The 162,592-nt window shown below is 57.8% G+C and carries 150 protein-coding genes, 2 tRNA genes and 3 pseudogenes; 82 read left to right on the top strand and 73 right to left on the bottom strand.

Translation table 11 applies throughout. The features are described 5' to 3' along the window. Nucleotides 1-79 precede the first annotated feature (79 nt). Entirely contained in the window at nucleotides 80-898 is an 819-nt protein-coding gene (locus tag ACEN2J_RS07055; protein WP_442104441.1) for a sulfotransferase family protein, read from the bottom strand. Between the two features lie 148 nt (nucleotides 899-1,046). Between ACEN2J_RS07055 and ACEN2J_RS07060 the strand changes: the two genes are divergently transcribed. Both ACEN2J_RS07060 and ACEN2J_RS07065 read left to right on the top strand, forming a co-directional pair. Next, nucleotides 1,047-2,624, top strand: a complete 1,578-nt coding sequence (locus ACEN2J_RS07060) for a DUF5928 domain-containing protein (protein WP_442104443.1) — start codon at nucleotides 1,047-1,049, stop codon at nucleotides 2,622-2,624. A gap of 3 nt (nucleotides 2,625-2,627) precedes the next feature. Further along, the gene (locus ACEN2J_RS07065; RefSeq protein ID WP_442104445.1) at nucleotides 2,628-3,005 is read left to right on the top strand and encodes a histidine triad nucleotide-binding protein; all 378 of its coding nucleotides are present in this window, start codon (nucleotides 2,628-2,630) and stop codon (nucleotides 3,003-3,005) included. A 118-nt stretch (nucleotides 3,006-3,123) separates the two neighbouring features. Here ACEN2J_RS07065 and polA read toward each other — a convergent pair whose 3' ends face one another. From polA to ACEN2J_RS07090, 5 genes are all read right to left on the bottom strand, one after another. Then, nucleotides 3,124-5,910 (bottom strand): DNA polymerase I, encoded by a 2,787-nt coding sequence (gene polA / locus ACEN2J_RS07070; protein WP_442104448.1) that lies wholly within the window; start codon nucleotides 5,908-5,910, stop codon nucleotides 3,124-3,126. A gap of 71 nt (nucleotides 5,911-5,981) precedes the next feature. Continuing rightward, entirely contained in the window at nucleotides 5,982-6,662 is a 681-nt protein-coding gene (locus ACEN2J_RS07075; RefSeq protein ID WP_442104450.1) for a TIGR02117 family protein, read from the bottom strand. A gap of 4 nt (nucleotides 6,663-6,666) precedes the next feature. After that, nucleotides 6,667-6,849: a zinc-finger domain-containing protein gene (locus ACEN2J_RS07080; RefSeq protein ID WP_442104452.1), complete on the bottom strand. Its 183-nt coding sequence runs from the start codon at nucleotides 6,847-6,849 to the stop codon at nucleotides 6,667-6,669. A 184-nt stretch (nucleotides 6,850-7,033) separates the two neighbouring features. After that, nucleotides 7,034-7,258 (bottom strand): DUF2798 domain-containing protein, encoded by a 225-nt coding sequence (locus ACEN2J_RS07085; protein ID WP_442104454.1) that lies wholly within the window; start codon nucleotides 7,256-7,258, stop codon nucleotides 7,034-7,036. Nucleotides 7,259-7,413: 155 nt separating this feature from the next. Then, nucleotides 7,414-7,992, bottom strand: a complete 579-nt coding sequence (locus ACEN2J_RS07090; protein ID WP_442104701.1) for a DUF1285 domain-containing protein — start codon at nucleotides 7,990-7,992, stop codon at nucleotides 7,414-7,416. 85 nt (nucleotides 7,993-8,077) lie between these two features. On the opposite strand from ACEN2J_RS07090, the gene ACEN2J_RS07095 reads away from it, so the two are divergent. From ACEN2J_RS07095 to ACEN2J_RS07110, 4 genes are read left to right on the top strand one after another with little or no spacing between them, the layout of a single operon-like run. After that, nucleotides 8,078-9,088, top strand: a complete 1,011-nt coding sequence (locus ACEN2J_RS07095; protein ID WP_442104456.1) for an AAA family ATPase — start codon at nucleotides 8,078-8,080, stop codon at nucleotides 9,086-9,088. Next, on the top strand, nucleotides 9,085-9,966 hold the full coding sequence (locus ACEN2J_RS07100; RefSeq protein WP_442104458.1) for a DUF58 domain-containing protein: 882 nt from the start codon (nucleotides 9,085-9,087) through the stop codon (nucleotides 9,964-9,966). Before ACEN2J_RS07095 ends, ACEN2J_RS07100 begins: the two co-directional genes overlap by 4 nt. After that, on the top strand, nucleotides 9,966-12,749 hold the full coding sequence (locus ACEN2J_RS07105) for a DUF4159 domain-containing protein (protein WP_442104460.1): 2,784 nt from the start codon (nucleotides 9,966-9,968) through the stop codon (nucleotides 12,747-12,749). The genes ACEN2J_RS07100 and ACEN2J_RS07105 overlap by 1 nt, the downstream gene beginning before the upstream one ends. Next, nucleotides 12,746-14,821, top strand: coding sequence for a hypothetical protein (locus ACEN2J_RS07110; protein WP_442104462.1), 2,076 nt, complete (start codon nucleotides 12,746-12,748; stop codon nucleotides 14,819-14,821). Before ACEN2J_RS07105 ends, ACEN2J_RS07110 begins: the two co-directional genes overlap by 4 nt. 26 nt (nucleotides 14,822-14,847) lie before the next feature. On the opposite strand, the gene ACEN2J_RS07115 is transcribed toward ACEN2J_RS07110, so the two are convergent. Further along, a complete protein-coding gene (locus ACEN2J_RS07115; RefSeq protein WP_442104464.1) occupies nucleotides 14,848-15,201 on the bottom strand; it encodes a hypothetical protein in 354 nt (117 codons plus the stop codon). Between the two features lie 36 nt (nucleotides 15,202-15,237). Next, entirely contained in the window at nucleotides 15,238-15,930 is a 693-nt protein-coding gene (locus ACEN2J_RS07120; RefSeq protein ID WP_442104466.1) for a DUF599 domain-containing protein, read from the bottom strand. Between the two features lie 164 nt (nucleotides 15,931-16,094). Here ACEN2J_RS07120 and ACEN2J_RS07125 point away from each other — a divergent pair, with 164 nt between their 5' ends. From ACEN2J_RS07125 to ACEN2J_RS07155, 7 genes are all read left to right on the top strand, one after another. Continuing rightward, nucleotides 16,095-17,528, top strand: a complete 1,434-nt coding sequence (locus tag ACEN2J_RS07125; protein WP_442104468.1) for an FAD-linked oxidase C-terminal domain-containing protein — start codon at nucleotides 16,095-16,097, stop codon at nucleotides 17,526-17,528. A gap of 106 nt (nucleotides 17,529-17,634) precedes the next feature. Then, nucleotides 17,635-18,744: a glycolate oxidase subunit GlcE gene (gene glcE / locus ACEN2J_RS07130; RefSeq protein ID WP_442104470.1), complete on the top strand. Its 1,110-nt coding sequence runs from the start codon at nucleotides 17,635-17,637 to the stop codon at nucleotides 18,742-18,744. Nucleotides 18,745-18,747: 3 nt separating this feature from the next. Next, nucleotides 18,748-19,053, top strand: a complete 306-nt coding sequence (locus tag ACEN2J_RS07135) for a hypothetical protein (RefSeq protein ID WP_442104472.1) — start codon at nucleotides 18,748-18,750, stop codon at nucleotides 19,051-19,053. A gap of 1 nt (nucleotide 19,054) precedes the next feature. Beyond that, entirely contained in the window at nucleotides 19,055-20,341 is a 1,287-nt protein-coding gene (gene glcF, locus ACEN2J_RS07140; protein ID WP_442104474.1) for a glycolate oxidase subunit GlcF, read from the top strand. Nucleotides 20,342-20,455: 114 nt separating this feature from the next. Continuing rightward, nucleotides 20,456-21,238, top strand: a complete 783-nt coding sequence (locus ACEN2J_RS07145) for a trypsin-like serine peptidase (RefSeq protein WP_442104703.1) — start codon at nucleotides 20,456-20,458, stop codon at nucleotides 21,236-21,238. Beyond that, nucleotides 21,235-22,077, top strand: a complete 843-nt coding sequence (locus ACEN2J_RS07150; RefSeq protein ID WP_442104475.1) for a trypsin-like serine peptidase — start codon at nucleotides 21,235-21,237, stop codon at nucleotides 22,075-22,077. The genes ACEN2J_RS07145 and ACEN2J_RS07150 overlap by 4 nt, the downstream gene beginning before the upstream one ends. Nucleotides 22,078-22,205: 128 nt before the next feature. Continuing rightward, nucleotides 22,206-22,691 (top strand): Hsp20 family protein, encoded by a 486-nt coding sequence (locus ACEN2J_RS07155; RefSeq protein WP_442104477.1) that lies wholly within the window; start codon nucleotides 22,206-22,208, stop codon nucleotides 22,689-22,691. A gap of 46 nt (nucleotides 22,692-22,737) precedes the next feature. On the opposite strand, the gene ACEN2J_RS07160 is transcribed toward ACEN2J_RS07155, so the two are convergent. Genes ACEN2J_RS07160 through ACEN2J_RS07170 form a run of 3 tightly spaced genes read right to left on the bottom strand, consistent with a single transcriptional unit; the run spans nucleotide 22,738 to nucleotide 26,130 of the window. Beyond that, entirely contained in the window at nucleotides 22,738-24,297 is a 1,560-nt protein-coding gene (locus ACEN2J_RS07160; protein ID WP_442104479.1) for a 5-guanidino-2-oxopentanoate decarboxylase, read from the bottom strand. Next, entirely contained in the window at nucleotides 24,294-25,472 is a 1,179-nt protein-coding gene (locus ACEN2J_RS07165; RefSeq protein WP_442104480.1) for a pyridoxal phosphate-dependent aminotransferase, read from the bottom strand. The genes ACEN2J_RS07160 and ACEN2J_RS07165 overlap by 4 nt, the downstream gene beginning before the upstream one ends. Nucleotide 25,473: 1 nt before the next feature. After that, complete coding sequence (locus tag ACEN2J_RS07170) at nucleotides 25,474-26,130, bottom strand: TetR/AcrR family transcriptional regulator (protein ID WP_442104482.1); 657 nt, start codon at nucleotides 26,128-26,130, stop codon at nucleotides 25,474-25,476. Between the two features lie 90 nt (nucleotides 26,131-26,220). On the opposite strand from ACEN2J_RS07170, the gene ACEN2J_RS07175 reads away from it, so the two are divergent. The 4 genes from ACEN2J_RS07175 to ACEN2J_RS07190 are packed head-to-tail and all read left to right on the top strand — an operon-like array spanning nucleotide 26,221 to nucleotide 29,358. Beyond that, nucleotides 26,221-27,009, top strand: coding sequence for an ABC transporter ATP-binding protein (locus ACEN2J_RS07175; RefSeq protein ID WP_442104484.1), 789 nt, complete (start codon nucleotides 26,221-26,223; stop codon nucleotides 27,007-27,009). A gap of 58 nt (nucleotides 27,010-27,067) precedes the next feature. After that, nucleotides 27,068-27,829, top strand: a complete 762-nt coding sequence (locus tag ACEN2J_RS07180; RefSeq protein WP_442104486.1) for a transporter substrate-binding domain-containing protein — start codon at nucleotides 27,068-27,070, stop codon at nucleotides 27,827-27,829. Between the two features lie 6 nt (nucleotides 27,830-27,835). Next, nucleotides 27,836-28,576, top strand: a complete 741-nt coding sequence (locus ACEN2J_RS07185; RefSeq protein ID WP_442104705.1) for an ABC transporter permease — start codon at nucleotides 27,836-27,838, stop codon at nucleotides 28,574-28,576. Then, complete coding sequence (locus ACEN2J_RS07190; RefSeq protein ID WP_442104487.1) at nucleotides 28,573-29,358, top strand: ABC transporter permease; 786 nt, start codon at nucleotides 28,573-28,575, stop codon at nucleotides 29,356-29,358. The genes ACEN2J_RS07185 and ACEN2J_RS07190 overlap by 4 nt, the downstream gene beginning before the upstream one ends. 129 nt (nucleotides 29,359-29,487) lie before the next feature. Here ACEN2J_RS07190 and ACEN2J_RS07195 read toward each other — a convergent pair whose 3' ends face one another. From ACEN2J_RS07195 to ACEN2J_RS07205, 3 genes are all read right to left on the bottom strand, one after another. Then, nucleotides 29,488-29,748, bottom strand: a complete 261-nt coding sequence (locus tag ACEN2J_RS07195) for a DUF6455 family protein (protein ID WP_442104488.1) — start codon at nucleotides 29,746-29,748, stop codon at nucleotides 29,488-29,490. Between the two features lie 84 nt (nucleotides 29,749-29,832). Further along, the gene (locus tag ACEN2J_RS07200) at nucleotides 29,833-30,708 is read right to left on the bottom strand and encodes a cation diffusion facilitator family transporter (protein WP_442104490.1); all 876 of its coding nucleotides are present in this window, start codon (nucleotides 30,706-30,708) and stop codon (nucleotides 29,833-29,835) included. A 55-nt stretch (nucleotides 30,709-30,763) separates the two neighbouring features. Then, nucleotides 30,764-31,300, bottom strand: a complete 537-nt coding sequence (locus ACEN2J_RS07205; protein WP_442104491.1) for an SH3 domain-containing protein — start codon at nucleotides 31,298-31,300, stop codon at nucleotides 30,764-30,766. A 154-nt stretch (nucleotides 31,301-31,454) separates the two neighbouring features. Between ACEN2J_RS07205 and ACEN2J_RS07210 the strand changes: the two genes are divergently transcribed. Then, nucleotides 31,455-32,441, top strand: a complete 987-nt coding sequence (locus tag ACEN2J_RS07210) for a 2-hydroxyacid dehydrogenase (RefSeq protein ID WP_442104493.1) — start codon at nucleotides 31,455-31,457, stop codon at nucleotides 32,439-32,441. A 195-nt stretch (nucleotides 32,442-32,636) separates the two neighbouring features. Here the strand turns inward: ACEN2J_RS07210 and ACEN2J_RS07215 are convergent, their stop codons facing one another. Continuing rightward, nucleotides 32,637-33,245, bottom strand: a complete 609-nt coding sequence (locus ACEN2J_RS07215; RefSeq protein WP_442104495.1) for a hypothetical protein — start codon at nucleotides 33,243-33,245, stop codon at nucleotides 32,637-32,639. Nucleotides 33,246-33,890: 645 nt separating this feature from the next. Between ACEN2J_RS07215 and ACEN2J_RS07220 the strand changes: the two genes are divergently transcribed. Together ACEN2J_RS07220 and ACEN2J_RS07225 are read left to right on the top strand one after the other, a co-directional pair. Next, nucleotides 33,891-37,244: a glycosyltransferase gene (locus ACEN2J_RS07220; protein WP_442104497.1), complete on the top strand. Its 3,354-nt coding sequence runs from the start codon at nucleotides 33,891-33,893 to the stop codon at nucleotides 37,242-37,244. A gap of 13 nt (nucleotides 37,245-37,257) precedes the next feature. After that, nucleotides 37,258-39,780 carry a DUF3131 domain-containing protein gene (locus tag ACEN2J_RS07225; RefSeq protein ID WP_442104499.1) on the top strand — a complete coding sequence of 841 codons (2,523 nt, stop codon included), beginning with the start codon at nucleotides 37,258-37,260 and terminating at the stop codon, nucleotides 39,778-39,780. Between the two features lie 59 nt (nucleotides 39,781-39,839). Here the strand turns inward: ACEN2J_RS07225 and ACEN2J_RS07230 are convergent, their stop codons facing one another. After that, the gene (locus ACEN2J_RS07230) at nucleotides 39,840-41,063 is read right to left on the bottom strand and encodes a GNAT family N-acetyltransferase (protein WP_442104501.1); all 1,224 of its coding nucleotides are present in this window, start codon (nucleotides 41,061-41,063) and stop codon (nucleotides 39,840-39,842) included. Nucleotides 41,064-41,068: 5 nt separating this feature from the next. Then, on the bottom strand, nucleotides 41,069-42,094 hold the full coding sequence (locus tag ACEN2J_RS07235) for a hypothetical protein (RefSeq protein ID WP_442104503.1): 1,026 nt from the start codon (nucleotides 42,092-42,094) through the stop codon (nucleotides 41,069-41,071). Between the two features lie 468 nt (nucleotides 42,095-42,562). On the opposite strand from ACEN2J_RS07235, the gene ACEN2J_RS07240 reads away from it, so the two are divergent. The 4 genes from ACEN2J_RS07240 to ACEN2J_RS07255 all read left to right on the top strand — a co-directional run bounded on the left by ACEN2J_RS07240 (nucleotide 42,563) and on the right by ACEN2J_RS07255 (nucleotide 46,864). Next, nucleotides 42,563-43,825 carry a hypothetical protein gene (locus tag ACEN2J_RS07240; protein ID WP_442104505.1) on the top strand — a complete coding sequence of 421 codons (1,263 nt, stop codon included), beginning with the start codon at nucleotides 42,563-42,565 and terminating at the stop codon, nucleotides 43,823-43,825. A 162-nt stretch (nucleotides 43,826-43,987) separates the two neighbouring features. Further along, on the top strand, nucleotides 43,988-45,025 hold the full coding sequence (locus ACEN2J_RS07245; RefSeq protein WP_442104507.1) for a hypothetical protein: 1,038 nt from the start codon (nucleotides 43,988-43,990) through the stop codon (nucleotides 45,023-45,025). Further along, nucleotides 45,022-45,273, top strand: a complete 252-nt coding sequence (locus ACEN2J_RS07250) for a hypothetical protein (RefSeq protein ID WP_442104509.1) — start codon at nucleotides 45,022-45,024, stop codon at nucleotides 45,271-45,273. The genes ACEN2J_RS07245 and ACEN2J_RS07250 overlap by 4 nt, the downstream gene beginning before the upstream one ends. Before the next feature lie 367 nt (nucleotides 45,274-45,640). Continuing rightward, on the top strand, nucleotides 45,641-46,864 hold the full coding sequence (locus tag ACEN2J_RS07255) for an MFS transporter (protein ID WP_442104511.1): 1,224 nt from the start codon (nucleotides 45,641-45,643) through the stop codon (nucleotides 46,862-46,864). Between the two features lie 276 nt (nucleotides 46,865-47,140). On the opposite strand, the gene ACEN2J_RS07260 is transcribed toward ACEN2J_RS07255, so the two are convergent. Both ACEN2J_RS07260 and ACEN2J_RS07265 read right to left on the bottom strand, forming a co-directional pair. Beyond that, nucleotides 47,141-47,332: a hypothetical protein gene (locus ACEN2J_RS07260; protein WP_442104513.1), complete on the bottom strand. Its 192-nt coding sequence runs from the start codon at nucleotides 47,330-47,332 to the stop codon at nucleotides 47,141-47,143. 182 nt (nucleotides 47,333-47,514) lie between these two features. Further along, entirely contained in the window at nucleotides 47,515-47,805 is a 291-nt protein-coding gene (locus tag ACEN2J_RS07265) for a putative quinol monooxygenase (protein ID WP_442104515.1), read from the bottom strand. A gap of 97 nt (nucleotides 47,806-47,902) precedes the next feature. Between ACEN2J_RS07265 and ACEN2J_RS07270 the strand changes: the two genes are divergently transcribed. Continuing rightward, entirely contained in the window at nucleotides 47,903-48,799 is an 897-nt protein-coding gene (locus tag ACEN2J_RS07270) for a LysR family transcriptional regulator (protein ID WP_442104517.1), read from the top strand. A gap of 260 nt (nucleotides 48,800-49,059) precedes the next feature. Here ACEN2J_RS07270 and ACEN2J_RS07275 read toward each other — a convergent pair. Further along, nucleotides 49,060-49,134 (bottom strand) — tRNA-Gly (locus ACEN2J_RS07275). Nucleotides 49,135-49,365: 231 nt separating this feature from the next. On the opposite strand from ACEN2J_RS07275, the gene ACEN2J_RS07280 reads away from it, so the two are divergent. Both ACEN2J_RS07280 and ACEN2J_RS07285 read left to right on the top strand, forming a co-directional pair. Then, complete coding sequence (locus ACEN2J_RS07280) at nucleotides 49,366-49,887, top strand: PhnA domain-containing protein (protein WP_442104519.1); 522 nt, start codon at nucleotides 49,366-49,368, stop codon at nucleotides 49,885-49,887. 132 nt (nucleotides 49,888-50,019) lie between these two features. Beyond that, nucleotides 50,020-50,256, top strand: coding sequence for a hypothetical protein (locus ACEN2J_RS07285; RefSeq protein WP_442104520.1), 237 nt, complete (start codon nucleotides 50,020-50,022; stop codon nucleotides 50,254-50,256). A gap of 43 nt (nucleotides 50,257-50,299) precedes the next feature. Here ACEN2J_RS07285 and ACEN2J_RS07290 read toward each other — a convergent pair whose 3' ends face one another. From ACEN2J_RS07290 to ACEN2J_RS07300, 3 genes are all read right to left on the bottom strand, one after another. Next, nucleotides 50,300-50,776: a DUF1203 domain-containing protein gene (locus ACEN2J_RS07290; protein WP_442104522.1), complete on the bottom strand. Its 477-nt coding sequence runs from the start codon at nucleotides 50,774-50,776 to the stop codon at nucleotides 50,300-50,302. Nucleotides 50,777-50,937: 161 nt separating this feature from the next. Beyond that, nucleotides 50,938-54,399 (bottom strand): pyruvate carboxylase, encoded by a 3,462-nt coding sequence (gene pyc / locus ACEN2J_RS07295; RefSeq protein WP_442104524.1) that lies wholly within the window; start codon nucleotides 54,397-54,399, stop codon nucleotides 50,938-50,940. Between the two features lie 156 nt (nucleotides 54,400-54,555). Next, nucleotides 54,556-56,058 carry an MDR family MFS transporter gene (locus ACEN2J_RS07300; RefSeq protein WP_442104526.1) on the bottom strand — a complete coding sequence of 501 codons (1,503 nt, stop codon included), beginning with the start codon at nucleotides 56,056-56,058 and terminating at the stop codon, nucleotides 54,556-54,558. Nucleotides 56,059-56,169: 111 nt separating this feature from the next. Between ACEN2J_RS07300 and ACEN2J_RS07305 the strand changes: the two genes are divergently transcribed. Both ACEN2J_RS07305 and ACEN2J_RS07310 read left to right on the top strand, forming a co-directional pair. Continuing rightward, a complete protein-coding gene (locus ACEN2J_RS07305; protein WP_442104528.1) occupies nucleotides 56,170-56,769 on the top strand; it encodes a MarR family winged helix-turn-helix transcriptional regulator in 600 nt (199 codons plus the stop codon). Nucleotides 56,770-56,825: 56 nt separating this feature from the next. Beyond that, entirely contained in the window at nucleotides 56,826-59,189 is a 2,364-nt protein-coding gene (locus tag ACEN2J_RS07310) for an ATP-dependent helicase (RefSeq protein WP_442104529.1), read from the top strand. A 47-nt stretch (nucleotides 59,190-59,236) separates the two neighbouring features. Here the strand turns inward: ACEN2J_RS07310 and ACEN2J_RS07315 are convergent, their stop codons facing one another. Beyond that, the gene (locus ACEN2J_RS07315; protein ID WP_442104530.1) at nucleotides 59,237-60,388 is read right to left on the bottom strand and encodes a benzoate/H(+) symporter BenE family transporter; all 1,152 of its coding nucleotides are present in this window, start codon (nucleotides 60,386-60,388) and stop codon (nucleotides 59,237-59,239) included. Between the two features lie 610 nt (nucleotides 60,389-60,998). Continuing rightward, nucleotides 60,999-61,220 carry a DUF1127 domain-containing protein gene (locus ACEN2J_RS07320; protein ID WP_442104532.1) on the bottom strand — a complete coding sequence of 74 codons (222 nt, stop codon included), beginning with the start codon at nucleotides 61,218-61,220 and terminating at the stop codon, nucleotides 60,999-61,001. A gap of 249 nt (nucleotides 61,221-61,469) precedes the next feature. Here ACEN2J_RS07320 and ACEN2J_RS07325 point away from each other — a divergent pair, with 249 nt between their 5' ends. From ACEN2J_RS07325 to recN, 21 genes are all read left to right on the top strand, one after another. Next, entirely contained in the window at nucleotides 61,470-62,537 is a 1,068-nt protein-coding gene (locus tag ACEN2J_RS07325) for an Mrp/NBP35 family ATP-binding protein (RefSeq protein WP_442104533.1), read from the top strand. A gap of 809 nt (nucleotides 62,538-63,346) precedes the next feature. Then, a complete protein-coding gene (locus ACEN2J_RS07330; protein WP_442104535.1) occupies nucleotides 63,347-63,859 on the top strand; it encodes a division/cell wall cluster transcriptional repressor MraZ in 513 nt (170 codons plus the stop codon). A gap of 3 nt (nucleotides 63,860-63,862) precedes the next feature. Further along, complete coding sequence (gene rsmH, locus ACEN2J_RS07335; RefSeq protein WP_442104536.1) at nucleotides 63,863-64,891, top strand: 16S rRNA (cytosine(1402)-N(4))-methyltransferase RsmH; 1,029 nt, start codon at nucleotides 63,863-63,865, stop codon at nucleotides 64,889-64,891. Next, nucleotides 64,891-65,322, top strand: coding sequence for a cell division protein FtsL (ftsL, locus tag ACEN2J_RS07340; protein WP_442104537.1), 432 nt, complete (start codon nucleotides 64,891-64,893; stop codon nucleotides 65,320-65,322). The genes rsmH and ftsL overlap by 1 nt, the downstream gene beginning before the upstream one ends. Further along, nucleotides 65,319-67,103, top strand: coding sequence for a peptidoglycan D,D-transpeptidase FtsI family protein (locus ACEN2J_RS07345; protein ID WP_442104539.1), 1,785 nt, complete (start codon nucleotides 65,319-65,321; stop codon nucleotides 67,101-67,103). Before ftsL ends, ACEN2J_RS07345 begins: the two co-directional genes overlap by 4 nt. A gap of 22 nt (nucleotides 67,104-67,125) precedes the next feature. Next, nucleotides 67,126-68,598 (top strand): UDP-N-acetylmuramoyl-L-alanyl-D-glutamate--2,6-diaminopimelate ligase, encoded by a 1,473-nt coding sequence (locus tag ACEN2J_RS07350; RefSeq protein WP_442104540.1) that lies wholly within the window; start codon nucleotides 67,126-67,128, stop codon nucleotides 68,596-68,598. A gap of 130 nt (nucleotides 68,599-68,728) precedes the next feature. Next, a complete protein-coding gene (locus tag ACEN2J_RS07355; protein WP_442104542.1) occupies nucleotides 68,729-70,189 on the top strand; it encodes a UDP-N-acetylmuramoyl-tripeptide--D-alanyl-D-alanine ligase in 1,461 nt (486 codons plus the stop codon). Beyond that, nucleotides 70,190-71,272 carry a phospho-N-acetylmuramoyl-pentapeptide-transferase gene (mraY, locus tag ACEN2J_RS07360; RefSeq protein WP_442104543.1) on the top strand — a complete coding sequence of 361 codons (1,083 nt, stop codon included), beginning with the start codon at nucleotides 70,190-70,192 and terminating at the stop codon, nucleotides 71,270-71,272. A gap of 313 nt (nucleotides 71,273-71,585) precedes the next feature. Next, nucleotides 71,586-72,989 (top strand): UDP-N-acetylmuramoyl-L-alanine--D-glutamate ligase, encoded by a 1,404-nt coding sequence (gene murD, locus ACEN2J_RS07365; protein WP_442104545.1) that lies wholly within the window; start codon nucleotides 71,586-71,588, stop codon nucleotides 72,987-72,989. A gap of 222 nt (nucleotides 72,990-73,211) precedes the next feature. Next, nucleotides 73,212-74,378 carry a peptidoglycan glycosyltransferase FtsW gene (locus ACEN2J_RS07370; protein WP_442104546.1) on the top strand — a complete coding sequence of 389 codons (1,167 nt, stop codon included), beginning with the start codon at nucleotides 73,212-73,214 and terminating at the stop codon, nucleotides 74,376-74,378. After that, nucleotides 74,378-75,472 carry a UDP-N-acetylglucosamine--N-acetylmuramyl-(pentapeptide) pyrophosphoryl-undecaprenol N-acetylglucosamine transferase gene (locus tag ACEN2J_RS07375; RefSeq protein WP_442104547.1) on the top strand — a complete coding sequence of 365 codons (1,095 nt, stop codon included), beginning with the start codon at nucleotides 74,378-74,380 and terminating at the stop codon, nucleotides 75,470-75,472. The genes ACEN2J_RS07370 and ACEN2J_RS07375 overlap by 1 nt, the downstream gene beginning before the upstream one ends. Continuing rightward, nucleotides 75,469-76,911, top strand: a complete 1,443-nt coding sequence (gene murC, locus ACEN2J_RS07380) for a UDP-N-acetylmuramate--L-alanine ligase (protein WP_442104549.1) — start codon at nucleotides 75,469-75,471, stop codon at nucleotides 76,909-76,911. Before ACEN2J_RS07375 ends, murC begins: the two co-directional genes overlap by 4 nt. Continuing rightward, entirely contained in the window at nucleotides 76,908-77,165 is a 258-nt protein-coding gene (locus tag ACEN2J_RS07385) for a DUF2484 family protein (RefSeq protein ID WP_442104551.1), read from the top strand. Before murC ends, ACEN2J_RS07385 begins: the two co-directional genes overlap by 4 nt. Before the next feature lie 101 nt (nucleotides 77,166-77,266). Beyond that, a complete protein-coding gene (murB, locus tag ACEN2J_RS07390; protein ID WP_442104553.1) occupies nucleotides 77,267-78,208 on the top strand; it encodes a UDP-N-acetylmuramate dehydrogenase in 942 nt (313 codons plus the stop codon). 80 nt (nucleotides 78,209-78,288) lie between these two features. Next, a complete protein-coding gene (locus ACEN2J_RS07395) occupies nucleotides 78,289-79,167 on the top strand; it encodes a D-alanine--D-alanine ligase (protein ID WP_442104555.1) in 879 nt (292 codons plus the stop codon). Beyond that, nucleotides 79,155-80,087 carry a cell division protein FtsQ/DivIB gene (locus ACEN2J_RS07400; RefSeq protein WP_442104556.1) on the top strand — a complete coding sequence of 311 codons (933 nt, stop codon included), beginning with the start codon at nucleotides 79,155-79,157 and terminating at the stop codon, nucleotides 80,085-80,087. The genes ACEN2J_RS07395 and ACEN2J_RS07400 overlap by 13 nt, the downstream gene beginning before the upstream one ends. Continuing rightward, nucleotides 80,084-81,418 carry a cell division protein FtsA gene (ftsA, locus tag ACEN2J_RS07405; protein ID WP_442104558.1) on the top strand — a complete coding sequence of 445 codons (1,335 nt, stop codon included), beginning with the start codon at nucleotides 80,084-80,086 and terminating at the stop codon, nucleotides 81,416-81,418. The genes ACEN2J_RS07400 and ftsA overlap by 4 nt, the downstream gene beginning before the upstream one ends. A 181-nt stretch (nucleotides 81,419-81,599) precedes the next feature. Beyond that, the gene (ftsZ, locus tag ACEN2J_RS07410; RefSeq protein ID WP_442104560.1) at nucleotides 81,600-83,240 is read left to right on the top strand and encodes a cell division protein FtsZ; all 1,641 of its coding nucleotides are present in this window, start codon (nucleotides 81,600-81,602) and stop codon (nucleotides 83,238-83,240) included. Nucleotides 83,241-83,496: 256 nt separating this feature from the next. Continuing rightward, nucleotides 83,497-84,417 (top strand): UDP-3-O-acyl-N-acetylglucosamine deacetylase, encoded by a 921-nt coding sequence (gene lpxC / locus ACEN2J_RS07415; protein WP_442104562.1) that lies wholly within the window; start codon nucleotides 83,497-83,499, stop codon nucleotides 84,415-84,417. Nucleotides 84,418-84,530: 113 nt separating this feature from the next. Beyond that, the gene (locus ACEN2J_RS07420) at nucleotides 84,531-85,370 is read left to right on the top strand and encodes an outer membrane protein assembly factor BamD (RefSeq protein ID WP_442104564.1); all 840 of its coding nucleotides are present in this window, start codon (nucleotides 84,531-84,533) and stop codon (nucleotides 85,368-85,370) included. A gap of 30 nt (nucleotides 85,371-85,400) precedes the next feature. After that, complete coding sequence (gene recN / locus ACEN2J_RS07425) at nucleotides 85,401-87,041, top strand: DNA repair protein RecN (RefSeq protein ID WP_442104565.1); 1,641 nt, start codon at nucleotides 85,401-85,403, stop codon at nucleotides 87,039-87,041. 8 nt (nucleotides 87,042-87,049) lie between these two features. On the opposite strand, the gene ACEN2J_RS07430 is transcribed toward recN, so the two are convergent. From ACEN2J_RS07430 to ACEN2J_RS07445, 4 genes are read right to left on the bottom strand one after another with little or no spacing between them, the layout of a single operon-like run. Further along, on the bottom strand, nucleotides 87,050-87,442 hold the full coding sequence (locus tag ACEN2J_RS07430) for a YybH family protein (RefSeq protein ID WP_442104567.1): 393 nt from the start codon (nucleotides 87,440-87,442) through the stop codon (nucleotides 87,050-87,052). Continuing rightward, entirely contained in the window at nucleotides 87,439-88,812 is a 1,374-nt protein-coding gene (locus ACEN2J_RS07435; protein WP_442104568.1) for an FAD-binding oxidoreductase, read from the bottom strand. The genes ACEN2J_RS07430 and ACEN2J_RS07435 overlap by 4 nt, the downstream gene beginning before the upstream one ends. A 54-nt stretch (nucleotides 88,813-88,866) precedes the next feature. Continuing rightward, entirely contained in the window at nucleotides 88,867-89,511 is a 645-nt protein-coding gene (locus ACEN2J_RS07440) for a DUF1638 domain-containing protein (RefSeq protein ID WP_442104570.1), read from the bottom strand. Further along, complete coding sequence (locus ACEN2J_RS07445; RefSeq protein ID WP_442104572.1) at nucleotides 89,508-89,666, bottom strand: hypothetical protein; 159 nt, start codon at nucleotides 89,664-89,666, stop codon at nucleotides 89,508-89,510. The genes ACEN2J_RS07440 and ACEN2J_RS07445 overlap by 4 nt, the downstream gene beginning before the upstream one ends. 158 nt (nucleotides 89,667-89,824) lie before the next feature. Between ACEN2J_RS07445 and yghU the strand changes: the two genes are divergently transcribed. Beyond that, complete coding sequence (gene yghU / locus ACEN2J_RS07450; protein ID WP_442104574.1) at nucleotides 89,825-90,682, top strand: glutathione-dependent disulfide-bond oxidoreductase; 858 nt, start codon at nucleotides 89,825-89,827, stop codon at nucleotides 90,680-90,682. A 199-nt stretch (nucleotides 90,683-90,881) separates the two neighbouring features. Continuing rightward, nucleotides 90,882-91,325 (top strand): rhodanese-like domain-containing protein, encoded by a 444-nt coding sequence (locus tag ACEN2J_RS07455; protein ID WP_442104575.1) that lies wholly within the window; start codon nucleotides 90,882-90,884, stop codon nucleotides 91,323-91,325. 81 nt (nucleotides 91,326-91,406) lie between these two features. Here the strand turns inward: ACEN2J_RS07455 and ACEN2J_RS07460 are convergent, their stop codons facing one another. Continuing rightward, nucleotides 91,407-92,102, bottom strand: a complete 696-nt coding sequence (locus tag ACEN2J_RS07460) for a corrinoid protein (protein WP_442104577.1) — start codon at nucleotides 92,100-92,102, stop codon at nucleotides 91,407-91,409. 153 nt (nucleotides 92,103-92,255) lie between these two features. Between ACEN2J_RS07460 and ACEN2J_RS07465 the strand changes: the two genes are divergently transcribed. After that, nucleotides 92,256-93,350 (top strand): PA0069 family radical SAM protein, encoded by a 1,095-nt coding sequence (locus ACEN2J_RS07465; protein ID WP_442104579.1) that lies wholly within the window; start codon nucleotides 92,256-92,258, stop codon nucleotides 93,348-93,350. A gap of 154 nt (nucleotides 93,351-93,504) precedes the next feature. Here the strand turns inward: ACEN2J_RS07465 and bmt are convergent, their stop codons facing one another. The 3 genes from bmt to ACEN2J_RS07480 all read right to left on the bottom strand — a co-directional run bounded on the left by bmt (nucleotide 93,505) and on the right by ACEN2J_RS07480 (nucleotide 96,937). After that, nucleotides 93,505-94,521 carry a betaine--homocysteine S-methyltransferase gene (gene bmt, locus ACEN2J_RS07470; RefSeq protein WP_442104581.1) on the bottom strand — a complete coding sequence of 339 codons (1,017 nt, stop codon included), beginning with the start codon at nucleotides 94,519-94,521 and terminating at the stop codon, nucleotides 93,505-93,507. Next, nucleotides 94,514-96,466: a phosphatidylglycerol lysyltransferase domain-containing protein gene (locus ACEN2J_RS07475; RefSeq protein WP_442104583.1), complete on the bottom strand. Its 1,953-nt coding sequence runs from the start codon at nucleotides 96,464-96,466 to the stop codon at nucleotides 94,514-94,516. Before ACEN2J_RS07475 ends, bmt begins: the two co-directional genes overlap by 8 nt. Before the next feature lie 156 nt (nucleotides 96,467-96,622). Next, nucleotides 96,623-96,937: a DUF1476 domain-containing protein gene (locus ACEN2J_RS07480; protein ID WP_442104585.1), complete on the bottom strand. Its 315-nt coding sequence runs from the start codon at nucleotides 96,935-96,937 to the stop codon at nucleotides 96,623-96,625. A 216-nt stretch (nucleotides 96,938-97,153) separates the two neighbouring features. On the opposite strand from ACEN2J_RS07480, the gene ACEN2J_RS07485 reads away from it, so the two are divergent. Then, nucleotides 97,154-97,915 carry a phosphoribosylaminoimidazolesuccinocarboxamide synthase gene (locus tag ACEN2J_RS07485; protein ID WP_442104587.1) on the top strand — a complete coding sequence of 254 codons (762 nt, stop codon included), beginning with the start codon at nucleotides 97,154-97,156 and terminating at the stop codon, nucleotides 97,913-97,915. A gap of 12 nt (nucleotides 97,916-97,927) precedes the next feature. Beyond that, nucleotides 97,928-98,167 carry a phosphoribosylformylglycinamidine synthase subunit PurS gene (gene purS / locus ACEN2J_RS07490; RefSeq protein WP_050522261.1) on the top strand — a complete coding sequence of 80 codons (240 nt, stop codon included), beginning with the start codon at nucleotides 97,928-97,930 and terminating at the stop codon, nucleotides 98,165-98,167. A gap of 30 nt (nucleotides 98,168-98,197) precedes the next feature. On the opposite strand, the gene ACEN2J_RS07495 is transcribed toward purS, so the two are convergent. Then, the gene (locus ACEN2J_RS07495) at nucleotides 98,198-99,049 is read right to left on the bottom strand and encodes a LysR family transcriptional regulator (protein WP_442104589.1); all 852 of its coding nucleotides are present in this window, start codon (nucleotides 99,047-99,049) and stop codon (nucleotides 98,198-98,200) included. Between the two features lie 155 nt (nucleotides 99,050-99,204). Here ACEN2J_RS07495 and ACEN2J_RS07500 point away from each other — a divergent pair, with 155 nt between their 5' ends. Next, nucleotides 99,205-101,643 (top strand): GcvT family protein, encoded by a 2,439-nt coding sequence (locus ACEN2J_RS07500; RefSeq protein WP_442104591.1) that lies wholly within the window; start codon nucleotides 99,205-99,207, stop codon nucleotides 101,641-101,643. A 7-nt stretch (nucleotides 101,644-101,650) separates the two neighbouring features. On the opposite strand, the gene ACEN2J_RS07505 is transcribed toward ACEN2J_RS07500, so the two are convergent. Continuing rightward, the gene (locus ACEN2J_RS07505; protein ID WP_442104593.1) at nucleotides 101,651-102,205 is read right to left on the bottom strand and encodes a helix-turn-helix domain-containing protein; all 555 of its coding nucleotides are present in this window, start codon (nucleotides 102,203-102,205) and stop codon (nucleotides 101,651-101,653) included. Between the two features lie 189 nt (nucleotides 102,206-102,394). On the opposite strand from ACEN2J_RS07505, the gene ACEN2J_RS07510 reads away from it, so the two are divergent. The 4 genes from ACEN2J_RS07510 to ACEN2J_RS07525 all read left to right on the top strand — a co-directional run bounded on the left by ACEN2J_RS07510 (nucleotide 102,395) and on the right by ACEN2J_RS07525 (nucleotide 108,833). Beyond that, nucleotides 102,395-104,833, top strand: a complete 2,439-nt coding sequence (locus ACEN2J_RS07510; RefSeq protein ID WP_442104595.1) for a GcvT family protein — start codon at nucleotides 102,395-102,397, stop codon at nucleotides 104,831-104,833. Nucleotides 104,834-104,936: 103 nt separating this feature from the next. Next, a complete protein-coding gene (locus ACEN2J_RS07515) occupies nucleotides 104,937-106,496 on the top strand; it encodes a trimethylamine methyltransferase family protein (protein ID WP_442104597.1) in 1,560 nt (519 codons plus the stop codon). Nucleotides 106,497-106,503: 7 nt separating this feature from the next. Next, on the top strand, nucleotides 106,504-107,934 hold the full coding sequence (locus ACEN2J_RS07520; protein WP_442104599.1) for an aldehyde dehydrogenase family protein: 1,431 nt from the start codon (nucleotides 106,504-106,506) through the stop codon (nucleotides 107,932-107,934). After that, nucleotides 107,931-108,833 carry an NAD(P)-dependent oxidoreductase gene (locus ACEN2J_RS07525; protein ID WP_442104600.1) on the top strand — a complete coding sequence of 301 codons (903 nt, stop codon included), beginning with the start codon at nucleotides 107,931-107,933 and terminating at the stop codon, nucleotides 108,831-108,833. Before ACEN2J_RS07520 ends, ACEN2J_RS07525 begins: the two co-directional genes overlap by 4 nt. A gap of 3 nt (nucleotides 108,834-108,836) precedes the next feature. On the opposite strand, the gene ACEN2J_RS07530 is transcribed toward ACEN2J_RS07525, so the two are convergent. The 15 genes and pseudogenes from ACEN2J_RS07530 to ACEN2J_RS07600 all read right to left on the bottom strand — a co-directional run. Continuing rightward, complete coding sequence (locus ACEN2J_RS07530) at nucleotides 108,837-109,490, bottom strand: SDR family NAD(P)-dependent oxidoreductase (RefSeq protein WP_442104601.1); 654 nt, start codon at nucleotides 109,488-109,490, stop codon at nucleotides 108,837-108,839. A 91-nt stretch (nucleotides 109,491-109,581) separates the two neighbouring features. Next, complete coding sequence (gene purF / locus ACEN2J_RS07535; protein ID WP_442104603.1) at nucleotides 109,582-111,045, bottom strand: amidophosphoribosyltransferase; 1,464 nt, start codon at nucleotides 111,043-111,045, stop codon at nucleotides 109,582-109,584. Nucleotides 111,046-111,134: 89 nt separating this feature from the next. After that, the gene (locus tag ACEN2J_RS07540; RefSeq protein WP_442104605.1) at nucleotides 111,135-111,734 is read right to left on the bottom strand and encodes a CvpA family protein; all 600 of its coding nucleotides are present in this window, start codon (nucleotides 111,732-111,734) and stop codon (nucleotides 111,135-111,137) included. A gap of 21 nt (nucleotides 111,735-111,755) precedes the next feature. Continuing rightward, on the bottom strand, nucleotides 111,756-113,114 hold the full coding sequence (gene radA / locus ACEN2J_RS07545; protein WP_442104606.1) for a DNA repair protein RadA: 1,359 nt from the start codon (nucleotides 113,112-113,114) through the stop codon (nucleotides 111,756-111,758). A gap of 87 nt (nucleotides 113,115-113,201) precedes the next feature. Then, the gene (locus ACEN2J_RS07550) at nucleotides 113,202-113,636 is read right to left on the bottom strand and encodes a paraquat-inducible protein A (protein WP_442104608.1); all 435 of its coding nucleotides are present in this window, start codon (nucleotides 113,634-113,636) and stop codon (nucleotides 113,202-113,204) included. Between the two features lie 71 nt (nucleotides 113,637-113,707). Continuing rightward, nucleotides 113,708-114,451, bottom strand: a complete 744-nt coding sequence (locus ACEN2J_RS07555; protein ID WP_442104610.1) for a DNA repair protein — start codon at nucleotides 114,449-114,451, stop codon at nucleotides 113,708-113,710. A gap of 212 nt (nucleotides 114,452-114,663) precedes the next feature. Beyond that, nucleotides 114,664-115,035: a hypothetical protein gene (locus ACEN2J_RS07560; RefSeq protein WP_442104611.1), complete on the bottom strand. Its 372-nt coding sequence runs from the start codon at nucleotides 115,033-115,035 to the stop codon at nucleotides 114,664-114,666. 84 nt (nucleotides 115,036-115,119) lie between these two features. Further along, complete coding sequence (alr, locus tag ACEN2J_RS07565) at nucleotides 115,120-116,175, bottom strand: alanine racemase (RefSeq protein WP_442104613.1); 1,056 nt, start codon at nucleotides 116,173-116,175, stop codon at nucleotides 115,120-115,122. Nucleotides 116,176-116,393: 218 nt separating this feature from the next. Next, a complete protein-coding gene (locus tag ACEN2J_RS07570) occupies nucleotides 116,394-117,884 on the bottom strand; it encodes a replicative DNA helicase (RefSeq protein ID WP_442104614.1) in 1,491 nt (496 codons plus the stop codon). Nucleotides 117,885-118,123: 239 nt separating this feature from the next. Continuing rightward, the gene (locus ACEN2J_RS07575) at nucleotides 118,124-118,801 is read right to left on the bottom strand and encodes an orotate phosphoribosyltransferase (protein WP_442104616.1); all 678 of its coding nucleotides are present in this window, start codon (nucleotides 118,799-118,801) and stop codon (nucleotides 118,124-118,126) included. Between the two features lie 433 nt (nucleotides 118,802-119,234). Then, entirely contained in the window at nucleotides 119,235-119,843 is a 609-nt protein-coding gene (locus ACEN2J_RS07580) for a class I SAM-dependent methyltransferase (protein ID WP_442104618.1), read from the bottom strand. 61 nt (nucleotides 119,844-119,904) lie between these two features. Next, nucleotides 119,905-120,372 (bottom strand): hypothetical protein, encoded by a 468-nt coding sequence (locus tag ACEN2J_RS07585; RefSeq protein WP_442104620.1) that lies wholly within the window; start codon nucleotides 120,370-120,372, stop codon nucleotides 119,905-119,907. Beyond that, nucleotides 120,369-120,791 (bottom strand): glycosyltransferase, encoded by a 423-nt coding sequence (locus tag ACEN2J_RS07590; RefSeq protein ID WP_442104622.1) that lies wholly within the window; start codon nucleotides 120,789-120,791, stop codon nucleotides 120,369-120,371. The genes ACEN2J_RS07585 and ACEN2J_RS07590 overlap by 4 nt, the downstream gene beginning before the upstream one ends. 804 nt (nucleotides 120,792-121,595) lie before the next feature. Further along, the gene (locus ACEN2J_RS07595; protein WP_442104713.1) at nucleotides 121,596-122,135 is read right to left on the bottom strand and encodes a hypothetical protein; all 540 of its coding nucleotides are present in this window, start codon (nucleotides 122,133-122,135) and stop codon (nucleotides 121,596-121,598) included. After that, nucleotides 122,078-122,319 (bottom strand): annotated as a pseudogene (locus ACEN2J_RS07600) (IS3 family transposase); the annotation flags it as partial. The pseudogene ACEN2J_RS07600 and the gene ACEN2J_RS07595, both read right to left, overlap by 58 nt. 121 nt (nucleotides 122,320-122,440) lie before the next feature. Here ACEN2J_RS07600 and ACEN2J_RS07605 point away from each other — a divergent pair. The 3 genes and pseudogenes from ACEN2J_RS07605 to ACEN2J_RS07615 form a co-directional block, all read left to right on the top strand. Continuing rightward, a complete protein-coding gene (locus tag ACEN2J_RS07605; protein WP_442104624.1) occupies nucleotides 122,441-122,788 on the top strand; it encodes an IS110 family transposase in 348 nt (115 codons plus the stop codon). Between the two features lie 34 nt (nucleotides 122,789-122,822). Beyond that, entirely contained in the window at nucleotides 122,823-123,095 is a 273-nt protein-coding gene (locus ACEN2J_RS07610) for a hypothetical protein (RefSeq protein ID WP_442104626.1), read from the top strand. A 44-nt stretch (nucleotides 123,096-123,139) separates the two neighbouring features. Then, nucleotides 123,140-124,458 (top strand): annotated as a pseudogene (locus tag ACEN2J_RS07615) (IS3 family transposase); the annotation flags it as partial. Nucleotides 124,459-125,164: 706 nt separating this feature from the next. Here the strand turns inward: ACEN2J_RS07615 and ACEN2J_RS07620 are convergent. The 5 genes from ACEN2J_RS07620 to ACEN2J_RS07640 all read right to left on the bottom strand — a co-directional run bounded on the left by ACEN2J_RS07620 (nucleotide 125,165) and on the right by ACEN2J_RS07640 (nucleotide 129,852). After that, nucleotides 125,165-125,536 carry a glutaredoxin gene (locus tag ACEN2J_RS07620; RefSeq protein ID WP_442104628.1) on the bottom strand — a complete coding sequence of 124 codons (372 nt, stop codon included), beginning with the start codon at nucleotides 125,534-125,536 and terminating at the stop codon, nucleotides 125,165-125,167. Nucleotides 125,537-125,976: 440 nt separating this feature from the next. Continuing rightward, nucleotides 125,977-127,194 carry a DUF1566 domain-containing protein gene (locus ACEN2J_RS07625; RefSeq protein WP_442104630.1) on the bottom strand — a complete coding sequence of 406 codons (1,218 nt, stop codon included), beginning with the start codon at nucleotides 127,192-127,194 and terminating at the stop codon, nucleotides 125,977-125,979. Between the two features lie 35 nt (nucleotides 127,195-127,229). Next, on the bottom strand, nucleotides 127,230-128,978 hold the full coding sequence (locus ACEN2J_RS07630; protein ID WP_442104632.1) for an FAD-binding protein: 1,749 nt from the start codon (nucleotides 128,976-128,978) through the stop codon (nucleotides 127,230-127,232). Further along, nucleotides 128,975-129,640, bottom strand: a complete 666-nt coding sequence (locus ACEN2J_RS07635) for a ferric reductase-like transmembrane domain-containing protein (RefSeq protein ID WP_442104634.1) — start codon at nucleotides 129,638-129,640, stop codon at nucleotides 128,975-128,977. The genes ACEN2J_RS07630 and ACEN2J_RS07635 overlap by 4 nt, the downstream gene beginning before the upstream one ends. A gap of 2 nt (nucleotides 129,641-129,642) precedes the next feature. Beyond that, entirely contained in the window at nucleotides 129,643-129,852 is a 210-nt protein-coding gene (locus ACEN2J_RS07640; RefSeq protein ID WP_442104636.1) for a 4Fe-4S dicluster-binding protein, read from the bottom strand. Between the two features lie 445 nt (nucleotides 129,853-130,297). Between ACEN2J_RS07640 and ACEN2J_RS07645 the strand changes: the two genes are divergently transcribed. The 5 genes and pseudogenes from ACEN2J_RS07645 to ACEN2J_RS07665 all read left to right on the top strand — a co-directional run. Beyond that, entirely contained in the window at nucleotides 130,298-130,750 is a 453-nt protein-coding gene (locus tag ACEN2J_RS07645; protein ID WP_442104638.1) for a MarR family winged helix-turn-helix transcriptional regulator, read from the top strand. Nucleotides 130,751-131,045: 295 nt separating this feature from the next. Then, nucleotides 131,046-131,405 (top strand): hypothetical protein, encoded by a 360-nt coding sequence (locus ACEN2J_RS07650; protein WP_442104640.1) that lies wholly within the window; start codon nucleotides 131,046-131,048, stop codon nucleotides 131,403-131,405. A 65-nt stretch (nucleotides 131,406-131,470) separates the two neighbouring features. Beyond that, nucleotides 131,471-131,941, top strand: a complete 471-nt coding sequence (gene tnpA / locus ACEN2J_RS07655; protein WP_442104642.1) for an IS66-like element accessory protein TnpA — start codon at nucleotides 131,471-131,473, stop codon at nucleotides 131,939-131,941. A gap of 54 nt (nucleotides 131,942-131,995) precedes the next feature. Beyond that, nucleotides 131,996-132,328, top strand: a complete 333-nt coding sequence (tnpB, locus tag ACEN2J_RS07660) for an IS66 family insertion sequence element accessory protein TnpB (RefSeq protein WP_442104644.1) — start codon at nucleotides 131,996-131,998, stop codon at nucleotides 132,326-132,328. A 64-nt stretch (nucleotides 132,329-132,392) separates the two neighbouring features. Continuing rightward, nucleotides 132,393-133,007: pseudogene (locus ACEN2J_RS07665) on the top strand (IS66 family transposase zinc-finger binding domain-containing protein); the annotation flags it as partial. A gap of 377 nt (nucleotides 133,008-133,384) precedes the next feature. Here ACEN2J_RS07665 and pyrC read toward each other — a convergent pair. The 4 genes from pyrC to ACEN2J_RS07685 form a co-directional block, all read right to left on the bottom strand. Continuing rightward, complete coding sequence (gene pyrC / locus ACEN2J_RS07670; RefSeq protein ID WP_442104707.1) at nucleotides 133,385-134,425, bottom strand: dihydroorotase; 1,041 nt, start codon at nucleotides 134,423-134,425, stop codon at nucleotides 133,385-133,387. Between the two features lie 115 nt (nucleotides 134,426-134,540). Then, nucleotides 134,541-135,482: a phosphoadenosine phosphosulfate reductase gene (locus ACEN2J_RS07675; protein WP_442104646.1), complete on the bottom strand. Its 942-nt coding sequence runs from the start codon at nucleotides 135,480-135,482 to the stop codon at nucleotides 134,541-134,543. A gap of 142 nt (nucleotides 135,483-135,624) precedes the next feature. Further along, on the bottom strand, nucleotides 135,625-136,665 hold the full coding sequence (locus ACEN2J_RS07680) for a glycosyltransferase family 2 protein (protein WP_442104648.1): 1,041 nt from the start codon (nucleotides 136,663-136,665) through the stop codon (nucleotides 135,625-135,627). A 175-nt stretch (nucleotides 136,666-136,840) separates the two neighbouring features. After that, nucleotides 136,841-139,168, bottom strand: a complete 2,328-nt coding sequence (locus ACEN2J_RS07685; RefSeq protein ID WP_442104650.1) for a glycosyltransferase family 2 protein — start codon at nucleotides 139,166-139,168, stop codon at nucleotides 136,841-136,843. 179 nt (nucleotides 139,169-139,347) lie between these two features. Between ACEN2J_RS07685 and ACEN2J_RS07690 the strand changes: the two genes are divergently transcribed. Both ACEN2J_RS07690 and ACEN2J_RS07695 read left to right on the top strand, forming a co-directional pair. After that, on the top strand, nucleotides 139,348-140,217 hold the full coding sequence (locus tag ACEN2J_RS07690; protein ID WP_442104652.1) for a hypothetical protein: 870 nt from the start codon (nucleotides 139,348-139,350) through the stop codon (nucleotides 140,215-140,217). Continuing rightward, entirely contained in the window at nucleotides 140,210-141,691 is a 1,482-nt protein-coding gene (locus tag ACEN2J_RS07695) for a hypothetical protein (protein WP_442104654.1), read from the top strand. The genes ACEN2J_RS07690 and ACEN2J_RS07695 overlap by 8 nt, the downstream gene beginning before the upstream one ends. A 124-nt stretch (nucleotides 141,692-141,815) precedes the next feature. Here the strand turns inward: ACEN2J_RS07695 and ACEN2J_RS07700 are convergent, their stop codons facing one another. Then, entirely contained in the window at nucleotides 141,816-143,033 is a 1,218-nt protein-coding gene (locus ACEN2J_RS07700; RefSeq protein WP_442104656.1) for an acyl-CoA dehydrogenase, read from the bottom strand. Between the two features lie 42 nt (nucleotides 143,034-143,075). On the opposite strand from ACEN2J_RS07700, the gene ACEN2J_RS07705 reads away from it, so the two are divergent. Next, nucleotides 143,076-144,053, top strand: a complete 978-nt coding sequence (locus tag ACEN2J_RS07705) for a LysR substrate-binding domain-containing protein (RefSeq protein WP_442104658.1) — start codon at nucleotides 143,076-143,078, stop codon at nucleotides 144,051-144,053. Next, nucleotides 144,046-145,023 carry an XdhC family protein gene (locus tag ACEN2J_RS07710; protein ID WP_442104660.1) on the top strand — a complete coding sequence of 326 codons (978 nt, stop codon included), beginning with the start codon at nucleotides 144,046-144,048 and terminating at the stop codon, nucleotides 145,021-145,023. The genes ACEN2J_RS07705 and ACEN2J_RS07710 overlap by 8 nt, the downstream gene beginning before the upstream one ends. Nucleotides 145,024-145,081: 58 nt before the next feature. On the opposite strand, the gene infC is transcribed toward ACEN2J_RS07710, so the two are convergent. Beyond that, complete coding sequence (gene infC / locus ACEN2J_RS07715; RefSeq protein ID WP_231580094.1) at nucleotides 145,082-145,576, bottom strand: translation initiation factor IF-3; 495 nt, start codon at nucleotides 145,574-145,576, stop codon at nucleotides 145,082-145,084. 257 nt (nucleotides 145,577-145,833) lie between these two features. Here infC and ACEN2J_RS07720 point away from each other — a divergent pair, with 257 nt between their 5' ends. Continuing rightward, nucleotides 145,834-146,448 carry a hypothetical protein gene (locus ACEN2J_RS07720; RefSeq protein ID WP_442104663.1) on the top strand — a complete coding sequence of 205 codons (615 nt, stop codon included), beginning with the start codon at nucleotides 145,834-145,836 and terminating at the stop codon, nucleotides 146,446-146,448. 145 nt (nucleotides 146,449-146,593) lie between these two features. Here ACEN2J_RS07720 and ACEN2J_RS07725 read toward each other — a convergent pair whose 3' ends face one another. The 5 genes from ACEN2J_RS07725 to ACEN2J_RS07745 form a co-directional block, all read right to left on the bottom strand. Continuing rightward, nucleotides 146,594-147,424, bottom strand: a complete 831-nt coding sequence (locus tag ACEN2J_RS07725) for a ferredoxin--NADP reductase (RefSeq protein WP_442104665.1) — start codon at nucleotides 147,422-147,424, stop codon at nucleotides 146,594-146,596. A gap of 66 nt (nucleotides 147,425-147,490) precedes the next feature. After that, entirely contained in the window at nucleotides 147,491-147,901 is a 411-nt protein-coding gene (locus tag ACEN2J_RS07730) for a DUF934 domain-containing protein (RefSeq protein ID WP_442104667.1), read from the bottom strand. After that, entirely contained in the window at nucleotides 147,898-148,647 is a 750-nt protein-coding gene (locus tag ACEN2J_RS07735; protein WP_442104669.1) for a phosphoadenylyl-sulfate reductase, read from the bottom strand. Before ACEN2J_RS07735 ends, ACEN2J_RS07730 begins: the two co-directional genes overlap by 4 nt. Beyond that, nucleotides 148,637-150,307, bottom strand: coding sequence for a nitrite/sulfite reductase (locus ACEN2J_RS07740; RefSeq protein WP_442104671.1), 1,671 nt, complete (start codon nucleotides 150,305-150,307; stop codon nucleotides 148,637-148,639). Before ACEN2J_RS07740 ends, ACEN2J_RS07735 begins: the two co-directional genes overlap by 11 nt. After that, a complete protein-coding gene (locus ACEN2J_RS07745) occupies nucleotides 150,300-150,605 on the bottom strand; it encodes a DUF2849 domain-containing protein (RefSeq protein WP_442104673.1) in 306 nt (101 codons plus the stop codon). Before ACEN2J_RS07745 ends, ACEN2J_RS07740 begins: the two co-directional genes overlap by 8 nt. Nucleotides 150,606-150,832: 227 nt before the next feature. On the opposite strand from ACEN2J_RS07745, the gene ACEN2J_RS07750 reads away from it, so the two are divergent. After that, entirely contained in the window at nucleotides 150,833-151,294 is a 462-nt protein-coding gene (locus tag ACEN2J_RS07750; RefSeq protein ID WP_442104675.1) for an Lrp/AsnC family transcriptional regulator, read from the top strand. 87 nt (nucleotides 151,295-151,381) lie between these two features. Here the strand turns inward: ACEN2J_RS07750 and ACEN2J_RS07755 are convergent, their stop codons facing one another. The 5 genes from ACEN2J_RS07755 to ssb form a co-directional block, all read right to left on the bottom strand. Beyond that, nucleotides 151,382-152,557, bottom strand: coding sequence for a cytochrome P450 (locus ACEN2J_RS07755; RefSeq protein ID WP_442104709.1), 1,176 nt, complete (start codon nucleotides 152,555-152,557; stop codon nucleotides 151,382-151,384). Further along, nucleotides 152,557-153,306 carry a triose-phosphate isomerase gene (tpiA, locus tag ACEN2J_RS07760; protein WP_442104677.1) on the bottom strand — a complete coding sequence of 250 codons (750 nt, stop codon included), beginning with the start codon at nucleotides 153,304-153,306 and terminating at the stop codon, nucleotides 152,557-152,559. Before tpiA ends, ACEN2J_RS07755 begins: the two co-directional genes overlap by 1 nt. A 144-nt stretch (nucleotides 153,307-153,450) precedes the next feature. Next, the gene (locus tag ACEN2J_RS07765) at nucleotides 153,451-153,801 is read right to left on the bottom strand and encodes a HesB/IscA family protein (protein ID WP_442104679.1); all 351 of its coding nucleotides are present in this window, start codon (nucleotides 153,799-153,801) and stop codon (nucleotides 153,451-153,453) included. Between the two features lie 62 nt (nucleotides 153,802-153,863). Next, the gene (locus tag ACEN2J_RS07770) at nucleotides 153,864-154,226 is read right to left on the bottom strand and encodes an SUF system Fe-S cluster assembly protein (protein WP_442104711.1); all 363 of its coding nucleotides are present in this window, start codon (nucleotides 154,224-154,226) and stop codon (nucleotides 153,864-153,866) included. Between the two features lie 127 nt (nucleotides 154,227-154,353). Then, complete coding sequence (ssb, locus tag ACEN2J_RS07775) at nucleotides 154,354-154,887, bottom strand: single-stranded DNA-binding protein (protein WP_442104681.1); 534 nt, start codon at nucleotides 154,885-154,887, stop codon at nucleotides 154,354-154,356. A gap of 259 nt (nucleotides 154,888-155,146) precedes the next feature. Between ssb and ACEN2J_RS07780 the strand changes: the two genes are divergently transcribed. Continuing rightward, entirely contained in the window at nucleotides 155,147-155,743 is a 597-nt protein-coding gene (locus ACEN2J_RS07780) for a lytic transglycosylase domain-containing protein (protein ID WP_442104683.1), read from the top strand. Between the two features lie 21 nt (nucleotides 155,744-155,764). On the opposite strand, the gene ACEN2J_RS07785 is transcribed toward ACEN2J_RS07780, so the two are convergent. After that, nucleotides 155,765-156,505, bottom strand: coding sequence for a FadR/GntR family transcriptional regulator (locus ACEN2J_RS07785; protein WP_442104685.1), 741 nt, complete (start codon nucleotides 156,503-156,505; stop codon nucleotides 155,765-155,767). Nucleotides 156,506-156,655: 150 nt separating this feature from the next. Between ACEN2J_RS07785 and ACEN2J_RS07790 the strand changes: the two genes are divergently transcribed. From ACEN2J_RS07790 to acuI, 4 genes are read left to right on the top strand one after another with little or no spacing between them, the layout of a single operon-like run. Further along, on the top strand, nucleotides 156,656-157,450 hold the full coding sequence (locus tag ACEN2J_RS07790) for a DUF2182 domain-containing protein (protein ID WP_442104687.1): 795 nt from the start codon (nucleotides 156,656-156,658) through the stop codon (nucleotides 157,448-157,450). A gap of 11 nt (nucleotides 157,451-157,461) precedes the next feature. Continuing rightward, entirely contained in the window at nucleotides 157,462-158,085 is a 624-nt protein-coding gene (locus ACEN2J_RS07795; protein WP_442104689.1) for a DUF1326 domain-containing protein, read from the top strand. A gap of 1 nt (nucleotide 158,086) precedes the next feature. Next, nucleotides 158,087-159,187: a dimethylsulfoniopropionate demethylase gene (locus ACEN2J_RS07800; RefSeq protein ID WP_442104691.1), complete on the top strand. Its 1,101-nt coding sequence runs from the start codon at nucleotides 158,087-158,089 to the stop codon at nucleotides 159,185-159,187. A gap of 12 nt (nucleotides 159,188-159,199) precedes the next feature. Further along, entirely contained in the window at nucleotides 159,200-160,189 is a 990-nt protein-coding gene (gene acuI, locus ACEN2J_RS07805; protein WP_442104693.1) for an acryloyl-CoA reductase, read from the top strand. A gap of 101 nt (nucleotides 160,190-160,290) precedes the next feature. On the opposite strand, the gene ACEN2J_RS07810 is transcribed toward acuI, so the two are convergent. Then, nucleotides 160,291-161,262, bottom strand: coding sequence for a FliM/FliN family flagellar motor switch protein (locus ACEN2J_RS07810; RefSeq protein WP_442104695.1), 972 nt, complete (start codon nucleotides 161,260-161,262; stop codon nucleotides 160,291-160,293). Between the two features lie 139 nt (nucleotides 161,263-161,401). Between ACEN2J_RS07810 and ACEN2J_RS07815 the strand changes: the two genes are divergently transcribed. The 3 genes from ACEN2J_RS07815 to ACEN2J_RS07825 all read left to right on the top strand — a co-directional run. Further along, a tRNA-Ile gene (locus ACEN2J_RS07815) sits at nucleotides 161,402-161,478 on the top strand. A 164-nt stretch (nucleotides 161,479-161,642) separates the two neighbouring features. Next, nucleotides 161,643-161,867, top strand: coding sequence for a hypothetical protein (locus ACEN2J_RS07820; protein ID WP_442104697.1), 225 nt, complete (start codon nucleotides 161,643-161,645; stop codon nucleotides 161,865-161,867). A gap of 40 nt (nucleotides 161,868-161,907) precedes the next feature. After that, nucleotides 161,908-162,592, top strand: a 685-nt coding sequence (locus ACEN2J_RS07825) for a transposase (RefSeq protein WP_442104699.1), incomplete at its 3' end; no start/stop codon positions are given.

Genomic DNA, 162,592 nt, shown 5'->3' on the forward strand with positions numbered 1-162,592 from the left:
CTGTCTCGCAACAACAAATCAACCAGATACGCCGCCAACCTTCAAACCGCCCAAACACCAGATTCAGTCATAGCTCGCTTTAATCCCCCAGTTTTGCGTGAACCTCATCCAGATCGATTTCACCGATGGGCATTTTATTGCCGGGGTTGTCATAGTCATATTTGAACAATTGGAAATCACGTTTGTAGATTTCCCAGATCAGATGCATCGACAAATCGTCAAAATAATCTTCGACCGGATGGGCGCGCTTGGGGCCGTGGCCTTCGCTTTCGTTGAACTTTGGAATCGCCTTTAGGTCCACCTTATGTGGCGTTTGGATGTGGTTTAGGACGTCATCCATGCCTTCGTTAAACTTTTCCGTAAAGCAAATTTTGTCATAGTGGCCGCCATTGGCAACAAAGGTCGCGACATGGCCAGACATGGCAGACCAATGGATATCGGGTTCCATCGGCTTGCGCCAACGGATGGTGTCACGGGTGAACAACAAAAAGCGGCGAAAGCTTTTGATTTGGTCAAACTCTTGCTTGCCATCATCGCCACCAACCTCGATGCCATATTTCTGAATCAGCAGCGGGACAAGGTTACCGCGATAGCGTTTGCCATTGCGTTGGATGCCGCAGATTTTATCAAAAAACGATGACAAAACACGGGTGTAGGGATTGCGGACACAGGTAAAGGCATAGGTTTGTTGGGCCTTCACAGTGCGTTCTATCAGTGCCTGACTATTGTCTTGTGCCCATTTGTGCAGGCCTTTGGACGAATCATGTATATCGCCGTCAAAAAACTGCCCGTGGTCAGAATAGTACATAATCTGACCAATGGTCGAACATGCGCATTTCGGAACCACACGGTAGATGACGCTCTCGCTCTCCGTCATCCATGTACCGGGAAAACCCATAAATCTCTACCTCCATAGCCCTGCACACCGCCTATCCGGTGATTGGGGAGATTTCATTGCAAAAAAGCAAAGAAACTCTGTCATTTCAATGGCTGATAAAGCTAATTAAGAAAACAATAGGTGAATAAAAGGGTTCAGAGTTTCTAAAATGGCAAAAATCGCCTACATTCTTCTTTCTCATAGGGACCCAGAGGGCATTATTGCGCAGGCCGAGCGACTGACGGCGGGGGGCGACTATGTTTCTATTCACTTTGACGCACGGGCAAAGGCGCGGGATTTTGACGCTATTCGCGGGGCGCTGTCGTCTAACCCTTCGGTGACATTCGCGCGCAAACGGCTGAAATGCGGTTGGGGCGCGTGGAGCCTTGTCGCAGGCACATTGCTGGCCGTACGCGCTGCGGTAGAGGCGTTCCCGCGTGCCACTCATTTTTATATGCTGTCAGGCGACTGCATGCCGATTAAGACCGCCGAATTTGCCCATGATCTGTTGGATAAAAGCGACGTTGACTACATTGAAAGTTTCGATTTCTTTAAGTCAGACTGGATCAAGACGGGCATCAAGGAAGAGCGGCTGATTTATCGCCATTGGTTCAATGAGCGCACACATAAAGCGCTCTTTTATGCCTCGATGCAGTTGCAAGAGCGGGTTGGCTTGGCGCGCAAAGTGCCTGCCGATTTGCAAATTCAAATTGGTAGCCAATGGTGGTGCCTGCGCCGCCGCACTGTCGAGGCGGTGTTAGAGTTTTGCGACAAGCGCCACGATGTGATCCGGTTTTTTAGCACAACTTGGATTCCGGATGAGACGTTCTTTCAAACCTTGGTGCGCCATCTTGTGCCGGAGCATGAAATTCAGTCGCGGTCGCTGACGTTTTTGATGTTCACCGATTATGGCATGCCGGTCACCTTTTATAATGATCACTATGATTTGCTGTTAAGCCAAGATTATCTGTTTGCCCGCAAAATCTCGCCCGATGCGACGGGGTTAAAAAAGCGGTTAGGCCAGCTTTACGCCGAAACCGGCAGGCATTTCCCGATTTCAAACGAAGGCCGCAGCTTGTTCCAGTTTTTGACAGGGCGTGGCCGGATTGGGCGCCGCTTTGCCCCACGGTTTTGGGAAACCGAAAGCAGCCTTGGCCGCGAACGCACCTTGCTGTTGGTCATTTGCAAGAAGTGGCATGTTGCCAAACGGTTGGTTGAACGGATCAGGTCCGTGACGGGTATTGCGACCGTTGATTATGTGTTCAACGAGGCCTCAACCCCGCTGCCCGACCTTGGCGGTATTCAATCCACATTGGAAAAGCGCACACGGCACCGGCGGGCCTTGGTGCGGATGCTGTTCGATTATTGGGGTACAAACACATTGATCCTGTGTATTGATCCGGTCAATGTCGATTTGATGCAGGATTTTGTGGCTGATAGATCGACGGTGCGCTTGCTAGAGGTCGAATGCGATTTTAGCGACGCCTATTTGGTGGGCCACGCACGCCGTGTGGGGCTTGCCGGGGAACACACCCCGCAAGAGGTGATCAACCGGTTGTTGCCGACCATTCGGTATGACGTGAAATTTGAAAGTGACAATATACGAGACGCCGATTTCAGTGGGTTGTCGCGGGTGCGTGAATCGGCCGAGCCTGCGGAAAACGCCGTGGCTTTGGCGGCATTTCTTGGTATCACTATCGAAAAAGCGCGCGAGATTGCGGAAACCAAACATCTCTTTGTGGATTGAAACATGCCCTACACTTATGATGACATGAATATTTTTGCCCGTATTCTGCGTGGTGAAATTCCTAACAAGACCGTTTTGGAAACCGAGCATACGCTGGCTTTCCATGACATCAACCCCGCAGCACCTGTTCATGTGTTGGTGATCCCGAAGGGGCCGTATGTCAGCTTTGACCATTTCGCCGCAGAGGCGTCAGAGGCCGAGCTGGTTGATTTTCACCGAGCGGCGGCCAAGGTTTGCCAGCAGACGGGGGTGTCACTGGACACAGGCGCAGGCTTTCGCGCGATAACCAACGCGGGCGAACACGGGTTGCAAGAGGTGCCACATTATCACCTGCACATCTTGGGCGGGCGGCCTATGGGCGTGATGGTTTCCAAGGCCTGAAATCGGCGCTTAGCCGTTGTTAAAATGAGGCGCGGGCGCGCCGCTGATGTGTTATGCGCTCGCCGCGCGGGCGTGCGCCGCACGGGGATATTTTTGAACAGATGAGGGCGGGGCGCGGTTAATGCGCCTCGGCCCAGTTTGCGCCCTTGCCCGCATCGACGGTGATCGGGACGGATAGGTGGATGGCGGGGGCGGCGGCACCTTCCATTATATCGCGGGCGGCTTTGATCAGCGGGTCTACGGCATCGGTTGCCACCTCGAACAGTAACTCATCATGCACTTGCAGCAGCATTTTGGCGTCAATGTCGCGGATGGCATCGGGCATACGGATCATGGCGCGGCGGATGATATCGGCAGCGGTGCCTTGGATCGGCGCGTTGATCGCGGCGCGTTTGGCAAAACCCGCAGCGGGGCCTTTGGCGTTGATCTCGGGCGTGTGGATTTTGCGGCCAAACAGGGTTTGGACATAGCCATTATCTTTGGCGAATTGCACGGTGGCATCCATATATTCGCGGATGCCGGGGAAGCGTTCAAAATAGCGGTCGATAAAGCCCTGCGCCTCGGCGCGTGGGATGCGCAGGTTGCGGGCAAGGCCAAAGCCGGAAATGCCGTAGATGACGCCAAAGTTGATCGCCTTGGCTTGGCGGCGGATCATCGGGTCCATGCCTTCTACCGGCACGCCGAACATTTCAGACGCGGTCATGGCGTGAATGTCGATGCCATCCTTAAATGCTTGTTTCAACGCCGGAATATCGGCGACATGGGCAAGGATGCGCAGCTCAATCTGGCTATAGTCGAGGCTGACGATCACGCGGTCTTTGGGGGCGACAAAGGCCTCTCGGATGCGGCGGCCTTCGTCCGAGCGGACAGGGATGTTTTGCAGGTTCGGGTCGGTTGACGACAGCCGCCCCGTGACGGCGCCAACCAGCGAATATGAGGTGTGAACGCGACCGGTTTCAGGGTTGATATGGGTCTGCAGAGCATCCGTGTAGGTCGATTTCAGCTTGGCCAATTGCCGCCAATCAAGGACGAGGCCGGGCAGCTTATGCTCAGTCGCCAAGTCTTCGAGGATATCGGCGCCGGTTGCATAAGCACCGGTTTTGCCTTTGGTGCCACCGGGCAGGGCCAGCTCATCGAACAGGATTTCGCCCAGTTGTTTGGGCGAGCCTACATTGAACGGGCGGCCTGCCATGGTTTGAATTTCATCCTCCAGCCCCGCCATTTTTTGCGCAAAGGCGTTGGACATGCGCGACAGGGTGTCGCGGTCAACCTGCACGCCCGCCATTTCCATTTGCGCCAGTACCGGCACCAAGGGGCGCTCTAGCGTTTCATAAACTGTGGTGACTTGCTTGGTATGCAAGCGCGGTTTGAACAACTGCCACAGGCGCAGGGTGATGTCGGCATCCTCGGCGGCGTATTTCACGGCCTCATCCACGGGAACCAGATCAAAGGTGACTTGCGATTTGCCCGTGCCAATCAGTGATTTGATCGGGATCGGCGTGTGGCCCAGATAGGCATCGGCCAACGTGTCCATGCCGTGATTGTGCAGGCCCGCATTTAGCGCCGAAGACATCAGCATCGTGTCATCAATCGTGGCGACGTTCACACCCTGACGCGCAAAGATTTTGGCGTCATATTTCATGTTCTGGCCGATTTTCAGAATGCTGGCATCCTGCAGCATCGGGCGCAGCATATCGAGTGCTGTGGTAAGTGGCAGTTGCCCATCGGTCAGATCCGAGGAGCCGAACAGATCGCCGCCGCCTTGTTTATGGCCCAGCGGGATGTAGCAGGCTTGGCCCGCCTCAACGCATAGCGAAATCCCCACCAGTTCGGCGCGCATTTCATCAAGACTGGTGGTTTCGGTATCGACGGCGACATGGCCGCGCGCATAGATGCGGTCGATCCAGATTTGCAACGCGGCCTCATCGCTGACGTTTTCATATTTTGCATAGTCAAAGGGCAGGGCGACGGCGTCTTCGGTCGCAGCCACGTCGGGGGCTGCGGGGGGCGCGACTTTCAGGCTGTCGGCCACGCGCTTGGTTAGCGTGCGAAACTCCATTTGGTTCAGGAACGCAAGTAAATCATCGGCAAGTGGTTCGCGCACGACAAGGCTTTCCAGCGTGAAATCCAGCGGGGTTTCGCAGTCAAGCTGCACGAGGCGCTTGGAAATGCGGATTTGATCTGCGTTGTTTTGCAGGGTTTCGCGGCGCTTGGGTTGCTTAATCTCACCCGCGCGGTCCAGCAGGGTTTCAAGGTCGCCATATTCCTGGATCAGCAAGGCGGCGGTTTTAATCCCGATTCCCGGCGCGCCCGGCACGTTATCGACAGCGTCCCCCGCCAGTGATTGCACATCAACCACGCGGTTGGGGGCAACGCCAAATTTTTCAAACACCTCATCCGGGCCGATCAGCTTGTTTTTCATCGGGTCCAGCATGCCCACGCCATCACCGACCAGCTGCATCAGGTCTTTGTCGGACGAGATGATCGTCACCCGACCACCGGCATCACGGGCATGGCACGACAGGGTGGCGATAATGTCATCGGCCTCAAACCCTTCGGTCTCAATGCAGGCGATGTTAAAGGCGCGGGTGGCATCGCGGGTTAGCGGGAATTGCGGACGCAAATCTTCGGGTAATTCGGGGCGGTTGGCTTTGTAGTCTGGGTAGATGTCATTGCGAAAGGTTTTTGACGAATGGTCAAAGATAACAGCGACGTGCGTCGGTGCATCGCCGGTTTTATTGCCCTCAAGATAGCGGAACAAAATGTTGCAAAATCCGGCAACAGCACCCACCGGCAAGCCATCTGATTTGCGCGTCAGCGGCGGCAGCGCGTGATAGGCGCGAAAGATATAGGCCGACCCGTCGATCAGGTGCAGATGGTGGCCTTTGCCGAATGTCTCGCTCATATCAAAGTCTCCCCGCGTTTTGCCTTTCATCGCATGGACGGGCGCGGGGGTCTACCTGTGGAATGCAACGGTTAGCGAGCATGGACCAAGTTTGCGGCGTCAAGCGACAGGCGGATCGATTGCGGAAAGGGTGTCCAACGGCCAAAGGGCAGCCCAGCGGCGCGCAGTATCTGGCCAACCCAAACGTTGCAGGTGTTGAACAGGTTAAATCGCCCTTTGGCCGGAAAGAATGCATCGGTCGCGGTAAAGCCTGCAAGCGGCAAAGGCGTCGTCTGGGTAAAGCTATCCAGAATGGCCGAGGTGAGGTGGTATAATTCCGTGCGGCTTACGGTTACGAATGTGATGCCCGTTGCAGGTTCAATATGGCCCAAAACATCCAATCGCATCACCGAGCTGTCGCCCGTTGCTGCCTGCCAAACGGTTGCAGCCTGCATATCCGAAAGGGTTGCTGTCGAAGTGTAGAAGTCTTTGGCCCCCCAGCCAACCAAAAGCCACTCGGCCGCCGGATGTGACAAAGGCAGCCCCGCTGTCGTCGCAAAGCCAAAACGCTGGCCAATATCGCCTTGCAAGGGAATCATCAGATCATAATGAATAGGCCCGGCGATTAAGCCGGTTTGGAAACCAAGCGGGTCACGCGGGGCCAGCACGCGCGACGGCCCTGTCAGCCATAGCCCGCCTGCAAGGCCCGTGGCCAAATACGCAAGCGGCAGCATCAAGGCGACAGTCGCCGCCCACAGCCACCAACGGCGCATCGGCTTACTTTACCGTTGCTGCCATGCTTTCGTGGATGTAGCGGCGGTCACAATACCCGCATTCTACAAATCCGGTCTCATGCGGAATCGTCAGCCATACGCGGGGGTGCCCCAGTGCGGGACCATCGCCATCACAGGCGATTTTCCATTGTGAGATGATGCGGGTTTCTGGTGCAGGTGCAGTCATGCTTCTTATCTTTCTGAGAAATAGTCTTTGCGGCCATGATAGCGATACAGTTGGGTGCTGCAAGGGTGTGGCCGATTAAACCTTCACGGGCAGCAAGGGGCTTCTCCCGCCATTCGTTGCCTTTTGCCAAAGGCAAAAGGCGCCTCAAGGTTGGGCCGTGCCGCGCTTTTTCAAAGCGCGGCGATTATGCGCGGGTTAGCCGTGCAACAATGCGCCGTGTGACAGGGGCCACGATCAATACTGCGGGAAAGGCAACGGACCACCCCAGCAACCAAGCGCCAAGCCAATGGGTGCCAAACTCGTTGTGCATCCCAACCGCGCGCCAAGTGGCAATGCCTGATACCATAGCGGACATTACCCCAGACAGAATTAGGCCAAAGAGGATTGGTGCAAATCGTACGGGAATCATTCAGTCCTCCTTCATTGTCGCTGCTGACTTAGCGCTTTCTTGGCGTCCATATGCAATATTTCTGCTGGTCTCGTATCATCTTTTCAAAAATATCCTTGGGGGGAATGGCCGCAAGGCCAGGGTAGGCCAGGGGGGCAGACAGCCCCCGCACCCGTTCACACCAAATCGGCCGATGGAATGAAAGGGAAAAACTGCCCGCCAGACCAAAGGCCAAACCATTGAGTGCCGTCATGCGGCCGATGCACGCCAAGCTCTACCAGTCGGTAAAAAGACTTGCGATCGATCAGCGCCTCAAGCCCCGCGCGGACCATGACATAAGGCGCAGGTTCGCCGCTCTCCGTATCGCGCGTCACACGGATTGGGTGTTTCGCGCCTGCAATAGCTTTGTCGCCCACTTGGGTTTCAAAGGTCAAAACTTGCGCATCCGCCGCGCCTTCCACCGTAAAATCCACCGCCACAAAGGGCGCGTCATCCACAACGATTCCTACCTTTTCGGCAGGGGTCACCAGGAAATACTTGCCATCCTCCAGCTTCAAAATATTGGAAAACAGCTTAACCAGCGCAGGCCGGCCAATTGGCGTGCCAAGGTAAAACCACGTTCCATCCCGCGCGATCCTTATATCCAGATCACCACAAAACGGTGGGTTCCACAGGTGCACAGGCGCTGGCCCCGCACCTTTGCCTGCCGCTTGGGCCGCCTTCATCACACCTTCTGCCGTTGGTTTCACAATCAATTGTCCTTTCGCCGCTTTTGCCATTTGTGCCCGGCGCCATAAATCGTTCTAATAGCCCCAATATAACCTGTGCCCGAGGAATGTCATGCCCAACACAACAGATGCCGCGCAATTGGTCACCGAAATTGAGTCGCTTGGCGAAAAGCTGAAAGCCGCCAAGCACTCGATCAACCAGCGGTTCATTGGTCAGGATAGGGTGGTCGACCTTGTGCTGGCGTCGATGCTTTGCGGTGGTCATGCTCTGCTGGTGGGGCTGCCCGGCCTTGGCAAGACCCGGCTGATCGACACGTTGTCTACCGTAATGGGCCTGCATGGCAACCGTATTCAGTTCACCCCCGACTTGATGCCTGCCGATATTCTGGGCTCCGAGGTGCTGGACAGTGGCGACAGCACCCGCGCCTTCCGCTTTATCGAGGGTCCGATTTTCTGCCAACTGCTTATGGCGGATGAAATTAACCGCGCCAGCCCGCGGACCCAATCGGCCCTGCTGCAAGCTATGCAGGAACGTGAAGTGACCATTGCAGGCAAACACCGCCCCCTTGGGTCGCCTTTCCACGTCCTCGCCACCCAAAACCCGATTGAGCAAGAGGGTACCTATCCGCTGCCCGAGGCCCAGCTCGACCGCTTCCTCGTGCAGATCGACGTGCATTACCCCGACCGCGCGACCGAGCGTGATATTTTGCTGGCCACCACGGGCGCAGACGAGGCGCAGGTCCATGGCGTCTTTACCGCCCAAGAACTGCTCGCCGCGCAATCGGTGCTGCGCCGGATGCCGGTGGGCGAGCAGGTGGTTGAGGCTATCCTAGACCTCGTGCGCGCGTGCCGGCCGGATGAACCCGAAGGCGCGGCCCTGCGGGGGCAGTTGTCTTGGGGGCCGGGGCCACGCGCGGCACAGGCGTTGATGCTGACCGTGCGGGCGCAGGCCTTGCTTGACGGACGCCTTGCACCTTCTGTTGCCGATGTCGCCGCTTTGGCGCGGCCCGTCCTTATCCACCGCATGGCGCTGTCCTTTGCCGCCCGCGCACGGGGTGAAAGCCTTGCCGGATTGATCGACGCCACCGTCAGCCGCACTTTGGGGCTCGAGGCCGCAGCGTGACCCAAACGTCACCTATAGATCTGCGCTCGCGTGCCGAAGGCTTGGGCGAATCGTTGCCCGCACTTTTGGCGCAGGCCGAGCATTTGGCCGCGACCGTGATTTTGGGTGACCATGGCCGCCGCCGTGCGGGTATGGGTGATGAGTTTTGGCAATACCGCCCCGCCCATTCCGGCGATAGCGCGGCGCAGATCGATTGGCGTAGATCGGCGCAGTCTGACCAGCATTTCGTGCGCGAACGCGAATGGCAGGCGGCACAAACTGTGTCGCTTTGGGTCGATCCTGCGCGTTCATTGCAATTTTCCGGCGATGCCACCCGTGCCACAAAATCCGACCGTGCCCAGCTTCTGGCGCTGGCGCTTTCGGTCTTGCTGCTGCGCGGGGGGGAGCGTGTTGGCCTAACGGGTGATGCCGCGCGCCCACGTTCGGGCCGCGCGCAACTGCTGCATTTGGCCCAAGGCATGGCGGCGGCGGCCGATCGTCCCGAATACGGCACGCCCGAGGTGGCCAACCTGACCAGCCACAGCCGCGCGGTGTTTTTCTCGGATTTTCTGGGTGATCCTGAACAGGTTGAAACCGCGCTGGGCATGGCCTCGGATCGCGGTGTTCAAGGGGCTTTGGTGCAAATCCTTGATCCGGCCGAGGAAGACTTTCCCTTTGATGGCCGCACGATATTTGAATCGATGGGCGGCACATTTCGCCATGAAACTCTGCGTGCTGGCGATTTGCGCGCCCGTTACCTTGACCGTTTGGCCGAGCGCAAGGCGCGGCTGGAAACCCTTGCCCGGGCATCGGGCTGGCACTACCTCTGCCACCATACAGGCCAATCGGCGCAATCGGCGCTGTTGTGGTTGTTTGCTGCCATGGAACGGGGGCGCTGATGTTTATGCTTGGGCCCATTGGTTTTACCGCGCCGCTGCTGCTGCTGGGGCTGGTCGCATTGCCGGTGCTGTGGCTGCTGCTGCGTGCTGTGCCGCCCGCGCCAATCTGCCGCCGCTTTCCGGGGGTGGCGCTGCTGCTGGGCCTAAAGGATGCCGAGGCCGAGGCCGATAAAACCCCGTGGTGGCTGTTACTGCTTCGTATGACGGCCCTTGCCGCCGCGATTATCGGCTTTGCTGGACCGGTGCTGAACCCTGCAGAACGTGATGCAACACAAACAGGGCCGCTGTTGGTGCTGATGGATAGCTCTTGGGCCGATGCCCGCGACTGGGCGCGGCGTGTTGATCGCGCCACCGCGCTGATCGAGGAAGCTGGCCGCGCAGGCCGCCCCGTGGCCCTTATTCGACTGACTGAAGCGCCAACCGAGCCGGTTTTTCAAGCCGCCAACGCGCTTGGCCCATTTATGGGCGGTGTTACGCCCAACGCATGGACGCCTGATTTCGCAGGTTGGTCTAACAGCCTGCCTTCGGGCGACTTTTCCAGCTTTTGGTTGTCGGACGGCGTTGATAGCCCGGCCCGCGCAGGCCTGCTGACCGCCTTGCAATCGCATGGCGCGGTCACGGTGTTTGAAAGCCCGCGCCCCGTGATCGCCCTGCGCCCCGCGCAATTTGCCGATGGCGTGATACAGCTTGCCGCGACCCGCTTGCCTGCCAGCGATCAAACGGACATCGAAATATCGGCCCGCGGCCTCGACCCCGCAGGGATTGAGCGTGAACTCGCCCGCGTGGCCGTGACCTTTGCGGCGGGGCAGGCCGAGGCCGAGACCGCGCTGTCTTTGCCGCCCGAATTGCGAAACCGCATCAACCGCTTTGAAATTGCAGGCATCCGTTCGGCGGGCGCTGTGACCCTGACCGATGACAGCCTGAAACGCCGCAAAGTGGCGCTTATTTCCGGCAGCCGCAGTGCCGAAGGCTTGCAACTTTTGGCCCCCACCCACTACCTGCGCCAAGCGCTGGACCCCGTGGCCGAGCTGATTGACGGCAGCCTGAACGATGTTGTGCTGGCAAATCCTGATGTGATTGTACTGGCCGATGTCGCCACGCTCTCGCCCGCTGAGAACGATGCGATCTTGGATTGGCTCGATAAGGGCGGATTGCTGCTGCGCTTTGCCGGACCGCGCCTTGCCGCGTCCGAGGTCAGCCGCGATAGTGAGGACCCGCTTATGCCTGTCCGCCTGCGCATCGGTGGCCGCAATGTCGGCGGCGCGATGAGTTGGGGCGAGCCAAAAGCGCTGGCTTCTTTTGCCGAGGGCTCGCCATTTTACGGCTTGCCGATCGCGGATGATGTGACCGTAACCGCCCAAGTTCTGGCGCAACCCGACCCCGACCTTGCCAACCGCACGATTGCAGCGCTGGCCGATGGCACGCCTTTGGTCACGCGCAAAGCCGTGGGGCAGGGGCAGGTGGTGCTGTTCCACGTCACCGCCAATGCGGAATGGTCTACCCTGCCGCTGTCGGGTCTGTTCGTGCAAATGTTGGAACGCTTGGCCGTGTCGACCCGCCCCGCCAGCCCCGATGCAGCCGATCTGGAAGGCCAGATTTGGGTGCCGCAAGTGGCGCTGAACGCCTTTGGTACGATGGGCAATGCGGGTGATGTTGCGGGCGTAGACGGTGCTGATTTAGCGGCGGGTTTGGCCAGTGGTCCCTCGGCAAAACTGCCGCCGGGGCTGTATGCGGGTGATGATCGCCGCATTGCGTTGAATGTGATCACCGCCGATACGACCCTTGCCGCGCCGGTTTGGCCTGCGTCAGTCACGCGCGAAGGGTTGGATGTGCAAGCCGAACAGGCCTTGAAGGGCACGGCGCTGACCACCGCTTTGTCGCTTTTGCTGCTCGATGTTTTGGCCGCCCTTGCGTTGTCGGGGCGTCTGCTTGGTGGGCTGCGCAATACGGCTGTTTTGTTGCTAGGTCTTGCGCTGCTGTCACCTGACGTGCTGCGCGCCCAGGAGACGCCTGCCCAAAGTGCGGCCCAAGATGCGCGTGCGATTGAGGCGACCTCGGCGGTGCGTCTCGGGTATATCCTGACCGGTGATGCCAAGGTTGATACTGTGTCCGAGGCCGGCCTGCGCGGGCTTGGGCAACGGCTGTTTGAACGCACCACGATTGAACCCGAAGCGCCGCTTTCGGTGAACCTCGAATCCGACGAGCTACTGTTTTTCCCCTTCCTCTATTGGCCCATCACGATGGATCAGCCCAGCCCCTCGGCCGCGGCCTACAGCAAACTGAACCGCTATCTGCGCACGGGCGGAATGATTTTGTTCGATACCCGCGATGGTGATATCGCGGGCACAGGCCAAACCCCGCAAGCGCGCAAACTGCAACTGCTGGCCGCGCCGCTTGATATCCCGCCGCTGGAAATTTTGCCCGAAGACCATGTGCTGACCCGCAGTTTTTACCTGCTCCAAGACTTTCCGGGCCGCTATACCCAGCGCGATCTGTGGGTTGAGGCGGCCCCGCCAGATGCCGAACTGGCCGAGGGAATGCCGTTTCGCAACCTCAATGACGGCGTGACGCCGGTGGTGATTGGCGCAAATGATTGGGCGGCGGCGTGGGCGCTGGATAGTAACGGCAACGCGATGTTCCCCATCGGGCGCGGCTATACGGGTGAGCGTCAGCGCGAAATTGCCACGCGGTTTGGCATTAACCTGATCATGCATGTGCTGACGGGCAACTATAAATCCGATCAGGTCCATGTGCCTGCCTTGTTGGAAAGGTTGGGGCAATGACCGGCACCTTGATCCTTGATCCGCTGATCCCGATGCTAGCGCTTTACCCGCTGGCGCTGGCGGCGTTCGTGATTGTGGGCTTTGGCCTCTGGCGCGGGTTGTCGGGCTGGTCTTTGCGCGGGCTGGGGGTGCTTGCCTTGCTGGCGGCCATCGCCAACCCATCAATCCAGCGCGAAGACCGCGAGCCGTTGTCGGATATCGTGATCGCTGTGGTGGATGACAGCGCCAGCCAGCGCATCGGCAACCGCCCTGCGCAATCATTGGCGGCACTGGCGCGTGTGCAGGCCGAAATCGCAGACCTGCCGAATACCGAATTGCGCATTGTGCGGGTGGGCGACGGTGACGGCGACAGTGGCACCCAGCTGATGACCGCGCTGTCCGAGGCACTGGCCGAAGAACCCCGCGCCCGCATTGCAGGCGCGATTTTGATCACCGACGGCCAAGCGCATGATATGCCGCTGGCCCCGAACCTGCCCGCGCCTTTGCATGTGTTGCTTGCGGGGGAGGCCACGGATTGGGATCGCCGCCTGATTATAAAAAACGCCCCAGCCTTTGCGATTTTGGGCGAAGCAGTCACCTTGACACTGAGGATTGATGACCAAGGCGCTGTGCCTGCGGGCGTCGCAGGTTCGGCGGTGGTGTCAATCGCAATTGATGGCGGTGAACCGCAATCTTACCGCGTGCCGGTGGGCGAGGATCTGGACCTGCCCGTTACCTTGCCACACGGCGGCATGAACGTGCTGCAATTTCAGGTCGCAGTAAATGAGGGCGAGTTGACCGACCGCAACAATGCCGCTGTGGTGCAGATTAACGGTGTGCGCGACCGGCTGCGCGTGTTGCTGGTGTCGGGTGAGCCGCACGCGGGCGAACGCGTTTGGCGCAACCTGTTGAAATCGGACCCGTCGGTTGACCTTGTGCATTTCACCATTTTGCGCCCGCCGGAAAAGCAAGACGGTATCCCCGTGTCGGAACTGTCGCTGATCGCCTTTCCAACGCGGGAACTCTTTGTTGAAAAGATTGATGAATTCGACCTGATTATCTTTGACCGTTACCGCCTGCGCGGCATTTTGCCCACGTCTTATCTGAACAGCGTGCGTGATTATGTGAAACGTGGTGGCACGGTTTTGGTCGCAGCTGGGCCCGAATTTGGCTCGGCCGAAAGCCTGTGGCGGTCGCCCTTGGGGGAAATCATGCCGGTTGAGGCGACAAGCCGTGTGTATGAGCAGGGTTTCCGGCCTGAATTGACCGAGCTGGGCAAACGCCACCCTGTAACCGAAGGGCTGGAAAAGCTGGCACCGCAAGGCGGTTGGGGCCGCTGGTTTCGCCAAATCGGGCTGGTGCAGACATCGGGGCAGGCGGTGATGTCGGGCATCGACGGCCAGCCGTTGCTGGTGCTGGACCGCGTGGAACAAGGCCGGATTGCGGTGCTTGGCTCTGATCAAATGTGGCTGTGGGGCAGGGGGTTTGAGGGCGGCGGGCCGCAGTTGGAACTGTTGCGCCGCCTTGCGCATTGGATGATGAAAGAGCCTGACCTTGAGGAAGAGGCGCTTGTCGCCTCGGCTGCAGGGCAAAAGCTGACCGTGACGCGCCGCACCATTGGTGACGCGCCGGGGCCGGTCACGATTACCGCGCCCGATGGCACGCAAACCGAACTGGCCCTTCCCGAAATAGCACCGGGCCGCTATTCGGCAGGCTGGGACGCGCCCGAAATGGGGCTGTACAAACTGACGCAAGGCACGCTTTCCACCGTGATGGCGCTTGGCCCCTCTGCGCCCAAAGAGTTTGAGGAAACCATTGCCAGTGGCGACAAACTGGAACCTGTTGTCACGCCGATGCGCGGCGGCATCTTAAAGTTGGAAGACGGTGCGCCCGATATTCGTACCGTGGCCGAGGGGCGCGTGGCCGCAGGGCGCGGCTGGATCGGGATCACCCCGCGCGGCGCGTATCTGACCCAAGATATTCGCGTGGCGGCATTGCTACCTGCGTGGGTCTGGTTGCTACTGGCGGCTGGGTTTGCACTGGCGGCGTGGTTGGTCGAAGGGCGCAAGGGCCGCAAGCCGATGCAGCCCTGAACGCGGGCCATTCGGTGTGGCGGTTTTTACTCGGTCAAAGTCACGCGCACCTGATCGCCAGCCCAGCCATCGACCAAACAGCGGGCGCGGATCATCACGTATTCTGTGCCCGCAGGTATCTCGACCCCAGCCAAAGACCTTGTGAACGGCTGCTCATCCTCATGCGGGTGGGTCAAAAGCCGCAGGCCTAAGCGCTCACCCTCGGGCGACAAAACTTCCCACGCGTCGGCATAATGCTCCCACCCCGTATCGGGGTGGCGTAATGTCACCTCAAACTGCCATGCTTTGCCAGACCGCGTGGCGACGGCGTTTTCAATTGCGGGTGGGTCGGCGAAGGCGGGGCCGGCCATGAGGGCCAAAAGGGCAAGGATATATTTCATTCCTACACCCTGCCACACCCGCGCATGTGGGGGAAATCACGGGTGCGTGCGGTGGAGGATAACCGCCCGTGAGGTGCTGAAAAACTCGCGCCGCATCAGAACCGAAATGGTGATGATGACTGTAGCGAGTAGCCCCCAAGCCCCCAAAAGCCAGCCCAACGCCCCCAACGCGAAATAGATCGACCGCAGACCTTTGTTGAAACTGCGCGCGGCGGTGATGTTGATTTCGGCGGCATCGGCGGCGCGGGTATAGGCGTCGGGATGCTCGGTCTCATTCGGGACGGCCGCCATCATGATGGTGCAATAGCCAAACAACCGGTGCGCCCAGACGAATTTCAGCAAAGCATCGGCGACAAACAGCAGCACAAGGCCGACTTTCAGCTCCAAGACCACGCCTTGCGCGTCCAGCGTCAGATCGGCCGCCAGCATATCCAGGCGCTCTCGGTTGCCGATCACCGCGATGCCGCCGCCCAGCGTAATCATGCAGGCCGAGGCGAAAAACGCCGTGCCTTGGCGCAAACTATCGACCACCGTTGCATCAAAAATACGCGGTTGGCGGGTGACAAACTGTGCCATCCAATCGCGCCGGTATTGCATCATTAGCACAGTCACCGAGGGGCGCGCGGCGGGCGGATGCTCAACAATCCAGTCAATGAAAACAGCGCTGACAAGCAACAGCGCAACCGCCGCCAGATCCCAAGGGCTAAAAGCAGAAAGCATTTGGGGCATGATCATTTTTCTAGGCCTGTCTGTTGAAATGCGCGTAAGATCGGGCATAGCCTGAAACGGCCACTGCGTGAAAGGCATTCATTCGGGCCGGCAAAGGAATGCTTGATCGGTGGTCGTATTGGTTATATAAGTTTACCAGTTGCTTGGGCGGGAGGGGCTAGCCTATGGAAATGCCAAAGATTGATGCGGGTATCGTTGCGCGTAAACCGGCCATCGTGGCCGCGCTGCTAGAGGTGTTGCCAAAAGATGCCGTGATCTTTGATGAGGCCGAGGTGCGTGCTTATGAATGCGATGCGCTGACGGCCTATCGCTGCCCGCCACTGGTTGCAGTGCTGCCGCGTACAACGGCCGAGGTATCGGATGTGCTGCGGATTTGCCACCGGATGGGCGTGCCGGTTGTGCCGCGCGGATCGGGCACCTCGCTTGCCGGTGGTGCTTTGCCCACGGGCGATTGTGTAATTCTCGGCGTAGCGCGCATGAACGGCGTGATTGAGACCGATTACCCCAACCGCTTTATCCGCGTGCAATCAGGGCGGACCAACCTAAGCGTTACGGGGGCGGTTGAAAGTGACGGGTTTTTCTATGCGCCCGACCCGTCAAGCCAGCTCGCCTGCGCCATTGCGGGTAATATCGCCATGAACTCGGGCGGGGCGCATTGTTTGAAATATGGGGTGACGACGAACAATCTGCTGGGCGTGACCTTAGTACAGATGGATGGCACCGTGCTGGAAATCGGCGGCGCACATCTGGACCCTGCGGGGTTGGATTTACTAGGTGTGATTTGCGGGTCGGAGGGGCAGCTTGGCGTGGTGACCGAGGCCACCCTGCGGATTTTGGCGAAACCCGAAGGTGCGCGGCCTGTGCTGATGGGCTTTGATAGCAATGAGGTCGCAGGCGAATGCGTGTCGGACATCATCAAAGCCGGTATTCTGCCGGTCGCGATCGAGTTTATGGACCGCCCGTGTATTGAGGCAACCGAGGTCTTTGCCAAGGCGGGCTATCCGATGTGCGAGGCGCTGCTGATTGTCGAGGTTGAGGGATCAAAGGCCGAGATTGACGAGCAACTGGCGCTGATCATCGAGATCGCAAAGCGGCACAACCCTGTCGAGCTGCGTGAGGCGGCGGATGAAGACCAAGCCAAGCGCATTTGGTTGGGCCGCAAATCGGCCTTTGGCGCGATGGGGAATATCAACGATTACATGTGTTTGGATGGTACTATTCCAGTGTCATCCCTGCCTTATGTGCTGCGCCGGATTGGTGAGATGAGCAAGGAGTACGGGCTGGATGTGGCCAATGTGTTCCACGCAGGTGATGGCAACATGCACCCTCTGATCTTGTTTGATGCCAACAAGCCCGGCGATCTGGAGCTGTGCGAGGCGTTCGGTGCGGAGGTGCTGAAGCTGTGCGTCGAGGTGGGCGGCTGCCTGACCGGTGAGCACGGCGTGGGCATTGAAAAGCGTGATTTGATGAAGGTGCAATTTGCGGCGCAGGATATGGAGGCGCAATTGTGGGTGAAAGATGTGTTTGACCCGAAATGGTTGTTGAACCCTGCTAAGGTGTTTCCGTTGGATATTACCGCCAGCCGCCGCGCGGTTTGATGAGTGTCGCGTGTTTTCCACCCCCAGACCCAAGACAAAAGCTGGGGGGCTTTCTGCCCCCCAGACCCCCCGAGGATATTTTTGCCGAAAAGAAAGGGCAGAGGGTATGAAACCTGCCAATGAGTTGGAACTGGCCGAAGCGATCCGTGATGCGGCCCGTGATGTGGGGGGGGCGTTGCGGATTGTGGGCGGTGGGACTCGGGCGATTGGGCCTGCGCCTGCGGGCGTTGTTTTGGAAACGGCGGGCTTGTCGGGCATTTCATTGTATGAGCCGGGGGCTTTGACCATTGTGGCAGGGGCGGGGACGCCGCTTGCCGAGGTGGAGGCCGAGTTGGCGAAGGGCGGGCAGCGGTTGCCGTTTGAGGTGCCGGATTTGCGCAGGCTTTTGGGGCGTGAAGGTGTATCTACGATTGGTGGTGTGGTCGCTGCGAATGCCTCGGGGCCAAGGCGCATTCAGGCGGGGGCGTGTCGCGATAGCTTGATCGGGGTGCGGTTCGTCGATGGTGCTGGAACTGTTATAAAGAACGGCGGTCGGGTGATGAAAAACGTGACCGGCTATGATTTGGTTAAGCTGATGGCGGGCAGTCATGGCTGCTTGGGCGTGCTGAGCGAGGTGGCGTTTAAGGTGCTGCCGCGGCCCGAGGTGGAGGCGACGCTGATCTGTGACGTGCTGGACCCAGTGGCGGCGGTACGGGCCATGTCGCAAGCGCTGGGGTCGCCCTTTGAGGTGACGGGGGCGGCGTATGTTGGTGGCCAGGTTCGGCTGCGGATTGAAGGGATGGCAGGGTCGGTTGCCTACCGCATCGGTGCCTTGGCGAAGCTGCTGGGGGCAGGCTGGGACGTGGTTGAGGCAGGGCCGAGTGCCGCATTGTGGGTTGCAATTCGCGATGTACAGGCCTTTGCGGGCCAGCTGGGGGCCGTGTGGCGGATCTCGGTCAAACCATCGGATATGCCGCAGGTTTTGACGGGCTTGGGTACGGCACAAACGGTGTGCGATTGGGGCGGTGGCCTGATTTGGGCGCGGGTTGAGGAGCCCTTGGATGTGCGCGGCTTAATCGGGCAGATCGGCGGGCATGCCACATTGATGCGGGCAGATGCCGGATGTGCCACGGTTCCGGCCTTTCAGCCTGAGGCGCCAGCGATTGCCGCGTTGACTGCAGGCCTGCGGGCCAAATTTGACCCGAGGGGCATTTTGAACCCCGGTTTGATGGGATAGGCCATGACCAGTTTGTTAGTTCTTGGCCTGCCTTTGGTGATTTACCTGTCGCTGGCCGTTTTGCCCAAAGGGATGCCTGCCGCGATTGGCTTGGGCGTGGCGGGGGCGTTGATTGCAGCGGCTCATTTTGCGGCCCCAAATTTGGGCAACCTGTTGATGGTTGCGCTGGCGGGGGCAGGGCTGGCGGCCGTGGCGCAAGCCCTGCGGTGGTTGGCAGGACCGCGCCTTGCACCCGCCCACTATCTCGCCTTGCTTGGGGCGCTGCCCTTGGCAGCCCTCGCCGCGATCATGTTCAGCTTCGGAGCCTAAGATGCAAACCACATTCACCCCCGAGCAGCTGAAAGACCCAGCCACCGCGCGTGCCAACGAGATTTTGCGCACCTGCGTCCATTGCGGGTTTTGCACCGCGACCTGCCCGACCTACCAAGTGCTGGGGGATGAGCTGGACAGCCCGCGCGGCCGGATTTACCTGATCAAGGATATGCTGGAAAAGGGGCGGCCCGCCGATGCCAAGACGGTCAAGCATATCGACCGCTGCCTGTCGTGCCTTGCCTGTATGACGACCTGCCCAAGTGGTGTGCATTACATGCATCTGGTTGATAACGCACGTGAGTATATTGAGAAAACCTACAAGCGCCCGCTGATGGACCGATTGCTGCGCTGGACCCTGGCGCAGATTATCCCGCACCCGACACAGTTTCGGCTTGCGCTGCTGGGGGCGAAACTCGGACGGCCTTTTGCGTTCCTTATGCCCGATGCGCGGTTGCGGGCGATGCTGGAAATGGCACCGAAAACCATTCCCCCCGTTAGCCGCAATGACGACCCGCAAAGTTTCGCGCCACAAGGGGAACGCAAGTTTCGTGTGGCCCTGATGACCGGCTGCGCGCAAAAGGCGCTGAACACCGATATCAATGACGCGACTATCCGTATTTTGCGCCGTTTGGGGTGTGAGGTGGTTGTGGCACGCGGGATGGGCTGTTGCGGCGCGCTGACCCATCACATGGGCAAGGCCGATCAATCGCATGCCTCGGCGGCCGCCAATATCAATGCTTGGATGGCCGAGAAACGCGCGGGCGGCTTGGATGCAGTGGTCATCAATACCTCGGGCTGTGGCACGACGGTCAAGGATTACGGCCATATGTTTCGCAATGACCCCCTGGCGGCTGATGCGGTCGAAATATCAGGCATCACGATGGATATTTCTGAACTTCTGGTCAAAATTGGCCTGCCCGAAGGCGCGGATAAGGGCATCAAAGTCGCCTATCACGCCGCGTGCAGCCTGCAACATGGCCAGCAAATAAAGACCTATCCCAAAGACTTGCTGAAACGTGCAGGCTTTACTGTGCTTGAACCCGCCGACAGCCATCTGTGCTGCGGGTCGGCAGGCACCTATAACCTGCTGCAACCTGAAATCAGCCAACAGCTTAAGGCGCGCAAGGTCCAAACATTGGAGGCGAAAACCCCCGATATCATCGCCGCAGGCAATATCGGTTGCATGATGCAAATCGGGTCGGGTACGCAAATTCCCATTGTGCATACGGTGGAATTGCTGGATTGGGCGACAGGCGGGCCAAAGCCTGCTGCCTTGAATGGTTAACTGGCCGCCGTAGCAGACATAAATCTGCCGCAAAGCGCCCCTATCGCCATGGGTAAGATATTCGGAGGGGTTATGGCTGTTCATACTATCCTATCCCGCGCGGTTCTTTGCGTGATGATGGTTTTTGCGCAGCTTAGCGTGGTCAGTGCCCAGGAATCTGCGCTGCAACGTCTTGATACAGGTGATGAAATCCGTGGCTGGGATGCGGTGGGCCGCTTGAATATGGGCAAACGCAGCTTTTGTACCGGGGCGTTGATTGCGCCAAATCTGGTGCTGACGGCGGCGCATTGCCTGTTTGATTCCAAAACCGGCGTGCGCATAAACCCCAAAGATATTGAGTTTTTGGCCGGTTGGCGCAACGGTCGCGCGGCCGCTTATCGCGGCGTGAAACATGCTGTGGCACATCCGGAATATGTCTATGGCGGCGGCGACAAGCTGACCCGCGTGTCCTATGATCTAGCGCTGTTAGAATTGGATCAACCCATTCGCATGGTCTCGATCACCCCGTTTGAGACCGACCTGACCCCGCATAAAGGTGATGCTGTCGGCGTGGTATCCTATGCCAAAGACCGCTCGGAGGCGCCGAGCCTGCAAGAGGTGTGCCATGTTTTGAACCAAGAAGAGCGCCTGCTGGTTCTGTCTTGCAACGTTGATTTCGGCTCATCCGGCGCACCGATCTTTTCGATCCGCGATGGCGTGGCGCGGGTGGTTTCTGTCGTCTCGTCCAAGGCCGATTATGGTGGCGAGGCCGTGGCCCTTGGCACCAACCTGCAAGGCCCGCTACAAACACTAAAAGCCTCGCTTGAGGCCGAAAGCAGCCCGTTCCAAAAATCCGACCCGTCATTGCGTGCGATGGAGGCAGGCGCAGGCAGCACCGCAAAGTTTATAAAACCATGATCAAACGTCTTGCTCTGTTGCTCGGCCTTGCCGTGGCGCAGCCAGTGTTGAGCCAAACCGCAACCACCCTCGAGGCGCTGGGCCGCCGCGATCAGGTTTTGGGGTGGGAGGCCGTGGGCCGCATTGATATGGCAGGTGCTGCCTTTTGCACCGGTACGCTGATTGCCCCCGATCTGGTGCTGACGGCGGCGCATTGCCTTTTTGACAGCCGCACAAAACAGCCTTATGAGCCATCGCAGATCCAATTCCGCGCGGGTTTGCATGATGAGAAAATTATCGCCAGCGCTTGGGTGCGCCGCGCGGTCGCCCACCCAGATTACACCCCCTTTACCGCTATAAATACCGACAGTATTGCCCATGATGTCGCCTTGCTGGAACTGGCCGAGCCCATTCCCGCAGGCCGCGCTGCACCCTTTGCTGTGGCCACCCCCGGTGCCAATTCTGATATCAGCGTTGTGTCCTATGCCCGCGACCGTGCCGATACGCTGTCATGGCAACGCGCGTGCAGCATCAAGGGCCGGTCTGGCGCACTTTTGGCCTTTGATTGCGATGTTGATCACGGCTCCTCGGGGGCACCGGTGTTTGATCTGTCGAACGGCCGCGCCAAGATTGTGTCCATCATTTCCTCGGGCTACCGCGATGCGGAAGGGGCGGTGTCATATTGTATGCAATTGCCTGATCTGGTTTCCGATCTGAAAAACGCGCTGCGCACCGGCAAAGGCGTGGTTCTGGCCAAAGGCGATGCGCCGCGCGCCCAGATCCGCCGGATTGGCCTGAATGGTGGCGATAAAAACACGACCGGCGCGCGGTTTGTCAAGGCGCGGCAAACCTCGCCCTAGGCTCTTGAAACCTGTGCATTCCTTCCCCAAATCTAATCTACCGGGTGCCAAAATTGGGCCCGGTCAATCCCAATCGGCCCGTCCAGCGTACAGGAGGGCCGCCAACGCATCGCTTTACGGAGGATGATATGCGTAACTATGATTTTACCCCGCTTTACCGTGCCACGGTCGGTTTTGACCGCATTGCTGATATGATGGACAGGGCTTTGACCGCTGATGTCGCCCAGCCCAGCTATCCCCCCTATAATATTGAAAAAACCGATGAAAATACCTACCGTATTTCCATCGCCGTTGCAGGTTTTACCCCTGATGAGCTGTCGGTCGAGGTGAAAGAGGCTACGTTGGTTGTTTCCGCCCGCAAGGCGGATGACGCCAAGCCCGGCCAATACCTGCACCGTGGCATCGCCACCCGCGCGTTTGAACGCCGCTTTGCGCTGGCCGATCATATGCGCGTTACCGGCGCTGTACATGAGCATGGTATGCTGCACATCGCCTTGGTGCGCGAAATGCCCGAGGCGCTAAAGCCCCGCCGGATAGAGATTGCCCGCGCGCAGACTAAACCGACGCAGCCGCAAATCGGTACATCGAAGCCCGTAGAAACGGTTGAGGCCTAAAGCTATGTGCCTGCGCAGTTTTTTGGGCTGCGCAGGCACCTTACGCTTAATAATCGCGAATTTCCACAAGGCGCGGGCCTGACACAATAACCGCCGCAGCCAGTGCCACAGGGTGGGGCGCGATGCAAGAATAGGGCATACCACAGGCCGCCGCAAAGGCCTCTAGGCCCAAAGGCGAAGGTGTGCAGCCAATCACCTCGGTATTGGCCGCCCTCATCGCGCTTGCAATCTCGCCGTAGCCTGCGTTGTTCCAGACCAGATAGGTGATGTCCAAGCCCTCATCGACCGCCACCCGCAACTCGGCGGGTGAAAACTGTAGACCACCATCTCCGATCAGGCAAAACACCCGCGCCTCTGCCGCAAGGGCCGCCCCCACAGCCGCCCCCGGCGCAAAGCCTAGCGCGCCAAAACCGGTGGCGGCGTTAAAGTAGCCCCCCGCGCGGTCATGGTCATAGAGCAGATTGCCCGCATAGACAGGTTGCGTGCTGTCACCCACCACAATCGCCTCTGGCACGGCATCGCGCAACGCCTCTAGCATGGCGATTTGGTTGGGCATATCCGGCCCCAGATCTGCCACCTCGGCCCGCGCTGCGGCCATTGTGGCTGCTGCCCGTTCTGCACCATCCGAAACCCGCGCCGTCACTTGCGCCAACAGCACCGCACAGGCGGCACCTGCATCGGCCCGCAGTGTCACCGCGGCCGGGTGCCGCGCAAGTTGCAGCGGGCAAAGATCCACGCGGATCATTCCGGCCATATCAGGCAACCCGCCCCGCACATACATATCATAATCGGTCGGGCCAAATTCGGTGCCAATCGCCAAGACCTGATCGGCCGCCGCAATCAGCGCCCGCACCGCATCAAGGCTGGGGGAGGCCGCAACCGAGAGCGGCCCCGAGACCAAACCCCGCCCGTTGGTCGTTTGCACCACTGGCGCATCCAATGCCTTGGCCAACGCCGTTACAGCGGCCCCGGCATGGCGCGCCCCGCCGCCTGCCAAAATGACCACCCGTTTGGCGCGATTCAGCAATGCCGCCGCCGCTGCAACGCTGGCGGCCTCTGGCTGGGCGATGCAAACAGCCATCGGTGCGGCTGCCGCAACGGCCTCCATCCCCATCACATCCGTGGGCACCTCTATATGCACCGGGCCGGGGCGAGCGCCCAACATCGCGGCAAAGGCCATGTTCAAGCAGCGGTCAAGCACCTCGGGCGAGGTGACCTGAAAGCTGGGGCAAAGCGTACGCACCAGACCCGCCTGATCGGGCAATTCATGCAGCAAACCAAGCCCTTGGCCCAAACTGGCCCGCCGGTTCACGCCCGAAATCACCAGCATTGGCACTGAATCAGCCTTGGCCTGCGCCATTGCCGTCAGCGTATTCGTCAGCCCCGGCCCGGTGATGACAAAGGCCACACCCGGTTTGCCCGATACCCGTGCATAGCCATCGGCCATAAAACCCGCACCTTGTTCGTGGCGCGGGGTCACATGGCGAATGCCCGACCCCGATAGCCCCCGATACAGCTCAATCGTATGCACGCCGGGGATGCCGAACACCACATCAACGCCGCGCGCCCGCAACCCTTCGGTCAGGGCTTGTCCAACTGTTTTCATGGCTTGTACTCTGCTGCAAATGCCGCAATGCGGCGGCAGGCTTCTTCAATCACATCGTCGGGCTGAGTCAGGCTTAGCCGCAACCAACTGCGCAAGGCGGTGCCAAACGAGGCGCCCGGCATCACGGCCACGCCCGCGGTTTCCAGCAGGTCCAAGGCAAAGGCCTGCCCATCGGCCGCAACTGCGCCGACATCCACCAGCGCGAACATCCCCGCATCAGGGCGATGCACCCGCAGGCCCGCAACCCCGTCTAACCGGTCGCGCACCAGATCGGCGCGGCGGGCAAATCGCTGTGTCATACCGGCGGCAACGGGTGACCCATCGGCAATCGCCTGTGCAGTCATATCGGCGATAAAGGGTTGGTTGCCGAACAGCATGGTTTCCGATAGTGGCAGCAGGCGTTCCATAAATCCCACAGGCCCCACGCACCAACCCGACCGAAAGCCGGGGGCGGCATGGCTTTTGGAAATGGAGGACGCCACGATCACCCGTTCCGCCAGATCGGGCAGGTCTAAAGGCGAGGCAAAGGCCACGCCGTCAAACACCAAATCCTCATACACCTCATCACACAGGATCCAAAGGTCATGCGCTTTGGCCAGCGCGCCAATTTCGGCAAAATCCTGACGGGTCATAACAGCACCTGTCGGATTGTGCGGCGAATTCAAAAAGATAATACGGCTGGCAGGCGTTATGCGGTCGGCAATATCGGCGGCCCGCATCCGAAACCCTGCATTGGCCAGCAGCGGCACCGGCACCATTTTCGCCCCCGTGGCAGCGATTAGGCCTTCATAGGTGGCATACATCGGGTCGCCCAACAGCACCTCATCCCCAGGCCCAAGCAGGCCCATCAGTACGGCATAGAGCGTGGTCTGCGTACCGGGAAAGCACATGATCTGGCTTGGTAAAATCTCACGCCCGCGCCGCGCGGTGTAGCGTGCTGCCAAGGCGCGCAGCAGTCCCGGCTCTCCCCGACCATTGGAATAGCCGGTGCGCCCCGCAAGCATCGATTTCGACGCAATCGCCATCAGCTCGGGCGGGGTGGCGACATCTGGCTCGCCGATCGTCAACTCGATCACCTCACGCCCTGCGGCTTTCATCGTGCGCGCCTTTGCATGCACGGCCCATTTCGCGCCGCCAAGGCCTGCCAAGCGTTCGGTCACTGCTGCATATCTCATGCTATTTACCCTTTTCCGGCGTCTGAGTCGCCACGTCTAAAGTCGTCAAATCCAAACCCAAAATCGCGCCTACGGCATGCAGGCCAATCTGCTCCAACTCACCTTGCATAAAGGCATGGGGCAGGGCCGAGCCTTCCAGCCACAGCCCGTCAATCACCGCATTGCAGGCAATCGCATCGGCGCGCAATCGCGCCCCGTCCACGGCGCGCGGCAGGTCGGCAATCAGGCCCTGCAACAAGTCGCGATACTGCAAATAACCCGCCTCATGCGCCGCTTGCATTTCGGCATCTTGCCGCATCTGATGCAAAAAACCGGCCCAAAGCCCCATCGCGCGGCTGTCCACCACAGGCGGCCGTAAACTGGCCGCAACAAACAGCGCCAAGCGCGCCTCGGGGTGGTTGGGGGCAGATGCCAACACAGCAAGGCTTACCTCGGTCATGCCATCCATCACTTGGGCATAGGCGGCCCGCAACAACGCCTCTTTGGTTGCAAAATAGTGCCGGATTAGCCCCGGCGTAACACCCGCCCGCTCGGCAATTGCGCGCACCGTAGCCTTGGCAGGCCCCCCATCGGCGACCAAATCTATCGCCGCGGCAATCAGGGCAGCACGGCGCGCAGCCTCATCCTGGCGATTAAATTTGCGGCGATCTGGGGTCACTGGGTGGCTCACTTTGCTGTGATAGTAATTATACGCTTGCATAATTGCCTGTTGGCGGGCTTACTGCAATGAAGAAATGAAGATGGCGCGATGATTACCCAAACAGAGCAAACGCAATCCGATACACGGCCCGACGCAATCCATATCGAGGGGCTGCATAAATCCTTTGGCAAGCTTAAGGTGCTGAAGGGCGTTAACCTGACCGCGCGCCAAGGCGATGTGGTGGCAATTATCGGCGGCTCCGGCTCGGGTAAATCGACCATGCTGCGCTGTATCAACTTCCTTGAAACACCTACCTCCGGCCGCATTGTGATTGGCGGTGAAGAGGTTGTGCTGCGCCCCGATGGTCAGCCCGCCAACCGCAAACAAATCGAACATCTGCGCCAAAGTCTTGGCATGGTTTTTCAACAGTTCAATCTGTGGAGCCATAAAACCGTTCTGGAAAACCTGATTGAGGTGCCTGTCCATGTTTTAGGCACGCCCAAGGCTGAAGCGATCGAGCGCGCCAAAGCCTTGCTGGCCCGTGTTGGCCTTGCAGAAAAAGCCGATGTTTATCCGGCCTTTATGTCGGGCGGTCAGCAGCAACGTGCGGCCATTGCGCGGGCCTTGGCGATAGAACCCCGCGCCATGCTGTTTGACGAACCGACCTCGGCGCTTGACCCTGAATTGGTGGGCGAAGTGCTGGGCGTGATCCGCGATTTGGCCGCCGAAGGGCGTACGATGATTTTGGTCACGCATGAAATGAAATTCGCGCGCGAGGTCGCCAGCCACGTGATCTACCTGCACAACGGCGTAATTGAGGAAGAGGGGCCGCCCGAAACACTGTTCGGCAACCCGCAATCCGAACGCCTGCAACAGTTTCTACAAACCGTCGGTTAAGTACCGGCCTAAAATACCGGGAAAACCCGGAAAAAACGACCAACAAAAGGGAAGAAATATGAAAAATCTTATGCTTACCACGCTTGCCGTGATGACACTTGGCACTGCTGCTATGGCCGAAACCGTCAAGGTTGGCATCGCCTCGGAACCCTATCCACCGTTCTCATCGCCGGATGCTGCGGGCAACTGGACAGGCTGGGAAATCGATATGATCGGTGCTGTGTGCGCGGCGGCTGAACTGGACTGCGTGATCACGCCGGTGGCGTGGGATGGTATTATCCCGTCGCTGACCTCGGGACAGATCGATGCGATCATGGCCTCGATGTCGATCACCGCTGACCGTATGCAAACGATTGATTTTTCGAATAAATACTACAATACACCAACAGTGGTTATGACGGCCAAAGGCTCGGGTATCCTGCCCACCGACGAAGGGCTGAAAGGCAAAATTCTTGGCGTTCAGGTGTCGACGGTGCATCAGGATTATGCGCAAACCCATTTCAAAGATGCTGAAATCAAACTGTATCAAACGCAGGATGAGGCCAACCAAGACCTTGTTGCCGGCCGGATTGACGCGACCCAAGCCGATAGCATCGCGCTGGATGCTTTTCTGAAATCTGAGTCTGGCGGGTGCTGTGAAATCGTGGGCGCTGTGGCCGATGACAAAGACATCCTTGGTCTTGGTGTGGGCGTAGGTTTGCGCAAAGGCGATGAGGCTTTGAAAGAAAAGTTCAACGCAGGTATCGCGAAAATCATCGCGGATGGCACCTATGAAAAAGTGTCGGCGCCTTACTTTGCCTCGTCGATTTACGGCGGTTAAACCATGATGGAAACGCTCATCGACGCGTTTCCAACCCTGGGCCTGTTGGCGTGGGAGCCACCGGGCTGGGGTGCCAACCTTATGCGCGGTCTTGGAAATTCACTCCAGATCGCGCTTGGGGCCTATGCGCTTGGGCTGACAATCGGCACGGCAGGGGCCTTTGGCAAGCTGCACGGTGGGCCTGTGACCCGCGATTTGCTGGCGATTTATACGACCGTTGTGCGCGCTGTGCCGGAATTGGTGCTGATTTTGATTCTGTATTTCGCCGTGACCGACCTTGTGAACCAAGGCATGGTGGCGATGGGCTATGCGCGGGTGCAGGTGTCGGGCGTTGCGGCGGGGATTGCTGTTTTGGGCATTGTTCAGGGCGCCTATTCGGTAGAGGTGATCCGCGGTGCGATTTTGGCCGTACCCGCTGGGCAGCTAGAGGCCGCACGCGCGATGGGGATGCCGCCTTTGAAAACGGCGTGGCGCATCACGTTGCCTTTGATGCTGTCAAACGCCATTCCAGGGCTGGCCAATCTGTGGCTGATTGCAACCAAAGATACCGCGTTGCTGGCTATTGTGGGTTTTGCCGAGCTGACATTGCAAACGCGGCAAGCTGCGTCTTCGACCAAAGCATTCTTGACATTTTTCCTGGCGGCGGGGGCTCTGTATCTGCTGGTCACCCTGATTTCGGGCATTGTCTTTGGCCGGATTGAAAAATGGGCGCGGCGCGGCCAACGCAACCACGGGACAGGGCAATGACCGAGATGGAACAGCCCAAGTTTTGGCAAACGCACCGGATTGTTTTGGCGATGATCGGGGCCGCGCTTGCGCTGCTGTGCGTGGTGTTTTTGCGCTGGGATTGGTTGCCAAAATACCTGCCACTGATCGGCGAGGGCATTTGGCGCACGCTGTGGTTACTGGCTGTAACCACCTTTTTTGGGTTCTTGCTGGCGATTCCTCTCGGCCTCGCCCAAGCGGTTGGCCCGTGGTACCTCGCCACGCCCGCCCGCGTCTTTTGTACCGTTATTCGCGGAACACCGCTGCTGTTGCAACTTTGGCTTTTGTACTATGGTCTTGGGTCCTTGTTTCCGCAGTTTCCGGCGATCCGCCAATCCGAGCTGTGGCCCTATCTGCGCCAAGCTTGGCCTTATGCGGTATTTGCGCTGACCATCAGCTTTGCCGGATATGAGGGCGAGGTGATGCGCGGCGCGTTCAAAGGGGTGGCCAGTGGCCAGTTAGAGGCGGCCCGTGCTATGGGCATGCCGCGCCTGACCATCCTGCGGCGCATTTGGCTGCCGCTGGCAATTCAGCGTGCGCTGCCAACCTTGGGCGGGGAAACCGTGTTGCAGCTAAAGGCGACACCGCTGGTGGCGACGATTACGGTGGTTGATATCTATGCGGTGGCCAGCCGGGTGCGGCAAGATACGTTTATCGTTTATGAGCCACTGTTGCTGCTGGCCGTGGTTTATATGGTCATTACGGGGCTTATTGTTTTGGCCTTTCGCTGGTTTGAAAACCGTGTGCCATCGCGGGTGGCCTAATCCGGCGGAGCGCGCAGGCGCGCAAGCCATTTGTTGGCCCTTCGGGCGTTGGGGGCGCTGCCCCCAATAGAGTTTGGCCATGCGCCAAACTCTGCCCCCCGGGATATTTTTGCCAAAGAGAATGAAAGCCTAGCTTTGGTTTGGGAGCGACTTGCTGAGGAAGGTCAGCAAGCGGCAATTGACACAAAAATTGGGCGGAGTTTCGATTTTGTCGGGTTTCGCGATCAGGAAGGTTTCGCAGCGTGTGGGGGCGGCACAGTTTTTGCAGTTTTTGGCCATTTTCTCGGCAACATCTTCGGGCAATTGGCCTTTGGCGACGATTTCATCCAGCGGTAGACCCAGCTTATGGGCGAGTTTATGCAAAACTCGGTCCGTTGTTTCAGTGCCCATTTCAAACCCCTTTGCTGCGGTATGGGGATTGTCGCAATTCCGGGTTAAGGGATGGTTAGGGCGCGAGGCCTTGTGGCAAATAAGTCAAAGCCGCGCGACATCTTTGTGAATTATCACATCGGTTTGTGGATAGGCCAGCAAAATGGTGCGGCGTAGGCCTGCGCCGATATCATGCGCCTCTCGCAGCGTTAGGGTGCCGTCCAACTCGATGTGCAAATGGACGAAAACCTTGCTGCCTGCCATGCGGGTTTTCAGATCGTGGAAGCCGTGAACGCCCGGCCATTCGCGTGCCAGCGTGGCGATGCCTTCAATTACCTCTGGGTCGGCGGCGCGGTCCATCAACGCATCCCATGCGCCTTTGCCGATTTTCAGCGCCCCGATCGCCAGCATCCCCGCCGCAGCCAGCGCCATGATACTGTCAATCTGGATCAAGCCAAAGCGGCTGGAGGCCCAGAGCGAGGCAATCGCGCCGAGGTTGGGCAAAAGGTCGCCCAGATAATGCAGCCGGTCGGCCTTGACCACCTTGTTGCCGGTCAATCGCGCCACGCGGCTTTGCCAGCCAATCAGCGCCAGCGTCAGCAGGATTGACAGCACCATTGCCACAATGCCCGATCCTTCGGCCATCAGCCGTTCAGGCCGGGCCGTGATGAGGCGGGCAACGGCTGCCCAAGTGATCACGCCTGACGAGATGAGGATGAACAGCGATTGCCCAAGTGCAGCAAGGTCTTCGGCAGAGTTATGGCCGAAAACATGGTCTTCATCCGGTGGGCGGGCAGCGTAAAATATCGCCGCCATCGCGCCAAGGCTAACCATCAAATCCATCGCACTATCGGCCAAAGATGCCGCGACCGACAGCGCGCCTGTTTCCCCCAGCGCCCATAGTTTGACCACCACCAGCAGCCCCGCAACCAGAACCGAGGCCAGCCCCGCCGAAAGGTTTAGACGCGTCGTTTCTTGCATTCTGTACCTTTCCCGGACTGTCGCCCAGACCTGTTGCAAAGCGTGAGCTGGGGGGTTATTCGAAAGTCTCCTCGGGGTCTACCCCCCAGAATCCGCTTTTTGGTGCCCAACCTTTTTCGCCGCCGATGCTGAGCCAACACCAATCGATGGAGCATTCCTGCACCCGCCCGATGACGCCCGCCTCGGCCCGCAGCACCACGATGCCATCGGGCAGGGGGGTGGCGCGCAGATCCAGCATAGGGGCGGTGACCAGAATGCTCCGCGTGCCCGACAACAAGGAATAGTGGACCCAACCGCCTGCGCCTTCGGAATCCTCTATCCGCCGCCAGTTTTCATATTCGGCGGTCACCCGCAGCGGCATGCCGGCGCGGCTGAACACCCAATCAATACGGTGTGTCAGCCCCGGCCCGCGCCGCGCATTCCCCTCATTGGTTTTTAGCGATACATAGCGCGGTAGCGGCAGATTGGTCACCGATCCCCGCGGCTCATCGCCCGTATCATCGGCGGGTTTGTCTTGTGCACCCGCTGCCCCTGCCAATATCGCGACCAGCCCCAAGGCCATCGCCGCCGTTCTTACCATGGAAACCCGCATAAACCTGTCCGCCCGTCTTGTCCGGCGCGCGGCAAACTGCCGCGCTCAGCCGTCATTGTTGCCTATCCATCACGTTCGGGGGCTTGTACCTCGCCCCGCTTACCGTCACTTTGCCATTAATGGAGAAGATTTGAAAGTGAATCGGGGAGTTTTCATGCCTGCACCACGCCTTAGTGTTGTTGTGACACGCCGCCTGCCGGAAACGGTTGAAACGCGGATGAAGGAGCTGTTCGATGTGCAGCTGCGCGATCCTGATACCCGCATGAGCCGCGAAGAGCTGGCTGCGGCCATGCGCGGGGCCGACGTTCTGGTGCCCTGCGTGACCGACCAGATCGACGCAAACCTGCTGGCCCAAGCGGGCGATAAGCTTAAGTTGATCGCGAATTACGGTGCAGGGGTTGACCATATCGACGTGGCCACCGCCCGCCAACGCGGTATACTTGTGTCGAACACGCCGGGTGTGGTGACCGATGATACCGCCGATATGACGCTGGCGTTGATCCTGTCCGTCACACGCAAAATCCCTGAAGGGCTTGCTGAAATGCAGGCCGGTCAATGGCAAGGCTGGTCGCCGATGGCGCATCTGGGCGGGCGGATCGGCGGGCGGCGGTTGGGCATTTTGGGCATGGGCCGGATTGGTCAGGCCGTGGCGCGGCGTGCAGCGGCTTTTGGTATGCAGATCCACTATCACAACCGCAAACGCCTGCGTCCCGAAATCGAACAGGCGCTTGACGCAACCTATTGGGAAAGCCTTGACCAGATGGTTAGCCGGATGGATGTGATCTCGATCAACTGCCCGCACACGCCTTCGACCTTTCATTTGATGAATGCGCGGCGACTGAAACTGCTGAAGCCGACCTCGGTGATCGTCAACACCTCGCGCGGTGAGGTGATCGACGAAAACGCGCTGACGCGGGGCTTGCGGGCTGGCGAAATCGCAGGGGCTGGCCTTGACGTGTTTGAGCATGGGCATGAGGTGAACCCCCGTCTGCGCGAGCTGCCAAATGTGGTGCTGTTGCCGCATATGGGCTCGGCCACGGTTGAAGGCCGCGCCGAGATGGGTGAGAAAGTTATCATCAATATCAAGACCTTTGCCGATGGTCACCGCCCACCAGATCAGGTTGTTCCGGGGATGCTGTAAACCCCGCCGCGTTATCGCCCGCACTGCCGCGCTATTTGGCGCTGTGGTGCGGGCGCTCTGAAACGCCGTGATTGGAATGCCCCCACTGACGTGGTGGACCAAGCGATGGCTGGAAAACGAAAGACGCCCCCCTTTTGGCAGATTGGGCAATCCACAATCGCATTTTGATGTAAATCAAAAAACATAGCCCTTTGATCAGCTTAGCTTGCCGCCACAGCCGCTTTCTGACAAGGCACCCGGTTCTACCGCATATCCCTTACGCGGGTTCATGATGATCTTTTTCATCCCCGTAATACGCCGCATGCATGCATTCGAGGCGCCGCGCCCAGCACTTTGGCCACCAACGTAGATATCCAGCCAAGGCGCTCCATTCTTGCCGCGATGGCATCCTGTCAGGTGCGGTTGATTGCCATCGCCGCAGATATCCTCAACAATTGCATACCGCTTAAGTGCCGGAATGTAGAAGCGCGTGCCCGCCCGGAAGTCGAGTTGGGCCGAACCGTTCACAAGGCGATAGCCCACCGCGATGGTGATAGGATCCCCGTAGGTGCCGGTACCGCCGGCGCGACGATGAATGACGGGCCGTGCGATTGCGGCGGAACCGGGGGGCGTGTTGTCCCAAAAACTGTAGCCGGTAAGATAGGCTTGGAAGGATTGCTCCTGCTGGGCGACTGTGATGGCCTCTGGCGTTGAGGGTGCGGGGGGGAGGTGCGGTTTTTCTGTGGAGGCAAACCCAGAAGGCCCTCCAAAACCGACAGTTGCCATGCAGATAAACAGGCAGGCCGCGCCAAAGAGTTTGGTCATTCTGGTTCCTTCCCAATAGTGGCGCCGTGCAATCGGCGCCTACTTGGAAGGATTTGGCGAATATGGTTAATTACTCATTAAACGGTGACCCTCATAATTCGGAATGTTCGTGTTGAAATTTAGAAAATTTTTATAGTTTTGGCGTGGCGGGGTGCAAATTTTTGGTACGAACCCGAATTATATTTAGGGTTTTGGGGGGTGTGGCTGTGGCTATGTTGAATTCGCGGATTTTATGTTTCTGAATCATCGCCGTTCATTGCGGCTTGCGAGTTTTTGGCGTTTTAGCACCATGATTAGCCTCGATTATTTCGAATCCGGCAACACTTTCAACTCATGCGTGTGCTGTAACGCAAAACCTGTATTCGTGTCACAAGATTTCTTGAAAACGCCCCAGTTTTATGCATTCTGTTGATGCGGGGTGATTAAGCGCCGGTTTCAAGATGCTCTAGGGCGCCCGAGAGCTGTTACGATTTTTTTTATCTATACGTCATTTAGTTTACATAGCGCCGGTGCCCAACGGCGTTAGGCCGCATGAGGGTTTAATTCATGGGACATGAGAGGTTCAGCCTCAAAGCCGGACCAAAGGCTCAGCGACCCGTTTTTTTGGATCGCAGCGGGCTTCGTTACCGATATGTGCGTCGCCTGATGGCTGTGACGGGGGTGGCATTTGCGATCTGGCTGGCCGTTTTTGCGGTCACGATTGTAGAGTTTCCACCCGATCTGCCAGCAAATGATTTTGCACCGATTTCCACCGTGTCAAACCGCGCACAACCTGCTGTTCCGATTGTAGAAGTTCTATCGTCTGGCCCGTCGCATCTCGCAACAGATCCGGACCAAAAGCCGCATCATGACCACAACGATCATTACCAACCTGTGCCAGTGGCAAATCCTTGCAAGCCAGTCTTTAAAGCGCCCGGCTCTGCTTTGGCAGATGACAAGGACCCCCGGCCGTTATCGGTTTTTGCGCTGCTGCCCAACACGCCTGTCAGCGCTTTTCAGTCTTTTGTGAACAACTGCGCACAGGTCGATGTACTGGTGCCCGACTGGTTTGAAATCGGCGGCGAGGGATTTGACCTTCGCCCAATAGCGCTTGATCCCGACTTTGTCGCGGCGCTTGGGTCTGTTTTTGATAGCGGGGTTGCGGCACCGCTTTTGATGCCGATGATGTCTTTGTCGTATGAAATGGACCGGAACGCTTTTCTTGGTCAGACCAAGGATATCCTGTACCGCAAAAGGCTGGTCGAGCAGATCGGAGAAGCACTTCTTGCGTCCAAAGCCGCAGGGGTTTGCATGTCGCTGGATTTTCCAGCCACCGCCGATCTTTCGGGGGTCGAGGCCTTGCTGTCCGATATACACGACGCGTTCCGTTTGTCGGGCAGTCAGCTGTGTACGATTTTATCTGCGGAGTCCGAGATTTGGAAGCGACCCGGCATCATCGCGGCATCGGATTATGTGATCGTAAAGATGTTCCGCTCGCCGTGGATCGGGTCTGCGCCGGGCCCGCTTGCGCCGGATGATCAATTTCTTGCCTCGGCCGCACAGATTGCCGAGGCGGTTGGGCGGAAAAAGCTGGTGGCATCCGTTGGGGTGATGGCCGTTGATTGGGTGTCAGGCCACCCAACGCCCGAGACCCTTTCCTTTGCCGAAGCGATGATCCGGATTGCTGCAGCAAAGGGCAATGTCGCCTATGCGGCATCTGCGCGAAATTCCTACAGTCAGTTTGTTGATAAAGCTGGGCTGCGCCATCAGATTTGGTTTCTGGATGCGGCCTCGTTGCATAACAGCTTGATGGATTTGCATGAATTGGGGGTCGCGCAGATTGGGCTGTCTGACCTTGGGCAAGAAGACCCCGAAGTTTGGAGCACGCTTGCCGGTTTTGACCCCCAAGCGCGGAATGTGACACCGGACCTTCAGCCTGTTTCTTTGGATGGCAAAGTCTATTTCAAAGGGGTTGGGTCGTTTTACCAATGGGCCGATGCACCACAAACAGGGCTGCGCACGCAGGTCCAAGACCCAAAGACCGGCAAGATCATCGACCAAAACTGGGCTGTTTTGCCCCAAGCCGCTGTGATGCAGCGCTTTGGGCAGGGCGATGGCGTGCAGGTGGCGTTGACCTTCGATGATGGGCCAAGCGCGGATGCTACGCTTGAGATATTGGATGCGCTAAAGGCAGCGGATGCGCCAGCAACCTTTTTTGTAGTTGGCAGTGCGGTGCTGAAAAATCCCGATGTGCTGCGCAGGATTGTGGCTGATGGGCATTTGGTCGGCACCCACACGTTCACGCATCCCAAGTTGGGTGAGGTTGACCCTTGGCGGTTGGAGCTGGAGCTGAGCGCCACGCAGCGGCTGGTTACTGGCATAACCGGCCATACTATGCGCGTGTTCCGGCCGCCTTATGTCCGCGGCGACGGCCCGATTGAGGGCGCCGAGGCCAAGGCTTTCAGCGCCGTGGCAAAGCGGGGTTACATTGTTGCAGGCAGTGATATCGCCCCACCGGATTGGTCGGGGATGTCCGCAGATACCATTGTGGACAGCGTGGTAAGTGGCCTTGATCTTGGCAAGGGTAACGTCATCGTTCTGCATGATGCAAAAGGCGACGGCATGCATACCGCAGAGGCCGTCGGAAAGCTGGTAAAGGTTCTGCGCGAGCGGGGCTATCAGATTGTGCCCTTGGCCAATATCCTTGGCACCACTACGGCGGCACTGATGCCTATGACAGCGGCTCAGATGTCCGGTTTTAACACTCTATCCTTTGGCGCAATCATCGGAGCCACCCAGCTTATACATGGGGTGTTCTGGCTGGTGCTGGCTCTTGGTCTTGCCCGATCTTTGCTTTATCTTGTGATGGCCTGCCTGCGTGCGCCGACGCGTGTCAGCAGCCTGCGGGCGCTGCCATCTGTCACCATTGTCATTCCGGCGTTTAATGAAAGCGATGTGATCCTTAACAGCGTTCAGACGGCGCTGAATTCGGACTATCCGGATATTCGGGTTATCGTTGTTGATGACGGCTCAACTGACGACACTTTGGCAAAGGTTCAGGCGGCCTTTGGCAACCAGTCCGCCGTGACAATCTTGACGCAGAAAAATCAGGGGAAATGGATGGCCCTGAACACCGCTTATGCTGCCATGACAAGTGAGATCGCGGTTTGCATGGATGCCGACACGGTCATTGCACCTGATGCGGTGTTTCATCTGGTGCAGCCCTTTGTCGACACGCGGGTGGGGGCGGTGGCAGGGACTATTCTGGTCGGCAACACACGCAATGTGCTGACAAAGCTGCAAGCGCTTGAATATTTCACGACGCAAAACATTGGTCGGCGCGCGCATGAATATATCAACGGCATCATCGTGGTTCCGGGGGCGCTGGGCGCGTGGCGGGTAGAGGCCGTGCGCGACATTGGGATGCTGTCGAACGAAACCTTGACCGAAGATACCGATCTTACCATCTGGATGCTGCGCGGAGGCTATCGCATCGCCTATGCGGATCGGGCAACGGGTTACACAGAGGCACCCAGCGACATACGGTCGCTGCTAAAGCAACGGCTGCGGTGGAACACTGGAATCCTGCAGGCGCTATGGAAACACAAAACGGCGTTTCTGGAGTCGCGGTCGTTGCGGCTGTTCTCTCTCGCTGATCTGGCTGTTTTTGGCTACGTGCTGCCCATTTTGGCACCTGTGGTGGATGTGATCTTCTTTTCGATGCTTTTCGGGGCGTTGGCCGATATTGTCGGCGGCCAGTGGCCTGATCTGACAGGCGCGTCGCGCGCGATGATGCTGGGGTATATTCTGCTGCCAATGGTTGATCTGGTCATGATCCTTGTGGCATTCGCCTTTGATCGTCGTGCAAGCCTGTGGCTGCTTTTGGTATGGCCTTTGCAGGGCTTTTTCTATCGTCAAATCCTTTATTTTTCCGCTTTGCGCGCTCTTGGCTCCGCGATCAGCGGGCAGCTTACAGGGTGGGACAAGCTGAAGCGGCACGGAATGGGGCGGCAGGCATGAAGGTGCCGCCGAGATGAAACGTAGGGCCTTTCTTGCGCAGGCATCCGCAACGGCTGGCGCATTGCTGCCAGCTGCTGCGTTTGGCATTGGTGAGGATCGACGGGGCACGGACACGGTTGTGGTCATCGCTGACATCGGGGCCGACACATCGCTGGCGGGGCTCGAAGCGGTTCTGAGCGCGTTGATTGCCGAGAATGTGCCTTGCCTGTGTGTCATTGACCCCGCGATCTTCTCGGACGCGCCTTTGATGCCGGATGACCCGCGCGCCATTCTGCTGCGTCGCCTTTGGACGGATTACGCTGGCCTGATAGAACTTGCCCCCTTCGTGACGGATCTGGAACGCCAGCGGCCCTATTTTCAAGCGCGGCTTGCCAGCCTTGCCCTTATCCAGTTGTCGGAAACTTTGGATATTGCGACGTTGATCCGTGATGGCCGCAAGGTCAGCACCATTGCCTGCTTTGGGCAGGAAGAGCGTATCAGCTTTGACGGGCTGCGCTCGGCTGGGGTGCGCACTGTGATGTCATTCCCCAAGGTAGGGGCGTTGCCGCTGCGCAATCGCGTTTCGCCCTCAAATGTGTTGACCGTCTCGGGCGGGCGGCGGGTGAGTATCCTTGATCCTCCAGACAGTCTTTTGACGCAACAGGAGGCCGAGAGCCATAATATCCTGATATTTTCGGCGGCAGATTTCGGGCAGGGTGATGTTGTGTCGCTTGCGGCGCCGGCGGCACAGTTTGCGCGGGCTGCGGCGAAGATGGAACTTCTGGGCAAGGGGGGCGTGACGCAGTCCCGCGATATCCTTGTCCGCGACGGCACCGCATTTCGTAGGCAGGTTGCCGTACATTTGTGCGGCGTGCCTTCGGATAACGCCACCCCCAATGCGGCTGTTGCGGATTTCGCAGCCATGCTCACAAAGACGGGTATCGCGCACAGTGCCAGTGTCGGGCCTGATCAAGGCATGGATGCGGCCAGCCTTGGCTTGTGGGTCCCCGATACAGGGCAGCCGGTCGTCATTGATTTGCCCTATGTCCAAACGCCTGAGACGCAAGGCGCGGGTGTTACACTGATCCTTGGTCGAACCAACGCGACATGGCGCGGATTGGATGATGCGGGCAATTTGCATCTTCCAGTGTCTTTTGAAGTCGCGGTGCCGCTACGAGAAGGTAAGATGGCCCGCGCGCTTGGTCCGGTCGATGACGGGGTCGTTCTTATTCATCCGTCCGGTGTCGCGACACCAGCGCTTCAACTTTCCGTTCTTCGCGCTTTGGTGGGCCTTGGCAATGATGGCGTTACCGATCTTTGCACGCTTTCGGACCTCGTTTCCACGGTTCTGCCACCCGACCCGTTGCTGCCCGTGATGCAGCGCACCGAGGCTGCCGCGCCAGCCTTTTTACGCCGCAGTGGGGGGGGTGAACAGCGTAACCGTGATCTGTTGATGGAAGATGCTCGCGTCGCGTGGCGTTATTTTGACAACTTTACACATAAGACAACCGGGCTTTGTCAGGCGGCAGTCAGCGGGTCTGGCAGCGCTGAGAGCCAATATGGGCGTTTAACGATGTGGGATATTGGAAGCCATATCAATGCCTTGATCGCGGCGGTTGATTTGGGTTTGATTGATGAGGCCAGTTTTAGGGCGCGGATCAAGAAGGTGCTGCGCCATCTTGTCGGTCGCAAGGTGTCGGGGGCTGTGTTGCCGCCGGAAGAGGTCATTGTTGCAACGGGTCGGACCACCCGAAATTTCAACGCGTCCGACACCGGGCGTTTACTTTCTGTTCTATCACGGCTTGCCAAGCATCGTTTTGCGGATTTCCCTGCCATTCAGGCTTTGGTTGCGTCTTGGGATTTGAAGGATGTGGTGATCGACGGTAAATTTCAGTCCATCTCGGGCGGGCTGCTGATCTCTGCCGCCAGTTCGCAATATGCGGATTATTCGGCGCAGGGTTTGGCGGCATGGGGGATCGCGGCACAATCGCCCTATGCCGGATTTGCCGAGCGCGGCTCTGCCGACCAAAAGATGACACTTCTGGAAACACTTGCGCAGCTTGGGCCTTTTGGGGCCGAACCGGTACTTCTTAAGATACTGGACCGCGGGCCTGACGCGGCTTCGGACTATGTGGCAGATACCTTGTTCGCGGCCATGCTGGCAGATTACGAAGGGGCAGGGCGGTTGGTCTGCCCCTCAGAAACGCCAATCGATCAATCGCCATGGTTCATTTACCAAGGCTTGCAACTGGGCAGCGCGGATCGTCCTTGGCGCGTTGTCTTCGATCGGGATGGAGAGGCTATCGATGAAAGCGCTGACACAGGCCGGATGGCGCTGAGCTGCAAAGCCGCCTATCTCTGGGCTGCGGTGATTGCGCATCCGCACAGCAACCGTTTGCTGGGCTATGTCCGTGAAAAGGCACGCGATAAGGTTGGGTTTGCCTCGTGTATCTATGTTGATACTGGCAAAGCGACGTCGAACAGTACCGATATCAACACCAATGGCATTATTCTGCAAAGCATAGCGGCCATCCTTCTTGGGCCCAATTCGCAATAGTGTCTATCATATCAAGGTTTTGGCCTAACCGTGCGGTATGCAGGTGCCACGGGGAAATCTTAGGAAAATAGCTTTGCAAATTGTGCGCAGGCGCGTGCGGCCTGATCTGTTTTGCCCTCGCGTAGAAACTCTTCGACCTTTTTCAAGGCGCTGCCAATGCAAATGGAGTCAAGAATCAGATCGTCTTGCAGGGTCTGGCGACGGGCTTCAAAATACAAAACCTCTCGGTCCTTGGCACCGTATTTGTATTTATAGGGCTCATTCCCATGACAAAAGTCATAGCACGTAAACCCTTGGTCAATTGCCCAAGCGATGCTGAAAAAATGCAAAGCCGAGCCGATAAAGCTTTCTTTTGCCTCGATATTCCGCCCTGCGACGATGAAATGCACTGATCCGTTGGCGTCATCCAAAACATGCCCCAGCGCCCCCAGCACTGTGTTTCCTTTGCGCAAAACTGGCAAGAAAAGCGCGTCACTGCGATGCGCGGCTTTCAGGATGTCGCGGTAATTCTGCGTGACCCGATCAGCCTGTTTTTCGCCTTTTTTACCAACCCACTTGGATTTCCAATGCGTCAAAAGCATATCGAGATCGTCATCTAATGTTGCGGTGGTTGTGCAGGTTATTTCATAATCCCAGTCATCGGTAAGACGGCTTTTTATACGATTGTATTCTTGGCGTTTGCTGCTGCCGATTTGCGTTTCCAGATACGTATCAAAATCATTCGGCAAGGATACCTGGGGGCAAAGCAAGTTATTGGTTTCATTGTTGTTTATCACATAGTCTTTATAGCTGGCCGACACGCCATGTGCGGCCAAGACATCTGTGAACAGATGGCAGCGGCGGGGCTGGGCAACGTAGCGCATAGACAGCTTTGTCCATGGCATACCGCACAGATGCTTGGCGGCTGCGGCAAGCGCGCGTGCCTCTTGGCGCGGATCGCAAATAAACCCCGTATATTCACTAAATAGCAACCGCCCTGCGGCTTCCAGCTCGGTCTGAAACTCATTGCGGCTGGCGCTCCACCGCACCCGGTATTTCAGGGGAAGGATGCAAACAACCTTGCCCGCCAGACCGATTTCACGGACGACAAGAATGCTCCACCGATACAACTTGTTGTGCAAAACTTGCGCCATCCAATCCCAAGTCAGAAAGATTGTGCCCTCTGGGTCCAGACTCTCCAACTCTTGCCAAGCGTTTTGCAGCTTTAAGAAATCTTCATAAGTATCAATGACATCGACATATAGCTCGGGCTCTGAAACCGCCCCTATTTTCGCATGCTTCATCTGGATCAGACCTTTTCCAAGACGGGACGCGCCGTAAGGCGCGTTAGAAAGAACGCCTCTGCATCATCAAAATCACGGGCAAGTGTTTGTGTTTCGCGATTGCGCTGGGCAAAATACCGGCCAACACGGCAAATTTGCGCTGCAAACTCGGGATGCGCACCTGCCTTGTCATAGGCACGGACACGGGATTTCGAGCTCCATCCCCGCCGTGTCACCTCGCTGATGATTAGCTTAAGCCGCTGGGCGCTGTGGAACGTGATGTAGAGGGCCATATAGTCGAGATAGTCGGTCACGTTTTGGCTGATATCTGGGTCAAAACAATCCGCGACGATCGCCTCCATGTCTTGGGGCGAGATGGGCCAAGACTCATCACCGATCAACCATGCAAAATCTTCGGCACCGTGGCGTGCGCCTGAATATTCGCAGTCAAACCAGCGCAGCTTTCCATCTTGGCCAATGGCGGCATTTCCCGATCGACAATCCCATTTCACGAATTGGGTTCCGCGAACCGCAAGTTTTTCGCAAAGGCTTTGGATGTCGAGGTTAGTTGACTGCCTGTTTTGAAATTCCTGTAAGATACTTATTCCATTCACAAAATTATTGATCCACGCTTGATTTTGCCCGAGATGCGGCACGCTTTCGTGCAGCTTTGCCTTTCGGCCCGCAGCATGAATCCGAAAGATCGACGACACCGCCTCATGCGCGAGCGTATCGCGATGTGATCTGCTGGCCTTGGAAATTTCAATATTCAGCCGCGCGCCCCCGACATCTGATTGAAACAGAATCTCGCCATCAACGCCCAAACACTGGGGAAGGTCGCTGCAAAAGGGTGACAATTTTTTAAGCGTGAAGGCCTCAACATGGGTCCGGCGAAAATTGGGGCGCAATGTGGCAATAACGGTCCTGTCGCCAAAGCTGAGGCGATAACTTGCACGCCCTTCGCCGCCCGGCGAGTCGACCTGTAAAACGGGTTGCGCGAAAAATCTTTCGGCACTCTCTACAACCTGTTGTTTGCGCTGGCTTATGCTCACTCTTTCCTCCTGCGCTTAACCCTAGGCCCGTGGACCGTTGGCACGGCGTGGACCTCAAGGCAGACGCGCCTTGTTCGTGGCGTATCAGGTGAAGTCGATGAAATTGAGACCAGAGCAAGGAAAAGCTGTGCCGATGCGTTTCGGCGCAGGCGGACATGGGCGGTTGCGGCTGTGGATAGGGCATCACGTGCCAAGACGCATATGACTGTGTCGAAGTAATAAAAGTGATTCGGTTCGGCGTCACCTGCGACATAAACAGAGTGCCCAAGGGCAGCCGATTGTTTCCCGCATTCGGACAACGTGTCAGAAGTAAGGCAACTGGTTCCCCAAAGATGGCGAAATAAAGGCTATTTTATTTTGTTTTTGACATGATTGCCATTTCACGCTCTGGGTTACGGCGGGGGCGTGAAATGGCAAGGCCAAGGATATTTAACTGGTCTGGCTGACATTTGGTGGGGGTTTAGCATTATGGCTAAAAGATCCGAACAAGCGCATGACGACAAGCACGGCGACAAACATAATGACAAGGGTTCTAGGGGCACAAAAGGCTCTAAGGGCACGCATGGGTCAAAAGGGACACATGGTTCCAAGGGTACGCATGGCACTGGCGGGACCAAAGGCTCCGCCGCGCAGCACGGATCAGATGGAACGTATTCCGGAGATACTGGCGCGGGCACCGTAGCGGCCAGCGCATATCCAAACGCGCCCGTCATTCCGACGGATACAAACGGCATTACATTTCATATTGATGAAACCGGCGACGGAGTTACCGACGAATACGTTTATATTCAGGCTGAGCCAGGCCAAGATTTATCGAAACTCACATTTAAAGATTTTGCAGACCCGTTGAAGGAGTACTTGGCCGAGAATAATCCAGGCTTGGATCTGAATACCTCTGTCATCAAGGCGACGATTTATTCTTCAACCGGCGAAGAGTCCTATTATCACTTCACTGGCAACGAATTCGACGAAACCGATGATCCAACTGATGGCACTGGCGGGACCAAAGGCTCCGGTGGCACCAAGGGCACTGGCGGGACCAAAGGCTCCGGCGGCACCAAAGGCACTGGCGGGACCAAGGGGACTGGTGGAACCAAAGGCTCCGGTGGCATCAAGGGTACTGGCGGCACTAAAGGCTCCGGTGGCACCAAGGGCACTGGCGGGACCAAAGGCTCCGGTGGCACCAAGGGTACTGGCGGCACTAAAGGCTCCGGTGGCACCAAGGGCACTGGTGGTACTAAAGACTCCGGTGGCACCAAGGGCACTGGTGGTACTAAAGGCTCCGGTGGCACCAAGGGTACTGGTGGCACCAAGGGGACTGGTGGAACCAAAGGCTCCGGCGGCACCAAGGGTACTGGTGGAACTAAAGGCTCCGGTGGCACCAAGGGTAGTGGCGGCACCAAAGGCTCCGGCGGCACCAAGGGCACTGGCGGCACCAACGGCACTGGCGGCACCAAGGGCAGTGGCGGCACCGAGGGTGCTGGCGGGACCAAAGGCTCCGGTGGCACCAAGGGTACTGGCGGGACCAAAGGCTCCGGCGGGACTAAGGGCAGTGGCGGGACGAAAGGCTCCGGCGGAACCAAAGGCTCTGGCGGGACATCGGGTTCGGGTGGCGATAGTGAGACCTGCCTGACCAAGCTGATCCCGACCTATGATGCGTCAGAAGAGGGCGATGACGCCCATCGCGACGATGACGAGACAGAGGACGCGGATTGCGAGCATTTTTGGTAACGGGCTTCTATAGCTTATTATCCATTTAACAAAGAACGGGCTGCTTTTGTGGCCCGTTCAACCTTTTTCCGCAGTCGGGCCTTCATTCAGCCTTGTTTGCAACGCAGATATGGACCCTGAATTGGAAACAACGATACGTTGGCAACACGCGGGACGTAAGGCATGGATGACGACAACAGGCGGTTTGAACGGGTAAAATCCAGTGCCCAAAGCGTCTTTGGCGCCAAGTTTCGGGACATAAGTTGCCCAGGCGGGATCTACCGCGAAAGCTATCGTATCCATTTGGACGACAGCACCGTCGTTGCAACCAGCCGCGAGGATAAGCCGCGCACGGCGCTTGAGGCCTTTGTTCTCTTTCGTCTGCAAAAGACATGTGACGACATCCCAAGGTATCTGGGGTTCTCTGACAATGTGCTGTTTCAATCGGATGTTGGCCAAAACAGACTTACGCTTGACCTTACCCATGCCAAACCGGCGCGGCGTAACGATTTAATGGCTGCAGCCGTGGCTGGTCTGTTCAGAATTCAGCGGGCTGGGCGTGAGAATGGGATTGAGAAACACCTACCGCATCTGGGGGTGAACCGGTCTTGGATTGAGCATCTGGTCAACCTGACCCGTAAGCTGGACAAACAGGTGCCGCTTGGCAAAGGGTTTGACCGTTTTGCCCTGTATGACGCGCTGTCAGTGCCCGCGACGCAATTCGTCAAATGGGACTGTCGGGCAGGCAACGCTGCAAGCGACGCCGCCGGAACCTTGCGCTGGTTTGATTTCGAATATGCTGGCGTTCGCCACGGGGCCGAAGATTTTGCTTGGTTCATCGCCGATGAAACTGTTCCGGTGGCGCCAGAGGTCAGCTTTCAAATCGTGGCAGACGCCTATGACCCCAGCATCGGGCACGCCAAAGAAGATTGGCTGCGCTACCTGTCACTCTATACGGTTTTTCAGGCCCTCGAACGATTGCGGCTTATCCAATATGAGGTGAAAGAGCGCGGTTGGAAAACCAAAGAGAAAGTCTTGGGGCGCGACGATGTCGGCATGCATCCGGAATTCGCGGCACAGATTTGCCGTGTCGGGGCATGGTTTGCAGATCGCGATCCGCTAACGCGGCCCATCGTCCGTTCCTTTGAAGGGCTCGGGCAAGTGTTTTCCAATCTACAGCTTGATGCAGCGAACACGCGTACAAAGGCAGAGGCGCTATGAAAATCACAGTTGAACGAGCCGATAAAACGCAGCCCCGATTACGCGATGTCGAAGCGGCGAATGCGGCCGCAAGCGATACCGCGACCTATTACAATGGTGGCGTTGAGGGGCCTGCCTTTGCACATTGGTATCAGACCGTGCTTGCCCCCAAGATGGGCATTTTACCGCCAACACCCCACCAGCCCGGGACCGCACCCAAAGCCAAGGCCAAGGCCTCTGTTGTTCGGGTTGAACGACGCCAGACCTAATGATCTCTACAGGCGGAACGCGACTGTGACTCGGGTGTCGCCAGCCTGTGCTAGACTTGGCAGCGCTATGGCAAGCAGGGGCAACAGCAATATGGCGGGATTAAAACTTAACAAATCCACTCTGCGCCAAGTGGGGTATGGTCTGCACGCTGGCAGCGGAGTATTGTCCGGTGTGTTGGTCACATTGCGCAACCGCTGCATAGGCAAGAATGACAGTGTTCAAGCCTTCCGTTGCGCAAACGGTCGTTCTTAGAGTCGACAGAGGCCTATGAGTTCTAATCTAAATGCGCCTATCCAAAACCTTTGACGGGCACTAAGAGTTAGGCCGAACGCTGGCCGAAATTCATGTCTTGAGCGAGATTTTCTGATGACTTCTAAATCGCCATCTTTGGCACGGCGGCGGGATATTCCGAAAGGCATATGGGCGCTGGGATTTGTATCCTTGTTCATGGATATTTCGTCGGAACTGATACACGCTTTGCTGCCGGTCTATTTGGTCACCGTCATGGGGGTGTCCATGGTCACAGTGGGCATCATCGAAGGCATCGCGGAAGCCACGGCCTCAATCGTCAAGATTTTCTCTGGGGCCATTTCTGACTGGATCGGCAAGCGCAAGCGGCTGGCAATCATTGGATATGGGCTTGCGGCGTTTACAAAGCCGATCTTCCCCTTGGCAGGGTCCGTGGGCTTGCTTGTCGCGGCGCGTTTTATCGACCGGGTGGGCAAAGGTATCCGCGGCGCGCCGCGTGATGCGCTTGTGGCCGATATTGCGCCTGCTCATTTACGCGGAGCCAGTTTTGGGCTGCGGCAATCCCTTGATACCATTGGCGCTTTTCTTGGCCCGCTTCTGGCCATTGCTTTGATGTGGCTGACGGCCAACAACTTTCAGGCAGTGTTCTGGTTTGCTGTCATTCCGGCCTTTATGGCGCTGGGCCTGTTGGTGTTTGCCGTCCGAGAGCCTGCGCGCCCAATGGGTCTGCGCAAAGTGCGATTTCCGCTAAGCTTGCCGGAACTCAAGCGCCTCGGCTCTGGCTATTGGCTGGTTGTCGCGATTGCGACGATATTCTCACTTGCGCGTTTCAGTGAGGCCTTTTTGATTTTACGCGCCCAAGGCACGGGTCTGCCCCTCGTTCTCATCCCGATGGTTCTGGTTCTGATGAACTTTGTCTACGCGTTCGCGGCCTATCCGGCAGGGGTGCTGTCCGACCGCTATAATCGCCTGACCATGTTGATCATCGGGTTTGGCTTGCTCATAGCTGCCGACCTCACGCTTGCCTTCGCACCCGGCCTGATCGGCGTTGCCTTCGGTGTGGCCTTGTGGGGGCTGCATATGGGGCTAACGCAAGGACTGCTCGCAACCCTTGTGGCAGACACCGCACCGCCGGAACTGCGAGGAACGGCGTATGGGATGTTCAACCTTGCGGGGGGGCTGGCATTGCTGGCGGCAAGTATTCTGGCTGGCGCGCTTTGGGAAGGGTTCGGGCCACAGGCGACATTCCTAGCCGGAGCAAGCCTGACAGCGATTGCCTTGACAGGTTTAGGTCTCGTGCGTTTGTACCTGCCCAAACTTGGGGCATCGCACAAAGCTTGATGTGTGAACGCGGGCAAACACTGACGTTCGTGGCCAAAGCCAATACGTTCTCGGGGCAATAAAACGATTGTTTTTGATCGCTGCCTGAAAGAGCCATTGGCGCAAATGCTTCGAATGTACAGTGCAACCCGCAAACTGGTTTATAAATGCGCCCAAATACTACAGGGGCCATCGAGGTCCACTGTGGGAAAGCTAGGTTCGGGACCAGATTCTGGGTCAGTCACTGGTTTTAAGGTCGCTATGAATGTGGTTCCCATCCAGGTCCCAAAGGTTAAGTTACACAATACCAGTTGAGGCAAGGTCTATGCGGCGGTAAGGTACATCCAGCTTGTGCAAGCTGGCCACAAATTCAGGCAAATTTCTGGCTATAAAGGCAAAATGCTCCACCTTCAGGCTGGATTCAGACCCGATGGCCGAAGGGCCGTCGATGCCCACAAGATACGCAACGGCAAAATCGCCGACATCCATCCATGCCCCAGAAAAGGGGCACCCGAAAGCGCCTCGATTGCTGTTTAGGGTTTCAGCGTCAGGATGACGTCGCGGTGATCGCTGTCAACTTCGCTTTGGTGACAGTGGTATTGCAGAGGCGGGTGTCGTTGATCTCGGCATATTTCAAATCCGAGCGGATAGGGGCCTTCCTGAGTGTTGGATTAGTGAATAACGGGCATTTCATTCAGCGTAAATTCGGCAACAGCACCATCGGTTGCAGCCATATAGGCAGCAAGATGCGGTGCAGACATATGCGTCTGCCACAGCTCGCGCGTTTCCCAGTTTTCATAAAACATGAAATGGGCTGGGTTGCTGTTGTCCTGATGCAGATCATAGTTCACGCAGCCAGCCTCATCACGGGTGATTGCGATCAGTTTGATCAGTTCCGCTTTAACCAGCTCGACTTTGTCGGGGTTGGCTTTGATGGTGGCGACGATTGTAAGTTTCGACATTTTCTATTTCCTCAATGTTCTATGATGACTATATGGCCTTTTATATTTATCGGATAAACGGCCATCATTCGAAAAGATAATCCGGAAATTCCGTGCAATGCTGATTGATAATATCCGCCTCTTTCAAACCATCACCGAAAAGGGCAGCCTTGTCGCCGCAGGTCGCGAGGTCGGGCTGTCTGCCACCACCGTTTCGGAACGGCTGGCCGCACTTGAGGCACATTACGGCGTTGTCCTTTTCAATCGGACAACGCGCTCTCTCAGCCTTACCGATGAGGGCCGCACATTGCTAAGCGGTGCCAAGCTGGTTCTGGGCGAAATTGACGACCTTGAGATGCGCATCAGACACGGGGCTGAAACGCTGTCCGGTTCGATCAGGGTCAGTGCGCCAATCGATATTGGCCGCAGTATTGTGTCGGGGGTGATATCTTCGTTCACCGCAGAGCATCCGGCGATTTCAATCGAGCTGCTTTTGTCGGACGGGTATGTCGATATTGTCGGGCAGGGGTTCGATTTGGCGCTGCGGTTTGGTACCGTGACGGACAGTAGCTTGCGCACACGCAACCTCGGCCATTTTCGCCGCATCGTCTGTGCGGCACCGTCTTACATAGCTGCGCATGGCACCCCGCAAACGCCCGCCGATCTGACGCAGCACAATTGTTTGATCATGCGTTTTGGCGCGACCTTGGATAATGTTTGGCGTTTTGGAACGGACAAGAAGCCGCAAACAGTTACGGTGCGCGGCAATAAGATCGTCAATGACGGCTCTTTGGTGCGCCAATGGGCGCTTGAGGGACATGGCATCGTTCTGAAATCAGAACTCGATGTCGCACCCGATTTGGACGCAGGGCGGCTTATCGCTCTTTTGGAAGCATTTTCCTTTCCGGCAAACCCGCTACAGATGATGTTCCCACCTGGGCGGGCGCAGCCACGACGGGTGCAAGCGCTGGCCGATGCCCTTAGTCGCGTGATGAAAATTAAGGAAATGCGATAGAAGGGGCATTTCAGCTTTTTTTATACGCAAGGCTTTTACGACCCATCAAGGCACGACCTATAAAGGGATGCGTGGCCTTCACCCAACGCTCGGGTGACCGCGGTGAACGGCCTGCATATGTTATTGGGAGGGGTGCAAAACGCAGTGCTGGACAGCGAAGTCTTGGTGCGGGATGCGAAATGAATTTGGCAACAAATGGCAACAACAAAAAAGCCGCCCGAAGGCGGCTATTTGTAAGTCTTTGTTAAGACTGCCAAAACTGGAGCGGGCGAGGCGATTCGAACGCCCGACCCTAACCTTGGCAAGGTTATGCTCTACCCCTGAGCTACGCCCGCACTCCGTTATGGTGAGGCAGGATGTATAAAGGAGTGCTGTCGGCTGCAAGAGGGAAAATGCGCGATTTGCAAATTTTCCGAACTTTTTTTTGCGCCGAACCTGCACCTCCGCCACAACGTGGTTTGCAATCAACGTGAAACAGACCAACCGCAAAAGCGATATCCCCTTGCGCCATTGCCAAAACCGCCGCTGCCGCCTATGCCAAGCCAAAGTGAAAAGGAACCGGCGCAATGACTTTGGATGATCTCTTGGCCCGTAGTGGCGGCGTGTGCGAATTTTGCGGCGCGGACGAACGTCTTGCCGGCGTTGAGGTGGCCCCGCTTGGCCCGATCATCCTTTGCGCCGTGTGTCGTGGCGACCGTCCCGATAGTGCGGGCCATTGGCGCTGCCTTGAGGGGGCCGCATGGTCACAAGAGCCCGCCGTGCAATACGCCGTTTGGCGGCGCCTGCGGTCCTTGGATGAAGCATGGGCCACAGAGGCGCGCGATGCGATGATGCTGCTGCCCGAAGTGCAAGCTGTGGTTGACGCCCCAGCAGCGGTGGAACATCGCGATAGCAACGGCGTGTTACTGGCCGCCGGTGATACCGTCGTGCTGATCAAGGATTTGCCAGTCAAGGGCGGGGGCTTTACTGCCAAGCGTGGCACGGCAGTTCGGGGCATTACTTTGGTCGCCGATAACGCCGCCCATATTGAGGGACGCGTCGATAGCCAACGCATCGTGATTTTGACCGAGTTTGTGAAAAAGAAATGATTTGGGCAGCAAAGGGCGCAATCTGGCGGCGGTGACGTCAATGTGCTCTGGAATTACCCTCATCCTGCAGTATATATAAGGGCTGTAGCGCGGCGTATTGGCCCAGGGCGCAACGGTTTAGGAAAATGCGACATGAAGACTCTCGTTTTGGCCGCAACCGTCCTTTCGGTTTTCACAATGGCGCAGGCGAACGCGCAGGCTATGGTCATCGATAGCGACGATAGCGGCGGTTATTCGATGGCCGAGCTGCTAACCGCTTTCCCGACCATCACCAACGAAAACTTTCGCGCAGCCGACACCAATAAAAACGGTGAGATCAGCATGGAAGAGCTGGCTGTCGCTGTCGAATCCGGCAAGATTCCGTCCTAGGGAGGGGTGTTCCCAGCTTGGGTTTGGCCATGCTGCGCCGGCATTAAGGTTCGCCTAGGCGCGTAACGCGTGCGGCAAAGCAGCCGGGTTTGGCGTTGTGCAGATGTGCATAGCAAACCGCCTCATTTCCAAAAGCCGCCGTGATGGCCTGCGCTACTGCGGTTCCCTGTAAGACATCGGCATCCATCATCATGTGGTTTTTATCAAACAGCCGGAGTGAGATAAGCCGTGTCTGAATGACCAAAGGCACCTCATTCGGGGCTGGTTTGGCCTCGGCTACGCCCTCACGCACAAAAATGGCATGACTGGCCTGATAGGGGCTTTGCGCTGGCTGGTGCTGATAGTTCAGCAGCAATACCGTTTCCCCCACGCGGGCATCGGCAAGGCTAACGCGGCAGGGCGTTCCCGGGCTTTTTGTCACAACCACGCGGCAGGCATTGCGTTGCGCCAGTGCCGCATCCGACATAGCAAACAACGGAGCAAAGTCTTGGGCGGGCAGGGCGTGAATCTGAAAGCTCATCGGTTTTTCCTTATGGGGGTATGTGCTTTTATTAGCTTGCCCGCCGTCAAGCTGGCGACCCGTTTCTTGCGGATACCTTGGCCGGAATGGCCGCCTTGCGCATAAAAAAATCACGCGCGGATTGCCCCGCGCGTGATTGATTTGGTTCGGGCTAAAGGGCCTTATTCTAGCTCGATCAGCAAATCCTTGGCGTCAATCTGCATGCCCGGCGTTACAAGAACCGCCTTGACCACCGCCGCGCGGTCGGAGTGCAGGCCGGTTTCCATCTTCATTGCCTCAATCGTCAGCAACAAATCGCCCGCATTCACCTTTTGGCCGACCGTTACGCCTACGCTGGCAATCGACCCCGGCATTGGCGCACCGATATGGTTTGCGTTGCCCTCTTCGGCCTTTGGCTTGGCTGCGGTTTTGGCTTTGATTGCACGGTTCGGCACGCGGATCACGCGCGGCTGGCCGTTCAGTTCAAAGAACACTTTTACCTCACCATCATCGCCAACTTCGCTGACGGCTTGCAGGCGGATTTCCAGTGTTTTGCCGTGGTCAATCTCGGCGCTGATTTCTTCACCCGCGTCCATCCCGTAAAAGAAGGTGCGCGTTGGCAAAATCCGGACAGGGCCATAGGCACGGTGGCGCGTGCGGTAGTCCATGAATACCTTTGGGTACATCAGATATCCGTTAAGGTCTTCATTATCCACGGTTTCTTCATCAGGCTCTTCTGCGCCTTTGGCCAAATCGATGGCCAGCTTTGTGCGCACTGCGTCAAAGTCAACCGGGGCCAAATGTGCGCCGGGGCGCTCGGTATTGGCCGCTTCGCCCTTTAGCACCTTTTTCAGAATACCCTCCGGCCAACCGCCATGCGGCTGCCCAAGGTTGCCCTTTAGCATGTCGATCACAGAGTCAGGGAACGACACGTCAACCTTCGGGTCTTCGACCTGCGCGCGGTTCAGCCCTTGTGCCACCATCATCAAGGCCATGTCGCCGACCACTTTGGATGATGGCGTTACCTTTACAATGTCGCCAAACATCTGGTTCACATCAGCATAGGTCTGCGCGACCTCATGCCAGCGTTCCTCAAGGCCCAAGCTGCGCGCTTGCGCCTTGAGGTTGGTGAACTGACCGCCGGGCATTTCGTGCAGATAGACCTCGGAAGCGGGGGCCTGAAGGCCGGATTCGAACGCGGCGTAATGCGCGCGCACACCTTCCCAGTAGTTGGAAATTTCACGGATTGCACCGATGTCAAGGCCGGTATCGCGGTCGGTATGGCGCAAGGCCTCTACAATCGTGCCAAGCGTCGCCTGCGAGGTGTTGCCCGACAGCGCATCCATTGCGCAATCGACCGCGTCCACGCCCGCCTCGGCTGCGGCCAGAATAGTCGCAGAGGCAATGCCAGCCGTGTCATGCGTGTGGAAGTGGATCGGCAAACCAACCTCTTCCTTTAGCGCCTTAACCAGCACGCGCGCGGCGGCGGGTTTCAGCAAACCGGCCATATCTTTCAGGCCCAGAACATGGGCGCCACCGGCCTTCAGTTCTTTGCCCATCGCGACATAGTATTTCAGGTTATACTTGGCGCGATCAGGGTTCAGCATATCGCCGGTATAGCAAATCGTGCCTTCGCAAACCTTGTTCGCCTCAACCACCGCGTCCATCGCGACGCGCATGTTTTCGACCCAGTTCAGGCTGTCAAACACGCGGAACACATCAACACCGGTTTCGGCGGCCTGTTTCACAAAGGATTGCACAACGTTGTCAGGATAGTTGGTATAGCCCACGCCGTTTGACGCGCGCAGCAGCATTTGCGTCATCACGTTCGGCATGGCCGCGCGAATATCGCGCAGGCGCTGCCAAGGGCATTCCTGCAAGAACCGGTATGCCACATCAAACGTAGCCCCGCCCCAGCATTCAACCGAGAACAGCCCACCAAGGTTTGCCGCATAGGTTGGCGCCACGCGGATCATATCGATCGAGCGCATACGGGTGGCCAGCAAGGATTGGTGGCCGTCGCGCATCGTCGTATCGGTGATCAGCAATTTCGATTGCGCACGCATCCAATCGGCCACGGCCTGCGGGCCTTTTTGTTCCAGCAGGTTGCGCGTCCCCATCTGCGGGTCGTTGCGCAGGGCAGGCGGCTTTGGCACCCGAATATCGGCAGCAGGCAGCGGGCGGCCAGCGGTTTCTGGGTGCCCGTTCACCGTAATATCGGCGATGTAGGTCAGGATTTTCGTCGCACGGTCGCGGCGTTTCTTAAAGTCCATCAACTCGGGCGTGTTGTCGATAAACTTGGTGGTATAAGTGTCATCAAGGAATGTTGGATGCTTGAGCAGGTTTTCGACAAAGGCGATGTTGGTCGATACGCCGCGAATACGGAATTCGCGCAGCGCCCGGTCCATCCGCGCAATCGCCTTTTCAGGTGTCTGCGCCCAAGCGGTGACCTTCACCAACAAACTGTCGTAATATCGCGTGATCACGCCGCCCGCATAGGCGGTGCCGCCATCTAGACGAATGCCCATGCCCGTGGCCGAACGATACGCCGTCAAGCGGCCATAGTCGGGGATAAAGTTGTTCTGCGGGTCTTCGGTCGTCACGCGGCATTGCAACGCATGGCCCGACAGTTTTACATCAGCCTGCGACGCAGCACCCGTAGCCTCGGCCAAAGTTTTGCCTTCAGCGATGCGAATTTGCGCCTGCACAATGTCGATACCGGTGACTTCTTCGGTCACGGTATGTTCAACCTGCACGCGTGGGTTCACCTCGATGAAATAGAACTTGTCGTCATTCATATCCATCAGGAATTCGACGGTGCCTGCGCATTCATAGCCAACATGGGCACAGATTTTGCGGCCCAGCTCACACACCTCGGCGCGTTGTTCTTCGGTCAAATAGGGCGCTGGGGCGCGTTCAACCACTTTTTGGTTACGGCGCTGAACGGAACAATCACGCTCATACAGGTGGTAAATCTCACCATGCTTGTCGCCCAGAATCTGCACCTCAACGTGGCGGGCGCGGGTGATCATTTTCTCAAGGAAACCCTCGCCATTGCCAAAGGCGGCTTCGGCCTCACGGCGGCCTTCGCGCACCTTATCGGCCAGCTCGGCCTCGGACGCGATGGGGCGCATACCGCGGCCACCACCACCCCATGACGCCTTAAGCATCAAGGGATAGCCAACCTCGGCCGCTTGTTTCTTGATCAATTCCATATCGTCGCCCAGCACATCCGTCGCTGGAATAACCGGCACGCCGGCCTCTACCGCCACGCGGCGGGCCGAGGCTTTGTCGCCAAGCGCGCGCATGGTCTCGGCTTTGGGGCCGATAAAGGTAATGCCTGCCGAATCGCAAGCATCGACAAAATCAGGGTTTTCCGACAGCAAGCCATAGCCGGGGTGAATCGCATCCGCGCCCGCCATTTTCGCCACACGGATAATCTCGGGGATGCTCAGATACGCACCCACGGGGGACAGGCCTTCGCCAATCCGGTAGGCCTCATCCGCCTTAAACCTGTGGAGGCTGAGCTTATCCTCCTCGGCATAAACGGCCACGGTCTTTTTGCCCATCTCGTTGGCGGCGCGCATCACGCGGATGGCAATCTCGCCTCGGTTCGCAATCAGAATTTTGCGGAATTCGGCCATGTCGGTCACTCCCTTAGAATACGTTTGCCCGCACTCTAGGCGTGCCGCACCGCAGCGCAATACATTCCCAGCATTTTTTTGTCAGATTTGTAAAAGAAACAGGGCTAAACGGGCGATTTTCCCGTTTAGCCCTGTTAGCGCAACCAATCGTCCGAATTATTCGCCCTTTGGAACCATCCGGTTTGTCAGCGGTACCTCGGCCAAAAGCAGCGAAAAGCAAAATGCCATCAGCGCCATCGCCGCCGTTACCCAGAATATCGGGTGAATCGCAGTCACAATAGCATTCGCCACAATCTCTTGCTGGGCAGGGGGCAGCGTGGCCATGATCTGTGGCCCGATTTCACCGCCAAGCGCAGTGGCCTGATCGCCCAAAACAGTGGCCATCCGCGCCGTAAACACCGCGCCAAACACCGCCACCGCAAGGGACCCGCCGATTTGCCGGAACATCACGCTGGCGGCTGTGGCTGTGCCCAGTTGCGCGCGCGGCACGGCGTTTTGTACCGCCGTCATCACGACGGGGAAAATACAGCCAAGCCCAAGTCCCAAAACCGCGATAGACAGGCCAAAAGCCACGGTGCCGGTGTCGCGCTGAATCCGCGTCAGCAGCAGGCTGCCCACAAGGGCCAAAACCGTGCCGATCATTGGCAAAATCCGGTAGCGCCCTGTGCGCCCCATAAACTGGCCCGAAGCGGTTGATGCAATAACAATCCCCGCCGTCATCGGCACCAACATCAAACCGGATGCGGTTGGGCTAATCCCTTTGGTTATCTGCAAATATAGCGGCAAGAATGTCACCGCGCCGAATAGAACTGCACCCACCACAAACCCGATGATGCTGGTGAAGACAAAAACATTCAGCGTAAACAAAGACAGCGGCAAAATCGGCTCGGGCGCGCGGCGCTCAATGGCGATGAAAGATACTGTGGCCGCGATGCATAGCGCGATTAACCCCAGCGCAGGGGCCGAATCCCATGCAAATGTACGGCCGCCAAGGCTGGTCATCAGCGTCAAACTGGCCAAAGATAGCGTCAAGGCCGCAGCCCCCGCCCAATCAATCCGGTGCTTGGCGCGTTTGCCCGTGGGCGAAAACCCCATCGCAAACCCGGCCACGGCCAAGGCCCCCAACGGCAGGTTGATAAAGAAGATCCAATGCCAGCTTAGCGCATCGACAAACCAGCCGCCCAGCAATGGCCCCATCACCGACGACAGCGAAAAAACGGCCGCAAACACGCCCTGCACCTTGCCGCGATCCCGCGCCGGAATAACATCGCCAATCACCGACAGCGCCAGCACAAACAACCCGCCGCCGCCAAGCCCCTGTAACGCCCGCGCGGCAATCAAAAACTCCATCGTCTGGGCCATGCCACACAGTGTTGAGCCCAGCAAAAACAGCCCGACTGACACGAAAACCATGTTTCGACGCCCGTATAAATCGCCCAGCTTGCCATACAAAGGTGCGGCAATGGTCGAGGCCAGAATATAGGCCGTCACCACCCAAGACAAATGCTCTAGCCCGCCCAAATCGGCGACAATCGTTGGCAGCGCAGTTGAGACGATCGTTTGGTCTAATGAGGCCAGCAGCAGCAGAACGGCCACCGATGCTATCACCATCTTGATCGATTGCGTCTCGGCTGGAGGGGAGGAAAGGGGGTCGGCCATGGGGCGCTCCGTTTAGTCATAATGTCGCAGGTTATAAATCGCTATGCCTTACACAGATATATGTCAACGGCACATAAATGTGACAGGCAGGATATTGACAGGCGCAACCAGATGCCGCAATCGATGGGGATGGACACATCTAAACCCAACTTGCCCCAATCCTACCAAGACCGCGTGCAGCCGCATCTGCATGCTGCCGGTCTTTCCAACGCTGTCTCGGATGCGCTTTTGGTGTTCGAGGCCGAGCATTTTCATTATATGCGCCGCATTATGAAGGGCGACGTGCCGCAAAGCCTGCTGGAAGAGTTGGACTCTGGCCTAGAGGCCACGCAATTCCATGCGCTCTCGGCTATCATGCGCATTCGCAGCGGTTTTGGCCGTGCCACGCCCACAGAACCCACCGTCGGCCTGTTGGCCGAAGACCTTTGTCTTGATCCGTCCCGCGCCAGCCGCATTGCCGCCGATCTGGTTGACCGTGGCCTGATTGTGCGTGCCGCCAGTCAATCCGATGGCCGCCGCTCGATTCTGGTGCCGACGGAGCAGGCACATTCCCTGATCAACGCCTTCCTATCCGCCAAATGGACCCGTACCCTGCGCCTGTTTGCCGATTGGCCCGAAGAAGACATCCTGACCTTTTCCCGCCTTTTTGGCCGTTATTCCGAAGGGATGCGCGAACAATACCCCTTGCGTCACGATCCTTCATCAAAATAATGAACAATACAAGAACAGCGCTTCCCCTTTGCGCAATCCGGCGCTAAATTGGCGGCATGAACGGATTTGATGAAAATGACGCCTTTGAGGCCGCCGCCGCACGCCCCGTGCCGCTTTCGCAACGTGCCATGGCCACGCGGCCACAGCCCTATCTGGATGATCTGAATCCCGCCCAACGCGCGGCGGTCGAGGCATTGGATGGCCCTGTGCTGATGCTTGCAGGGGCAGGGACGGGGAAAACCAAAGCGCTGACCACCCGCATTGTGCATCTCCTAAACACCGCACGCGCCCGCCCGAATGAGATTTTGGCCGTCACGTTCACCAACAAGGCCGCGCGCGAAATGAAGCTGCGTGTGGCCAAGCTGATGGGCGGTTCCGACGCAGGCCTTGCGTGGATGGGGACGTTCCACTCGATTTCCGTGAAAATCCTGCGCCGCCATGCCGAGTTGGCGGGGCTGAAAAGCAATTTTACGATTCTGGATACCGATGATCAACTGCGCCTGCTAAAGCAGCTTGTTGCCGCGAATGGGATTGATGAAAAACGCTGGCCGCCCAAGATGCTGGCGGGCATCATTGATGCTTGGAAAAACCGTGCTTGGACACCGGAAAAGGTGCCCGCGTCCGAGGCCGCCGCCTATAATAACCGTGGGATCGAGCTGTACCAGCAATACCAAGAGCGTCTGCGCACCCTGAACGCCACCGATTTTGGCGATTTGCTGCTACATTGCGTCACGATCTTTCAGGCCCACCCTGATATTTTGCAGCAATATCAACGCTGGTTCAAATATATCCTTGTGGACGAGTACCAAGATACCAACGTGGCCCAGTACCTTTGGCTGCGGCTGCTGGCTCAGTCGCATAAGAATATCTGCTGTGTCGGTGATGATGACCAGTCGATCTATGGCTGGCGCGGGGCCGAGGTCGGCAACATCCTGCGGTTTGAAAAGGATTTTCCCGGCGCCGAAGTGGTCCGGCTGGAACAAAACTATCGCTCGACGCCTCACATCCTTGCAGCGGCATCATCCGTGATCGCAGGTAACACGGGCCGCTTGGGCAAAACGCTGTGGACCGAGGCAGAAGACGGCGAGAAAGTTCGCCTAATCGGCCATTGGGATGGTGAAGAAGAGGCGCGCTGGATTGGCGATGAGATCGAATCCTTGCAACGCGGCACGCGCCACATGGATCCGCATAGCCTTGATGATATGGCGATTTTGGTGCGTGCATCCCACCAGATGCGCGCGTTTGAAGACCGCTTTTTAACCATAGGTTTGCCTTACCGTGTGATCGGCGGTCCGCGATTTTATGAACGGTTAGAGATTCGCGACGCGATGGCCTATTTCCGGCTGGCTGTGTCGCCTGATGATGACTTGGCTTTTGAGCGGGTGGTCAACACCCCTAAGCGGGGGTTGGGCGATAAGGCCCAGCAAAACATCCAACGCGTGGCCCGTGCGGGTGAAGTGCGCCTGCTGGAGGGCGCGCGCGCGTTGCTGGCCGAGGGCGGTATTGGTGGCAAAGGGGCCGGTCAGCTACGCGCGTTTTGTGACGGCATGGCCCGCTGGCATGAGGCAACGTTAAAGCCCGATTACGACCATGTAGCCCTTGCCGAGGCTATTTTGGAAGAAAGCGGCTACACCGCGATGTGGCAGAACGATAAGTCGCCCGAGGCTGGGGGGCGGCTGGAAAACCTAAAAGAACTGGTCAAGGCGCTGGATAATTTTGAGAACCTTCAGGGGTTTTTGGAGCATGTCAGCCTGATTATGGAAAATGAGACCGAAGAGCAGGGGGCCAAGGTGAGCATTATGACCCTGCACGCCGCCAAAGGCCTTGAATTTCCTGCCGTATTTCTGCCGGGCTGGGAAGACGGCCTGTTCCCCAGCCAGCGCAGCATGGACGAATCCGGCAACAAGGGCCTAGAGGAAGAGCGGCGCCTCGCCTACGTTGGCATCACGCGGGCCGAGGAGATTTGCACCATATCCTTTGCCGCCAATCGGCGTGTTTACGGCCAATGGCAAAGCCAGCTGCCCAGCCGGTTTATTGATGAGTTGCCGGCCGACCATGTTGATATTTTAACGCCTCCCGGCCTGTATGGCGGTGGTTTTGGCGCAGCGGCCCCTGCGCCGAAAATTGAGGAACGCGCGGCGAATGCCGATGTCTATAACTCACCCGGTTGGCGGCGCATGCAGGACCGCAGCGCGCAACGTATGTCGCAACCGCGTGAGGCGAAGTCTACGACCATCGACTTGACCGCCGTTTCGTCCTTTACGTTGGGCGACCGCGTGTTTCACCAGAAGTTTGGCTATGGCACGATTGACGCGATCGAAGGGGACAAACTGGATGTTGCCTTTGATAAGGCTGGATCGAAAAAGGTGGTTGCCAGCTTTGTGACCGCTGCCGATCAGGCACATGACTTGCCGTTTTGACGGGGTGCAGGTGGCATAAGGTATTTGGACCAAGATGAAATCGGGGGTCATCCCCTTTTTACAAATTGTTCCATGGCATAAATGGTTAGCCCTGCAAGCAGGCCCCAAAAAGCGGCGCCGACGCCAAAGAAAGATACGGATGACGCGGTAGTGACCAGTGTGACCAGCCCGGAAAAGCGTTGATCAGGATGTGAAAAGGCCCCTGTGGTAGCCCCCATTAACGGCCCAAGCAGCGCCAAGCCAACCAAAGCTGCGATGAGCGGGGGCGGCAGGACGCCAAGCACCGGAATGATCAGCGGGCTGAATAGCCCCAGCAATAACCACACGCCGCCATAGACCAAGCCCACTTGCCAGCGTTGTGTGCGGTCGGGGTGGGTATCTTCACCCATGCAGATTGCTGCCGTGATAGCTGCCATACTGATGGTTGACGCGCCGAACAGGGCCGAGACCAGTGATGCGATTCCTGTGCCAAGCAGGCCGGAGCGCACAGGGGGCGTGTAGCCCGCCGCCCGCATGACCGCAAAGCCGGGCAGGTTTTGGGAAGCCATTGTCACCAGATACAGCGGCACGCCGAGGCCAACCAGAACCGAAGGCCGAAGTGTTGGCAGAATGAGGGTCGGTTGCGGCAAGCCAAGCGTTAGCAGCGGTAGTTCTGCCAAGCCTAGGATGAACGCCAGACCTACCCCCGTCACCAAGGCCGCCAGCACAGCAAAAGCCGGGTTTTTCAGCCGCACCAGCGCAAAGATGGCAACCATTGGCAGCACGAGCAGCGGAATGCCCTCAATCGCGTGGGTGAGTGGCAAGCAAAACGGCAGCAAAACGCCCGCGAGCATCCCTGCGGCAATCCCGTCTGGAATACGCTGTACCAAGCGGCCCAATGGCCCCCATGCGCCGGTTAGCACAACCAACCCTGCGGCCAGAAGAAATGCGCCCACGGCCTCGGGCATGGTGATGCCTTGGCTTGCCGCAATAAGGGCCAAGCCGGGGGTGGACCATGCCAGTACCACCGGCACCCGCGTATAAAAGCTAAGAAATCCGCTGGTTATGCCTTTGGCGATGCAGATCGCAAACACCCAAGATGCGCTTTGTGCAGGGGTTGCCCCCAGCGCCGCCGCTGCTGCCAGTAGCAAGGCGATTGTGCTGCCGTATCCGACCAACGCTGCGACAAGCGCCGATGAAACCATAGAGAGACGCATCATTCTGCCTTTCGCCAAGCGCAATTATGCAGGTTATCCCCGCCATAATACCAAGCTGCAAGCTGAAAAAGGAAAGCGGCGGCACTCAGGGAGGAGGAGAGAGTGCCGCCGTTCCATGTCGCCCTGACTCAGAGGGAGGAAGGAGCCGGGCGTCTGATGTGGGGTGATCACAAAGACCAGCACCCGAAACTTTGTGCAGCGGCCCCCGGGAGGAGGATAGGGACCGCTGCGACTGCCACCCGGCGCAGGGAGGAGGAGAGCGCCGTGTGTCGCATGTGGGGTGATCACAAAGACCAGCACCCGAAACTTTGTGCAGCGGCTCCCGGGAGGAGGATAGGGACCGCTGCGACTGCCACCCGGCGCAGGGAGGAGGAGAGCGCCGTGTGTCGCATGTGGGGTGATCACGCAGACCAGCACCCGAAACTTTGTGCAGCGGCCCCCGGGAGGAGGATAGGGACCGCTGCCTGTCTCAAACGGCTCAGGGAGGAGGAGAGAGCCGGATGAAAGTCTGGAAAACCAAAGCTTTCCGTATAAAGGACGGCGACACGAGGGAGGGAGGAGTGTGTCGCCGTTTACGCATCAGGCCCAGGGAGGAGGATAGGGCCGTTGCAGATTAGATATTCTTGCCGTAAGCCGCTTCAAGAGCGATCCGGGTGATCATCGAGCGCGAAATGCCCAGATCATTCAATTCACGGGTCGACAGGGCGCGCAGCTCGGAAACCGTTTGGTTGTAAACCCGACGCTTTTGCAGCGCTTCTTTTGCCGATTTGATGGCGCCAGAAACGCGGTCCATCAGGCCAAAGTTGGCAGCGGATGTTGTGTTCATATAAGCCATTGTATGCCTCGTCTTTCAGTTTGCTTAGCGCCAGTTGTTGCGCTGTTGAACCTAAGATGGGGCAATTGCTGCACTTGCACAACCATCCAATGCTGCAATGCAGCTATGCGGAAATGGAATGGCAAAAATGCTTAATTTACCTAAGGGAAACAGGCACTTCGCCTTATTTTTTAGCATTTGGTCAACGCGCCCTTGCCCTTTCCCCGCAAATTAGCGCCTTATGCGTGTATTCTGGACGGAGAATGAAGAATGGCGTTAACCAAAGATGAAGTGATGGCAGTGCTGGCGGGGGTTGTCTTGCCTGATGGTGGCACCCTTGTGTCGCGCGATTTGATTCGGGCATTGGCGATAGACGGTGATTCCATTCGCTTTGTCATTGAGGCTGAAACCCCTGATCATGCCCGCGCCCTTGCCCCCGTGCAGGCGCAGGCCGAGGCTGCCTTGCGCGCCCTGCCTGGTGTCTCAGCTGTGCAAGTTGTGATGACGGCCCACGGCCCTGCTGCCAAGCCGCCCAGCCTGAAAATCGGCCAGCATCCCACACCGCAACAAGGCGGCCCTGCGCCGATCAGCGGTATTGACCGTATTATAGCTGTAGGGTCTGGCAAGGGCGGAGTGGGCAAGTCGACGGTCTCGTCCAATCTTGCGGTGGCTTTGGCGAAACAGGGCAGGCGGGTTGGTCTGCTGGATGCCGATATATATGGCCCCAGCCAGCCGCGTATGATGGGCGTCAGCAAACGCCCTGCCTCGCCCGATGGCAAAACCATCATCCCGCTACAGGCGCATGGCGTTACTGTTATGTCTATGGGGCTGATGCTGAATGACGGGGATGCGGTGGTTTGGCGTGGCCCGATGATCATGGGCGCGCTGCAACAACTGCTGACGCAGGTAGAGTGGGGCAAGCTTGATGTCCTTATCATAGACCTGCCGCCGGGCACGGGTGATATTCAGCTTACTCTGTGCCAGCGTACGCAGCTGACTGGCGCTATAGTGGTATCGACCCCGCAAGATGTGGCGATGCTGGATGCCCGCCGCGCACTGGATATGTTTGCCAAGCTGAAAACGCCGGTGTTGGGCCTTATCGAAAACATGTCGACTTATCACTGCCCCAATTGCGGGCATGAGGCGCATTTGTTCGGTCACGGTGGTGTGGCGCTGGAGGCTGCCAAGATCGGCGTGCCCTTCCTTGGTGAGTTGCCGCTAGAGCTGGAGACCCGTGTTGCGGGGGATGCGGGTGCGCCGATTGCTTTGGGTGATGGGCCTGCCGCACAGGCCTATGCCCAGCTTGCTGCGCGATTGGTGGCTGGTGGCATGGCCTAACGCCCTTTATGCCACGTCATGCAGGGCCGCCCTTGATAGAAAAGGGGCGGCCTTTTGCGTTGGTGGGGGTAGGGATGGGATTTCATGGCCCTGCGTGTGGGATTTCTTGGGAATGGCATGGGCTGGTGCGGCTTTTCGCGAATCACTTAGGCGTGAATCGCGATCATTTCATGGAATTTTCCTAGAATATCAGCCCGCAAAGCCCCATATCTGGTCGGCAGAGGTTACAAAGTTATCTCAGCCCGGAAAAAAATGGGCTTTTTTGGGATTATCTGGGCAGGCCTTTATGTCTCTATATATGGTGTCTGATTTGCAGGCTTACAATACAATTAGATGGAAATCGTCCATTTTGACCACTAGATGCTGTTTGCGGCGGATGCGAAAAACAATATCTGCCCCCATTTGCCCAAAAAAAACCATTGTGTCCCACGTAATCCCATGGCAAACATGATTCACGGAAGCGGAAGACGGGCAAGACAAAAAAGGGACGATAAAAGATCCCGAAAAGGCGAAATTAGCAGGCTCATACAGGCAACCGCTCTTTTTGCTTCCGACGAAATATAAGAATCCGGCGCGCGAGCGAGCAGACATCCCCCCAGGTGGCGCGCGCAGTCGGTAGACCCCGGAGACGGGACAGGGCGGCGGATTGGGCAGTGGCAGCAGCTCAATCCGCCGTTGTCCGTTTTGCGGGCGCAGTTACGGATCGCCCGTTTTGCGGGCACCAAAAGTTACCATCCGTTTTGCGGATAAGGTTTTAAGCGGCCCCTCGGGCGGCGAAACACAAAAGGGCGCAAAGGGACGAATATACCGTGTCGGACGACTTCAGAGGCGAATACTACCAAAAGGTAGATAGCAAGGCGCGGGTCTCCATCCCTGCGGCTTTTCGCCGTGTCCTTGATGCCGGTGATCCGTCCAGCTCTGATACATCCCGCACCCGCATTGTCATGGTTTACGGTGGCCGCAGCCGCCAGTTCGTCGAATGCTATACCATAGAGGCCGCTGATGCGATTTCCGCACAGGTGCGCGCGCTGCCCATCGGCTCCAAATCCCGCAGAATCGCCGAGCGCGACTTGATTACCCGTTCATTGACCATTGAGATTGATGAAAACGGCCGCATCGTGTTGCCGCAAAAGGTGCGCGACAAAATCGAATTTACCGAAGGCGATGAAACCGCCTTTGCAGGTACGCTTGACCGCTTTCAGATCTGGAAGGGGGCTACCTATGACGCCGTCAATGGCAGCCTCGACGACGACGAGGAAGATGAATTGCCCGAGGGCATGGATGTTTTGTCGCTGCTCAGCGGCGTTGCTCCGGGGGTATAGGCCTTGGAGCACAGCGATCCCACATCAGGTCGCCCGCATATCCCGGTATTGATCGGCCCGATTCTGGATGCAGTTGGTCCTGTGTCTGGCCATTGGCTGGATGGGACGTTCGGGGCAGGCGGCTATACGCGGGCCTTGCTAGAGGCCGGGGCCGAAAGCGTGACCGGCGTTGACCGCGACCCCCTTGCGCTGGAAATGGCTGCGGCTTGGGCGCCTGAATACGGCAACCGCCTGCGCCTTGTTGCGGGCAACTTCTCGGATCTGGACACGCATGCAGATCAGCCGCTTGACGGCATCGTCCTTGATCTTGGGGTGTCGTCGATGCAGCTTGATCAGGCCGCGCGGGGCTTTTCCTTTGCCAAGGACGGGCCTTTGGATATGCGGATGGCGCAAAGCGGTGAAAGCGCGGCCGATCTGGTTAATGCGGCGTCTGAACAAACCCTTGCCGACATTTTATATCATTACGGCGAAGAGCGCGCCTCGCGCCGGATTGCCCGCGCCATTGTGGCTGCGCGTGACGTGGCCCCCATCACCACAACGCTGCAACTGGCATCCATCGTTGCAGGCTGTTTGCCGCGCCCGAAACCGGGCCAATCGCACCCCGCCACCCGCAGCTTTCAGGCCATTCGTATCGCCGTGAACACCGAATTTAACGAGCTGATCGAGGGCCTTGTGGCCGCCGAGCGCGCATTGAAGCCCGGTGGGTTGCTGGCCGTGGTTACCTTTCATTCGCTTGAAGACCGCATCGTCAAAAGGTTCTTTCAAAACCGTTCGGGCAAGGATGCACAAGCCAATCGCTATGCCCCTGAACGTGCCGAGGATACTGCGCGTTTCACCCTTGTCACCAAGGGTGCCGTTGCCCCCGATGCCGATGAAATTGCGCAAAACCCGCGTTCGCGGTCGTCCAAACTGCGCGTAGGGCGCCGTACCACTGCCCCCGCAGGCCCCGTAGATGCGGCGGCCTTGGGCGTGCCGATGCTGCCCACCAGCCCGTCTTACAAGTCCAGATCTGCCAAAAAAGGACATCGTTAATGCGGCCCTTCCTGTTTATCATTTCTGCTTTGGTTCTGATGTCGCTTTCGTTTTGGGCGTATCGAGAAAACTATGCAACGCAGCGTGCGCTAAAGGATGTGTCAAACCTGAACCGCGAAATCGCAGCTCTGCGTGAGGCTTTGTCGCAGCAAAACGCAGAATGGGCCTACCTTAACCGGCCGTCACGCCTGCGCGACCTTGCGGCGCTGAACTTTGATAGCCTCGGCCTGTTGCCGATGGAGCCGGGCCAGTTCAGCAGCGTCGATCACGTCGTCTTTCCGCTGCCCCCAGTGGCGGCGCCTGAGCTGGGTGGCCTGATTGATACCGTCGGCGTGTTGGATGGGGCGGGCGACGCTTCGCAAAATGGCAGCACCAATGACGGCGAAGGCCATATCGAGCCGCCTACCGCGACATCGGAGGAACCGCTATGACCCGCACCCCCCTGCGCCCCTTGGCCCGCATCCTTTCGGCACGTCAAAACGGTGAAAACCCCGATCATATTGAACGTGAGAACATCCGTCTGCGCAGCGAAGACACCCGCGCGCGATCGCAAACACGCGCCGAAGGCAGGCTTTTGCTGCTGGGCGTTGCATTTTTTGCCGCCTTTCTGGTCGTTGGCACCCGCATGGGCCAGCTTGCCGCCTCGGTCCCCGAAGAGCCGCGTTCGGCCGGTACAGGCACCGAAATCAGTGGCCGCCGCGCCGATATTACCGACCGCAATGGCCGGATTCTGGCCACCAATTTTTCCACCTTTTCGCTTTACGCCCATCCCAAACAGATGGTCGATCCCAAACATGTTGCGGTCGAGTTGGAAAAACTTTTCCCCGAAATGAAGGCCGCGGATATGGAGCGGCGCTTTACCGATGGCCGCTCGTTCATGTGGCTGCGCAAAAAGCTGTCGCCCGAACAAATGCAGGCTGTGCATGATATCGGCGATCCTGGCCTGTTGTTTGGCCCGCGCGATATGCGGCTTTATCCCAATGGCGCTCTGGCCGCCCATGTTCTTGGCGGCGCGTCCTTTGGCGCCGAGGGGGTTCACTCGGCCGAGGTGATCGGCACCGCAGGGATTGAGCGCGCGATGGATGCGCGCCTGCGTGATCCGGCATTGGCTGATACGCCAATGGCCCTGTCGATTGATCTGACCATCCAATCCACCATGGCCGAGGTGCTGGATGCTGGCATGACCATGATGAACGCCAAAGGAGCTGCCGGCGTGCTGATGGATGTTCACACCGGCGAGATCATTTCTATGGTGTCCTTGCCTGATTTTGATCCCAACGACCGGCCCGCGCCGTTGCTGAAAGGCGATCCCGGCGACAGCCCGCTTTTCAACCGCTCGCTGCAAGGGGTGTACGAGCTTGGCTCTACCGCGAAAATCTTTGCGGTTTCACAAGCGCTAGAGCTGGGCCTTGTGACCCCCGACACCATGGTCGATGCCAACGCGCCCATGCGCTGGGGCCGCTTTAAAATCGGCGAGTTTGAAGGGCATAACTATGGCCCACTGCTCTCGGTCACCGAAGTCATTGAAAAATCGTCTAACGTTGGCACCGCCCATATCGCGCTTATGGTTGGTGGCGACCGTCAGCAGGCGTTCTTGAAGTCACTCGGGCTGTTTGATCCGGTTCCGATTGAGCTGATCGAGGCCCCTGGCTCTGGCCCGCTGATTCCCAAGCGTTGGTCCGATATCGTTACCATCACAACATCTTACGGCCACGGCATGTCAGTTAGCCCGATGCATCTTGCAGTGGCGTATTCCGCCATCGCCAACGGCGGTGTGCTGCTGCCGCCAACCTTGCTGAAGCGCGACAAAATTCCCGAAGGCACCCGCATTATATCGGCCAAAACCGCCAAAATCGCCGCTTCAATGCTGCGCCGTGTTGTGACCAATGGCACCGCGTCGCTGGGCGAGGTCGAAGGCTATGAGGTCGGCGGTAAAACCGGCACTGCCGATAAGGTGAAACCGGGCGGCGGCTATGACAAAGACAAAAACATCAACACGTTTGCGGCGATGTTTCCTGTGTCCGACCCCCAATATGTGCTGGTCGTAACCCTTGACGAGGCCTCGGAAAACACCGGGCCAAAGCCACGCCGCACCGCCGGTTGGACAACCGTTCCTGTGGCCGCCGAGGTGATCCGCCGTGTTGCACCTTTGCTTGGGCTCAGACCACAGATTGAATATACCCCCCTAAACGCGGTATCAGCACAGCAGTAATAACCGACATCCGAGGGCAGAAATGACGCAGGCCAGAAAACTTTCCGATCTTGGCCTGACGGCACGCAATGGCGAAAACCCTATGGTTTCGGGGCTTTGCGTTGATAGTCGCGCGGTGAAGCAGGGCAATCTCTTTGCCGCCTTGCCGGGCGCGGTGATTCACGGGGCCGAATATATCCGCGCCGCTGTTGCGCGGGGGGCCAGTGCCATCCTGACCGATGCCGAAGGTGCGGCCCTTGCCAAGGCCGATATTGCCCCCGCAGCGCTGATCGTGGCGCAAGACCCGCGCCAAGCGCTGGCCTATACCGCTGCCCTTTGGTTCGGCGCCCAGCCCGAAACCATGGTCGCGGTCACGGGCACCAATGGCAAAACATCCGTAGCCACCTTTACCCGCCAAATCTGGATGGCGCTGGATCATGCCGCCATCAACATCGGCACCACAGGGGTTGAGGGCGCATGGCACGCCCCATCGCCCCACACCACGCCCGAACCGATCACCCTGCACCGGATGCTGTCGCAGGCCGCCGCCGCAGGCATCACCCACGCCGCGATGGAGGCCTCTTCGCACGGCCTCGATCAGCGCCGCCTTGATGGTGTGCGCCTTGCCGCAGCGGGTTTCACCAACTTCACCCAAGATCACCTTGATTATCACCACACGTTTGAGGCGTATTTTGACGCCAAAGCCGGCCTGTTCACCCGTCTTTTGCCCGAAGATGGCGTGGCCGTGATAAATATCGATGACCCAAAGGGCCAGACCATGGCCCGTTTGGCCGAAGATCGGGGCCAAGATGTGCTGCGTGTGGGCCACTCGGCGCGGGCCGATCTGCGTATTCTTGGTCAACGCTTTGATGCCACAGGTCAAGATCTGCGGCTGGAATGGCTGGGCGAGGCGCATCAAATCCGCCTCTCGCTGATTGGTGGCTTTCAGGCCGAAAACGTGATGCTGGCCGCAGGGCTCGCCATTGGCGCTGGCGACGATCCGGCGCAAATCTTTAATACCCTGCCGCAACTGGTTGGTGTGCGTGGCCGGATGCAACTTGCCGCGACCCGCCAAAACGGTGCAAGCGTTTTTGTCGATTTCGCCCATACGCCTGATGCCCTGCAAACGGCCCTGACGGCCCTGCGCCCGCATGTTATGGGCCGCATTGTGGTGGTCTTTGGGGCAGGGGGCGACCGCGACACCACCAAACGCCCGCTGATGGGGCAGGCCGCCGCCGAGCATGCCGATATCCTGTTTGTAACCGATGACAATCCACGCTCCGAAGATCCTGCCGCCATCCGCGCCGCCATTTTGGCAACCTGCCCGAATGCGACTGAGGTCGGTGACCGCGCCGAGGCAATCTTGCGCGGCGTTGATGCCTTGGGGCCGGGTGATGCGCTTTTGATCGCTGGCAAAGGCCACGAATCCGGCCAAACCATCAAAGGCCAGACCTATCCGTTTGACGATGCCGAGCAGGCCTCAATCGCCGTCGCTGCCCTTGACGGCCTGATCTGATGTTCGCAACGTCACGACTTTCCCCCTTTCCAAATCATCTGTTCAAAAATATCCCACAGGGGGTCCGGGGGATGTGAAATCCCCCGGCCTTTGCCGCATAGCAAATCGCCATCCACCAAAGGACTACCTGATGACCCCGCTCTGGCCAAAGATCCCGCTCTGGACTGCCCAAGACGCCATCACCGCCACAGGCGGCACATGCCCGACTGACTGGCAAGCCACCGGCGTCTCGATCGACACCCGCACCCTGCAAAAAGGCGACCTCTTCATCGCCCTTACAGATGTGCGCGATGGCCATGATTTTGTGGCTGCCGCCTTGGAAAAAGGCGCGGCCGCTGCTCTCGTCTCGCGCATCCCCGCAGGCCTGCCTGCAGATGCGCCGCTTCTCCTTGTCCCTGATGTCCTCAAAGGGCTTGAGGCATTGGGCATTGCGGCCCGCGCCCGCACAAATGCCCGCGTGATCGGCGTCACAGGCTCGGTCGGTAAAACCTCGACCAAGGAAATGCTGCGCGCAGCCTTTGCAGGCCAAACGCAGGTTCACGCCGCCGAGGCCAGCTATAACAATCACTGGGGCGTGCCGCTTACGCTCGCCCGTATGCCCGAAAGTACGGGCCTTGCGATTTTGGAAATCGGGATGAACCACCCTGGCGAAATCGCACCGCTTGCCCGCATGGCATGCCCGCATATCGTTATCATCACCACCGTTGCCCCCGCGCATCTTGAGGCGTTTTCTGACCTCGCAGGCATCGCCGCTGAAAAAGCCGCGATCATTGACGGGTTAGAGGAAGGCGGCACTGCCATCCTTCCCGCCGACCTTGACGTCACCCCGATCCTTACCGCCAAAGCCTCGCTTGCTGGCGTGACCACGGTCCTTTTTGGCAGCTACGCACAGGCCGACTATCGCCTAACAGACGTGCAAATCACTGAATTTGCCACGATTGCTCGGGCGCGTCAGGCGGGTGAGGATATGCTGTTCAAACTTTCCACCCCCGGCAAGCATTTCGCCGCCAATGCGTTGGCGGTGCTGGCTGCCTCGGATGCCCTCGGCTTTGACCGTGCGATCACCACAACCGACCTTGGCCGCTGGGCCCCGCCCGCTGGCCGTGGCACCCGCGAAACCATTGTGCTTGATGATATCGAAGGTCACAGCTTTGGCCTGATTGATGACGCCTTCAACGCAAACCCTGCCTCTACCGCCGCCGCCCTTGACCTGTTGGCCGCTTGCATGCCTACCGATAGCGTCGGCCGTATCAGCATTGGCCGCCGCATCGCCATTCTGGGCGATATGCTGGAGTTGGGGCCAACCGAAGACACCCTGCATGCCGATATTGCCACCCACCCTGCACTGGCCCATATCACGCTGGTGCATTGTGTCGGTCCGCGTATGCGTGCGCTGCACAGTGCCTTGCCCAAATCCAAACGGGGGCACTGGGTTGAAACGGCTGCCGAGCTGCTGCCAAAGGCTTCGCACCTCGTGGATGCCGGCGATATCGTGCTGGTCAAGGGATCTAAGGGCATCAAAGTCAGCCTAGTGGTTGACGCCCTGCGCAAATTGGGGCAACCGACCCCCTCACATCAAGGGACCGAGTGAATGCTTTACTGGCTTACGGAATTTTCAGACGGCGGCGACATATTTAACTTGTTTCGCTACATCACCTTCCGCGCAGGTATGGCGTTTTTCACAGCGCTGATCTTTGGTTTCATCTTTGGCCGCCCGCTTATCAACCTGCTGCGCCGCCGCCAAGGCAAGGGCCAGCCAATCCGCGATGACGGCCCGCAAACCCATTTTGCCAAGGCCGGTACCCCCACGATGGGCGGTCTGCTGATCCTTTCGGCGCTGCTGTTTTCCACACTGCTTTGGGCGCGGCTTGATAACGTCTATGTCTGGATCGTGCTCGGCGTGACTTTTGCCTTTGGCCTGATAGGTTTCGCCGATGACTATGCCAAAGTGTCCAAGCAAAACACCAAAGGCGTATCGTCTAAAATCCGCTTTATCCTTGGGCTTATCATTGCAGCCGCGGCCTGTACCGCCGCTGCTTGGGCCCATCCGGACGCGCTTGCCTACAAACTTGCTTTGCCAGTGTTTAAGGATACTCTGCTAAACCTCGGCTGGTTTTTCGTGCCGTTCGGGATGATCGTGATCGTCGGCAGCGCCAATGCGGTGAACCTGACAGACGGCCTCGACGGCCTTGCCATCATGCCGGTGATGATCGCTGCAGGTACCCTCGGCGTCATCTCTTATATCGTTGGTAACTATAATTACACTGAATACCTCGGCGTACATTTTGTTCCCGGCACCGGTGAACTCCTCATCTTTACCGCAGCTTTGTTCGGTGGCGGCCTCGGCTTCTTGTGGTACAACGCGCCCCCTGCTGCGGTGTTTATGGGCGATACCGGCAGCCTCGCCTTGGGCGGCGCTTTGGGCGCGATCGCCGTCTGCACCAAACATGAAATCGTTCTTGCCATCGTCGGCGGGCTGTTCGTGGTTGAGGCAATGTCGGTCATCATTCAAGTCCTCTATTTCAAACGCACCGGTCGTCGCGTGTTCCTGATGGCCCCAATTCACCACCATTTTGAGAAAAAAGGCTGGGCTGAACCTCAAATCGTGATCCGCTTCTGGATCATCTCGCTGATCCTCGCGCTGATCGGCTTGGCGACTTTGAAGCTTCGGTAACGGCGCGCTCAAGGACGTCGGGCAAGCAGCTTAAACACCTTTCTTGCCAAGTCCCAAGGGAACTTGGCAGCGCCCGAACCGCCCCCTTGGGACGGTTCGGGTGTTATTCTACAGCCAGGTGCGGTTTACCTCCCCAACTCTCCGGCTATCGGTGCTGAAATTGTTGGGCGACTATTCTGGCGGAATTTGTTTCTAGCCATTGGCCCAAAATCAATGATCTCGTCCAAATCGCTTGCTGGCCGCATCTCGCACACCCTTGCAGCCCGGCCCGCATCCCCCCATTCTGCGCACAGAAGTTTTGAAAGGCCGCGCCATGATTCCCGTCTCTTGTTTCCAAGGCCAAAAAGTTGCTGTTGTCGGCCTCGGCCGCTCTGGCCTTGCAACTGCCCGCGCTCTGACGGCGGGTGGGGCCACGCCGATCCTCTGGGATGATAGCCCCGAATCCCGCGCAAAGGCTGAGGCCGAAGGCTTTACCTGCACCGATCTGTCCCGCAACGGTGCCTTTGACGACATCACCACGCTGATCGTGTCGCCCGGCATTCCCCATCTTTATCCTACCCCCAACCGCGTGATCGCCGCCGCCTTGCAGGCTGGTGTTCCGGTTGATAATGATATCGGTCTGTTTTTCCGCAGCTTTGCGACCCAAGATTGGGACGGATTCGATACGTTACCGCGCGTGATTGCGGTGACCGGATCGAACGGTAAATCGACCACGACCGCCTTGATCCATCACATCCTGAAGGTCGCAGGCCGCCCCACCCAAATGGCGGGCAATATCGGCCGTGGCGTGCTGGATATTGATCCGGGGATCGACGGCGAAGTTGTCGTGCTAGAGCTGTCCAGCTATCAAACCGATCTTGCCCGCGCGCTGACCCCTGATATTGCGGTTTTCACGAATCTTTCGCCGGACCATCTTGACCGTCACGGCGGCATGGGCGGTTATTTTGCCGCTAAGCGCCGCCTGTTTGCCGAGGGTGGCCCCGACCGTGCCGTGATTGGCGTGGATGAGGTGGAGGGGGCTTATCTGGCCAACCAAATGGCCGAGGGCGCGCAGGATGATCGGGTGATCCGTATTTCCTCGGGGCAAAAACTGGAAGGCTTTGGCTGGTCGGTTTTCGCGCGCAAAGGGTTTCTGAGCGAGTGGCGCAAAGGGCGTCAGGTGGCCTCGCTTGACCTGCGCAACGTTCCGGGCTTGCCGGGCGCACATAACCACCAAAACGCCTGCGCCGCCTATGCCGCAACGCGCAGCCTTGGGATCGGACCAAAAGTGATTGAGCAAGCGCTGCACAGTTTTGCAGGCCTGCCGCATCGCAGCCAGTTGGTGGGTGAAAAGGATGGGGTGCGCTTTATCAATGACAGCAAGGCGACCAATGTCGACAGTGCCGCCAAAGCGCTGCAAGCCTTTCCGCGCATCCGCTGGATCGCGGGCGGACTGGGTAAGGATGGCGGGATAAGCGGTTTGGTTCCGTATTTGGGCGCGGTTTCCAAAGCCTATCTGATCGGCCATTCCGCCCGTGATTTCGCGCTGGAACTGGGCGACACGCCGCATGAGATTTGCGAAACGATGGAGCAGGCGGTGGCCCGCGCTGCGGCCGAGGCCGAGGCAGGCGAGGTGGTTTTGCTTGCGCCTGCGGCGGCGAGTTTTGACCAATATCCGAATTTTGAAAAACGCGGTGAGGATTTTACGGCAAGAGTACAGGCTTTGCTGGGGGCTTAAAGGGCGGGGGCGCTCGCGCCCCCCTTCGCCTAAAGGCGAATTCCCCCCTGAGGATATTTTTACCGAAAAGAAAGCGCGGCACGGCTAAAAAAGCCGGGGGTTTGGCGATTGATTTTGCCCTTTTCCCTAGCCACGGCGCGCGATCGTTGCTACAGTTTATCTTCGATCCGGGGGAACATCCGGGCGTTTAGGCAGTATACAGGCAAATCAGGCGGTAATCCCATGACTGAGATGGTCTATGGTTCCATGCCCGAAAGGGTAGTGGAGCCGGTTTTTCCTCGTTGGTGGCGCAGTATTGATCGGTGGTCTTTGGCCGCCGTCTTTGCGCTGTTTGGTGTAGGCATATTGCTGGGGCTTGCGGCCTCGGTGCCGCTTGCGCAGCGCAACGGGCTGGATGCGTTTTACTATGTAAAGCGTCAGGCGTTTTTTGGCACAATCGGCTTGGCGGTGATGCTGGGGATTTCCATGATGCCGCCGGCAATGGTGCGGCGTCTTGGCGTGATCGGGTTTTTGGCGGCCTTTGCGGCGATTGCAATGTTGCCCGCGATTGGCACCGATTTTGGCAAAGGGGCCGTGCGTTGGATCAGCTTTGGCTTTGCCAGTGTACAGCCTTCCGAGTTTCTAAAGCCCGGCTTTATCGTGTTGACCGCGTGGTTGATGGCCGCAGCGCAGGAAATAAACGGGCCGCGTGGCAAGTCGATGTCGTTTCTTATCACGTTTATTGTGGTTTTACTGCTGGCTTTGCAGCCCGATTTCGGCCAAGCCGCGTTGATCATTTTTGGCTGGTCGGTAGTGTATTTTATCGCTGGTGCGCCGATGGTTTTGATTGCGTCGGTTTTGGGGCTGGTGGGGGCGGGCGCGATGTTTGCCTATAGCGCGTCCGAGCACTTTGCCCGCCGAATCAACGGCTTTTTGTCGCCTGATATCGACCCGCGTACCCAGATCGGCTATGCCACCAATGCCATCCAAGAGGGCGGATTTTTTGGCGTCGGCGTGGGGGAGGGGCAGGTGAAATGGTCATTGCCTGATGCGCATACCGATTTCATCATCGCCGTTGCGGCCGAAGAATATGGCCTGCTTTTGGTGCTGTGTGTCATCGCGCTCTATACCACGATCGTTGTGCGGTCGTTGTTTCGGTTGATGCGCGAACGTGATCCGTTTATCCGGATGGCGGGGGCAGGGCTGGCGTGTATTTTCGCTGTGCAAGCCATGGTGAATATGGGTGTGGCGGTGCGGCTTTTGCCATCAAAGGGCATGACCTTGCCGTTTGTCAGCTATGGCGGGTCTTCGGTGATTGCGGCGGGGATCACGCTGGGAATGTTGCTGGCGTTGACGCGCACGCGCCCGCAGGGGCAAATCGGTGAAATCATGTTTCGGCGGGGCCGCTGATGGCGCCGCTGTTGCTGATCGCGGCGGGCGGTACAGGTGGGCATATGTTTCCTGCGCAAGCCTTGGCCGAGGCGATGGTTGCACGGGGCTGGCGGGTTAAGCTGTCAACGGATGGGCGTGGTGCGCGCTATGCGGGTGGTTTTCCGCGTGAGGTGGTGATTGAAGAGGTTGCCTCGGCCACGTTTGCGCGTGGCGGCCTGTTGGCCAAAGCGATGGTGCCGCTTCGCATTGCCGGCGGTATTCTGGCGGCCACATGGGGCATGTTGCGTGACAAGCCCGCCGTTGTAGTGGGGTTTGGCGGCTATCCGTCTATTCCGGCACTGGCGGCGGCGACGGTGTTGCGGCGGCCGCGCATGATACACGAACAAAACGGCGTTTTGGGCCGTGTGAACCAGATTTTTGCGGCCCGCGTGATGGCGGTGGCTTGTGGGACGTGGCCGACCACATTGCCCGAAGGCGTGACAGGGACCTATACCGGCAACCCTGTGCGTGCGGCCGTTTTAGAGCGGGCCGGTGCGGGCTATATTCCGCCCGGCGATTACCCGATGTCTTTGGTGGTGATCGGTGGCAGCCAAGGCGCGCGGATTTTGTCGGATGTGGTGCCTGCGGCAGTGGCCGCCTTGCCTGAGGCATTGCGCAAGAATTTGCGGGTTGCGCATCAGGCCCGTGCCGAGGACCTTGACCGTGTGATCGAGGCCTATGACGTCGCCGGAATGAGCGCTGACGTGCAGTCCTTTTTTACCGACATTCCGCGCCGCCTGTCCGAGGCGCAGCTGGTCATTTCGCGGTCCGGTGCGTCTTCGGTTGCCGATATTTCGGTGATCGGGCGGCCGTCGATTTTAATCCCCTATGCGGCTGCCACGGGGGACCATCAAACCGCGAACGCGCGCGGGTTGGTGGAAGGTGAGGCTGCGGTGTTGATCCCTGAAAACGCATTGGATGCGGCAACCCTGACCACGCATTTGGCCGCCATTCTCGAAAACCCGCAGGCCGCCATGACCATGTCACGCAATGCCGTGGCTCATGGGCGTGCCGATGCAACCGACCGTCTTGTTGAACTTGTCGAAAGCCTGACAGAAAGGGCCCCGCTATGAATTCCGTCACCAAACTGCCTGTTGAACTTGGGCCGATCCACTTTGTCGGGATTGGTGGCATTGGTATGTCGGGCATTGCCGAGGTGCTGATGACGCTGGGTTACCGCGTTCAGGGGTCGGATGCTAAAACGTCGAAAATCACCGATCGTTTGGCCGAGTTGGGGGCCAAAATTTTTGAAGGCCAAAGCGCCGAGAATATTGGCGAGGCAGCGGTGGTCGTGGTGTCTACCGCGATCAAAAAGGGTAACCCCGAGCTGGAAGAGGCCCGCCGCAAGGGACTGCCCGTGGTGCGCCGCGCCGAGATGTTGGCCGAGCTGATGCGCATGCGGTCAAACATCGCGATTGGCGGCACGCATGGCAAGACCACCACCACGACGATGGTTGCTACGTTGATGGATAAAGGCGGGTTTGACCCGACTGTGATTAACGGCGGTGTTATTCACGCTTACGGCTCTAACGCCCGCGCGGGTGCGGGCGAATGGATGGTGGTTGAGGCGGACGAGTCCGATGGCTCGTTCAACCGTTTGCCCGCGACGATTGCGATTGTCACCAACATCGACCCCGAGCATATGGAGCATTGGCACAATTTCGACGCGCTGCGCAAAGGCTTCCTTGATTTTGTGTCGAACATCCCGTTTTACGGACTTGCTGTGTGCTGCACTGACCACCCCGAAGTGCAAACCTTGGTCGGTAAAATCACTGATCGCCGCGTTGTGACCTTTGGGTTCAATGCGCAGGCCGATGTGCGGGCGATCAACCTGACGTATGAGGATGGCGTGGCGCATTTTGACGTAGCGCTACAAGGCGAAAGCCCTGACGAAAACGGTAACCCCGTGGTGATTGAGGGCTGCACCTTGCCGATGCCCGGCGATCATAACGTGTCGAACGCGTTGTCGGCGATTGCGGTTTGCCGTTTCCTTGGTATGAAAAAATCTGAAATCCGCGAGGCGCTGGCCGGTTTTGGCGGCGTGAACCGCCGCTTTACCCGCGTGGGTGTGGTGAATGGCGTGACGATCATTGACGATTACGGCCACCACCCTGTTGAAATTGCAGCCGTTTTGCGCGCCGCGCGCCAAGCCACCAAAGGCCGCGTCATTGCCGTGCATCAACCGCACCGCTATTCGCGCCTGTCCACCTTGATGGATGACTTCTGCACCTGCTTTAATGAGGCTGATGTCGTCGCGATTTCCGAAGTTTACGGTGCGGGCGAAGATCCTATCCCCGGTGCTTCGCGCGATGATCTGGTTGCAGGGCTTATTGCCCACGGCCACCGCCACGCCCGCGCGATTATGGATGAGGGCGATCTTGTACGCCTTGTGCGCGAACAGGCGCGGCCGGGGGATATGGTTGTGTGCCTTGGTGCGGGTACCATTTCCACCTGGGCCAACAATCTGCCTGCGCTCCTTGAAAGGCCAGATGTCAGCGGGGGCGTGGCGTGAGCTCGGCCCTGACGGCAGCATTGGTCTGGCTGGTTGTCGCCAATCTGACCGGATTTTTCCCGAGCCGCGATTACCATTGGCGCGCCGCTTATGCGCTGATCGCGGTGGGCATACCGATTTTGGGCTGGGTTACTTGGGCCAATGGGCCAGTTGTCGGGCTGATTATTTTTGCGATGGGCGCGTCCGTGCTGCGCTGGCCGCTGGTGTATTTCTGGCGTTGGCTAAAGACAAAGACGGTCAACCCTGCCGAATAGGTGGGTTTGACTGGCGTTTTTTGCCGGTCTTATGTTGCGCGCGGTTTGAAACACTTGCCCAAATCAAGCGCTGGCGTTACCAAGCGGGCATGACCCAAAATATGCCCCATTCCCACCCCGAAATGCCCGCCGTGCGTGGCACGTTAACCCAAAACCGTGTTTTGGCGGATCTGACGTGGCTGCGTGTTGGCGGCCCCGCTGATTGGCTGTTTCAGCCCGCCGATGCCTACGATTTGGCCGATTTTCTAGCCGCACTCGACCCGTCCGTGGCCGTGTTCCCGATGGGTGTCGGCTCTAACCTGATCGTGCGCGATGGCGGGCTGCGTGCCGTTGTAGTGCGGCTTGGGCGCGGGTTTAACGGCATTGAAATTGATAACGGTCGGGTAACGGCAGGGGCGGCGGCGCTGGACAGCCATGTCGCCCGCAAAGCTGCCGATGCGGGGTTGGACCTGACGTTTTTGCGCACCATTCCGGGGGCTGTTGGCGGGGCTGTGCGGATGAACGCGGGCTGCTATGGCCAGTATGTGGCCGATGTTTTAGAGGAAATTCAGGTCGTTACCCGCGAGGGGCGCATGGAAACGCTACCTGCCGCAGTGCTTGACTTGCAATACCGCCAATCCAACCTACCCGAAGATACGATCATCCTTTCGGCCACCTTCCGCGCGCCGTATGGTAACCCGCAGGCTTTGCATGATAAAATGACCGACCAAATTGCCAAACGTGATGCCAGTCAGCCGACGCGCGACCGCAGTGCAGGCTCTACCTTTCGCAATCCGGCGGGCTTTTCGTCCACAGGGCGGGCCGATGACAGCCAGGAATTGAAGGCTTGGAAGGTGATCGATGAGGCCGGAATGCGCGGTGCAACCCGTGGAGGTGCACAGATGAGCCCGATGCATTCCAACTTTCTGATTAACAATGGTGGCGCAACAGCCGCAGATTTAGAAGAATTGGGCGAAGAGGTACGAAATAGGGTTTTCGAACACAGCAAGATCACGTTAGAGTGGGAAATCAAGCGGGTCGGCGAAAGACTTGCTGAAAAATAATAATATTGGCCGCAAAAGGCCTTGAGGCAGTAAATATGGTTGGCATGTCGAGCAAGGCAGCCTCCAAGGTAGTCGTATTGATGGGTGGACCCTCCGCTGAGCGGGAGGTGTCTTTATCCTCTGGGCGCGAATGCGCGGCGGCTCTGACGGAGGCGGGGTTTCAGGTGGTTTCGGTTGATGCCGGACCAGACCTTTGCGCACGTTTAGGCGAAATCAAACCCGATGTTGTGTTTAACGCCCTGCATGGTCGCCGGGGCGAGGATGGCTGTGTTCAGGGCCTGCTGGAATGGATGCGCATTCCCTACACCCATTCGGGCGTTCTGGCCTCGGCTTTGGCGATGGACAAAGAAAAATCCAAAGCGGCGTTTCGCGCGGCGGGGTTGCCGGTTGTTGCCAGCGTTTTGGCTGCAAAATCCGATGTTTGCGCGGGCCATATTCTGCCGCCGCCCTATGTTGTGAAACCGAATAACGAGGGGTCTTCGGTCGGCGTTTATATCGTGCATGACGCGGCAAATGCGCCGCCCCAGCTGTCGGCTGATATGCCTGATGTGGTGATGGTTGAAACCTATGCGCCAGGGCGTGAGTTGACGACAACCGTTTTGGGCGACCGCGCGCTGACCGTGACCGATATTATCGTGGACGGCTGGTATGATTACCACGCCAAATACTCGGTCGGTGGGTCGCGCCATGTGGTGCCTGCTGATATTCCGGCGGATATTTTCAAGGCTTGCCAAGAGCTTGCGTTGCAAGCGCATAAGGCGTTGGGTTGCCGTGGCCTGTCGCGCACCGATTTTCGTTGGGATGCAGCGCGCGGCCTTGATGGTCTGATTATTCTTGAAACCAACACTCAGCCGGGTATGACGCCAACCTCGCTTGCGCCCGAACAGGCGGCGGCAATGGGGATGTCATTTCCGGATCTGTGTCGCTGGATTGTAGAGGATGCCTCATGCGACCGCTAACCGCCACGCGCCATGACCCAAAATATGCCCCCCGCCACGCGGCTCCGCGTCAAAACGCGCCCCGCCGTGACCCCGCGCCAAGCCGCATTGCGTATCGGCTGCAACGCCTTTGGTTAACGCCTTTCGTGCGCACCGCGCTGCGTGTGGGCTTGCCTGCCTTTGTCCTGACCTTTGGTTTTGGTCTGTATTTGGCCGACGAAGGGCGGCGCGAAAGCATTGCATCGGTTTACACCAATCTGCGCGAGACGGTGAAAAACCGCCCTGAGTTTATGGTCAACCTCTTGGCAATTGATGGTGCATCACCAGATTTGGCCGAGGCGATACGCACAACGCTTGCACTGCCCTTGCCGCAAAGTTCGCTTGATCTGGATCTTGAAGCGGCGCGCGCCAAAATCGCGCTGTTGACGGCGGTGGCCGATGTAAATGTGCAGGTTCAAACCGGCGGCGTTTTGCAGGTTACCATTCAGGAACGCGAGCCCGCATATGTTTGGCGCAATGCGGCAGGCACTTGGTTGGTCGATAACACGGGCATGCGGGTTGCTGAACTTACAGATCGCAACGATCGCAGCGATTTGCCACTGATCGCGGGCGAGGGTGCCGATAAAGCGATTGACGAGGCCCATCAAATTATTACCTCGATCGGGCCACTTTTGCCGCGTTTGCGCGGGGTGGTGCGGATGGGCGAGCGGCGCTGGGATGTGATCCTAGACCGCAACCAACGGATTTTACTGCCCGTCGATCAGCCGGTTGTCGCACTGGAACGCCTTATCGCCTTGGATCAGGCACAAGACCTGTTGGCCCGCGATGTTGTGGCCATTGACCTTCGTTTGCAACGCCGCCCCTCGCTGCGCCTTGCCCCTTATTCATTAGCCGAAATGCGCCGCGCGCGCGGCATTATCCCTGCGGAGAGCGACCTATGAAGGATCTCTATCAAACCCAGCGTGCTATGCGCAACATTCGCAAGGCTGCCATGCAGCGCGGGGTTATCGCGATTTTGGATATTGGGTCTAGCAAGGTCGGATGTCTGATTTTGCGGCTGGAAGACGCGTCAGGCGGGCGGGAGGTTGAAGGCGTCGGCTCGATGGCGGGCCAGTCGTCTTTCCGCGTCATCGGGGCTGCGACAACGCGGTCGCGCGGTGTGCGGCTGGGCGAGATTTCGGTGATGAATGAAACCGAGCGTGCCATTCGTACCGCCGTGCAATCGGCGCAGAAAATGGCAGGCGTGCGGGTTGACCATGTGATCGCGTGTTTTTCGGGCGCCGAGCCGCGCAGCTATGGCCTTGCGGGCGACTGGGAGCTGCAAGACAGTGTGGTCAGCGAGCAAGACGTGGCGCAGGTTCTGGCCTCTTGCGAAGTGCCGGATGTGGGCGAGGGGCGCGAGGTGCTGCACGCCCAGCCCGTGAACTTTGCGCTGGATCATCGGTCGGGCTTGGGCGATCCGCGCGGTCAAATCGGCAACCGTTTGTCATGTGATCTGCACATGATGACGGTCGATGCCGCTGTGGTCCAAAACCTGATCTATTGCTTGAAACGCTGTGACCTTGAACTGGCTGGTATGGCGTCCTCGGCCTATGTGTCGGGCATCTCATCGCTGGTTGAGGACGAGCAAGAGCTGGGAGCTGCCTGCATCGATCTGGGGGGCGGGTCGACCGGTATTTCGGTGTTTATGAAAAAGCACATGATCTATGCCGATAGCGTGCGTATGGGCGGCGATCATGTGACATCCGATATTTCCAAAGGTCTGCAAGTGCCTTTGACCACCGCCGAGCGGATTAAAACCAAGTTTGGCGGTGTGCATGCGACCGGCATGGATGACCGCGAGATGATCGAGATTGGTGGCGACAGTGGCGATTGGGAAAAAGACCGCAGGCAGGTGAGCCGGACCGAGGTTATCGGCATCATGCGCCCACGTGTCGAAGAGATTTTGGAAGAGGCCCGCGCCCGTCTTGATGCGGCAGGCTTTGACCATTTGCCAAGCCAACAAATCGTTCTGACCGGTGGCGCAAGCCAAATTCCGGGGCTGGACGGTTTGGCCGCGCGCATCCTTGGTCAACGGGTCCGGCTTGGCCGTCCGTTGCGGGTTCAGGGCTTGCCACAAGCCGCGACCGGCCCTGCGTTTTCATCCGCCGTTGGTCTGTGCCTGTTTGCGGCGAACCCGCAAGACGAATGGTGGGATTTCGATATTCCAACAGAACGTTATCCCGCACGGTCACTTAAACGTGCGATGAAATGGTTCAAAGACAACTGGTAACCACAATATCCACATATGTTAACGAAATAGCGTGAAAAACGGCACGATTTCGCCCATATTTTGTGGTGCGAGCATGTTTTTTTCGTGACCTTTGGGTTGGTTGTGGATAAGATTTATGAAATAGCGGTACTGAAAGCGCCATCTTAAGGCGCAGGGACACTTTTAGGCAGGCGGATTGGCAATGACACTTAATCTGATGATGACTTCGCAACGTGAAGAACTGAAGCCACGGATCACCGTGTTCGGCGTCGGTGGCGCTGGCGGTAACGCGGTTAACAACATGATCGACCAGCAGCTTGAAGGTGTTGAGTTTGTTGTTGCGAACACGGATGCGCAGGCGTTGCAGCAAAGCCGTGCCAATGCCACCATTCAGATGGGCCTTAAGGTCACCGAAGGTTTGGGGGCCGGTGCGCGCCCGTCCGTTGGGGCCGCCGCTGCCGAAGAAACCATTGAAGAAATCGTCGACCACCTCGCTGGCGCACACATGTGCTTTATCACTGCGGGTATGGGCGGCGGCACCGGTACGGGTGCGGCGCCAATCATTGCGCAAGCCGCGCGTGAATTGGGTGTTTTGACAGTTGGTGTTGTCACCAAGCCTTTCCAGTTTGAGGGCAACAAACGGATGCGCCAAGCCGAAGAGGGCATTGAAGCGCTGCAAAAAGTTGTCGATACGCTGATCATCATTCCAAATCAGAACCTGTTCCGCTTGGCGAATGAGCGCACGACCTTTACCGAAGCCTTCGCTATGGCCGATGATGTGCTGTACCAAGGTGTTAAAGGTGTGACCGACCTTATGGTTCGTCCCGGCCTTATCAACCTTGACTTTGCCGATGTTCGCGCCGTGATGGACGAAATGGGCAAGGCGATGATGGGCACAGGCGAAGCCGAGGGCGAAAACCGCGCCGTTGAAGCCGCAGAAAAAGCTATCGCCAACCCGCTGTTGGATGAAATCAGCCTGCACGGCGCTAAGGGCGTGTTGATCAACATCACCGGCGGCTATGATCTGACGCTGTTTGAACTTGATGAGGCCGCGAATATTATCCGCGAAAAAGTTGATCCGGATGCGAATATCATCGTCGGCTCGACGCTGGATACCTCGATGGAAGGCCGCTTGCGGGTTTCGGTTGTGGCGACTGGTATTGATGCCGCAGTGTCCGCGCATGAAAGCCCTGTTGTGCGCCGTTCTATGGCAAAGCCTTTGCCAAACACAAATTTTGTTGCGCCTGAACCTGTTGTTGAGGCGCCGCGCCCTGTTGCAAAACCTGCCGCGATGACCCAAGCCGCACCGCAGCAGCGTCCGGCACCAGTTCACGCTGAACCTGCGCCGAGTTTGTTTGATCGCCCGATGGCAGCGGAATACGAAGAAGAGGTTATTGCGGCAGATGACTTGCCGCCGCCAGCCTATCGCCCTCAGCCAGCCCCGCAGCCCCGCGCTATGACTGCCCCGCTGGATTCGGATGCTTCCGAATTTGTGGCTCCACGCCCACGCGCAACGGGCACACCTTCGCCCGAAGCCTTGGCCCGTTTGCAGGCTGCTGTATCCAAGTCGCCATCGCAGCAGCAGCGCCCGGCTGCCAAACATGCACCACATCCGGCATCACGTCAGCCCGTCTCGGCCGAGGCACCGCGCCCTCGTTTCGGCATCGGCTCGTTGATTAACCGCATGGCTGGCCACGGCGAAGGCCATCCCGAGCGTCCGGCTGGGCAGCCACAAGTTGCGCGTCAACAGCCGCACCTGAATGCCTATGACGACGAGCATGAAATGAATGCTGATCAAGAACGCATTGAGATCCCGGCATTTTTGCGCCGTCAAGCCAACTGATCTGTTCAAATGTATCGACGGAAAGGCCCGCCTTGGCGGGTCTTTTTGTATTAATAAACAACGTGTTGCGCGGGTGTATGCGGTCTTTTGTAGACAAGGTTTCTATTTGTAACACAAGGTCACAAAGCGTGAGTTGTCGCTGGCACGGGATACGACTATTTAAAATATACCGAAAACGCGCATTGATTTTAACGGCCATCGGCCTGTTGTGCGCGTGACGGTCAATGACACAAATGAAACGACCTGAGGTAAAACCATGCAACACACACTTAAGTCTGATGCGATTTTCGTGGGCACCGGGCTGCATAGCGGCAAGCCTGTGCGGATGGTGGTGAAACCTGCGTCGGCGGATTACGGCATTTGGTTTCGGCGTATTGATGTAGACGCTGGCGATCCGATGATTGCCGCGCGTTGGGATGCGGTCGTGCCGTCGCGCCTGTGCACTTTGGTCAAAAATGACGCGGGCCACAGCGTTTCGACTATCGAGCATATTATGGCGGCGCTAGCAGGCTGCGGTGTGCATAACGCCCTTATTGAAATTGATGGCCCAGAGGTTCCTATCCTTGACGGTTCGGCGCAGCCTTTCGTAGCGGGATTGCTGGCCAAAGGCATCCGCACGCAAAATGTTGCCGTTCAGGCGATCCGGATTCTAAAAGCCGTTGAAGTGCGTGAGGGTGAAGCCGTTGCACGGTTAGAGCCGTCCGAGATGTTGGAAATCGACTTTTGTATCGACTTTGAAGATGCAGCCATCGGCCATCAAGAAAAGTCGCTTAATATGTCAAACGGCGCTTTTGTGCGTGAGCTGTGTGATAGCCGCACCTTTTGCCGCCAAGCAGATGTTGATGCAATGCGCGCCAATGGCCTTGCCTTGGGCGGAAATTTGGAAAACGCGGTGGTGTTTCACGGCGATCTCGTGCTGTCACCGGGCGGTTTGCGTTATGCCGATGAACCCGTGCGCCACAAGATGCTGGACGCTTTGGGCGATCTTGCCTTGGCTGGTGGGCCGATTCTTGGCCGCTATACAGGGCAACGCGCAGGCCATGCGATGACAAACCGTCTGTTGCGTGCGCTGTTTGCGCGCCCTGATGCGTGGGAATTCGTGGAATGTGGCGTGCCAACCGGCCAAAAACTTCCGGGTATGGGCGTTTTACGCTCAGATATCCCCGTTCATTGCTAAGCATCCCCAAAAAAGGGTGAAAGGCGTTTTGCGCACCAGATTATTCTGTGCTAGGACATATAAAACCCGTCCCGAAGTGGTCGGAATTTGCAGGAATATGGGGTAGGCGGAAGATGGCAGGCGTTAAGTCACGCGCGTTCATATTGGCAGCGCTGGTCATTGCGGGCCTTTCTGGTTGCGGCGGTAGCAAACCGGATCAGGTTCCTTTGGAAAGCCTGACCGCAGAACAGATTTATAAAAAAGGTGAGTTGGCGCTGGAATCAAATCCAAAGCCAGCCGAGGCGATTCGCTACTTCTCGGAAGTAGAGCGCCTTTACCCTTATTCGGAATGGGCCAAGCGGTCGTTGATTATGCAGGCTTTCAGTCAGCATAAGGCCAAAGCCTATGAAGAGGCGCGCGCTTCGGCACAGCGCTATCTTGATCTGTACCCAGCCGAGGAAGATGCCGCCTATGCGCAGTATCTGCTCGCTTTGTCCTATTATGATCAGATCGATGAGGTGGGCCGCGACCAAGGCCTAACGTTCCAAGCGCTGCAATCTATGCGCGAAGTGATCGAGAAATACCCAGACAGCGAATACGCTCGTTCGGCCATTTTGAAATTTGATCTGGCGTTTGACCATCTGGCCGCCAAGGAAATGGAAATCGGGCGCTATTACCTGAAAAAGGGGCAGTACACCGCCGCAATCAATCGGTTCCGCGTTGTGGTGCAAGATTTCCAAACCACCTCGCATACGCCAGAGGCATTGCACAGGTTGGTTGAGGCCTATCTTGCGCTTGGCCTAACGGATGAAGCCCAGACCGCTGGTGCCATTCTGGGCCATAACTTCCAGTCGAGTCCATTCTATGATGACAGCCACCGCCTGCTAACGGGGCGCGGCCTGTCGATGGAGGCCAAGGGCCAAAGCTGGCTTAGCAACGTGTATGCCCAAGTTATTCAGGGCAAGTGGTTGTAAGGTGCGCCTGTTGCTTGGCGGGGGCTGCTGATGCTGCGCTCATTAGAGATTCGCGATCTGTTAATCATTGACCGGCTGGACCTAGCCTTCCAGCCGGGTCTCAATGTGTTAACTGGCGAAACGGGTGCTGGTAAATCCATTCTGCTGGATGCTTTGGGCTTTGTTTTGGGCTGGCGGGGCCGTGCGGAATTGGTGCGGGCAGGGGCAGAGCAAGGCGAAGTGACTGCCGTGTTTGACCTTCCGCCAAACCATGCCGCACGCGCTGTTCTGGCCGAGGCAGGCATCGTTGCAGAAGATGAGCTTATCTTGCGCCGCATCAATACCGCCGATGGCCGCAAAACTGCTTGGGTCAACGACCGTCGCGCCAGCGGCGAGGTGCTCCGCGGGCTTTCGGATACTTTGGTGGAATTACACGGGCAGCATGATGATCGCGGGCTGCTAAACCCTCGTGGTCACCGCCAAATCCTTGATGCCTTTGCCGAGGTGGATCTGATCTCTGTTCGGGCGGCTTGGACGAGCCTGTCCACTGCGCGGCGCGCCAAATTGCGGGCCGAAGAAACGCTTGCCGCCGCCCGCGTCGAGGAAGAGTATTTGCGCCATGCCGTGGCCGAGCTGGATAAGTTGAACCCCGAGCCGGGCGAGGAGGCCACGCTGGATGCCCGCCGCCGCGCGATGCAAGGGGCCGAGAAAATCCGCACCGATATTGCCCGCGCGCACACCGCCCTATCGGACCAAGGGGCCGAGGCTGCGCTGACAGATGCGCTGCGCTGGCTGGAAGGCGCTGCCGACCGCGCCGACGGACGGCTGGAACGCGCGATTGCCGCCTTGGGCCGCGTTATGGTTGAATTGGGTGAGGCGCAATCAGGTGTAGAAGATTGCCTGTCTGCCTTAGATTTCAATCCGTTAGAACTGGAACGGATAGAGGAACGCCTGTTCGCCATTCGCGCTTTGGCACGCAAACACAATGTTCTTGCCGATGATCTGGGCGGCTTTGCCGAAGATCTGCGCAAGCGCTTGGCAGTGATTGACGGCGGGGCAGGGAACCTTGCGGCCCTTAACCAAGCCTTGGCCGAGGCTGAAATCACCTACCGCCGCCATGCAACGATCCTTACCGCAGCCCGCAAAGCGGCAGCGAAACGGTTGGATAAGGCAATGGCCGCCGAGCTTGCCCCCCTTAAGATGGAGCGCGCGGTTTTTTCAACGGCCATCAGCCCTGCTGATGACGGGCCCGATGGTGCGGATGAGGTGGCCTTTACTGTCGCCACCAACCCCGGTGCGCCTGCGGGGCCGTTGAATAAAATTGCCTCGGGGGGGGAATTGTCGCGCTTTTTGCTTGCCCTTAAGGTGTGTCTCACCGGAAACACCCCCGGCTTGACGATGATTTTCGATGAAATTGACCGTGGTGTCGGTGGTGCAACAGCCGATGCCGTAGGGCGCAGGCTGGCGGCCCTTGCGACCACGGCGCAGGTGCTGGTTGTTACCCATTCGCCACAGGTTGCGGCACTTGGGGCACATCATTGGCGGGTCGAAAAGAAGGTCGCCAAGGGCATGACGACATCCACCGTTACCCCGCTTGGCCCCGAACACCGGATCGAAGAAATTGCCCGCATGTTGGCTGGCGATACAATCACCCCCGCCGCCCGCGATGCGGCGCGCGCTTTGCTGGGGTAATTTGGGGGCTAGCCCTCGACGGGTGAAAACTGCAGCGTAATCGCTTGCCAGCCGCCGGCACGTGCCACCAAAACGGCGATCAAAATGGCGCCGGTACGGCCCAAATCATTGCCCGCCGCATCGACCAAGCCTGACAAAACAAAGCGTTGCTGCAATACCGCCGCACCCGGCCCTAACGGGCGCAACCGCGTTTTTCCGGTTACAAGGCGTGATTGGCTGAAGACGCCAGAAAACTCATTGCGCAGCAAGCTTTCGATTTCGCGCCGCCCCTCGGCCCAACCGCCCGTCAGGCTTAGCATATCCGCATCTTCGGCCAATAAAGCGGCAAGCCCTGCGTGGTCGCGGGCACCCCAAGCTTTGGCAAAGGCGCGGGGAAACTCTTCGGCGGTTGCGGGGATCATGTTTGTCGCACCATCTTTCCGGGGTTCATAAGGCAGGCAGGGTCAAGCGCGCGTTTCAACTGCCCCATCACATCCCACGCAGCGCCATGTTCTGCGGCCATATAATCCAGCTTGCCGCAGCCGATACCATGTTCGCCCGTGATGGTGCCGCCCAACCGCAAAGCGCGTTCAACCATTCGCGCCGAGAGGTGTTTGGCGGCGGCCATCTCGACGGGGTTCTTCTTATCAACCAATAGGATAGCATGAAAGTTGCCATCGCCAACATGCCCCAGAATTGGCCCCATGATCGGGCTTTGTGCAATCTCGGCGCGGGTTTCTTCAACCGCTTGGGCCAGCTTTGAGATGGGCACGCAAACATCGGTTACCAAAGCTGTAGCGCCCGGTCGCAGGGCCAAAACCGCCGGATACGCATTGTAGCGCATTTGCCACAGCTTGGTACGCTCTTCTGCGGCCTGCGCCCATGTGAACCCTGTGCTGCCCATCTCGGCGGCGATTTTGGCAAAACGCTCGGTCTGTTCTTGAACACCAACGGGTGAGCCGTGAAATTCTACCAGCAGTTGCGGCTGGGCGGCCAGTGTATTGCCCGCATAGGCGTTGCAAGCCTCGACAGCGGTGGTGTCCAGAAACTCGATCCGCGCCATCGGGATGCCGTTTTGGATCGTGGCAATCACGCAATCGACAGCATGGGTGATGGTGTCAAACCCGCAAACGGCAGCAGATATCGCCTCGGGTTGCCCATGAAGACGCAAGGTTAGTTCGGTCATCAATCCCAAAGTGCCCTCGGACCCGACAAAAAGGGCCGTCAGATCATAGCCTGCCGCAGATTTCGGTGCGGCGCTGCCGGTGCGGATCGTGCGGCCATCGGCAAGCACCACCTCAAGCGCCAGAACATGGTCGCGCATCGTGCCATAGCGCACGGTCGTCGTGCCGCTGGCGCGTGTGGCCGCCATGCCACCAACTGTTGCATTTGCGCCGGGATCGACCGGAAAGAACAGGCCGGTGGCGCGCAATTCCGCATTTAGCGCCTCACGGGTGATGCCCGGCTGCACCACACACAGCATATCCTCGGGGTAAACCGCCAGCAGTTGATTCATTTTGGTGAAATCAATCGCCACGCCGCCATTCAACGCCAAGGCATGCCCCTCAAGCGAGGTTCCCGCCCCACGTCCCACCATCGGCACGCCGTGCTTGGCGCAAAGCTGCGCGATCATCGCGACCTCTTCGCTGGTTCTGGGGAAAACGACCGCATCAGGCAGGCCGCCCGAAATATGGGTTTCCGATTGCCCGTACTGCGCCAAAGTGGCCGTTGCGCGGGTAAAGCGCGGGCCAAGTTTACGTTCCAATTCGGCAAGGGCGGTTTCAAGGGTCATGCGGCCTCCGGCGGGTTTCCCCTTTTGGTAAAGCATGACGAAGGGCAGGGAAAGCTAAGGTTTCAGGGCGGCCAAAGCGGGCGCCAAATCGCCATAGCCGGTAAAGCGCCGCTCATACGCAAGGCCAAGCCTGTCGGCGCAGGCCTCGGCTTTGGCATCCAGCGTCGGGTCATTGGTTTGGGCCTGATACACCAGCTTGGTATAGTTGCCGAAATACATGTCGCGTAGCTGGGGATGGCGGTCGAGCCCCATCGGTTTCCAGACGAAGGCATCGAATTGGCGCACAAGAAAATCAGTCAGGTAAAAGGCGGTGAACTCAGTTTCAGCCTTGGCTGCGAAGGCCTTATTTCCTTCAAAAAACGAATAACAATGTGGGCCAGAGACCATCTCTACCCCCAGTTCCTTGCACTTATCGAACAAAATCCCGCCCGTGCCGCAATCGGCATAGACGACGAAAATGTCGGCGTAATCCTTGCGATGCTCAATGACAGACTTTTCGACAGCGGCCGGGATCCGGTCGGGCCAAAGGTGCAGGTTTGCGGGCAAACATTGCAGATCAAGGTGGTCCCAGCCGTTTGCGGCCTTCAAGGCAAGGATTTCATGGGCCAGTGCGCCGCAAGCGATTAGCAGAATGCGACCCTCGCCTTGGGGCCGAAAGCCGGTTTCGGTGAGCGTTATGTCATCGGGTTTTGTGGTCATTTTCGGCCCATCCAAATCTGCACCCCAAGCGAAGCGCCAGCAAAGACCAAACCCAACAATGCGAGCGGCAAGCCGAGGGTTTGGGCCGCCAGAACCGTCAAACCTGCGGCGGCGATGGTGATCAGGATAAGCCAGACAATGAGGCGGGCGGGCATGGCAATTCTTTCTATACGGTAGCTTGAACCTAAGTGCGGGCCGACCGAATGCCAAGCGGTGAACACGGCGGATTGATCGGGGAAACCGGCATCTGCTCTGGCTGTCGAATTTAAACTGGTGTCTAAGTTCGGGGCAAATAAATTCAGGAGACGATGCAATGGCTGATTATACCCCCCCGAAAGTCTGGACATGGGACGCGGAAAACGGCGGCAAGTTTGCCAGTACGAACCGCCCGATCGCGGGCGCAACGCATAATAAAGAGCTGCCAGTAGGCAAGCACCCGTTTCAACTGTACTCACTTGCCACGCCCAATGGGGTGAAGGTGACAGTGATGCTGGAAGAGCTGCTGGCGGCAGGCCATAAAGGTGCGGAATATGACGCTTGGCTGATCAAAATCGGTGACGGTGATCAGTTTGGCTCTGGCTTTGTCGAGGTGAACCCGAATTCCAAAATTCCGGCTTTGATAGATCATTCGGGGCCTGCGCCGGTGCGTGTGTTCGAATCCGGTGCGATTTTGCTGCATCTGGCCGAGACATTCGGGGCGCTTATTCCCGACGGGGCGGGCCGTGTGGAATGCCTGAATTGGCTGTTCTGGCAGATGGGGTCTGCCCCGTATTTGGGCGGAGGCTTCGGGCATTTCTATGTCTATGCGCCCGAAAAATTCCAGTATCCGATTGATCGTTTCACGATGGAAACGAAACGCCAGTTTGATGTTCTGGATCGTCAGCTGGCCAATAACGCGTATATCGCGGGCGATAGCTATTCGATCGCGGATATTGCGATTTGGTCTTGGTATGGGCAGGTCGCTTTGGGCTGGGTTTACGATGCGGCAGAGTTTTTGGATACGGCGTCCTATAAAAACGTGATGAAATGGGCCGAGAAGATCGCGGCACGCCCAGCGGTTCAGCGCGGCCGGATGGTGAACCGGCCCTTTGGGGCGGCGGAAATGCAACTGCATGAGCGCCATGATGCTAGCGATTTTGAAACCAAAACACAGGATAAAATCGCAAAGTAAGGGTGCAGTGGTTTGGGCAACTATTTGTTGTATAATGGTTTCGAAAAATAGTTGCCCAAGCATACCCTATTGGGCGCGGCATAAGCGCGGGCTATACCTAAGCGCGCTTATGCCTGCTTTCGTATAGAGAAGGGTGCTTTACATATATTAAAAATTGAATATTGGTGAGGCGAGAGATTTTAGGCAAAAGGAAAGCCGGATGTCGGTTTGGATGTACGTTTTGGGCGCGGCTGCAGTTGCGGGCGCAGTGTTTGTGGGCGCGGCCAGGTTTGGTGGGGTGAGTGCCGAGAATGTGACGCTAGAATCGCCTTCGGGGGCCAGCCTTGCAGCGGATGAGACCATGCTTTTGGTTGATATTCGTACGCCCGCCGAGTGGAAAGAAAGCGGCGTTGTCGATGGCGCGCTGTTGGTGACCTATTCGACGCCCGATGCGTTTATGGCGGCGGTAAAGCCGCATTTGAAACCGGGCCAAAAACTGGGGTTGATTTGCCAAGCTGGCAACCGTTCCAGCCGTGCGGCGCAGCAAGTGGCGCCGTTGGTGGAGGGGGTTGTGGTGGATATTGCAGGCGGGATGGGGCGCGTTTTGGGCGAGGGCTATAAACCGGTACGCCCGAGCCGCAAGCAGGGCTGTGACAGCTGTTAAAGCTGGCCGCGGAAAAAGACGACCCAGAATGTAGAAAAGCCCCGGCGATGACCGGGGCTTTTTATTGGGTAAGGCCGGTTTTTAGGCGCGGGCTTGGTTGTGTTTGCGGGCCACCAGCGCTTTGGCGGTTTCAACGGCAACAGCGGCGTCACGGCAATAAGCATCGGCGCCGATAGCCTTGGCGAATTCCTCATTCAGGGGGGCACCGCCAACCATAACGATGTAATCTTCGCGCATACCTTTTTCTTTCAGCGTGTCGATCACGACCTTCATATAAGGCATGGTGGTCGTCAGCAGGGCAGACATGCCGAGGATATCGGGCTGTTCGGCCTCAATCGCCTCAAGGTATTTTTCGACCGAGTTGTTGATGCCAAGATCCCGGACCTCAAAGCCCGCACCTTCCATCATCATACCGACAAGGTTTTTGCCGATGTCATGGATGTCGCCTTTGACGGTGCCGATAACCATTTTGCCCATGCGCGGTGCGCCGGTGGCGATCAGCAGCGGTTTCAGAATGGCCATCCCACCCTTCATCGCATTGGCGGCCAGCAGCACTTCGGGCACAAACAAAATGCCATCGCGGAAGTCGGCGCCGACGATGGTCATGCCCGCCACAAGCGCCTTGGTCAGCGCGTCATAAGGGGCCCAGCCGCGCGCTATCAGCAGGTTGACGCCTTCTTCGATTTCCTCACGTAGGCCATCGTAAAGGTCGTCATGCATTTGCAGGACCAGTTCGTCATCAGAAAGTTCGGATAGGATGATTTCGTCGTCAGACATTGGATGCTCCTGCGCGGGTATTTATTGAGGCATGATAGGAAAGGGGCGCGACCACTTTTCGGTTTGCGACATTCGTAAAGTGAAAGCCGACAAGATGCAATTCTGAGTTACGATTTGCTGGCGTTTGTTCTTGTTGTGTTCTAATGTGGCGGTATGACGCAGTTTGAAGATGAAATCGGGACGGTTGCGCGCGGGGTGCGTGTGCGGGCGCGGGGGGTATCCTCGAACGCTGTAGGGCGGTTTGAGGCGGCGGTGCGTGTGGCTGTGGATGATGGCTGGGGCCCCGAGGATGAGCGGCTGTTGCAAGCCGAGGTGCGGGTCGAGCGGGCGCGAACGGCGATTAGTTATAACGCGTCACCTGATTTACCATTTGATCGTAGCGTGAACCCGTATCGCGGGTGTGAGCATGGCTGTGCCTATTGCTATGCGCGGCCGTCGCATGCCTATTTGAACCTGTCGCCGGGCTTGGATTTTGAGACCAAGCTGATTGCGCGGCCGGGGATCGGAGCGGTGTTGGCGGCCGAGTTGCGGGCCAAGGCCTATCGGCCCGAGGTGATTGCGATAGGAACAAATACCGATCCGTATCAACCGATTGAGCGAGAGTACCGCGTGATGCGTGAGGTGTTGGAGGTGCTGGCCGCGTTTCAGCACCCTGTGGCGATTACCACCAAAGGGGCGTTGATTGAACGCGACTTGGATATTTTGGGGCCGATGGGGCAGGCGGGGTTGGCGCGGGTCGGCGTGTCGATGACGACGTTGGATGCAGGGCTGTCGCGGGCATTAGAGCCGCGTGCGCCGTCGCCCGCGCGGCGGTTACAGATGATCCGGCGGCTGACAGATGCGGGCGTGCCGGTGCGGGTGATGGTGGCGCCGGTCATTCCGGGGCTGACGGATAGCGAATTGGAGGCGATTTTGGCAGCGGCGCGCGATGCGGGGGCGCTTGCGGCTAGCTGGATTTTGCTGCGCTTGCCCGGCGAAGTGGCGGGACTGTTTCGCGATTGGCTGGATACACATGCACCGGGCCGTACTGCCAAGGTTTTGGCGCGACTTGCTGAATTGCATGATGGCGCGATTTATGACGCGGGGTTTGGCACGCGGATGCGGGGAAAAGGCATTTGGGCCGCATTGCTGGCGAAACGCTTTGGGCTGTCGTTGGAACGATTGGGGATGGAGTTACGGTTGGCACCGTTGCGCAGTGATCTGTTCGCGCCGCCGCCACGGGTGGGTGATCAGATGCGGCTGTTCTAGGGCCCGAGAGGAGAGTCTTCGGCGAGGATATTTGAGAACAGATGATGGGGGTGGACAGCAGTTTTTTGCTGGTTTTTACTGTTTCTGTTTACCCCTGTTCAGGGAATACAAAAGCGTGTGGAGCAAAAAAGCTGCTGTCTCAGGTTTATGGGTATTAGCCGCGGCGACCGCCACGGCGTTCGCGTTTTGGCGCGTCTGAAGTGTCACCTGTGCCGTCTGACGCCGAGGAGAAGCCGCCCAAAGCCGCTGAGATTTGTTCCAGTGTTGGGCGCGGGCCTTTGGGGCGCTGCTCGAGGGCGGCGCGCATGGCTTTCAGGTGCTGTGGCATTGTGCCACAGCAGCCGCCGATGATTTTGACGCCGGCATCGCGCGCAAGCACGGCATATTCGGCCATCAATTCGGGCGTGCCATCATAGTGGATGTGGCCATCATGGTATTTCGGGATGCCCGCGTTACCCTTGGCGATCAAAGGGCGCTCAGAGCCTTGGGCGACAAAGCCCAGCATCGTGCGCATCAGATCCGAGGCGCCGACACCGCAATTGGCACCGAAAGCGAGCGGCGGATAGTCGAGCTTATCGACCATCTCGACCATCGCAGCCGAGGTGGTGCCCATCATCGTGCGACCAGCGGTGTCAAAGCTCATGGTGCCACACCACGGCATACCTGCAAGCTTGGCGGCTTCGGCTGCGGCGCGATATTCTTCGGGGGCGGAAATGGTTTCGACCCAGAGCACATCAGCGCCGCCGGCCTTAAGCCCTTCGGCCTGTTCGTGGAACATTTCCACCGCGCGGGAATGGGTAAGCGTGCCCATCGGTTCAAATATCTCGCCGGTCGGGCCGACCGAGCCTGCAACCACAATCGGGCGGCCTGCGGCATCTGCCACTTCGCGTGCAAGTTCGGCTGCGATGCGGTTCAGCTCCATCACGCGACCATGGGCCTGGTGCAGTTTCAGACGGCTGGCGTTGCCGCCAAAGCTGTTGGTCAAAAAGATATCCGACCCTGCATCAACCGCACCTTTGTAGAGTTTGCGGATATTTTCGGGTTTATCGACATTCCAAAACTCTGGCGGCTCACCCGATTCGAGGCCCATGTTGAACAGGTTGGTGCCGGTGGCGCCATCGGCCAAAAGCCAGTCGCGGCTGTTCAAAAGCTTTGTCAGTGCATCAGTCATGTTTTATCCTGCCTTGGGCCATGTGGGGCTGTCTGTCGGGCCGCCGTGTGGGAACGCGCGCGCGCTCGTTTCCCCTCATGTGCCACGGCTGGCCGTTAGAGGCAATTTTATTCTCGCCGCCGAGGAATGGTTGGTCATTTAGGGGTGGCGGATGGTGAATTGCGCGGTAGATTTCGGCGCTGGCAAGGGCGAGGGCTGGCAGGTATGGGGCCGCGATATAGAGCGGTTGCCAGACAGGCCCAAAGGCAGATTTGAACTGGCAAAGCCCACCGTTGGTGCGCGTTAAACGCACAAGCCATTTTGGCAGCCGCGGCGCGGCGGCGAGCGAGAAACGGGCGATACCTTGGTCACGGGCAACCTGCAAGGCGTGGACGACCAGCGCATAATTCGCACCATCTGGCATCGTTCTGCGGTGGCGCATCAAATCAAGCGCCCATTCGCGCCTGTTGTGATGAAAGCTGACAAAGCCCATGAGTATGCCGTTTGAATAGGCACCGAAAACGCGTTGCGATGAGAGGAGGCCATGACCAAATCGACCCATAGAAAAACCTCGCTCGCCGCCGTTGTCGAATGCCCAGTCTTGGGCAATCTCCGTCAGGCTGGGCCAATCGGCTGCAGTCATTTCGTGGATGTGAAGGCCTGATTTCTCGGCTTTGCGCAACTTGCGGCGAAGGGCCGATTTTTCAGCGCCGTTGAGCGTAAAAGTGAGTGGGTTTAGCCACGCCTCGGCAGCAACGGGGGCCACGCACCAGCCTGCACGGCGCGCGATCGCGGCCAGTCTTTTGCCGCATTTGTACAGGCATGGCAGGCGGCTGCGCGCGCGGGCGTGCTTACTGAGAGCTACTAGTGTTCGCGTGGGATTTTGGGTGCCAAAAGGGTCGAGGAGCGTTACGGTGGCATGTGGCGTTTCTGACATAAGTATTTGTGATTTATTGGTAATATTAAGGAGTGTGAATAGATTCTGTGCGATCAGGCCCGCCTCGGCAGGGGCGTCTTTCGCCAAGACTTGCGCCATTGCGGCCTTGGGCATTTGTGGCGGCATCATTAAAACTGCAAAGGCGGCAAGCATGGCAGGCAAGGCGTAATAGGCCAAGCGAAAGGCGAGGACGCCTGCGATTAGGGCCGGTTCGGGCAGTGTTGGTAATGCCGCCAGCAAGGTCATTTCAAATGCGCCGACACCACCCGGCGTGCCCGAGACCAGCCCCGCGCCCAAGGCGAGCAGGTAGGCGGGCAGCAAGGTGGCAAAGGGCATCCCCAGATCGGGCGGACATAGCAGCCACAGAGCGAGGGCTGCGGCAACGGTATCAATGAGGGCGAAGATAAGGATCTGACCAAGCGTAAATATGTTAGGCAACGCGATGTGGCGGCCAAACAGCCTAAGCCGAGGCTGAAACAGGCAGAGCAATGCGACAACGCTGCCCAAGCCGCAGACCATCAGTGCCGGCAGTTTAAGCGGTGCCGCGGGCAGGGCGAGGAGCGTGAGCGCCGTAATGATTGACCAGCCGAACAGGAAGGACAGCGCGACTGCGGCCGAAAGCTTTGTCGCTTGGATCAGCGACAAGGATGGCAGCATGCGCCAGCGTATCAAGGCACCGGTCAGCACGCCAAGCCCAAGGGTTTGGCCAAGGGCAATGGCGGCTATGCCTGCGCGATGCGCTTGGTGCGGGGCCTCACCCGTGCCGATGTGGCGGTGCAGGCAGGCATCATACTGACCGACAGCCCAAAAGCTGACACTTGTGGCGATCAGGGCTGTCGCCCAATTTGCCACGGGGACGTTGGCGAAAGCATGAAAGACCTCAGTCGCATCCAGCAGGGCCAGACGCAGGCTGAGAAGCCAAAGAAAACCGATGGTTAGAGAGAGCGCCGCGATAATGCGGACTGTATGGCGCGGGACTGGCCACGCCGTTTCCATGCGCAATGCGCGCCCAATTGCTGACCGTTTCATACTTACCCTTTGACCACAAACCCGAGGGTTGAGGGTAAAGGCGTTGGGGTTCAAAAACCCTTAACAGGTCAAATTGAGCAGAGTTTTCGCAGCGCCATTATGGCCGCGCGAAGGGCAGGTGCCAGCAGGGCACCTGCGAGGCTTGTGTGAATAAGCTTATAGCTCGGACATCAGTTGCGACTTGGCAACTGGCAGAATCGCGGCGAGTTTGGCGCGGATCTCATCGGCGCCGACTTTACCTTCCAGATCGGCGGCAAGTTTACGCACAACGTCTTCGTTGCCTGCTTCTTCGAAATCGGCGGCAACCACAGTCATCGCGTAATCGGTAGCGTCTTGGCCGGTTTTGCCCAAAATCTCGGCAGCCCAAAGGCCAACGAGTTTGTTGCAACGTGCCTCGGCGCGGAATTGCATTTCGGAATCATGTGCAAATTTAGCCTCAAAAGCTTGTTCGCGATTGTCAAATGTGGACATGTTTGGACCTTCCCTTTGGTTTGCTTACCTCTGATATGCCCTTCAAACCCTCGTGCTGCAAGGGGGAGACGCTGTAAGTGGGGTCTGTAAAGTGATCGCTGGCTTGCGAGTGCGGTTGGCATACACTATAGCGCGAAGGAAGAGAAATGTCATAATCCGAGGGCAACCCAACGGATTGGCATCTAGAACGCTTTGGGCTGGAGTATCGGGGACTGCATGGCGCGCCGCAAGAAAGTATATGAAGGCAAGGCCAAGATCCTTTATGAAGGGCCGGAACCGGGCACTTTAATTCAGTATTTCAAGGATGACGGGCTAGAGACCGCCGCCCCGCCGCAAGCGGCGGTTGAGGGCAAGGGCGTGTTGAACAATCGCCTGTCCGAGTTCTTTATGGCCGGATTGAATAGCATCGGTGTGCCGACGCATTTCATCAAACGGTTGAACATGCGCGAACAGATGGTGCGTATGGCCGAGATTTTGCCGCTGGAAATTGTGGTGCGCAATTATGCCGCAGGCGGCATGACGGAACGGCTAGGGATTCCGCTTGGCACACCGCTGCCGCGCCCGATTGTCGAATATTATTTCAAGGATGATAAGCTGGGGAACCCGCTGGTCTCGGAAGAGCATATCGTGGCATTCGGCTGGGCGAACCAGCAGGATTTGGACGATATTATCGCGTTGGCGCTGCGGGTGAATGACTTTTTAAGCGGCGTTATGCTGGGCGCAGGCATCCGGCTTGCCGATTTCCGGCTGGAGGTGGGGCGCGTCTGGGAAGGCGAATTCATGCGGCTGATCGTCGCCGATGAGATTAGCCCCGACAGCTGCCGTTTGTGGGATATGCGCGGCTTTGATACAGCCGAGCGTGAAGGCCAAGTGCGGGAGCCTATTCCCGTGGCCGATGTTTACACCGAACTTGCGCGGCGCTTGGGGGTTTTGCCCACCAATGTCACGCATACAACCAAGCCGACCCTGATCAACTGAAAGGCCCAAAAGATGAAAGCTCGCGTTCATATCATGCTGAAAGATGGTGTTTTGGACCCACAAGGCGAGGCCGTGCGCCATGCGTTGGGGACCTTGGGCTTTGACGGGGTGCAAGGCGTGCGCCAAGGCAAAGTGATCGAGCTGGACCTTGCGGGCGATGATAAGGCCGCAGCAGACGCGCAGATCAAAGCGATGTGCGAAAAGCTGTTGGCCAATACCGTGATCGAAAAATACTCGGTCGAGATTCTTTAAACCGGTTTTGAAGATGCGACCTTTGCGACCTTAACGGGCAGCAAAGGTTTGCTGCACCACCCGCAAAAGCTGGCGGTGCAGTTTTGACGTGCGGTTGCGCAGATGCGTGGCGGCATGTACCGGCTGGTGGATGACAGGTGCATCTGTGACGGCGTTGAATTTTCCTGTCGCGATCAGCTCTTCGGCAATAACATCAAGCAGATAGGCCGAGCCGCCGAGTTTGGTCAGCAGCCCCGCGATGGTGGCGCTTTGGCCCGCCGCGATCGGGGTTTCTTGCAATTCAGGCAGGGCGGCGCGGTGGTGTGCATCAAAGGCGGGTGCGAAATTGGCGCGAATATAGCTTTCGGGCCGCAGCCCTGCGCGGCGGTCGGTCTCGGATGAGATCAGCCGGTAGCGGGTTTCGCCAAGCGAGGTAAAGTTTAGGTCGGGTGAGGCGTGCGGCGTGTAGAGCACCGCGAAATCAGAGGCCCCCGAGGTCAGATCGCGACACATTTGCGCCGAGAAATCCGGCTCTATATAAAACGCACAATCTGGCAGGTGGTGGCGAAAGCCTTGCATCCAATCGCCCAAGTGGTTTGGCGCGAGGTCGGACTGAATGCCAAGCCGGATGTTGATCACCGATTCGCCTGTGGGCGTGACCGAGTGCTTTGCTGCGGCCCAAGCGTGGCGCAAGGCGCGTGCGTGTGGCGCGAATTTCAAGCCTTCGGTCGTCAGCTCGGTCCCTGCGCGCGAACGCGTAAACAGCCGCGCGCCCAGTGAATTTTCTAATGCAAAAATGCGGCCCGAAACGGTTGATTGGGTCAGGCCTTGCCGTTCCGCTGTGCGGTTAAAACTGCGGGTTTCCACAAGGTCGAGGAAGCTATCGATTTGGTCGGGTTGCATTGGGGGTTCCTAATCGGGATATCCGATTAATAGGGCCGGAAATGTCGAATTGAAAGGTCCGTGAAATAGGAGGATAGTTTTTGCAACATGGTCTCTGCTTGGCAGGCGTTAGGGCTTCTGGCGGGGATATTTAGAAACAGATGATGGGGTTGGGTATGGCTGGTTTTCCGACAAGCGCGCGGGTGGTGATTATTGGTGGCGGCGCGGTCGGGGCATCGTGTTTGTACCATTTGGCCAAGGCGGGCTGGACCGACTGTGTTTTGCTGGAAAAGAACGAGCTGACGGCGGGCTCTACATGGCACGCGGCGGGAAATGTACCCACGTTTTCAAGCTCTTGGTCGATTATGAACATGCAGCGCTATTCGGCCGAACTGTACCGTGGCCTTGGGGCCGAAGTTGACTATCCGATGAACTATCATGTCACGGGGTCGGTGCGGTTGGGCCATACGGCCGAGCGGCTGGACGAGTTTCGGCGCGTTGCGGGGATGGGGCGCTATCAGGGGATGGACCTTGAGATTATGGCACCTGATGAAATTTCGGCGCGCTATCCTTTTCTTGAGACTCATGATCTGAGCGGGGCGCTGTATGACCCGAATGATGGCGATATCGACCCGGCGCAGTTGACCCAAGCACTGGCCAAGGGCGCACGCAATATGGGCGCGCGCATTGAACGGTTTTGCCCTGTAACGTCGGTGCGGCGTGAGGGCGACGCTTGGGTCATTGTGACCGAAAAGGGTGAGATTACCTGCGAATATGTGGTGAACGCTGCGGGCTATTACGCGCGGGAAGTGGGCAAGATGTTTGGCCGCGACGTGCCGATGATGGTGATGAGCCACCAATACATGCTGTTCGATACGGTGCCAGAAATCGCAGCCCTTTCGGCTGAGACGGGCAAAAAACTGCCGCTGCTTCGCGATGTCGACAGCAGCTATTACCTGCGGCAGGAAAAGAACGGCTTTAACCTTGGGCCATATGAGCAAAATTGCCGTGCGCATTGGGTGAACAAAGACGACCCTTTCCCTGCCGATTTTAGCTTTCAGCTATTCCCTGACGATCTAGAGCGGCTGGAGTGGCATATTGAGGATGCGATGGCGCGGGTGCCGTTGCTGGGCGCTGCACCTTTGACCAAGGTGATCAACGGGCCAATCCCTTATACACCAGATGGCAACCCATTGATTGGGCCGATGCCGGGGGTGCCAAAGGCGTTTGAGGCCTGCGTGTTCACCTTTGGGATTTGTCAGGCTGGCGGGGCCGGCAAGGTGCTGGCCGAATGGGTGACAGAGGGTGCAACCGAGTGGGATATGTGGTCCTGCGATCCGCGCCGTTTTACCGGGTTTGAGACCGAAGACTACTGTATCGCCAAGGGGATGGAAGTGTATGGCCATGAATATGGCATGCATTTCCCGCATTACGCTTGGCCTGCGGGGCGGGGGCAAAAGCTGTCACCGGTGCATGATCGTGTGGCCGCACTGGGCGCACAATTTGGTGCTGCGAATGGCTGGGAACGGGCGAATTGGTATGCGCGGGCTGGCGACGATACGTCCGATGCAGGAGCGCAGACGTGGAGGCGCGAAGGCGCGTGGTTCGGCGCGGTTAAGGCCGAGTGTGAGGCGGTGCGCGATGCCGCAGGCATTTTGGATTTGCCGGGCTTTTCACGCTTTATGATCAAAGGCGCGGGCGTGGCCGACTGGTTGGCCCTCCAGATCACCGGCAAGGTGCCAAAGGTTGGGCGGATGGGCCTTGCCTATTTCGCCGATGACAAGGGGCGGATTGTGACCGAGATGTCGGTTGCACGTATGGCCGAGGATACGGTTATCTTGATCACAGCGGCGAGCGCGCAGGCGCATGACCGTGAGTGGTTGCTGACGCATCTGGATTATGGGCTGACCCTGTCGGATGAAACCGAAAACTGGTCTTGCCAGATTTTGACCGGGCCGAAATCGCGTGAGATTTTGGCGGGGATTACCGGGGCTGATTTGACGAAGGGCTGGTTGACGCATCAGTTTGCAGAAATTGCAGGGCGTCAAGTGTGGTTGGCACGGGTTTCCTTTGCGGGCGAATTGGGCTGGGAAATTCACAGCAAAGTTGGTGATACGGCTGTGGTTTGGGATGCCGTTATGGCGGCAGGTACGCCTTTGGGATTGCGGCCTTTCGGGATGTTTGCACTGAATTCCTTGCGGATCGAAAAGGGCTATCGCGCGTGGAAGGGCGATCTTTCAACCGATTACACCGTGTTGCAGGGTGGTTTGGGGCGTTTCATTGATTGGGAGCATGACTTCCGCGGCAAGGCAGCACTTGCGGCGGAACAGCAGCGCGGCGTGACCAAGCAGTTTGTGACGTTGAAGATTGAAGCGGGTAACTATGACCCGCCGTATATGTCGACAATCTGGCACGGCGATACGGTGGTGGGTGAGGTGACCAGTGGCTATTTTGGCCACCGTGTTGGGGCCTGCATTGGGCTGGGGATGTTGCGCAGTGATTTGACCGAGGTCGGGACGGTGCTTGAAGTGGAAATTTTTGGCGAGCGGCACCGCGCTGTAGTGCAAGAAGACGCGCCGATGTGGGACCCGGAAAATGCGCGGATCAGGGCCTAACAGGATGTTAATAAATCGGCGGCGAGACAACCCAGATCACTACGGCAGGCGTGTCGCCGGGGTTGCTCCACGCATAGGGCTTTCCAGCGAATTGAAAACTGTCGCCGGGTTCAAGGGCGAAGTCCTCACCTTCGATCGTTATGACCAGTTGGCCCGACAGCAGCAGGCCGCCATCCTCGCGCTCGGGGCGGGGCTGGATGGTTTTGCTGTACGCCTTTGGGGCAAAGCTGGATTTCAGCATTTCGAAACTACCGCCAAGACCGGGCGAGAGCAATTCTTCGACCAAACCGTGGGTGGCGTCGCCAATAGGGGTTCTGTCGGCGGCACGTTGGATCAACCCGCGCTCGGTGGGGTTGCGGCTGGCCGAGCGAAAGAAAAAGCTGATCGTGACGCCAAGGGTTTCGGCAAGTCGCGCAAGGTCTGGAATCGCGGGCATGGCTTGGCCGCGCTCGACCTGGCTCAACCAACCGACCGAGCGTCCTACTATTTCGGCCAGCGCCGTCAGGGTAAGCCCGCGCGCCTTGCGCAATGCGCGTATATCTTGGCCGACTTGTTCGCTCATTCCCGATCTCCTTTGCGTCAAAGTGCAGTAAAAACGGGGGCGGGGGCAAGGTTAAAGCTGAATAATTGTGATGCTTCATACGGCATCATGAATTTATTCCGGGATAAATCCACAAAAATGAAAAAACAGTTTGAAATTTCATTTAACGCGACGCATTGATGAGCAATCTCATCTCACATGGAGTCTCTAATGTCTTTGGTCCCTAAAACAGCGCGTGCAGTCATTATCGGGGGCGGCGTTTCGGGCTGCTCGGTTGCTTATCATTTGGCCAAGGCGGGATGGACGGATATTGTGCTGTTAGAGCGCAAGCGGTTGACGTCTGGCACGACATGGCATGCGGCGGGGCTGATCGGGCAGTTGCGTAGCTCGGTTAATATGACACGTTTGGCGAAGTATTCGGCCGATCTGTATGTGAATCTGGAGGCGGAAACCGGTGTTTCGACGGGGATGCGGCAGGTCGGGTCGATCTCGGTTGCATTGACCCAAGCACGGAATGAAGAGCTGTTGCGCCAAGCGACTACCGCGCGGATTTTCGGCGTGGATGTCGCCGAAATCTCGCCCGCCGAAGTAAAGGCGATGTACCCGCATTTGAACGTATCGGACGTCGTGGGGGCGGTGCATTTGCCGCTGGACGGGCAGTGTGACCCTGCCAATATCGCCATGGCGCTGGCCAAGGGCGCGCGGATGCGCGGAGCAAAGGTGCTTGAGGGTGTCAAAGTGACGGGCGTCACCAAAGCCGCTGGCCGCGTGACGGGCGTTGACTATATGGTCGAGGGCGAGCCGGGGTATATCGCGGCGGATGTGGTGATCAACTGCGGCGGCATGTGGGGCCGTGATTTGGCCGAGGACAGCGGCGTGACACTGCCGCTGCATGCCTGCGAACACTTTTATCTGATCACCGAACCGATTGCCGGCCTTGGGCATTTGCCGGTGCTGCGCGTGCCGGACGAGTGTGCCTATTATAAGTCAGACGCGGGCAAAATGATGATTGGCGCGTTTGAACCCAAGGCAAAGCCGTGGGGCATGGGCGGTATTCGTGAGGACTTTGAGTTTGACACGTTGCCCGAAGATTGGGACCACTTCCAACCTATTCTGGAGTCGGCGATGGAACGGATGCCTTTGTTCCAATCCGCTGGGATTCATACGTTCTTCAACGGGCCGGAAAGCTTTACGCCCGATGATCGCTATTATCTGGGCGAAGCACCCGAGCTGGGCGGCTATTGGGTTGCCGCTGGTTATAACTCGGTCGGGATCGCAGGATCTGGCGGCGCGGGGATGGCCTTGGCGCATTGGATCACCGAAGGCGAGGCGCCGTTTGACCTTTGGGAGGTGGATATTCGCCGCGCGCAGCCGTTCCAACGCAACCGCAAGTATCTGAAAGAGCGCGTGTCCGAGACCTTGGGCTTGCTTTATGCCGACCATTTCCCCTATCGGCAGATGGCGACCAGCCGTGGCGTGCGGCGGTCGCCCTTGCATGAACACCTGAAGGCAAGGGGTGCGGTGTTTGGCGAGGTTGCTGGTTGGGAGCGGGCGAACTGGTTTGCCAATGAAGGCCAGGCGCGGGAATACGAGTATTCTTGGGGCCGGCAGAACTGGTTTGGCAATGCCGCGGCCGAGCATAAGGCCGTGCGGACGGGCGTTGGCCTGTTTGACATGACCTCATTCGGGAAAATCCGGGTGGAGGGGCGCGATGCCTGTGCGTTCTTGCAATCGGTTTGTGCCAATGATGTTGATGTGCCTGCGGGGCGGATTGTTTACACACAGATGTTGAATGCGCGCGGCGGGATTGAGAGCGATCTAACCGTGACGCGCCTGTCCGAGACCGCCTATTTGATGGTGGTGCCGGGGGCGACATTGCAGCGCGATCTGGCCTGGCTGCGCCGCCATCTGGGCGATGCCTTTGCCGTAATTACCGATGTGACGGCGGCTGAGTCTGTGCTCTGTGTGATGGGGCCGAAATCGCGCGAGCTGTTGCAGGCGGTTAGCCCCGCGGACTTTAGCAACGAGGCGCATCCCTTTGGCACTGCTCGGGAAATTGAGATTGGCATGGGGCTCGCCCGCGCGCACCGTGTGACCTATGTGGGTGAGTTGGGCTGGGAACTCTATGTTTCCGCAGACCAAACTGCGCATGTGTTTGAGGCGTTGGAGGCGGCTGACAAGGGCCTGAAGCTCTGCGGTTTGCATGTGCTGGACAGCTGCCGGATCGAGAAAGGCTATCGCCATTTCGGCCATGATATTACCGATGAAGACCATGTGCTGGAGGCAGGGCTTGGCTTTGCTGTGAAAACGGCCAAGGGCGATTTTATCGGGCGTGAGGCGGTGCTGCGCAAGCGCGAAGAGGGGCTGGCGCGGCGGATGGTGCAGTTCAAGCTGCGCGACCCGATGCCTATGCTGTACCACAATGAGGCGATTGTGCGGGACGGACGGATTGTCGGGCCGATCACCAGTGGCAATTACGGGCACCATTTGGGCGGAGCGGTGGGCTTGGGCTATGTGCCTTGTGCCGGCGAGAGCGTTGAGCAGGTTTTGGCATCCACCTATGAGATTGAGGTGGCCGGCCAGCGGTTTGCGGCGGATGCGTCACTGGCGCCGATGTATGATCCAAAATCGGAACGTGTACGGATGTGAGGACGATTTGGGGGGCACACCCCCCAGACCCAAGACGAAAGCTGGGGGTTTCACACCCCCAGACCCCCGTGGGATATTTTTGAACAGATGAGAGGGTGGCAGGATGGATGAGATTGGTGACGTTTGTGAGCCTGCGCGTGCGCGCGCTGGACGGGCTGGTGGGCGGGCAAGCCGAGTGGCTTTGCGGGCGGCACCATTGTCCGAGGATAAGCGGCCGGTGCGGGGCGGCATGTCGGGCGGGCAGTATAAGCCGCTGACTGAGGCGGGGGTGGCGCAGATCCATGAGAGTGCGTTGCAGGCCTTGGAGCAGATCGGCCTGTCTCAGGCGCCGCCTTCGGGGGTGAAATTGCTAACGGATGCGGGGGCCATTCAAGGCGATGACGGGCGCATCCGCTTTCCGCGCGCCTTGGTTGAGGATATGCTGGCGATTGCGGCGCGTAACATTACGTTGCATGCCCGCGACCCAAAGCATGATTTGCATTTGTCAGGCAGTAAGGTGCATTTTGGCACGGCGGGGGCCGCTGTACACATCGTAGACCCGATTACCTTGGACTACCGCGAGAGTACGGCGCAGGATTTGTATGATGCTGCGCGATTGGTGGATAACCTTGATAATATTCACTTTTATCAGCGTACGATGGTGTGCCGCGACATCCCAGACAACTTGGAAATGGATCTTAACACGCTGTATGGCTGCCTGTCAGGGACACGCAAGCATGTGGGGACCTCGTTTAGCGACCCAAGCCATGTCGCACCTTGTTTTGACCTGCTCTATACCGTGGCGGGCGGCGAGGAGAAGTGGTTGGAGCGGCCGTTTGTGTCCAACTCGAACTGTTTTGTTGTGCCACCGATGAAGTTTGCCGAGGAAAGCTGCATCGTGATGGAGGATTGCATTCGGCGCGGGATGCCGATGCTATTGCTCTCGGCAGGGCAAGCGGGGGCGACGAGCCCCGCGCCGATTGCGCTGACGATTGTGCAGGCGGTGGCCGAGTGTTTGGCCGGTGTGGTCTATGCCAATGCGATTAAACCAGGCGCGCCGTGTATTTTTGGCACATGGCCATTCGTGTCGGATTTGCGGACGGGGGCGATGTCGGGCGGATCGGCCGAGCAAGCGTTGCTGACGGCGGGCTGCGCGCAGATGCACCGGTTCTATGACCTGCCAGGCGGTGCGGCGTCGGGGATTTCTGACAGCAAGCTGCCTGATATGCAGGCGGGCTGGGAGCAGGGGATTACCAACGCGCTTGCCGGTCTTGCCGGGCTGAACATGTGCTATGAGGCGGTGGGGATGCATGCATCACTGCTGGGGTTCTGCTTGGAAAGCCTTGTGCTGGGCGATGACCTGTTGGGCCAAGCGATGCGGCTTGTGCGGGGTATCGATGTGACGCCAGACACCACCAGCCTTGACGCGATGAAAGAGGTTTGTCTGGGCGGCGCGGGGCATTATTTGGGGTCGGACCAGACTTTGAAGCTGATGCAAACCGAGTATATTTACCCGAATGTTGCCAACCGTATGTCGCCTAAAGAGTGGAATGAAGCGGGCAAGCCGTTGTTGCTGGACAAGGCGATTGCGCGCAAGAACGCGATTTTGGCCAAGGCGGGACGGTTGATCGAGCCTGAATTAGATGCCATGATCAGGGCTAAGTATAAAATCTACTTTAAGTGAGGATTCAATGGCTTCTGCGAATAACCTAAAGTTCTACATTAATGGTGGCTGGGTCGCGCCATTGGGCACCGAGCGGATGGGTGTGGAAAATCCGGCGACAGAAGAGTTGGTCGCCGAGATTGCGCTGGGGTCAGTTGCGGATGCGGATCGGGCCATCGCTGCGGCGCGGGCGGCCTTTGATGGTTTTAGCCGTGTTCCGCCGGCGGAACGGATCGCATTGTTGGAACGCTTGCTGGTAGAATATGACGCGCGGGCCGAAGATTTTGCCCAAGCGATGCGGTTGGAAATGGGCGCTCCCATCACTTGGGCGCGCGAAGCGCAGGTCTGGGCGGGGCAGGTGCATTTGCAAAGCACGATTGCCGCGGCCAAAGCTTTTCCTTGGGAAGAAAGCCGAGGTGCGACACAGATTATCCGCGAAGGGATTGGTGTCTGCGCGCTGATCACGCCGTGGAACTGGCCGATGAACCAGATCGTTTGCAAGGTTGCCCCTGCAATCGCTGCGGGCTGTACGATGGTACTGAAGCCTTCGGAAATAGCGCCTTTATCGGGGATTATTTGGGCCGAGGTTTGCGATGCGGCGGGCGTGCCTGCGGGCGTGTTTAACCTCGTCAACGGCACTGGCCCCGAGGTGGGGGCGCGGCTTTCCAGCCATCCGGATGTGGATATGGTTAGCTTTACCGGATCGACCCGCGCTGGTGTGCAGGTGGCATTGAATGCGGCGCCAACAGTCAAACGCGTGGCGCAGGAATTGGGCGGGAAATCGGCCAATATCATCCTGCCCTCGGCTGATATTGCGGCGGCTGTTGCCCAAGGGGTAGAGGCCTGCATGGCCAACACTGGCCAAAGCTGTGATGCGCCGACACGGATGTTCATTCCGCGCGGATCGGAAGCGGTGGCATTTAAGGCCGCGCAGGATGCGGCCACTGCTGCCGTAATCGGCGACACGGCGGATGAGGCCGTGACCATGGGGCCTTTGGTCAACCGTGCGCAATATGACAAGGTGCAAGAGCTGATTGCGGCGGGGATTGAAGAGGGCGCTACGGTTTTGACCGGCGGCCTTGGGCGGCCTGATGGGATGAACCGTGGGCATTATGCGCAGCCTACCGTCTTTGGCAATGTGATGCCGGGGATGGTGGTGGAGCGTGAGGAAATTTTTGGGCCGGTTCTGGTGATGTTGTCTTATGACACGGTCGATCAGGCGGTTGCGATGGCCAATGACACCGTCTACGGGCTTGCCGCCTATGTGCAGGGCGAGTTGACTGAGGCGCGCGCTGTGGCACGGCGCCTGATGGCGGGGCAAGTGAATGTGAACGGGCCGGAATGGGACACGTTCGCCCCCTTTGGCGGCTATAAACAATCGGGCAATGGCCGTGAATATGCCGATTGGGGCATTCATGATTTTTGCGAAACCAAGGCAATTGTGGGGTACGGGGAATGACGCATTACGGCTATATCGGGCTTGGGAATTTGGGCGCAAACTGTGCGGCGTGTTTGTTGAAAGCAGGCATGCAAGTGACGGTGTTTGACCTGAATGCAAAGCTGGCCGAACGCTTGGTCGCACAGGGGGCCACGCTTGCGACAAGTGCCGAGGCGCTGGCGGCATCGGTCGATCACGTGATCACGTGTTTGCCGTCGCCTGCGGTATCTGAGCGGGTGTTGCGGGGCATTTTGCCAGTGATGAAGCCGGGCACAAGCTGGGTTGAGATGTCGACCTTAAGCCGTGAAGATGTGTTGCGGCTGGGCGCTGTGGCGGCTGAGGCCGGCGTGAAGATGATGGAGCTGCCGGTGACCGGCGGCGTGCATTTGGCGGCCCAAGGCAAGATTACCATGCTGGCGGGCGGCGACAAGGATTTGTATGAGCTGCACTTGCCCGCGATGCAGGCGATGGGCGACAAAATTTTCCATATGGGGCCCTTGGGAGCCGCGTCGATCATCAAGGTGATCACGAATATGTTGGCGTTTATTCACCTGAAGGCGACGTCAGAGGCATTGATGCTGGCAAAACGCGGGGGGCTTGATTTGGCACAGTCGCATGCGGCGATTGCGGCATCTTCGGGCAACAGCTTTGTGCATGAAACGGAGGGCGCGTTGATTTTGAACGGGTCTTATGATGTGGCGTTCAATGTGGACCTTGCGCTAAAGGATCTGGGCTTTGCGCTGGGATTTGGCAAAGAATTTGGCGTGCCGCTGGATTTGGCCAGCATGACCAACCAGACCTATATCGCAGCGAAAGCGGCCTATGGCGGAGAGGCGCAATCACCGATGATTGCCAAGCTGCTAGAAGATTTGCTGGGTACCGACCTGCGCGCCGAAGGATTTCCTGCGCGGTTAGAGTAATCGTTACAGTGCGGCCAAGATGCGCTTTGCCTCGGCCAATGGGGCTGCAAGGCTGGCGCGATCTTCGCCGGGGAAAAAGCGCGCGCGGGTGGCGGTTGCCATTGGCGCGGGCGTAGCGACATAAACTTTAGGGCCGGTTTTAACCGTCTCGGCCGCCCAAGAGCGGGCGAGGGCGGTTTGCCCCGCTTTGGTGGCGCCATAGGCGCCAAAGAAGGACAGGCCCGCGCGGGGATCATCCAAAAACAGCGCGGTCCCACCTTGGCGGGTGCGCAGCAAAGGCTCGACCATCGGGATCAATGTGCCAGTGGCGCGCAGGTTGATGGCGACTGATTTATCCCAATCTTTGATGTCGATATGGCCTGCAGGGGCCATTGGGGCTGCATGGATAGCTGCGTGAATCCAAAGATCAATGCCGCCCCAGCGATCAAAGATTGACCGGCACAGATGGCGCATCGCGTCATCATTCGTGATGTCCATCGGGGCCAGCGTCAGGCCATCCGTGGCGCCCGCAGCTTTGGCGCGGTCATCGACCTCTTCCAACCCGCCAGTGGTACGGGCAACGGCAACGACATGCCAGCCTTGTACGGCCAGTTCTTCGGCCATTGCAGCACCAAGGCCACGCGATGCACCGGTGACGAGGGCGATTTTTTGGGTCATGGTCGTTTCCTTGCAGCGCGGTGACTGTGGCCGCCGGCAGAGCCTCCGGCGGGGATATTTTTAAACAGATGATAGTGCCGATGGAAGGGGCTTATTCCGCCGCCTTCATCTCAAATCCTTTTTCGATCATATCGGACGGGGCGATTGGGTATTCGCCCGAGAAGCACGCGTCGCAATATTGCGGCTCTTTGGCATTGCGGCCCTTTACCTCGCCCGCGGCGCGGTAAAGCCCGTCAAGCGAGACGAATTTCAGGCTATCGACGCCGATCCAATCGCGCATTTCTTCCTCTGACATAGTGGCGGCGAGGAGCTTGGAGCGTTCGGGCGTGTCAACGCCGTAAAAGCAGGGCCATGCAGTGGGCGGAGAAGCGATGCGGAAGTGAACCTCGGCGGCACCTGCGTCCAAGATCATATCTTTGATCTTGCGCGAGGTGGTACCACGGACTACGGAATCGTCCACCAGAATGACCCGTTTACCTTTGATCAGCGCGCGGTTCACGTTGAGTTTCAGACGCACACCCATGTTGCGGATTTGCTCGGACGGCTCAATAAACGTGCGGCCCATATATTGGTTGCGGATGATGCCCATCGCATAGGGGATGCCGGATTCTTGGGAATAGCCGATCGCCGCAGGGGTGCCGCTATCGGGCACAGGGCAAACGAGATCGGCCTCAACCGGAGCCTCACGCGCCAGTTCCACGCCGATTTGACGGCGGGTTTCATAGATAGATCGGCCGCCGAGAATGGAATCGGGGCGCGAGAAATACACTTGTTCAAAGATACAGCCACGCGGTTTCATGCGGCGGAACGGGAAGTGGCTTTGAACTCCCTCTTTTTCCGAAATGACGACCATTTCGCCCGGCTCAATTTCACGCACAAACTCGGCGCCGATGATATCAAGTGCGCAGGTTTCCGAGGACAGCGCCCAGCCATCGCCCAGCTTGCCCAAGACCAGCGGGCGGACGCCCAGCGGGTCACGCACGCCCATCAGTTTGGTGCGGGTCATCGCGACAACCGAGAACGCGCCTTCGACTTTGCGCAGCGCCTCTTCCATGCGGTCGGGGATGTTGCGGCCCATAGAACGCGCCATCAGGTGGATGATGCATTCGCTGTCAGAGGACGATTGAAAAATCGAGCCACGCTCGATCAGTTCTTTGCGCAGAGCCAATGCGTTGGTGATGTTGCCGTTATGGGCAATCGCCGAACCGCCCATGGAAAATTCGCCAAAGAACGGCTGCACATCGCGGATCGCGGTGGCGCCTTTTGACCCTGCGGTCGAATAGCGCACATGGCCGATGCCGATGGTGCCCGGCAGGGTTTGCATGACGTCAGCTTTGGTAAAGTTATCACGGACATAGCCAAAGCGGCGTGCTGAACAAAAGCCTGCTTGGGGATCATGGGTGACGATGCCGCCCGCCTCTTGGCCGCGATGTTGCAGGGCGTGAAGGCCGAGGGCCACAAAGCTTGACGCATCGGCCATACCGATGACACCAAAGACACCGCATTCTTCATGCAGCTTGTCGCTGTCAAACGGGTGGGCGAGGAATGGGCGCATGGCAGGCTCCGAATCCGAGGGGGGCAATTGATGCCCCCCGTGTAGTCTCTCTGTTAGCGAGTGTCACGCCTTGATCTGGCAAAAAGGCGTCAGTTGCCTGCTGCAGGGGCCGTTGTTGGGGTGACGGCGGTTGCCGGTGCGCCGCAATCGCCTGTCAGGGCCTCATAGCGCTGAACGATCCAGCCGGGCGCATCCGATGGAATGGTTTCATCGATATTGGTTTGGAATGAGGCAAACACCTTGGCCGAGCGTGAATTATCCACCATTGGCATGGTGTTAGAGCCTACGGCCTTGTCATAGACGATAAAGGCCACGGCGACCAAAAGTACACCGCGCACCACGCCAAACAAAAAGCCAAGCCCTTGGTCCAGGCCGCCAAGGATGGAGCGCTGCACCAATGAGGATAGGAGCGGCGAGAACAGAGCGGCTATCACGAGGCCGATCGCGAACACGGCCGCGAAGGATGCGATGATCGACAACTCGCAGCTATCGGCCAGAAATTTACCAACCACAGGCAGTTCTTTGACCAAGGGTTGCGCCTGCGAGGCAAAGGCATAGGCCAGCACCGCAGCCCCCGCCCATCCGGCAATCGCCAGCGCTTCGCGGACCAAGCCGCGCGAATATGCCAGCACCGCCGAGAGTACGATGACGAGTGCAACCACACCGTCGATCATGGTAAAGCCTTCCATTGCCGTCTCCTTTTGGGGCGTTTAGCCAGCCCCGAAAATTTCGCCTACGAACGCCGTCAGGTCGGGCATTTGGCGTACTGCCATGCCTTCAACCCCGGCCATTTTGGACCGAGACGGCGCGATTGCCTGTGTGAAACCAAGTTTCATCGCCTCTTTCAACCGGTTTTCGGTCTGAGAGACGGGACGCAGTGCCCCAGACAGGCTGATTTCGCCGAAAAGAACCATATCTGGCGGAATTGCAACATCTTCGCGCGCCGAAAGCAGGGCAGCGGCGACGGCCAAATCGGCGGCAGGTTCGGAAACGCGCATCCCGCCGGCCACATTCAGGTACACATCAAGCCCCGCAAAGGGGATGCCGCAGCGTGCCTCTAGCACCGCAAGAATGGTCGATAGGCGGCCCGAGTCGAGGCCAACAACCGTGCGGCGCGGGGTGCCGAGGGGGGAGGGCGAGACGAGGGCCTGAATTTCGGTCAGCACAGGGCGCGTGCCTTCAATCCCTGCGAACACAGCCGAGCCGGGGGCGGGCTTGTCGCGGTCTGATAGAAACAGTGCCGAAGGGTTGGTGACTTGGGCCAGCCCGTCGCCCGTCATCTCAAACACGCCGATTTCGGCGGCAGGGCCAAAGCGGTTTTTGACCGCGCGCAAGATGCGAAAATGGTGGCCGCGCTCGCCCTCAAAATAGAGAACCGTATCGACCATATGTTCGACCACGCGCGGGCCTGCGATTTGGCCGTCTTTGGTGACGTGGCCGACCAGAATAATCGCCACGCCGCGCTTTTTGGCGAATGTCACCAGCTCATGCGCGGCTGAACGGACTTGGCTAACCGATCCGGGGGCGGAATCGACCGTATCAAGCCACATGGTTTGAATGGAATCGATGATGCAGAGGCCCGGGCGTTCGGCATCAAGCGTTGTCAGAATATCGCGCAGGTTGGTTTCGGCCCCTAAAATAACCGGCGAGTCGGCAAGGCCCAGACGCTGCGCGCGCATCTGAACTTGGGCCGTGGCCTCTTCGCCCGAGATATACATGGATTTCACGCCGTTGCGGGCAAAGGCAGCAGTGGCTTGCAGCAATAGCGTTGATTTGCCGATGCCGGGATCGCCGCCAACCAAAATCGCCGATGCCTCGACCAATCCGCCGCCCAAAACGCGGTCGAATTCGTCCATGCCAGAGGTGGCGCGGCGGGGTGGGGCGGATTGGGTTGCGAGATCGGTGAGGGCGATTGTGCGTCCCTTACCGCCAAGCGATTTGGGGCCAGCGGACAGCGGGGCCTCTTCAATAACCGAATTCCAAGCACCACAGGATTCGCAACGCCCAGCCCATTTTTTATGGGCGGCGCCGCAGGATGTGCAGGTGAAGGCCGAGGATGATTTTGCCATATGCCTTGATGCAACGATGGGACCAAAGGCGCAAGCTGTTTGCGATACTCGGGCTTGCGAATTTTCGAATAAAAGTCGGGTATTGCCCTAGCGTTTTGCGCCGAAGATGGAAACCGTTAGCGAGGCCAGAACGCAGCCAGTGAACAAATACAGCCCCCACGCCGTTTCAACCCGCGCCAGCCCGATGCCTTTGATCAAAATAATATAGAGCGCGATCAGGAATATATCGGCCATCGCCAGCTTGCCCAAGATATGCAGGGCGGGTGCCATGCGGGGGGACAGCAGGTGAAACTGCATCAGCGCCAGCCCGATTGTTTTCAGATAGGGCGCAAAGATTGCAAAGACCGTAACCACCAGCGCCAAACCAACATCCTTTTGCCAAAGCGCCTGTAGGCCCGAGACAACCGATATTTCGGACAGATCAAAGAATGGCAGCAGGCCTGCACGAAGCAGCGGGGCAAACCAAGACAGCGGAAACAGAACCAGCAGCGCCAAGTTTACCGCAATTAGGACATACCGCACTTCTTTTACCACCTTGGCCTTTGATCTTGCGCGGCAACTTGGCGGCTGTGGTGCGGCGCGTCAAGCTGCCGCTATTGTTTTTGCGGTCCGATAGAGGGGTGGGTGGGGTGTTTGGGCATGGCCACGATATTGGCCTCGCGCATGCCTTCGACATCATAGCCCAGCGTTGGCAATATATCGCGCAGGTCATTTTCCAGCGCACGCATGCCTTTGCTGTTTTCGCGCTCGCCCGACTCTATATCAGCAATCCATTGACGGATTTCATCGCAGGTGGTGCGGGCCAGTTTCAGGCGCTCTTGGGTTTGGGCGACCTCTTCTTGGCGCTGCTTGATGAATGTTTTGGCACGCTCAACCCGTTCAATAGAATAGATCCGTGCAAGGTCGCGGGATTGATGGCTCATCTGTGCCGCGATTTCCAACAGCTCGGGTTCCAGATGCGACAGGTCGGGATGTTTGCGCAAATACTCCATCCGTTTGCGCATGTCTTCAAACTCCGACGACAGGGAAAAAACCGAGCGGCGGTCGGCGTTGTGAACCACCTCATAGGCGCGGCGCACGTCATCCATCGAAACCTGGAACGCGCGGTGCGACCGTTCCAGCCGGGCCATGCGGGTATTTGCGGGCAGGAAAAAGCACACCATAATAAGGAATGCGGTCATGCCAAGCTGTCCATACATGCCTGCCGAGGGGATATACTGCCCCCCCCAGCGCAGCGAAAGCTCGGGCCAAGGCAGGGCGCCAAAAACTGCTGCCACACTGACCGATACCATCGCGATGGTGGCGCCGATCAGAATGACATGGCTGATCACTTGCATCGCATGCTGCATATGACGCAACAGCGATTGCTGTTGGATGAAAATAATACCCCCCCGAGTATAGCCAATATTCCGCCAAACAGGCGTAAACTGTACTGTAAATCAACGGTAAAATGGAAAAACGTCCGGATTTTGCTGCAATCCATGCCGCATGCACTGCATTGTTTCGATTTCAGCAACAAGGTTCGCCAAAGGGTTGTATTTTTAAGGCATTAGAAAAAGGAAAACGGCGTCAGCGTTGCCAATAGCGCGAGCCAGAGGTTTAGGCATGCAGCGATTCCCAGATCAGCGCTGCGCCGGACGAGCGGGTCGTGGCGCAGTTTCCACAGTACAATTATTGCCGCAAAAAGGCAGAGGCTTGCGCCAATGAACAGGTCTTGTGCGTAGGAGAAAACGAATTTTTGTTGGAATTGCATCAAGCTGCTGGGCATAAATGCCAAAGCACCGGTTAACAGCAAAAGCGTCATAGCCAAGGCGCGGTGCCGCCCTTCGCCCAAGCCAACAATCGCGGCCCAAGCCAAAAACAGCATGCAGGCAATGCCAGAGCCGATAAACCAAATCATAACGGCTTGTCCCTCGGCCATTACCACGTCCCGTAGGGTTTGGGGCGCGCTTGTGCCGGTGGCCGTTGCATTTGGGGAAAACCTTTCGTCGGAAATAGGCTTTGGTTAGCTGCGCCCTGTGCCTTCGATATAACGGCGGGCATAGCGTGCGCCCAAACCGGTCAGAATTTCATAGCCGATTGTATCGCCAGCCTCGGCCAAATCATCGATGGTTTGATGTGGCCCGAGGATATCAAGCTTGCGCGGTATCTGTTCCAAATGAGAAATATCAACGGTAATCGCATCCATCGACACCCGGCCGACCACGGGGCAGGGCACATCGCCCGCCCAAAGCACGGCACGGTTGCCAAGGGTGCGCAGCAGGCCATCGGCATAGCCGCCTGCGACGGTGGCAATCAGGCTTGGGGCCTCGGCCACCCACGCGCAACTGTATCCCACGGTTTCGCCAATCGCCAATTCGCGGGTTTGGATGACCGGCAAAGACAGCGCGACGGTGGGCGCACAGGTCTCAAACGGCAGCCCGCCGTAAAGGCCGATGCCGGGGCGGGTCAAGTCAAAGTGATATTCGGGTCCAAGCAAAATGCCCCCCGTGGCGGCAAGCGAGCGCGGCACATCAAGGCCATCGGTCATCGCGTGAAACTCGGCCAGTTGGGCGGCGTTCATTTCATGCGCAGGGTCATCCGCGCAGGCAAGGTGACTCATAATCAATTCGGGGCCAGCATTCAGGACCAATGCAGCAACGGCCTCCCATTCGCCCTGTTCCATGCCGAGGCGGTTCATGCCGGTATCAAGCTGGATGCCAAAAGAATGGCCGGGCAGAGATTCAAGATGGCGGGTGATTTGATCGATCGAGTTGAGCATGGGCGTAAGATCCAGATCATGGATCATATCGGTGTCGCCCGCCATATGGCCGGAAAAGATAGAGATTTGCGGGCCTTCGCCAAGCGCTTGGCGGACCGAAGCACCTTCCTCGGAGCAGGCGACAAAGAAACGCCGCGCGCCGGCATGGGCCAATGCGCGGGCCACGCGCCCAGAGCCGAGGCCGTAGCCATCGGCTTTGACCACAGCACCGGTTTGGGTGCTGGCCCCTGATAAACGGTCTAGCGCGCGCCAGTTGGCGGCAATTGCGTCGAGGTCGATGGAGAGAGTTGCTGTGGCCATGGCGTTGTTTTGACTTCTTGTGGTGTTAGGTCAAGTGGGTTTCGTGATTTCGACGGGTTTTGCTGCCGATGCGATGGTGCCGCCGCGCTTGGTGTCATTGAGGCCCCCCGCGCGCGGCACTGACGTGGAGATGTGTTAACGGTGTGTCGCGCCTTTTCATGCTGTGCTTGGGGGCGGCTGGTAGGTATTTGGGCCAAGATGAAACCGGGTGTTGGCGGTTAGTAGCCGTTGTCGCTGCCCTCTTGCCACGCTTTGACGAGGTTGCCAAAGCGGGTGAAGCGGCCTTCAAAGCTGAGCTCGACCGAGCCGATGGGGCCGTGGCGTTGCTTGCCGATGATAACCTCGGCCTTGCCATGCACGCTTTCCATAACCGATTGCCATTGCGCCATTTTTTCCAGCTCATGGTCGCCCGGCTTTTCGCGTTCTTTATAATATTCATCGCGATAAACGAACATGACCACATCGGCGTCTTGCTCAATCGAGCCGGATTCGCGGAGGTCGCTGAGTTGCGGGCGCTTGTCTTCGCGGGATTCGACGTTACGCGACAGCTGGGACAGGGCAATCACGGGGATGTGCAATTCCTTGGCAATCGCTTTCAGGCCTTGGGTAATTTCCGACACCTCTTGGACGCGGCTTTCTTTGGACGAGCCTTTCAGCAGCTGAAGGTAGTCGATAATCAGCACATCCAGCCCGTGGGTGCGTTTGAGGCGGCGGGCGCGGGCGGCAACCTGTGAAATCGGCAAAGCGGGGGTGTCGTCGATATAGAGCGGGCAGGCCTCAAGACTTTTGGCGGCCTCAACAAAGCGGCGGAATTCTTGCTCGGTCATGTCGCCGCGGCGGATTTGCTCAGAGGGAACCTCGGACGCCTCGGACAAGATACGCGCGGCGAGCTGTTCGGCGCTCATTTCCAAGCTGTAAAAGCCGACCACGCCGCCTTCGGTCGCACCCTCGGTGCCATCGGGCAGGCGGCCGCGCTTGTAGGCTTTGGCCACGTTAAACGCGATATTGGTGGCGAGCGAGGTTTTGCCCATCGACGGACGCCCCGCAAGGATGAGCAAATCCGACGGGTGCAAACCGCCAAGCTTTTTATCAAGATCAATCAGGCCGGTCGAGATGCCCGCCAGCCCGCCTTCGCGCTGATAGGCGGCGTTGGCGCTGTTGACGGCTTCGGTTACCGCCTTGAGAAAGCTTTGAAAACCGCGTTCAGCAACGCCTTGTTCGCCCAGCTTGTAAAGCCGTTGTTCGGCCTCGATGATTTGTTCTTTCGGCTCGGACGCCACCTCAACCTTGGCAGCTTTGGCGGCGATATCACGGCCAAGGCCGATCAGCTCGCGGCGGACGGCAAGGTCATACAGCATCTGTGCGTAGTCGCGCGCGGCAAAGCTGGAGATCGCGGCACCAGCAAGGCGGGCAAGGTAGGAAGGCCCGCCAAGTTCCTTAAGGCCTGCGTCATCCTCAAGAAACGCTTTCAGCGTGACCGGAGAGGCAAGGGCGTTTTTCTGAATGCGGGCGGCGGCGATTTCAAATATGCGGTTGTGGACCGGATCGTAGAAATGCTCGGCTTTCACAAGGCTAGAGATTCGGTCGTAGACATCATTGTTCGTCAGAATCGCGCCGAGTAATTGCTGCTCCGCCTCGATGTTATGGGGCATAACGTCGCCTTCAGCTTGCGCCGGAAGTGATTGTTTGATCGGTGCGACCTCATTCATAGCTGACCCCTTGGTTGTCCGGCTTGTCTTTTAGCCTAGGTTCAAACCGACAGAAACCCCCATGGCGTGGTGGATAACAGGCGGGATAACCCTGTGGATAACGGCTTGAGTTGCGTTATTTCATGCGGACCCTACCACATATTGGGGTGCGGCGCTGGTTTTTTGGCTGTAACTGCGATTTTTGGCTAAGGTTTTGCAATTTCATCCCCAGAAATAAATCTGGGGATGAAATGCCGGAATTATCCTTTGCGTGCGTCCTGCCAGGCGCGGGGCGCGTTCAGGAAGCTTTCAACCTCGGTCAAAGTGGCGGCATCAAAGGCACCACTGGCGCGGGCCTCGGCCAGTACATCCCACCATGTGCAAAGGTGGTGCAGGGCCACGCCATGATCGGCAAGCTTTTGCGTGGTGTCGGGGAAAATGCCGTAATAGAAAATGACCGCAGTATGCGCGCAGGTCGCGCCCGTTTCGCGGATCGCATCGACGAAGGACAGTTTAGAGCCGCCATCGGTGGTCAGATCCTCGACCAACAACACGCGCTGGCCCTCGGTCATCACGCCCTCAATCCGCGCGTTGCGCCCGTAACCTTTGGGCTTTTTGCGCACATAGGTCATCGGCAGGGCCATGCGTTCGGCCACCAAAGCGCCAAAGGGGATCCCCGCAGTTTCTCCTCCTGCGATGTTGTCAAACGCCTCAAACCCTGCGTTACGCATCACAGTCACGGTCAGAAAATCCATCAACGTGCTGCGGATGCGCGGATAGCTGATCAGCTTGCGGCAATCGATATAGGTTGGGCTCGGCAGACCCGAGGCAAGAGTGAACGGCTCATCCGCGTTGAAATGAACGGCCTTGATTTCCAAAAGCATCCGCGCCGTCAGGCGGGCAATTTCTTCGGCGGGGGGAAAGCTGGAAGGGATCATAGAGGGGTCCTTTGTGTATCATCTATTCTCAAATATCCCCAGCAGAGCGCTCGGCTGCAGGTGTAAAAGCTTCCGGTGGGGGTGGTCGGAGGCGGATAGTCGAGATATCTATTTGAAGTCATGGGGTTGGGTGTTTCCAGCTCCGGTGTGCCGCATATATGTGTCATATATTTGGCCTGCTGACTACGGCTTTTCGCCGCTTTGGGGGGCAATTGGGGGCACAAACCTTCATCTTTTCGGTCGTGGGCAATGCTTTCTAGTGGCTGTGGCGTATTCTGAGGTTTTCGAACGAAATCTGTATGGTCCAGCCCTTTTTTCGCAGATGTGAACGGCAGGAGGCCTATGTAATTACACGAAAACTGGCTGCTGAGCGCGATCAGTACATATGCTGATATGTTCAAAGCGGGCCATCCATGAAGCTGTGCACTCTTTTCTATGCCAGTGATTGGAGGCAGAACGAGAAATGGCCACGTGTTTCAAGAGTTAGGTAACGGAAGCCCCAGTCCATATCGTGGCAAAACTTTGCGACGGCTTCGACGACACCGTAAGGTACGGAGTCGATTACGTTTCCAGAGCAATAGTCATGCCCTGCAATAAAGCCCCCTGGTTTCACCAATGCAGCACTGATTTGAAGTTCTGCCAGTGTCGTGGGGTAATTGTGATTGGTGTCAATATACACCCAGTCGAAAAGCCCGTGGGGTAACTCTGCCAGCACGTCTGTCGATAGCCCTTGCTTGATCACAATCCGGCCATTCTCAATCTGATCGCCCAAGTCAGATCGAATTTTTTCAAGTCCTGCTTGATATCTCTCTGTCGCCCATGCGTCGATCAGATATAATTGTGAAGGCGCAGCCCTTGCGAGGATTTCGCGTGTGTAATCGCCAAATGCGACACCAATTTCGGCGGCAACACCGCCCTTTGGAAAAAGGTCCAAAAGCATATTTCGATCAGGAAGCAGCTCGCAGGCGGCTGTGTGTCGCCTTTCAAGCGTAGTATGCGCCATAGCATTTTTCAGTTCGCGACGCTTTTCTGCTGTATCCATGACATTTCCCTAAAACTGATCCGTTGTGCAATTGGCGCTGTGATGACAGGTTTCGCCCACACTAAATAATGATCTCAAGATCCCAAAACTGCTTCAGTTGTGCGATGCAGGCCGCGCGCGCATCGGCATCTGCGCCCGCAACCCGTTCGACCCTGAAACCAAACCTTTCGAATCCGGCATTGTGTTGATGAGACAAGATGATCACCTCACATTCTTTTTCGATGGCCAAAGCAGCGTAGCGTGCGGCCAAATTTTTTGCTTTGTCGCCCGCAATCGGGCCGTCGTGATCGGCAAGCAGCACCCCGATTGCGGGCCGCGCGATAGGCGGTAAAGGGGGAATTGCCTGCTGATGATCGTTACAGGCGAAAACAACTGCACCTGGGATACCGAAGCATAGTGGGTTCAGACTGGCCAAAACCGCGTCAATATTGATTGGGCTTGGACAAAAGCAACGTCCCAAAACCTCTGACCAGCGGGCAGCGGCGCTGTCGGCCAGAAATGCGGCATCATTGCGGTTCGCGTTGCTCATCGCATGACCTCCTGAATATGTTTTGCTGCGGCGTGCATCCCGGGTTCGGGCAATTCCAGCGCGCGCAAGCTTTCTTTCAATGCGGCCCCACGCCAATCAATACAGTCGTCGATCGCCTGTGTTAGCTTGAGCAACTCCCATGGTTCGATCAGGATCGCAACGTCACGCTCTGCCGCCGCTTGTGCGCGGGCGCGCTGATCATCCATGTAACTGGCCATTTGGGGAATAAAGATCGTTGGAGTTTGCGCATATAACGCCTCGTGAAACGAATTATAGCCCGCAGCAGATACGAAAAGATCCGCAATCGGAATGAGTGCGCTTGCGTGAATAGATTGCACGACCCTTGTGTTGCGATAGTTGACCGCAGCATCTCTATCCGGATACCATCTGTCTCGGGCAAGATGTCTTGCGCGATCCATCCCGCGAGCATCCCATAATCATAGGGCCCTGAAATGATTTCCTTAATCGCGCTCCGCCAATCACGATCCCGTGTCGCCTCTATCATCGGGATGCCCGCAGCGAATAAATTGGCAAACCGCATTTGAAATCGGGGCCAAGCCGTGGGCGCGCCCCCTAAAACGCATAGGTCAAAGCGTGCGGCAAGGGCCTGCGGAAGCAGCTCGCCCAGATGCCAAACCGGCATATCAAAACCGAAATCTTTGACCCACTCATTTTTACCTTTGCCATCAGTTAAGAGTTCAAAATCCAAGCTTCGTGATTGCCCGAGGTGGCAAATGGCCGCGCGGGTATGTTCATTTTGCAAATCTGGAAAGAGCAGCCCCACGCGCGGGCGGCTTCGAAGCGCGGGTTTCAGGGGCGCAGAAAAAATTGGGATGTCGGATTGAGGTAATCCGAAATCCTCCATCACGTCGATGACGGTCGCTTCGCGGGTCAGGATGTACGCCAGACGCGACTGCGCTGTAATACGGGCCTGGCGATTTTCGAATTTGCCAAAGGCGATGCATGGAATATCGGTCTTTCCGACCAGACGTCGCAACCTGCTATAGCATGCGTCGTCCATCTCATGCGCCATCAGTACAATGATGCTGTCGCCCGGTATCGGTTGTGCCGTGGTCGCGAAGGATGAAAAATCAAATTTATTTGCCGCTTTCAGGTCTAATGGCAGACTGTCTTGTGCAACGACGACGGCAAGTCCATTTGCGCGGGCCTGTGCAAGAAAAACCGCCAAAGCGTCAATCGCGCCGCTTGACGTGCTGCCGGATTCACAAAATATCATACATAGCCTCTATGTCGGATGTCGCAGTTGGTCTTGCCTTTGTATCCAGCATCAATGCGTGGATCTGAGTGCGGAAGGCGTCCGCGCTCAACTGTTCCAACGCTTTCTGTCCACGCGCGACCTGCGCGTGATATTGCGTCGGGTCAGCGATCATACGTGCAACAATTGCGTCAACCATATCAGGGTGCGCGGCGACGACGCCATCACCAAATGTCGCCGCCGTTTCGGGGTTTGATATGACGACTTTGCCGGCGGCAATTGCCTCGGCGATAACCCTGCCAAAGCTTTCTTGCCAAAGCGGGCTGGTAAAGTAGACAAAAAAATCAATGGTTTGCAAAAAATCATCGACGGGCTCGCCGCCGAAAGGGACCAAGTCCCAGCACTGAGGCGTTTCTTCGCCAATCAGGCTATCAGCCCCCAAAATGCGGACAGCTTCAGCACTGGCCGGAAACATCTGTTTTAAAACATCCAAACGCGGGAATTTCTCGGCACCTGCCCCTTCACGTTGCGTAAATGCAGGCAACAAAGGCCGAAACCCCAAGTTTTCCGGGCATCGGTCAGACCCGTCAGCAGATCGGCGATCTTTTCGTTCTCGGCGCGCAACTTCGGGGTGAGCGATAGCAGGTCTCGCTCACCCCGAATGCGCGGCAGGCAACGGCGATGCTTGCCCCACGTCGCGCCACTGAATTCTCGGCCATCTCGCGGCGTTGACCCACAGAAAATGCCTGCATTTGCCTTCCGAGCAATGGACGGCCCGGTCACTAATGGGATGGTCCACCCCGGACCCTAGCGTATGCTCTTGTTGCATCGCCAAACAAAAAGAGAGAAAGGATGCGAACCAAACCACTCCCGGAAACCTTTGCCTATGGGATCGACATTGGCAAAAAGGTGTTCCACGTTGTTGCCGTCAATCGTGAGGGCGGCGTAATTCAGCGCGCCAAATTTTCGCGAGAGGCGTTGCAATCCTTTTTCGATTTGGCACCCAAAGCCTTGATCGGCATGGAGGCTTGTCCCGGCTCACAATGGCTGGCTCGAAGGTTGATCGAGATAGGACATGATGCCCGCATCATCCCAGCGCGGTTCGTAAAGCCATATGTGAAGTCAAACAAGACCGACGCGGTGGACGCGGCAGCTATTGCCGAGGCGGTGACCAAGCCGACCATGTATTACCCGGCATGAGATGCAGGCATCGCCGAGAGGGCGATTTGTTACAGTGCGCACACCGGAACAAGTTGATCTGCAGGCTTTGCATCGAATCCGTGACCGGCTTGTCGGGCAACGAACGGGATTGATGAACCAAGCAAGAGCATTCTGCATCGAATATGGGCTTGCCATGCGGGTCGGGGCCTGCGGCTTTCATGCAGATATCCGTCAGCATCTGGGCAATCAAGATAATGATCTGACCCAAAATATGCGGGGGCTCCTGAACGATCTTCTGGATGATCTTGCTTACATCGAGAACCGGGTTGGTCTTGTCGCGGTTTGATGCCGCTCCTTTGATAGCATTTACTGCAACAAAGGAGACGAGCTATGGGACATGGACGAACGGACGAATTCCACAAAGATGCGGTGCGTATCGCACTGACTAGCGGGCTGACGCGGAAACAGGTGGCTGACGATTTGGGCGTCGGAATGTCGACGCTGAACAAGTGGATCACGGCGCACCGGGACACGGATGTGGTGTCGCATGAGGATCGCGAACTTGCGCTTGAGAACGAACGGCTTCGGCGCGAGAACCGCATACTTCGCGAGGAGAGGGACATCCTAAAAAAGGCCACCCAGTTCTTCGCGAGCCAAAAGCCGTGATGGCGTTGCCCGGCAACTGTTTACCTGCAAACCGTGAGAGGGTTCAGGTTCGTCGAGGAACATCGCATCAGCTTTCCAACAGATCGGTTGTGTCAGGTTATGAACGTCAGCCTTCGTGGCTTACGAGCATTTCGCAGCCGCCCCGCCAGCCGTAGGCAGCGCACAGACATGGTCGTTCTGGCCCACTTCAAGGAACAATCGCGCCTGAGCCTTGGCAGCTATGGCAGGCCTCGGATGACGGAGGAACTGAAAGAGGTTGGGGTAGATGTTGGTCATCCATTGCCGGCAGGTGATTGCACGCAATCACCGAGAGGGTCGGGCGGTTGATGCGTGACAACGGGATCGTCGTTGAAAGAACACGTAAATTCAAAGTCGAGGAGGGTCAGGAAATGATCCGGTGGATCATTTCCCCGACGAGGCACGAACAGCGATCACACATTCAACATCGCCCCGAACCTGCTGGATCGCGATTTCTATGCGCCCGAGCCAAACCAGAAATGCCCTTACAGCGATGCAAGCATCGCTTACCGGGTAACAGGCCGGTGATATCAGTTACATCTTGACCCGCGAGGGGTGGTTGTATCTGGCCGTGATCCTGGACCTGCATTCGCGGCGCGTCATCGCCCTGCGTGATTTGCACGCAAATCCCTTTCGGGTAACAGCTGGGCCGTCAGCAACCGCATGAAACGCGACCTGGCGATCCGGGCGCTGAGGATGGCCATTGCCTTACGAGCCCCGTCTAGGGGCTGCATCTTCCACAGCGACAGGGGCAGTCAATATTGTTCGCATGACTATCAGAAAATCCTGCGAGAGCATGGGTTCAAGGCGTCCCCTCTCGCGTATGTAAACATACGCTGCCGGGCAGCGAATGAGCGGCAAAGGCAACTGCTATGACAATGCCGCCGTCGAAACATTCTTCAAAACCATCCCTCTCAGCCATTGCTGCGCAATAGCTTGCCGGGCAGCGCAAGGCAGAGCTGATCTGGCGGAACCGCTGGGAAACCCGTCGCCAGGCCGAAACCGCCATATTCCAATACATCAATGATGGGGTGGATGCCCCACCCGGCGGCATCACAATGTGCCAGAATGATAGCAGCTTAAACTGTCATATAAAGGAAGATCATCCATGGAAAATCTTAGCATAGTAGGAATTGATTTAGCAAAACGGAGCTTCCAACTGCACGGGGCTGCCGCTGATGGTTCTGTCGTGTTCCGCAAGAAATTGTCGCGCCCTCAGCTTATCGCGTTCCTGAGCGAGATTCCAAGGTGCATTGTTGCGATGGAGGCTTGTGCCACATCCCATTATTGGGGGCGAGAGATTGGCACGCTTGGCCACGAGACGCGTCTTATCCCACCTGTTTACGTTAAGCCATTTGCGTCCGACGATGCGCTAAGTCTCGGTCAAAAGTGCCGAACAGCAGGCGCATGGCATGGTCTTTCGAACACGCGATTTATTTGTCCGCCAACGCTCCCAGTTGGTAAACGCGTTGCGGGGGCATTTAGCAGAATATGGTGTCGTCATCGCTCAAGGGATGGTTCAGTTTAGACGTATGATAACCAGTTTTGATGAAGTTGCGCCTGACCTACCGACAGAAATCTTAGGCCTTTGCCAAGCATAAATTGATCAGATCGCTCTTTTTGACGAAAGGATTGGCGCGCTGGATCATGAGATCAAAGGCCGGGCAAAAACAGATGAAGCAACGTCACGGCTCATGACGATCCCCAATGCTTCGCATTGCCTTGATACAATCAAACGCGCTTTAATGAAGGCAATTTTGCATCGGGGTTTTTAAGAAGTGCCTGTAGTTCCGCATTGCCACCAATGAGCGTTTGATCCACGAAAATCATTGGGAAGGTTGCCCAGCCCGACCACATCTTGAGTGCAAGTCGTTTGTGCCACTGTGAAGTGTAGCTGCCATATTCTAGGTAGGTGAATTCAACTCCTGCTTCTTGCAAGGATTTGCGTGCCTTTTTGACGACGGGGTTTTGTTTCATACCGACGACGACAACACCATTCGCAGCTACCGCCTGGCTGACCTCTTGCACAATGTCGCTATGATACGCGCTGACTGTTTCGCTGATTGCAGGGTGGATCGCGTCTGGGCTAAGCAGTGGGCGCATTCAAAAAACTTTCTGGTAATTCCGTTGGGTGATTGTGACTTATATAAACTTGTAAAACACCTAAAGCGCCAAACATATCTTTGATCCTTCCACACAGCATATTCATGAATGTCTTGATCTTGTGGGTGGGATGCACCGCCGCTACTGATGCGGGGCGCCGCTCACGGCCCTTAGCGTCCGGGCACACGTGGATCGTCGGCCAAAGCGTTTTCCGAATGCGCTTGCTGAGCAAAACCAACAATTGCAACGCCTGTTCCAAGGGCAATCATCAGCCCAAGCAAACTGGCTTTCATAATGGGCTTAGGTTTGCTCGGCGAGGGCCGACAGCGGCAAAAGCGTACTGAGGATTGCGGTTGATGATCGAAGCATTGCTAAGGCCCTCGTTTATCTTGGTTTTGGTGGTTGGTGCGGCCTATGCCGCACCGACTTGATGCGAACTCTCAGCCCGCGCCACGCACGAGCCGCACATAGTTCAGCACGCGCACCGCATCGCCTTGTGGACCGAACCCTTCGGGATAATCAGCCGCATCGCCGATCTTGGGATCGGAGCGTTGCGCGCCTGCGCCATGTACATCGGTCCAACCGTTCATGAAGCCCATAGCACGACCAAAGCTGACATAGGCGGCGTGAATGGCGGGCCGCGCAGTCCCATTGAGATGCGTGGTCGAACTCCAATAGAATGGGTAGTCGGTCTGGCCGGCTTCGTTCACGATTTCGGTCACCTCGAACATCGGGTCGATGGCCGCCGAACCGCTCGTGTCAGGTGCGCGGCCGTAGTCCACCAATCCTTGCAATTCTTTGACGTTCGGCAGCCGCCAGTCGTGATGACCGAGATGCGTCTCGGCGTTCCTCTCTTCGGCCCATGCCAGCGCTTCTTCCCAGCCGAGCGCTGTGCCGCTGTCGGCCTGCGTCCACATCAGGCCGCTGGTGGCATCAGTAATGGTGCCATCGCCATTGTCTCCCAGATTGGGCACGCCGTAGCCGGTGTTGCCGCGCACAAACATCACGTAAAACAACTTTTCCTTCCCGGCCGAGCGTATTGGGTAGCCCTTGATCCGGCCATCCGCAAAATTCACGCCGAACATAGGCGTGTCACGCCCGTGCATCGTGGTCGCAGTGTAAAGCGTCGCGGATGCCATCTGTGCGTCGATCAGGCGGTCGCCCGCATCCAGATCGCCATAGCCGAAGTTGAAAACGCCCGTGTCTATAAATGGCGCGGGATCGGAGAGGATCGCATCCGTAGCGCCGCTTGGGTCCACCCCCCGAAAATCCATAAGCGAATAAAGCTCTTTAATGCTCGGCAGCCGCCAATCGTCATATCCAGCCAACTCGAAAGCCTTTGCCGCCGCAAGCGCGTCATCAAGGGACAGCTTGTCGGCAACATCAATCACACCGTCGCCGCTCAGATCCGGCGTTTGGGTCCACATCAGGCTGGTGACGGTGTCGGTGACCGTGCCACCACCGTTGTTGGTATAGCTTTGCTGTGACCCTTCGTGCTGGGCGTCTTGGCCGTAAAACGCCTCACCCGGCGCGGGGCAGTCGATGGCCTGTGTGGCGTTGTAGCAGGTCGTTTGCATCGTATCGGGGATGGGGAAAACGGCTTGGGCGAAAGCCGGAGCCGCCGTCAGAAGAAGTGTTGAAAGTAGTGTTTTTTGCATGATTTCAGGTCCTATGGCGTGGGTTCAAGAACGGATCAGCCCTGTTCTGGCCAAGTATCAAAGGGTTGTTTTTCAAGCTGCATCGCACCATCAGCAGCGCGATAGATATTGACCCAAGCGCGCCAATTCACATCGTCAATCTCGGGGTAGTCCAACCGGTAGTGGCTGCACCGGCTTTCGGTGCGAAACAGCGAGGCGCGCAGTTTCATCTCGGCGCTCAGGATCATGTTGCGGGTCTCATGTGCCAGTCGCAGCTCGTGCATGTTGGCCGCCCGCAGCATCGGCGCGTGGTGGTCGCGTAACTCTTCAATATAGGCGAGTGCGGCCTGCATCATCGATGCCTTTTTGATGTATAGAACGAAGTTCGGGATCATGATGCCTTGCAGCGTTTGCGTAACCCATGCTGGGCCATACCCCGTCTCGCGCCGAAGTGGGGCAAGGATTTCATCGGTGATTTCGCTTAGGCGTTCATCGCTGATCACTGGTGTAGCCACGGTGCCGGCGTATGAAGCCGCCGCCTCGCCCGCGATGGCGCCCTGCACGGCGGAACCGGCAAGCGACGAGCCGATCTGCGTATAGATGCCGCCCGCCATGTGGCTGCCAAGCGCGTCGCCTGCCGCATAGAGCCCCGCGATATTGGAGGCGCAGCGGTCATCGAAAGGCACCAGCCCTTCGGATTTGTGGATCGACATGCCTGCGGACGCACCGCCGACATTGGACCCCGCCGAAAATCCGGGCGGTGCCCCTCCCGGCGCGCCGCCTTTGCCCGAAGGGGGGCCGTCGCCACCAGCACCGCCTGAGGGTGGAAGACGCCCCTGAAATTCTTGCGGCACATATGGCCCGCCTGCAATCTCGACCGCATCGGGATCTGGCGGCGCACCCGGCCCGCCCGCAACGGGATTACCGCCCATATAGGCCTGATAGTTAATGTCGACGCCCAGATCGTGATGCACTTCGACGCCGTTGGTGGACGGGGTCCGTTCAAACATATCGCCCCAGTTGTCGTAACAGGCGGCCGGATTGACGGTGCGGGTCGAATGGCCGTCGTTCCATTCCTTGCCCGTGACTTTCGCCCCGATGCGGTAGGCCATGACCGTGCCGTCATGGGTCAGATCGCCGAGCGGAAAGCCGTTGGGCTTGAACCCGCCCGCCCCTGTGCAAAGAATAACCGATTTGGCGCGGATGGTAACGGTTTCTTCAGCATCCAGTCGGAAACCGGCCGCCCCCGCGATGCGCCCGTTCTCTTTGATCAGGTGGGTGATATGCACCCGTTCTAGCAGCGGAATGTCGCGTTCTTCGATCGGGCGCATAAACGGGCGATTTGCAAGTGTCTGATCAAAAAAGCCCCAGTCGCGCAATTCCTGTGCGCGGGCCAGCGAATGATCCGCCAACTGCCGCGTGTATGTCGGGTTGTTCGTGCCAAGGGCCGAGCGCGACACCTTGTCGACGAACTCATCAATCGTGCCGCTCTCGGTTTCGGGATCAAACACAAAGAAACCCTTGCCGAATGGCGTGAGGCCACTAGACCCCAAACGCCCCTTGGAAACGATCATTGTCGCGGCCCCTGCATCATGGGCTTTGATGGCGGCAAACAGCCCCGCCATGCCGCCGCCGATCACCAAAACATCGGTGGCGTGATCGGTGTTGGTGATCGCGTCCACATCGATCTCGACAATGTTCTGCGCCCATGCCTGCATCCCGAGCGAGGCGATGCCTGCGGTTGCGCCGGATAGGGCTAGAAATTCGCGGCGTGTCGGGGCGATGGTGTCATCTTGCGCGCTCATGTTGCGGCTCCTTCAGAAACAGTTTTCTTGGGCGCGGCGCCCCAATAAATATGGGCCAGTATGGCAAAGCCCAAAGCGGCCAATGTGATGAAAAAGGCGGCCATGGCGATGTCGGTGTGGCGGCCCAGTGCAATCGAATGCCACAGGGCCAGGCCTGTGAACGTGACAGCCACCCCGCCATGGAAATACCGCCAACCGCGATACTTCAGCGTGAAACGCGGGATCAGCTTCCGGCGGAAAAACGCGGTGACACCGAGCACCAACAGCAGCACCCAAGCGAAAATGCCTAACACGACGCCAAGGTTGCCAAGATCGGTGATCATGGTCACGAAGGCGTCCCACGGCTTTATCCCGCCTTCCAGAATGCGCGGCAACACAATCAGCGCCGGATGCAGCAGGATGATCGCGACTGCGGAATAGGCAATGTATTTATGAAATTTCTGGATTTGCAGCGGCTTGAACAGGCTCAGCAGGGTTTCATTGCTTCGCGCCAGAAAGAACTGGCCCAACATCATCGTGAATGCCAACAGCGTCGCGATGGAAATCGCTTCTTTCAGGTAAGTTCGGCGCGGCGCATCGCCGAGCGTGTAGAACAAAAGCGGCAGCCCGACGAATACCGCGAGGCCAGCAATGATGGCATATGTTTGTGCGGAGAGCTTCATGATCAACCCCACGGCACGATGACAGGGATCGTTTTTTCCGGCGACATCTCAATGGCATCGACGGGGCAATACATCCGGCACAGGTGGCAGATCTGGCAGTCGGCGGGATAGGTGATGACAGCCTTGCCATGTTCCATGCGGATCACGTCGCAGGGACACGACTTCACGCATTCCTCGCAGCCTATACAGCCGTTGATACTTTTAATCGTCATGGGCAATCTCCTGAAATGAGGTGAACTCATCACGCCCACGGCGGCGCGGTGAGCAGGATATGGGTGAGGATGGCGTCAGCGGCGCAAAAGCCTCAATGTCGCGAATACCGTTGCAGGAATCTTCGTTTGGAGTGTCGAGGTCATGTGCTTGTCTCTTTGTATTGGCCCGCCCGATGTTTTGTGCACGTCAGCCGCTACGCAACCCAAGCTGGGACGCAGCCAACGCCGACTGGCGTCACAGACGTTTCTTCTTTTACGAACATGTAACCCGTTTCCGCCGCGCAGCAGCTCAAAGCTTGATATGAACCGGCGGGTTCGATTGGCCGTGTTACCGCAGGCAAATGTGACAAAGTGCGTTTTCGCGAGTGAACCAGAGCAGAAACCTTCCTAGCTGACGAACAGTGTTTCTTGCAGTCGACAATTAGTTAATATACTAACTATTGATATGAACATTGACCTACATCAATTTCACGGGCTTCTTCACAGCGCCAATCTGGTCGAGGCGGAGCTTCGCCGACATATTGCCCCACTCGGAATTCATCCGCGACAGGCCCAAATCCTTGATGCGATGGACCGCTTGGGCCCAGTTTCACAGGCCGATCTGGCGGCAGAGTTCGGCACCACCCCGGCCAGCATGAGCACAATGATGGACCGTTTGCTGGCAGCGGGTTACATCACCCGCACCCCAAATCCCGCCTCACGTCGCCAGAACGTGCTTGAACTGACAGAAAAGGGCAGAACGCTGCTCGACGGGATCGCTAAGGCTTGGACTGCGGTTGATGAAATCCTCTCGGCGGCCCTCGGCGAAAATGCGGCCGCCTTCTTTGCTCAGGCGCAGTATCTAAGAGACAAACTTGGCGCCAAAGTGCCGGGGGCCGCAAAGAAATCAGACAAGTAGTTATCTGTAGAACTACCAGTCCGGGTCACATTACGACCCAAACAAAAAGCGGCCGTTCATCCTAAGCGCAGCATTCGGTATAGGTTACATTAACTGGTTTAATGTAACCTATAGGGGGCATTGGGCAGCCTATCCCAACCAGAGCTGGCAACTTTTACAAAACCGTACTGAAAAACTTTTTCTGAAAATAATTTACGAACCCCTTTCTCTGCGAAATCACATGCTCAACTAATGGGGAGTGATGTGATATGGCGACGACCAGTGTACTCTGGGAGGGGCAGCAAAAGAGTTTGGGGTGAGCGAAATGCGCATCAAACCCCTGAGCCAAGCCATGGCTCAAAATGGGCTCCGTACCCCCGGCGGATCTGGTCATCGGTCTGCTGATATGACGGGCCGTGATGTGGCCCTACTTACCATCGCCCTTGCAATGAATATTCCGACAAAGGATGCAGCATCGGTCATGTCGTCAATTGATGCAATGACACGTCAGGGCGGTATTTGGTGGGAAGGGGATGAGGTTCGTTGGGAAGGAAATGGTCCGCTTAAAAAGGGACATATTTTTGAACTTATGGAGCGGACGAACAAAATCCCATCTGGCAAGCTTCTTAGCGCCTATACATTCGGTGAGTTGTATGCAGTGGTTCCAGCCCATTGATTTGATGTATTCCTGACGCGTGATGCGCCTGCGAGAAGGTCTGCGGTAGCAGATGGAGGTTTTGCATGGCGGATGGTGGTGAGGGTTTTGTGGGGCGGTGCGAGGTCGTGGAACCTCGACGGCGCGGCAAGCGGCATTGGCCGGATGATGTGAAAGCGCGGATCGTGGCTGAAAGCCTGCAGCCCGGTGCCCGGGTCGTGGATGTCGCGGCGCGCTACGACATCCTGCCTCATCATTTGTCGGATTGGCGCCGTCATGCGCGGCAAGGTCATCTAGCTCTGCCCGAGCAGTTGATGGACGCGCTGCACGGATCGGGAATGAAAGCGCCGCCGCCCGAACCCTTCTTTGTTCCGTTGGCCCTTCTTTCTGACGCTGGGCCGAAGCAGAGCGCATTGGTTCCTGCAGCGCCTGCGGCTTGTGACGCGCGGGAGGCCGTGACGATCCAGATCGGGCCTGATGTAGTGCTGCGCATTCCCGGCGATGTAGCTGTGGCCCGCGCGGCCGCCCTGGTGCAGGCACTGCGGGGTGCATCGTGATTATTGCGGGGCAATGTCTGCCGATCCTGATCGCGACAAAGCTCCCTCTCGTGCATGCAAGCATGCGCTGCCGGGCAGCGGGTGGACTTCCGTTGTGGTCACAATGCGTTGGCGCTGATCGTGCAGACTGAGCTGAAGCTTGATCCGCATTCCGGTGTGACAGTTGTGTTCCGTTCCAAGCGTGGCGACAGGCTGAAGATCCTGGTTTGGGATGGAACGGGTCTGGTGCTGACATATAAGGTTCTGGAGCAGGGCAGCTTTGCCTGGCCGAAGGTTCAGGACGGGGTGATGCGGCTGTCGCGGGCGCAGTTTGAGGCTTTATTTGAAGGGCTAGATTGGCGTCGTGTCATAGCGCAGCGGGTGCTGCCGCCGACTGCGGCAGGATGACTCACCTGGTTGTTTCTGGCGTTGTTTTATTGGGCTTTCCTGCTGTTATTTGGTATGAAAGCTCATGTCGCAGCCCTTCGATCTCAGCCAGTTTCCAAACCTTCCACCCGAGGTAGTGCAAGCCTTCTCGGCGCAGCAGAAGGCGCTGGAGCATGCAAAATTTGAGGCCTCTGTCGAGCGCGCAGCCCGCTAGCACGGGCAGGCTGTGGTCGCCGAGAAATAGGCATTCATCACCGAGCTGAAAGAGCTAATCGAGAAGCTGGAAGGCCAGGTTCAGGATTATCGGCGCACCAAGTTCGGGCCCAAATCCGAGAAGCTGGACCCCGCGCAACTGGAATTAGCGCTGGAAGATCTGGAGGCGGCCATCGCCGAAACGCAGGCCCAAATCGAGGCCATTGAAGAAAGACTGGCAGCCAGCGAGACCGACCCTGAGCAGAAGGCTCCGCGCAAGACACGCAAAGCCCGCGCATTGCCGCAAAGCCTGCCGCGCGTCGAGCATGTGATTGAGCCAGACAGCATCATCTGCCCTTGCGGCTGTGGCGACATGATCAAGATCGGCGAGGACCGGAGCGAACGGCTGGATTACATCCCAGAAAGCTATCAGGTTATCGTCTCCATCCGCCCGAAATACGCCTGCCCCAAGGGGCGCGCGGGGGTGGTGCAGGCGAAGGCACCGGCGGTTCATGGCGTTGAACGTTACGGGACCATATGTTGAAATGAAACGGGTACGCTTACGTTAACTGTTTCCAACAAAAGATATGTTGTGCAATGTGGGGGGCTTTTTTACCGGACCAGCTCAATCGATCAACAGGGCTAGAAAGCATCGCTACTACAGACCCCAAGGTCGACTATGCACTAATAGTGAGACGGCATCACTCTAAGCGGGCAGACGCAATAATGCGTTGCATCTTTCCCATCGTCGGTATTTTCTGTGCCGCACTTGGCGCAGAACACTGTATCACTGTGAATTATGCCCCTATTAAAAGGGCATAATTTCAAATGGTTAATGCTTTAAGCTGTGACCCTCCGGCGGGGACATCTGAGGGATAGGTGAAATTAGCCCTCAACATGCCAATGCACGGGAAAGCCCGGGTTGAAAACGGTAACAGGGCCTGCCTCGGTCAAAATCTTGTCCGGCCATTTGGCAGGCGTCCCTTTGGTAAGGGTTATCTTCGCCTCATTCACGGGCAGGCGATAGAACGCGGGGCCGTTGAGAGAGGTGAAGGATTCGAGCCTATCCAGCGCGCCGTCTTCCTCAAACACATGGGCCAACAGGGGCATGGTGTTGGTGGCGGTAAAGCAACCGGCGCAGCCGCAGGCGTGTTCTTTCAGCGCGTCAACATGCGGGGCCGAATCGGTGCCGAGGAAAAACCGCGCCTCGCCCGAGGTGGCGGCGGCGCGTAGGGCCAGCCGGTGGGTTTCGCGTTTGGCCACGGGCAGGCAGTAGTAATGCGGTTTAATGCCGCCGGCCAAGATGTGGTTGCGGTTGATGATGAGGTGATGCGTGGTGATCGTGGCGGCCAGATCATCGCCACCGGCGCGGGCGTAATCGACGCCTTGGGCCGTGGTAATATGCTCCATTACCACACGCAGGCCTGGGGTTTTGCGGCGCAACGGGTCTAGAACGGTATCGATAAACACGGCCTCACGGTCGAAAATATCAACCGATGCATCCGTTACTTCGCCATGCACGCACAAAGGCAGGCCAATCTCGGCCATTTTTTCCAGCACGGGGCGGACTTTGTCAAAATCGCGTACACCGGAATTGGAATTTGTGGTGGCCCCAGCGGGGTAAAGCTTCACCGCTTTGACTAACCCGGACGCGGCAGCGGCGGCGACATCAGCAGGGTCGGTGCCCTCGGTCAAGTAAAGCACCATCAGCGGTTCAAACGACATGCCCTTGGGCAAGGCCGCCATGATCCGGCCGTGATAGGCCTGCGCATCGGCCAGCGTGACCACAGGCGGCACAAGGTTTGGCATGATGATCGCCCGCGCGAAATGGCGAGCAGTTTCCGGCAATACACCTTGCAACATGGCGCCATCGCGCAAATGCAGGTGCCAATCATCGGGGCGGCGGAGGGTGAGGCTGTGTGTCATGGCGCAAAGCGCTAGCCTATCCGCCATGCGTTTTCCAGAGGCAAAAGTGTAAATAACGTAAAGCCGTTTGGCCGGACGGAGGAACCGACATGCGCATCCAAGCAGTGATCGTGCCTTATTTGTTGCCCAAAACGCCGCTTTCCTCTAGCTTTTCCAAATGCTTGCGAAAGCTGGGCGCGCGCAGGCGGCTTGTAACCGAGCGGCAAATCATTGCCTCGCGCGTGGTGTGGCCCGCTTCGGTACAGGCGCGCAAAATCAGCCGCAGATACGCCCCGAAACTGCGCCGCTCGCGCCAGTGCTTGCTATAGCTTTTTGCGGTCAGCTTTCCTTCGCAGGCCTCTTTGACCAGTTTTGGCAATAAGCCCATATTGGCCAGCGAATCGGCTGTTTTTTCACCCAGAAACCGCGCCTTCAGTTTTGTTACAAAGGGTTTGTGGAACAGTGCGACATGCATGGCATCAAGCCGGCAATAGGGATCGTAAACGGTGAACATTTGGTTAGCACCTTCGACCATATCTGGGGCGTAGCCGTAACGATCGGTGAAATTCAGACGGCGGGCGCCGGTAAAACGCGTCTCCCAGCCTGCGATTTCAGGGTCTAGCGTGGCACGCGGTTGCACGGCCAAAACCGTACAACCCGGGGCGGCAACCGAAAAAGCTGCGGCGGCATAGGCACCCACGCCGGCACCGTAAAATACAATTTTATCAAAACCGTCAAAGAATGCTTCGTCGACCAGCTTATCAATATAGGCATACACCGCCGGATCGCGGTACCACGTTTCGCCCTCAGAGATCATGCTCAGATGTGACCAGCCATTTTGTGTCGCTTGGCCAAAGATATGCGGCATTTTACCTGGCTCTAAGGCCTGAATGTCTTCAAGCCGGTCAAAGCTAATGACCAGCGTGGTGCCATCTTCGTTCAATACAGCCCAATGGTGATCGCCCAATGTCTCAAATGATCCCGAATCCTCGCCCATATTGCGCAGCAAAGAAAGCCAACCGTCACGGTCAAGTGTCGCATTGGAGGTGTCGCTCTTGGTGTCTTCGATCTGTGACATAGTAATATTTACCACTCTTGTAACAATGTAAGTCCTAAATCATTGCTTTGTTTTTCCAGAATTGCATGGCGCAATCACGCAGAGAAGACGGCAAGAGGAAGGCAAATAGAGGAAAGCCGGAAACAATAGCGGGGCGTTGTTTCTATTTTAGTTCGCTGCGGGGCAGGGCTGCGGCATGCTGCCAGATCAGCCGCGCTTGGTCTTTGGTCAGGCAGCGCGCAGGGCGTGACAGCATCAAACGACCAAAGAGGCTGCGCCAGTTTTCGTCTTGCATAAGCGTGGCAAACCGCTGTTTGCGCCAAAGCACGGCCTTTTGGTGCAGGTCCGCCAACACCGGATCGGCCATAAACGCGGCGCGAATGGGCGCGCTTTGGGGGGCGAGGGCAGAAATAGACAGGTCTTTAAAGTCACAAAAGTTGCGCTCGACCCAATAGCCCATATCAAAAGTTGACGCGTCACGATTGGCTCGCCCGCGATCACATTTCACCAAATAGCTTTCCATTGCGCCAAGCGCATAGTGGTTCAGTTGGACCAATTCATAGGTGTCGCGGCCAAAGGGCGTGAAAATGCGGGCGCGGTGAAAATCGGGGGGCAATTCGCGGCCCGAGCCATCAAACCAGCGCTGCTGGTCGATATCTTGTGGGCTGCGGGGGCGGTGGACGCCCAGCTTTTTATAGCTGCCATTGTTGCGAAACAGCGTCTTGAACATTGCCGCGCGCCACGGCCAGTGCAACACAGCGGGGGCAGCATGGGTAAAGGTTTCGGTGACAGGCTGATCCTGAAACCCGATCACGCCCGCATTGCCAAACAACCGCCATGTTAACGGAATTGCGGTGGCTTCGGGTAAGGCGTCAAACAAAGCGTAAAGCGTATGGTCGCCCGCGTGGATATTGACGAACTCATCAATATCAAAGACTAAAATCCAATCGGCAGCGGCCTTTAGCGGGTGCTTGTCGGCGGCCTTTAGCGCGGCCCACTGGGGCCCCTCGGCGTGCGGACCATTATTGCGAACATGCGTTAACTGTCCCATGGCTTGCAGCCGCTCCAGCATAGCATCGGTGCCATCGGTGCAATCATTTGAAAAGACCAGAAAATCGGTAAAGCCACAGGCGCGGTGATGCGCCAGCCATTCCAGCAAAAAGGCGGCCTCATTGCGGACGGTCAGGATTGCAAGCAAGCGCATGCTGTTCGCCTTTCTGCGTGCGCCACACGCGCAGCGCTCTGACATAGCGGTAAGTGGCGCCCTAGGGCTTGCCCTTCAATTTCATCTTGGCTCAAATACCTATTCTTCGCCCGCCAACCCAATCCGTCGCCAGCCATATGGTCCCAAAATTTTCGACGAAAATTGCCTCCCACCGTCAGTGCTCCGCCTCGCCGTTATGGTCCACGGTGAAAAAGAAATCAGGCGCAAGGTCGCGTTCATGCAGATCGTGCGGTATCACTGCCGGGCCAGCAGAAAAGACCGCAGACCCAAAATGATGTTGCAACTTGCACAGGGTTTCCATCCGTGGCCCTGTCAGCTCGGCATAGAAATTCCGGTAATTCTCGGTTTCCAGCAATTCGGCAATCTTGTCGCGGTGGCAGCGCAGGGCGTGGTCATGGGCTGCCCGAATTTCGGGGTCAGACATCAGCTTGTCATATGCCACCTGCATTGCAGGGATCATGCGTTGGATACTGCGGTCTTGTTGCAGATTGTGGTTCATGCGGAACCAATAGTTCAGCCCTTGGTCGCGGTCGACATGGTTTACCCGCCCGCGATCGCGTTTGACCAAAAAGCTTTCGGCAGATCGCACGGCGTAGTGGTTCAGGCTCACCCAATCATAGCCATAGGTTTCCAGCGTTGACCGCCAGCCATTGCGAAACATCGTGCGCGGCAGGGGCTTGCCCGACCCGTTTACCCATTTCACACGGTCCCACAGGTCGGGGATCAACCCTTTGGGCCGATGCACCCCCAGCTTTTTATAAATATCAATGTTGCGATAGAGCGTCTTAAACCCCCACGCCTGATGCGGTTTACGGATCACCTCGGGCGCGCAGGCGGTGAATTGGTCCAGCAAAAAGCGGTCTTCAAACCCGTGCACATCATTATTGCCGAACAAGCGCCACGTCAGGCTGATCATATTCGCCTCGCCCATCGCCTTATACAGCGCATCCAGCGTGCCATCACCTATCTTGATGTTGATAAATTCATCTACATCCATGCAGATGCCCCAGCCGCAGTTTTGCATCACGGGCTCTTGCTCGGCGGCTTGCAGGGCTGCGTGTTGGGGTTTCAGCGCACCACCTGGAACGAAGGGGTTGATGCGGTGTTGCACAATCCCTTTGGCTTGCAGCAGGTCCAGCATCGTATCGGTGCCATCGGTGCAATCATTGGTATAGATCAGGAAATCATCCACCCCGATGGCGCGGTGATAGGCCAACCATTCAAGGATAAACGGCCCTTCGTTCTTCATGGTCGTCACGATCGCCGTGCGCCCAGCCTTGATCGCGGCTTTGGGCGCGGCCTTCATTTTGGAAACCGGCGCCCGCACGGCTTTGTGCTGAAACACCGTTTCAGACATCGCAATCAGTGCATCACTTTCCACCAGAGAGGTTTTGGGCGCCAGCTCAGACGCATTGCGTCCAGGCACCTTGATCGCCATTGCGCGGTAAAACGGCATGGCGCTGGCCGCATCAGGGTTGGCATAGGCCACACGTAGCATGCGCCATGTGTTTTCCAGCCCTGCTTTTTGGGGGGCTACACCCCAGCGCATCATCGGCTTACCAATGTCAAAGGGCGCGCAGATGTGGTCGCCAAACTGTGCCTCTTGGTTGTTGCGCACGCGCCACGGGTAGATGCGCCGACCTGCCAGCAAGATCACGCCTTTGGCGGCGGCGAGGCATTGGTCAAACGCCTGCGGCGCGCCGTCTGCAAGGGGGGCCAGAATGTCGGGGACATCCAGGGACAGCACCGCGCGGGCCTCTGATAAAAAACGCCACTTCATCGCCTCATAAATCGCACCCTCGCCCAAGGGCGCGCGCCATGCATCGGGGGCGGGCACCTCTATGCGGTCTTTGCCGGGGGCATCGGGGGCAAGGTAGGGGTGATTTTCGGGGCCAAGCGTGTGTTTGCCCAAGGGGATGGGGCAATCGAGCAAAATAACGTTTAGATCAATATCTTTGGCGGTTTTGTGTAGGGCTGTTGTCAGCGCGCCCTTAAAGGCCTCGCTGGGCATACGGTTCACAATCAACGCGCCCGTGGCCCCATGGTGACGGGCGTGATAGGCTAGCCAGTCGGCGACTTGGGCAGGGCTTTCCTCTGTCCGAAAGCCGAACAGGCAGTTGCGACCTGCCAGATGCGCAGGCTCGGCCGCAGTCGGGGTCAAAGTGAGGCGGGACCCATCGCTAAGGGCCAAAGACATGGGGCCTGTTGCACCGGCTTGCGCCACCACCATTGCTGCGCCCGACACATCGCGCAGATCAAGCGGTAAAGCGCAGCCATCGACCGGATCGGCGCTAAAACTGGCAAGCTTGGTGCCGCTGCCGAAAAACGCCATGATGCGGGGCAGGGGCGTACTACCTTGCGGCGGTACGGCAACCACCTCTAGCACAGAGTTAACCCCGCCATGCCCAACGGCATAGGCGCCAAGTTCTCGCTGGATAAGGGTTACGGTTGAGGATGCCTGTGTGTGCCTCTGTTCTGCCATGGGAATGAATTTTACCTGCTATTCCTGCCGCTATTGGCGCGGTCTTTACTGTTGGGCAGTTTAGCACAATGATGCAACAACCTCCAAGGTTTTCGGCTGTTAAATATCGATAGCGATTGGCAAAGACGTAAAGGCTTGCCAAGTTGCGTGCAGGGTTAGCGGCTGCCCAAGGGAGTGTTATGAAGACGGAATACCAAATTGGTGCCCTTTGGATTGGTGGCACGCTCAGCTATCTGGAGCAGCTCTGCCTGAAATCGTTTGTTGACGCGGGGCAGCATGTAAAGCTGTACACGTATGATGGCGTGACCAACCCACCCGAAGGGGTCGAGATGGCCGATGCCGCCGAGGTGTTGCCGCTGCAGGGTTTTTTGCGGCATGAACGCACGGGCAGTCCGGCGCTGCATTCGGACCTGTTTCGCTATCATATGCTGGCCAAGGGTGACCGGATCATCTGGGCCGATACCGATGCCTATTGCGTAAAGCCCTTTACCACGCCGAACGGGCATTTCTATGCGTGGGAATCCGCGCATGGGCTGAACGGCGGCGTGTTGGGCTTGCCGCCTGACAGTGAAACGCTGGCCGGATTGCTGGAGTTCACCACCGATGAATTTGCCCTGCCGCTGTGGTATGATGCGAAGTATCGCGACGAATGCGCGGCGGCATTGGCTGCGGGCAATCCTATCCATGCGTCAGAAATGCCGTGGGGCGTCTGGGGGCCACATGCGATTTCGCATTTTCTAAAGGCCACAGGCGAGGTGCGTTATGCCTTGCCGCAGGTGGCGCTCTATCCGGTGCCGTATAAAAACCGCAACCTGATGCTGCGCCCCTCTTGGGATGAAAACACCTGCCTGACCGAGGATACGCTGTCGATCCATTTCTATGGCCGCCGGATGCGTGCGCGGATTTTGGGGGCGGAACCTTCGGGTATTCCACGGCCAAACAGCCTGATCGGGCGGCTGTTGAAAAAGCACAAAATTGATCCGACCGCGGCACCGCTTCGGCGTCACGCGCCCGCAGACACGAACACAGATGAGGCCGATGATGACTGAGGGACCTGCCACGATGATGATCGGTGACGTTCCCGAAACGGATGCGGCGGGCTATTCGCTGGCCTTTGCCGAAAAGCTGCTGGAAGAGTTGAAGCTGCCGCCCATCACCCGCTTTGCCGAAGCGTCGGGGGCGGCAACCCATTTGGCAATAGCTGTGCATCGGCGCTGGGGAGCCGTCATCGACTTGGTGTCGATCGACAAAAACGGTGCATTTTCGGGGCAGGCGGCGGATTGGGTGGCACCCTATATCGCGATGCTGGATCAAGCAGGGATTTCGCCCGCTTTCATTCGGGTTATCACGCAAGAACAAGATCTTGGGCCATCGCAAATGGTCTCAAACCTGTGCGGATTTGGGGATGTGCAACGGATCAAAGGGCTTGCGCCGGTGCTAAAGGCTTGTTTGCTGCCGGATGGTGCCTTGCTGACGGATATTCGCAAGAAATCAGGGGCCTATCCGTTTTTGAAACCTTACGGCGAAGTGACGCAAATCGGGACGCGCGAAGAGGACGGCGACGAAGTTCACCGTGTGGTGATGCGGGTGGCCGGTGAGGCCCAGTCCAAGCCCATGTCCATTGAGGAGGGTGTCGCGGACGCGGTTGATACAGCTTCGCCCGCGCAAGACTGGGCGACGATTGCCACTGAACTGGCCGGTGAAAATGGATTTTACCGTGAAGGCGATGAACACGCGATGTTGTTTATCAAACGCTCGGACACGCTGGTCGTGACCTTTGATAATCTTGATATCGCTATGGAAAAACGCGAAGACAAACGGCCTTGGGGCTTTGCCTTTATCGAAAAACAAGGCTGGTCGATGCTGGGTGTGACGGCGGCGGGCTGGACGTGGTTTCGCGACCCTTGGGTCTATGCCCAATTTGACGCGCTCAAGAAACAGGGGTTTTTCAAGCAGTTCAAACGCGTCGTGTTTTACGGCGCGTCGATGGGGGGCTATGGCGCCTGCGCCTTTGCTGCGGCGTGCCCGGGGGCGGATGTGGTGGCGATTTCGCCGCAATCCACGCTGGATAAAACGCTGGTCCCGTTTGAGACCCGCTACAAAACCGCATGGGGGCGTGATTTTTCTGGCAAATACGGCGATGCAGCACAGGTTTCCCGCAAGGCGGCGCGCGTTACGCTGATCTATGACCCCTATGAGCCGCTGGATACTGGGCATGTCAAGCGGTTTAAGGCCGAAAACGTGGTGAAACTACGCGCGCCGCTGCTAGGGCATCGGCTTGGGTCTAGCCTTCAGCAGATGGGGATTTTGTCGCCCATTGTGTTGGCGGCGCTGAATGGCACGCTGACAGAGGCCGATTTCTACCAAAAGCTGCGCAAGCGCAAGGCGTTTGGACGGTATCAAAAAGAGCTGTTCAATCGGGCGATTGATAAGGGCCACCCCGAGTTGGCGCGCCGGATGGGGCGCTGGGTGCTGACCCATGGCGGCAATAGACATATCCGCAAGGCGATGGAGAAACTGTAAGGGGCCTCTCCCGCCATTCGTTGGCTTTTGCCAAAGGCAAAAACCGCCTCAAGATTGGGACGTGCCGCGCCAAGGGGGCGCGGCGACAGTGTTTTTGGCGGACAGATTTCGCAGCTGCCAGCGTTTAGAAAAACGCCTGTAGGCCGGTGATAGAACGGCCCAAAATCAGGGCATGCACATCATGGGTACCTTCATAGGTGTTAACCGTTTCCAAGTTCACCATGTGGCGCATGATTTGGTAATCTTCCTGAATGCCATTGCCGCCGTGCATATCGCGTGAGTGGCGGGCAATTTCCAGCGCTTTGCCGCAGTTGTTGCGCTTGATGATCGAGATCATCTCGGGGGCGGCATTTGCACTGTCCACCAGGCGGCCAACTTGCAAGCTGGCCTGAAGCCCCAGCGCGATATCGGTCATCATATTGGCCAGTTTCAACTGATAAATCTGGGTCTGGGCCAGCGGTTTGTTGAACTGCTTACGGTCTAGCCCGTATTGGCGGGCAGCGTGCATGCAAAATTCAGCCGCACCCAAAACACCCCATGAAATGCCATAGCGCGCGCGGTTAAGGCAACCGAACGGGCCTTTCAAACCCTCGACAAAGGGGAGCAAAGCATCCTCGCCGACCTCGACATCTTTCATCACAATCTCACCGGTGATAGAGGCCCGCAAGCTAAGTTTGCCTGCGATTTTCGGGGCGGTCAGGCCTTTGGTGCCCTTATCGAGAATGAAGCCGCGGATCTTGCCGCCATGCGCTTCGGATTTTGCCCAAACCACGAACACATCTGCGATCGGTGCGTTGGATATCCACATTTTTGCGCCGTTTAGCACATAGCCATTGGCGGTTTTCTTGGCGGTGGTTTTCATGCCTGCAGGGTCCGACCCCGCGTCAGGCTCGGTCAGGCCAAAGCAGCCGATGAATTCGCCCGATGACAGTTTAGGCAAGTATTTCTTGCGCTGTTCTTCCGAGCCATAGGCATAGATCGGGTACATCACGAGGCTGGATTGCACCGACATCATCGAGCGGTAGCCAGAATCCACGCGCTCGACTTCACGCGCGATCAGGCCATAGGCGACATAGGACGCGCCGATGCCACCGTATTCCTCGGGGATGGTGACGCCCAAGAGGCCCATTTCGCCCATCTCGCGGAAAATCGCGGGGTCGGTGCTTTCCTCGCGATAGGCCTGCGTGATGCGCGGTTGCAGTTTTTCTTGGGCATAAGCGCGGGCACCGTCGCGCAGCATCCGCTCTTCCTCGGTCAGTTGATCGTCAAGGCGAAAGGGGTCTTGCCAATCGAAACGGCCCAGATCGGGGGCATCTTTGGCTTTTAGCTTTGGCTTATCCATCGGGCGGCTCCATTTATGCGTTAGCCAAAGGATAGCGTCCCGATGGTAATTTTTCAAATGAATAAGCTTTGCAAGTTGATGAGTATAGCGCATAAAGTATTTGTTATGCGCCACGCCTATACCCCCAGTTTGCCCGAACTTCAGGCCTTTGTTCAAGCGGCCCGTACTGGCACGGCCACGCGGGCGGGGGCGGCGCTGGGGTTGACGCAAAGCGCGATCAGCCGGGCGTTGACCTCACTTGAGGCGCGGTTGGGGGTGGCGTTGTTTCACCGTATCCGCCAACGGCTTGTGCTGTCGGATGCAGGCCGCGCGCTTTTGCCCGAGGCCGAGCGGTTGCTGGCTGATCTGGACCGCGCCGCGCTGACGGTGATGTCATTTGGTGGCCACCGGGATGTGCTGCGACTGGCGGTTTTACCCACATTTTCAGCGATTTGGCTGATTCCGCGACTGGCGGGGTTTGCAAAGCGGGCACCCGAGGTAACCTTTGACATGACCGCCACTTTGACCGCGCTGGACTTTGAACGTGACCCGCGCGATGTGGCGATTATTCGTGCGCAAACGCCGCTCAATGGGGCGCCGCTTCGGGGCGCGCTTGTGGATGTTTTGGCGGTAGAGAGGCTGGTTGTGGTAGCCGCCCCTGCGATATTGTCCGATGGGGGGCAGCTGGAAGATGCCGACTTGGCCAAGCTGCCGCTGTTGCAGCAGGCTACACGGCCCAACCTGTGGTTGGATTGGTTTTTGAATGCGGGGCTGGACCCGATTACCATTTTGCGCGGCGCGCGGTTTGAACAGTTTGGCATGGTGCTTGCGGCCGCGCGGGCGGGCTTGGGGCTGGCTTTGGTCCCCGAAGTTTTTGCCGCGCCAGATATTGCGGCAGGCACGTTGCGGCTGGCATCAACGCGGGTGATGACGACGGATACGCCTTATGTCCTAACATACCCTGAACGCAGCCTAGAGATTGCGGCGTTTCAGCTATTTCGGGATTGGATTTTGGCGGGGGATGAGCGTTTTCATGAGTGATATTCCTGAGATTGCATTGGCTTGGCACCTTGCGGGGCGAGGGGCGGCGCTGGCCACAGTCATTGAAACTTGGGGCTCGGCACCGCGACCGGTGGGCAGCCAGCTGGCGATTGCGGGCGATGGCGCGATGATGGGCTCGGTCTCGGGCGGCTGTGTTGAGGCGGCGGTGGTCGATGCCGCGCTGGCTTGTTTGGAAAGCGGCGTGCCGAGACTGCTGCGCTTTGGTGTGGCTGATGAAGATGCGTTCGCCGTGGGGTTGGCCTGTGGTGGCACGATCCGCGTGATGGTTGAACCGGTGGGCGATACTGCGGGTTCGGTGCCGCCCGCGGTATTAGTAGAACTGGTGGCAGCGCGGGCGGCAAAGCGGCCGGTTGCAATGCTGACGCATCTTGAAGCCCATAGCCATCGTTTGACCTCTGGCGTAGGGGATCCGCTGGCGGAAAGGGTCGCCGAACGGATGCGCAGCGATCGTTCCGGTCTGGAAGGCGATTGGTTTATCGGCATTCACAACCCACCCTTGCGGATGATTATCGTGGGCGCGGTTCATATCGCGCAGGCACTTGTGCCAATGGCGCGGGCCTGTGGCTATGACCCCGTCGTGATTGATCCGCGCGGGGCGTTTGGCTCTGCCGCGCGGTTTCCGGGGCAGTCGATTGTTCAGGATTGGCCAGATGAGGCGATTGCGGAACTGGCGTTGGATGCGCGCTGTGCCGTTGTAACGCTGACACATGACAGCAAGCTGGATGACCCCGCGCTTATGGCAGCTTTGGCTTCGGATGCGTTCTACATCGGTAGCCTTGGGTCAAAACGCACCCATGCCAAACGGCATGAACGGTTGCAGGCCGCTGGGGTTAGCGAGGATCAGATCGCTCGCATTCATGCGCCCGTAGGGCTGGCAATCAGTGCTAAGTCGCCGGCAGAGATTGCGGTTTCTATCATGGCGCAAGTGACCCAGCTGCTACGGGCATAAAAGAGAAATAGAAAAGGGGCCGCAAAGCGACCCCTTTTAGATAGCAGATGAGAGGCGATTATTTCGGCCCGATCATCATAACCATTTGACGGCCTTCCAGCTTTGGAAAGCTTTCCAACTTGCCAGCCTCTTCCGCGATCACGTCATCTGCGACGCGGTTCAGCAGTTCCAAACCAAGCTGTTGGTGCGCCATTTCACGGCCACGAAACCGCAAGGTTACCTTTACTTTGTCGCCTTCGCCCAAGAACTTCAGTACCGAACGCATTTTGACGTCATAGTCATGCTTATCCGTGCCGGGGCGGAATTTGATTTCTTTGATCTCAATGATGTGCTGCTTTTTGCGGGCCTCTGCCTCACGCTTTTGCTGCTCATACTTGAATTTACCGAAGTCCATGATCTTGCAGACCGGTGGCTCCGCGTTGGGCGAGATTTCGACCAAGTCGAGACCGGCCTCCTCGGCCATAGCCATCGCGCGGGCGGGCGTTACAACGCCCACGTTTTCGCCGTCTGCGCCAATCAGGCGAATTTCGGGGCTGCGGATGCGGTCATTCACACGGGGGCCCGTATCGCGTTGCGGCGGGGCATTGTGGGGTCTGCGGGCTATGGTTTGCTTCCTTCTTGCATTTCTAACGGTGCAGGGCATTGCCCCACGCGGCGTAAACTAGACCTCTGGCACGGTTAGTTCAACACCTTTCGGTTAAAACGGGGTCAAAAGGGGGCACAGATGCGCCAAAGTCTTTTCAATTCCACAGGTTTCTGTCATTTAGAACGGGTAACCGCCATCTTAGGCGGGCTTTTGGAGATTAAAAGATGAACAAGAATGTAATTGTGGGCGCGGCCCTGATTGTTGCAGCGGGTCTTGGCTATTACCAATTCAGCTATGTGCCAGCACAAAAAGCCGCACAAGAAGCGGCTGTTGCGGCAGCCGATGCTGCGGCAAAAGCGCAAGCCGAGGCAAAAGCAGCGGAAGAGGCAGCTGCAAAAGCAGCCGAGGCCGTAGCGGCAAAGGCTGCCGAAGAAGCCAAGGCCGCTGAAGAAGCCGCTAAAAAAGCTGCTGAAGAAGCCGCCGCCCAAGCAAAAGCCGCCGCAGATGCAGCAGCCGAAGCTGCAACCAAGACTGCAGAAGAAGTGGCTGCCAAAGCTGCTGAAGAGGCCAAAGCTGCAGCAGATGCGGCAGCAAAGGCTGCAGCCGATACAACCGCAGCCGTGACCGAAACAGTGACGGGCGCTGCCAACGCGATGGACCCAGCCAAGCTGCTGGATGCGGCAAACTTTGACGCAGAAAAAGTGGGCGCATTGATTGACGGGTCGTCGTTGGATGTGACGACCAAGACGACCTTAAAGTCGGCTGTTACTGCGGCGTCAAACAACCCGCTGCTGTTGCAAGGCGTGTTGGACCAAGTCAAAGCTGCAATGGGTCTTTGATCCAGGCGGACTGAAAATAACTAAGCCGCGCATTGGGTTGCGCGGCTTTTTCAATATCAAAATCGCTTTCTTTTCGGCGAAAATATCCTGGGGGGAATGCGCCTTCAGGCGCAGGGGGGCAACGCCCCCGCCTTGCCCCAAGCCGTTAGATCCCGTCGCCAACAAAGGCCTTTTCAACCACATATTCTTTGGGGTCTGAATTGGCACCTTCGCGCAGGCCAAAGCTCTCCAAAACTGCCTTCACATCGACGTTGAAATCCAACGAGCCGCACACCATCGCGCGGTCTTCCTCTGGGTTCATTCGCGGCAAGCCCAAATCTTCAAATACCTTGCCCGAGGATAGGTTGTCGGTGATCCGGCCCATATGCGCGGTTTCTTCGCGGGTGGTGGTCGGGTAATAGCGCAGCTTGCCCTCGACCATTTCACCGATCAGCTCGTCATTGTGCAGGTCTTCGACCAATTTGCGGCCATACTCCAACTCATCCGCCGTGCGGCAGGTGTGCATCATGATAACTTGGTCATATTTTTCATAGGTTTCGGGATCGCGCATCAGGCTGGCAAAGGGGGCCAACCCGGTGCCTGTGGCCAAAAACCACACACGTTTGCCGGGCAACAGCGCGTCATGCACCAAGGTGCCAACTGGCTTGGGGCGCAGGATAATCTCATCGCCCACGTTGATGTGTTGCAACTTGCTCGTCAGTGGGCCGTCCGGCACTTTGATCGAATAAAACTCTAGTTCCTCATCCCAGTTTGGCGAGGCGATGGAATAGGCGCGCAGCAAGGGTTTGCCATTGTCGCCCATCAAGCCGATCATCACAAACTCGCCCGACCGAAACCGCAAGGTTTGCGGGCGGGTCACGCGGAATGAAAACAGCCGGTCTGTCCAATGTTTCACGGCAGTTACGATTTGGGCATCCGGCAGATGCGGCTTGGCGGGTTTTGGGGCTGCTTCGGTCACGGTCAGGCTTTCGGTCATGTTTCTTTATTCCGGCTTTAAACCGGTATCCTTTGTGTAGCTTTGATCTATGTCAGAGGGAAGCATTCAGCCAGCCCGCAAGCGCGACTGATGGTCATGCGCCTGCCAATCAGCGCGTGCAAGCCAATCGGCCTCGGGTTGGCGGGCGGCGAGGTCATCGCTGATTTCCACCTCGTCAAAGCCAACGCGCCGCGCCATGGCGTATTGATCGGCCAGCACATGGCCCCGCGCACGCAGGCGGCCCTTGAACCCCATCATCCGCAAGCGCCGTGCCAGCGTGAAGCCACGCCCATCGGCAAAGCTGGGAAAGTCGATGCGCAGCAGGCGCAAATCGTCCAGATAGGGTGCAAGCGCGGTCGGATCATCGGTGTTGGCAAGGTCAATCGCGCCTTCATGAAAGGGCAGCTGCGCCAGCGAGGTAAAGGCGGGGATCGGGTTTTCGGTGTGAAAACCGGTGTCGGTGACAATAACGCTCATGTCGCGTGCTCCTGTGATTTCCGGACCATTTTATCGTTGATAAAATGGATGCCGCATTCGGTTTTTTCCGTGCCGCGCCAACGCCCTGCGCGTGGGTCTTCGCCGGGTTTTACGGCGCTGGTGCAAGGGGCGCAGCCGATGCTGGGATAGCCTTGGGCCACAAGCGGGTGGCGCGGCAGGCGATTGTTAATCATGTACTCTTGCAGATCGTCGCGGTTCCAATGGGCCAGCGGGTTGATTTTCAGACGCGCATCGCCATCGGCCTCAAAGAAATCAACCTCGGCGCGGGTGCCGGATTGATAGCGCTTGCGCCCTGTAATCCAAGCATCAAACCCCGACAGCGCGCTGTCCAGCACCTCGGTCTTGCGCAGCCCGCAGCAAGCATCGGTGTTGAACTGGTGCAGCGTGCCGTCGGGATCATCCATCGCCAGACGTGCGGGAGCAGGTTCAAGGCGACGGATATCGGTAAGATACAGTTTTTCGGCAATCGTTTCCTGATAGGCCAAAGTTTCCGCAAACAGCATCTGCGTGTCGATAAACAGTACCGGCGTATGCGGCGATACGACCGAAAGCAGGTGCAGCAAAACCACCGATTCCGCGCCAAAGCTGGACACAAGCGCCACACGGCCAACATCGCGGTCGCGCAGCGCATGTTCCAGCACCGCCGTTGCCCCGTGGTGGCGGTAGCGGGTGTTCAGCCCCGCGATCCGTTCCGCCATCGGGGCAAAGCGATTATCAAGCGGCATCACGTTTGCCCTCATCCGGGTAAAGCGCTGCTTTGAACGGTGCCAGCCCAAGACGGCGGTAGGCCTGAAGGAAGGTTTCCGACGCGTCATTGCGTTGGTCCAGATAGGCCGCGATGATCCGCTCAATCGCGGGCACGATTTCATCATAGGCAAAGCCGGGGCCTGCACGTTCACCGATCACAGCGGTTTCAGACCCGTCACCGCCCAGCGTGATTTGGTAGTTTTCAACGCCTGCGCGGTCGAGGCCAAGGATGCCGATATGGCCAACATGGTGATGCCCACACGCATTGATGCAGCCCGAGATTTTGATTTTCAGCGGGCCGATGTCGTGTTCCAGCTTCAGCTCGTCAAAGCGGTTGGCGATCTGTTGCGCCACGGGGATAGAGCGCGCGGTAGCCAATGCGCAATAATCCATGCCGGGGCAGGCGATGATATCCGAAATCAACCCGACATTCGCCGTTTCCAACCCCGAGCCGCGCAAGGCAGCATGCAGGCCGGGCAGGTCGGACAGATGCACATGCGGCAAGATGACGTTTTGTTCGTGGCTGATACGGATTTCGGAATGGCCGTAACGCTCGGCCAGATTGGCGATCAGGCGCATTTGTGCGGAGGTGGCATCGCCGGGGGTGTCGCCGTGCTTTTTAAGGCTGATGGTCACGATGCGGTAGTCAGGGTTTTTATGCGCGGAAAGGTTGGTATCGGCCCAAGACCGGAACAGCGGATCAGCCCTGTAAAAGGCGTGATAGGCGCCGGTGTCGGCATTGCGCAGGGTGGGCGTGCTAAAGGCCGCGGTGATGTCGGCCAGCAAGGCCTGATCATTGCCGCCAAATTGCAGGCGCAACTCGGTAAAGCGCTCCTCAATCAGACGGGAAAGCTCTTCTTTGCCGGTTTCATGCAAGGTGATCTTAATGCGGGCTTTGTACTTATTGTCGCGGCGGCCCAGCATGTTGTAGACGGATAGAACCGCCTCGACATAAGGTAGCAAGTCAGCCTTGGGCAGGAACTCGCGCACAACTGTGCCGACAAATGGCGTGCGGCCAAGACCGCCGCCGACGATCACCTCAAACCCCGGCTCGCCATCCGCATCGCGCACCATGCGCAGCCCGATATCATGCGCGCGGGTGACGGCGCGGTCGGTGGAAGAGCCTGTGATTGCGATTTTGAATTTGCGCGGCAGGAATTGAAATTCGGGGTGGTCGGTGGACCACTGGCGCAGAAGCTCGGCCACGGGGCGGGGGTCTTCAATCTCATCCGCAGCAGCACCGGCGAAATGGTCAGCGGTAACGTTGCGCACGGTGTTGCCCGAGGTCTGAATGGCATGCATCCCTACATCGGCCAGATCAGACAAGATCGCCGGAATATCGGTCAGCTTTGGCCAGTTGAACTGAATGTTCTGGCGGGTGGTGAAATGGCCGTAACCCTTATCATAGGTGTCAGCGATCTGCGCCAATGTGCGCATTTGATGCGGGTTGATGGTGCCATAAGGGATCGCCACGCGCAGCATATAGGCGTGCAGTTGCAGATAGACGCCGTTCATCAGGCGCAGCGGCTTAAACTCATCCTCGGTCAGCGCGCCAGAGATGCGGCGATCGACTTGGGCGGCGAATTGGGCGGTGCGGGCGCGGACGAAGGCTTCGTCAAAATCGGTGTAATTATACATGGTTACGCTCTGTCTGTTTGCCATGGGCATAGTTGGAAGGGCCACGGGTGCGGAACGCCTCGCGGAAATGCACAGGCTCGGGGCCATGCGTGCCGCGTTTGGCATCGGCGAGGTAGGCACCAACGGCGGATTTGTTGCGCTGCGCCTCAATCAGGCGAAGTTGGCCGTGGGCCTCATCCTCGATCAGCTCGGCCTGTGCGTGGTGGCGCGACCACTGGTCATCGGTGGTCAGGTAGATCACATCGCCGACCAATAGGTCATTGGCGGTGATAACTTTTGGGGTGAAAGCGCGGCTCATGCTTGGAACTCCGGCAAAGGGGAAGGATAGGTGCGGGCGGCGCGCAGGCCGGAAAGGCACATTTTGGGGCAAGGTCGGTGGTTTTGCATGGCGTATCCTTTCAACAGCTTGGGCGTAATATAGAACATTATCCCCTGATTTGCCCATATCCCCTTGCTAATAAGGAAATATGTTCCGATAATTTGCGCGAATGGAACGGGTGTTCCAGCTAACGAAGGGAATGTGGAATGGCGGCCCGATTGGATGAGATAGACCGGAAAATCCTTGCAGAGCTGCAAGCGGATGCGGCACAGAGTTTGGATGAAATCGCCCGCAAAACAGGGTCTTCCAAGACGCCGGTGTGGAATCGCATCAAGCGTATGAAGGAAGACGGGGTGATTACGCGCCAGACGGTTTTGCTGGATGCCGAGGCCTTGGGGTTGGAGGCGTGTTTCTTTGTGCTGATCCGCACATCCGAGCATGAGGCGGATTGGCAGGCCAAGTTTCTGCGCACCCTGAACGAGCGGCCGGAAGTGTTAGAAGCGCACCGCTTGGCGGGAGATATCGACTATATTTTAAAGGTGCGGGTCAAAAACGCACGGGCCTATGACACGTTTTATCAGGCGTTAATTTCCGAGGTGCGGATTTTCAACGTGACGGCGTTGCTGTCGATGGAAGAGATAAAATCGACGACTATTTTGCCGGTTTGATCGCGGTCTTGGTGACCAAGCTGGGGGTATTCTGCCCCCAGACCCCCTGCTAGTCCCCCTGAAGGTATTTAGGCCAAGATGAAATAGTTAGGTTGGGCTGACCATAAGGCGTGTGAGGCCGTGGAAGTGGTAGAGGTCCGCGTAGTGCGGGGTGGCTGATAGGCGCAGGTTTGGCAGGCGTTCGAATAGGATTGGCAAAGCGGTTTGCAATTCCAACCGCGCCAAGGGGGCGCCGATGCAAAAATGCAGGCCAGCGCCAAAGCTGAGATTGGCTTTGGTGGGGCGGTTGGGGTTGAAACGTGCAGGCGCGTCAAAGGCTGCAGGGTCGTGATTCGCCGCAGCCAATAGCAGCGCCACCTGGGAGCCTTTGGGGATCATGTGACCCAAAACCTCAATATCTTCATAGGCATAGCGGGTGAACATGTGCAGGGCGGGGTCGAAGCGAATGATTTCGTCGACCATCGCGTCAATCGGGGCGGCTTGAATTGGAGTTTTTGTTTCTAGCAGGGTTTTGACCCCATTGCCGATGGTGTGCACGGTCGCCTCATGTCCGGCGTTCAACAGCAGGATGCAGGTGGTGATCAGCTCATCCGTCGACAGCTTTTCGCCAGCTTCCTCGGCGGCGATCAGATGGGTAATCAGGTCATCTGCTGGATGGGCGCGGCGGGTCTCAACATATGCGCGCAGGAACTCTGTGAAATCTTGGCTGGCTTGGGCTGCGGCATCCTCAATGGCGCGGCTGCGGCCCGGGATGTACATTTTCACCATCGCGTTTGACCAGCGCAGCAGGTCATCGCCCATCTCCTCTGGTACCCCCAAAAGGCGGGCGATGATGGTGACGGGCAGGCGCTGGCCAAAAGTTTGCAGCAAATCGAAAGGCGCGTTCGGGAAGGCGTCGATCAGCTCATGCGAAAGTTGCGCAATTTCAGGCGCCAGCGCATTGATGCGGCGCGAAGTAAACGCCCGCATGACCAAACCGCGCAGGCGGGTGTGGCGCGGGGGTTCCAGCTCCAGCATTGAATGCGCCTCGACAGCATAGAAAGACGCTGTGTGCGGGGCAATTTCGGTGCGCTGGTCAGCGGGGACCTCGCGGCCAAAACGGCGGTCGCGTAGAATAGCATTTACGGCAGCATAAGAGGTGGCGCAAGTTTTGCCATAGTCTTGCCAGTGGAAAAATGGACCTGCCGCGCGGGCTTGATTGTAAAACGCATAAGGGTTTTGCACGAATGCGGGGTCATTCGGCGATTGCGACAGGCTTTGCATCATGAGGCCGCCAGCGCCGCAACGATCGGGGCAAAATCGGCGGATTTCAGGCTTGCGCCACCCACAAGGGCACCGTCCACATGCGGCACCGCAAAAAGCGCCGCCGCGTTAGAGGCTTTTACCGAACCGCCGTAAAGCAGTCGCATCTCATTGGCCGCGTCACCATAGCGTTTGACCAGCGTATCACGGATAAAGCTGTGAACCTCGGCAACCTCGTCCAAGGTAGGCGTGCGGCCGGTGCCGATGGCCCAAACCGGCTCATACGCAATGACCAAGCCATCAGGGGCAGAGGTCAGGCTTGGCGGCAAAGAGCCTTCAAGCTGGCTGCCGATCACGGCAAGAGTCGTTCCCGCATCGCGTTGGGCTTCGGTCTCGCCGACGCAAACAATCGCAACCAAACCAGAGGCTTGCACGGCAACCGCTTTGGCCAGAACCGTGGCATCTGTTTCCCCATGATCGGCGCGGCGCTCGGAATGACCCAAGATAATATGGGTGGCGCCCGCGTCTTTTAGCATAGCGGCAGAGATGTCGCCGGTATGCGCGCCGCTGGCATGGGCATGACAATCCTGCCCACCGACCCGCAGGGCCGAACCTTTGGCGCAATCCGCCATGCGCGACAGTAGTGTCGTAGGAGGGCAGATCAGCATCTCGCAGTTTGGCTTGGGGTGGGCGTCAATCAATTTGGCGATTTCAGCCAAATCTTCAGACGTTCCGTTCATTTTCCAATTTCCGGCAGCCAATTTACGCATAATAATCCCTCACAATTGCTTGATTGAAAGCTAAGGGTTTTTTTGCGTTTTGGAAATGGGCCAAAGCCACGCATTTCATCTTGGCTAAAATACCTCGGCCGGAGGCTGGATTTTTGTATAAAAATCTAATGTGCTAGGGACGGTTCACGCGTCCTTGAATTTTATGGACTCGCCGCAACCACAGGCCTCGGCAACATTTGGATTTCGGAATTTAAAGCCAGCCTCAAGCAGCGAGGTCTCATAATCGATCTCGGTGCCGATCAAAAACATCTGCGCCATAGGGGCAATCATGACGCGCGCGCCGTCTTGCTCGACAGTTTCATCCATTGGGTTCACTTCGGACACATAGTCCATCGTGTACTCCATACCCGCACAGCCACCTTTTTTCACACCAATCCGCAACCCGGTCGAGGACTGCTTTTCCATCAGCCGCGCGATTTGCTTGGCTGCGGCGGGGGTTAGGGTGACTGCGGCTTTTCCGGGAATGCCGAACATTTTGGGCGTCCTTTATATCTCTATGTTCAATATAGGATTTTGATTGGCCGTCTCAAGGGGGCTTACATAAACCCGAGTTCCAGCCGCGCCTCGTCCGACATCATTTCCATGCCCCAAGGTGGCTCAAACGTCATGCCGACATTGACGGATTTCACGCCTGCCAATGGCTCAACAGCATCGGCAACCCAACCGGGCATCTCGCCTGCAACGGGGCAGCCGGGCGCTGTCAGGGACATCAAGATCTCAACATCGTTTTCATCAGAAATTTCAATGGTGTAGATCAGGCCAAGGTCGTGGATGTTGACCGGAATCTCGGGGTCAAATACCGTGCGGCATGCTTCAACAACCTGCTCATAAAGCGGGTGGTCCGTGGTGGATGGCTTGATCAAAGGGGTGCCTTCGATTTGGTCCTGCGGCTGGTTCATCATGGCCTCACACATTATTCTGACTGAATATATAGGGATTTAGGGCGCGAAGGTCCAGAGGGCGTAAGATATGAAAAATGCCCCAGCCGGTAAGGGCAGGGGCATTGATAATTTTCTCGGGGTGATCTTAGAACGGGATTTCGTCGTCCATATCGGATCGACCGCCACCACCACCGCCTGCAGGCGCGCCGCCGCCGCTGCGGCCATAACCGCCCGAGCTGTTGGACCCGCCAGAAGAGCCGCCGTCATACCCGCCGCGATCATCATAGCCGCCATCATTGCCACCGCCACCGCCCGAGCCGCCTTCATTACGACCGCCGAGAAGGGTCAGTTCGCCACGATATTGGCGCAAAACGACTTCGGTTGTGTATTTTTCGGCGCCGGATTGATCTTGCCATTTGCGTGTTTCCAACTGGCCTTCGATATAAACCGTTGACCCTTTGCGCAGGTATTGCTCGGCGATTTTGCCCAGCGCTTCGTTGAAAATAACGACGCGGTGCCATTCGGTACGTTCTTTACGCTCACCACTGGCTTTGTCGCGCCATGTTTCCGAGGTGGCGATGTTCAGGTTTACGACTTTGCCGCCGTTGCCAAATGTCCGCACCTCGGGGTCACGGCCCAGGTTTCCGACGATGATAACTTTGTTTACCGATCCAGCCATCTGGCCCCCCATGTTTGTCGCATCGCTTGGATGCCTGATTCTTTGGCCTGTTGCGGCAGCTTCGCCGGAACTGGTTAACAATCCCTATACCGCTGCCGCCCCCCCGCCGCAACACGGTGGCCGCCCCGTGGCACGGGGAAATGGTGCGAAACTTTGGGCGCAGACCTGCCGAATGGGGCTTTGCGCCTGCCTCGGGGCTGGTATTTATGCGGTAGCTGCGTATAGTTTAAGCATTGGTGGGATGAATTAGGACGAACGGATGCTTCGGACAATTTTTGTGGTTGGGATGATGGGCCTTTTTTCTGCTGGTCCCGCCGTCGCAGAGGGGCTTGTGCTTTCGGGTGCAGGTAGCTCGCGCAAAGCGGTGTTTAAATCGCAAACACGCCTATTGGACAATCGGCTATCCAAGCAATACGCGGCCTCTGTTCGGTTGCAACCTAACCCAATAGCTGTGGCCAAAGACTCTGCGATTCCGCGGTTTCGTGGCAAGTATAAAGGCCAATATCTGAATGTTGCCAAAGCGGCTGCGCGCAAACATGCGGTGCCGGAAGATCTGTTCCTGCGTTTGGTCGAGCAAGAATCAGGTTGGAATCCTTCGGCTGAATCACATGCCGGTGCCAAGGGGCTTGCCCAGCTGATGCCCGGTACAGCGCAAAAGCTGGGGGTTAATATTCATGATCCCAATGAGAATTTGGACGGCGGCGCGCGGTATTTGCGCATGATGTACGACCGTTTTGGCAGTTGGCGTCTGGCACTTGCGGCCTATAACGCGGGGCCAGGGGCGGTGGAAAAACATTCGGGCATTCCGCCGTATCAAGAAACGCAAAACTATGTGCTGATTATTTTGGGCAGCTAGGACTGGGCCGCCAAGGCGGTTTTAGGATTTTCTATCTTTGCGGTGTGCGCGAACATTTGCAGCAAGATCAATGGTATAGGCCGAAAGATCGGCAATCGCTGTTTCGGCGACAGATGCGTTATGCTGCTCTATCGCATCGGCAATGCCTATGTGAAACGCGATAATCTTTTCGCGGGACCGGGCAGAAAAGGTAATCATATTCATTAACGGTTGCATCGCTTCGACCGCGCCTGCCAGTTGATAGGATAGCACCGGATTGCAAGCGCCATCAACCAAGGCACGGTGAAAGGCCACATCCGAGGCACAAAAGCCTTCGTCGCTAAGGCCAGGCTGGGATTGGCGATGTATTTCGGCGCGCATAGTAGCCAGATGATCGGCGCTGCGGCGCTGGGCTGCAAGCGGCACACAAGCGCTTTCAAGCGCATAGCGCGCCTCACAGGCCGTTTCAAAATCAATTTCATTCATGGAAAGCAGCAAGGTCGACGTGGTAATTTGCTGGCTATAGGCCTCTTGGAACGAAAGCCGGTTCACAAAAGCGCCGCCGGTGGCACCGCGTTGGGTGCGGATCAGGTTTTGCGCGGCCAATCGTTTCAAGGCTTCGCGCACTGTCGGGCGTGAGACGCCGAACTGCTCGGCCAACTCCTGCTCGGACGGTAGGCGTTGATCGACGAGCAAGCGCCCCTCAACAATCGCATCACGCAGGGCCGAGGCAATGCGCAATGGCAGCTCGCCGTCAGTCGAAAGGGTAAAGGTTTGGGTCATTGGGCCAATGTAGTTATAAAGCTGTTTCAGGGTTTTTAATTGTCAGACAATTAAATGTTTGACAATTGATTGGATTCTGAGAAACCTATGGTCAAGCCGTGGCCACGTCTAGGGGTTAGCGTGTGAGTCTTGCCAATAAGAGTAGGTGCAATGGCCTTTGAAACCCTAAACGCAAAGCGGATGTTGCCGGATTGGAACCGGTCAGCGCTGGCGTGGATCGGGTTTTATGGCGCTATTTTGGTGGCGTGGCTGGCCGTGTTTGCCATGGCGCGGCAAAACCCTGCGGCGGATATGCCCGCCGGTTTCTGGGAAAGCCTGTGCATTGCGGCAGGGCAGGCAAGCTTTGGCCCTTTGGTTGCGATGTGGGCGCTGATGGCCTTGGCGATGATGCTGCCGACCTTTGTGCCTGCGCTGCGCTGTTTTCTGGATCTGTCGCAAGCAGGGGCGACCACGGCCTTGGGGGCGGTGGCGCTGGTGTGCGGATATGTGGTGGTTTGGCTGGCCGCCGCGTCTATTGGTGCGGGCGCGCAATATGGCTTGTCGCGGGCAGGGTTGGTCGGGATTAACGGGGCCAGCCTGTCGGGCTGGTTGACGGCGGCGCTATTGCTGGGGGCAGGGGCCTATCAGTTCAGCCCTGTCAAAGAGGCCTGCCTTGCGAAATGCCGGATGCCACTATCCTTTTTCATGGAGCGCTGGGCGCCGGGCAGCCCGCGCGCACTGCGTATGGGCCTTGAACTGGGCATTTTGTGCCTTGGCTGCTGCTGGGCGCTCATGACGCTTGGCTTTATTGGAGGCACGATGAATTTGCTGTGGATGGGGGGTGCCACCCTATTCATGACACTGGAAAAACTGCCCGATATCGGGCGGTGGCTAACCCGTCCTGTCGGGTTTGGCCTGATCGCTGCGGGCGCATGTGTTGCCCTGCAAACCCTTGTAACCCCTTGAAAGGAAATCCAATGGCCGATGTATTGCCCGAGTGGAGCATCAAAGGAGAGTTGATCCTGAACTGCAACTGTACCGTGTTTTGCCCCTGCGTTGTCAGCCTTGGCAAGCACCCACCGACCGAGGGCTATTGTCAGGCTTGGGTCGGCGTGCGCGTGGATGAGGGGCATTATGACGGCGAGAGCCTGTCTGGCCTGAACATCGGCCTGATCATGGATATCCCCGGCAATATGGGGCGCGGCAACTGGAAAGCGGCGGCTTATATTGATGAGCGCGCGACAGATGCGGCCTATAACGGCTTGGTTAATATTTTCTCGGGCAAGGCGCGGGGCACCACTGGCCTGTTTGCGGTGATGGTGTCGGAATTTTTGGGCGCCGAACGCTCGCCCGTCAGCTATGAGACCGAAGGCAAAACCCGCCGCCTGATCGTTGGTAAAAAGATTAACGGGGCCGTGACGCCGATTTCGGGCAAAGATCCCGACAGCGAAGTGGTTGTTAAAAATACAGAATACTGGATGGGCCCAGACATCACAATCGCCCAAGCTGACAAGGGCCGCGTGCGTGCCTTTGGCCGCGTCTGGGATTTTGACGGTCGCTCTGCCGAAATTTGCCAAATTGATTGGAAGGGGCCTCGCTAAAATGGCTACGATTGCCCCCTCGCGCCGTGTGCGGCGCACGCCCTTTTCTGCCGGAGTCGAAGCTGCTGGCGTCAAGGGCTATACCGTTTACAACCGGATGCTGCTGCCCACGGTTTTTGAGAGCATCACAGCCGATTACCGCCACTTGAAAGAGCATGTGCAAGTTTGGGACGTGGCCTGCGAACGGCAGGTAGAGCTGCGCGGCCCTGATGCGGGCCGCTTGATACAAATGCTGACCCCGCGCGATTTGCGGGGCATGCTGGCGGGCCAATGCTATTATGTGCCGATGGTTGATGAGACCGGCGGCATGTTGAATGACCCTGTGGCGGTGAAACTGAGTGAGGATCGCTATTGGATTTCCATCGCCGACAGTGATTTGTTGCTGTGGGTCAAGGCGGTTGCGTTGGGCTACCGCTTGGATGTGCTGGTCGATGAACCCGATGTGTCGCCGCTGGCGATCCAAGGGCCAAAGGCCGATGCGCTGATGGCGCGGGTGTTTGGCGATGCTGTTCTGGCGGTGAAATTCTTTCGCTTTGGTTGGTTCGACTTTCAGGGCCGCAGCCTTGCTATCGCGCGGTCTGGCTATTCCAAGCAAGGCGGTTATGAGATTTACGTCGAGGGCGGCGATATTGGTATGCCGCTGTGGGACGCCCTGTTCGCCGCGGGCGAAGATTTGCAAGTCCGCGCCGGTTGCCCCAATTTGATTGAGCGGATCGAAGGCGGTTTGCTGTCCTATGGCAACGATATGACCCGCGATAACACCCCGCATGAATGCGGTTTGGGCAAGTTTTGCAACACCCATACCGCCATTGGCTGCATTGGCCGCGATGCGCTGTTGCGCGTGGCCAAGGAAGGGCCGGTGCAACAGGTGCGGGCAATTTCGATTGCTGGCGAAATCCCGCCGTGTGATCGGGTTTGGCCGTTGATGGTGGGTGGCAAAAAGGTGGGGCAGGTGACCTCGGCCGCAGCCAGCCCCGATTTTGGCACCAATGTCGCAATTGGAATGGTGCGGATGACGCATTGGGATGCAGGTACGGCGCTTGAGGTGGAAACGCCTTTGGGGATGCGCCCTGCGACCGTACAAAATAAATTTTGGATTTAACGGAGAGTAAACATGTTCAACGCTTTGATCGTCGAAAAGGATGCCGAGGGCAAAACCTCGGCCTCGGTGCAGCAAATCGGTTTGGATCGTTTGCCTGAAGGTGAGGTGACTGTCGCGGTTGACTATTCGACCGTGAATTACAAAGACGGGCTTTGCATTGGGCCGGGTGGCGGCCTCGTGCGGAACTATCCGCATGTTCCGGGCATCGATTTTGCAGGCACGGTCGAGGCGTCATCCGACCCGCGCTATAAGGCCGGTGACAAAGTTGTCTTGACCGGCTGGCGTGTGGGCGAGGCGCATTGGGGCGGCTATGCGCAAAAAGCACGGGTGCGGGCCGATTGGTTGGTACCGCTGCCCGCAGGGCTGACAACGCGGCAAGCGATGGCTGTTGGAACGGCGGGCTTCACCGCAATGCTGGCCGTGATGGCGCTGGAAGATCATGGGCTTAAACCCGGTCAAGGCCCGGTTTTGGTGACCGGCGCTGCGGGGGGCGTGGGCTCGGTGGCGACGGCCATTCTGGCGCATTTGGGCTATGAGGTGGCAGCGGTGACAGGCCGACCCGAGACTGCGGATTATCTAACGTCGCTTGGGGCTACGCGGATTGTTGCGCGCGAGGAGCTGTCTGAGACGGTCAAGCGCCCGCTTGAGGCAGAGGTCTGGGCTGGCTGTGTCGATGCGGTTGGTGGGGCAATGCTGGCACGGGTTTTCGGGCAGATGAAATACGGCGCGTCTGTTGCTGCCGTTGGTCTGGCCGGAGGCGCAGGTTTGCCTGCAACCGTGATTCCGTTTATTTTGCGTGGCGTCAATCTGTTAGGCATCGATAGCGTGATGCGGCCCTATGATGATCGGCTACGCGCATGGAACCGTATCGCCAAGGATTTGCCGATGGCAAAGCTTGAAGCGATGGTAACCCCCGCGGTTCTGACCGATTTGCCAAAGCTTGGGGCCGATATTTTGCAAGGCCATGTCAAAGGTCGGGTCGTTGTTGATGTGAACGCCTAGACGTTTTGTGCGTAGGCGGTTGCCCTTAGGGGCAGCCGCCTGTTTCAGCCATTGGGAAACTGGATTGCTTTGTTCAGGCGTGCATTTGCCACCGCGCGCCGCTAACCTGCTTTCTTGATGTCCGGTATCGTTGATGGTTTTGCGTTTGGTTGGGTTGGTTTTGTCACGCTTGCAACGGGTTGGGGCGGTGCCATTTCACCTTCTGCAGTAATGCGTATGGCGCGCATGCCGCCGTTCTGCCCCAGCTTGCCGGTTGCAAGGCGGAGACCGTCCCGCCCCTCGAGGCAAATTTTATCAAGGGTTGCATCGTTCAGGACAAGTGGCTCGCCGATCTTCAGGTTAAGTATAGTTTCAAGCGGCAAGCTTACCCGCGCCAAGACAGACACAATTTCTGCCTTCGCCCCCATGATCTGTTCGCCCAAAGCTGCCCCAAACACCATTTCGGCCGCCCTACTTGGCGGTGGCTCGACCGATTTTGGCATGGCTCCGCGTCCATCAGCAGGCAACGCAAGCAAAATCTGGCCAACCCTTGCACCATCCGCCAAGGAGACGTCAGCCATTAGCGCTTGAAATGTGGTATCCTCCAACAATAGGGCAAGCGGGCGTGCATCTTCTAGAAACGACGCATATCTAAAGCCACTTGCCCAAGGTAAGTCGTTCGATTGCGTCAAGTCGAGTTCAAGCGATTTCAGGGCCTTATCAATCATTCCTGATACCATTGCAGCGTCAGTGCGGGTCGGTCGCCGCGCAATCGGGGCGGATGTGTTTACGCGGCCAATCATCTGAATTTCGACAATTCCGGCCAAAATTTCAGGAGAGATAACCAAAAGGCCAAGTCCCTCCTTTGGGCCTTCTAGCATGGCCAGCAAAGCACGTTCGGGCGGCATTTCCAGCAGCTCGGCTAATGAGGATCTGGTTTGACGCAGGTTTGTAATCGTCAATTCAAGTCCAATCGTGTCGCGTGCCGATCTCGCAAGCGCAAGTTTCCACGCCTTAGCAGCGCCTTGCACTTCGACAACGCCAGTACTTTTGCGTGCGCGATCAATCTTTCGTTTGATGCCGTTTTGTTCCAAAACAACCCCCTTCACCGTTACTCGTGATTGCCAGAAAAAGACTACCAACAGATTAACATTTGCAAACTGTTCTTGACCCCCCGAAGTGATCGGGCTAGCAAACCGAACAAGAATAGAGGAAAGTATATTCTGTTGTTCTGGGCCTGTAGCTCAACTGGTTAGAGCAGGGCGCTCATAACGCCTTGGTTGGGGGTTCGAGTCCCTCCGGGCCTACCACTATTTTCTTGTAAGACATTGTAATAAATGGAAAATGTGGTAGGTTTATTGGCTCATCCCACCGATTTTCCCGCCGATGCTGCGGCGCTACGTGGTTTACATATCTCTTTTTGTCCTCTGGTTCGCATTCGCGCGCCGGTGACTTCTGATAGAGAGATTGAAACATGACGAATGCACAAACGGCACTTGCTGATCTGATTGACGGGCTCACTCAAACAGCGCAGGCCGACTTGCAAACCCAAACAATCGAAACGCTCTTTGCCGAATGGGTGGGCGAGTTCGACAGGATTGCCGCGACTGATGCCGAATTGGCAGACAAGACCGAAAGGCTTGTGCAACTCGAAACTGCCGTCGTAGGTCAGCAGGCGCAGACCGCCCGCGATGTATAGGGGGTGCGGACGAAAACTTGGACTATCTTGGAGATAGTTCATGTATAGCTACGAAGAACGAATGCGCGCGGTTGAGCTTTATATCAAGCTCGGCAAGCGCGTGCGGGCCACCATCCGTGAGTTGGGGTATCCAACGAAGAATGCCCTGAAGGGCTGGCATCGAGAATATGAGCGTCGGCAGGATTTGCGGATACGTTCAGTGCCGCCCCCGCCTAAATTCTCGGCGGCACAAAGGCAGGTTGCGTTAGAGCATTATGCCAGCCAGGGGCGCTGCATTTCATGGACGCTGCGTGCCTTAGGCTATCCTGGCCGGGCCACGCTGACTGCCTGGGTGCGCGAGGCCTTTCCTGAGACGGGGACAGTTTCCACCGGGGCATATGGAGCAGGAAATCATTCTGACGCCGTGAAGAAAGCTGCTGTGGTTGGGCTTTATAGTCGTCAAGAAAGTGCGCAGGCTTTGGCAGAAAAGGTCGGAGTTAGCAGGCCGACGCTGTATGCTTGGAAAAACCAGATCCTTGGCTCGGAGGCTCCTGCCATGATGAAACGCAAGAAAAGTGCTTCCTTGGATCCAGAAATCGAAGAATTGGAACGTCAGCGTGAAGCCCTGCAGCGCTGCATCCGCGAACTTCAGATTGAGCATGACCTGCTCAAGACTGCGAGTGAACTGATAAAAAAGGATCTTGGCGGCGATCTGCGGGACCTGAGCAATCGGGAAAAAACCATGC

Origin of the sequence: Pseudorhodobacter sp. W20_MBD10_FR17 (assembly GCF_052119765.1) — a bacterium.
Lineage (GTDB): Bacteria > Pseudomonadota > Alphaproteobacteria > Rhodobacterales > Rhodobacteraceae > Pseudorhodobacter.

What these genes read in the sequence shown, in the direction of transcription:
- ACEN2J_RS07465 (WP_442104579.1), top strand. Translation starts at nt 92,256, where the DNA reads ATGACGCAGTTTGAAGATGAAATCGGGACGGTTGCGCGCGGGGTGCGT.
- pyrC (WP_442104707.1), bottom strand. Translation starts at nt 134,425, where the DNA reads ATGACACACAGCCTCACCCTCCGCCGCCCCGATGATTGGCACCTGCAT.
- ACEN2J_RS07605 (WP_442104624.1), top strand. Translation starts at nt 122,441, where the DNA reads ATGCGAACCAAACCACTCCCGGAAACCTTTGCCTATGGGATCGACATT.
- tpiA (WP_442104677.1), bottom strand. Translation starts at nt 153,306, where the DNA reads ATGCGTAAATTGGCTGCCGGAAATTGGAAAATGAACGGAACGTCTGAA.
- ACEN2J_RS07570 (WP_442104614.1), bottom strand. Translation starts at nt 117,884, where the DNA reads ATGAATGAGGTCGCACCGATCAAACAATCACTTCCGGCGCAAGCTGAA.
- ACEN2J_RS07150 (WP_442104475.1), top strand. Translation starts at nt 21,235, where the DNA reads ATGATCAAACGTCTTGCTCTGTTGCTCGGCCTTGCCGTGGCGCAGCCA.
- ACEN2J_RS07420 (WP_442104564.1), top strand. Translation starts at nt 84,531, where the DNA reads ATGGCAGGCGTTAAGTCACGCGCGTTCATATTGGCAGCGCTGGTCATT.
- ACEN2J_RS07690 (WP_442104652.1), top strand. Translation starts at nt 139,348, where the DNA reads ATGAAGACGGAATACCAAATTGGTGCCCTTTGGATTGGTGGCACGCTC.
- ACEN2J_RS07560 (WP_442104611.1), bottom strand. Translation starts at nt 115,035, where the DNA reads ATGGCCGAGGGACAAGCCGTTATGATTTGGTTTATCGGCTCTGGCATT.
- ACEN2J_RS07210 (WP_442104493.1), top strand. Translation starts at nt 31,455, where the DNA reads ATGCCTGCACCACGCCTTAGTGTTGTTGTGACACGCCGCCTGCCGGAA.
- ACEN2J_RS07780 (WP_442104683.1), top strand. Translation starts at nt 155,147, where the DNA reads ATGCTTCGGACAATTTTTGTGGTTGGGATGATGGGCCTTTTTTCTGCT.
- tnpA (WP_442104642.1), top strand. Translation starts at nt 131,471, where the DNA reads ATGGCGGATGGTGGTGAGGGTTTTGTGGGGCGGTGCGAGGTCGTGGAA.
- ACEN2J_RS07590 (WP_442104622.1), bottom strand. Translation starts at nt 120,791, where the DNA reads ATGGATCGCGCAAGACATCTTGCCCGAGACAGATGGTATCCGGATAGA.
- murD (WP_442104545.1), top strand. Translation starts at nt 71,586, where the DNA reads ATGATTCCCGTCTCTTGTTTCCAAGGCCAAAAAGTTGCTGTTGTCGGC.
- ACEN2J_RS07480 (WP_442104585.1), bottom strand. Translation starts at nt 96,937, where the DNA reads ATGTCCACATTTGACAATCGCGAACAAGCTTTTGAGGCTAAATTTGCA.
- ACEN2J_RS07290 (WP_442104522.1), bottom strand. Translation starts at nt 50,776, where the DNA reads ATGAGCTTTCAGATTCACGCCCTGCCCGCCCAAGACTTTGCTCCGTTG.
- ACEN2J_RS07145 (WP_442104703.1), top strand. Translation starts at nt 20,456, where the DNA reads ATGATGGTTTTTGCGCAGCTTAGCGTGGTCAGTGCCCAGGAATCTGCG.
- ACEN2J_RS07230 (WP_442104501.1), bottom strand. Translation starts at nt 41,063, where the DNA reads ATGAAGCATGCGAAAATAGGGGCGGTTTCAGAGCCCGAGCTATATGTC.
- ACEN2J_RS07725 (WP_442104665.1), bottom strand. Translation starts at nt 147,424, where the DNA reads ATGACCGAAAGCCTGACCGTGACCGAAGCAGCCCCAAAACCCGCCAAG.
- ACEN2J_RS07250 (WP_442104509.1), top strand. Translation starts at nt 45,022, where the DNA reads ATGAAAATCACAGTTGAACGAGCCGATAAAACGCAGCCCCGATTACGC.
- ACEN2J_RS07735 (WP_442104669.1), bottom strand. Translation starts at nt 148,647, where the DNA reads ATGCCGCTTGATAATCGCTTTGCCCCGATGGCGGAACGGATCGCGGGG.
- ACEN2J_RS07195 (WP_442104488.1), bottom strand. Translation starts at nt 29,748, where the DNA reads ATGGGCACTGAAACAACGGACCGAGTTTTGCATAAACTCGCCCATAAG.
- ACEN2J_RS07325 (WP_442104533.1), top strand. Translation starts at nt 61,470, where the DNA reads ATGGCGTTAACCAAAGATGAAGTGATGGCAGTGCTGGCGGGGGTTGTC.
- ACEN2J_RS07400 (WP_442104556.1), top strand. Translation starts at nt 79,155, where the DNA reads ATGCGACCGCTAACCGCCACGCGCCATGACCCAAAATATGCCCCCCGC.
- murB (WP_442104553.1), top strand. Translation starts at nt 77,267, where the DNA reads ATGCCCCATTCCCACCCCGAAATGCCCGCCGTGCGTGGCACGTTAACC.
- ACEN2J_RS07625 (WP_442104630.1), bottom strand. Translation starts at nt 127,194, where the DNA reads ATGCAAAAAACACTACTTTCAACACTTCTTCTGACGGCGGCTCCGGCT.
- ACEN2J_RS07540 (WP_442104605.1), bottom strand. Translation starts at nt 111,734, where the DNA reads ATGGAAGGCTTTACCATGATCGACGGTGTGGTTGCACTCGTCATCGTA.
- ACEN2J_RS07115 (WP_442104464.1), bottom strand. Translation starts at nt 15,201, where the DNA reads ATGAAATATATCCTTGCCCTTTTGGCCCTCATGGCCGGCCCCGCCTTC.
- ACEN2J_RS07765 (WP_442104679.1), bottom strand. Translation starts at nt 153,801, where the DNA reads ATGTTCGGCATTCCCGGAAAAGCCGCAGTCACCCTAACCCCCGCCGCA.
- ACEN2J_RS07315 (WP_442104530.1), bottom strand. Translation starts at nt 60,388, where the DNA reads ATGATGCGTCTCTCTATGGTTTCATCGGCGCTTGTCGCAGCGTTGGTC.
- ACEN2J_RS07395 (WP_442104555.1), top strand. Translation starts at nt 78,289, where the DNA reads ATGGGTGGACCCTCCGCTGAGCGGGAGGTGTCTTTATCCTCTGGGCGC.
- ACEN2J_RS07110 (WP_442104462.1), top strand. Translation starts at nt 12,746, where the DNA reads ATGACCGGCACCTTGATCCTTGATCCGCTGATCCCGATGCTAGCGCTT.
- ACEN2J_RS07820 (WP_442104697.1), top strand. Translation starts at nt 161,643, where the DNA reads ATGACGAATGCACAAACGGCACTTGCTGATCTGATTGACGGGCTCACT.
- ACEN2J_RS07620 (WP_442104628.1), bottom strand. Translation starts at nt 125,536, where the DNA reads ATGCGCCCACTGCTTAGCCCAGACGCGATCCACCCTGCAATCAGCGAA.
- ACEN2J_RS07205 (WP_442104491.1), bottom strand. Translation starts at nt 31,300, where the DNA reads ATGCGGGTTTCCATGGTAAGAACGGCGGCGATGGCCTTGGGGCTGGTC.
- ACEN2J_RS07190 (WP_442104487.1), top strand. Translation starts at nt 28,573, where the DNA reads ATGACCGAGATGGAACAGCCCAAGTTTTGGCAAACGCACCGGATTGTT.
- ACEN2J_RS07135 (WP_442104472.1), top strand. Translation starts at nt 18,748, where the DNA reads ATGACCAGTTTGTTAGTTCTTGGCCTGCCTTTGGTGATTTACCTGTCG.
- ssb (WP_442104681.1), bottom strand. Translation starts at nt 154,887, where the DNA reads ATGGCTGGATCGGTAAACAAAGTTATCATCGTCGGAAACCTGGGCCGT.
- ACEN2J_RS07530 (WP_442104601.1), bottom strand. Translation starts at nt 109,490, where the DNA reads ATGACCCAAAAAATCGCCCTCGTCACCGGTGCATCGCGTGGCCTTGGT.
- ACEN2J_RS07500 (WP_442104591.1), top strand. Translation starts at nt 99,205, where the DNA reads ATGGCTGGTTTTCCGACAAGCGCGCGGGTGGTGATTATTGGTGGCGGC.
- ACEN2J_RS07755 (WP_442104709.1), bottom strand. Translation starts at nt 152,557, where the DNA reads ATGCAAAGCCTGTCGCAATCGCCGAATGACCCCGCATTCGTGCAAAAC.
- ACEN2J_RS07460 (WP_442104577.1), bottom strand. Translation starts at nt 92,102, where the DNA reads ATGTCTGACGACGAAATCATCCTATCCGAACTTTCTGATGACGAACTG.
- ACEN2J_RS07555 (WP_442104610.1), bottom strand. Translation starts at nt 114,451, where the DNA reads ATGCAAGTGATCAGCCATGTCATTCTGATCGGCGCCACCATCGCGATG.
- ACEN2J_RS07635 (WP_442104634.1), bottom strand. Translation starts at nt 129,640, where the DNA reads ATGAAGCTCTCCGCACAAACATATGCCATCATTGCTGGCCTCGCGGTA.
- ftsZ (WP_442104560.1), top strand. Translation starts at nt 81,600, where the DNA reads ATGACACTTAATCTGATGATGACTTCGCAACGTGAAGAACTGAAGCCA.
- purS (WP_050522261.1), top strand. Translation starts at nt 97,928, where the DNA reads ATGAAAGCTCGCGTTCATATCATGCTGAAAGATGGTGTTTTGGACCCA.
- ACEN2J_RS07345 (WP_442104539.1), top strand. Translation starts at nt 65,319, where the DNA reads ATGACCCGCACCCCCCTGCGCCCCTTGGCCCGCATCCTTTCGGCACGT.
- ACEN2J_RS07685 (WP_442104650.1), bottom strand. Translation starts at nt 139,168, where the DNA reads ATGGCAGAACAGAGGCACACACAGGCATCCTCAACCGTAACCCTTATC.
- ACEN2J_RS07055 (WP_442104441.1), bottom strand. Translation starts at nt 898, where the DNA reads ATGGGTTTTCCCGGTACATGGATGACGGAGAGCGAGAGCGTCATCTAC.
- ACEN2J_RS07200 (WP_442104490.1), bottom strand. Translation starts at nt 30,708, where the DNA reads ATGCAAGAAACGACGCGTCTAAACCTTTCGGCGGGGCTGGCCTCGGTT.
- ACEN2J_RS07645 (WP_442104638.1), top strand. Translation starts at nt 130,298, where the DNA reads ATGAACATTGACCTACATCAATTTCACGGGCTTCTTCACAGCGCCAAT.
- ACEN2J_RS07785 (WP_442104685.1), bottom strand. Translation starts at nt 156,505, where the DNA reads ATGACCCAAACCTTTACCCTTTCGACTGACGGCGAGCTGCCATTGCGC.
- ACEN2J_RS07125 (WP_442104468.1), top strand. Translation starts at nt 16,095, where the DNA reads ATGGAAATGCCAAAGATTGATGCGGGTATCGTTGCGCGTAAACCGGCC.
- ACEN2J_RS07710 (WP_442104660.1), top strand. Translation starts at nt 144,046, where the DNA reads ATGAGTGATATTCCTGAGATTGCATTGGCTTGGCACCTTGCGGGGCGA.
- ACEN2J_RS07580 (WP_442104618.1), bottom strand. Translation starts at nt 119,843, where the DNA reads ATGGATACAGCAGAAAAGCGTCGCGAACTGAAAAATGCTATGGCGCAT.
- ACEN2J_RS07185 (WP_442104705.1), top strand. Translation starts at nt 27,836, where the DNA reads ATGGAAACGCTCATCGACGCGTTTCCAACCCTGGGCCTGTTGGCGTGG.
- ACEN2J_RS07705 (WP_442104658.1), top strand. Translation starts at nt 143,076, where the DNA reads ATGGTAATTTTTCAAATGAATAAGCTTTGCAAGTTGATGAGTATAGCG.
- ACEN2J_RS07080 (WP_442104452.1), bottom strand. Translation starts at nt 6,849, where the DNA reads ATGACTGCACCTGCACCAGAAACCCGCATCATCTCACAATGGAAAATC.
- ACEN2J_RS07730 (WP_442104667.1), bottom strand. Translation starts at nt 147,901, where the DNA reads ATGAGCGTTATTGTCACCGACACCGGTTTTCACACCGAAAACCCGATC.
- glcE (WP_442104470.1), top strand. Translation starts at nt 17,635, where the DNA reads ATGAAACCTGCCAATGAGTTGGAACTGGCCGAAGCGATCCGTGATGCG.
- ACEN2J_RS07220 (WP_442104497.1), top strand. Translation starts at nt 33,891, where the DNA reads ATGGCTGTGACGGGGGTGGCATTTGCGATCTGGCTGGCCGTTTTTGCG.
- ACEN2J_RS07240 (WP_442104505.1), top strand. Translation starts at nt 42,563, where the DNA reads ATGGCTAAAAGATCCGAACAAGCGCATGACGACAAGCACGGCGACAAA.
- ACEN2J_RS07215 (WP_442104495.1), bottom strand. Translation starts at nt 33,245, where the DNA reads ATGACCAAACTCTTTGGCGCGGCCTGCCTGTTTATCTGCATGGCAACT.
- ACEN2J_RS07505 (WP_442104593.1), bottom strand. Translation starts at nt 102,205, where the DNA reads ATGAGCGAACAAGTCGGCCAAGATATACGCGCATTGCGCAAGGCGCGC.
- ACEN2J_RS07305 (WP_442104528.1), top strand. Translation starts at nt 56,170, where the DNA reads ATGCCGCAATCGATGGGGATGGACACATCTAAACCCAACTTGCCCCAA.
- ACEN2J_RS07255 (WP_442104511.1), top strand. Translation starts at nt 45,641, where the DNA reads ATGACTTCTAAATCGCCATCTTTGGCACGGCGGCGGGATATTCCGAAA.
- ACEN2J_RS07515 (WP_442104597.1), top strand. Translation starts at nt 104,937, where the DNA reads ATGGATGAGATTGGTGACGTTTGTGAGCCTGCGCGTGCGCGCGCTGGA.
- ACEN2J_RS07060 (WP_442104443.1), top strand. Translation starts at nt 1,047, where the DNA reads ATGGCAAAAATCGCCTACATTCTTCTTTCTCATAGGGACCCAGAGGGC.
- ACEN2J_RS07355 (WP_442104542.1), top strand. Translation starts at nt 68,729, where the DNA reads ATGACCCCGCTCTGGCCAAAGATCCCGCTCTGGACTGCCCAAGACGCC.
- polA (WP_442104448.1), bottom strand. Translation starts at nt 5,910, where the DNA reads ATGAGCGAGACATTCGGCAAAGGCCACCATCTGCACCTGATCGACGGG.
- ACEN2J_RS07375 (WP_442104547.1), top strand. Translation starts at nt 74,378, where the DNA reads ATGGCGCCGCTGTTGCTGATCGCGGCGGGCGGTACAGGTGGGCATATG.
- ACEN2J_RS07640 (WP_442104636.1), bottom strand. Translation starts at nt 129,852, where the DNA reads ATGACGATTAAAAGTATCAACGGCTGTATAGGCTGCGAGGAATGCGTG.
- ACEN2J_RS07270 (WP_442104517.1), top strand. Translation starts at nt 47,903, where the DNA reads ATGCTGATTGATAATATCCGCCTCTTTCAAACCATCACCGAAAAGGGC.
- ACEN2J_RS07750 (WP_442104675.1), top strand. Translation starts at nt 150,833, where the DNA reads ATGGCGGCCCGATTGGATGAGATAGACCGGAAAATCCTTGCAGAGCTG.
- ACEN2J_RS07300 (WP_442104526.1), bottom strand. Translation starts at nt 56,058, where the DNA reads ATGGCCGACCCCCTTTCCTCCCCTCCAGCCGAGACGCAATCGATCAAG.
- bmt (WP_442104581.1), bottom strand. Translation starts at nt 94,521, where the DNA reads ATGACTGATGCACTGACAAAGCTTTTGAACAGCCGCGACTGGCTTTTG.
- ACEN2J_RS07065 (WP_442104445.1), top strand. Translation starts at nt 2,628, where the DNA reads ATGCCCTACACTTATGATGACATGAATATTTTTGCCCGTATTCTGCGT.
- ACEN2J_RS07095 (WP_442104456.1), top strand. Translation starts at nt 8,078, where the DNA reads ATGCCCAACACAACAGATGCCGCGCAATTGGTCACCGAAATTGAGTCG.
- ACEN2J_RS07495 (WP_442104589.1), bottom strand. Translation starts at nt 99,049, where the DNA reads ATGCAACCCGACCAAATCGATAGCTTCCTCGACCTTGTGGAAACCCGC.
- ACEN2J_RS07320 (WP_442104532.1), bottom strand. Translation starts at nt 61,220, where the DNA reads ATGGCTTATATGAACACAACATCCGCTGCCAACTTTGGCCTGATGGAC.
- ACEN2J_RS07585 (WP_442104620.1), bottom strand. Translation starts at nt 120,372, where the DNA reads ATGAGCAACGCGAACCGCAATGATGCCGCATTTCTGGCCGACAGCGCC.
- acuI (WP_442104693.1), top strand. Translation starts at nt 159,200, where the DNA reads ATGTTCAACGCTTTGATCGTCGAAAAGGATGCCGAGGGCAAAACCTCG.
- ACEN2J_RS07475 (WP_442104583.1), bottom strand. Translation starts at nt 96,466, where the DNA reads ATGAAACGGTCAGCAATTGGGCGCGCATTGCGCATGGAAACGGCGTGG.
- ACEN2J_RS07165 (WP_442104480.1), bottom strand. Translation starts at nt 25,472, where the DNA reads ATGAGATATGCAGCAGTGACCGAACGCTTGGCAGGCCTTGGCGGCGCG.
- ACEN2J_RS07310 (WP_442104529.1), top strand. Translation starts at nt 56,826, where the DNA reads ATGAACGGATTTGATGAAAATGACGCCTTTGAGGCCGCCGCCGCACGC.
- ftsA (WP_442104558.1), top strand. Translation starts at nt 80,084, where the DNA reads ATGAAGGATCTCTATCAAACCCAGCGTGCTATGCGCAACATTCGCAAG.
- recN (WP_442104565.1), top strand. Translation starts at nt 85,401, where the DNA reads ATGCTGCGCTCATTAGAGATTCGCGATCTGTTAATCATTGACCGGCTG.
- ACEN2J_RS07525 (WP_442104600.1), top strand. Translation starts at nt 107,931, where the DNA reads ATGACGCATTACGGCTATATCGGGCTTGGGAATTTGGGCGCAAACTGT.
- lpxC (WP_442104562.1), top strand. Translation starts at nt 83,497, where the DNA reads ATGCAACACACACTTAAGTCTGATGCGATTTTCGTGGGCACCGGGCTG.
- ACEN2J_RS07155 (WP_442104477.1), top strand. Translation starts at nt 22,206, where the DNA reads ATGCGTAACTATGATTTTACCCCGCTTTACCGTGCCACGGTCGGTTTT.
- ACEN2J_RS07720 (WP_442104663.1), top strand. Translation starts at nt 145,834, where the DNA reads ATGAACAAGAATGTAATTGTGGGCGCGGCCCTGATTGTTGCAGCGGGT.
- alr (WP_442104613.1), bottom strand. Translation starts at nt 116,175, where the DNA reads ATGGCCACAGCAACTCTCTCCATCGACCTCGACGCAATTGCCGCCAAC.
- ACEN2J_RS07700 (WP_442104656.1), bottom strand. Translation starts at nt 143,033, where the DNA reads ATGGATAAGCCAAAGCTAAAAGCCAAAGATGCCCCCGATCTGGGCCGT.
- ACEN2J_RS07350 (WP_442104540.1), top strand. Translation starts at nt 67,126, where the DNA reads ATGACGCAGGCCAGAAAACTTTCCGATCTTGGCCTGACGGCACGCAAT.
- ACEN2J_RS07695 (WP_442104654.1), top strand. Translation starts at nt 140,210, where the DNA reads ATGACTGAGGGACCTGCCACGATGATGATCGGTGACGTTCCCGAAACG.
- ACEN2J_RS07105 (WP_442104460.1), top strand. Translation starts at nt 9,966, where the DNA reads ATGTTTATGCTTGGGCCCATTGGTTTTACCGCGCCGCTGCTGCTGCTG.
- ftsL (WP_442104537.1), top strand. Translation starts at nt 64,891, where the DNA reads ATGCGGCCCTTCCTGTTTATCATTTCTGCTTTGGTTCTGATGTCGCTT.
- ACEN2J_RS07800 (WP_442104691.1), top strand. Translation starts at nt 158,087, where the DNA reads ATGGCTACGATTGCCCCCTCGCGCCGTGTGCGGCGCACGCCCTTTTCT.
- ACEN2J_RS07180 (WP_442104486.1), top strand. Translation starts at nt 27,068, where the DNA reads ATGAAAAATCTTATGCTTACCACGCTTGCCGTGATGACACTTGGCACT.
- ACEN2J_RS07285 (WP_442104520.1), top strand. Translation starts at nt 50,020, where the DNA reads ATGAAGACTCTCGTTTTGGCCGCAACCGTCCTTTCGGTTTTCACAATG.
- ACEN2J_RS07485 (WP_442104587.1), top strand. Translation starts at nt 97,154, where the DNA reads ATGGCGCGCCGCAAGAAAGTATATGAAGGCAAGGCCAAGATCCTTTAT.
- glcF (WP_442104474.1), top strand. Translation starts at nt 19,055, where the DNA reads ATGCAAACCACATTCACCCCCGAGCAGCTGAAAGACCCAGCCACCGCG.
- ACEN2J_RS07085 (WP_442104454.1), bottom strand. Translation starts at nt 7,258, where the DNA reads ATGATTCCCGTACGATTTGCACCAATCCTCTTTGGCCTAATTCTGTCT.
- ACEN2J_RS07770 (WP_442104711.1), bottom strand. Translation starts at nt 154,226, where the DNA reads ATGAACCAGCCGCAGGACCAAATCGAAGGCACCCCTTTGATCAAGCCA.
- radA (WP_442104606.1), bottom strand. Translation starts at nt 113,114, where the DNA reads ATGGCAAAATCATCCTCGGCCTTCACCTGCACATCCTGCGGCGCCGCC.
- ACEN2J_RS07435 (WP_442104568.1), bottom strand. Translation starts at nt 88,812, where the DNA reads ATGACCCTTGAAACCGCCCTTGCCGAATTGGAACGTAAACTTGGCCCG.
- ACEN2J_RS07520 (WP_442104599.1), top strand. Translation starts at nt 106,504, where the DNA reads ATGGCTTCTGCGAATAACCTAAAGTTCTACATTAATGGTGGCTGGGTC.
- ACEN2J_RS07430 (WP_442104567.1), bottom strand. Translation starts at nt 87,442, where the DNA reads ATGATCCCCGCAACCGCCGAAGAGTTTCCCCGCGCCTTTGCCAAAGCT.
- ACEN2J_RS07510 (WP_442104595.1), top strand. Translation starts at nt 102,395, where the DNA reads ATGTCTTTGGTCCCTAAAACAGCGCGTGCAGTCATTATCGGGGGCGGC.
- yghU (WP_442104574.1), top strand. Translation starts at nt 89,825, where the DNA reads ATGGCTGATTATACCCCCCCGAAAGTCTGGACATGGGACGCGGAAAAC.
- ACEN2J_RS07630 (WP_442104632.1), bottom strand. Translation starts at nt 128,978, where the DNA reads ATGAGCGCGCAAGATGACACCATCGCCCCGACACGCCGCGAATTTCTA.
- ACEN2J_RS07245 (WP_442104507.1), top strand. Translation starts at nt 43,988, where the DNA reads ATGGATGACGACAACAGGCGGTTTGAACGGGTAAAATCCAGTGCCCAA.
- murC (WP_442104549.1), top strand. Translation starts at nt 75,469, where the DNA reads ATGAATTCCGTCACCAAACTGCCTGTTGAACTTGGGCCGATCCACTTT.
- ACEN2J_RS07675 (WP_442104646.1), bottom strand. Translation starts at nt 135,482, where the DNA reads ATGTCACAGATCGAAGACACCAAGAGCGACACCTCCAATGCGACACTT.
- ACEN2J_RS07455 (WP_442104575.1), top strand. Translation starts at nt 90,882, where the DNA reads ATGTCGGTTTGGATGTACGTTTTGGGCGCGGCTGCAGTTGCGGGCGCA.
- ACEN2J_RS07280 (WP_442104519.1), top strand. Translation starts at nt 49,366, where the DNA reads ATGACTTTGGATGATCTCTTGGCCCGTAGTGGCGGCGTGTGCGAATTT.
- purF (WP_442104603.1), bottom strand. Translation starts at nt 111,045, where the DNA reads ATGCGCCCATTCCTCGCCCACCCGTTTGACAGCGACAAGCTGCATGAA.
- ACEN2J_RS07265 (WP_442104515.1), bottom strand. Translation starts at nt 47,805, where the DNA reads ATGTCGAAACTTACAATCGTCGCCACCATCAAAGCCAACCCCGACAAA.
- ACEN2J_RS07745 (WP_442104673.1), bottom strand. Translation starts at nt 150,605, where the DNA reads ATGAGCCGCGCTTTCACCCCAAAAGTTATCACCGCCAATGACCTATTG.
- ACEN2J_RS07680 (WP_442104648.1), bottom strand. Translation starts at nt 136,665, where the DNA reads ATGCGCTTGCTTGCAATCCTGACCGTCCGCAATGAGGCCGCCTTTTTG.
- ACEN2J_RS07440 (WP_442104570.1), bottom strand. Translation starts at nt 89,511, where the DNA reads ATGACCACAAAACCCGATGACATAACGCTCACCGAAACCGGCTTTCGG.
- ACEN2J_RS07160 (WP_442104479.1), bottom strand. Translation starts at nt 24,297, where the DNA reads ATGAAAACAGTTGGACAAGCCCTGACCGAAGGGTTGCGGGCGCGCGGC.
- ACEN2J_RS07225 (WP_442104499.1), top strand. Translation starts at nt 37,258, where the DNA reads ATGAAACGTAGGGCCTTTCTTGCGCAGGCATCCGCAACGGCTGGCGCA.
- ACEN2J_RS07120 (WP_442104466.1), bottom strand. Translation starts at nt 15,930, where the DNA reads ATGCCCCAAATGCTTTCTGCTTTTAGCCCTTGGGATCTGGCGGCGGTT.
- pyc (WP_442104524.1), bottom strand. Translation starts at nt 54,399, where the DNA reads ATGGCCGAATTCCGCAAAATTCTGATTGCGAACCGAGGCGAGATTGCC.
- ACEN2J_RS07790 (WP_442104687.1), top strand. Translation starts at nt 156,656, where the DNA reads ATGGCCTTTGAAACCCTAAACGCAAAGCGGATGTTGCCGGATTGGAAC.
- ACEN2J_RS07575 (WP_442104616.1), bottom strand. Translation starts at nt 118,801, where the DNA reads ATGATCCCTTCCAGCTTTCCCCCCGCCGAAGAAATTGCCCGCCTGACG.
- ACEN2J_RS07075 (WP_442104450.1), bottom strand. Translation starts at nt 6,662, where the DNA reads ATGCGCCGTTGGTGGCTGTGGGCGGCGACTGTCGCCTTGATGCTGCCG.
- ACEN2J_RS07740 (WP_442104671.1), bottom strand. Translation starts at nt 150,307, where the DNA reads ATGTATAATTACACCGATTTTGACGAAGCCTTCGTCCGCGCCCGCACC.
- ACEN2J_RS07795 (WP_442104689.1), top strand. Translation starts at nt 157,462, where the DNA reads ATGGCCGATGTATTGCCCGAGTGGAGCATCAAAGGAGAGTTGATCCTG.
- ACEN2J_RS07445 (WP_442104572.1), bottom strand. Translation starts at nt 89,666, where the DNA reads ATGCCCGCCCGCCTCATTGTCTGGCTTATCCTGATCACCATCGCCGCC.
- mraY (WP_442104543.1), top strand. Translation starts at nt 70,190, where the DNA reads ATGCTTTACTGGCTTACGGAATTTTCAGACGGCGGCGACATATTTAAC.
- ACEN2J_RS07175 (WP_442104484.1), top strand. Translation starts at nt 26,221, where the DNA reads ATGATTACCCAAACAGAGCAAACGCAATCCGATACACGGCCCGACGCA.
- ACEN2J_RS07260 (WP_442104513.1), bottom strand. Translation starts at nt 47,332, where the DNA reads ATGGATGTCGGCGATTTTGCCGTTGCGTATCTTGTGGGCATCGACGGC.
- ACEN2J_RS07370 (WP_442104546.1), top strand. Translation starts at nt 73,212, where the DNA reads ATGACTGAGATGGTCTATGGTTCCATGCCCGAAAGGGTAGTGGAGCCG.
- tnpB (WP_442104644.1), top strand. Translation starts at nt 131,996, where the DNA reads ATGCAAGCATGCGCTGCCGGGCAGCGGGTGGACTTCCGTTGTGGTCAC.